Origin of the sequence: Novosphingobium nitrogenifigens DSM 19370 (genome assembly GCF_000192575.1) — a bacterium.
GTDB lineage: Bacteria > Pseudomonadota > Alphaproteobacteria > Sphingomonadales > Sphingomonadaceae > Novosphingobium > Novosphingobium nitrogenifigens.
This window is the reverse complement of record NZ_GL876926.1, coordinates 642688-873373: the sequence shown is the minus strand read 5'-3', so window position 1 is coordinate 873373 and position 230686 is coordinate 642688. Positions and strand designations below refer to the sequence as shown.

The window sequence follows — 230686 nt, the reverse complement described above, 5'->3', positions numbered from 1 at the left end:
GGCCGGGCTCGGCTTTGCCGTCGCGCGCCGTCGGCGAGAGCAAGGCGGCTTTCCCGGTCATGGGCGGATCGCGGCTGTGCTGGAGCAGGGGCCGGCCTGCCGGCGCGTCGGCCTTCTTGTCGAAGGACGTCTCGCCGCGCGGGAAGGCGCCGTGGTTCTGGCCGGTGACACGCCGATCGGAACGGTCACGTCCGGCGGGTTCGCGCCCACCCTCGGTCGCCCCATTGCCATGGCTTACGTCGATGCCGCCCATGCCGCGCTCGACACGCCTCTTTCCATCGATCTGCGCGGCCGCCGCCTGGCCGCCACAGTCACGACCCTGCCTTTTGTTCCCCACCGCTATCACCGCAAAGGAGCTGCTTGATGCCCCGCTATTTCACGCGTGACCACGAATGGATCGAGGTTGACGGACCCAAGGCTCGTGTCGGGATCACCGACTATGCGCAGAGCCAGCTCGGCGACATCACCTATGTCGACCTGCCTGCTGTCGGCGCGACGATGGCGCGCGGTGACAGCGTGGCGGTGATCGATTCGGTCAAGGCGGCGTCGGACGTCTATGCGCCCGCCGGGGGAACCGTGACGGCCGTGAACGCCGCACTGGAAGAAGCGCCCGAACTCGTCAATGCCTCGGCCGAAGCCGATGGCTGGCTGTGGGAACTGGATCTGGCCGATCCCGTCGAGCTTGACGAGCTGCTCGATGCGGCGGCCTACACGGACTTCATCGCGGGGCTCTGATGCGCACACTGCCATTGTCGCAGGCGGATCGCTCCGCCATGCTCGGGACGATCGGTGCGGCGTCGGTCGACGCCTTGTTCACCGACGTTCCGACCGATGCCTTGCAATCCGGGCCGATCCCCGGATTGCCGTTTCATGCCAGCGAGCGCGCGGTTGAACGCCACATGGCGGCCTTGTCCGCGCGTGCGCTGACTGCCGATCAGGTTCCGTTCTTCCTAGGGGCGGGGGCCTATCGCCACCATGTCCCGGCAAGCGTCGATCATCTGATCCAGCGCGGCGAATTCCTGACCGCCTATACCCCCTATCAGCCTGAAATCGCTCAGGGAACCTTGCAGGTCCTGTTCGAGTTCCAGACTCAGGTCGCGCGTCTGTTCGGATGCGAAGTCGCCAATGCTTCGCTCTACGACGGATCGACCGCCTGTTGGGAAGGGATCGCGATGGCCGGGCGGATCACCCGGCGACGGCGTGCGATTCTGTCGGGCGGCCTCAACCCGCATTACGCGCAGACTTGTGCGACGATGGCGCGTTTCACCGGCGATGATCTGGTGGTGCTTGCCCCTCGGGCCGAGGCCGAAAGCGACGACGCTGACGTCATCGCGGCGATCGACGCCACGGTTTCGTGCGTTGTCGTGCAGTACCCGGATCTTTTCGGCCGCATTCCCGATCTTGCCGCGATTGCCGAAGCGGCTCATGCGGCAGGCGCCCTGTTGATCGCGGTCGTGACCGAACCGGTTGCCCTTGGCCTTCTCGAAAGCCCGGGCGCGCTGGGAGCGGATATTGTCGTGGGCGAGGGACAGTCGATCGGCGTCGGCCTTCAGTTCGGGGGGCCTTATCTGGGCCTTTTCGCCACGCGCGAGAAATTCGTGCGGCAGATGCCCGGACGCCTTTGCGGCGAAACCGTCGATGCCGAAGGTCGGCGCGGTTTCGTGCTGACGCTATCGACCCGTGAACAACATATCCGGCGCGAAAAGGCAACGTCGAATATCTGCACAAATTCAGGTCTTTGTGCCTTGGCTTTCAGCATTCACATGACTTTGCTCGGTGGTGTCGGCCTTGGCCGGATGGCACAGGCCAGTCATGCCCGCGCCGTCACGACTGCGCGACGCCTTTCGGCGATCCCCGGTGTCGAAGTCATCAACCGCGTGTGGTTCAACGAATTTGCCGTGCGCCTGCCCCGGCCCGCAGCCGAAGTCGTCGATGCCCTGGCGGAACGGGGTGTGCTCGGTGGGGTGCCGTTGTCGCGGCTTTGCCCCGATCGCGCCGATCTCGGTGATGTCCTGCTCGTCGCGACGAGCGAGTGCACGCTGGAAGACGACATTGCGGCTCTGGCGAGTGCGCTTGAAGAGGTGCTGGCATGAACGATCTCAATCCCTCGGGCTGGCGTCCTTCGACCGGCAGCAGCGAACCGGGTGCATGGCGCCCGACGGTGACCGGCCATCGTGCACTCGAACAGGACGAACCCTTGCTGTTCGAAATCGGGTCGCTTGACGGATGCGGTGTCGATTTCGACGAGGACGATGGCGCGGAAATGCTCGATGCCCTGCCGCGTCGGACTACCCCGGTTGCCTTGCCCGGTCTGTCCGAACCGGAAGCGGTCCGGCATTACACGCGCCTTTCGCGGCAGAACTATGCCATTGATCTTGGGCTGTTTCCGCTTGGTTCGTGCACGATGAAGCACAATCCGCGCCTGAATGAAAAGGTCGCGCGGATGCCGGGTTTTGCGTCCGTTCATCCGCTGCAACCGCAACAGACCGTCGAAGGCGCTCTTGAAGTGATCGCCCAGCTTGCCGACTGGCTGGTGGCGCTGACCGGCATGGCGTCGGTGGCGATGACGCCAAAGGCAGGCGCTCATGGCGAACTGTGCGGGTTGCTCGCCATTCGTGCGGCGCTCGAGGCGCGTGGCGAAGCCGATGCGCGGCGAGTCATTCTCGTTCCCGAGAGCGCACATGGCACCAATCCGGCAACGGCGGCTTTTGCCGGCTTCACTGTCGCGCCGATCCCGGCCAATCCGGACGGGCGTATCGACCTTGCCGCTCTGCTCGAACGGCTTGGCGATGATGTCGCGGGGGTGATGATCACCAATCCCAACACCTGCGGATTGTTCGAACGCGACATGAAGACAATCGCCGACGCCGTTCATGCGGCGGGCGGTTATGTCTATTGCGACGGCGCGAATTTCAATGCGGTCGTCGGACGCGTGCGCCCGGGCGATCTGGGCGTCGATGCGATGCATATCAATCTGCACAAGACCTTTTCGACGCCTCATGGCGGCGGCGGGCCGGGTGCGGGACCGGTGGTACTGTCGCAGGCGCTTGCGCCTTTCGCGCCTTTGCCCATGGTCGTACGCGATGAAGCGGGCAAGCCGCGTCTGATCGAGGATCCCGCCGAGCGGACCGATGCCTTTGGCCGCATGTGCGCGTTCCATGGGCAGATGGGCATGTTCACTCGTGCGCTTGCCTATATCCTGACCCATGGTGCGGATGGATTGCGGCAGGTGTCAGGCGATGCAGTGCTCAACGCCAATTACCTGCTCGCATCGCTCAAGGACGTGCTCGACGCGCCGTTCGCGGAGAGCGGGGCCTGCATGCACGAAGCCTTGTTCAGCGATGCCGGTTTTGCCGAGGGCTTTTCGACGCTCGACCTTGCCAAGGGGCTGATCGACGAAGGGTTCCACCCGATGACGGTCTATTTCCCGCTCGTCGTCCACGGGGCCATGCTGGTCGAGCCGACCGAGACGGAAAGCAAGGCCGCGCTCGATCAGTTTATCGCGGCGATGCGGGATCTTGCCCGACGCGCAAAGGACGGCGATCCGGCGCTGAAAGCGGCTCCGGTCCATGCGCCGCGTCGCCGACTGGATGAAACGCTGGCCGCTCGAAAGCCCCGGCTCGTCTGGAAGGAAGCTTGAATGTCCGGGCCGTCCCGCCTTCGTCTCTTGGGGGATGAAGGCGGGGCGGTCACGCCGTAACGGTTTCGTCCCCGGTTTGCGGACGTGCCCGCACTTGTTCCCGCCATGCGATGATCAGCCCTGCGCCGATGATGGCCGGGGCACCGAGCCATGTGGTCGTCGGGGGCAGGTGGTCGAATACCAGCCAACCCCAGAGCGTCGACCAGCCGAACTGGGCATAATCCATGACGATGACGCTGGCGACGCGGCCATAGCGAAGCGCGGCGGTCATCAGCATCTGCGTCGCAAGGCCGAGAACCCCGATCGCGCCGATCATCAGCCAGCCCATCAGGTCGTGGTGAAACGGCGCCTGATAGCGGTGATCGGTAAAGGGCAGCGCCATGGCCAGGAACGGCGCGCTCATCGCCGAGAAATAGAAGACGATCGTGATCGGTTCCTCGGTGCGTCCAAGTTCGCGCAGTTGGATCGAGACCAGCGCGACCATGAAAGCGGCGCCGATGCCGACTGCGACCCCGAAAACGGGCAGATGTCCCTGTGACGGGCCGGTCATGATGATGACCCCGATCATGCCGAGCGCAACCGCGCTCACGCGCCATATCCCGACCTTTTCGCGCAAGAGCACGACTGACAGGATCACGGCGAAGATCGCCGATGTGAACGCCAGCACGGTCGCTTCGGCAAGCGGCAGCAATTGCACCACGCCAAGCGTCAGCACCATGCCCAGCGTGCCGATCGCCGCGCGTCGTGCGTGAACGAGCGGTCGGGCCGTGCGCAGGCGAACGAGGTCTCCGCGCGAGGCAAGCCAGCCGAGGATCAGCGTTGCTGGGATCAACTGACGCCAGAAAAGCGCTTCGGGCAGCCAGATCCCGCGCTCTCCGGTCAACTTGACGAGCAGCAGGACGACCGAAAAGACGAGCGCCGACAAAAGTCGCAAGCCCAGCGCGAACATCGGGCGCTGGGGCGTCTGGTGGGGATGAAAATGGTCCGGCGCGGAAGACATCGCCCTTTGCCCTGAGGCCGAACGCGCCGCCGATCAAGCGGCGCGATCCGTCCTTGTTCAGGGGCACATCAGAGGCAGGCTTCCAGATAGGCCTGATCGAACCCGAATTGCCGTGCCTTTTCCAACGTATAGGGGCGCAGGCCGGACGAACGGAATTCGCCGATGATCTTGCCGTCCTCGCTTTCGTCGAGATATTCGAAGCGGAACAGTTCCTGGGTCACGATCACGTCGCCTTCCATCCCGATGACTTCGGTAACGTTGGTCGTCCGACGCGAACCGTCGCGCAGGCGCTTGACCTGAACGATCAGGTCGACGGATTCGGCGATCTGGCGGCTGATAGCTTCCTTGGGGATCTTGATGTCCCCCATCAGGATCATGTTTTCCATACGGCCAAGGCATTCGCGCGGGCTGTTGGCGTGGAGCGTACACATCGAGCCGTCGTGACCGGTGTTCATTGCGGCAAGGAGGTCAAAACATTCCGCGCCACGAATTTCGCCCAGGATGATGCGGTCGGGTCGCATACGCAGGGCGTTCTTCACGAGGTCGCCAATGGTGATTGCGCCCTGGCCTTCAAGGTTCGGCGGCCGGGTTTCCAGCGGCAGCCAGTGCGGCTGTTGCAGACGCAGTTCGGCCGCGTCTTCGATCGTCAGCACGCGTTCGCCCGGGTCGATCATTTTTGACATGGCGTTGAGCATTGTCGTCTTGCCCGAACCGGTGCCGCCGGAAATGACGATGTTCATGCGGCACGCACCCGCGATCTTGAGCGCGGTGCACATCTTGTCGCTCATCGAGCCGAAATCGCGCAGCATGTCGAGCGTGATCGGCTTTTCCGAGAACTTGCGGATCGAGATGGCCGTTCCGCGCAGGCTGAGCGGAGGCACGATGACGTTGACGCGGCTGCCGTCTTTGAGACGGGCGTCGGCGAGCGGCGTGGTCTGGTCGACGCGGCGGCCGACCTGATTGACGATGCGCTGGGCGATCTGGAACAGGTGGGCTTCGTCGCGGAACCGGATCGGGGCGAGCTGAAGCTTGCCCTTTTTTTCGATGTAGGTCTGTTCCGGCCCGTTGACCATGATGTCCGACACGTCGGGGTCGTTGAGCAGTTCTTCAAGCGGGCCAAAGCCGAGCAATTCGTCGATCAGCACCTTTTCGAGCGCGAATTGCTCGCGCCGGTTCAGGGTGACTTTCAGTTCCGCCAGCACTTCCATGATGATCGGGCGGAACTCTTCGGAAAGTTCCTCCTTGGTCAGCGTGGCGGCCGCTTCGGGATCGACGCGTTCAAGCAGGTGCGGGAGCACCTGTTCCTTGATCTTGTGCACCGAGGCTTCGAAGCCCTCGGCGTGATACTGGTTATCGACGACCTGATTGGCGCGATCGGCAAGACGGGCGAGCGTATCGGACTTTGCGGGCTGGCCCAGAGCATCGCTGCCGGTAGGATCACTGCCGGGAAGGGGGGCGGCATTGCCGGGCATCGGGCCTTTGGGAGAGCCTCCGTCGCCCGACTTCATCGGACGCGCGACGCCGAACGAGGGGCGCATCGCGGCTCCCCCACCAACACCGGTCTTTCGGCCAAATGCACTCATTGCTTGCGATCCTCAGGCATCGGCATAGAAACTGGAATTCTCATCGAGCAGCCTATCTTATGCTGTCTCAACATGAGACGGTTACGCATAAATTCCTTAGGAAATGCTAAGGATGCCGAAGCGGCAGTGCCGCTCCGGCACAAAGCGGACTGACATGCGGCCGCTCCGGCCGATCCTCTCCCACGACATAAAGCAGATATCGCTGTCCGTCGTAGCCGGCGGGGATATCACTCAGCTTGTGCAGGAGGCCGGGGCGGTCGGGCAGGTCGTATTCCGTCAGCAGGTAAAACCGACCAACGGCAGACCGCTTGCGCGCCAGGATCTGTTCGAGCTGTGTACTGCTTCTGATCAGGTGTTCTGCCGGAATGTTCCAGCGAATGAATGACTCTCGGCAGTTTTCCGTTAGCCTTTCAAACGTCATGTCGTTGAGGGCAGCTACCCCTTGACCATCTGAGCGGGGAAAGGCGGTCCACGTCTTGCCGGTAAGGCCCAGTTTGCGCATTTCGGCAAGTGCTTCGGGTGCGCGATCGAACGGCAGAGCCAGATTGATACCGGCTGTGGCCAATCCCGACGCCGCGATGATGAAGAGCCATGATCGCGTCCATATGTTTGGCTGGGTGCCTCCCTGCTTGCTGCGGAGCCAAAGCAGAAGAATGAACAGCCATGCGCCGAGCATGAGGTGGCGAACGGAAAGCGGGTAAACTGCCAAGCTGAAAAGCAGAGTAAGACCGATGAACAGGGCAAGGGCGATAGCCTCGCGGGGGCGGTTGCGAGTCTCCAGCCACAGGATGGTCAAAAATCCGAACAGGGCAAACGCATTGATCCCGATCGGAGGCGGGCGATTCCAGGTTGGCACGAGGCCGGCAGTCTGGAACGGCAAGCCCAGTGCGCTCATCTCCGCAAGCCAGATGCTGAATGCCTTGAGTGGTTTTTGTGGGACCATCGCCGTCGCCATGTCGGGCATGGGATGGACGGTCTTTGCCGCGACGAGGCCCGAGACGAACCAGAGGGTGACAAAGGGCCACGAGATGGCCCTGTCCCGCCAGCGCAAGGCGATGAAGATCAGCGAGATGATACCGAACAGGAAGTCGCATTGCGGAAGCAGTGCGATAAAGGCCCACGACCACCGCGGGCGGTTCCACAAAGCAACGACCATCAGCGAGCAGGCGACGCCCAGAGTCTGGCTACGCGAAACAGTCAGGAATTCGAACAGGACGAATTCGGAAGCGGCGATCAGCAATCGATCGAACCGACGGAAGGGAGAAGCGAACAGGATCGTCGCCTGAACCGGCAGGGCCAGGAGCATCGCCGCAACCGGCAGTACCATGTAAGGATTGCCGACAAGATGGTTCAGGCCCCGCAGGATCAGGTACCAGAGTGCCGGATGCCCTTCATAGCGCAAGTTGATCAGAAGATCATCGAACGTCGGCGACTGCAGTGCGATCTGCAGTGCTTGCCATTCATCAAGCCAAGGGCGATGCGTGACGATCAGAATGGCCTGCAGCGCCATGACGGCAAGGGTGGCGGCAATCCAGACCGGGGCAGCGGAGAGTGCGACCTCGCATCCGTCAAATGCCTTGGCCAAGTGACAGCGCAAGCGCATGACCCGCTCGCCTGAGGGTGTCCCCGGCGATTGCGTATCTGCTTCTTTCCGATGCAGATTTGCGTTTGGCGTTGCTTTCATCGAACCTCCGGCACGTCTGTGCAGGTGGTTTTCTCGCAAGCCATGCCTAATAATTTGTTTATTTGTACCCATTTGGGACAATGATGAGCTACGTGCATGACAGTGGATGATGCCGGTGCACCGTGTTGCTGGCTGTGCCTGCGCTCGCTCGGGCGCAAGGTGGAATGGCATCACCCGGTGCCCAAGAGCCGGGGCGGGCGCAAGACGGTGGCCTTGCATCCGATCTGCCATCGCACGGTTCATGCGGTTTTTCTCAATGTCGAACTCGCGCGGATCGGATCGGCGCGGGACAAGCTGGTCGAGCATCCCGACATGGCGCGGTTCCTGCGCTGGATCGCGACGAAAGAACCCGATTTCCATGCGCCGACAGCGCGGCGACGGGATCGGCAGGGGCGGGCCAAATGAACCGGACTTGTCGGGCGGGGACATGCATTGCACACTGATCGCCTGGACCAGCGACGAGCTAAAAGTGTGCATAGCTATGAGTTGCATACTTATGCATGCTGAACCCTCGCGTTTTCACATCTAGGTCAGGATCGGACTCGGGCGGAACGTCCCGGCACTTGAGGGAGATAAGCATCGATGGCCGAAACCTGCTGCTCTGCGCTGCTGCTTTTCGGTGCGACGGGCGATCTGTCCCGGCGAATGCTCTTGCCCTCGCTTTACGCGCTTTACGAGGACGCGCTGATCGGGCCGGGCTTGCGTATCGTCGGTACGGCCCGATCCGAGCTCGACGACGCGGGCTTTCGCGCCTTTGCCCATGACGCGCTCGAAGAATTCCTGCCGCCCGATCGCAAGGACGAGGCGCAGTTGTCGGGCTTCCTCGACCGGCTCGAATACCAGGCGCTCGATGCCTCAAAGCTTGACGGCTTTGCAAGTCTGGCTTCCAAACTGGGCGATACGTCCGGGGGGCTTTCGATCTTTCTGTCGACTGCTCCGGCCTTGTTCGAGCCGACGATCGAGGGTCTTCGTCATGCCGGGCTCGCGCATGGAAACGTTCGGATCGGTCTGGAAAAGCCGCTGGGCAACGATCTGGTGTCGAGCGCGCGGATCAATGACGCGGTGGCGGCCGGTTTTTCCGAAAACCAGATTTTCCGCATCGACCACTATCTTGGCAAGGAGACGGTGCAGAACCTCATGGCCTTGCGCTTTGCCAACGCCATGTTCGAACCGCTGTGGAACGCGGCCCACGTCGATCATGTGCAGATCACGGTCAGCGAAACGGTCGGGCTCGAAGGGCGCAAGGGGTTCTACGACGACACCGGTGCCTTGCGCGACATGGTGCAGAACCACATGCTGCAACTTCTCGCGCTCACGGCGATGGAGCCGCCGCGCGACTATGACGCGACCTCGATCCGTGACGAGAAAGTGAAACTGCTGCGCGCATTGCGTCCGGTGCGTCCCGAGGAAATGGTGCGCGGGCAATATCGGGCCGGTGCGATCAAGGGCGAGAGCGTCGGCGGCTATATCGAGGATCTGGGCAAGGCATCGGAGACCGAGACGTTCGTTTCGATCAAGGCGCATATCGACAACTGGCGGTGGCAGGGGGTTCCCTTTTACCTTCGCCACGGCAAGCGCATGGCCGAGCGCCGCAGCGAGATCGTGGTCCAGTTCAAGCAGGTGCCGCACAACATCTTTGCCGAACGCGGTGGGCGGTTGCGCGCGAACCGACTGGTGATCCGCTTGCAGCCCGAGGAATACGTGCGGTTGCAGGTCATGGCCAAGGAACCGGGGCTGGATCGGAGCGGGATCGTCCTGCGCGAAGTGCCGCTCGACCTTTCCCTCACCACCGCTTTTGCCAAGGCGCGCCGACGCATCGCCTATGAACGCTTGCTGCTCGACCTGATCGAGGGCGAGCAGACCCTGTTCGTCCGGCGCGATGAAGTCGAGGCACAGTGGAAGTGGATCGACGCGATCCGCGAGGTCTGGGCCCGGGGCGACGAGGAAGTGAAGCCTTACGCCGCAGGTGGATGGGGCCCCAATGCCGCCATCGCCCTGACCGAACGCGATGGGAGAAGCTGGAATGACTGAGCACGGTGTCCGGGTTCGCTGGGCCGAACCGGGCGATGCCGCTGCCGTCGCCGACCGGATCGAGGCAGAAGTGCGCAAGCCGGGGGCAAAACGGATCGCCTTTACCGGAGGGGCCACTCCGCTCAAGGTTCTGGCTCTCTTGTCGGGGCGCGATCTCGACTGGACGGGCGTTACCATCGGCCTGACCGATGACAGGCGCGTACACGACGATCATCCTGCTTCGAATTTCGGCAAGATCCATGCTGCACTCGGGCAGACCGGGGCCCGTTTCGAACGGCTGGAGGAAGGCGCAAGGGTCGAGCCGTTTGATCTGGTCTGGCTCGGCATGGGTGAAGACGGCCACGTCGCCTCGATCTTTCCGCATATGCAGGCTCTCGTCCGCCCCGGTCCGACGGTGATCGCGACGACGCCGATCCCCTTGCCGCCAGAGGCGCCTTTCGATCGCCTGACGCTGAACAGGAAGGCGCTCAAGGCTGCCGGGGAGATCATCCTCGTTGTGACCGGCGCCAGCAAGAAAGCCCTGATCGAGCGCGCCCTGGCAGGGTGCGACGATTACCCCGTTTCCGATTTCCTGCGCGGCGATGGTCCGCCTGTCACGATCTACTGGAGCGAATGATGGCTCTTCATCCCACGGTGGCCAAAGTCACCGATCGCATTGTTGCCCGTTCGGCCTCGTCTCGTGCGGCCTATCTCGACCTGATCGATCGTGCGCGTGCACAAGGGCTCAACCGGCCCAAGCTGTCGTGCGGCAATCTTGCCCACGGCTTTGCTGCTGCTGGTGAGGACAAGCCGCTGATCCGGGCAGGTGCGGCCATGAACATCGGCATTGTCACGGCCTATAACGACATGTTGTCGGCGCATCAGCCCTATGGCCGCTATCCTGAGCTGATCAAAGTGTTCGCCCGTGAAGTCGGCGCGACGGCGCAAGTCGCCGGTGGCGTACCGGCCATGTGCGACGGGGTAACGCAAGGGCAGGCGTCGATGGAGCTGTCGCTGTTCAGCCGCGACACCATCGCCATGTCGACGGCCATCGCGCTCAGCCACGGCATGTTCGAATCCACTCTCCTTCTCGGCATTTGCGACAAGATCGTGCCGGGGTTGTTGATCGGCTCGTTGCGCTTCGGCCATCTGCCGACCATCCTGGTGCCTTCGGGGCCGATGCCGAGCGGCCTTGCCAACAAGGAAAAGGTGCGCATCCGTCAGCTCTATGCCGAGGGCAAGGTCGGGCGTGACGAACTGCTTGAAAGCGAAAGCGCCAGTTATCATTCGGCGGGCACCTGCACGTTCTACGGTACGGCCAATTCCAATCAGATGATGATGGAAATGATGGGCCTGCACATGCCCGGATCGAGCTTCGTTCTGCCCGGCACCAAGTTGCGGCAGGAACTGACCCGCGCGGCAACGCACCGGATCGCGCAGATCGGATGGAAAGGGGACGATTACCGTCCGCTGGGTCATTGCGTCGATGAAAAGGCGATCGTCAACGCGGTCGTCGGTCTCTTGGCGACGGGCGGTTCGACAAATCATGTCATCCACTTGCCTGCGATCGCGCGGGCGGCGGGCATTCATCTCGACTGGGATGACATGGACGAACTGTCGCGCGTCGTGCCTCTGATCGCAAGTGTCTACCCCAATGGGGCCGGGGACGTGAACCTGTTCGCGTCGGCGGGCGGGATGCCTTATGTCATCCGCGAGTTGCTCGGGGCGGGGCTGGCCCATTCCGACATTCGCACCGTCTATGGCGCCTCGCTTGCCGAAGGTGCGCAACAGCCGGTGCTCGACGGCGAGACCGTACGATGGGAGCCTGCACCGGAAACCAGCGGGGACGACCGGATGTTGCGTCCGGCGTCGGCCCCGTTCCAGCCGGAAGGCGGCTTGCGCCTGCTGACCGGCAATCTCGGCCGCGGAACGATCAAGGTCAGCGCGGTCGAACGGTCGCGCTGGACGATCGAGGCGCCGGTCCGGGTCTTTTCCGATCAGGATGACGTCATTACCGCGTTCAAGGCCGGGGAACTCGAGCGCGATGTCATCGTGGTCGTGCGTTTTCAGGGGCCGGCCGCCAACGGCATGCCCGAATTGCATAAGCTCACACCGCCGCTGGGTGTTCTGCAGGATCGCGGTTTTCGCGTCGCGCTCGTTACCGACGGGCGCATGTCGGGGGCATCGGGCAAAGTTCCGGCGGCCATCCACGTCACACCCGAGGCAAAGCACGGCGGCCCGCTCGCAAAACTGCGTGACGGAGATGTCGTCCGGGTCTGCGCAGAAACGGGCGAACTCGTTGCGCTTGTTCCATCTGCCGAATGGGATGCCCGCGAGGATGCACCCGCTCCGATCCAGGCCATGGGTGTCGGGCGTGAACTGTTCGCCATGATGCGTGCCAATGCCGATGGCGCCGAACGCGGCGGATCGGCCATGCTGGCCATGGCCGGGTTGTAAGGACTACTCGCGCAACCGACCGGGGTGACAAAGCCCCGAACGACATAAATCTGATCCGGGGTTTACGAGGATGCGTCTTGTCGCTGTCGATATCGGAGGCACCCACGCGCGTTTCGCCATTGCCGAAGTGGCAGGGGGTAAAGTCGTCGCGCTGGGCAATGCTGTCACGCTCAAGACTGCCGAACATGCGAGCTTTCAACTGGCATGGCAGGAATTCGAACGCCAGAGTGGCGGTACGCTGCCTCGTGCGGCGGCGATTGCGGTTGCCGGGCCGGTTGGCGGCGAGGTCATCCGCTTTACCAACAATCCCTGGATCATTCGCCCCGCGCTGATCCCGGAAAAGCTGGGCGTTGATCGACAGGTGGTGGTCAATGACTTCGCCGCCGTCGCCCATGCCGTAGCGCAGGCCGATCCCCATCATTTCATACATGTCTGTGGCCCGGACGATCCCTTGCCCGACAATGCCGCGATCAGCGTCGTCGGACCCGGCACGGGGCTTGGTGTCGCGCTGCTTTTGCGTCATGGCGCGGGCTATCATGTGCAGCCGACCGAAGGCGGACACACCGATTACGCGCCGCTCGATCGCATCGAGGACCAGATCCTCGAACGCCTGCGTCGGCGCCATCGCCGCGTTTCGGTCGAACGGATCGTGGCAGGTCCCGGGATCGTCGACATCTATGAAACACTGGCCGCAATCGAGGGCAGGGCAGTTGGGGCCGTGGACGACAAGACGCTCTGGAGCACCGGCATGGACGGATCGGACCCGCTGGCGGCGGCGGCAGTCGACCGTTTCTGTCTGTCGCTGGGGTCTGCGGCGGGGGATATCGCGCTGGTTCACGGGGCCAAGGCGCTGGTCCTTGCCGGGGGGCTCGGTTTCAGGATCAGGGACAGCTTGGTAACGTCGGGGTTTGCGGACCGTTTCCGGGCGAAGGGACGGTTCGAAGGGATGATGGCGGCAATGCCGGTCAAGCTCATCACCCATCCCCAGCCCGGCCTGTTCGGCGCGGCGGCGGCATTTGGACAGGCGCATCTCGACGCCGAATGAAAATTGCCACCTTGTCAAAGCCACGGGCAAGCGATAGCCAGCCTTAATTGAATGATTAAGGCTGGAGGGATGTCCGTGACTTTCGAAACGATCCGCCTCGAACATGTGGGGGCGGTCGCCCGGATCGTGCTTGATCGGCCTGATCGGCTCAATGCCTGTCCTCCGTCGATGGCGGTCGAGATCGCCGATGCGCTGTCTCGGCTGGATGGAGCGCGGGCAGTTCTGCTGACGGGGGAAGGTCGCGCGTTTTGCTCCGGCGCTGATCTTGCCGCCACCGGCACGCGCAGCATCGGCGGTGGTGCGGGCAGTTACAAGGCCCTGACCGAAAGCTATAATCCGCTGATGCTGAAATTGGCGCGGCTCCCGGTCCCGGTGGTGGTCGCGGTCAACGGTCCGGCAGCGGGCATCGGCTGTTCGCTGGCGCTTGCCGGGGATTTCACCCTTGCGGCGAAAAGCGCCTATTTCCTTCAGGCTTTCGTCAATATCGGACTGGTTCCCGACGGTGGGGCTACCTGGCTCCTGCCGCGGCTCATCGGAAAGGCGCGGGCCGCGCGCATGATGATGCTGGGCGAAAGGATCGGCGCCGAACAGGCCGAGGACTGGGGGCTGATTTACAAGGCCGTCGATGACGCGGCGCTGATGGACGAAGCAATGGCGCTCGCTACCCGCCTTGCCGAAGGGCCGACGGTTGCGCTCGGAACCATGCGGCAGACCTTGGCAAAAGCGCTCGAAAGCGATTTTGCCTCGACTTTGCTCGCCGAAGCCGAAGGGCAAGCGAGGGCCGGGGACAGTGCCGATGCGCGTGAGGGGATTGCGGCTTTCCTCGGCAAGCGCAAGCCGCAGTTCTCGGGGACGTAAGCACGCTCTTGCAGGGGTGGCGTGATCGTGGTCGAAAGGCGCTCATGCATCTTGACCATGATCCATCCGCTTCGCCTGCCGCGCCGATCGGCTTTGACGATTTCCTCGCCGTCGATATTCGCATCGGCACCATTGTCGCGGCCGAACCTTATCCCGAGGCGCGCAAGCCGAGTGTGAAGCTGCGCATCGATTTTGGTCCCGGCATCGGGGAAAAGAAGTCGAGCGCCCAGATCGCAGTGCTGTACGAGCCTGCCGAGCTGGTCGGGCGGCAAGTGGCCGCCGTGGTCAATTTTCCGCCACGCCAGATCGGCAAGTTCATGTCCGAAGTACTGACCGTGGGCTTTGCCGACGAGGACGGACGGGTCGTGCTGTTCGCGCCCGATCGGCCGGTTCCCAACGGTTCCCGGCTGTTCTGATCATCATGGAACGCCCGACGATCTGGACCATCGGTTACGAGCAGACGACCATGGGTGATTTCCTTGCCGCGCTCACGGCGGCGGGGGTGGAAGTGGTTGCCGATGTTCGGGCCTTGCCTCTGTCGCGTCGTCCGGGCTTTTCCAAGTCCACTCTGGCGGCGAGCCTTGCCGACGCGGGCATCGGCTATGCCCATTTCCGCGCGCTCGGCACGCCATCCGAAGGACGCGCGGCGGCCCGGCGGCACGATCATGCGACGCTTGAGCGGATCTATGCCGGGCAACTCGAATTGCCCGAAGCCATGGTGGCCATGGCGGCGCTGGCCGATCTTGCTCGGGAAAAGCGGACGTGCCTGCTCTGTTTCGAACGGGCTGCCGATGGCTGCCACCGCACGCTCTTGCGCGAAGTGGCCTTGCCCGGGTTCGAGGCCGTGGACCTCGTTCCTTAACGCTTCAATTCCCTCAACGTTTCAACTCATCGTCGAGGAACGCGGCCACATCGGCAAGATCGACGTCGCGCGCGAGGAACGTCTGGCCGATCCCGCGCAGGAGCAGGAAGGGAAGCGTGCCGGCGTCCATCTTCTTGTCATGCAGCATGTGGTCGGCAAGACGTGCGCCGTCGCATGTGAGGCTGAGCGCGGAAAGCGAGGCAGGAAGCCCGACGGCGCCGATATGCGCGGCGATCCGTTCGGCGTCCTGTCCGTTCATCAGCCCCAGACGCACCGAGAAACGCGCGGCAAGAACCATGCCCAGCGCAACGCCTTCACCATGGAGCAGGCGGTCGGAAAAACCGGTTTCCGCTTCGAGCGCATGTCCGAACGTGTGGCCAAGGTTGAGCAGCGCCCGAACGCCGGTGGTTTCCTTTTCATCCTCGGCAACGATCCGCGCCTTGGCGGCAACGCTGCGGGCAATCGCGGTCACGCGCGCTTCGCGATCCCCGGCCAGAAGTCTCGGGCCGTTTTCCTCGCACCAGGCGAAGAATTCCGGATCGTCGATCAGGCCGTACTTGACGACTTCGGCATAACCGGCCCGTGTCTCGCGCAAGGGAAGGCTGTCGAGTGCATCGGGATCGGCGAGGACCAGTGCGGGCTGGTGAAAGGCGCCGACGAGATTCTTTCCCGCCGGAGTATTGATCGCGGTCTTGCCCCCGACGCTCGAATCGACCTGGGCCAGCAAGGTCGTCGGGATCTGGATGAAGCCGCAGCCGCGCTTCACCATCGAAGCGGCAAAACCGACCAGATCGCCGATCACGCCGCCGCCCAGGGCAACCACGCGATCCTTGCGCTCGATTTCACAGGCGATCAGGAAATCGACGACTTCGGCGAGGTACAGCCACGACTTGGTGCTTTCCCCGGCCGGCAGGATCAGCCACTGCGCCGTCAATCCGGCCGCTTCGAAGGCTGTATCGACTCGCGCACGCCATGCCTGTGCGACATTGGCATCGGTGATCACCGGCACGCGATCCTTCCGCACGAAAGCGCGGATCTCGGCCCCGGCGCGGTCGATCAGACCGGGCGCGATACGCACTTCATAAGGCGCACCGGCAACGTCCACAGGAATTACAGCCATTCGTCGATTGCCTTCAGGATCTTGTGAGCGGTCACCGCATGGGGATGCGGGCCGGAATGGACGTGGATCGGTGCCTGGCAGTAATGCGGTTGGCGCTCGATCCGCAGGCGGGTGAGGATTTCGTGGGGATTGCCGTTGCGCAGCAGAGGGCGATTGTCCTTGCGCCCGACCCGCTCCACCAGCGTTTCGACATCGCTGTCGATCCACACCGCGATCGCACGTTCGAGGATGATCCGGCGGGTTTCCGGGTCGACGAAAGCGCCGCCCCCGGTTGCCAAAACCTTTCGCCCGGTCACAACATCGACAAGGCGCGCAATGACCCGGCGCTCTCCGTCGCGAAAGTAGGGCTCCCCGTACTGGGCGAAGATTTCCGGGATGGTCATGTGGGCGGCGCGTTCGATCTCTTCGTCCGCGTCGATGAACGGCACGCCGAGAAGGCTTGCGAGTTTGCGTCCGACCGTGGTCTTGCCCACGCCCATCATGCCGACAAGAACCAGCGGCCGGTCGATGCGGCGGGCGATACGCTGGATGTCCGCGCCAGAGAGGGTTTCATGCTCCATTGCCGCGCTGCCTATACTTGGGCTAGGGCCAAGCGCAAGTCGCCCCGGGCCCACGGCCTGTGGTCGCGCCGTTTTTCCCGTGTATGCGGGGCGGTGTGCTGCGGCGACAATTCGAGCTGAGGGCGATCGGGTGGCGAAGAGGCGACGGGTGAAGGTTGTGATCTGGCTGACCATCGGAACCATGCTGCTTGTGGCGGGTGGGGTCGTGACGGCTGCCTGGGTCAAGGGCGGTCCCCAGCCGAGCGAATGGGTTGAAATTCCGGCAGGCCCGGCGCAGCCGAGCGGAGGTGCGGCTCAGTGAGTGCGCAATTCCGCCGGGCGCGTCTGATCGTTCTGGGTGCCCTGCTGTCGGCAGGGTTGAGCGGGGTTCTTGCCGCGCAGCAATCCCTGCTGCCGCCGGTGTTCGAGGAGCGCCCCGCACCCCATCCGCGAGCGAGCGCAAGCCCGACGCCCCACGCTGCTGCCAAGACGGAAAAGGCCGCCGCGCACAAGAACACAGAGGCCGTGGCGCGCCCGACGGCCGCAGCGGCCCCGCGTTCGGTTCCCGCCGTCACCGCCCCTCACGTCGTAGCGCCGACCGTGGCCGCAGCCCCGGTCCTTCCCGACGATACCGAAGTGACGGCAGCGCCCGCGCCGCGCCGTGTCGACATGACCGGTGACATTGATCCGGCAGTGATCGACCAGCTCGTCCGGACGGTGCAGCCCAAGTTCGACATTCCCCCCAATGCGCAGCGCAGCCTCGCCCGGCTCGGCTTTCTCGCCGAAACCGACGGCGGCTTGCCCGAAACCTCGACGCATTACCTCAATGGCGAATATGTCGGCCCCTTGCTGGCGAAAATGAGCGGCCCGCTCGTTTCGCGCTGGGGCCACATCCTGCTCCGGCGTGTGCTGGTGAGTCGCCTCGACACGCCGGTGGGCATGAACGGGGCGGATTGGGCCGCGCTGCGTGCCCAGTTGCTCCTGCGCATGGGGGAGGCCGACGCCGCCCGCGCGTTGGTGCAGGAGGTGGATAGCGGTTTTTATACCCGCAGCCTCGAAGACGCGGCGATGGCGAGCTATCTCGCGACGGCCGATCCGATCGGCCTGTGCCCGATCACGGCCCTTACCGCAGCCGGGCGTCCGGGATGGGACTGGGACTTGTCCCGCTCGATCTGTCTTGCGTTCAACGGCAGCGAAGGCTCGCCGGCTCTGGCACAGCTCGACCACGCCTTGCGCCGGAACGATCTCGCCCGGATCGACGTATTGCTGGCGCAGAAATTCGCAGGGGCGGCGCAGACGACCCATCGCGCGGTGCAGATCGAGTGGGGTGACGTCGATAGCCTGACGCCGTGGCGTACCGGACTTGCCTTTGCGACCGGCATCGAGCCGCCCGAGGCGCTCCGGCGCAAGGATTGGCCGGGCTATGCCGTTCTGGCCGGGCGGGCACCGATGCTGCCGCTTTCCTCGCGCGTGGCGGCTGCCGACGTGATCGGCGGGCAGGGTGTGCTTTCCAGCGCGGCCATGGTTGATCTCTACAGCGAGATCGCCGCCTTGCAGGAACCCGACGCGACCTGGGGACCGCTCGCGGCGCAGTTGCGTACCGCCTATGTGGCGCCCGAAACCAGCGATCGCCTTGCTGCGATCAAGGCTTTGTGGGGCGACAGCAGCGATCCGGCGCGGCTTTTTTCGCGGCAGGTCCTGACTGCCTATGCCGCCGCCCGGCTCGATCCGCAGGCGGCTCTTGCCGACGATGCCGTGCCTTTGCTGCTCTCGATGCTGTCGGCGGGCCTCGATCGCAACGCCGCGCGCTGGGCGCCTTATGTGCCGTTGGGAAGCCAGGCCTGGGGGATTCTTGCTCTGGGCGCTCCGGCCAAGCTGGCGGCCGTGGGCGGCGACGTGCTCGGCACGTTCCAGTCCAACGACAGCAGCAGCGGCGCTGTGCGGTCGCAATTGCTGCTCGCCGGACTGATGGGGCTCGGACGGGTCGATTCGCAGACAGCGCGCGCTTTCGGCGAAAAGCTGCACATCGATCTCGGGCGTCAGACCCGGTGGAGCGCGGCGATCGATGAAGCAGCGCAGTCGGGCAATCCGGCGCTCGTCGCCATTCTTGCCGCCTACGGGATGCAAGGGAGCGACTGGAACCAGATGACCGCCGTCAATCTCTACCACATCGTCGGCGCCTTACGCCAAGTCGGGCTGGAAGCCGAAGCTCGGATGATCGCGGCCGAGGCCGTCGCGCGGGTCTGAGTCTGGCGATGGCGGGCACGCGGGGCGAGCAGGAAGCGGTCACCGCCTTTCTGGCGATGCTTTCGGCCGAGCGCGGGGCTGCTGCCAATACGCTTGCCGCCTATCGCCGCGACCTTGCCGGAGCGGCGCAAGTACTCGGGGATCTTGCCTTGGCCGACCGTGGGGCGCTGGCCCGCCTCGGCGAAGTCTGGGCCGACCTTGCCCCGGCCAGTCTTGCTCGCAAGGCATCGGCCCTGCGCCAGTTCTATGCTTTTCTCGTCGAAGAGGGATTGCGGGAAGACGATCCCGGCGATGCCCTGCCGCGGGTCCGGGCGCGGCGACCGTTGCCCAGACTCCTCGATCACGGCGAGATTGGCGCGCTCTTCTCGCTGGCCGAGGCGGATGCGGCCGAAGGCGATCCGGCGGCGCTGCGCCTCCTCGCTCTTGTCGAGCTGCTCTATGGATCGGGATTGCGGGCGACCGAACTCGTCTCGTTGCCTCTGGTAGCGGTTCCCCGCGATGCGCCGTTTCTCGCCATTACCGGAAAAGGCGGGCAGCAGCGGCTCGTCCCTGTCGGAGAACGTGCGGGCGCGGCCCTTCGGGACTGGCTGCGCGTCCGGCCTGCGGGTGGGCGTTACGTCTTTCCCAGCCCGCGCGGCGGGCATCTGACGCGCGTGCGGTTGTTCCAGCTCTTGCGCGACCTTGCCTTGCGGGCCGGACTCGACCCGGAAAAGGTCAGCCCCCATGTCCTGCGGCACGCCTTTGCGACGCATCTTCTGGAAGGGGGAGCGGATCTTCGTGTCCTGCAAACCCTTCTCGGCCACGCCGACATCGCAACGACACAGATCTACACGCATGTCGATGGAGCGCGTCTGGTGAGCCTCGTCAACCAGCGGCACCCGTTGCGCGAGAGCAACGAGGGGCAGGGGTGATCGACGGTCGGTTGTCGAGAGGCCATTGACCGCGGGCGCGCTCATGCCTAGCGCAAGGCGCCATGATCTCTTACCTCGAATTCGAAAAGCCGATCGCCGCACTCGACGCCCGCATTGCCGAACTGCGTGATACCGCGCAGCTTGGCGAACTTGCCGGGGACCTCGACATCGCGGCCGAGATCCGCAAGCTGGAGGCCAAGTCGGCCGAACTGCTCGCGAACACCTATCGCTCGCTCAGCCCGTGGCAGAAGACCCAGGTCGCTCGCCATCCCTCGCGCCCGCATTTCCGCGATTACGTCGAACGGGCGTTCGACGACTTCGTGCCGCTCGGCGGGGATCGCTGCTATGGCGAGGACGAGGCGATCATCGGCGGTTTCGCCCGGCTCGGCGAGCGGCGGATCATGCTGATCGGTCACGAAAAGGGGCATGATACGCAAAGCCGGATCCGGCACAATTTCGGCATGGGCAAGCCCGAAGGCTATCGCAAGGCGATCCGCCTGATGGAAATGGCCAGCCGGTTCGGCCTGCCGGTGGTGACGCTGGTCGACACCTCGGGCGCGTTCCCCGGAGTCGAAGCCGAAGAACGCGGCCAGGCCGAGGCGATTGCCCGTTCGACCGAAGCCTGCCTTGCCCTGGGCGTGCCGATGGTGGCGACGATCGTGGGTGAAGGCGGCTCTGGTGGCGCGGTTGCGCTGGCGAGTGCCGAACGTGTACTCATGCTCGAACACGCGGTCTATTCGGTGATTTCACCTGAAGGCTGTGCCTCGATTCTCTGGCGGACTGCGGCCAAGGCTCCGGATGCTGCCGAAGCGATGAAAGTGACGGCGCAGGATCTGCTGCAACTGGGCGTCATCGACCGTATCGTCGCCGAACCTGTCGGGGGCGCGCATCGCAATCACGGCGCAATGACTGCCGCTCTCGCCAAGGCAGTGGGCGAGGAACTCGATGCCCTGCTCGGCAAGACCCCCGAAGCCCTGCGCGCCATGCGTGCAGAACGTTTCCTGCGCATCGGGGCCTGATTTTCAGGAAAGTTGGGTGAAGGAACTGGATCGTTTTAACCGATCCGGTTCCTATCATCCAGTGTTCGTCGCCAAAGCGATCAGAAATTTCCGTCCGTGCTGTTGCTCATGTCGTTGGCGACCGCCTGAAATGTGTTCGACAGGCCGTTGCCGAGCGCACCCATCGCGCTGATCGCCGCAACCGCGACAAGCGCTGCAATCAAGCCGTATTCAATTGCCGTCGCGCCGCGCCGATCATCGCGCAGCTGCCGCAGGATGCGAACCTTTTTCACCTTGTATCAGTCCCTTGTTGCCGGGGTCAGATCCCTGCGCACACTCCGGTCCCGAATGCCGCACGCAGCAGCGTGCTATCATGGTGATGGGTAAGAACGGGTTAATTGTTGTGGGCCGCCACGGCGGCGTCGGTGTTTTCGCCAACGATCAGCCACAGGTTGTAAAGCTGGTTGGTGAATTCGGTGAAACCGAAAATGATCCCGATCGAAAAAATGCCGACGAGTATCCCGTATTCGACAGCGGTCGCTCCCTGGGTATCGCGCAAAATATGCCTGAGCATGGTCATGACGCGCGAATATCCCCCCTGAACTGAAACCCTCGTATGGTTTAGGTCGCAGGGGCTAAGAATTGGTTAGGAGGCGGTTAGAGGTAAGATGGCAGGCGAACAGCGGGCTTTGATGGTGGTGGCGGTGGCTCTGGTTGATCACGCGGGCCGCGTGCTGATGCAGCGCCGCCCCGCCGACCGTGAGCATGGCGGGCTATGGGAATTCCCGGGGGGCAAGCTCGAACCGGGCGAGGGGCCCCTGGCCGCGTTGGTGCGCGAGGTGGACGAGGAACTTTCGATCGAGGTCTCGCCCGGGGACTGCGTTCCGCTCGGCTTTGCCGCCAACGACGCGCCCGGGATTGTCGCCGTCGCAGGCGCGCCACGGCGCGACGTCGTTCTGCTTCTCTATGGCTGCGCCAGGTGGCGTGGCGAGCCTCGCGCCGAAGAAGGGGCGGAGCTTGGGTGGATCGCGCCCGATGTATGCGAATCTCTCGAGATGCCTCCACTCGACGTCCCGCTTGCCCGTCTCGCCTTTGAATACGCGCAGGCAAATGGCTGAAATACGCGCCCGATCTGCCTTGGTTGTGGAAAATTGAGAAAATGGCTTGCCAACCTGCCTCGTGAATCCTAAAGGCGCGTCTCCCCGGCGCCCGTAGCTCAGCTGGATAGAGCATCAGACTACGAATCTGAGGGTCGGACGTTCGAATCGTTCCGGGCGCGCCATTCTTCCCAATCGGGTCGAAGTGGTATGTGGGGGACCTGCCAAGTGGCAGGATGACATAAATGGCAGTGCGCCCGTAGCTCAGCTGGATAGAGCATCAGACTACGAATCTGAGGGTCGGACGTTCGAATCGTTCCGGGCGCGCCATTTCTCCCAAGTGTTGCGAAAGCGCACGAGGGGCCTGCCAAGAGGCAGAATGACATAATGGCAGTGCGCCCGTAGCTCAGCTGGATAGAGCATCAGACTACGAATCTGAGGGTCGGACGTTCGAATCGTTCCGGGCGCACCATTCTTCTCCCAGCCCAATTCCTTATCCGACATCGATGGTGCGAGATCCGGTCGATCGCGAGCACGCGTCGGCCTTTTCGGCGTTGGTGCGTGTCTTATTGCGACTGCGAAATGAAAGTGGTTCGCTAATAACCTAATTGGTTTCTAAATATGGTTATTTTTGCGATTTCTCATAAATGCGCCCCGCATACGGCTGCATGGGGTGCGTTGGACGTTGCACAGCGCTTCGGCTTGGTCTTATAGAACGGCGTCGGCTGGATGAGGCGTGAACCTCATCTGCCGAAGCAGAGGCTGCCAGAAGAAAAGGACTTCTCACCTTGGCTAAACCCGCCAGGCCGCGTGCCCCCCGAACGACAAAGTCCGCCACCGCTCCCGTTTCGACGAAGGCGGCGCCCGCGATCCAGCCCAGCGATGCGATCGCCGGCGAAGACGAGGCCGTCTTTGCGCTGCGCAGCCTGCAACAGGCCCATGCCAACAACAAGCGCTACGAAGCGAGCGACGAGGAACTGCTCCATTTCTATGAGCAGATGGTCCTGATCCGCCGTTTCGAGGAACGCGCGGGCCAGCTTTACGGTCTGGGCCTCATCGGTGGTTTCTGCCACCTCTACATCGGTCAGGAAGCTGTCGCCGTCGGCGTCCAGTCGGCGCTTCAAAGCGGCCATGACAGCGTCATCACCGGCTATCGCGACCACGGCCACATGCTGGCCTATGGTATCGATCCGCGCATCATCATGGCCGAACTGACCGGACGCGGCGCGGGGATCTCGCGCGGCAAGGGCGGGTCGATGCACATGTTCTCGACCGAGCACAAGTTCTATGGCGGTCACGGCATCGTCGGCGCGCAAGTGCCGCTGGGCGCGGGTCTTGCCTTTGCGCACAAGTACAGGAACGATGGCGGGGTCTGCATCGCCTATTTCGGTGACGGCGCCTCGAACCAGGGCCAGGTCTACGAAACCTTCAACATGGCCGCGCTGTGGAAGCTGCCGATCGTGTTCGTGGTCGAAAACAACGGCTATGCGATGGGCACAGCGGTCAAGCGCGGTTCGGCCGAAACGCATTTCTACCGTCGCGGTACCGCGTTCCGCATTCCGGGCATGGACGTGAACGGCATGGACGTTCTTGAAGTGCGCCAGGCAACCGAAGTGGCACTCGAATTCGTTCGCGCGGGCAATGGACCGGTGCTGATGGAACTTAACACCTATCGCTATCGCGGGCACTCGATGTCCGACCCTGCCAAGTATCGCAGCCGCGAGGAAGTGCAGGAGATGCGCGACAAGCACGACCCGATCGAAGCGGCCAAGCAGGAACTGCTGAAGCGCGGTATCGATGAAGTCCGGATCAAGGACATCGACAAGAAGATCCGCCAGGTCGTTGCCGAAGCTGCCGATTTCGCTGAAAACTCGCCCGAACCGGATATGCCCGAACTCTACACCGACGTGCTGGTGGGGACTTACTGACATGGCGATCGAACTGAAAATGCCCGCGCTTTCTCCGACGATGGAGGAAGGCACGCTCGCCAAGTGGCTGGTCAAGCCCGGTGACGAAGTGAAGTCCGGTGACATTCTCGCCGAAATCGAAACCGACAAGGCGACGATGGAATTCGAAGCCGTCGATGAAGGTGTCATTGGTGAGATCCTTGTTCCGGAAGGAACCGAGGGGGTTAAAGTTGGCACCGTGATCGCTCTGATCCAGGGCGAGGACGACGACGCTGCTCCGGCACCTGCGGCGGCCCCGGTCGCGGCTCCCGTTGCCGCCCCGCCGGTTGCCAGTCCGGTCGTGGCGCCGGTCGCCGCGCGTCCGGTCGCCGATCCGGAAGTCCCGGCAGGGACGCCGTTTGCGGCCACCACCGTTCGCGAAGCGCTGCGTGATGCGATGGCCGAGGAAATGCGTGCCGACGAACGCGTGTTCGTGATGGGCGAAGAAGTCGCCGAGTATCAGGGCGCCTACAAGGTGACGCAGGGCCTGCTCGAGGAATTCGGGCCGCGCCGGGTCATCGACACCCCGATCACCGAATACGGTTTTGCCGGGATCGGCACCGGGGCTGCCATGGGCGGCCTGCGTCCGATCATCGAGTTCATGACGTTCAACTTCGCCATGCAGGCGATCGACCATATCATCAACTCGGCGGCCAAGACCAACTACATGTCGGGCGGTCAGATGCGTTGCCCGATCGTGTTCCGCGGCCCCAACGGCGCCGCGTCGCGAGTGGGCGCACAGCACAGCCAGAACTATGGGCCGTGGTACGCCAACGTCCCCGGCCTGATCGTCATCGCGCCTTATGACAGCGCCGATGCTAAGGGTCTGCTCAAGGCGGCGATCCGTAGCGAAGACCCGGTGGTCTTCCTCGAAAACGAACTGGTCTATGGCCGTACCTTCGATGTGCCCCAACTCGATGATTTCGTGCTGCCGATCGGCAAGGCGCGGATCGTGCGTCCGGGCAAGGACGTGACCATCGTGTCCTACTCGATCGGCGTCGGCTTTGCTCTCGAAGCGGCCGAACAGCTTGCGAGCGAAGGCATCGATGCGGAAGTCATCGACTTGCGCACTCTGCGTCCACTCGACAAGGCGACCGTTCTGGAAAGTCTGTCTCGCACGAACCGGATGGTCGTTGCCGAGGAAGGCTTCCCGGTCTGTTCGATCGCGTCGGAAATCATCGCCATTGCGATGGAAGAAGGCTTCGACTACCTCGACGCCCCTGTGTTGCGCGTGTGCGATGAAGACGTGCCGCTGCCTTATGCTGCCAATCTCGAAAAGGCGGCACTCATCGACGCGGCCAAGGTCGCTGCGGCGGTGCGCAAGGTCTGCTATCGCTGAAAAAGAGGTGAGACGGGGTTTTGCCAATAGTTGATACGGCCCACGACCGGGCAATTGCGCCGGCCCCGTCCGCTTTCCGACCTGAACTTGTCGACGAATGGCTGACGCCGCCCGAGCGGCTTGCCATCGCTTATGCGCCCAGGCCGCTCCGCCCCGTGTGGGCTGGCCTGATGGCGTTTGACCGTCGTCTGAGCGAGGCGGCAAAGCCCGGGCGCGACCCGATCATGATCCAGCTACGGCTGTCGTGGTGGCGCGATCGCCTTGGCGAGTCAGCAGAGCAATGGCCGCTCGGTGAACCCCTGCTCGCGTTGCTGGCATTCTGGGATGACGAGCGAGCCGCTCTTTCGAGCATTGTCGACGGTTGGGAAGCCCAGGTCGTCGGCGAAGACGGCGGCACGGCCCTCGATCGTGCGCGCTGCGATGCGATCATCGCGCTCGCTCGCATGGCGGGGCAGGGCGAAAATCCCGTCGTAGAACAGGCGGCCGCCGACTGGGCGGAAGGACGTAGTCTTTCTGGCGTGCGATTGCCGCGCGCTTTGCGACCGCTTTCCCTGCTTGATCATTTTTCGAACGCCGGAGATTTGCCGCCCTGGCGTGTGATGCTTGGCGCCATGCGCAAGGGGTGGTTCGGCCGCTGACAATCGCGCCAAATCGGCCGGGACTGCCGCTCGTCAGCGGGGACAGTGCGTCTTAATCCCGGTTTTCATGAACAAGGTCGTGATCGGGGCGCTCGGCGCCTTGCTGCTCGTTGCGGCGGGGGTGTTCTGGTGGCAGGGGCGCGCGGCGTCCGTCAATGCGCCACCCACACCGCGTCTGGCGCTTCCTACCGAAGGTTCCACCGGGGTGGACGATACCATTCCCGATGGGGACGTGGGCGATGCCATGGGGCCCGCGCTTCCTGAAGTTCCCGAGGAAACCAAGGAGCAAAAACGCTTCGATCGGCTTGATCGCGACCGCGACGGCAAGATCACGCGCGCGGAAATGCTGGGCCCCCGGGTCAAGGAATTCCGCAAGCTCGACGTCGACGGCAACAACCTGCTCACGTTCGACGAATGGTCGGTCAAGACCGACAACAAGTTCAAGGGTGCCGACCATAACGGCGACGGGTGGCTGAGCCGCGATGAATTCGCCACCACCCGCGCCAAGCCCAAGAAACCGGCCTGCAAATGTCAGAAGTGATCGCGTTTATGCGAGCGAGGGGAGCCAGTCAGTGAGATCGGCTTTCCCGCGCGCGGTATAGGCTTCCTTGCGCACTTTCTTTTTGACCGAGGAATCGACCGGCGGAAACAGGCCAAAATTGACGTTCATCGGCTGATAGGTTTCCGCTTCGGCATCGCCGGTCACATGCGCGAGCAGGGCGCCCAGAGCCGTCGTGCGCGGCGGGGGCGTCCAATCCTTGCCTGCGAACTGGGCGGCGGTCATCAATCCGGCCAGCATGCCGATGGCCGCGCTTTCGACATAGCCTTCGCAGCCGGTGATTTGCCCTGCAAAGCGGATGCGATCATCGCGTCGCAAGCGCAACTGGCGGTCGAGAACGACCGGCGAATTGATGAACGTGTTGCGGTGAAGGCCGCCAAGGCGGGCGAACTCGGCCTGTTCGAGGCCGGGAATGGTGCGGAACAGCCGCACCTGTTCGGCATGCTTCAGCTTGGTCTGGAAACCGACCATGTTCCACAACGTGCCGAGCTTGTTGTCCTGCCGCAATTGGACGACGGCATAAGGCCAGCGCCCGGTGCGCGGATTGTCGAGGCCAACCGGCTTCATCGGTCCGAACCGCAGGGTGTCTTCGCCGCGGGAGGCCATGACTTCGATCGGCATGCAGCCTTCGAAATAGGGGGTGTTGGCTTCCCACTCGCGGAATTCGGTCTTGTCGCCGTCAAGCAACCCCTGTCGGAACGCGACATATTCGTCGCGGTTCATCGGGCAGTTGATGTAGTCGGCTTCACCTTTGTCCCAGCGTGAGGCTTTCCAGCACTTGTCCATGTCGATGCTGTCGTGGTGGACGATGGGGGCAATGGCGTCGAAAAAGGCGAGACTGTCCGCGCCGGTCGCCGATCCGATCGAGGCGGCAAGCGAAGGAGCGGTGAGAGGGCCCGTCGCGACGATCACCTGTCCTTCGGACGGAATCGAATCGACGCGTTCGCGGACGACTTCGAGCGTGGGAAGGCTCGCGAGGGCTTCCTCGACGGCCGATGAAAAGACGTCGCGATCAACCGCCAGTGCCGAGCCCGCCGGAACGCGGGCGCGTTCGGCGGCGGCCATGATCAGGCTGTCACAACGGCGCATCTCGTGATGGAGTAGACCGACGGCGTTCTTTTCATCGTCGTCGGAGCGGAATGAGTTGGAGCAGACGAGTTCGGCAAGCCCGTTGCCCTGGTGCGCAGGCGTGCTGTCGCCGCCGCCGCGCATTTCCGACAGGCGCACGCGCACGCCGCGCCGGGCAAGCTGCCATGCCGCTTCGCTTCCGGCCATGCCGCCGCCGATGATGTGAACTTGATAGGACATGACGCAGGCCCTTGGCATTGCTCCGGCATAACGGCAAGCTTGCAGGAGGGAACGGGGAAACGGAAACGATGGCGGGTGGTAGTCGTGTCTGGCTCGTCGCGAGCCTGATTTGCGGGTTAGGCTATTGGTATGCCCACGCGATCCTGTCGCCGGGCATGGCTTTGCTCGTGCTCAAGGGTGGCGGCGTTGGGGCCTTGGCGATTTATGCCGGGATTCGCGCGGAACCCGATGATCGCCCGATCGCGGTCGTTCTGGCCTTGGGTGCTGTCGGGGACATGCTGATCGAGGTCAATCTCGTGGCAGGGGCATTGGCATTTCTGGCCGGGCACTGGCTCGCGGTGTGGTTCTACCTGCGTCACCCTCGGGCGGGGCGCGGCCTCAATGTCATGCCCCTTGTCATGGTCCTGATCCCGCTGATGGGCTGGAAATTGAGCCGGATGCCGGTGACGGCCATCTATTCGGTCGGTCTGGCGGCCATGGCTGGCAGTGCCTGGGCAAGCGGATTTCCACGCAGCAGAGTCGCACTCGGCGCGATCCTCTTCGTGACGTCCGATCTCTTGCTGTTCGGACGCATGGGGCTGCTGGCGGGCAGCCCATGGACAGGCGACCTCATCTGGCCGACGTATTATTTCGGTCAGGTCCTGATCGCGCTCGGCGTCGTCGGTCTTTGATCCCTTAGGGCAGCACGACCTTGCCATCGGCATCGCGGGAGAGGGGTGCGTGAGCGATCGCCACTCCGATCGGCATCGGGGCATAGGCGTGGGGAAAAAGGGCCCCACCGCGCGAAGGTTCCCAGCGAATCGCTTCCCCCAGAGCGCCGAGGTCGACGCGGACAACGACCAGCCCTTCCTGTCCCGCGAAATGCTTCTCGACGGTTTCGGTCACCTGCTCGGCCGCCGACATGTGGATATAGCCATCGGCCAGATCCACCGGCGCGCCGAGAAAGATGCCGTTTTCCTGCCACGCGGTCCATTGCGGTCCGGTCAGGACTTTCCAGGCGATTTGAGGCAGGCTCATTCGGTGCCGTCTCCTTCGGGCGCGGCGGCGCTGTCGGTCAGTTCTTCACCGGCGTCGTCATCGCCTTCGGTTTCGGCAAGGCGAACGGCGCTGACCACCTGTTCGTTGTCCGCGACATTGAACAAACGCACCCCGGCGCTGCCGCGACCAATCACGCGCAGCGAGTCGAGCGGCAGGCGGATGAGCTTTGCCTGATCGGTCACCAGCATGAGCTGATCCGCGCGGGCCGCCGGGAAGCTGGCGACGACCAGACCGTTGCGTTCGATATTGTCGATGTTGACGATCCCCTGACCGCCACGTCCGGTGCGGCGATATTCATAGGCCGAGGACAGCTTGCCGTACCCGTTGGAACAAACGGTCAGGACGAACTGCTCTTTTTCCGACAGTTCGGCAAAACGCTCGGCAGCGATCGTCGGTTCGCCGTCCTTTTCGGCCTTCCACGGGGCATAGCGCAGGTATTCGTCGCGTTCTTCCTGATCGCGCACGCCGACGCGGTGGAGGATCGAGAGCGAGATGACCTCGTCGCCGTCCTTGAGCGCCATGCCGCGCACGCCGGTCGAAGTCCGGCTCTGGAACTCGCGCACGTCGTCGGCCGGGAAGCGGATCGCTTTGCCCTGACGGCTTGCGAGCAGCACGTCGTCGCCTTCGGAAAGCAGTGCCACGCCGATCAGGTGATCTTCGTCGCCTTCCTCGAACTTCATCGCGAACTTGCCGTTCGACGGGATGTTGGCAAAGGCATCCATCGCGTTGCGGCGAACGTTGCCCTTGGCCGTCGCGAACATGACGTGGAGCTTGCCCCATTCCGCTTCGTCCTCGGGCAGGGCCAGAACGGCGGCAATGGTTTCGCCCTGATCGAGCGAAGGCAGCAGGTTGACGACCGGGCGACCGCGCGTGACGGCGCCGCCTTCGGGAAGGCGCCAGACTTTCTGGCGATAGACCTTGCCCGCAGTCGAGAAGAACAGCACCGGCGTGTGGGTGCTGGCGACGAACATGGTCGCGATCGCGTCCTCGTCCTTGGTCGCCATGCCCGAACGCCCCTTGCCGCCACGGTTCTGCGCGCGGAAAGTCGAAAGCGGTGTGCGCTTGATATAGCCGTCGAGTGTGATCGTGACGACCATATCGTCGCGCTCGATCAGGTCTTCGTCGTCGATCCCATCGGCAGGGGCGGTGATTTCGGAAAGGCGCGGGGTCGCATAGGCGGCCTTCACCGCGATCAGTTCCTCGCGCATGACGCCATAAAGCTTCACGCGATCGGCCAGGATCGACAGAAATTCGGCAATCGCCTTGGCCAGACCTTCCAGCTCTTCGCCGATTTCGTCACGGCCAAGCGCGGTCAGGCGGTGCAGGCGCAAGTCGAGGATCGCGCGGACCTGGATTTCCGACAGGCGATAGGTTTCCGTACCAGTGAGTGCGTCGTCCTCGATCGCCTCGACAAGGCGGATATAGGGCGCGATTTCCCCGATCGGCCATTCGCGGGCGAGCAACCGTTCCCGCGCAAGCGCCGGATTGGCTGATCCGCGAATGATCTTCACCACTTCGTCGAGATTGGTGACGGCGATGACGAGGCCGAGCAAGATATGCGCCCGGTCGCGCGCCTTCATCAATTCGAACTTGGTCCGCCGCGTGATCACTTCCTCGCGGAAACGGACGAACGACTCGATGATGTCCTTGAGACCGAGCAGTTCGGGGCGGCCGCCGCGAATGGCCAGCATGTTGGCCGGGAAATTGGATTGGGCGGGCGTGTTGCGCCACAACTGGTTGAGGACGACGTCGGGCGTCGCGTCACGCTTGAGGTCGATGACCACGCGCACGCCTTCGCGGTTGGATTCGTCGCGAATGTCCGAAATGCCTTCGATCCGCTTGTCCTTGGCGGCTTCGGCAATCTTTTCGACAAGGTTCGACTTGCCGACCTGATAGGGGATCGAGGTCAGGACGATCGAGCGGCGACTGTCGCCACGACGGCCTTCTTCCACCGTGTGGCGGGCACGCATGATGATCGAGCCACGCCCTTCGGTATAGGCCTTGCGCGCACCGGCAGTCCCCAGAATAAGGGGCGCGGTCGGGAAATCGGGACCCGGAATGATGCGGATGAGCTCTTCGAGCTCGATCATCGGGTTGTCCATGTAGGCAAGACAGCCGTCGATCACTTCGCCCAGATTATGTGGCGGAATGTTGGTCGCCATGCCGACCGCAATCCCGCCCGCACCATTGACGAGCAGGTTGGGGAAGCGCGCGGGCAGAACCTGCGGTTCCTGTTCGGCCCCGTCGTAGTTGGGCTGGAAGTCGACCGTGTCCTTCTCGATGTCGGCGAGCAGTGCATCGGCGACCTTGGCGAGGCGCGCTTCGGTGTAACGCATGGAGGCCGGCGGATCGGGGTCCATCGAGCCGAAGTTGCCCTGACCGTCGATCAGCGGCAGGCGCATCGACCAGTCCTGTGTCATGCGCGCAAGGGCATCGTAGATCGCTGCGTCGCCGTGCGGGTGATATTTACCCATGGCGTCACCGACAATACGCGCCGACTTGCGATAGGGCTTGCCCGCGGTGAAGCCGTTCTCGTGGCTGGTCCACAAGATGCGCCGGTGCACCGGCTTCAACCCGTCGCGCACGTCGGGCAAGGCGCGGCTCACGATCACGCTCATCGCGTAATCGAGATAGCTGGACTTCATTTCATCGACGATGTCGATCCGCTGGAATTCCGGCTCGCCGGAGGGGGCAGGGGGATCGATCGTGGTGATGTCGTCGCTCACGGATGGCGCCTTTGATACTGTCTTGCACGCGCGCAGGGGGTTGCGGCGTTGTTGGCTCGATGCATGACCGGGGATGGGCCTTGCGGTTCAATCCCGGACAGACTCTTAATCCTCAGGCCCTAGCCGCAAGACCGGGGGAAGGCCAGCCGGAGCGCCTGCCGATGGGGCGTTTTCCACATCTTGGGTTCCCTTGCGCGAATGCTCGGCCACGAAATTGCATTCAATTGCGGTTCAGTGCGCGGCCGTTACCTCGAAGGCGTTGCAAAGGGGCCAAAAGCGCGCCACACGAGCGACGGACCAGACGAGAGGACAGCGCATGGCAGCCATGGCCTTGCCTGGCGTGTCCCGGGTCGAACATGGAGATTTTGGACAATGCGGGGTAGTTTCGCTCATATCGGCCGGTCTTCGATCGCCGCTGCCGCACTCGCTCTCGGGCTTTCGCTTGGCGCAGGCGTTTTCGCCGTGCCCGCAGCGGTCGCCAAGGACGCCCCCAAGGCGACCAATTCGCCCGAATTCGGCAAGGTTGCCGGGCCTTTCCAGAAGACCCTGACCGAAGTTCAGGCCAAGAAGGGCAAGGTTTCCGACGCCGAATTCAAGACGGACGCAGCCGGCCTCATCCCGCAGCTCGCGGCGATGGAAACCAGCGTGAAGACCCCGCTCGACAAGATCATCTTCGGCCAGTGGCAGTACATGGTCGGTGGCTGGGCCGATGACGCGGTGCTCGGCAACAAGGGCCTGCAGAACATGCTCGACAGCGGCCAGCTCCCGGCTGACAAGACGCTGCTCGTGAGCGCCATGCTGGGCCAGAACGCCTATTCGGCCAAGGACTATGCGACCGCGATCAAGGTGCTGGGCCCGCTCGCCAGCAACCCGTCGGTGCAGGATGTCGTGCCCGAAATGCTCGTCGAATCCTATGCGTCGAACGGCCAGCCCAAGGAAGGCCTCGCCGCTCTCAAGAGCGCGATCGCCGCGCGCAAGGCTGCCAATGTCGCCGTGCCGGAAGAATGGTACGCCCGCGCCAACCGCATCGCCTACAATTCCAAGCTGCCGAGCGAGTCGATCGAATGGGCTCTGGCGATGGCCGCTGCCTATCCGAGCCAGCTCAACTGGTTGAGCGCCGCGCAGCTCGTGCGCAACAGCTCCACCAGCTTCACCAGCCAGGAAGAACTCGACGTCAGCCGCCTGATGGACCAGTCCGGTGCGCTCAAGCTCGAGCCCAAGTACGTCGAACGCGAATATGTCGCCTATCTGCAGGCAATCGACGCCCGCCGCTTCCCCGGTGAAGCCGTACGCATCACCGAACAGGGTCTCTCGACCGGCGCGCTCAAGGCGGAAGACACGTTCGTCAAGGACACCCTTGCGCAGGCTCGTCCGCGTATCGCTCCTGACAAGGCTTCGCTGCCCGGTCTTGCCAAGGATGCGGCTGCCGCTCCCAATGGCAAGGTCGCGATGGCAGCTGCCGACGCCTATCTCGCTTACGGCGAAGCGGCCAAGGCGGATGAACTGTTCACGCTCGCGCTCACCAAGGGCGGCATCGATGCTGACAAGGATCGCGTGCTGACGCGTCTTGGCATCGCGCAGATCGACGAAGGCAAGTATGCCGACGCCAAGGCGACGCTGGCCAAGGTGACTGGCCCGCGCGTTCCGATCGCGCAGCTCTGGTCGACTTTTGCCGAGCAGAAGGCTTCGGCCAAGTAATCCCGTCATTGCGAAGGGCTGCGCCAGGCAGCTCTTCGCAGCAGCGGACGATCAAGAAAAAAGGCGTCCCAACCAATCGGTTGGGACGCCTTTTTCGTTTGGTACCGAGGTGCGCCCGGGCCCGTCAGTCGACGTGCACGAATTCCCCGGTTTCCTCGTTGAGGAGGTGAAGGAACCCGTCGCTGATCGCGAAGAACGCGCCGGTCAAGCGCAGGGTGCCCTTCTGCTCCTTGCGCTGGATGCAGGGGAACGTGCGCAGGTTGGCAAGGCTGGTGCGAACGCCGGCCTGTTCCATCGCGCGTTCGGCCTCGCGTCCCGTCGTGCCGTACTTGGCCGCGACCGGTCCGCGCGCTTCGTCGAGCAGCGAGATCCAGTCGGCGACGAAACCGCCTTCGCCCGGTTCGGTGCCGTGGAGATCCTGGGTCAGCGCCGCCTTGCAGCCGCCGCACATGCCGTGGCCAAGGACGATGATTTCCTTGACCTGCAAGACCTGCACCGCAAATTCGAGAGCGGCCGAGACACCGTGGTGGCCGGGGCTGGTTTCGAACGGCGGGACCATCGCGGCAACGTTGCGGACGACAAACATTTCGCCCGGATCGGTGTCGAAAATCTGGGCGGGATCGACGCGGCTGTCGGAACAGGCGATGATCATCACCTTGGGTTCCTGCTTGTCCTGCAGGGCGCGCCAGCGTTCTAGTTTGGGCGTCCAGCCGTGTTCGCGGAACCGGTGATAGCCTTCGAGAAGCTGCGAAAGTTCCGGGGAGACGGGATCGGTCATGGTTTTTCTCCTTCTGGCCGAGTTGGACGCTCCATGACGGTAACCAGACGCATAAGCAAGCGTGTCTGCGATTGAGGAAGGGATGGCATTTCCGACGCCGAAGGCCTATCTGCACCCCATGACCGACCTCAGCGCCACTCCAGCCCCCGCCGAAGAAGATACCGGCGATATCGTCAGCAATGAAGCGCAGCGGCCCGAGCGGCAGCGCAAGCCGGACTGGATCCGGGTCAAGGCGCCGACGAGCAAGGGCTATGGCGAGACTCGCACGCTGATGCGCGATCTCAAGCTGAATACCGTGTGCGAAGAGGCGGCGTGCCCGAATATCGGCGAATGCTGGACGAAAAAGCACGCGACGGTGATGATCCTCGGTGACGTCTGCACCCGCGCCTGCGCGTTCTGCAACGTCAAGACCGGGATGCCGCGCAAGGTCGATCTCGAGGAACCCGGCCACGTGGCGGAAGCCGCCGCGAAAATGGGCCTCGAACATATCGTCATCACCTCGGTCGATCGTGACGACCTGCCCGACGGCGGCGCCAGCCAGTTCGTCAAGGTCATCCGCGCCTTGCGTGAGCAGACGCCGAACACGACCATCGAAATCCTGACGCCCGATTTCCGCGGCAAGATGCATGCGGCTGTCGAAGCGATCGTGGCAGCAGGCCCCGATGTCTATAACCACAATCTCGAGACCGTCCCCCGGCTCTATCCCACGATCCGGCCCGGTGCGCGCTATTACGCCTCGCTGCGCCTGCTCGAGGAAGTGAAGCGCCAGGATCCGCGCGTCTTTACCAAGTCGGGCATCATGCTGGGCCTGGGCGAGCAGCGACTCGAAGTGCATCAGGTCATGGACGACATGCGTTCGGCCCAGATCGATTTCCTGACCATGGGGCAGTACCTGCAACCCACGCCCAAGCATGCCAAGGTCGCCGAATTCGTGACGCCTCAGGCATTTTCGGCCTATGGCGCGATTGCGCGTGCCAAGGGCTTCCTGCAAGTCGCGGCAAGCCCGCTGACGCGTTCGAGCTATCACGCGGGTGAGGATTTCGCCCAGATGCGTGCCGCCCGCGAAGCGCAGCTGGCCAAGGCAGCAGCCGGAAAGGCGCGTTGACGTGGCCCACATTGCCGAGACCCGGCATATGCCCTGGTCCGCGGAGCAGATGTTCGATCTCGTCGCGGACGTGAAGCGTTACGGCGAATTCCTGCCTTGGGTCGTTGCCACCCGGATCAAGTCTGACAACGGTCACGAAATGATCGCGGACATGATGGTGGGTTTCAACGCCCTGCGTGAAAAGTTCACCAGTCGGGTGCGAAAGGATCGCCCCGGCGCAATCACGGTCGAATATCTCGACGGACCGATGAAGTCGCTTTCCAACAGCTGGCATTTCGCGCCGGCCGAAGGCGGCGGTTGCCGCATCGATTTCGTCTGCGACTTCACCTTTCGCAGCGCGCTTTTCGAAAAGATCGCCGGACAGTACCTCGATCGCGCCTTCCGCAAGATGGTCGCCGCGTTCGAGGCCCGTGCGGCCCGGCTTTATGGAGCCGAAGGCACTTCCTCGCTCGGAAGCAGCAGCTCGAGCGCAACCAGCGCGGCCTGACGACGCACTTCGCGGCGACCAGCCGCGTCGGCGAAGAGCTTCAATTCGGCTTCGACGTTTTCGGGATCTTCGCCCCGGCGCGCGCGGGCGAAGACGACCGTGCCGACGGGCTTTTGTTCGGAGCCGCCATCGGGACCGGCAATGCCGGTGATGGCAACCGCGACGTCTGCATTGGAGTGCGCCAGTGCACCCTGGGCCATCGACCAGGCGACCGCGACAGAGACCGCACCGAACGTATCGATCAGGTCTTCGGGAACGCCGAGCGTCTCGATCTTCGCTTCGTTGGAATAGGTCACGAAGCCCCGGTCGAGCACGGCCGAACTGCCCGGAATTTCGGTCAGGGCAGCGGCGACGATACCTCCGGTGCAGCTTTCGGCGACGGCTACGGTCTTTCCGCGCGCCGCATTCTCTACGATCACTCGCGCCGCGAGCGCCACGAGATCAGAGGGAAGCAGGGAGTCCATGGGATCGGTCCTTCGGGGGGTAAGGGATCAGCGCCTGGTGCTGTCCGCACGGTTTCCGACTGTGCCGGTCGTGGGAACGGGGCAATAGGGCAGGCCCGGCTTGTGCCCCGGGCGAGCGCGGTCGAGTCGAGCAACGACAAGGGCGATGAGGCCCGCAGCATTTTCCGGGGGCAGCGGCGCCACGAAATGGAGGGCCTGCTCGATTTCGGCGCAATCGGCGGGATGGATGGCGGTGTCGATGAACTGGCCGATCATGCCCGTTGCAAAGGGTTGCAACGCGCTGTCGGGCAGGAATGACGCATAGCGTTCGACGCCGCCCGAGCGTCCGGCCGCGACTTTGAGCACGGCGGCCTTGGCGACGGGCCATGCTGCGGATTGTCCGGTGCGATAGCGGTCGGCGAGGGCTGTCCCCTGGCTTGCGAGGAACCCGTCGCGGGCCAGCACCGGGCGGCAGGTCTGTGTCGCCGAGTCGATCACGGTCGGCAGGGCAAATGCGAACATGCCCGCAAGGTCGCCCTGCGTCAGGCAGGCGTCCTGCTGTGCCTGCGCCACGGTGGCGCTGCCGAGGGAAAGCAGCGTGACCGTGGCGGCAATCGCCCGGCGGACCGTCACGCCGCCGTGACCGTGGCCACCGCCTGTGCGGCGATGCCTTCGCCACGCCCGGTCAGGCCGAGGCGTTCGGTGGTGGTCGCCTTCACGCTGACGCGCCCCACGTCGATGCCCAGAATTTCGGCAAGACGCTGGCGCATGGCCTGCTTGTGGGGGCCGATCTTGGGCGCTTCGCAGATGATGGTGACATCGACATTGGCGATGGCGTGACCGCTGTCGCGAACCAGCGTTGCCGCATGGGCAAGGAAACGGTCGGACGAGGCGCCCTTCCACTGCGGATCGGACGGCGGGAAATGGTCACCGATGTCCCCGGCTGCAATGGCGCCGAGCAGGGCATCGACCAGGGCATGAATAGCGACGTCGGCGTCACTATGCCCTGCAAGGCCATGAGTATGTTCGATTTTAAGTCCGCAAAGCCACAACTCTTCCCCTTCGGCAAGGCGGTGGACATCGAAACCCGATCCGGTGCGACAAGTCATGGCTAGTTCCTCGAAATCGCTGGCAAAAGTCACCTTGCGCAGACGTTCGTCGCCAGTGGTCAGCGCCACGGCAAGTCCCGCCGCTTCGGCAACGGTGGCATCGTCTCCGGCCTCCGCTTCGCTGTTCCAGCCGCGGTGGGCGGCGAGAATCTCGGCAAAGCGGAAAGCCTGCGGGGTCTGCACGCGAAACAGGCCGTCGCGTGAAACGGCTTCCTGACGCAGACCTTGCGCGCCGCGCACGACACTGTCGACGACGGGCAGCACGGGAATCGCTCCCGGCGTCGTTTTTAGCGCGTCGACAAGGTCGGCAATGACCGTGCGGGGCAGATCAGGGCGGGCCGCATCGTGAATCAGAACCCGCTCGACATCTTCGCACCGGGCAAGGTGTTCGAGAGCAGCCCGAACCGAAGCCTGGCGCGTGGCGCCTCCCGGAACCAGTTCGACAGGACCGAGTCCGGCGAGGGCCGTTTCGGCCAGTTCGCGGTAATCGGCGGGAATTGCGATGACGAGCGGATGGGCTCCGGCGGCCAGAAGCCGCTCGACACTGTGTCGCAACAACGGTTCGCCGCGCCACAGTGCAAATTGTTTGGGCACGCTGCCCCCGGCGCGCAACCCTTTGCCCGCAGCCACCACGATTGCGGCATAAGATGCTGACAAACTGGTCGAATTATCGCCGGACGAGGCGGGTTCCGTCCCGTTTGTGGACGTGGTCGCGGACATGGAAGGCTTCTGGGTCATGTTTGCGCGCCCTTACAAACTTGCCGGATGCTCGGCAATTGATTAACCCAGTGCCTGTTTTTTAGGCACGAAGCGACGCAAGAATGAGCACGACACCCAATCCGCCATCCCTTTCCGCCATTGCGATCGGTCCGGTCAGCATCGACTGCCCGGTCGTTCTGGCGCCGATGACGGGCGTCTCCGACTTGCCGTTCCGTCGCATGGTGCGCCGTTTCGGCTCGGGCCTCAACGTCACCGAAATGATCGCCAGCCCGGCGGCCATCCGCGAAACCCGGCAATCGATCCAGAAAGCGGCCTGGGATCCGGCCGAAGAGCCGGTCTCGATGCAGTTGGTCGGATGCGAGCCCGAGCAGATGGGCGAAGCGGCCAAGCTGTCGGAAGATCGCGGGGCCGCCATCATCGACATCAACATGGGCTGCCCTGTGCGCAAAGTCGTCAACGGCGATGCCGGTTCGGCCTTGATGCGCGACATCCCGCTCGCCGCGCGGTTGATCGAGGCAACGGTCAAGGCGGTGTCGGTGCCGGTGACGGTCAAAATGCGCATGGGCTGGTGCCATGACAGCCTCAACGCACCGGAACTTGCACGAATCGCTCAGGATCTTGGCGCGAAGATGATCACCGTCCACGGTCGCACCCGGAACCAGATGTACAAAGGCAGCGCCGACTGGGGCTTCGTGCGCAAGGTCAAGGACGCGGTTTCCATTCCGGTCATTGTCAACGGCGACATTTGCTCGATTGCGGACGTCGCAACGGCCCTTGAGCAGAGCGGGGCTGACGGGGTGATGATCGGGCGAGGGGCCTACGGACGCCCCTGGCTCCTCGGCCAGATCATGCACTGGCTGCGCACCGGGGAAGAGCTTGCCGATCCTGCGCTCGACCAGCAATATGAAGTCATCATCGAGCATTATCAGGACATGCTCTCGCATTATGGCGCGATGACCGGGGGCAACATGGCCCGCAAGCATCTGGGCTGGTATACCAAGGGGCTGCCCGGATCGGCGGAATTCCGCAATCGCGTCAATTTCATCGACGATCACAACGCGGTGCTCGCCAGTCTCGCCGAATTCTACGGCCGCGTCAGTGCGGTCGGTGATAGACAGGTGGCTGCCTGACGGTGGGGGAAGGGGCATGAATAACCCCTTTGACTGGCGTCGCGGCGACGCGGGTCGTCCCGATCCCAAGCGTCTGGTCGCCAGCTTGCCGCTGGCGATGTTCGTGCTGGCGCCAGACTTTACCGTGTCATCGGTCAATCCGGCGGGTGAACAGCTTGCCGGACAAGGGGCCAGGCGGTTGGTCGGGCGGCAGGTCGGTGAGCTGTTCGCGTTCGACGAACCCCTGATTCTCGAGCGCATCGGCGGGCGGGAGGCCAATCTCTTTGCCCGCGACGTGGGCGTTCGCATGCACGATCAGCCCCCACGCAGGCTTGACGTCATCACGGCTCCGGTCGCCCACTATCCGGGCTGGCAAATGCTGGTGTTGCAGGAACCGGTCGGGGTCGAGGCACTGACCCGGGGCGGTGGGGCTGGTGTCGACGATTCTGACGGACCAGCACTGAGGGCTCCGGCCGTTCTGGCCCATGAAATCAAGAACCCGCTTGCCGGGATTCGCGGCGCGGCGCAGTTGCTCGACCGCAGGATCGGCGAAAAGGATCGGGCGCTGACCGGCCTGATCACGACGGAAGTCGATCGTATCGCCAAGCTCATAGACCAGATGCAGTCGCTCAGCCGTCGCAGTCAGGAACCGGCGGTCGAATGCAACCTGCACGAGGCGGTGCGTCATGCGCAGGCGATCCTGGCGGCCGGGCAATCGGGGCGTTTCGTTGTCGAGGAGGAATTCGACCCCTCGCTGCCGCCGATCATGGCCAATCCCGATGCGCTGGTGCAGGTCCTGCTCAACCTGATGTCGAATGCGCGCGATGCTTGCGCGGGGGCAGAGGTCCCCAGAATTGCTGTGCGTACCCGCTTTGCCAGCGGAATTCAGGTCCATACCGGACCGGGCGGCAAGCCTCTGCGCCTGCCGATCGAGCTGCGCGTCAGCGACAACGGCAAGGGGGTGGAACCGGCTTTGCGCGATCACCTGTTCGAACCGTTCGTGACCAGCAAGAAAAGCGGGCAGGGCTTGGGGTTGGCGCTGGTGCAGAAACTGGTGCGGGAAATGAACGGTCGGGTCACCCATGACCGGGACGAGAACCGGGGATGGACGCATTTCCGCCTGCATCTACCCGTCGCGGGATCCGTGCCGGAACGCAATGCGATGCTCAACGGAGCAGGTGTGACGGGGGACGCACAAGGATGAAGAACGCGATCCTGCTGGTCGAGGACGATGCCTCGATCGCGCACGTGATCATCGCTGCGCTCGAAGCGGAGGGGTTCGACGTCGATCGCTGCGATTCGATCGTCGGGCGTGACTGCCTGCTCGCGGCCAAGCCCTACAACCTCATGCTGACCGATGTCGTCCTGACCGATGGTGACGGGATCGACAGCCTGCCGCGCGTTCGGGAAAGATTTCCGAACATGCCGGTCATCATCCTGTCGGCGCAGAACACGCTCGATACTGCCGTTCGTGCCAGCGACACGGGCGCTTTTGAATATTTCCCCAAGCCCTTTGACCTTGATGAACTGGTCGTCGCGGTGCGTCAGGGGATCAGTCATGCCGCGCTTGCCGAACGCGATGACCAGCCCGATGATTTGCCCCAAGGGTTGCCGCTGGTCGGGCGCAGTCCGGCGATGCAGGCGGTCTACCGGATGATCACGCGGGTCCTGCGCAATGACTTGACCGTCCTGATCCTCGGGGAATCGGGGACCGGCAAGGAACTTGTCGCCGAAGCCATCCATCAGCTCGGCAATCGCGGCAGCGGCCCGTTCATCGCCGTCAACACGGCGGCGATCCCGCACGAGTTGATCGAAAGCGAATTGTTCGGGCACGAAAAGGGCGCTTTCACCGGCGCGATCGCGCGAACGGCGGGCAAGTTCGAACAGGCCGCCGGCGGAACGCTTTTCCTCGACGAAATCGGCGACATGCCGATGCAGGCGCAGACCCGTCTGCTGCGCGCTTTGCAATCGGGCCGGATCCGCCGCGTCGGCGGTGCCGAGGAGATCCGTCTCGATTGCCGGATCATCGCGGCGACCAATCGCGATCTTCTGCCGATGATCGAGGCCGGGCAGTTTCGCGAGGACCTCTATTACCGTCTCGCGGTCGTGCCGATCGAACTGCCGCCGCTACGCGAGCGGGCGACGGACATCGAGGCGCTCGCCCGGCATTTCTTTGCCTGCGCAGCAAGCGAGGGCCTGCCCCGGCGCCAGCTTTCCCCGGCAGGCGCAGCCTTGCTTGCCCGGCAGCCCTGGCGCGGCAATGTCCGCGAGTTGCGCAATTTCATCTATCGCCTTGCTTTGCTGGCGCGCGATGAAGTGGTCGATGCGGCGGCGATCGAGCCCTTGCTGGCAACCGAACCGGGGGCGGTGATCCGCCAGACCGAATCGGTCAGTCCTCCCGGCGATCTTGCCGGGGCGCTGGAGCAATGGCTTGTCGAAAACCGCCCGGCATCGGGGCGGCTTTATGACGATGCGCTTGCCGCGTTCGAACGTCCGTTGTTCCTGCATGTCCTTGCCGAAACCGGCGGCAATCAACTCCGCGCCGCGCAGATCCTCGGGATCAATCGCAACACGTTGCGCAAGCGTCTGTCCGACCTTGGAATTCATCCCGAAGACGTTGCCGTTCGCGCCTGACTGTCCCGGTTCCGTTCGACCATCGGGGAGGGTGGGCGCGAATTAACTTGCAATCCCGCAACAGGGGTGTTGTTTGCAGGCAACTATGACTGAGCGTCGCGCTGGAATGGTGCCGGTGAAGGCTCGCCGGCTGCCCCGTTGGTGGCGGCGGATGCTTGTCGGCTTGCGCCGGGCCAATGTCTTCCCCTTGCTCGAATTGGCTTCGGCGCTTGCATTCGGACTGATGCTCACGCTCAGCTGGTACAAGCTGAGCGTCGAACATCCGGCCGGAAACCAGCTCTTCCCTGCGCGCCTGACGACCACGCTCCTGATCGGGACGCTGGTTCCCGCAATTTCGCTCATCGTTCTGGCGGGGCGACGCGTTGCCTTGCGGCGCGCGGCGGCAACTGTGCTTGGCAGCAATGGGCGCCTGCACGTCCGTCTGGTGTGGCTGTTTTCGCTGATCGCGGCGGTTCCCACCTTGCTTGTCGCGATTTTTGCCTCGCTGCTGTTCCAGTCGGGCGTCGAATTCTGGTTTTCCGACAATTCGCGCGGGATGCTCGAAAACGCCAACAGTCTCGCCAAGGGCTACTATGCCGACAAATTGCGGGACGTCGGCAAGGAAAGCATCGCCATGGCGGGCGACATCCGCAGCTATCTGTTGCAGGCAGCGATCACCAGCCAGGAGTTCGGTGAAGGCTATTCGTGGCAGGTCATCAGTCGAAAGCTCGACGAATCGGCGATTCTGGAACGGGGCGAAGACGGTTCGATCCACACGGCGGCCATCGTCGATCCGAACCGGAACGATTCCCGGCAACGGGTGACGCCTCAGGAATTGCAGCGGATCGACCGGGGCGAATCCGTGGTCGTCAACGCCTCTGCCGAGAAGATCGAGGCGGTCACGCCGATCGATCGCGAGCACGGCATTTACCTCTATGTCGCGCGCAATTCCGACCAGTTCGCCTATAATCAGTCAAAGCGCGCGGAATCGGTTCTGGCCGCCTACGACATGTTGACCCGGCGAGCGCGCGCCTTGCAGGTGCGGTTCAATCTGGCACTGTTCGGCCTGTCGCTCGCGCTGGTCCTGCTGGCGGTCTGGGTCGCCTTGCGCTTTGCTGATCGACAGGTCGCGCCGCTTGTCGAACTGGTCCTTGCCGCGCGCAAGGTCGGCAGCGGCAATTTCGAAATGCGAGTGGCGTCGGGACGCAGCGCGGACGAGATTGGCCTCCTGGCTCGCGCATTCAACCGCATGACCGCGCAGTTGGAAGCCCAGACCCGCGCACTCGTGAATGCCAATGCGCAGCTCGACGTGCGCCGCGCCTTTATCGAGGCGGTGATCGAGGCGATTACCGCCGGGATCGTGTCGATCGACCGGGAAGGCGTCATTCTCCTGATCAATAGCTCCGCCCAGAAGCTGTTGGGGGACGGCGGCAATGGGGAAGGGAAACTGCTCGGCGCCCGTCTGGCGAATGTCGCGCCGCAGTTCGGACAACTCGTCGCCAGCGGGCAGTCGAGCGGGCTCATTCACTATGCCAAGGGTGGCGACTTGCTGACATTGGCGGTCAAGGTCGTTGCCGACGGCAACGGGCACGTGGTCACGTTTGAGGACATCACGCGCCAGTTGATCGACCAGCGCCGCGCGGCATGGTCGGACGTCGCACGCCGCATCGCGCACGAGATCAAGAACCCGCTGACCCCGATCCAGCTGGCGACCGAGCGGCTCAAGCGCCGCTACCGTCGCCAGATCGAGACCGATCCCGAACTGTTTGAGGAACTGACCGCAACGATCATCCGGCAGGTCGGCGACTTGCGGAAGATGGTCGACGAATTCTCGTCCTTCGCGCGCCTGCCCAAGCCGGTTTTCCGGCCCGAGGACGCCGCTGAACTCGTGCGCCAGGCCATTTTCCTTCAAGAAGTGGCGCGCAACGACATCGATTTCAGCTATACCGGCGCGACGTCAGAACCGATCGAGGCCGACCGCCACCAGTTCGGGCAGGCGATGACCAACGTGTTGAAAAACGCGATTGAGGCCATCGAACAGCGGATGAAGAACGAGGACGTCGATTACAAGGGACGCATTGCCGTCACTCTCGAAGGCGGGCCGGACGCGGTCGTGATCAATGTCGTCGACAACGGCATCGGCCTTCCGGCCGAGCGGGACCGCATCCTCGAACCTTATGTCACGACCCGGGAGAAGGGCACCGGTCTTGGTCTCGCCATCGTCAACAAGATTGTTGAAGAGCATGGCGGCGAGATGGCCTTTGCCCCGGCACCGGGCGGCGGGACGCGCGTGACCATGCGCTTTGCTCGCGAACCCTTGGCGGAAAGCCGGAACGAGGGTGGCGATCCGCCCCGGACCGGCGCCGCGAATGTTCCTGCAACAAACTGAATTATCATAATAAGCCCCCCACAGGACTACCGATATGGCTCTTGATATCCTGATCGTCGATGATGAACGCGACATCCGCGAACTGGTGGCTGGCGTGCTCAGTGACGAAGGTTATGACTGCCGCGTCGCAGGTGACAGCACGTCCGCGCTGGCCGCGATCGACGAACGCCGTCCCAGTCTCGTCCTGCTCGACGTCTGGCTGCACGGGAGCCCGATGGACGGGCTCGAAGTGCTCGACGAGATCAAAAAGCGCGAGCCCGAACTGCCGGTGGTGATCTTTTCCGGTCACGGCAATATCGACACGGCGGTCTCGGCGATCAGCCGGGGGGCGATGGATTTCATCGAGAAGCCGTTCGAGGCAGAGCGTTTGCTGCTGCTGGTGGAGCGGGCGACCGAAACCGAAAAGCTGCGCCGCGAGAACGCCCGCTTGCGCCGCGATTTTGCAACGGCCGACGAATTTACCGGCAACAGCCCCGCGATCAACGCGGTTCGCGCGACGCTCAAGCGGGTTGGTCATACCGGCAGCCGGGTTCTCATCACGGGTCCGGCCGGTTCGGGCAAGGAAGTCGCCGCACGGCTCCTGCACAGCTGGAGTTCGCGGGCCGACCACGCCTTCGTCACCGTCAGCGCCGCGCGGATCACTCCGGAACGCTTCGAACAGGAGCTTTTCGGCGAGGAAGCGGATGGCAAGCTGGTGCGCGCCGGGCTGCTCGAAATGGCCGATGGCGGTACGCTGTTCCTCGACGAAGTGGCCGATATGCCGGCTTCGAGCCAGGCCCGTATCCTGCGCGTCCTGACCGAACAGGCCTTCGTGCGGGTCGGCGGGCATCGCCAGATTCGCGTGGATGTCCGGGTGGTTTCCTCGACATCGCGTCCGTTGGAGCGGGAAATCGCCGAGCGGCGTTTCCGCGAGGACTTGTTCTACCGCCTCAATGTCGTGCCGGTGATGATCCCCTCGCTTGCCGAGCGCCGCGATGACATTCCCTCGCTGATCGACCATTTCTTTGCCCGTTTCGCGAGCGAGCAGGGGCTGGCTGCGCCCAGCGTCGCACCCGAGGCGATGGCCGCACTGCAAAGCTATGACTGGCCCGGCAACGTCCGGCAGTTGCGCAATGTCGTCGAACGGACGATGATTCTCGCGCCCCGCGGACGTCTCGCACGGATCGAGGCCGACATGCTTCCGGCCGAAATCCTGAGCACGCCTCTGGTTGGCGATGCGGGTTCGACTTCGCTGATGGGCGTGCCCTTGCGCGAGGCGCGCGAGAGTTTCGAGCGCGAATACCTGCGCGTACAGATTCGTCGCTTTTCCGGCAACATTTCCAAGACCGCGAGCTTTATCGGCATGGAGCGCTCGGCTCTTCACCGCAAGCTCAAGTTGCTCGGCATGGCCGACCGGCGCGAAGACGAGGAAGAAGACACCGAGTAAGCGCCTTTCCCGGAATGGAGACGCCTTTTTCGGGAAAGGTTGCATTGCGACCAAGTTCGCGGTTTACGCCGCCCCCCGGTCGTCGTTATAACGCGCCTCGATAACGGTTCGTCGGACGGAAGGTCTCCCTTAGCCTTTTGCCGTCGGCCAGATCGCGAAGGCTCCACCCAAGAAGGAGCCAAGCCAATACCAAGGAGTCACTGCAAATGACCGGTCGAACGCTTTCCGCTCGTCCCCGCGCCCCGAAGCCCGAGCTTGTAGAGGAATCTGCTGCCCCGGCGCCCGCACCCACGAGCGGCGGCAAGGGCCAAAATCTCCAGGACGTGTTCCTCAACCATCTGCGCAAGAACAAGATTCCCGTCACCATGTTCCTGGTGAAGGGCGTCAAGCTGCAGGGAATCGTTACCTGGTTCGACAATTTCTCGATCCTGCTGCGCCGCGACGGCCAGTCGCAGCTTGTCTACAAGCACGCGATCAGCACGATCATGCCGGGGCAGCAGCTCTCGGTTGCCCATTTCCAGACTTCGGGCGACGAAAGCACGAAGAAGCGTCTGCTTCAGGAAGTGTTCCTGTCGAGCGTTCGCGATGCTGGCGTGCAGGTCACCATGTTCCTCGTCAACGGCGTCATGCTTCAGGGCAAGGTTGCGGCCTATGACCTGTTCTGCATGCTGCTCGAACGCGAAGGCTATGTGCAGCTTGCCTACAAGCATGCCGTTTCGACCATTCAGCCTGCCGGGCATGTCGACCTTTCGGGCGACTGGGACGGCGAAGCGGCCTGATCGGACTGCTCCCATTCATGATCTTGTGCTAAGCCCGTCGGAATGAGCGGGTTCGAATTCGGGCGCAATCCCGATGATCTCAAGGGGGAAGTGACGCACGGCGCGAAAGCGCTCGTCGTGCTTCCCGACTTGCGTCAACGAGGTGGCCTTGGTGTCGATGCCGAGGCGCGCCTTGACGAAGGGCAGGGCCTGGCCCGTGCCATCGGTATCGTCGTTGTCGATGCTTTCATTCTGCCGATACGTGCCGTGCGTCCCGCGACGCTTTTCGGCGAAGGGCAAGTCGACAAGATTGCCGTTGCCTGCGAGCAATCCGACGCCGAACTGGTGATCGTCGATGGCGCGCTCTCGGCCATTCAGCAGCGCAATCTCGAAGATCGCCTGAAGCGCAAGGTGATCGACCGAACCGGTCTCATCCTTGAAATCTTCGGTGAACGCGCCGCGACCGCCGAAGGGCGTTTGCAGGTCGAACTGGCGCATCTCGATTATCAGGCAGGCCGTCTGGTGCGTTCGTGGACTCACCTTGAACGCCAACGCGGCGGCTTCGGCTTTCTCGGCGGTCCCGGTGAAACCCAGATCGAAGCGGACCGGCGTCTTATTCGCGGCCGCATGGCGCGTATCCGCCGTGAACTGGAGCAAGTGCGTCGTACGCGCGGCCTTCACCGCGAGCGGCGGCAGCGTGCACCCTGGCCGATCATCGCGCTGGTCGGCTATACCAATGCCGGAAAATCGACCTTGTTCAACCGGTTGACCGGGGCAACAGTCATGGCCGAGGATCTGCTCTTCGCAACGCTTGATCCGACGATGCGCGCGATCCGTTTGCCCGGCGTCGACAAGGCGATCCTGTCGGACACCGTCGGCTTTATTTCCGACCTGCCGACGCAGCTCGTTGCGGCCTTTCGTGCAACTCTCGAAGAAGTGACGGCGGCTGACGTCATCGTCCATGTCCGTGACGTCGCCAATCCGGCGAGCGCCCAGCAAAAGCGCGAAGTCGAAGACATCCTGACCGATCTTGGCGTGATCGGCGAGGAAGGAACGAGCATCCCGATTGTCGAGGCCTGGAACAAGATCGATCTGCTGGCACCGGACGAACGCGCCTTGCGCGAGGATCTGATCACCCACGGTGTTCCCGATCGTCCTGTGGTCCCGATTTCGGCTGCAACCGGCGAGGGCGTTGATGCTCTGGTCGAACGGCTCGGAACGATGTTGACCGGCGGCGCCCAGACGTTGGAGATCACCGTGCCGATGGCAGAGGGGCAGAAACTCGCCTGGCTCCACGCCCACGGAGAAATCCTGTCGGAGCACGAGATCGAGGATGCCGAAGGGTTGCCTGCGTCCCGCATCCGCGTCCGGCTGACTCCGCGCGAACTCGGACGTTTCGCCAGACTTTGACGGTTCGAGTGTTCGGGGAAGTTCGCCCGTTAGTCGCTTACGTTTCCTTGGCTTTTCGTTCCAAGGCTTTCACATCCTGCCACAGCGCTTCCTGCGCTTCGAGATCGAGACCTGCGAGACTGCCTCCGGCCAAGGCTTCCATACCGCGAAACCTGCGTTCGAATTTCGCGTTGGCGTGACGCAGGGCCTCTTCGGGATCGATGCCATAGGCACGGACGAGATTGGCGGCAGCAAAGAGGAAATCGCCCGCTTCCTCAAAGCGGTGTGCGTCATCGGTCGCTTCGGCAAGTTCGGCAGTTTCCTCGACCACTTTGGCGGCAGGACCACTGGGATCGGGCCAGTCGAAGCCGACGCGGGCCGCGCGCTTTTGCAGCTTTTCCGCGCGCATCAATGCGGGCAGGGCAAGGGCCACGCCGTCGAGCGCGCTGGTGGCGCCTTTCGCCGCGCGCTCGGCTGCCTTGGCATTTTCCCAGCGTTCCTCGCGCGATTGCCCGGCCTGATCGGTGTCGCCGAAGATGTGGGGATGACGGCTTTCCATCTTGTCCGCGATCGCCGTCGCGACATCGGCAAACGCGAAATGGCCTGCCTCTTCGGCCATGCGACTGTGAAACACGACCTGGAGCAGGAGGTCGCCCAGTTCCTCGCGCAAGGCGGGCATGTCCACCCGCGCAATGGCATCGGCCACTTCATACGCTTCCTCAAGAGTATAGGGCGCGATCGACGCGAAATCCTGCGCCAGATCCCATTCGCAACCCTGATCGGGATCGCGCAGGCGCGCCATGATTTCGAGCAGGCGGGCAAGGGAGGTGGTGGAGGGGACTGGCATCACGGAACTCTTGAATAACGAGGGGCAGAGAAGTTCCTTCGCGCACGGAGCGGGGCCATGACAAGCCCTTCGATTGTGAAAAATGGCGCCAAATAAGGCGTTCAATCCATTCGTGCGGAAGGATAGGAATGGGGCCATGGGACGCACGAAGCGCAAGCTCGCAACTGAAGTCGCGGAATACGATGTCCGCACCAAGATCCTGCACTGGGTCTTTGCGGCGGGAATTCTCTATGCCTCGGCAGTCGGCTACGCGCTCCATTTCATTCCGCCGGGCCGCATTCATACCGGCCTGTCGCATCTCAACATGTCGCTCGCGAGTGTGTTGATCCTGCTGTTTCCGTTCCGGGTCTGGTGGAGAATCGTTCGCCCCGAACCGGCGCCACCACAGGGCTTGAGCGTGGGACAGGTCCATGCCGCGCGCATGATCCAGACCGTGATCTATGCCGCGATCTTTGCCGTGCTGGCGAGCGGCTATCTGATGGTTCCGGACGGATACTGGTTCTTTGGCTTCGCCTGGGTGCCGACGCCGTTTGCCAAAGGCGCGGCAACAGACTTTTTCTTCATGGTGCACCGGATTGGATGTGCTGCGCTGGTCAGCCTGGTCGGACTGCATCTGGGCGGCGTGATCTTGCACACGTTCGTCAAACCCATCGGCCTGCTGCGTCGGATGGCGTGAACGATCCCGGCTGGCTGACCGGAACGGGGCAATTCGCTCCACACAGGTTGGCCACACAGGCTGGATTGATAATAATTATTATGTTAAATAACGGGCTCAGGGAGAGCTGAATGTCCCCTTTTGATCGAGGCATTCAGCCATATTGAACCGATCAGCCGTTCGGTCGGAAATGGCTGAATGCCAAGGCTGCGGCGGCGATGATTCCCGCCCAGGTCAAGGCCATCCACAACAGCGGCAGCCAGGCGCCGCGCGGGATGCGCGAAGCCCGTGTGACCAGACCGCCGACAACCAGTGTCAGCGCCATGGAAATCGCGATCACGCGCACCCAGTCATCGGTGCTGAGACCAGCCGGAGAATGGAATCCGGTCACAGGATGCGTTCCAACCCATCGTAGCCAGGTTCGACATGCGGCGGCAGTTCGTCGCACAAGCTACGGTAATCCATGGATTTATCGAGGTGCGTCAGAACGGCGTGGCCGACCCGCGCGGCATTCGCGAGTTCAAGCGCCATGGCAAGGTTCGCATGGGTCGGGTGTGCCTGGCGCCGCAAGGCATCGACGACGAGCACGTCGACGCGGTCGAACAAGGCGACCATATCTGCATTGATTTCGCTGAAGTCTGTTGCGTAACCGATTGATTTTCCGCCCTGGTCAAAGCGGAAAGCGGTCGATTGCGCGGGGCCGTGCGCCATCTGGCAATGGCTGACCCCGATCCCGGCAACCATGCGGACGCGGTCGAGATTGTCGAGCGAGCAGATGGTGGGATAGCCATGCTGCCCGGCAAAGACATAACCGAAGCGCATGCGAAGGCGGCGAACGGTCTCGTCTGCGGCATAACCGGGAAGAGGGGCCCCCCTCCCCATGCGCAGCGGCCGCAGATCGTCGATCCCGTGCGTGTGATCGGCGTGATCGTGAGTCCAGAACACGCCGTCGATGCGATCCACGCTTGTCGCCAGCAATTGCTGGCGCAGATCGGGCGGCGTATCGACCAGAAGGCGTGATCCGTCATCGCCTTCCACCACGATCGCGACGCGAGTGCGGCGGTTGCGCGGTTCGGCCGGATCGCAGGCGCCCCAGTCATTGCCGATACGCGGCACGCCGGTCGACGTGCCCGACCCCAGCATGATGAGCTTCACAACCCGGCCTTTCCGAACAGAGCGTGGAAATTGGCGCCGGTGCTTTCCGCCAGGGCATCAGGTGTCGTGCCGCGCAGTTTCGCCACGAAAGCGAGTGTGTCGGCAACAAATGCCGGCTCGCAGGTCTGGCCCCGATGGGGGATCGGCGCCAGAAACGGGGCGTCGGTCTCGACCAGCAGGCGATCATCGGGAATTTCCGTCGCGAACGCCTGCAAGTCCTGGGCATTCTTGAACGTCACGATCCCCGACAGGGAAATCGTCAGTCCCAGATCGAGAACCGAACGCCCGAAGCCCGCCGACGCAGTGAAGCAGTGGATCAGCGCGGGAAAGCCCCCCTTCTCCATCTCGTCCCGCAGGATTTCGAGCGTGTCGTCCTCTGCTTCGCGCGTGTGAATGACCAGAGGAAGGCCCGTCTCGCGCGCAACGCCGATGTGGGTCCGGAACAACGCCTTTTGGACCTCTCGGTCGGAATGATCGTAATAGTAATCGAGACCGGTTTCCCCGATCGCGATCACCCGGGGATCTTCCGTCGCCGTGCGCAGGACGGCAGCACCCATGTCGGCATGGCCGTCGGCTTCATGGGGATGGATGCCGACGCTCGCCCACACATCGCTTTCGCGGTGAGCGGTCGCGATGACCGCATCCCACTCGCTTTGGCGCGTCGAGATATTGAGGAAACCCCGGACTCCCGTTTCACGTGCACGGGCAAGGATTTCCCCCTGCCGCTCGATCAGGCCCTTGTAATTGAGGTGACAGTGCGAATCGATCAGCATCAGGCCGCACTGCCCTCGCTCTCCGCGCTTTCGAGTTCGATGCGGGGGAACGCCGGAACCGGAGCGGCAAGACGCTCTCCGGTCGCGACGCGGGCCATGTACCAGTCGGCGCGCGGCAGGTCGGCAATCCCTCGCTGATCTTCGGGGACGCCGAGCTGATCGAGAACTTTCGCGGCTGTTGCCGGGACAACCGGCTGGATCGCGATGGTGAGGTCGCGGATCGCCATGAACAGGGTATAGAGCACCGCGCGCATCCGTTCGGGATCGGTCTTGCGCAGGGCCCAGGGGGCCTGCTCATCGACATAGGCGTTGCAGGCGAAGACGGCTCGCATCCAAGCTTCGAGCCCCGCCGAGAAGTTCAGCGCTTCGAATTCGCGCGGCAGATCCTCACGCGTGGCTGCGGCCACCGTGGCAAGCAGCGCTTCGTCCGCTTCGGTGCTGGAAAACGTCGCGAGTTCGCCGCCGCAGTTCTTGAAAATCATCGACAGCGTGCGCTGCACGAGATTGCCGTAGCTGTTGGCGAGCTCGGCGTTGCAACGGGTGGCGATGGCCTCGGGCGAATAGGATCCGTCCTGCCCGAACACGACTTCGCGCAGGAAGAAATAGCGCAGCGGATCGACCCCGAACCGCGCCGCCAGATCGAGCGGATCGGTGACGTTGCCGAGCGACTTCGATTCCTTTTGCCCGCGATTGAGCAGGAAGCCGTGACCGAACACCTGACGGGGAACCGGAAGGCCCGCGCTCATCAGGAATGCCGGCCAGTAGACCGTGTGGAAACGGATGATGTCCTTGCCGATCAGATGCAGGTTGGCGGGCCAGAACTTGCGGAATTCCTCCGTTTCCTCGGGCCAGCCCAGACCGGTCAGGTAGTTGGTCAGCGCGTCGACCCACACGTACATGACGTGATCGTCCGAGGTTTCGCCCTCGCCATGCACGGGAACCTTGATCCCCCAGTCGAAGCTGGTGCGCGAAACCGAGAGGTCGCGCAGGCCGCCTTCGACAAAGCGCATGATTTCATTCCGACGGCTTTCGGGCCGGATGAATTCGGGATTCTCGTTGTAAAGCGTCAGGAGCTTGTCGCCATAGGCCGAGAGACGGAAGAACCAGCTTTCCTCGACGGTCCATTCCACCGGCGTTCCCTGAGGCGAGAGCTTCTGCCCCCCTTCCCCGGCGACTAGTTCGCTCTCGTCGTAATAGGCTTCGTCGCGGATCGAGTACCAGCCTTCATAGCGATCGAGGTAGAGATCGCCATTGGCCTTCATCCGACGCCACAATTCCTGCGACGCCTCGTGATGGCGGTCTTCTGTAGTGCGGATGAAGACGTCATATCCGACGTTCAATGCTGCGCACATATCCTTGAAATACTGAGACATCTGATCGGCCAGCTCTTTCGCCGTCAGTCCGAGGTCGCGCGCTTTCTGCGCCATTTTGAGGCCATGCTCATCCGTCCCGGTCTGAAGCCGGGCGTCGCGCCCCATCGCCCGCATGAAGCGGACGATGACGTCGGCGGCAATCGCTTCATATGCGTGGCCGATGTGCGGCTTGCCGTTGGGGTAGGAAATCGCGGTCGTGATGTAATAGGGTTCGCCCATCGGGACGTTCGCTTCCTTTGGCGAGGGATTCAATCAGTTGATCCCTTCCCTAGTGCGCCCCACGCCTGCCAGCAAGGCACCGATTTCCAGCATGAGCAGTCCGGGATCGTAGTTGTAGGTCGGTGCCTCTCGCGCAAGGGCAACGAGCCGCCCGTGTGCATCGACCAAGCGCAGGCGCGTGGCATCGTCAGCATCGTGCAAGGCATTGGCAACGACCATGCGCGCGGTATTGAGCGCGGCCACTTGTCGTTCGCGGTCGGGACGCTGACCGATGGCGGCAGAAAGCTGCGCACGCAAGGACAAGTCGTGATCTCCATGGGCGACGATCTTGCGCATGATCTGCCATGCAGGGCCCAGTTCCTGCGCCGCGAACGAGAGTGCGGCTCCGGGCGCCCCGGCCGCAACGGCAATCGCCGCTTCCCGCGTCAGGGCATCGAGTTCGGGCGCAAGGCGATCGAGTGCATGGCCCATTTCATCGGGTTCGAGCGGACGGAAGCGCAAGACCTGACACCGCGAACGCACTGTCGGCAAGAGCCGTCCGGGTTGATGCACCACCAGCAGGAAGAAGGTTCCCTGCGGCGGCTCTTCCAGGCTTTTGAGCAGGGCATTGACCGATGCCTTTTCGAGCAGGTCGGCCGCATCGATGATCACGGCCCGGCGCGATCCGAGCGTGGGGCGCGTGACGAGACGCTTTTGCATCTCGCGCACCTGATCGACGCTGATGTTGCGCTTGGTCAGATAGGGGCGCCCGTCGTCGCGCTTTTTCGCTTCATCGTCATTGGCGGGAAGCGGACGGAGCCAATGGATGTCGGGATGATGTTCGGGTGGCGGTTGCGGAATTCCCGGCTCGGCAACCAGATCGACGGCGGCGGCCCGGGCGAACCCGGCCTTGCCCACGCCTTCGCGGCCGGCAAGCAGCCAGGCATGATGCATGCGGTGCCCGGCCCGCGCCGTACGCCATTCGCGCCAGACCGCCTCGTGGCCGATAAGGTCTTCGGGCAGATCGACGGGAAGTCCGCTCACAGCCCGCTCACGGCAGAGAGGATCCGTGCATGGACGCTTTCGGGCGTTCCCGAAGCGTCAACCAGCGTGAAGCGATGCGGTTCAGCCTCGGCAAAACGACGGAAGGCTGCCGCAACGCGGGCATGGTAGGCCGCGTCGCGCCCGCCGATGCGGTCCGCCCGGCCTTCATCGCGCAAGGTCAGGCGACGTGCGGTTTCTTCGGGATCGAGCGTCAGCAGGATCGTCCGATCGGGCAGCAGTCCTTCGCTGCCGATCCTGTGAAGGGCAAGAATGTCGTCGTCGCTCAACCCGCTACCGCCGCCCTGATAGGCGCGGCTCGAATCGAGATAGCGGTCGGTCAGGACCCATTCCCCGCGTTCGAGCGCGGGTCGGATCAGGCGATCCACATGGTCGGCGCGGGCTGCGGCAAACAGCAGTGCCTCGGCGCGCGGTCCCCATCCTTCGCCCTCGTTGGCGAGCACCATGGCGCGAATGGCTTCGGCGCCTGGGGTGCCGCCCGGTTCGCGCGTGGTGACGACGACATGGCCATCGGCCTGCAAGGCTTGCGCCAGCAGGCGGAGCTGGGTCGATTTTCCGACTCCTTCCCCGCCTTCCAGAGCGATGAAACGTCCGGCACTCACGGGTGCAGCCCGCGGCCGGTCATGGCAAGGAAACCATCGCGCAAACGGTCCATCGCACCACCCGCTGCGACACCATCGGCGGTGACAAGCGGCAGGCGCTCGATCGGCTGGCCGGGTGCGCGCACGATCAGGCTGGCGACTTCCTGCCCTTTGACGATCGGGGCGGTCAACGGCGCCTTGTATCGGATCGACAGGGTGTAGCGCGGAGCCTCGCCATGCGGAACGGCCAGGGCATAGGCCCGCGGCGTCACCAGACCGACCTGCCGCGTACTCCCCCCTTGCACCACCGCCTGACCGACTTTGGCTCCGGCGGTCAGGATCGGGCGGGAATCCCATGCCGAAAAGGCCCATTCGACGAATGTCCGCGACTGGTCCGCGCGATCGTTGGGACGGCCATAGCCGGCAACGACCATGATGACCCGTCGTCCGCCGCGTTCCACCGACCCGACGAAGCCATAGCCCGCCTCGCCCGTGAAGCCGGTCTTCACGCCATCGGCGCCGGGCGTGTGGCCATAGAGCGGATTGTGGTTTTCCTGCGCGATGCCGTTGAACGTCGCGTGATCGTGGCCGTAGAACCGCTTGTAGAGATCGGGATGGCGCGTGATCAGGGCGGTCGAAAGCGCGACCAGATCGGCGGCGGAGACATAAGTCTCCCCCTGATCCATCCATCCGTTGGGCGTGTTGTAGTGGCTGTCGCGCATGCCGATCTTTTTCGCTTCGGCATTCATCATCGCGGTAAAGCCGGGAACCGAACCGGCAATACCCTCGGCCAGTACGACACAGGCATCATTGGCCGAAACCGTGACGATCCCTTCGAGAAGATCGGCAACGCTTGTGCTGCTGTTGTTGCCCAGGAACATCGTGCTGCCAACGCCATGCCATTTGTGGAACGTCTCGGGGCGCATGACGAACTTCTGATCGAGCCGCAGCTTGCCAGCCTTGATCAGTTCGAACGCGACATAGCTCGTCATGATCTTGGTCAGTGAGGCGGGGACGAACCGGCGATGCGGATCCCGCGCAAAAAGCACGCGGCCCGAATTGACGTCGACCATCATCGCGATGGGCGCGGTCACTTGCGGCATGGTGCTTTCGGGCGAAGCGGGAGCCGCAGGAGCCCCGGTCGATGCCGGTGCTCCTTGCGCCAGAACGGACACTGCGGGCACGGCCAATCCGGCCGTCACCAGACCGGCCACGACAAGAGGCAGCGAAAAACGAGACGGCGACGAACGAGGTATGGACGAACGGAACAAGCGCGATTTTTCCGATTGATGGAGGGATCGGGCGAGCACCGTTCGGGTGGGCCCTTACTCTCCGTGCAGGATCACCGCACCCGCATAGCCGGAGTGCTTCGCCTTCGCCAGAGCGGCGCTTGCCTGATCCGACGATGCCGCCGGAATTCGCACACGCCACAGCTTGCCGGTCGCCTCGACTTTGCCGCCGACAGCGGTCGCCACCTTTTCGGCATTGGCGCGCGACGAATAGGCGCCGACCTGAACCGTATAGGTGCCGCCGTGCGGCTTCGGCTTGGGGCCGGTGGTTTCGGGGGCTTTCGGGTCGGGCTTTGCCGGGGGCGTGGCTTTCGCTGCCGGAGCAGTTTTGGGCAGGGGTTTGACGGCCTCGTGCCGAACGGCATCGGGCTTTGCGACCTCGGGTTTCGGAGGGAGAGCCGGAGTGAGCGCAGGCTTGACCGGGGCCGCCCGCGTCGGAACGGGATGGGACACCTCGACCTTTGTGGGCGGGACCACCGCAGGCACCGGCACTTTCGGTGCGGGTGGAGGCGTCATGCGCGTTGCCGAAGCTCCGGCGGGAAGCGCCAGACTGGCTTCACCCGACGGCGGGATCGGCGCGATCCCCATCTTCCGCTTGAGTGCCGAGAGCAATCCGGGCGGCGTATCCATCCGTGCGGGAGCCTGACGCCCCATGCGCAGCAACAGGCGTTCCTGTTCCGGCGGATTGACCCGCCGCACGCGCACGGGGGCATCGCCGGTCGGATTGAGCCCCAATTGCGTCCAGGCCGCAGGCGTCAGTTCGATCAGGGCCTTGCCGTTCATCGGGCCACGGCGGTCAAGCCGCACGAGGATCGTATGCCCGGTATCGAGCGCAGTCACCTCGACATAGCACGGCAGGGGCAAGGTGTGGTGGGCGCCGCTGATCCCGCTACCCTCGGTTCCTGCCCGGGCATAGCCGACCGCGTCGTAATTGAGCGTGTCGGACGGCGTATAGGTCACGCCCTCGACGGTATAGGGATCGCCGACAGTGACCGGATAATCGGCGTCGGGTCCATAGTCCGTCACGCTCGGCTTCTGTCCGGAATGCTCTCTGGCAACAGCCGGGCTCGCCATGAGCGAAAGGGCAAGCGCCCCGGACAGCACCGTCGCAACGGACAAGCGGCTAGCGGCTGATTTCATCTGCAAGGAGTCCTACCGACAAGGCATAGAAGTTCGAGCAGTTATAATCGAGGATAACCCGATAATTTCCGGTTAGCAGATAGGCCGGGTGCCCGGGCCCATCCGGCTCGAACAAAGTGGCCTGTATCCGATCGTCGGGCCAGGTCCCGCGCGCGGGCGCAAAGCCGAGCGCCCGCCATTCGGCCATGGTGCGCCAGCGCGAGTGGCGCATAAAGACTTGCGGGCAGCGCGGGCTCGACAGCGCCGTCGCAAGGCTGCCGTGCACGTATCCGGCCGGAACCGTCACCGAAAAACCCCAGGGTTCGCCCCGACGCCACCCCGCATCCCGGAAATAGTTGGCGATCGAGGCCAGCGTGTCGGGGCGGCTTGTCCAGATGTCGGCGATGCCGTCGCCATCGGCATCCTGTGCCACGCGCAGATAGACGCTGGGCAGGAATTGCGGATTGCCGAACGCGCCGGCCCAGCTTCCCAGCAGTCGCGAGCGCGGAACCCCGCGATCGATCATCTTGAGCAAGGCGACGAATTCAGCCGAAAACAGCTCCCGACGACGCCCTTCGTAGGCGAGCGAGGCGATCGACCGGGGCAGGTCGTAGGTCCCCGTGAACCGTCCGTAATTGGTTTCATGGCCCCAGATCGCCAGCACGACCGAGGCAGGCACGCCATAGCGGGTTTCGACGGTCGTCGCGAGAGGGCCGACCGATGCCAGCATGGCCCTGCCCCGGTCGATCCGTCCGGCATCGACATGCGTGCGGCGATAAGGTTCAAAGCGCGGGATCGACGACGGCGGTCCGCCCGGTTGGCTGCGATCGTGTCGAACGACATCGGGATCGAACGTCATTCCCGAAATGACATCCCGGATGGTCTGCTCACGCACCCCTTCGCCCCGGGCTCTTGCCGCCAGCAATTGCAGGAATGCGGGAAACCCGCTCGCCCCTGCATCCGCAGGCGCCACCACACCGCCGACCGTATCGGCAAAAGCCGGCGTAACGGCGCATGCCGCCGCCATCACCAGCCCAAGAGAACGAAACAAGCGCATCATCGGCAGCCTTGTCGCACAGGCAGTTGCCTCTTGGGTATCCCCTTTGCGGTAAAACCCCACAGATGAAAAACCTTGCCTTCCCGATCCGCTCGGCTATCGAGCGTGACTTGCCCAAGGGCAACGCGGACAGGTGGCCGAGTGGTTTAAGGCAGCGGTCTTGAAAACCGCCGTGGGTGCAAGCTCACCGTGGGTTCGAATCCCACCCTGTCCGCCAATTTACACTGATTTTATTGATATTTTTCAAATCTGCATCTCTGTTCCCATAACCGCGCCCCGATAGATCGGGCACTTGGCGCTGAGCTTCGCTATACCGCCGGAACGGGGTTGCAAATCGGGCAGCCCAGATCAGACGACCTTAGCGGTTGATGCGGGTGCAGTTGGATACGCACACGACGCGACAAATCGCAGCTCAAACAGGCGGACGTTTGCGGGTTTCGAAAGATGGCAGCTTCTCCGTTGAAAATGACGTGTGATTGTGTCCCAAGCTGAATACCCGCGCTCACGCTACGGCCGGGGGTAGGGCTGCGGCAGGGCGCGGGCCACCATGGCTTCTTCTCGCGCGGTAAAGGCGCTGTGCCCCTTGGGGGCGTCATCGTCGACGGCGGTGGTGAAAAAGGCCAGCCCCTGCCCCCTCGCCGGATCGACCCAGAGCCCCGATTTCAGGCCATAGGCATCGCCAGGATGGCCGATCCGGACTTTTCCGTCGCCGAACAGGTCGTCGTGACACCCCTTGCCGCCAAGCCCGATCGTCTGCACCGCGAGTCCATAGGCACAGAAGAACCCGTCGCCCTCGCCATTTTCGCCAAGGCCGTTGGTGCCGTCGAAGCGCCAGTAGGGGCGGACCATCTCGGCAAAGGCATGGGGACTGATGAAACCGTGCCCGCCCCGCGCCAGGACTTCCCCGATCCGCGCCAGATCCGCCATGCTGATCCGCAGGCCTCCCTGCGGCGAGAACAGCGCGCCATTTTCACCGGGGCGATAGGCGGCCAGATCGCACGATCCCCCCGGCACGACCTCGACCGGGCAGGTCGGCAACGTCCCATGCAGGTCGTCCTTGGCGATCTCACCATTCGCGCGATAGAGTACCACTGCCCGCGCAGCATCCTGCACAGTGCACGGCGACCAGTTATAACAGGCCTGCAGGTGGAGCGGGCGAAGCACGAGCCGCTGCATGAGGAGGTCGAAACGCACGCCCGTCGCCTTTTCCATGACGGTCGCCACAACGGGGAAATTGAGATTGGTGTAATGAAACCAGTTGCTGCCCGGGGCATGGGCCTTGTCCCAGGCGCGCGGATCGGCAACCCGCGTCCGCAGGCTTTCGCCCAGCGGGATGACATACCCGGCATCGTCGGTCAGGCTGGAGCGGTGCGACAGCAAGAGACGCAGGGTAATCGGCGTGTCGGGAAAAGCGGGATTGCGCAAGGGCCAGCCCAGATAGTCCGACACATCCCGGTCCAGATCGAGCCGCCCGCCGTCCACCAGTCGCATGACGCCAAGCGCAACCACCAGCTTGGAAATCGAGGCGATCCGGACCGGCGAAACGGCCGTGGCGGGACGCCCGCTGGCCCGGTCGGCGGCTCCTTCCTGCACGACGGTTTCGGCGTGATGCCGGTCAAAGCGTACCGCCACACCCGCAGGCGTAGTCAGGGCGGCTGCAAGCAGAAGAGCGGAAATCGGCATCGACCGAGACGATGGCGCCGTCAGTCCGACTGTCAAGCGTCGGCCCAGTACCCCGATGCACCCTATTTACCCATCCGCGATGCACCCCAGGCCCAAGAGAGTTTCCCTGACCGCCTCAGCCAGTGGGGTATGGGGTTCGTTGCCGATGGCGGCCTTGAGGCTGGTGTTGTCGAGTTGCAAGGGAGTGCGCCAGAGATAGCGCATTTCGGAAAGTTCGCCGAACAGCGGGACCGCCGGTGCGGCAAGCCGGACGATCCACCATGGAAAGCGCCGAACCGGAAGAGCGCGCCCGACGGCGGCGCGGATCGCGTCGATCATGGCCGTGCCGTCCGGATCCCAATGCCCGCCCATGTGAAACCGTTCGAAACGCACATCTTCTTGAGGACGTTCGAGAAGTCTTGCCATGGTTTCGGCAAGGTCGGGGAGATAGGTCCACTGATGTCCGATCCCCGACTTGCCCGGATAGGTGATCGCGCGCGGGATTTTTCCCGGCTTCACCAACCCTTGGCCGAACCAGTTGTTCCCCGCGTGAGGGCCAAAGAAATCACCGGCTCTCACGATCAGAACCCTTGCCCCCTTCTCCGCCGCGTCCCGAAGGCGTTGTTCCATGGCGACGCGAATGATGCCCTTGCGCGTGAGCGGGTGTTGCGCGGCATCCTCGGCGACAAAGGGGAAAACATCCGGTCCATAGTTATAGACCGTTCCGGGCAGGACGATCGTCGCGCCCGTCGCAATGGCGGCGGCAATCGTGTTGTCGATCATGGGCAGGACGAGCCTGTCCCAGTCGCGATAGCCGGGCGGATTGACCGCGTGAACGATAACTGCCGGGTCTGCCGAGGCCCGTGCGACGGCATGGCTGTCCATGGCATCCCCCTGCACCCATTCGGGGCTGATCTCGCCATGCGTCCAGCTCGTCCGGGCCTTTTCCGGCGAACGGCACAGTGCGCGAACGCGCCAGCCTCTTCGCAACAGTGTGGCGGACAGCTCTCCTCCGATTCCTCCGGTGGCTCCCAGAACCAGCGCTGTCTGCTTGGGGTTCCCATTCATGTCCGTCATCCTTTCCCTTCGGATGATGGCGGTTGGGATCGTTCAACGAAATCGACTAAGACTGTCGATCGGATCAACGGATTTGGATGAATATGGATGGCCGATTGGGAAGACCTGCACGCCTTTTCCGTCGTTCTTCGAACGGGTAGCCTGTCGGCGGCGGCGCGCTTTCTGGGCGTCACACAGCCGACGATGCGACGGCGTCTCGATGCACTCGAGCAGTCAGTGGGGGCACCGTTGTTCGTCCGTTCGCAAACGGGATTGACCCCAACGGACGCCGCGCGGGAACTAGGCCGCCATACCGGCGTCATGGCTGTCGCCGCAGAGGCTTTTTCGCGCGCAGCATCGGCCGATGGCACAGCAGTCGAAGGCGTCGTGCGCATCACCGCCAGTGATGTCGTCGGGGCGGAAGTCCTTCCGGCCGTTCTGGTTCCCTTGCGCGCCGCCCATCCGGGGCTGATCGTCGAACTGGATCTTGCCAACCGGACACAAGATCTGACCCGGCAGGAAGCGGACATAGCCGTGCGTATGGTTCGGCCCGCGCAGGCGGCCCTGATCGCGCGCCGGATCGGGACAGTGCCGCTCGGGCTCTTTGCCCACCGATCCTATCTCCGGATAGCAGGAGTGCCTGCCAGTCACGCCGATCTGGCTCACCACACCCTGATCGGTCCCGATCGGGAAACCACCTACCTCGACTTTGTGGCCGGGCACGGCCTGCATTTGCGCAGGGATAACTTCTCGATCCGGACCGATAGCCAGCTTGCGCAGCTTTCGGCGATCCGGTCGGGCCTTGGCATCGGCATCTGTCAGGTCGCGCTGGGACGGCGTGACCGCGATCTCGTTCATCTGATGCCGCAGGTGTTCCGCCCGGACATGGAAACATGGGTCGTCATGCACGAGGATCTTCGGCGTGTCCGGCGTATCCGGGCGGTCTTCGATCATCTGGTCGAAGCGCTACAGGGATATGTCCGGTGCGCGGAATGACCGAAGGCGCCGAAATATCCCGCCATTTCCAACTTGATTGACGGCGCGCAGTCCCTGTTCCGCGTGCGATAGCGACGCGATGATAATCATGCCCTTGTTTGCGGCGGCGGCTTTGACCGCGTGTCCTGCTCCTGCCGTTCATGACGGCGACACTATCCGCTGCGGGGAAGAGCGGATCCGCATTTCCGACATCGATGCGCCCGAATTGCCGTCGTCGCCCAAGTGTGCGCCCGATTCCTATCGGCGGGGATGGTGTGACTTTGCCCTTGGCCGCGCGGCTCGGAATGCCCTCGTTGCCTTCCTCGGCCGTGGCCCCATCGTCGTCCGGCGGATCGGTGTCGACCGCTATGGCCGCACGCTCGCCCTGGTCAGCGTGAATGGGGTCGATGCCGGTGAATTCCTTGTTCAACAGCACCTTGCGCGACGTTGGCGATAAAAGGGATCAGAGGACGAGTTCGGAAGCGGCAAATGTGGTGACGCCATCGAGGCGGATCATGAAATCGGCCTGCCCGTCGCCGTTGGTGTCCCCTTCGATCAGGGTATAGCCGCTGTCGACTTCATAGCGGACTTCACCGGTCGTGTGGCTGAAGGCGGCACTGCCGATGAACGTCAAGGTCAGAGCCGTGCCGATCTGGGTCGGAACGCTGGCGCCCGCATAAGGATCATAGGCCGTCATCGGGGCAAGGCTGATGATGTCGCCCTGAGCGGGATTGAAATCGGTGATCTCGACGCAACTCGTCGGGGTCAGGCCGCCTGTTTCCCCCTTGTCGAACAGGAACGTGTCGGCGCCCGCGCCTCCGGTCAGGAGAGCATGCCCCGCTCCCCCGTGCAGGATGTCGTTGCCGTTGCCGCCATAAAGCTTGCTGTTGCCGGTCCCGGCATAGAGAACGTCGTTGCCGTCGCCACCAAACAGTTTGTCGGCCCCGCTGTCGGCATAAAGCGTGTCGTTGCCCGCCTGCCCATAGAGATAGTCGTCACCGGTCCCTCCGTGCAGGATGTCGGCGCCATAGCCGCCCATGAGTTGGTCGGCACCGCTCCCGCCGAAAAGCTGGTCATTTCCGTCCCCGCCGGACAGGATGTCGTTCCCGGCCCCGCCGTAGAGGTGGTCCATGCCTGCGCCGCCGTACAGGGTGTCGCGTCCGGCTTCCCCGGTCAGGGTATCGGCCCCGCCCCCGCCTTTCAGGACATTGGCGACGTCATTGCCGTCGATCGCGTCGGCCCCCTGCCCGCCGATGGCATTTTCGATCGTGCAGCCAAAGGCGATGCCGAGGTTGGGATCAAGCGTGACACCATTGAACCCAAGTAGCGAATAGCTGCCGGGATGAAGATCGACGACGCAGGGATTGCTGAACGCCGAAAGGTTGATGGTATCATTGCCCCCTGCGTCCCAGATCGTGGCGTAGAACGGTTGATTGGGGGAATAGGTGTAAGTGTCATCCCCCGTGTGATAGGTCGTGTTCGCGCCGTAGATATGCTAAACGGCGGCGATGTCATAGACCATCGGGGTCATGATCAGGTATTTGTAGGTTCCGGTGCTCTTGTCATACCAATAGGCATTCTGCGGATCGGTGTACGACATGATGGTGAAACGACGGTTGTCGTACCCGCTGGGAATGGTCGGCGCCTCGAACGGGTGCTTGAGCCCCAGCGCATGGCCGATTTCGTGCAGGATCGCGTTGTAATTGTAGGTGTAGGGCGCAAAGGATTCCGAACGTACGCTGTTGGAAATCCAGATGTCGCCGTTGCTGTTGTCCGCCCCGTCACTGGTGACGATCGTATAGCCCCAGTATTGCGAGGGGATCACCCCGGTAAAGGCAATGCGGATGTCGCCGACCTGTCCGGCGTTGGTTTCCGTGACCTGGGTGAAATTGACATTGGCGACAGCGGCCCAAGCCTGAAACGCCTGTCCGATATAGGTGACGTCACTCGCGGTGACGGAGGACGGGGAATTGACGCGCAGGTTTTCGCCGCTGCCATAGCCGCTGATGAATTTGCTGCCGACCCCATTGAGCCAGGGGAAGCTATAGCTGATCTGGGTGACGCCACCGACTGTCGTGGACCAGGCGAAACGATAACTGGGATCGGCATCGAACAGGGAATCGATGAAAGGATCGCCGGTTGTCGAAAAGCCCGCCACCACGGATGGATCGGTGTAATAGGCCATGCCTCTGCCCCCACAGAACCGGTTGGCCCCCTGCCCCGGTTCGCGGCGGAGACTAACGGCATCGCATTGCCGCACCTAGATAAATCTTGACCGCTTTGGACCTGGAATCCCGAATGCAGACGGGGCGCCGCCGGTTTCCCGGGGCGCCCCGTCGATGGGCATTGGCGTTGGGGCGTGATCAGATGTGGATCGCGCGTCCATAGGCGCCGAGCACGGATTCGTGCATGGCCTCGCTGATGGTCGGGTGCGGGAACACCGTCTGCATCAGTTCCGCTTCGGTCGTTTCCAACTGTTTGCCGACGACGAAGCCCTGGATCATTTCCGTCACTTCCGCGCCGACCATGTGAGCGCCCAGAAGTTCCCCGGTCTTGGCATCGAAGACCGTCTTCACGAAGCCTTCGGGTTCACCCAGCGCAATCGCCTTGCCATTGCCAATGAAGGGGAACATACCGACGCGCACGGTGTAGCCGGCTTCCTTCGCCTTGGCTTCGGTCAGGCCGACGCTGGCAATCTGCGGATGGCAATAGGTGCAGCCGGGAATGTTGCGGCGATCCATCGCGTGGGGATGGACGTCCTTGTTGCCGAGCTCCGCCGCGATCGCTTCGGCAACGGTCACGCCTTCATGGCTGGCCTTGTGAGCAAGCCAGGGGCCCGGCGTGACGTCGCCGATTGCCCAGATTCCCTTCGCCGACGTGCGGCCATAGGGATCGATCGCGATGATGCCACGTTCGGTGGCGACCCCGACGCTTTCAAGGCCGATGTTCTCGGTATTGGCGACGATGCCGACCGCCACGATGACGTGGCTGAAGGTATCCTCGACAACCTTGCCATCCTTGCCCTTGATCTTTGCCTTCACGCCGGTCGCGCCGACGTCGATGGCTTCGACCCCTGCACCGGTCAGGATGGTCATGCCTTGCTTGGTCAGGGCCTTTTCAACGAAGGCCGAAACATCGGCGTCCTCGACGGGAACGACACGATCCATCATCTCGACGACCGTAACTTTCGCGCCCATATCGTTGTAGAAACTTGCAAATTCAATGCCGATCGCGCCTGATCCGATGACCAGCAGCTTGGTCGGCATTTCCTTTGGCGTCATGGCATGGCGATAGGTCCACACGCGATTTCCGTCCGCCTTGGCGAAAGGAAGGTCGCGCGCACGAGCACCGGTCGCAACGACGATGTGCTTGGCCGACAGGACTTCGACGCCCTTGTCGCCGGTCACTTCCAGCTTGCCGGGCCCCTTGAGCACGCCCGTCCCCATGAAGACAGAAATCTTGTTCTTCTTCATGAGGTGGGTGACGCCCTGGTTGAGCTGCTTGGCGACGCCGCGCGACCGGGCAACGACCGCGCCGAGATCGGCGCGAACGTTGTCGGCTGCCAGGCCATAGGCCTTGGCATGCTGCATCTGATGGAACACCTCGGCCGATCGCAGCAAAGCCTTCGTCGGGATACAACCCCAGTTGAGGCAGATGCCACCGAGATTCTCGCGCTCGACGATTGCAGTCTTGAGCCCGAGCTGAGCGGCGCGGATCGCCGCGACATAGCCACCGGGGCCCGAGCCCAGCACGATGACGTCAAAGGTGTCGGCCAAGGAAATGCTCCTTTATACGTTTATACGTTTATACGTTTATACGTTTATACGTTGGGAGTGGCGTAAGACGGATCGGCTTCCGTCAGCGGGGGAACGTGCCGCGGACGGCGATCTTCGTCGATCGCCACGAAGAAGAAGCGCGCCTGTGTAACGCGTTCGCGTTCGTCGCCGGTGCGCGCACGGCGCCAGGCTTCGACATTGATGACCATCGAAGTGCGGCCCACCGAAGCGAGCCCGGCATAGACCGAAACTTCATCACCGATGTGCACGGGGTGGTGAAACTTCATCCCTTCGACAGCGATGGTCGCGGCGCGGCCATGGCAATGGCGCGCGGCGATGATCCCCGCGGCCATGTCCATCTGTGCCATCAGCCAACCGCCGAAAATATCGCCGGAAGGATTGGCGTCTGCCGGCATCGCGGTGATGCGGATGGCAGGTTCGCCAACGGGGGGAAGTTCCGGCGGATTGGGATCACTCATTGTACTTTTCCTTTATGCGATCAGCGCCAGCGGGTCTTCGACCAACGCCTTGAACGCTTGCAACAATTCGGCACCATCGGCGCCGTCGATGGCGCGGTGGTCGAAACTTCCGGTGGCGGTCATGACCGTCGCGACCGACAGCGCGCCATCGACGATCCACGGACGCTGTTCACCCGTACCCACGGCCAGGATCATGCCCTGCGGCGGATTGATGACGGCATCGAACTGCTTGATGCCGAACATACCGAGGTTGGACAGGCTGGCCGTGCCACCCTGGTATTCATGCGGCTGCAACTTGCCGTCGCGAGCCTTGCTCGCCAGCGCCTTCATTTCCGAAGCGATCGTGGAAATGGACTTGGCCCCGGCATCGACGATGATCGGAGTGATGAGGCCGGACGGCGCGGCAACGGCAACCGAGACGTCCACGCGCTTGAAGCTGCGCAGTTCGTCACCCGCGAAGCTCACGTTGCACTTGGGCACCTGCACCAGTGCCTTGGCGAGCGCCTTGATCAGGAGATCGTTGACCGACAACTTCACGCCCTGTGCTTCGAGCGCCTTGTTGAGTTGCCCACGCAGCTTGAGCAGCGCGTCGAGACGGACATCGACCGTCAGGTAGATGTGCGGGATCGTCTGCTTGGCTTCGGTCAGGCGGCGCGCAATCGTCTTGCGGACGTTGTTGAGCTTGCTCGCTTCGAAGGGAATGCCGAAATCGGGAACCGTCGGAGCGACGACCGGAGCTGCTGCCTGAACCGGTGCAGCAACGGGAGCCGGGGCCGAAACCGGAGCTGCGGCGGGCGCCGTCGGTACGCCTTCGACGTCGGCGCGAACGATGCGGCCATTGGGGCCACTGCCCTTCACGGCCTTGAGATCGACGCCACGGTCGGCGGCAATCCGCTTGGCGAGCGGGCTTGCGACCACGCGGTCGCCCTTGGCGGCGGCGAACGAGACGGCCGGGGCCGCAGCAGGAGCCGCCGCTACAGGAGCCGCGACCGGAGCAGCGGTTGCTGCCGGAGCAGGAGCGGCAGCCGGAGCGGGCGTTGCATCTTCGTCTTCGCCGGCGAGCGTCGCGATCACCGTACCGACTTTCACGCCTTCGGTGCCTTCGGCCACATCGATGGAGACGATCACGCCTTCATCCACGGCTTCGAATTCCATTGTCGCCTTGTCGGTCTCGATCTCGGCGAGAATGTCGCCGGAGGACACCGTATCGCCAGCTTTCACCAGCCACTTGGCGAGCTTTCCTTCTTCCATGGTCGGCGAAAGAGCGGGCATCTTGATCGCAATCGGCATGGCGGGGTTTCCGTTCTGATGTGAGTATTTGCCTTTTTGGCATCCGATTTGTCGAAATATAACCCAATTGGTGAAATTACGACATTTCGGCTCCGGCGCCATTTCGCCACGCTGGTGCCACTGGTCAAGTAGCTTGGCGTTCCCGTCGCATACGAATTATGGCAGGGAGTGAGAAATTCAGGCGAAACGACGCAGTTCCCGCGTCGGCCGAAGAGGAGGCAGGATGACGTCGACCGTGCCGGGGGCAGGTTCGGGCAGCGATGCGGTTCGCCGCGTCTACCTCGTGATTGTCGATGAAACGCCCGAGTCGGCGCGGGCTCTGCGCTTTGCCGCCCGCCGCGCCCTGCGCACCGGGGCCGACGTCCATTTGCTCGTGCTTGTCCCCAAGGGCGACTTCGTCACCTTCGGGTCGGTTCAGGCAACGATCGAGGCAGAAGCCCGCGACCGGGCCGAGATGCTGGCAAGCCTCGCTGCGGGCAGTCTCGCCAGCGAATCCGGCCTTGTTCCCACGATTTCGGTGAAATCCGGGGACGGTCCGACCGTCGTTCGCCACTATCTGCGCGACCATCCCGAAGTGTCCGCGCTGGTTATCGGCGCGGCGGGGGGTCCCTCGCCCGGCCCGCTGGCGAGCCATTTTGCGGCTCAGGCAGGAACCCTGCCCTGCGTCCTGATGATCGTGCCCGGCGGGGCTGACGACGCCCGGATCGACGCCGTCAGCTGACCCTCTTCCGGATCAGCGTCGGCGCCCCTGATGCCGGATATTGCCGGGGCGGCCACGCTTTCCGGCCTGATATTTCCCGCTCTTGCGTGGGGGAGCGTCGCGGCGGTCGCCCCGACGTTCGATCCCGCTTGCCCCGTCGAGAAGGTTCACAGGCTCGAACTTCAGAGCCCCGGTCAGGGGGTTCGCCTCGGCCAGACGCAGTTTCAGAATCATCCCAATGGTGAATTCTTCACCGGTTTCTTCACCAATCAGGCGTTGTGCCTTTTCATCGTAACCGAACCGTTCGATGCCGAGCGTCGAAACCGGGACCAGTCCGTCGCCGCCCAGCCCGATGATCGTGGCAAAAAGGCCGAATTTCTGGACCCCCGTGATCCGGGTGTCGAAGACTTCCCCGACACGGCCCGACAACCATGCCGCGACATAGCGGTCGATCGTCTCACGTTCGGCTTCCATCGCTCGTCGTTCGGCCGCGCTGATCGCGTCGCTGACGCGGGCAAGGTCGCTGCGGTCACGATCGGCAAGGCCGCTCAGGGCCGGAACGTCGGCACTTGCGGGCGGGCGCGGCTGTTCCAGGTCATAGGCATCAACCAGCGCGCGATGGACCAGAAGGTCCGAATAGCGCCGGATCGGCGAGGTGAAGTGCGCATAGCTGCCCAGCGCGAGCCCGAAATGCCCGGCATTGCGCGGACCGTAATAGGCCTGCGTCTGGCTGCGAAGGACCGCCTCCATGATCAGCGCCTTTTCGGTTTCGTCCGCTATGTCCTTGAGCATGCGGTTGAATAGCGAAGGGGTGATCACCTGCCCGAGCGCGAGTTTGCGGTCGAACGTCGAGAGATAGTCCTTGAGCGCAACGAGCTTTTCCCGGCTCGGCGGTTCGTGAATGCGATAGACGACCGGCGCGACTTTGGCTTCGAGCGCCTTGGCGGCGGCAACGTTGGCCGCGATCATGAAATCCTCGACGACGCGGTGGGCGTCGAGCCGTTCGCGAATGGCGACTTCGGCAATGCGGCCCTGCTGGTCGAGCACGACACGCCGTTCGGGCAATTCGAGTTCGAGCGGGTCGCGGGCATGGCGAGCCTTTTCGAGCAGGCGCCAGGCTTCCCACAGATGGACCAGGTGGGGCTCGGCGGTGTCTTCATCAATGCGGGCCTGCGCCTTTTCATAGGCGATGACTTCGGAAATGCGGACGCGTGCGCGGGTAAAGCGCCAGCCCGTCACGCGCCCCGAGGCGTCGATGGCGAGGTGGCAGGCCATTGCGGCGCGCGGTTCCCCGGCTTTCAGCGAGCAGACATCCGCACTCAGGACTTCGGGTAACATCGGGACGACGCGGTCGGGGAAATAGACCGAATTGCCGCGCTTGCGCGCTTCGCGGTCGATGGCCCCGCCCGGGCGGACGTAAAAGCTGACGTCGGCAATGGCGACGACCGCGCGATAGCCGCCACTGCCGTCGGGCTCGGCCCAGATCGCGTCATCGTGGTCGCGGGCGTCGACGGGGTCGATCGCGACGATCGGCAGATGCGTCAGATCCTCGCGCATGTCTTCACTCAGTGGCAGGCGGGCAGCCCGCTCGGCTTCCTCGATCGTCGCGTGCGGGAAGACGAAGGGGATGCCGTGCTTGTGAATGGCGATCAGGCTGAACGAGCGAGGCGCGAGCGGATCGCCCAGGACGACCGTGACCTTGACGCCTGCGCGCGGGCTGCGTCCGGCCGGTTCGGCCAGAACCAGCTGTCCTTCTTCGGCTCCGCCAAGATCGGCGATCGGCACCGAGTGACGGACGCGCTTGTCGACCGGGGCCAGCCAGCCCTTGCCGCTGCCGTCGAGCTCGATGACGCCGAGGACCTGGTCGTTTGTCGCGGGCAGTTTCTTCATCGGATGGGCGAGCCATCCCGAACCGGTTTCCTCAGTCCGCGCAAGCACGCGATCACCGAGCTTGAGCGCGGCCTGCTTGTCGCGTCCCGCGCCGCGCGGGCCCTTTGCACGCACTTCGACAATGCGCAGCCGCGGGGGCGGCGTGGCATCGTCGGGTTGCCAGCTGTCGGGGATGGCGAGGACGTCGTCATCGTCGATTTCGACAACGCGCAGAACAGTGACGCGCGGCACGCCGCCGAGCCGATGGAACGCCGTGCGGTTGCCGTCGATCAGGCCCTCTTCGGCCATGTCCTTGAGCAAGGCCTTGAGCGCGATCTTCTCGGTGCCTTTCAAGCCGAAGGCACGGGCAATTTCCCGCTTACCGGCGGGTTCCTCGCTGCTGGCGATGAAGTCGAGCACCTGCTGCCGGGTGGGCAGGCCCTGGGGCAATGAAGTGTGAAGCTTGGATCTGACCATGATACAGGCCATGCGCGCGCTGCGGCCGGTTTGCAACCACAGGCTTTGGCTCAGGGTTTGGCCAAGACCGGACCGTATCCGCCACCGGGCAAGGCGGAGGCGATCGGACTTGCACTGCCGTCGGCGGCAATTGCGCTGACGCCGAAGAACCAGTCATCGGCGCGGACGCCATCGAGCAGGGCCGTTGTCGCGGACGTGGTAAGAACCTTGTCCTCCCAACCCGGCGCATCGGTCCGCCGACGCCACACTGCATAGGACAAAGCACCCGGCACCCGATCCCAGTGCAAGGTCGTGAACGTCTTGACGGCACCATCGACGCTTGCGGTCGGAGGCAGCGGCGCCGAGGCCAGAGCCGTCAGCGCCCGGACGTTGAGGCGCGTGACTTTGGCGAGATAGGCAAAATCCATCCGGTCGGGCGTGTCGCCATAGACATGGCCGTTCTCCACGCGCGGTGTCTGATGCTGCGCTTCATAGTTTTCGACCGCAACCGTAAGGCGCACGGCGGGATAGCCCGCTTCCTCGAACGGCAAGTGATCGCCGCCCCGCCCCATGCGGTCGGCCCGCCAGACCTGCCGCACGGAAAGACCCGCCGGATCGGCCGAGGCAAGGCCCGCCAGCCAGCGGGACAGATTGCGCGAGGGACTGTCGTTTTCGCCGCCGTATAGCCGTTGTGCATGGGTCAGTGCCGCGTCGGCGTCGGCGCGAGGGCCTTCGGAAAAGACGCGGACATGGGCGTCATCGACGGTTCCGTCGGAACTGCGCGAATTGCCGACGATGTCGTTGTTGAGCACGGCCTTGACCGTCCAGTGCTGAGACCGGGCGTAATCGGCGAGCAGCTTGCCGCCATAAAGCCCTTGCTCTTCGCCGGAGAGAACGGCGTAGACGACCGTCGAAGGAAAGCGCGCGTGACACATCGTTCGCGCCGCTTCGAGAACGAGAGCCGTACCCGATCCGTCGTCATTGGCGCCCGGGGCATCGCCGATCGGGTCCATCACGTCGCTGCGCATGGAATCGATGTGGGCCTCGACGATGACTACTTCGTCGGGGCGTTCGCTGCCGCGTTGAACCGCCAGCACATCGATGAGCCGGGTCGGGTTGGGAACGCGTTTTCCGGTGATCGTGGTTTCCGGCTTCACGATCGCGGCATCCTTGCCGCAGGCATCGTGCAATTGGCTTTCCGCCCAAGCGCGCGCCGCGCCGATCCCGCGCCGGGGGTCGGCCTGTGAAGACAATGTATGCCGCGTGCCGAAAGCGACGAGGCGGTCGATGCTGACCTTAAGCCGTGCCTGCGACACCTGATCGGCCGGAGCCGCACAAACGGGAGACGCGATCAGCGCAGCGCCGAGAAGCAGACGTTTCATAAAGGCGAGCCTAGCGCCTTGCCCGCCGGGAGCAAGGCGCCAGAACTGGATTGGCCAAACTGGTTTGGCCAGACCGGGTTGCTCAGTATGCCCGCGCGACCAGGATGCGTTCGACCGCAGGTTCCCCGGTGAAGGGGCAGGTGCCGGTCGGCGGCGTCGCGTCGATCGGGGTATTGCGGATGGTGAGCTTGAGCGCCTTCAACTGCTCGACGACCTTGTCGAGAGCTTCGCCGGTCGGACGCGACCAGCCCAGCTCTACCCAGCCCGGCATCGGACGATCGTCGGCGAAATAGGCGGCCAGCCCGGCAAGATCGGTGATCCCGCGCTCGATCCGCTCGTCACGCCATGCGCGCGCTTCGGCAAAGAGCGCGTCCTGGATGGATTCGAGTTCGGAGGTTGCCGTGGCGAGGAATTCCTCGCGGGCGATCCCCTTGAAATCGACCTTGCCGTCTTCGCGCCACAGGCGGTCGCGGCGCACGACCGAAACCTGACCGTTTTCGGCATCACGTCCGCCGATTTCGAGAACCAGCGGCACGCCCTTCTTGACCCAGCCCCAACGCTTGGCCGTTGCCTTGCCCGGACGCTTGTCGAGAAGGACACGCACCTTTTCGTCAAACACGCTCTGCGACACGAGCGCCTTGCGCAGTTCTTCGCAATAGGCGAGCAGCGCCTCGTCACCGTCGTTGTCGCGCAGCATGGGCAAGATGACGATCTGGTGCGGAGCAACCTGCGGCGGGGTGCGCAGTCCGTCATCATCGCCGTGCGTCATGATGACGCCGCCGATCATGCGGGTCGAAACGCCCCAGCTGGTGGTGTGGCACAGCACTTGCTGGCCTTCCTTGTCCTGATAGCGGATCCCGGCGGCTTCGGCGAATGTGGTGCCGAGGTAATGCGAGGTTCCGGCTTGAAGCGCCTTGCCGTCCTGCATCATCGCTTCGATCGAATACGTCGCGACCGCGCCGGGGAAGCGTTCGTTCTCGGGCTTGGGACCGGCCACGACCGGAAGCGCGAGCACGTCTTCGGCAAAGCTGCGGTACATTTCGAGCGCGCGCAGCGTTTCGGTCATCGCGTCGGCTTCATCGGCGTGGGCGGTATGCCCTTCCTGCCACAGGAACTCGCTGGTGCGCAGGAACATGCGGGTGCGCATTTCCCAGCGAACGACGTTCGCCCACTGATTGGTCAGCAGCGGCAGGTCGCGCCACGACTGGATCCAGCGCGCCATCGCCGCACCGATCACCGTTTCCGACGTCGGACGCACGACCAGCGGTTCTTCCAGCTTGGCTTCGGGATCGGGGATCAGCCCGCGCTCGGGATCGGCGATCAGGCGGTGATGCGTGACGACCGCCATTTCCTTGGCAAAGCCGTCCACGTGGTCGGCTTCACGCGCGAAGAACGAGAGCGGGATGAACAGCGGGAAATAACAATTGTCGACGCCTGCGGCCTTGATCCGCTCGTCCATCAGCTTCTGGATACGTTCCCAGATGCCATAGCCCCACGGCTTGATCACCATGCAACCGCGCACGCCGGATTCCTCGGCGAGCTCGGCTTCGGCGATCACCGCCTGATACCACTGGGCGAAGTCTTCGCTGCGCTTGACGGGCAGCGCGTGCTTGATCTTGGTGCTGGTCATGCGCGCCGGGTTAAGGGCGCGCACAGATTCGGGCAACACCCGGCATGCGCCGATGCTGCCCGAAATTCCTTACTTGACCAGCTTGTCGAGCTTCTTTTGCATCTCGGCAACCTGTTCGCGCAGGTTCGCCAGCTCGTCGCCGTCGGCTGCGGGCTTGTCCTCGCCGGTCGCAGCCTGTGCTCCGGGAACGAAGGCGGCTGCGGCGGCCTTGAAGATTTCCATGTTGCGCTGGGCGATCTGGGCCAGCGGGTTCGCACCGATGCTGTCCTCGATCGCCTTGCGCAGCTTGGCCTGGTTCTCGCGGAAATGTTCCATCGACGCTTCGAGATAACCGGGCAAAAGGCCCTGCATCGAATTGCCGTACATCCCGATCAGCTGGCGCAGGAAATTGGTCGGCAGCATCTGGCTGCCCCCGGCTTCCTCTTCCATGATGATCTGGGTCAGGATCGTGTGAGTCAGGTCGGCGCCGGACTTGGCATCGATCACTTTGAAGTCGACGTTTTCCTTCACCATCTGGGCAAGGTGGTCGAGCGTGATGTAACTGCTGGTCCGCGTATTGTACAAACGACGGTTGGCGTACTTCTTGATGATGACCGTTTCGCCATCCTTCGCTTGATTCGCCATATCTGACAGCCCCCTCGGGTTAACGGGGTGATTACTAGCAGATGCAGTATGTGCGATGCAACAAGGCGTGATCGCTACATTTTCGAACGTTTTGTGAAGAAGTCAGGTTTCGGAAGAACCATTTCCGAGTGCCGCAAGCGCCGCGTCCCAGGCAAGGACAATGGCCCCATGCCGCGAGGGATAATCCCGCGCCGGCGCGATCACGTCGAGACCGGGCCATTCCGGCAAGCCGCCCTCGCCATCAAGCCACTGCTCCAGGGCATCGCGAGTCCGGCACAGGTCGGCAAGGGTTGCGCCGGTCGCGCCGCGTGCAAAGGCGCAGGCAGCCGCCTGCCCGATGGCGCAGGCATGGGCGCGCACCCCCAGGCGGGTGATCGCGCCCTGCCCGTCGAGTTCTAGTCCGATCGCAAGCGTGCTGCCGCAAGTCCGGGAGCGAGCCTCGCCCTTGAGCGGCAGGGCGTCGTCCCATGGGAATGCAGCAAGTCCCGTCGCCGCAGCGAGCACGGCAGACGTATATAATGTCGCGCGCGGGGCGTTCATCGCGTCATTCGCCGTCGGATGCAGTGGCCCGATGGCGATGCGGATGGTGCGCAGCGTGGGATGCGGTGTGAGTGGGGAGAGGTCCGTCGCTGTCACCGGTCGCAGCGTCGATCGCGGCATCGGTGGCGCGATGCCGAGCCGCCTTTACCGCATCTTCACGCCGTTCCGAGATGAGCGACATCAGTTCGTCGCTTGCCGCGTTAAGGAACGGATACGTGCGCCCCGCCGTGATCCAGGTTGGACGCCCTTTGGGGCCCCAGACGATGTCATAGGCAAAGACCAGCAGCGAAAAGGCCAGTACCATGATGACAAAGCCCTTCACTGCGCCAAAGCCGAAGCCCAGGACGCGATCGATGGGGCCGAGCATCGAGCCTCTGCTCGCGTTGCCCATATGCCGCGCGGCGAGTTTGGTGCCGAAATAGGGAACGGCAAGCAGAATGCCGAACGCCACGATACCGGCGCTGGTTTCGCTTGCGATCCATCCGCCGAGAAGTCCCGTCAGCGCGGCGTGCCCGTAATGAACCGCCAGCATGGCAAGGCACCATGCCGCAAGCGACAGCACTTCCTCCACGAAACCGCGAAAGAAACCGGCCGCGGCACCAAGGCCGACAGCGAGCAGGACGACATAATCGAAGCCGGTCATGCCACGCGACCTAGGCGGACCCTATGATCCGGTCAACGAGATTTGGCAGCAATTTGAGCCCGCGATAATCGCTTCCGCCTTCCTGCTCCAGCCCTGCCGGACCAAAGGCACTGGCAAAACCCAGCTTTGCGGCCTCTTTCAGGCGGATCGGCGCATGAGCAACAGGCCGCACTTCTCCTGCCAGAGAGATTTCGCCGAACCATACCGCGTCGGCAGGCAAGGCCCGATCGGCAAGAGCCGAAACCAGCGCGGCCGCAACCGCAAGGTCGGCAGCCGGATCGCCGAGGCGATAGCCCCCCGCGACATTGAGATAAACTTCCGCCGACGAGAAATTGAGCCCGCACCGCGCCTCGAGCACGGCGAGCAGCATGGCAAGGCGTCCGCTGTCCCACCCGACCACGGCGCGACGGGGCGTGGCGCCACTGGCAAGGCGCACGGTCAGCGCCTGAATTTCGACGAGCACCGGGCGGGTTCCCTCAAGCGCGGGAAAGACCGCACTGCCCGGCACCGGGTCCCCTCGCCCGGACAGGAACAGCATCGAGGGGTTACCGACTTCCTCGAGCCCCTGTCCCTGCATCGAAAAGACACCGATCTCGTCGACCGCGCCGAAGCGGTTCTTGATGGCGCGCAGGATGCGGTATTGATGGCTACGCTCGCCCTCGAAGCTCATCACCACGTCGACCATGTGTTCGAGCACGCGCGGCCCCGCAATCGAGCCGTCCTTGGTCACGTGGCCGACCAGAACCAGCGCGGCGCCACTTTCCTTGGCATAACGGATCAACTCGAACGCGCAGGCGCGCACCTGGCTGACCGTGCCCGGCGCACCCTCGATGGAATCGGAATGCATCGTCTGAATGGAATCGATGACCAGGAAGTCGGGCGCGGGCATGGTCGCGAGCGTCGTCAGGATGTCCCGCACCGACGTTGCCGAGGCGAGCAGGATCGGCGCCGACCCCAGCCCCAATCGCCCGGCGCGCAGCCGCACCTGATCGGAGGCTTCTTCGCCGCTGATATAGATGGCCCGACCGCCACCGCTCGCGACATTGGCCGCAGCCTGCAGCAACAGGGTCGATTTGCCGATGCCGGGATCCCCCCCCATCAGGACGGCCGAGCCCGCAACCAGGCCGCCGCCGAGCGCGCGATCGAATTCGGCAAGGCCGGTCTTGCGGCGCGGCGGCAAGGCCACGGGGCGATCGAGCGGGACGAAGGAAAAAGCGCGTCCACCACTCGACAAGTCGTGCTTGGTCGAGAACACAGTCTCGGGCGCCTCTTCGGCGAGCGTGTTCCATTCCGAGCAATCGGGGCATTGACCCTGCCAGCGCGAGGACACGCTGCCGCAGGCCTGACAGACATAACGACGTTTGGGCTTTGCCATGGCGTCCGCCTACCCTGAACATTACGCGAACACAAGGGGGTGCGCCGACCGAGGAGAGTAACCCGATCAAGGTAATACGGCTCAGTCAACTATCTGTGATGCCACCCTTTTAAGATGGAGCCAAGTTGACGACATACGCTAAACTTAGATCACAGGCTGTTCTCGCGACAAGGAACCGTTTTTTCAAGACCAGCATCAAATGAAATGGCGATCTTCACGAGCTAATTTTGACCTCGATCAAAAAGCACAGATTCCTTCTGCGCGGGGATTGCCCAATAGCCACTCAGAATAAATAGAAAGTATTTTTCACACAGACTGCCGCACATATCTATAAGAAATCTCAAAAATTCCTATTTGCGAAATTATATTCTAAATAATAATAAAATTATTCATCATAAATGTGAATCACATACACGTAAATTAAATAACTCCTCCAAGAAAATTGGAAATGATGACAAGTCAATCAAATAAGTCATGGGGCATCCATAAAATCTGATAATGCCTTGTACCAGTGATACCCCCCCTGCATAAGTTTCCGCGAGGGAAACATGACCTTGCGACCGCCAATCCGCGTGCCTGAGCAGCGGATGTCCTGGGCGGGTGATATTGGCGGTTTGCAAGCTCGTATTTTGCTCAAGAAAACTCGTCGCGGTGGAAAATCCACCGGTGCTGCCGGATCGCACGACGACACCCAGGGGGGTTGTATGAAAAACAGTATCCATTTGTTGAGACACGGCCTTTTTGCGGGCTGCGCATTGGCGGCAATGGGGGGCGCGGGCGTTGCGCATGCCGCAGACGCACCGGCGGCCGCCGAAACCCCTTCCACCATTCCCGGTGAAATCCTCGTCACGGCACAGCGCCGCACACAGTCGGTGCAAAGCGTTCCAATGACCCTGCAGGCGCTGAGCGGGGATGCTCTGAGCAAGCTCAACGTCACCACTTTCAGCGACCTTCTCAAATATACCCCAAACGTCACTTTCGGTAACAACGGTCCGGGCCAGGGCGCGATCTTCATGCGCGGTCTTTCGGCCGGTTACGGCGGCGAACAGTCGGCCGGCACGATTTCGCCGTTCCCGAACGTGGCGGTCTATCTCGACGATCAGTCGATGCAGTTCCCGGCGCACAATGCCGACGTCTACGTCGCCGACATCGAACGCGTCGAAGTGCTCGAAGGCCCCCAGGGCACGCTGTTCGGCGGCGGTGCGCAGGCTGGTGCTGTGCGTTACATCACGGCCAAGCCCAAGCTCGACAAGATCGAAGGCAAGATCGAAGGCAGTTTCGGCGGGACCGTCGGCGGAGCTGCCAACGCTGCCTTCAACGCGATGATCAACCTGCCGATCATCCAGGACAAGCTCGCCGTGCGCGCGGTGGTCTACGACGACCATCACGGTGGTTACATCGACAACGTCTATTCGACGTTCACGCGCATGGATACCGATCTCGGCAATCACTACTTCAATCTTGGCGGCAAGACGCTGCCCGCGTCGCAACAGTCGAACAGCGGGAAGTACGACAACGCCAACATGGTCAAGAACAACTACAACCCGGTCGACTACGTCGGCGGCCGCGTTGAAGTTGCGTGGAATATCGCGCCTGACTGGAACCTGCTCGTCGCGGAATCCTATCAGAGCCTGGATGCCGAGGGCACGTTCTCGACCCAGTCCTACAGCTATGACTACGTCCCGATCGGAACGCTTCAGTCGACCACGTTCGAGCCCAGCTACAACAAGGACAGCTACTGGAACACCGCCTGGACGATCGACGGCAAGATCGGCGATTTCAAGGTGCTCTACACCGGCGCCTACATGAGCCGGCATATCTCGTCGCAGGGTGACTATACCAACTATGCCCGCGCGTCCTACGGCACGTTCTACCAGTGCACCGGCGGCAGCACCTACTGGAACACCGGTGCGACGCCTTATTGCTACGCGCCGAACGCCTACTGGAAGGATACGATCAAGACCACGCACGAAAGCCACGAAGTCCGCATCACCACCCCGGACAACAAGCGCATTCGCGCCATTCTTGGCGGCTATTACGAATCCTTCAAGATCAAGGACGTCAACGACTGGTACTACCGCACGATCCCGGGTTGCACCTCGGCCGACGACCTGACCTCGTCTGTCTGCGTCGCCTCGGTCGGCCCGATTGCCGGATCGACCCAGAACGAACCTGGTCTGCGCAATTCGGCCGTGGCTTTCGGTGAAGATACCCAGCGCGGCTACAAGCAGTTCGCGTTCTTCGGGTCGGTCGATTTCGACCTTCTGCCCAACCTGACGCTGACGGCCGGGACCCGCTACTACAACTACAACGAGTTCGAGACAGGCTCACAGTACGGCTCGTTCTCGACGAGCTGCTATCAGGCTCTCACCTGCTCGGCAGGGATCAACATCGACGCCAACAACGATCACGTCCGCTATCACGGGTTCAAGAGCCGCGGGTCGATCAGCTGGAAGCCGGCCGAGCACACCATGCTCTATGCCGTGTTCAGCCAGGGCTTCCGCCCCGGCGGGTTCAACCGCGGATCGACCGGCGCTGTCCGCGATCCCGAAGAACCCCATGGCTTCCAGCTTCAGCGCCCCGGCAGCTACAAGCCGGATACGCTGACCAACTGGGAAATCGGGCTGAAGACCGACCTGTTCGACCGCAAGGTGCAGTTCAACCTGTCCGGTTACTACATGGTCTGGGAAAATGTTCAGCTGACCTATTTCAACCCGGCGGCAGGCTTCGGCAACACCGCCTTTGCGACCAACGGTCCGAACTATCACATCAAGGGGGTCGAAGCGCAGATCGTCGCCCGCCCGATGAACGGCCTGTTCTTCCAGGGCTCGGCGACTTACAACGACAGCAAGCAGTCGTCCTCGCCGTGCTTCGTGTCCAACATCTCGACTTCGTCGAGCTATGGGAAGTGCATCACGCAGGTCTATTCGAGCGGCGTGGTCCGCAGCGTTGCCAGCCCGTTCGGCAATGTCGGCGACACGACCCCGTTCAGCCCGCATGTCCAGGCGAGCTTCCGCGGTCGCTATGACTGGGAAGGCAAGGCGGGCATGAACTGGTTCGCCTCGGGCGGGGTTTCCTATACCGGCCCGATGTACAACCAGCCGGCGACCTATCCTTCGGGCACGGTGGCCGACGGGCAGTCCTCGTTTGCCGGTCCCAACGGGGTGGTCATCCCGGGCAGCACCCTGCTGCGCTACCGCATGTCGGGCTATGCCCTGCTCGATGCTTCGTTCGGGTTCAGCAAGGACAAGTGGACGGTCACGATCTACGGCGAAAACCTGACCAACACCCATGCCTCGACGTTCACCAACTCGGCCCAGTTCATCAAGACCGAGATTCCCGTGCGGCCGCTGGTCTACGGCATGAAAGTCAGCATGAAGTTCTGATCGTCGAACGCCTTCCGGGGCGCATGACGACAGGCTTGCGATGAAGAGGGGCGGCACCGGCCAGGCGCCGCCCCTTCTTTGTCGGGGCATCGTTTTGACAACCGTACGGCAATTGCCGAAAGGTATGCACATCATGGTCGCCACCTCCCCTTCGCTTATGCAGTCTGCCACGCCGCAGCCCGCCAATTCCCTTGAGATTGAAGTGGCGCGCTTGCGCGAATTGCTGGTGGCGGGGAAATATCAGGCGGCACTCGATACGGTTGAACCGTTGTTGGTGGACTATCCCTCCAATCGCGATCTCCTGATGATTGCGGCGGGCGCCTTGCGTCATCTTCGCCGCACGCAAGAGGCTTTGGCAACGCTCGACCGACTGGCCGCGATCCAGCCGAATTTCAGCCAGATGCTGCAGGAGCGGGGGCTTTGCCACGTCGCCCTGCGCAATGCTCCCGAAGCGATCGCCGCCCTGAACGCTGCGGTCGCGATCAATCCCAATCTGCCGATGGCCTGGCACATGCTTGGCGGCCTGTCACGGATGACCGGTGACCAGGCGGGGGCTGCTCTTGCCGAACGGCATGGTGCGCATCTTGCCAGCCTGCCGCCGCCGGTCCTGCGCGCCAAATCCCTGTTTTCCGATGGCGAAATGGACGCTGCTGAACGGATGATCCGCGATTTCCTGCTGGCTCACGGCGACCATCCCGAGGCCATGCGACTGCTGGCACAGATCGGTTTCGTGCGAGGTGTTCACGACGATGCCGAACTGCTCTTTGCCGGGGTACTGGCCTTGGTGCCCGACCATCACGACGCGCGGGGGGAATATGTTCAAACCCTGATCGCGCGACACAAGTTTTCCGAGGCGCGCAAGGCATTGGCCCCTCTTCTCGAACGGGACCCTGCCAATCACGCGCACCGTATCCAGGCCGCGACGATTGCCGTCGGTCTCGGCGAAAACGATGCAGCTATAAATCTTTACCGGGCGATGCTGGCAGACCTTGTTCCGACCGATGACGGCGCACGCCTGCTCCGAGCCGACCTTTGCCTCTGGCTGGGCCATGCGCTCAAGACGGTTGGGCAGGTTCCCGAAGCGGTCGAGGCCTATCGCGACGCCGCACGGGAACGCCCCGATTTCGGCGACGCATGGTGGAGCCTTGCCAATCTCAAGACCTATCGCTTCACCGACGAGGAAATCGCCACGATCGCGCGCGAGGAAGCTCTCGAAAGCACGGCCCCGATCGATCGCATCCACCTCGCCTTCGCGCTCGGCAAGGCATTGGAGGACCGCAAGGATCCTGCAGGATCGTGGGCGGCCTATACCCGGGGCAATGCGGCACAACGGGCGCAGAGCACTTACCGTCCGGAGATATTCGAGACCAACACCCGTGAACAGAAGCGCGTGTGCACCCCGGCCTTTTTCGCCGCGCGCACCGGTTGGGGCGATCCTTCGCCGGATCCGATTTTCGTGCTCGGCCTGCCGCGTGCGGGTTCGACCCTGATCGAGCAGATCCTCGCATCGCACTCACAAGTCGAAGGAACGCAGGAGCTTCCCGACATTCAGCACATCGTCCACGACCTTCACGGGCGGGAGCTGAATTTCGACAACCCGCGCTATCCCGGCGTCCTGCCCGAAGTCGACATGGAGACGGCCCGCCGCTTCGGTGAACGCTATATCGCGGATACGCGCCCTTATCGGGCGCTCGGCAGACCGTTTTTCATCGACAAGATGCCGAACAATTTCAGGCACATCGGCCTCATTCATCTGATCCTTCCCAAGGCCCGGATTATCGATGCGCGGCGCAATCCGATGGACTGCTGCTTTTCCAACCTCAAGCAGCTCTTCGCGCAGGGCCAGGAATTCACTTACTCGATCGAGGACATCGCCCGCTATTACCGGACCTACCTCGATCTCATGCGGCATTGGGACGCCGTTCTTCCCGGCAAGGTCCTGCGTCTCGTCAACGAAGACCTGATCGCCGATCCCGAAGGACAGATCCGCCGCCTGCTCGACCATTGCGGGCTGCCGTTCGAGGAAGGCTGCCTCAATTTCCACCAGACCCGTCGCAGCGTGCGAACGCCCAGCTCCGAACAGGTCCGCCGCCCGATCAGCCGCGATGGCATCGACCAATGGCGCCCCTATGAGCAATGGCTCGAACCCTTGCGTGACGCTCTTGGCGATGCGCTCGACACCTGGCGCGACTGACGCCGGATCGCATGATGCATTTGGGTAACAGGTAAGAAACGATCCCATCGGCCAAAGATGAACAAATGGACATCTCTGCCTGATACCCCGCGTCATTTCGGGTTGATTGGGCCCTGAAATTCGCGGCTTTAACGGCCTTTCCCCAAGGTCGACGAGGAAACCACGGGGGTGAAACGCGCGCCTCGCCAGAATGACACATTTGTGGCGAAATGCACCTTTTCCGCATTTTTCCGCAACAATCGGAAATCATATCCCCGACCGGTTCTGATCGCGTCGCCGCGCTCGGGCCACCGGACTGTTGCCGGCAGGGGGCTGCCGCCGGTCTTTCGCGCGCCGGAACCGATGCGAAAGACGGCCTGATCATTCCCCCCCGGAACAGCCGGTCGAGAACCACACCCAGGGGGGTTGTATGAAAACCAATGCCCGTTCGCTCAAGCACGGCCTTTTTGCGGGTTGCGCTCTTGTCGCCTTCGCCGGCACTGCCCATGCCGAAGCTGCGCCCGCAGGCGCTCCTGCCGATGTCGCATCGGCGCCGACCGAAATTATCGTGACGGCCCAGCGCCGCAATGAATCGCTTCAGAGCGTACCGATGACACTTCAGGCGTTGAGCGGCGACACGCTGAGCAAGCTCAACGTCACCACGTTCAACGACTTGCTCAAGTATACTCCGAACGTCACGTTCGGCAGCAACGGTCCGGGCCAGGGCGCAATCTTCATGCGCGGCCTGTCGACCGGTTTCGCCGGGAACCAGTCTTCGGCTTCGATCGCACCGTTTCCAAACGTTGCGCTCTATCTCGACGATCAGTCGATGCAGTTCCCCGCGCGCAATGCTGACATCTATGTCGCCGACATCGAACGCGTCGAAGTGCTCGAAGGTCCGCAGGGCACGCTGTTCGGCGGTGGCGCTCAGGCGGGTGCGGTTCGCTACATCACCAACAAGCCCAAGCTGAACAAGTTCGAAGGCGCCATCGAAGGCAGCTTCGGCGGCACGGCCGGCGGTGCGCCCAACGCGGCGTTCAACGCCATGATCAACCTGCCGATCATCAACGACACCATCGCCCTGCGCGCGGTGATCTACGACGATCACCACGGCGGGTACATCGACAACGTCAAGAGCACGTTCACGCGTTCGGATTCGGACACCGGCAACGCCTATTTCAACAACGGTGGCCACGCTCTTCCCGCCAGCCAGCAGGCCAACGCGGGTCAGTACAACAACAATTCCGTCGCCAAGGACAACTACAACCCGATCGACTATGTCGGCGGCCGCGTCGCGCTGAAGTGGCAGGTCAGCCCGGACTGGGACCTGCTCGTTTCGGAAACCTATCAGAAGGTTGACGCCGAAGGGTCGTTTGCGACCTATCCGATCGGCTCGGATTTTCAGAAACTGGGCACGCTGCAGACGACCACTTTCTCGCCGTCCTATAACAAGGATACGTTCTGGAACACCGCGTGGACGCTCAACGGCAACCTCGGCGGCGGGTTCAAGGCGATCTACACCGGCGCCTACATGGTCCGGCACATGACGGAACAGCAGGACTACACCAACTACTCGCGCACCGGCGGCGGCATGTACTACCAGTGCACCGGCGGCGGCACCGGTTGGGGCAGCGGCACGCCTTACTGCTACTCGCCGGTCGCCTATTGGGACGACACGGTGCGCAGCACGCACCAGAGCCACGAAGTGCGCATCACCACTCCCGATGACAAGCGCATCCGGGCCATTGTCGGCGGTTACTGGGAACAGTTCCGCATCGCCGACCAGATGAATTTCGACTACAAGACGATTCCCACCTGCACCAGTTCGCTGGTTTCCCAGGGGATCGCTTGCTCGGGCCTGATCGGTCCGGTTGCGGGCACCACCGCGTCCAATCCGGGCCTGCGCGGGGCCAACACCGCGTTCGGTGAAGACCTTCAGCGTGGCTATGACCAGTTCGCCTTTTTCGGCACGGTCGATTTCGACATCCTGCCGAACCTGACAATCACCGGCGGCACGCGCTATTACAACTATTCCGAAACCGAAACCGGCTCGCAGTTCCAGACTTATGCCGGACTTTGCTACAATCAGATCGGCTCCTGCCTTTCGGGCGGTTCGGGCAATGTCAGCATCGACGGACGCAATCTCCACGTCCGCTACACCGGGTTCAAGAGCAAGGGTGAAATCACCTGGAAGCCCGCGCCCCATACGCTGGTCTACGCTCTGTTCAGCCAGGGCTTCCGCCCCGGCGGCTTCAACCGCGCGGAAAAGCTGATCCTGCCCGATCCGGCCAATCCGACCGTGGCACAGCTCAATCGCCCCGGCGGCTGGGCGCCCGACAACCTCACCAACTGGGAAATCGGGCTCAAGACCGACCTGTTCGACCACAAGGTTCAGCTGAACCTCTCGGGCTATTACATGGTCTGGGAAAACGTGCAGTTCGGCTTCTTCAACCCGGCGGGCGGCTTCGGCAATACGAGCTTCGTCACCAACGGTCCGAACTATCATATCAAGGGCGGCGAAGTTCAGATCGTGGCGCGTCCTATGTCGGGCCTGACGGTTCAGGGTTCGGCGACCTACAACGACAGCTCGCAGTCGAATTCGCCGTGCCTCATCTCGAACGTGGCGGCGTCGTCCACCTACGGGAAGTGCATCACCCAGTACTACAAGGGCGGCTCGGTCGTGAACGTGCAGAGCCCCTATGGCTCGCAGGGCGGCACCACGCCGTTCAGCCCCCATTTCCAGGGCAATGCGCGTTTCCGCTACGACTTCCCGCAGAAGGGTTCGATGAACTGGTTCGTCTCGGGCGGCATCAGCTACACGGGTCCGATGTACAACCAGCCTTCGACCTATCCGTCGGGTGAAGGCGTCGCTGTTCCGGGCACCACGCTGCTGCGCTATCGCCAGCACGGCTATTCGCTGCTCGACGCCTCGTTCGGCTTCGTCCGCGACAACTGGACGGTCACGGTCTTCGGCGAAAACCTGACCAACAGCCATGCTTCGACATTCACGTCGTCGGCGCAGTTCATCAAGTCGGAAGTTCCGGTCCGTCCGCTCATCTATGGCGTGAAGGTCGGCACCAAGTTCTGATCCCATCCCGGATCGCCACGATCCGGACCGAACGGGGCGGCCCGAACAGGCCGCCCCGTTCCCCTTTCTCTCCCCAAGGATACCGACGCTGGTTATGGCCGACCATCCCGCCGACACCGTTCCCCTTGCCGAAAGGGTGGCTCACCTATGGGCCTTGCACGGTGCCGACGATCATGCGGCCGTGGCGCGCGAGGCAGGCAATCTGCTGGAACGCTATCCCGAAAACCGCGACCTCCATCTGCTCGCTGCAAGTTCGTTGCGGTTCCTTGGCCAGCCCGATGCCGCGCTTGCCGCCCTCGACCGTCTTGCAGTGCTGCAACCCCATTACAGCCTGATGCATCAGGAGCGCGGACTGTGCCATGTCGCACGGCGCGATGCGCCTCAGGCGATTTCTGCCCTCCTCGAAGCGGTGCGGATCAATCCCGCCCTCCCGATGGCGTGGAAAATTCTCGAAGGATTGTGGCGCATGACCGGCGATCCCGCCGGCGCCGAGCGAGCTGCCGAACACCGGTCCATGCTGGCCTCCCTTCCCCCGCCAATCGTCCGCGCGACCGCGCTTTATGGCGATGCCGATCTTGTCCCGGCAGAAGCGATCGTGCGTCGCTATCTGCTCGATCACGGCGACCACCCCGAAGGCATGCGCCTTCTGGCGAAGATCGGCGTCGATCGGGACGTTCTGGACGATGCCGAAACGCTCTATGCCGGGGTCCTGTCGCTGGCGCCCGATCATCGGGCTGCGCGCAGCGAATATGTGCAAGTGCTGATTGCGCGGCACAAGTTCGGCAAGGCGCGCGAGGCACTTGCCCCCCTGATCGCGCAGGGCTCGGACCATCCGGATCATCTCCAGCAATCGGCAACGATCGCGGTGGGCCTTGGCGAGCACGATCAGGCCATTGCGCTCTATCGCCGGCTCATTGCCGCCCTGCCGCCTATCGCATCAGACCGCATGGTGCAGACCCGCGCGGCGGACTTGTACCTTTGGCTGGCTCATGCCCTCAAGACCATCGGACAAGTCACTGAGGCCATTGAAACTTATCGCAAGGCCGCAGCCATTCGTCCCGATTTTGGCGACGCATACTGGAGCCTGGCCAACCTCAAGACCTATCGTTTCACCGATGCCGAGATTGCCGCGATCCGCGCCGGTGAACATGATCCTGCAACGTCGCCGGATGACCGGATTCAGCTCGCCTTCGCTCTTGGCAAAGCGCTTGAAGATCGGGGCGATTACGAAGGGTCGTGGGCCGCCTATGCCCGCGGCAATGCCGCGCAGCGCGCGCAAAGCAAGTACCGCCCGGACATCTTCGAAACCAACACCCGTGAACAGAAGCGCGTGTGCACCCCGGCCTTTTTCGCCGCGCGCACGGATTGGGGTGATCCTTCTCCCGACCCGATTTTCGTGCTCGGCCTGCCGCGTTCGGGTTCGACCCTGATTGAACAGATCCTGGCATCGCATTCACAGGTCGAGGGAACGCAGGAGCTTCCCGACATTCCGCGTATTGCGCTTGATCTCCAAGGACGCGATCCTGACCTTGATGCGCCGCTCTATCCCGGCTCGCTGGAACACTTGGACCAAGGTGCGGTTCGTGCCCTTGGCGAGCGTTACATGCAGGAAACCCGGATCCACCGCGCGCTTGGGCGAGCGTTCTTCATCGACAAGATGCCGAACAATTTCAGGCACATCGGCCTCATTCATCTGATCCTTCCCAAGGCGCGGATTATCGATGCGCGGCGCAATCCGATGGACTGCTGCTTTTCCAACCTCAAGCAGCTCTTCGCGCAGGGCCAGGAATTCACCTACTCGATCGAGGACATCGCCCGCTATTACCGGACCTACCTCGATCTCATGCGGCATTGGGACACCGTTCTTCCCGGCAAGGTCCTGCGTCTCGTCAACGAAGACCTGATCGCCGATCCCGAAGGACAGATCCGCCGCCTGCTCGACCATTGCGGGCTGCCGTTCGAGGAAAGCTGCCTCAATTTCCACCAGACCCGTCGCAGCGTGCGAACGCCCAGCTCCGAACAGGTCCGCCGCCCGATCAGCCGCGATGGCATCGACCAATGGCGCCCTTTTGAGCCCTGGCTCTTGCCCTTGCGCGAGGCTCTTGGTGATGTGCTCGAAAACTGGCGAAATTGAAGGAGCAAGAAGCCCCGATGAGCAAAGTCTATGATCTGGCGGTGATCGGTGGTGGAGTGATCGGCCTTGCCCATGCCGCAACCGCCGCGCGTCGCGGCAAGAAAGTCGTTCTGATCGAACGCGAACGGCGTGCCAATGGTGCGTCCATCCGCAATTTCGGCTTTATCACGGTCACGGGGCAGGAACGGGGCCTGTCATGGGAACTCGCCCGCCGCACCCGCGATGTCTGGGCCGAAGTCGCTCCGGCAGCGGGCATTCCGATCGAACATCGCGGCCTTTACCTCAGCGCGCGGTCGCCCGAAGCCATGGCGGTGATCGAAGCATTCCTCGCGACCGAAATGGGGGAAGGTTGCAAGGCTCTCGACGCACAGGGATTTCGCAACCTGACCGAAGGTCTGGGCGGCGCCGACTTGTGTGGCGGACTTTACAGTCCACATGAACTTCGCGTCGAATCCCGCCACGCCATTCCGCTGCTGACACGCTGGGTCGCCGAAGGCCTCGGCGTGGACATCCTCCCGGAAACGGTAGCCTTTTCCAGCGTTCCGCCGCGCCTTGAAACCTCGCGCGGGGTGATCGAGGCGGGACAGGTCGTGGTGTGCCCGGGCGACGATTTTTCGACGCTCTGGCGCGACCGCATCGCCGCCTATGACCTCAAGCGTTGTCGACTGTCGATGCTGCGTCTTGCCGATCCCGGCGTGCGCCTGCCCGGTGCGCTGATGAGCGATCTCTCCCTCACCCGTTATGCCGGTTACGCGGCCCTTCCCGAAGCTGCGGCGCTCAGGGCGAAGCTCCTCTCCGAACAACCGCGTCATTACGAAAACGGCGTGCATCTGATTGTCGCGCAAGGCGGCGACGGCACGCTGATCGTGGGGGACAGCCATCATTACGACGACTTGCCCGGCCCCTTCGCCCCGGCAAGTGCCGAAGACGACATTCTCGACGAATATGCCCGTGCCACCGGCCGTCCGGCGCCCGCCGTTCTCGAACGCTGGGTCGGCGTCTACGCGGTCGCCGCGGACCGCACCTTCCTCGTCGATACACCCGCCGACGATGTCCGCCTTGTCATCGTGACCAGCGGTACCGGCGCTTCGACCTGCTTCGGCATTGCCGAGCGGGTTCTCGATGATCTCATGGGAGACAAGTGATGACCTTTGCAGTGAAAGCCGTGATTTTCGACTGGGCCGGAACCATGGTCGATTTCGGCTGCAAGGCGCCGGTCAATGCCCTGCTCGACGTTTTTGCAGGCGTGGGCGTGCCGATCACCGAAGCCGAAGCCCGCGTCGACATGGGCAAAGCCAAACGCGATCACGTCGTCGCCTTGCTCTCTGAACCGGCTATTTCGGCGCGCTGGACCGCCCATTTCGGCAAGACCCCGGACGAGGCGGACATCGATCGCGTCTATGCTCTTGTCGAACCTGCCATGGTTGAGGCTGCCCAACGGGCCGCCGAATTGATCCCCGGCGCTGCAGACACTTACGCGGCCTTGCTCGATCTTGGCGTAAAAGTGGGTTCCGGCACCGGCTATACGCCCGAGATGATGGCCGCCATTCGCGTGAAGGCCGCCGAACAGGGCTATGCCCCCGACGTCGTCATCTGTGCGGGTGACACGCCGAGCGGTCGCCCTGCGCCGCTGATGGCATGGGCAGCCCTGATCGCACTCGACGCCTGGCCAGCGCATCTTGCGGTCAAGGTCGATGACGCGCCGGTCGGCATTGCCGAAGGGCGCAGTGCCGGGTGCTGGACCGTAGGCGTTGCCGCTTCGGGCAATGCCGTCGGCCTCAATCGCGACGAATTGGCCGCGCTCGACGAAGCGGATCGGCTGGGCCGCATTGCGGCTGCAACCGCTGCCCTGACTGCCGAAGGCGCCGATTACGTGATCGACGACGTCTCGCAGCTCCTGCCGGTGATCCACGACATTGCCCGCCGGATCGATGACGGCGAAAAACCGGGCACTGCAGCCGCGTGAACGCCTCTATCGCCACTCGCCCGCCGGGCCCTGTCTCCGCCTTGGTTTCTGCCATCCGTGGATTGCTCGAACGAGCGCCGCCATCGCTGTTCGGGGCCTATGCCGGGCTGATGGCCTTCGGCACCTATTTCTCGATCTACGCCTTTCGCAAGGCTTTTGCCGCCGCCCATTTCGCCGGGGCGGCTCCGGTCCTCACGGTCGAGTACAAGGTCGCACTCGTCATTGCCCAGGTGCTTGGCTACGCGGTCTCGAAATTCATCGGCGTGCGGGTGATTGCCGAATTGCCTGCACACCAACGCATTTCCGGGATCGTCCTGCAATGCCTGTTGGCAGAAGCTGCCCTGGTTGCCTTTGCGATCGTGCCGCCGCCCTGGAACGTCCTGGCGATGTTTGCCGACGGGCTGACGCTCGGCATGGTCTGGGGCATGTGCTTTGCATTTGTGGAGGGACGGCGGCAATCCGACCTCATCGGGGCCATGCTCTGCGCCAGTTTCGTCATTTCCTCGGGCGTGATGAAATCGGTCGGAACACTGGTCATGGCCTGGCACATCGCCAGTGAATGGTGGATGCCGGCGGTCACCGGGGTCCTGTTTATCCCGACGCTCGCGCTCAGCCTGTTCGGTCTCGCCACGCTTCCCCCGCCCGATGCGCAGGACATTGCCGAACGGGTCGAGCGGGTGCCGATGGGGCGCAGCGCCCGACGTGCCTTTCTCGGCCGCTTCGGGCCGGGCCTTGTCGCTCTTGTCGCGCTATACGTGTTGCTGACCGCGCTTCGCGATTTCCGCGACAATTTCGCGGCCGAGATCTGGGCGGAAGTGGGCCTCGGCGGAAAGGCGGAACTGTTCTCGCTCACCGAACTTCCGATCAGCGTGATGGTGCTGTGCGTTCTTGCACTGCTCACTCTGATCCGGGACAATCGCCGTGCGCTGGTTCTCAATTTTGCGCTGATTGCTCTTGGCGCTGCGATGGCGGCGGTCAGCTCTGCTCTGTTCATGCTTCACGCGATCGGGCCGGTGGCATGGATGACCATTCTGGGTGGCGGCCTTTACCTTGCCTACACGCCCTTCAACGGCATGATGTTCGATCGTCTGGTCGCGGCAAGCGGCAGCGCGGGCAATGCCGCCTTCCTCATCTATATCGCCGACACTGCCGGATATGGCGGTTCGGTCACTCTGCTGCTGTTGCGCAATCTGCCGGGCTTTCGCTTGCCCTGGACGCAGTTCCTGATCGACGCGGGGATCGGCTGCGGCGTTCTGGGCCTTGTTCTGATGGCATGGGCGGCGCTCTATTTCCGCAAGGCTATCGTTCGTCCGTGACCGTTCGCGGAAGCTACCAGGCTCTCCACTTCGTTTCCGCTTCGGCGCGCAGGAAATCGATCATGGCGCGCACTTTTTGCGGCAGGAACGAGCGACTGGGGTAAAGCATCCAGATCGCGGTTTCGAACGTCGTTGCCGTTGCCTGCCTGTCGGGAAAGAGATCGACGAGAGCGCCACTCGCGATATCGTCATCGACGAGCCAGCTGGCAAGAAGCACCGGCCCCATCCCGGCCAAAGCCATGGCATGGAGAGCCAGCGCTCCTGTCGAGACCACACTGCCTTTGATTTCGACGGGTTCGACGGCCCCTGCCCCATCGCGAAACAACCACCGGTTGCGAAATCCCGGAAGCAGGAAGCGCAGGCAATCATGCCCGGCAAGCGCGGCGGGCGTTGCAGGTCGCCCCTGCCGCCGCAGGTAATCGGGACTGGCACAGACCCGGTAGCGCGTATCGCGCAGTTTCGAGACGACGAAGTCACCCGACACGCCTGGCCCGAGCCTGATCGCCAGATCGATGCGATCCTCCACGAGATCGAGACTGGCGTCGCTCAGGACGAGTTCGAGATCGACCTGCGGATAGTCGCGCCGGAACCGGGGCAGGAGCGGCACCAGGATCTTCTGCCCGAAGGCGACCGTGCAGGTTATCCGCAAGGTGCCGCTCGGTACCTGGCTTACCGAAAGCGCATTATCGCGCGCGCGGTCGAGCGCCTCGACGATGGTTTCTGCCTCGCGAAGATAGATCGTTCCCGCTTCGGTCAGCGAAACGCGCCGGGTCGTGCGGTGAAAGATGCGGAAACCGAGTTCGTCCTCGATATCGGCGACCTTGCGCGACACCCATGACGGGTCGGCTCCTCGATCGCGGGCCACTCTGGCAAAGGAACCGCGGCGGGCAATCTCGATCAGCAGACCGGCATCATGCAACTCCATTGATGCAAAATGCGCACTACTGATATTTCGATCAAGCCATTTATTGCCGAATATGTCACGCAGATAACGCTCTCCATGCCGGGGTGGCTCTTGCCCCCTTCCCGGCGACCATGGAGACCGACGATGCCTACTATCCTTCGCCTCGATTCAAGCGCGCGTCATGACGGTTCGACCTCGCGCATGCTTGGCGATCTTGTCGAAAACACCCTTGTCGAGCAGATCCCGGACAGTTCCATCATTCACCGCGATCTTGCCGACGAGCCGCTGCCGCATCTCGATGCGACGGCCATTGCCGGGTTCTTTTCCTCCCCGGACGCGCTCCACGATACGTTGAAAGCCGCCATCGCGCAGTCGGACGAACTGGTCGAGGAACTGCTTGCCGCCGACATCCTGATCTTGACCGTTCCGATGTACAATTTCGCAGTCCCCTCCGCGCTCAAAGCGTGGATCGATCATGTTGTACGCATCGGCCGGACGTTCTCATACGATGGACAGTCGTTCGCCGGGCTGCTTCAGGGAAAGAAAGCCTACGTCGTCTGCGCCTATGGTGCGACCGGCTATGGCGTGGGCGAACCGTTCGGAGCGGCCAATTTCGTCGAACCCTACCTTCGCTTCGTGTTGACCTTTCTGGGCATCACCCAGACCGAATTCTTTTCGGTCGAGGCGACATCCGCCCCCGAAGATGCCCGCGCGCCGTTCGTGGAAAAGGCCCGCGAGACGATCCTTCAGGCATTGCGAGGCGCGCAACCGGCCTGAGGCCTCGCGGGAAAACAATCAGTTAATCACGAAGGATCACGACGTGCTCAAACTCTATTTCCATCACACGCCCAATCCCATGAAAGTGGCGGTCCTGCTTGAGGAACTCGGTCAGCCTTACAAGATCGTTCCGGTCGATTCCTTCCGGGGCGAGCAGCATTCTCCGGCATTCCGGGCGCTCAATCCCAATGCCAAGCTGCCTGTCATCGACGATGACGGGACGATCGTTTTCGATTCCAACGCGATCCTCCTTTACCTCGCCAAAAAGGCGGGGCGCCTGCTCGGGAACGCAGATGAACGCGGTTCTCTGCTGTCGTGGCTGATGTTCGTCGCGACCGGCCTTGGCCCCTATTCCGGGCAGGCCGCCCATTTCCTGCGCGTTCACACCGACAGCGCCTATGCCTCGAATCGCTATCGCCGCGAAGCGGGGCGGCATCTGCGCGTTCTCGACGAACGGCTTTCAACTCGGGAATACATCGCCACCCGCGACTATTCGATCGTCGACATCTCGGCATGGGCCTGGATCGACCGGATGCCTTTCATTTTCGGGGCGGACGATGTGCTCGATGCGACGCCCAGCCTCAAGCGGTGGTTTGCTACAATTGACAGCCGTCCGGCCGTCGTCCGCGCACGGGAAATTGCGGCAGGCATCGATTTCAAAGCGGAATTCGACGAGGAAACGCTGCGTTCGCTGTTCCCGCAGAACTTCACCCCGGCGGAATGACGGCTTCGTCCGCAGGTCCGCATCAGAATTCCGGCAGAAACGAAAACGGCCCCCGAAATGGGGGCCGTTTTTCATTCGTGAATGGTGCCCCTGGCCCGACTCGAACGGGCACGGATCTCTCCAACCGATTTTGAGTCGGTCGCGTCTACCATTCCACCACAGGGGCACATTCAGGTTGAGACAAGCTGCTGCTAGCCTGTCTCTTCCCCTTGATCAACCGGCCTTTATCGCTCCGGCGATCAGTTTGTGCAGTTTTGAGTGGAGAGCGTCGTTGCCGGCAACCACGCTTTCTGCACAGATCGGCAGCGAACGGCCGCGGAAATCCGACACGAACCCACCAGCTTCGCGCACCAGCAGGCATCCGGCAGCCGAATCCCACAGCTGAAGATCGGTTTCCCAGAAACCGTCGAAACGGCCCGCAGCAACCCAGGCCAGATCGAGCGCAGCCGCGCCGTTGCGGCGAATGCCCGCAACGCGGGGGCCGAGATCCTGATAGATCCGGATCCATTCCGTGCCGTCCCCGTGACCGGCAAAGGGGATGCCGGTACCGATCAGCGCGTCTTCGAGATGACGGCGTGCCGAAACGCGCAGGCGTCGATCCTGCAGCCACGCCCCACGGGTCTTTTCGGCCCAGAAGCTTTCATCGGTGATCGGCTGATAGACGAGCCCGGCGATCACGTCACCCCAGCCCGAACCGTCGAGCGCGGGTTCCTGCACTGCGATCGAAATCGCGAAATGCGGAATACCGTGGAGGAAATTGGTCGTCCCGTCGAGCGGGTCGATGATCCAGCGCGGCTTGTTCGGATCGCCTTCGATCGTGCCGGATTCTTCCATCAGGAAGCCCCAGTCGGGCCGTGCCAGCCGCAATTCCTCATAGATCGTCCGCTCGGCATTGCGATCGGCCTTCGACACGAAGTCCGATGGCCCCTTGCGGCTGACCTGGAGATGTTCGACTTCGCCGAAGTCGCGGCGCAGGCGCGTGCCGGCCTTGCGGGCGGCACGCTCCATGACGCGAACGAGGCCTGTGATGGCGGCCATGGTCGTTCAGCCCGCCTTGCCGACGTAGCTACGTTCGTAGACGTCGACGACAATGCGCGTACCGCTTTCGATGTGCGGCGGAACCATCACGCGCACGCCGTTGTCGAGAATCGCGGGCTTGTAGCTCGACGAAGCGGTCTGTCCCTTCACCACGGCGTCAGCTTCGACGATGGTAGCTTCGACCTGTTCGGGGAGCTGCACCGAGATCGGGCGTTCGTTGTACATTTCCAGAAGAACGGTCATGCCATCCTGCAGGAACGCAGCGGCGTCGCCGAGCAGATCGCTGGGCAGCGTGATCTGGTCATAGGTTTCCACGTCCATGAAAACCAGATCGTCGCCTTCGGGGTAAAGGAACTGGAAATCCTTGGTGTCGAGGCGAACGCGTTCGACGCGGTCTTCCGAACGGAAGCGGACGTTGGTCTTGCGCCCGTCGATCAGGTTCTTCATCTCGACCTGCATGAAGGCCCCGCCCTTGCCGGGCTGGGTATGCTGGGTCTTGGCAACTTTCCAGATGCCGTTTTCGTATTCCAGGATATTGCCCGGACGGATGTCCACGCCGCTGATCTTCATGATGGAAAGAGCCCTGCCGAAAAAGGAGATGCAAAAAGGGGGATGGCGGCCCTTAGCCGTTGCAGGCGATTGCTTCAAGCCACGGCGGTGTGTAACCGCGCAAGAGTCATGAAAAGCATTCGCTCCAAGGCAGGCCTTGCCCTTAGTCCGGCGCTTTGCGCACTGGTTTTGCTCGCGACACCGGGCACGGCGACTGCTGCCCCGGGCGGTTCCTTGCGCGTCCTGCTGCGGGGCCCCTGGATCTGTGAAGTGCCGGGTGATGCCAGCACCCCACCCAAGACACTCCCAAAGGACAGCTTTCACGCCCAGGCCGATTCCAGCTATCGCCTGCCCGACGGATCGACCGGCACCTATCTTCTGCTCGGCAATCACCTGGTCATGACGACGGGACCGTTTCGCGGACGCACTTACGAGACGTCGGGACAAGGGATGATCTATCCGCTCGACGCCAACGGCACGCGGACCGGGGTGCGTTGCATCCGACACAGCAACATCACGACGGACGACAATTTCGGGGTCGGATCCGACGGGAATTGAAGGGGAATTTTCTTCCCCTTCATCCTTGCATCATTCTGCCTGGGCCGCGCGCAGGCGCGAGCCTTCGGCCATCGCGCGGGCGAAGGCCTGAACCGCCGCGACTTCGTCGCCGCCCCAGACCGCATTGCTGACCGCCAGGAAATCGGCGCCGGCTTCGACCAGCGGCACGCAGTTTTCCGGGGTGATCCCGCCGATCGCGACGACCGGCAATTCGAACACCGACGACCACCAGCGCAGCAGATCGAGATCGGCCTGATGCTTGGTTTCCTTGGTCGTGGAGGGGAAGAACGCGCCGAAGGCGACATAGTCCGCCCCGGCTTCGCCGGCGGCCATGGCAAGATGGCGGCTGTCGTGGCACGTCACGCCGATCTGGACATCTCGGCCCAGGCGTTCGCGGGCATCGGCGACATCACCGTCTTCCTGCCCGAGATGCACGCCATCGGCATTGAGACGCTTGGCAAGGCCGATCGAATCGTTGACGACGAAGGCCACGTCCCGCTGGGCGCAGATGTCGCGCAGCGGCGCTGCCAGACGGGCGGCCTCATGATCGTCGATGTTCTTGACGCGGAACTGGAACGCCGCGACCGGTCCGGCATCGAGCGCACGGGCAAGCCGTTCGGGGAAATCGCCCGAAACATCGAGCGGCGAAATCAGATAAAGCTGGCAATCGGGAATGGTCATGCCCGGCCAAATAGGTCCAAGGGCGCCCCAGCGCAATCACCCTGCCGATCCAACGGCTATCCGCCGGACGGAAAAAACAGCAGGCAAGCAACAAAGACACCTGCCCACACCGGAATTTCGGCCGTCTCGGTCCACGGCTGTTCCCCGCGAAGCCATCCATAGATGTGCAAGGGCACCATCGACGCGCTGAACAGGGTCAGCATGATGAAATAGCCGATGAGCATGACGGGCCGGTGCAAGGCCGCCCACGCGGCGTAAGCGTTGACCGACAGCGTAAGCAGGCCAAGGCAGCGCGCGTAATAGGCCAGAAGATCCCGGTCCCTCGGCACTCGCCAGCCCATCGCCCTTCCCCAGCCCTCCGGCGCGAGAATGAAGGGCAGACCAAAGACAAGCGAGGATATCGCCGCAAAGACCAGAACGAAGGCGGGGGCATGGCTCCCCAGCAAGCCGATCATGACGCCCCTCCCCGAATGGCCTCCCTGAATGGACCGGAGGACAGCCTATCACCGGCAAGGGCGCCGCTGCCATCGTCCCAAGGTACCACGAAAAACGCCCCTCCCCCGGTTTTCCGGGGTGAGGGGCGCGCCTTTCACCATCCTCTTCGAATTCGAATATTCAGGTCGACAGGAGACCTCAGGCCACGACGGGCGCGGTCTTGACCGTCGAACCGGTATAGATTTCGTCGATCGCACCGCCGAGCGAAGCGTCGAATTCCGCGTCGGTCATCTGGTGACGCAGGTCTTCGAGCAGCGCGCGACTGAAGCTGGCGATGATGCCGTTGTTCTTCGCCAGTTCGACGCAGGCTTCCGGACGCTTGTAGCCACCCGACAGGGCGACGACGCGCAGCACCTTGGGATGCGAGACGAGCGGATCGAACGTGCCGGGAACGAGCGGCAGCGACAGCTTGAGCATGACCTGCGTGCCTTCGGGCAGCGCGTCGAGCTGAGCGAGAATTTCCTTGAGCAGCAGCGCGTCGCATTCGGCGCGGGTTTCGCTCTTGATATTCACTTCCGGTTCGATGATCGGCATCAGGCCGCCCGCAAGGACGTCCTTGGCCACTTCGAACTGCTGCGCGACGACGGCGGCGATCCCGGCGGCATTGGCCGAATTGATGACCGAGCGTTCCTTGGTACCGAACACGCCGAGCGCCTTGGCGCGGGCAAGCAGTTCGCCCAGTTCCGGCATCGGCTTCATCAGCTGCACGCCGTCGGCTTCGGCTTCGAGGCCCTTGTCGATCTTGATGAAGGGAACAACGCCCTTCGAATTGAGCACTTCGGGAACCGGCTTGCCGTCGATCAGGCCATCCATGGTGCGTTCGAACAGGATCGCACCGATGACCTTGTCCCCGCTGAACGAGGGGGCAGTGATGATCCGGCTGCGCATGGCGTGGATCAGGCCGAACATTTCCTCTTCGGTGGTCCAGGCATCTTCTTCGATGCCGTAACCCTTCAGCGCCTTCGGCGTCGATCCGCCCGACTGGTCGAGCGCGGCGATGAAGCCTTTGCCTTCGGCGATCTTCCGGGTCTGTTCAGCGTGATTCATGCCCTGTTCCCATGGTTTGAGCCGGTTGCAGGCAGTCTTGCAAAAAGACCCCCGGTGCCACCGAAAAAAATGGTGCATACCTATGCGTCGACCGAGACTTACCCTGCCCCGATTTGCAGTGCAACACGGTCCGACACAACTCTCAACGATTTTTCATGCGCCGGTCGGCCCGTGGATGGTTTTCGCAATTCCTTGACCCATCGATGCGGACCGATAACGCTGTAATTCAAGCTATCTTACCCGATTCTTCGAAGAAAAGAGGGAGCTCGATGCGAGCGATAAGACAAATTACTGCAACCATCGCGCTTGTCCTGGCAACTCTTTCGCCAGCGTTGTCGCAAAATGCGATCGCGGCTCAAGTAAAAGTCGGGCAACCAGCCCCCAATGCCCGCCTCGAAACGTGGAATGGGGAAAAGTACGACCTCGCCTCGTTGCGCGGCAAAGTCGTGGTCATCAACTTCTGGGCGACATGGTGCGTGCCCTGCCGCAAGGAATTGCCGCTTCTCGACGGCTATTACCGCCAGATGAAGGATCATGGCCTTGTCGTTCTGGCTGCGACGACAGAGGATTCAGTCGGCGAACGGGATTTGCGCAAGCTGTTCGCGTTCCTTGCCATTACATCGCTGCACAGGTTGCGCGGCCCCTATCAACCGATGGAAGGCGTGCCGACCAATTACGTGATCGATCGGGCCGGTGTCGTTCGCTATGCCAAGGCCGGAGCCTTCGACCTCAACGCGCTCAACACCATCCTGATCCCGCTCTTGCGCGAACCGGCGCCTGCGCCGGTCCCTCTACCTGCGGCCGGTGGTGTTGCGGAGGCCCCGAAGACCCCCGCAACATTGGCGCTCAGGCGCTGAGCGCGGCGACGCCGGGCAGTTCCTTGCCTTCCATCCATTCTAGGAAAGCGCCACCCGCCGTCGAAACGTATGAGAAGTCGGCTGCAACGCCCGCGTGATTGAGCGCGGCGACGGTGTCCCCGCCCCCGGCAACCGAGATCAGCGCGCCTTCCTTGCTGAGCGCGGCGGCCGAACGAGCGAGAGCCACGGTCGCGGCATCGAAAGGCTCGATTTCGAACGCACCGAGCGGGCCGTTCCAGACCAGCGTGCGGCAGGTCTTGAGCACGTCGGCCAGAGCCTCGACAGCCTGCGGCCCGACGTCGAGAATCATCTCGTCGGCAGCGACTTCATGGACGTTGGTGATGCGCAGCGACGGCGGGTTGGCAGCAAATTCCTTGGCCACGGCCGCGTCGTAAGGCAGGTGAACGGTGCAACCGGCAACGTCCGCCGCATCGAGGATCGCCTCGGCGGTTTCCTTGAGGTCGTGCTCACACAGCGACTTGCCCACATCGACGCCACGTGCGGCAAGGAAAGTGTTGGCCATGCCGCCGCCGATGATCAGGTGATCGACCTTGTCCACCAGGTGCTTGAGCACATCGAGCTTGGTCGAGACCTTGGCGCCGCCGACGACCGCTGCGACCGGGTGCTCGGGATTGCCGAGCGCCTTTTCGAGCGCTTCGAGTTCGGCCTGCATCGCGCGCCCTGCATAGGCGGGCAGAACCTTGGCCAGTCCTTCGGTCGAGGCATGGGCGCGGTGGGCAGCCGAGAACGCGTCGTTCACGTACAAGTCGCCGAGCTTGGCGATGGCCGCGACGAGTTCGGGGTCGTTCTTTTCCTCACCCTTGTGAAAGCGGGTGTTTTCCAGAACGGTGATCGATCCCGGCGCCAGCGCGGCAACTGCGGCTTCCGCTTCGGCACCCGCACAATCGGCAACGAAGCCGACCGGGCGGCCGAGCGCGGCCGAAAGAGCGGGAACGACGTGAATCAACGAATTGGCGTCGCTGCGTTCGCCCTTGGGGCGTCCGAAGTGCGCAAGAACGAGCACCTTGGCGCCCTTGTCAGCCAGTTCGGTCAGCGTCGGCGCAGTGGCGCGCAGGCGCGTGTCGTCGGTGACCTTCCCATCGGCCATCGGCACGTTGAGATCCTCGCGCACGAGCACGGCCTTACCGGTCACGTCGGCGATATCATCCAGCGTCTTGAAGCTCATCAATCCGTCCCTTTCCCCAAATTGCCGCAGGCATGAAAAAGGCGCGCCGCCGGAGCCGTGCCTTGCGCGCGCAAACGCGAAAGCAGGCTCCGGGGCGCGCCCGAGATGCGATCAGAGCAGACCGGCGATGACGCCAGCGGTGTCGATCATGCGGTTCGAGAAGCCCCATTCGTTGTCGTACCACGACAGGACGCGAACCAGCGTGCCGTCGAGCACGGAGGTTTCGAGGCTGTCGATCGTCGAGGAATGCGAGTCGTGGTTGAAGTCGATCGAGACCAGCGGTTCGTCGGTGTAGCCGAGCACACCCTTGAGCGGACCTTCGGCAGCCGCCTTGAGCAGGGCGTTGACTTCATCCTTGGTGGTGGCGCGCTTGGGCACGAAGGTCAGGTCGACGACCGAGACATTCGGGGTCGGCACGCGGATCGCCGAACCGTCGAGCTTGCCCTTGAGTTCGGGCAGGACTTCGCCGACCGCACGGGCAGCGCCGGTGGTGGTCGGGATCATGCTCATCGCCGCGGCGCGAGCGCGACGCGGGTCCGAGTGGATCTGGTCGAGGATCTTCTGGTCGTTGGTGTAGCTGTGGATCGTCGTCATCAGGCCATGCTCGATGCCGACCGATTCATGCAGCACCTTGGCGAACGGCGCGAGGCAGTTCGTGGTGCACGAAGCGTTCGAGACGATCTTGTGTTCGGCGGTCAGCTTGTCGTGGTTCACGCCGTAAACGACAGTGAGGTCGACATTCTTGGCCGGAGCCGAGATCAGCACGCGCTTGGCGCCCGCGTCGAGATGCTTCTGGCCGCCTTCACGATCAGTGAAAAAGCCGGTGCATTCGAGCGCGATGTCGATGCCGTCGGCCGCGTGCGGCAGCTTGGCCGGATCGCGTTCGGCAGTCACCTTGATGCGCTTGCCATCGACGATCAGGTCCGAGCCGTCGACTTCGACCGTGCCGGCATAGGCACCGTGGACGCTGTCACGCTTGAACAGGCGGGCGTTGGCGACCGGGCTGCCCAGGTCGTTGATCGCGACGAGTTCGAGGCCACAGTCGGGACGCTCGAGAATGGCGCGAGCGACATTGCGGCCAATACGTCCGAAACCATTGATTGCGACTTTGGTCGCCATAGTTCACACCTCCTGTTGGATCACGCGATCCGGGCGAGAATTTGCGGAACGATCTTTTCCGCGGTGAGACCGAAATGGTCGTAAAGTACATCGGCAGGCGCCGATGCACCAAACGTGTCGATGCCGAACATCAGCCCGTCGCAGACGTATTTCTGCCAACCGGTGGTGACGCCCGCCTCGATCGAGACCTTGAGCACGCCTGCGGGCAGGATGTCGGCGCGATAGGCCGCGTCCTGCGCGTCGAAGAGTTCCCAGCTCGGCATCGAGATGACATCGGCACCGATGCCCTTCTCTTCGAGAGCCTTGGCACAAGTGACGGCGAGTTCGACTTCCGAACCGGTGGCCAGCAACACGACCTGACGCGGCGCAGTTGCCGCGACAAGGCGATAGCCGCCCTTGGCCGACAGGTTGCCGCCTTCGCTGCGCAGTTCCGGCAGGTTCTGACGCGACAGGGCCAGCACCGACGGCGTTGCCGGGGTGGCCAGCGCAAGTTGCCAGCATTCGGCAGTCTCGATGATGTCCGCCGGACGGAAAACCTGAAGATTGGGGATCAGGCGCATGCTCATGACGTGTTCGACCGGCTGATGGGTCGGACCGTCTTCGCCAAGACCGATCGAATCGTGCGTCAGGACATAGACCGCGCGCACATGCTGAAGCGCGGACATGCGGATCGCATTGCGGCAATAGTCCGAGAAGACCAGGAACGTGCCGCCATAGGGGATGACCCCGCCATGAAGCGAGGCGCCGTTCATGGCCGCAGCCATGCCGAATTCGCGGATGCCATAGTGCACGTGACGCCCGCCATAGGCCTGCGCACCGAAAGGCGTCGTGGCCTTGGTCTTGGTCAGGTTCGAGCCGGTAAGGTCGGCCGAACCGCCGAAGAGTTCGGGAACGGCAGGTGTCAGCACTTCAAGAGCAAGCTCGGAGGCCTTGCGCGTGGCAACCTTGCGCGGTTCAGAGAGCCATGCGGCAAAGCTGGCTTCGACTTCGCCCATCGGCGGCAGTTCGCCAGCCATGCGACGGTCGAATTCACCACGCAGCGGATTGCCTGCGGTGCGGGCCTGCCACTCGGCATGAGCGGCGCGACCACGCTCGCCGGTGGCGCGCCACGCGGCCAGCACTTCGGCGGGAACTTCGAAGGGAGCCGCAGTCCAACCGATGTTGGCGCGCGTTGCAGCCACTTCGTCGGCACCGAGCGGAGCGCCGTGGACGCTGTGCCCGCCTTCCTTGTTCGGGGCACCCTTGCCGATGACGGTGCGGCACGCGACCAGCGACGGACGCGGATCGGCAGCAGCTTCGGCAAGAGCGCGGGCGATGTCGGCAAAGTCGTGGCCGTCGCAGCTCGCGACGTGCCAACCGCTCGCCGCGTAACGCGCCGCGACATCTTCGGTCGTCGACAGGCTGGTGTCGCCGTCGATGGTGATGCGATTGTCGTCCCACAGGACGTTGAGGCGACCAAGGCCGAGCGTCCCGGCAAGACCGACTGCCTCGTGATTGATGCCTTCCATCAGGCAGCCGTCACCGGCGATCACCCAAGTGCGGTGGTCGACGAGATCGTCACCGAACACGGCGTTGAGATGACGTTCGGCCATCGCCATGCCGACCGCCATCGCCAGCCCCTGTCCCAGCGGACCGGTGGTGCATTCGACGCCGGGGATCAGGAAGTTTTCCGGGTGCCCTGCGCAAACGCTGCCCAACTGGCGGAAGTTGCGGATGTCGTCCATCGTCGGTGACGCGTAACCCGACAGGTGCAGCAGCGCGTAGATCAGCATCGAACCATGCCCGGCAGAGAGCACGAAACGATCGCGATCAGCCCAGCGCGGCGCGGCCGGGTCGAATTTCAGGAACTGCGACCAGAGCACCGTTGCGACATCGGCCATGCCCATCGGCATGCCGGGGTGGCCCGAGTTGGCGGCCTGCACGGCATCCATGGCGAGCGCGCGGATCGCGCCCGCCATCGGCGCCAGCGCGTTGGGTTCGCGGGTCATACCTAGAAGAAAAACCTTTCCAGCGTGGAATTCCCACGCAAACGAGACTGATTCGGTTGCGGCGCTCTTGGGCCAGCGCGCCCCCAACCGTCAAGGCTGGGCCCCGCCTCCGGAACGTTCTTTCCGCCTGGAAGTAACGCAGCGACGAGGCCTCCGTGCATTCCTATGCATTGGCTGCAAACAGCGACTTCGTCAAGCAAGGCATGCGCGTTGCGTCGACGCGGCGCAGCGGTCGGACGCCTTGCACCGGGATTGTCGCCATGCCGCTTGCGCCAGCGGGGCGATGTGCTAGCCAATGCAGCATGGGAACAGAAGGTCTCGAACAGGCGCTCGATCGCATCGAGCAAGCCGTTGCCCGGCTTGAGGCGAGCGCGGATGCGCGCGAAGCGGAAATGGCCGAAATGATTGCCTTGCGGGCGCGCCATCGCCGCCTCAAGGACACCGTCAGCAACGAATTGCAGCAGCTCGACCTGCTGCTTGCCAATCTGCCGCAAAAGCCGTGAAGAACGTCACCCTGACCATCGGCGGCCGCTCGCACGCCGTCGCCGTTCCCGTGGGCGAGGAAGCCCACATCGAAACTCTTGCCCGCATGGTTGACGACCGGGTGCGCAGGCTGCGCCTCGGCCAGGGGCAGACCGAAGTGCGCATGCTGCTCTTTGCGACGCTCATGCTTGCGGATGAACTCCTTGCGCTGGAAAAGGCGGGACCGGCGCCGGTCCCTGCGCCTCCCCCACCGGCCCCTCCCGCACCGCCACCCGCTCCCGAACCGGAAGTGGTAAGGGATCCGATTGCGCCCGAACTGCTCGCGCGTGTCGCCGATCTGGCAGCCAGGGTGGAAAAGCTTGCCGAACGTCTTGAGCAAAGCGGCGAGGCCTCCTAAATAGAGGCTGACGGGTTCTGCCCGGCACGAGCCGCATGAAACATCCCTGAGGCTATATCGAATCCAAGGGAGCTGTCCCTGGTCTGGACCGTGGTCCGGATCACATGGTTCCCACCTGACGTTGAGGCGTCAGAGGATTTTCCGAGCAAACGACCCATGGTGGGCCCGTCACCCCGCCGCACAGCGCGCACGATCCTCGACGAAAGGCCGTCGCGCCCCGGACAAAGGAGATGCCCGGTGAACGACGAGGATACTGCCGCGGTCGACAAGGCTGCGCTGCGCAAGGCTCTGCGCGCCACTCGCAAGGCTCATGTCGAATCGCTCGATCCGCGCATTCGCGCCCTGCTTCTGCTGCGTCCGCCAACGGCCCTGGTCGACCTCATCCCCAAGGGGGCAACGATCGGCCTTTATATCCCGGGTCGCTACGAGGCACCTGCGGTCGGTTACGCGCGCTTTTTCCATGATGCCGGACACAAGATCGCCATGCCGTGGTTCGCCGGGCGCGATACTCCGATGGAATTCCGGCACTGGACATTGCCGCATCTCGACGAATTGCTTGTTCCCGGCCCCTATGGCGTTCCCCAGCCCGAAGCGGATGTAGAAGCGCTCGAGCCCGATTTCCTGTTCGTCCCCCTGGTGGGCTTTACGGCGAACGGTGCACGGCTTGGGCAGGGCGGTGGTCATTACGACCGTTGGCTGGGTGCCCATCACGACGTTCCCGCGGTAGGCTTGGCGTGGGACTGCCAGCTTGTCGAAGAGCTGCCCCATGAAGACCACGATCGACCGTTGGTTGCGGTGGTGACGCCCACCCGCCTGTTCGGTCCCTTTGGAGAAAGCGGGGATGCCTGATTTCAACCCGGGCGATGCAAGGCCGACCTGGCGCAAACCCATCGGCGTCTTGACGCTCGTCATCGCACTGGCAATTTATGTCGGCGTCGTGGCCATGCTGGCCGGTCCGCTGGCAACATGGCCGGTGCTGGCCCAGATGGTGGCCTATATCGCGCTGGGCACGATCTGGATCCTGCCGCTCAGGCGATTCATGATCTGGATGGAAACCGGACGCTGGGGGTAGCTCCTCCAGCCCGGCGATTCTCAAGATTTCGGTGATTCTCGAAAGGCGAGCGATTCGCGGATCGGCAAGCCCGTCCGAAACTTCGACCGAAATTTCGGTCGTCACCTGATTTGAAAAACGGCAACCTCAGGCCGAAACGCAAAGAGGCGGACCGACTTGCGTCGTCCGCCACCTTGCCTGATCTTTATCCAGATCACTCGCCGCTCGGTGAAGATCAGGCGGCGAACCACCTGGACTTCGCCCGATCGGACTTTGCGAAACCATGGCGCGAGTGACGGGGCTCGAACCCGCGACCTCCGGCGTGACAGGCCGGCACTCTAACCAACTGAGCTACACCCGCGCATCTGGTTTCGCCCCGAAAAAGGGCATCTTCCCAAGCGGATGGCGCGAGTGACGGGGCTCGAACCCGCGACCTCCGGCGTGACAGGCCGGCACTCTAACCAACTGAGCTACACCCGCGTTTCCGCTTGGGAGCCGTGCCTCTATGGCCCCGCATCGAGACTGTCAACAAACCTGCACAAAGTTTTTTTCCACATGCTGATTTCACCCGGCCCTTTGTGGGGGAGAATCAGGTGCCGTTAACCTGAACTTCGCCACGATCGTGCAAGGAAACAGGGGTACCAACGACAGGCATGGCTTGGGGCGCCACAGATGTTGAAGCAGACGGCACGTGCGATGATCGGTTCGATAACGATGATGCCCCTTGTCGCGTTGGCGGCAACCGCGCCTACCCCCCTCTCGATAAACCGGGCGCTTGCCCCGCGCCCGGCCCGCGTCCGGCTTGCCAGTGACGTCTTCGTCGAACGCTTCGAAAGCGCGCCGGGCGGACGCATGGCGCGAGTGCTCGAACGGGCAGAGCAGCTTCACCCCGGAGACCGGCTGATCTTCGTCGTGAACTGGACCTCGAACGAAACCGGTGACTTCACCGTGATGAACCCCCTCCCCCATACGGTCGCCTTCCAGTCGAGCACGGATGCCAACGAGGAAGTATCCGTGGACGGCGGGCGCACCTGGGGCCCGCTGCCCACGCTGCTCGTGCGCGATGCCGGCGGCATCTGGCGCCGTGCAGCCCCGGACGACGTCACGCATGTGCGCTGGCGCGTTCCCGGTCGCCGCGCCGCCACCGGCGCGGGACAGATCACCTATCGCGGCGTGGTACGCTGAAAGGACGCTCTCAGGGCGCCAGCAGCCGAGCCGGACGTTCAAGCAGATTCTTCACCGCCTGAACGAACGAGGCCGCATCCCAGCCATCGACGACGCGGTGATCGCAACTGATCGACAGATTCATGAGCTTGCGCTTGGCAACACGCTCTCCCCCCAGTCCGTCGGGCACGAACATCGGCCGCTCGACGATTCGGTTGGGGCCGATGATTGCGACTTCGGGACGATTGATGACGGGTGTCGTCGCGACACCTCCCAATGCGCCGAGACTGGTGATGGTCAGTGTCGAGCCGATGAGGTCCTGACGCGCGATCACGCCCGAGCGCGCGTCCTCGGCAAGGCGGGCGATCTCGCGGGCCAGTTGCCACAGGTTTTTGTCCTGCGCATTGCGCAACACCGGAACCATCAGGCCCTGCGGGGTCTGTGTGGCGATCCCCATGTGTACGGCGCCATGACGCGTCACCACTTCGGCTTCGTCGTCATACCGCGCATTGATCATGGGAAAATCGGGAATCACCCGGCAGATCGCCGTGACCAGGAACGGCAGCAGAGTGAGACGCGGTCGGGTGTCGTCCTCGCCGTTAAGATCGGCGCGCATGCTTTCGAGCGCGGTCACGTCGATTTCCTCGACATAGGAAAAATGCGGGATGTGCCGCTTGGACGCCGCCATGTTCTCGGCGATCCGGCGACGCAGCCCGGCGACCTTCACCACTTCGTCGGCGCGAGCCTTTCCTGCTGCGCCATGGCCGCCGCCCGACCATGCAACATATCGGTCGAGGTCCCCATGGCGCACGCGCCCGTCCGGGCCGGGACGAACCACGGCAAGGTCGATCCCCAGATCGCGCGCCCGCGCCCGAACCGCCGGACTGGCCAGAACACGCAGTAACGGTGCCGCCGCAGGGCGGTCCTCACGGTCCGGAACGATTCGGGGCGGAGGCGGAAGGGAGGACGCGTGTTCATCGTTGCCCCGCTCGGACCCATCGCCGTCCCCGGTCTCGATGACGACCAGCGGCGCTCCGATGGCAAGGCGCGATCCCACTTCGCCCCCAAGCTCGACGATGCGCCCGGTCGCAGGGCTTTCCATCTCGACCGTGGCCTTGTCGGTCATGACGTCGGCAAGCGGCTTGTCCTCTTCGACCCAGTCGCCGACCGCGACGTGCCAGGCGACGATTTCGGCTTCGGCAATCCCTTCGCCAATGTCGGGAAGACGGAAAATGATGCGGCTCATGGGCTCGGCAACTCCGGCAGCAGAACGGGGATCAGGCGCGGGCGAGGCGGGCAAAGGCTTCACCAAGGCGGACGGGGCCGGGGAAATAGGCCCATTCGAGACTGTGCGGGTACGGCGTGTCGAAACCGGTCACGCGCTCGACCGGGGCTTCGAGGTGCCAGAAACACCGTTCCTGAACGAGGGCGGCGAGTTCCGCACCGAACCCGCCTGTGCGCGTGGCCTCATGCACGACGAGGCATTTGCCGGTCTTTTGCACCGACTTTTCCACAGCAACGATATCGAGCGGGACCAGCGTGCGCAAGTCGATCACTTCGGCATCGATACCTTCGCGTGCCGCCACTTCGAGTGCGACATGGACCATGGTGCCATAGGCCAGCACGGTCACGTCCTGCCCTTCGCGGGCAACGCGCGCGTTGCCGAGAGGGATGCGGTAATGCCCTTCGGGAACCATGCTGTCGGGATGGCGGGACCAGGGAATCGCGGGTTCGTCGTAATGCCCGTTGAAGGGGCCGTTGTAGAGCCGCTTGGGCTCGAAGAAGATCACCGGATCGTTGTCCTCGATCGCCGCGATCAGCAGACCCTTGGCGTCATGGGGCGTGCTCGGCACGACCGTCTTCAATCCGGCGACATGGGTGAACAGCGCCTCGGGGCTCTGGCTGTGCGTTTGCCCTCCAAAGATGCCGCCGCCAAACGGTGCCCGCACGGTCATCGGCGCGGTATATTCCCCCGCCGAGCGATAGCGCAGCCGCGCGGCCTCTGACACGAGCTGATCGAGGCCGGGATAGATGTAGTCCGCAAACTGGATCTCGGGTACCGGGCGCAGGCCATAGGCACCCATGCCGACCGCGACACCGATGATGCCGCATTCGGAAATCGGCGTATCGAAAACGCGGGTCTTGCCGTGTTTCCGCTGCAACCCGGCAGTCGCGCGAAAGACGCCGCCGAAATAGCCGACATCCTCGCCAAGGACGATCACCGAAGGATCGCGGGACAGCATGACATCGAGAGCGTCGTTGATCGCCTCGATCATGGTCATGGAGCGAGAGGTCATGGCCGCTCTCCCACATCGCCCTCGTCGCTCCAGTCGGGCCACTTGATGCGGCGCTCCCGGATCGCCTGCTCACTCTGTTCGACAAGGTGCCAGGGTGGCGTTTCGAAGACGTCCTCGAACATGGTGCGGAACGGGTGGTGGAGCCCCTGCCCCAGCGTGCCGTGCGCTTCGGCGGCCCGAACCGCGTCGCGCACTTCGGCATCCACGGCGGCATCCATGTCCGCCTGTTGCCCTGCATCCCAGACGCCGAGCGTGACAAGATGACGCATCAGGCGGTCGACGGGATCGCCCAGTGGCCATTCGGTGCGTTCGGCTGCGGAACGATATTGCCCAGGATCGTCGGACGTCGAATGTCCCTCTGCACGATAGGTGAAATGTTCGATCAAGGTCGGCCCGGCATTGGCGCGGGCCCGATCGGCAGCCCAGCGCACGGCGGCAAAGACCGCCAGCGGATCGTTGCCGTCGACGCGCAGGCCCGCGATCCCGTACCCGATCGCGCGCGCAGCAAAGGTCGTCCGTTCGGCACCGGCAAATCCCGAAAAGCTCGAGATCGCCCATTGGTTGTTGACGAGATTGATGACGACCGGTGCATGGTAGACCGCCGCGAAAGTCAGGCCGGAATGGAAGTCCCCTTCCGCGCTCGATCCTTCCCCGACAAAGGCGGTCGCGATCCGGCTGTCGCCGCGAATGGCACTCGCCATGGCCCAGCCCACCGCTTGCGGGATCTGCGTCGCCAGATTGCCAGAGATCGAGAAGACCGACTGCGCCCGTGCCGAATACATGATCGGCAATTGCCGCCCCTTGAGCCGGTCGGCGCGGTTGGAAAAGATCTGGTCGACCATCTCGACCAGAGGGTACCCCCGCGCGATCAGCAAGCCCTGCTGACGATACGTCGGGAACACCATGTCATCGTCCGCAAGCGCCAGCGCGGTCGCGACCGCGGTCGCCTCTTCCCCGGTCGATTTCATGTAGAAGCTGGTCTTGCCCTGCCTCTGGGCGCGCACCATCCGTGCGTCAAACGCCCGGGTCAGCGCCATCAGCCGCAACATGCGGATCAGCGTTCCTGGATCGAGCGCGGGATTCCATGGACCGTGCGCGAGGTCGTCCTCGCCCAGAACACGGATCAGATCGTGACACAGCCCATGCGTTGCGCTTGCCGCGCATGTTTCGTCGGGGCGTAGCTGTTCCCCGGCGCGTGAGAGCAGCAAAGCGCCGAAATCGACCGCATCACCGGGGCGAAAGCGCGGCTCGGGCACGTGCAGTGCCAACCGCGGCAGATTGCCGTCCATGCTCGTCCTGTCCCGTATCCCCGCCCCGCCGAATCTCGGCCGAAGACGGATTATTTTATGATTGGGAAATTATATTACAGGGACAGGACGTGGTCAATCATTCGCATCAGACCGCCACAGGCGCTGCCAGATGCTTTTGCGGGTGATAGTCGAGCACCGTGAAATCGCCAATTTCATAGTCGAAAATGCTCGCCGGACGGCGCCCCAGGACAAGACGGGGCGAGCCGGCGGGCTGGCGAGCGAGCTGCGCTTCGACGAGATCGCCGTGATTGAGATAGAGATGAGTGTCCCCGCCCATCCACACGAGCTCGCCGGGCAGGAGATCGCATTGCTGCGCCAGCATATGGATGAAGAGCGCCCCGCCCCAGAGATTGAACGGAAGGCCCAGCGCCACATCGCAACTGCGTTGATAGACGATGCCGGACAGCCTGCCGTCGGCGACATGGAACTGATAGGTCTTGTGACAGGGCGGCAAAGCCATCGCGTCGAGCTCGGCGACATTCCAGCCCTCGACGATGTGACGCCGTCCGCCCGGATTGCGACGCAGCCCTTCGACCAGCTCGGCGACCTGATTGATCCCGCGCTCACGCCGCCGGAACAGCCCTGCCCCGGCCGCAGCATCGGCCTCATAGACCGGCCAGTCAGTCCATTGCTTGCCATAGACCGGGCCGAGTTCGCCCCAGCGGGCCGCGAAATCAGCGTCCTCGACAATGCGACGGGAAAAATCCTCGCGCGTCATCCGATCGCCGGTTTCGCGCCGATAGCGGTCGAGTGGCCAGTCGGTCCAGATTTCGACGCCTTGCGCGCAGAGCGGGCGAATGTTGGTCTCTCCGGTCAGGAACCACAGGAATTCGCGGGTCGCCGTCTTCCAGTAGATGCGCTTGGTCGTGAGCAGAGGCACTTGCCCGTCCGACAGGTCGAACCGCAGCGTGGTGCCGAAGATCGAGCGCGTTCCGACTCCGGTCCGATCGATCCGCTCGTCCCCGTGGCTCCAGATTCGCGCCATAAGGTCGAGGTATTGCTGTTCGTAGTGGGTTTGCGCGCTGCTCGTCATACTGCCTAACCTAACCCTGTGTGATTTCGCGACAAAGCAAACTCCGCGGATTCCTGTGGATCGCCAAAGTTACCCACAGCCCCGACGCGAAATTTTGCAGAAATGTCATTTTCTCCGCTTGCCACGTCGGAAACCCCTACCTATAGGGCGGCTCTGCCTTGGCCGCCCAGCAATGAGCGGCCTCCGGTCGGGGAGTAGCTCAGCCTGGTAGAGCACTGTCTTCGGGAGGCAGGGGCCGGAGGTTCGAATCCTCTCTCCCCGACCACTTACTTCCTTGGGTGTCCAGGGGATTGAAAGCGCCGGCCGCAAGGTCGGCGTTTTTCATGTCCGGGCGACCACGCCGGACCGCGCGGAGGTCATCCCCCGCGCAGCAATTGCACCCCCCAATCCCGCTCGAACAGATAAAGCAGCACCCGCGCCGCTTCTCCGCGCGGGCTGGAGAGCCCCCCGTCCCGCTCCATCAGCAGGCGTGCGTCGTCATGAGCGAGAGGCAAAAGGCGCGCGATCTGATCAAAACTGGCAACGCGGAATGGAGTATCGCCCGACTGGCGCGTCCCGAGCAGTTCACCGCCGCCACGCAGACGCAAGTCTTCCTCGGCCAACAGGAACCCGTCCTGCGTTTCGCGCATGAGCGCCAGACGCTCGCGCCCGGTTTCCGACAGGGCTTCGCCGCGCAGCAAAAGACAGGTCGACCGCCCGGTTCCGCGCCCCACTCGCCCGCGCAACTGGTGCAACTGGGCAAGGCCGAAGCGTTCGGCGTGCTCGATCACCATCAATGTCGCATTGGGAACGTCGACACCGACTTCGATGACGGTCGTTGCCACCAGCAAACCGGCCTCGCCCCGCGCGAAACGCTCCATCGCCGCGTCCTTCGCCTCGGGACGCAATTGCCCGTGGACGAGCTCGACGCCATCCCCGAACCGCTCTTTCAACAAGGCATGGCGCGCTTCGGCTGCGGCCAGATCCTCGGTCTCCTGTTCGCGAACCATGGGGCATACCCAATAGGCCTGCCCACCCTTGGCCAGATGCCGACCGATCCCCGCGATCACTTCCTCGACGCGATCGGTCGAAACGACGCGCGTGTCGATGGGCTGGCGTCCGGGCGGCATCTCGTCGAGCCGGGAAACGTCCATTTCGCCATATTGCGCCAATGTCAGCGTGCGCGGGATCGGCGTTGCGGTCATGGCAAGGCAATGCGCAGTGGTGCGGGCCTTTTGCGTCAGCATCAATCGCTGGCCGACGCCAAAGCGATGCTGCTCGTCGATCACCACCAGCGCGAGATTGCGATAGGCGACCGCTTCCTGAAAGATCGCATGCGTGCCGACGCAGATCTGGATCGAACCGTCGAGGAGGCCCATCAGCGTCGCCTCGCGCGCCTTGCCCTTGTCCCGTCCGGTCAGGAGAGCGATGGTCACCCCGGTTCCGGCCGCCATGCGACGCAGGGTCTCGGCATGTTGGCGGGCCAGGATTTCGGTCGGCGCCAGCATGGCGGCCTGAGCCCCGGCCTCGACCGCGATCAGCATGGCATGAAGCGCCACTGCCGTCTTGCCCGAGCCGACATCGCCCTGCAGCAAACGCAACATTGGCGCACCCTGCGCAAGATCGGCTTCGACTTCGGCAATGGCGCGTTGCTGCGCGCCGGTCAGTGAAAACGGAAGGTCGAGTCGCTTGCGCAAATGCCCGTCGCCGTGGAGCGGCAAGCCCCGCCTTGTCCGGTTGCTTGCCCGGACAAGCATCAGGGCAAGGCTGTTCGCGAGCAATTCGTCGTAGGCGAGGCGATCCCGCGCCTTGGCATTCTCACCCTTGTGCGCCTCGGCCACCGCCTCGGCCCAGTTTGGCCAGGCTTCCCGCGCCAGCAGTCCCGGCTCGACCCATTCGGGCAGGTGAGGCAAATGCCCGAGCGCCTGATGCACCAGTCCGGCGATCCGACCTTGCGTGAGCCCTTCTGACAGGGGGTAGACCGGCTCGGTGAGATGCGCGGTCAGTTCGCCGCTGTCCTGCGCGACATGATCGGGGTGAACGATCTGGCGCATCTGCCCGAACTGGTCGAGGCGCCCTGCGATCCAGCGCCGTTCGCCCACCGGCAGCAGCTTGCGCGCGGTATAGGATGCACGGCCGAAATACGTGAGCGTCACGATATCGCCCGCATCGTCCTCGGCCAGCACGCGAAAGGGCCCCCGCCCGGCACTGGCACGATGTTCGCGCACGGTAAGGCCGATGACGATGTTTTCGCCGATCCCTGCCTCGTCAAGGCGCGTCACCGCGCGGCGGGACACGAACCGATCCGGCAGGTGATAGACGAGATCCCTGACACGGGTCAGGCCGAGCTTTTCAAGAGGACGGGCCAGCCCCGGGCCAACGCCCTTGAGACTTTCGGTTTCGGCGAAAAGCGGATTGAGAAGATCGGGGCGCATGGCCCTGCGGGTCATAACGGGAACATCGTCCGCGCGCCACTCCCGCACGCGAAAGGTGCGAATTGATCCTGCACTCTAATTTGATCCAGCGCATTGTGATAACGTCCCGGGACGCGTCTGGTCATCAAGACAAACTCAAACGAGAGGAGATCCCAATGCTGCTCGCCCATGGTCTGGTCGTTGTTGTTCTCGACAGTCACGATTGGCGGTTGCTGCGCAATGCCGGCAACGAAGCTGTTCCTGTTCTTGCCCCGGTCGAAACCCCGGCTTTGGCCGAAGCCCATCATGCCAGCGGCACGTCGGGTCAGCGCCACGCCGATGCCGACCACGCGGCTGCCGTCGCGGCGTGGATGAATCGGCAGGTTGCCGAACACAAGGTTGAACATTTCGCCCTGATCGCTCCGCCCCGCGTGCTCGGTGAAGTGCGCCCCCACCTGACCCCCGCCGTCGAACGCGCGCTGGTGAAGGAACTGGGCAAGGATCTGATCGGTCGTCACGAAAGCGAGATTCTCGAAACCTTGCGCGAATCCGAAGACTGATCCGACTCCGGTCGGAAAGACTTGGCATTCGAGCGCCGTCGCAAGCGTGCTGCCCTTCCCGGTGGTTCACTTGCGGCGGCGTTTTCTTTGGCGTAGGGCCCCCGTCCATGGAAAAAGAAGATCGTCTTCGCCGCCTGAAGTTTCGCGCCTGGCATCGCGGTACGCGCGAAGCCGACTACATGATCGGCTGCTTTTTCGACCGTCACCACACCGAATGGGATGAAGCCTCGATCGCGTGGTACGAACGCCTGATGGACGAGGATGACGTCGACATCATGGGGTGGGCTCTGGGCACCATTCCAATCCCCGCCGACTATGCGGGGCCGATGATGGATGCGATGGCCAAGCTCGACTACGTCGAGATCCCGCGCTGATCGCGGACCGGTCGACTTTCTGCTCTTGCACGCTCATGCCTGACATTTCCCGCATCCTTTCGGCAACGGCGCCGCTGACGCTTTCGTCGGTGGCGCGCGGCGCGCAACCGCTGGTCTTGGCCGACATTGCCCGGGCGGCACCCGGTCGGGCCGTGTTCGTTGCCGCCGATGACGTGGCAATGCGCGCAATCGTCGATACGGCGGCGTTTTTCGCGCCCGAACTCGATGTCGTCGAATTTCCCGCGTGGGACTGTCTTCCCTTCGATCGTGCGTCACCTGCTCTTGCGATCAGCGCACGCCGTCTTGCCGCGCTTGCCCGGCTGCAATCGAAGCGCGAAGGGCCCCAGCTTGTCGTCACGACGATCAACGCGGTGCTGCAACGGGTCCTGACCCCGTTCCGCATTCGCGAATCGACCCGCGTACTCAAGCCCGGCATCGAGATCGGGCGCGAAACCCTGATCGCCCTGCTCCAACGGCAGGGCTATGCCCGCACCGATACAGTGGTCGACACCGGCGAATATGCCGTACGCGGCGGGGTCTTCGACATTTTCCCGAGCGGGCTCGACCACGGCCTGCGCCTCGACTTCTTCGGCGACGAGCTTGAAACGCTGCGCCTGTTCGATCCGAGCACGCAACGCTCGGTCCAACCGGTCGAGAGCCACCTGCTGCTTCCCGCCAGCGAAGCCTTGCTCGACGAAACGAGCATCAAGCGCTTCCGCAGCCGCTATCGCGAGATCTTTGGCGCCAATGCGACCGGCGATCCGCTCTATCAGGCCGTCAGCGAAGGCCGCCGTCTTGCGGGCATGGAGCACTGGCTGCCCTTGTTCGAAGACCGCATGGTCACGCTGTTCGACCATCTGGGCGAAGGCGATGTAGTCATGCTCGATACGAGCGCGGCCAAGGCTGCCGAAAGCCGCCTCGCCGACATCGCGGACTACCGCCAGGCGCGCGCCGACGCTGCCCAGCGCCAACCGGGCAGCTATCGCCCGCTCGATCCGCAGGCGCTCTATCTCGACAGCGACGAATACGAACGAGCGCTTGCCGGGTGGCCGGTCCATCGCATGTCGATTTTTGCCGAACCGGAAACGGCCCGCACGATCGACTTCGGCTTTGCCGGTGCGCGGGACTTTGCCCCCGAACGCGCGCAGGGCGTCAATATCTATGAAGCGGCGGCCAAGCATCTGGCCGCCCTTGCCACGCGGGGATTGAAACCGATCCTTGCGGCCTATTCGCAAGGATCGCGCGCCCGCCTTGCCAGCCTTCTGGGCGAAGCCGGAAAGGCCGCGCCGGTCACGGCCGAAACCTGGCAGGAAGCCTTGGGCCTTGCCGCCTCGGGCCGCCCGGTCGCGGTCGTCCTGCCGCTCGAACACGGTTTTGCGAACGGCGAAATCGAGCTTCTGACCGAGCAGGACATTCTGGGCGACCGCCTCGTCCGGCGAAAGAAAAAGAAGAAGGACGCCGACGCCTTCCTTGCCGAGCTGTCCGCGCTCAATCCCGGCGATCTGGTCGTGCACATGGAGCACGGCATCGGCCGGTACGACGGGCTGGAGGCGATCAATGTCGGGAACAGCCCGCACGATTGCGTCCAGCTCACGTACGCGGGGGGCGACAAGCTCTATATCCCGGTCGAGAACCTCGACGTCCTTTCCCGCTATGGCCACGAAAGCGACGGTGTCGCGCTTGACCGGCTCGGGGGCGAAGCGTGGCAGAAGCGCAAGGCGCGGCTGCGCGAGCGCATTCTCGAAATGGCGGGGCAGCTTATGGCGACCGCCGCCCAGCGTGCCTTGCGGCAAGCCGATCCGCTCGAAACCGATCCGGCAAGCTACGGCCCCTTTGTCGACCGCTTCCCCTGGAACGAGACCGAGGATCAGGAACGCGCGATCGAGGACGTTCTGGGCGACATGGCCTCGGGCAAGCCGATGGACCGCCTCGTCTGTGGCGATGTCGGTTTCGGCAAGACCGAAGTCGCGCTGCGGGCCGCATTCGTTGCCGCCATGGCCGGACATCAGGTCGCAGTCGTCGCACCGACCACGCTGCTCGCGCGCCAGCACTATACTTCATTCGTCGAGCGTTTTTCCGGCTTCCCGCTTCAGATCGGGCGCCTGTCACGGCTCGTCCCGGCCAAGGAAGCGGCAGAGACCCGTTCCGGACTTGCCAACGGGACTGTCGATATCGTCATCGGCACCCATGCCCTGCTTTCCAAGACGGTCGAATTCCGTCGCCTCGGCCTTGTCATCGTCGACGAGGAACAGCGTTTCGGCGTCACCCACAAGGAAAAGCTGAAAGAGCTCAAGACCGACGTCCACGTCCTGACGCTGACGGCAACGCCGATCCCGCGCACCCTGCAGATGGCGATGTCGGGCTTGCGCGAGCTTTCGACAATCCAGACGCCCCCGGTCGATCGCCTTGCCGTCCGCACTTACGTCATGCCGTGGGATGATGTCGTCATTCGCGATGCGCTGCTGCGCGAACATCAGCGCGGCGGGCAGAGCTTCATCGTCGTGCCGCGCATTGCCGACATGCCCGAGATGGAAGAATGGCTGCGGCTCAACGTGCCGGAAATCCGCGCGGTTTCCGCCCACGGGCAGATGAGTTCGAGCGACGTCGAAGACCGCATGTCGGCCTTTTACGACAAGAAGTACGAAGTGCTGCTGTCGACGACGATCATCGAGAGCGGGATCGACATTCCCAGCGCCAACACCATCATCCTGCACCGCGCCGATCGCTTCGGCCTTGCCCAGCTCTATCAGCTGCGCGGTCGGGTCGGGCGCGGAAAGCTGCGCGCTTACGCCTATCTCACTTACCCCGAGAATCAGGCGCTGTCCGAAATCGCGGAAAAGCGGCTCAAGGTTCTGGGCGACCTCGATTCGCTTGGCGCCGGGTTCCAGCTTGCCAGCCACGACCTCGACTTGCGCGGGGCGGGCAACCTCCTCGGCGATGAACAGTCCGGCCATATCAAGGAAGTCGGGTTCGAACTGTATCAGTCGATGCTCGAAGACGCGATTCTGGCGGCCAAGGCGGGCGATTACGGCGTTTTGCGCGAACGCGGCGCGCTCAATCCGCAGATCACGGTCGACGCGCCGATCATGATTCCCGAAGATTATGTGCCCGACCTCGCCGTGCGCATGGCGCTCTACCGCCGCATGAACGAGGCCGAAAATGCGCAGGCAGTCGAATCGCTTGCCGCCGAAATGATCGACCGCTTCGGCCCGCTCCCACCGGCGACGCAAAACCTCCTGCGTCTGATCGAAGTGAAGCGTCAGGCGATCATCGCGGGCATCGCCAAGATCGACGTCGGTTCCAAGGGCGTGCTGGTCAGCTTCCACAACGACAGCTTTGCCGACCCGCTCGGCCTTGTCGCCTATATCGAACGCCTGAACGGCGTCGCCAAGCTGCGGCCCGACAACAAGCTCGTCATCCAGCGGGCCTGGGGCAATCCGGAAGGGCGCCTCAACGGTCTGGTGCAATTGACCAAGGGGCTGTCGGCCATCGTGCGCAAGGCATCGAAGAAAGCCGCGTAACAGCGCCCTGACGTTAGCTCGACGTCAGGCGCAGGAATTCGAGCGGCGCCATCGGCCCTGAACGCAGGAACCCCTGAAACAAGTCGCAGCCTTCTTCGCGAAGGATGGCAAGCTGCTGCTGGTGCTCGACCCCTTCGGCGATCACTTTCATCGCCAGCGCGCGCGCCATCGCGATCACCGCCGAGACGATCGCCCGGTCGCGGGGATCGTGGGCGATGTCCTTGACCAGCGACTTGTCGAGCTTGAGCGCATCGAGCGGCAATGCCTTGAGCGTGCGGAAATTGGAAAAGCCGGTTCCGAAGTCGTCGAGCGCCACGCGCACGCCGTCGGTGGCAAGGGCGCGCAAGGCACGAGCGCAGGCTTCGAAATCGCTGATCAACGACTGTTCGGTGATTTCAAGCGTCAATCTCCCCGCCGCGAACCCGGTTTCCCCAAGCAGGTGACGAACCGTGCGCACGACGTCGCCCAGCGCGAAATCCTCGGCCGTGATGTTCAGCGACAGCCGCAAGTGTCCGGGCCATTGCGTCGCAAGCGCCATGGCGCGCCCAATGATGTGCCGCGACAATTGCGCCACGTGATCGCCCCGGTCGGCGACCGCGAACAGCGTTTCGGCAGAAATCTGTCCGAAACGCGGATGTTCCCACCGCGCGAGGGCTTCCGCACCGGCAAGGCGCCCGGTCGCAACATCGAACTGGGGCTGGAACAGGACGCTGATTTCGTCGCGGTGCATGGCGCCGAGCAATTCGCCTTCCAGCACGGCAAGGCTTGCCCCCGGCGTCCCCAGGACATCGTCGGCCCACAACATACGCCGCCCGGAAAGGCGGTCCAGAGTCGTTGCGGTTTCCTCCAGATGATGCAGCAGTGCCTCGCCGCTGCCCCCTTCCTCGCCGAGCGCGCTCGACCGCAAAAGAACCGTTCGTGGCAGCAGGTGGAATTCCTCCCCCCGAACGGTCAAAGTCCGCGCGATCGCGCGCCCCAAGGCCTCGCCCAGATATTGCCAGCGTTCGCGGCTGGTATCCTGCACCGTCGCGACCAGAAACTTTCCGCCACCGAGGCGCGCGACCAGAGCCGCGCTTCCCAATTCGACATCGACGAAATCGGCAACGCGCCGCGCCACTTCGATCAGGACCTGGTCGCCGTGCGTCTTGCCATAGGCGAGATTGACCGCCTGAAGCCGCGGCAGGCTGACCAGCATGGCAAGAACCGGTGCGGCAGGCGCGGTGCGGCGCAGCCAGGTGCGCGCGGCTTCGGCGGATGCCAGTCCGGTCAACAGGTCTGTGGAATCGATTGCCGCGTCTTGGTCGCCTGTCATGCGGGCGGGGATAATCCAACTGTCGTGCAAAATCATCATGGCTGACCGATAATCGTTGCACCACAATGGGGCGGTCCATAAACCTCGGACAAGTGTCGTCGATTTGGCGGGACGCAGAGATTTCAGCCTCTGGCAACCATTTCACCCCGAGGGGATAATGTCCGACACCCTGCCCCGCCTTGCTCTGGTGGCCTCGCCCACCGATCGGGCCCAGGAAGCCGAAACGACCTTGCGCGCGACGCGCGAATGGGTTTCCCCCGATGAAGCGGACATTGTCGTCGCCTTGGGCGGCGACGGTTTCATGCTGCAGATACTCCACCACATGCTCGACACTGATCGGGTCGTTCCGGTCTACGGCATCAATCTCGGCACGGTCGGGTTCCTGATGAACAGGCTGAAATCCACGCGCCCACTTGAAGAACGCATTGCGCGGGCACGCCGGATTGCCGTGTCTCCGCTGTGGATGGAGGCAACCACAAATACCGGCGAAGTCCAGACCTCATGGGCAATCAACGAAGTCTCGCTGCTGCGCGAAACCCGCCAGACGGCAAAGCTCGAGATCACGGTCAACGGCAAGGTCCGCATTCCCGAACTCTCCTGCGACGGGGTTCTGGTGGCTACGCCTGCCGGCTCAACCGCCTATAACCTCTCGGCCAACGGGCCGATCCTGCCGCTGGGGTCGAACATGCTTGCCCTCACCCCGATCAGCCCGTTCCGGCCTCGTCGCTGGCGCGGGGCGATCCTGCCCGAGAATGCCGAGATCGTGATCCGTGCACGAGAATCGGTGAAACGCCCGGTCCTTGTCGTCGCCGATCAAAAGGAAGTGCGCGACGTTGCCGAAGTGCGCGTGCGCGCCTGGCCCGAACACCAGCTCACCCTGCTTTTCGACAAGGGCAAGAGCCTCGACGAACGGATTTTCGCCGAACAGTTCATGTCCTGAAAAATTTTCCGCGTCTCAAGTGATTTGGGTGCTTGCCAAACCGCAAACGCCTGCTAATAGCGCGCTCCTGCCCCGGGCAACCGGGGCCGCTCCCTGATAGCTCAGCGGTAGAGCTCTCGACTGTTAATCGAGCGGCCGTTGGTTCGAATCCAACTCAGGGAGCCATTTTACTTCAGCGTGCATTTCTTGCCGCTCTCCCCGACATCAGCGAAATCATTCAGCAAGGCCTTGACCTTGCTTCCGTTCGCAACTCAGGGTTTTTACCTATCATATATAGTGCCTGCGCGGTCTGTCGCCACGCGGGCTGCGTGCGTCGAACCATCGGAGCTGCCATGTCGTTGAAGTCCCTCCCGTCCCATGGCACCCGTCTCGCCGCACTCGCCTCGCTCACTCTGTTGGCATTGCCGGGAACGGCACTGGCGGCATCGCATATCGAAGTGCTCGTCGGGGGCGTCTCGCAGCAGGACGATCAGGGAAGCGTCTTTGTCGACTTGCGCCTGCTCAACCCCGGCGATGTAGCCGACAGCATCATCCTGCCCGATCGGATCGAAGCACGCGTGACGGACAAGGGCAGCCCGAGCCCGCACACCGTCATGCTTTCCCGCGTCGATACCGCCGGGTCAACGCTTGCCGTTCCCGCCCATGAATTCGCGCAGGCGCGCTATCGCGTGCCCGTGAAGGAAGCCTCCGCCGGTGCGATGCTGACCATTCCGGCATGGTCCACGCAAACGATCATGATCGAGGCTCCCACGGTCTCGCGTCTGGCCCGAAACGACGAGAGCCCCGCCGTCGCGGCTGAAGCTGCGCCTCCCCCCCCTTCCCCGCCTGTTGCGGAACGGCAGCCTGCCCCGCCGCCTACCGACAAGACCGTCGGCAATGCTTTTCTGTCCGATCTTTCCGCCTATCAGCCGATCTATGCCGTCTATGGTCCCGGCGTAGATGCACGGCTTCAGCTCAGCTTCAAATACAAGCTGTTCGGCTCCAGCTCCGTGGGCAAGGCTCCGGCCGATTGGCGCCAGGGGCTGCACTTTGCCTATACGCAGCGCATGTTCTGGGATCTGAACGCCGTCTCGTCGCCGTTCCACAACATCGATTTTCAGCCCGAGCTCATCTACATCACGCCTTCTGCGGTTCTCAACAACGGGATCGCACTCGGGGGACAAATCGGCCTGCGCCACGAATCGAACGGCCGCGACGGAACCGCTTCGCGCAGCATCAACAGTTTCTACCTCGCGCCCATGGCGGCGATTCCTCTGGGCGATTACCGGATGACCGTTTCGCCGCGCGTGTCGATCTATGTCGGCGACAAGTCGGACAATCCCGACATCATCCGCTATCGCGGCAATGCAGGCCTGTTCTGGGAAATCGGCAAGGACGACGGGTTGCGCCTGTCCACGACTTCGCGCTTCAATTTCAGCACGGGCAAAGGTTCGCTCAGCGCGGACTTGTCCTATCCTCTGCCCCGTATCCTTGGTGGCGGGCCGGACTTCTACCTCTACCTGCAATCCTTCGTGGGATACGGCGAGAATCTGCTCGATTACAACCGTTACGCCACCCGCTTGCGCATCGGTTTCGCGCTCGTACGCTAAACACCTGACGACACTTTCTCAGGCACCCACTTGCCAAACCGAATTTGGCTGGTATTAGCGCGCTCCTGCCCCGGGAAACCGGGGCCGCTCCCTGATAGCTCAGCGGTAGAGCTCTCGACTGTTAATCGAGCGGCCGTTGGTTCGAATCCAACTCAGGGAGCCATTTTCTTTCGCTTGGCTGACAGCGAAAGATCACTCTTCACCAGCCTGAAAATCATGTCGTCCCGCCGTTGTGCGCAAGGGGTCTGACGATCGGTTTGCGTCAAACCGTGACACCGCGCTTTCCCCGACATGCACTGTCGCACCTCGCAGGTTGCACGACACACCCCTGAGGCATCGGCCCGTCATCAGGATGGTCATTCCCAGATGGAGTGAGCACCATGACGATCAAGACCTTTCTCCCGATCCTGACCCTTGCCCTTGCCGCCACCTCACTTGCCTTCGGCACGAGCGCACAAGCGCGTGGGGTTGCCCATATCGGCAACGGCGCGAACGGCGCCACGGTTGTCGGCGGCCAACGCGGCGTGGCGGCGAGCGGCCACACCACGACCTACAATGCCGACGGTTCGACCACCGTTTCGAGCGCCGGCGGCTATGCCGGAGCGAGCGGCGGACGCGGGTATCGCTCGGGCAGCACGACAGTCGGTGCCGACGGTTCGGTCAGCCGCAGCGGTAGTGCCTCGGCGAGCGGCAGCAACGGCTCGGTCCAGACCTCGGGCGGCTTCACCCGCTCGGCAAACGGCACCTGGTCCGGCAGCCGCTCGACCAGCGCAACCAATGCCAACACCGGCAACAGCTATTCCGGCACCACCAGCATCGATCCCGCGACCGGAAAGCCGGTTCACACCGGAACCTGCACCAACGCCTCCGGGCAGGCGATTTCCTGCCGCTGATACGGACCTGCGATGAGATGAACCCATTGCAGGTCGTTTCGCTCAGATGGCGCGCGGCCTTATACCAACGCAAAGGGGCACCGTTTCCGGCGCCCCTTTTTTGATTCATCGGCAGTCGCGAAGGATCAGACCATCGCGCCGTGGCAATGCTTGTACTTTTCACCCGATCCGCACGGGCACGGAGCGTTGCGGCTGATGTCCTGATCGGCCCAGGGGTTGGTGCCCATGGGAACCTGCCCCGGCCCCTGCGCGCCGAGCATGCCGAGCGAGGACGCCGGGCTCGGGATCGGGCGCGCATCGTTTTCGCCGGTCAGCGGATCGATATGGGTTTCCAGAAGACCCGGTTGAGTGAGGAAATCGGGAAGATCGGGCAGCGGCATCGGGTCGGGCTGCTGCATGCGGAATTCGGCCGTCATCAGGATGCGGGTGACATCGATACGGATGCCTTCCAGCATTTTTTCGAAAAGACCGAAAGCTTCCTGCTTGTATTCGTTGATCGGCGTCTTTTGCGCATAGGCGCGCAGGAACACGACCTGACGCAGGGCGTCGAGCGTCGCGAGGTGTTCCTTCCAGTAATAGTCGAGCCGTTCGAGCAGGATCGCCTTTTCCAGATTGCTCCAGGCCGCCGCCTCGATCGAGGCCACGCGCTCCTCCATGCGAGCATCGGCCAGCGCGTTGATGTGATCCTCGATCCGCTCGGGCTCGATGTGATCTTCCTGCATCCATTCCTCGAGCGGAATTTCGATGCCGAGCACTTCGTAGGCGCGCGCCTTGAGCCCTTCGACGTCCCACTGCTCAGGGTAAGAACCGGCGGGACACGCATCGGCGACCAGCGTGTTGACGGTATCGCGACGCATGTCGATCACCACGTCACCGACTGCCTCGGCGTCCATGATGTCCGCGCGCTGTTCGTAGATGACCTTGCGCTGGTCGTTCATGACGTCGTCGTACTCGACGACCTGCTTGCGGATGTCGTAGTTGCGTGCTTCGACCTTCTTCTGGGCGATCTCGATCGCCTTCGACAGATAGCGCGAACCGATCGCCTCGCCGTCGGCAAGGTTGGCGTTCATCATCTTCGCGAACATCGTGTCCGGACCGAAGATGCGCAGCAGGTCGTCTTCGAGGCAGAGATAGAACTTCGACAGGCCGGGGTCGCCCTGACGCCCGGAACGGCCGCGCAGCTGGTTGTCGATGCGGCGGCTTTCGTGGCGCTCGGTCCCGATCACGCAGAGACCGCCCGCCTCGAGCACTTTGCGCTTTTCCTCGGCGACTTCGGCCTTGATCCGTTCGATCGCGGCATCGCGCTCGGGGCCTTCGGGCATTTCGGCCAGTTCGTCGTCGACCCGGAATTCGACATTGCCGCCCAACTGGATGTCGGTCCCGCGCCCGGCCATGTTGGTGGCGATGGTAACCGCGCCCAGACGCCCGGCCTGCGCCACGATATGGGCTTCCATTTCGTGGAAGCGGGCGTTGAGCACGTTGTGCTTGACCCCTTCGGCATTGAGGAAGTCGGACAGCAGTTCCGACTTCTCGATCGAGACCGTACCGACCAGAACCGGCTGCCCGGTTTCATAGCGTTCGCGGATCAGGCGGGCGATCGCGGCAAACTTGTCGTGGGTGTTCTTGTAGAATTCGTCTTCCTCGTCGACGCGCTGCACCGGCACGTTGGTCGGGATGGTGACGACATTCATCTTGTAGATGTCGTAGAACTCGGGCGCCTCGGTCGCGGCCGTCCCGGTCATGCCGCCCAGCTTGGGATACATGCGGAAATAGTTCTGGAAGGTAATCGACGCCATGGTCTGGTTTTCCGGCTCGATCCGGACGCCTTCCTTGGCCTCGACCGCCTGATGCAGGCCGTTGGACCAGCGGCGACCGTCCATCATGCGGCCGGTGAACTCGTCGATGATGACAACCTTGCCGTCCTTGACGATGTAGTCGATGTCACGCTTGAACATGACATTGGCCTTGAGCGCCTGGTCGAGGTGATGGACGACCATCGTGTTCTCGACATCGTAAAGGTTCGATCCGACCAGTAGCCCGGCCTGTTCGAACTGGCGCTCGGCCCATTCGACGCCGTCTTCGGTCAGGGTGACGGTCTTCTGCTTCTCGTCGGCTTCATAATGTTCGGGCGCGATGTGCTTCACCACCTGATCGACGGCGACATAAAGCTCGCTCTTGTCCTCGGTCGGACCCGAAATGATGAGCGGCGTGCGCGCTTCGTCGATGAGGATCGAGTCCACTTCGTCGACGATCGCATAATTGAACGGGCGGTGGACCATCTGGCCCCGCTCGTGCTTCATGTTGTCGCGCAGGTAGTCGAACCCGAGTTCGTTGTTCGTCGCGTAGGTGATGTCCGAATTGTAGGCTTCGCGCCGTTCCTCTTCATTGAGGTTGGGAACGATCACCCCCACCGTAAGCCCGAGAAAGCGATAGAGCTGGCCCATCCATTCCGCGTCGCGGCGAGCGAGGTAGTCGTTGACCGTGACGACGTGGACGCCCTTGCGCTCGATGGCATTGAGATAGGTCGCCAGCGTTGCCACCAGGGTCTTGCCTTCACCGGTACGCATTTCGGCGATTTCGCCCCGATGGAGCACGATCCCGCCGATCATCTGCACGTCGAAGTGGCGCATGCCGAGCACGCGGCGCGAACCTTCGCGGCACGTCGCGAACGCTTCGGGAAGGATGTCGTCGAGTGTTTCACCCGCAGCAAGGCGTTCGCGGAACTTCTGCGTCTGGAGCGACAGGTCTTCGTCCGACAGCGCCTGGATTTCCGGCTCGAGAGCGTTGATCTTGCGCACGATCTTGTCGAGCGACTTGACGTAGCGGTCGTTGGACGAGCCGAACAGGGCCTTGGCAATGGAGCCGAACATGGCAGGTTTCCCGGTTTTTATGGTTTGGCGCAAGGCGGCCGCGCATGGCTGCGGTCATCGCCCGGCAAAGGATGGCTGATGCAATGGAATGGGCGCGTAAATAAGGACGCGCCCGGCCCCGCTATTCGTGCGGATGATCCGCGACGGTGGTGCCGCAGGACGTCGCAAAGACTTCCTCGTCGAGCGGCAGGGGGCGTGCCAGTTCAACCCGCTGGGGCGGCATCGCATGACGCGCGCGCACCGGGCACAGAACTGCCGCAGGAGCTGTTTCGGCTGCAGCCTGCCGCGCCACGCCGACCACTTCGGCAGGCGATGCCGCAACCGCGACATCGGCCAGCGAAAGGCCCGAAAGCATGGCAAGGAGAACCAGCAGGAAACGCATGAGAGTGCCAGATAGGGGTAATTTGCTTAATCGTCCATTGCCAAAGATGCCCTTTGATCGGGGGCGGTACAGAAACACCTTGTCCTTCGCGTCCCCTTGTCCTTCGTGTCCATGGTGCCGAACGCCATGGACGCGCGCGCGCGCAGGCGTTAGGGGCGTGAAACCATGTCCGACGCTGTCTCTCCGCTCGCCGCTCCCTTCCCCGTCCTGCCGCCGATCGAAGGCGTCACGGTGCGTACCGTGCGTGCAGGATACAAGAACTGGGGACGAACCGACCTCACTTACGTCGAACTCGTCGAAGGGACTGCCGTTGCCGGCGTTTTCACCCGCAACGTATGCTGTTCATCGGAAGTCGAACTCGGACGCCAGAACGTGGCGCAGGGCCATGCCCGTGCTCTCATCGTCAATGCCGGCAATTCCAATGCCTTCACCGGCTATCGCGGACGCGAGGCGGTCGAGGCGATCATGGATCAGGTTTCGGCGCACCTGGGCGCCCCGCGCGAGCAGGTTTTCGTCTCTTCCACCGGCGTGATCGGCGTCCCGCTGCCCAAGGACAAGGCGCGCGCCGGGATCGAGGCCGCGCTGGTCGCAGCCCCCGCGACATGGGAAGACGCCGCCCGTACGATCGGCACGACCGACACCTTCCCCAAGGGCGCGACCGCGACGGCCGTCGTCGGCGACAAGACCGTAACCCTGTCTGCGATCATCAAGGGATCGGGCATGATCGCGCCCGACATGGCGACGATGCTCGGCTATGTATTCACTGACGCGGACGTCTCGCCCGCGTTCCTGCAACAGGCCCTTTCGGCGGTGAACCTGCGCACGTTCTCGTGCATCACGGTCGATAGCGATACCTCGACCAGCGACACCGTGCTTGCCTTTGCCACCGGCAAGGCGGGCAACGTCCGGATCGAGAATGAAAACTCGACCGGCGCCGATGCCTTTGCTGCCGCGCTCGAACAGGTCTGCCGCGAGCTGTCGCACCTTGTGGTCAAGGATGGCGAAGGCGCGCAGAAGTTCATTGCAGTCCACGTGAGCGGCGCGGTTTCGGACGCCAGTGCGCGCCGGATCGGGCTTGCCATCGCCAATTCCCCGCTGGTCAAGACCGCGATCGCCGGGGAAGACGCCAATTGGGGCCGCGTCGTCATGGCCGTGGGCAAGGCCGGGGAACCCGCCGATCGCGACCGCCTGTCGATCGGCTTTGGCGGCACTTGGGCTGCCCGCGACGGACAGCCGCTTGCCGATTATGACGAAACCCCGGTCGCTGCCCATTTGAAGGGACGCGAGATCTCGATCGAGGTCGATATTGGGCTCGGCGACGGTCAGGCGACCGTTTGGACCTGTGACCTGACCCACGGCTACATCGCCATCAACGCCGATTACCGGAGCTGACATCACCATGATCACCATCTGGGGCCGCCTCAATTCCCACAACGTCAAGAAAGTCGCCTGGGCGGCTATCGAGATGGGGATCGAACACCGCCGCATCGACATGGGCGGTGCGTTCGGCTTTACCGACGACTATCTGGCGATGAACCCCAACCGGTTGATCCCGACGATCGAGGACGACAGCGTTCCCGGCGGGTTCTCGTTGTGGGAATCGAACGCGATCCTGCGCTATCTCGCTGACGCTCACGCGCCCCATCTGCGCCCCGAGGCTCCCGCCGAACGCGCGCAGGGCGACAAGTGGATGGATTGGCAATTCACTTTCGCCGAAGCGCAGCGCACCGCGTTTCAGGGCATCGTCCGTCAGGGCAAGGATGTGAACGATCCGCAGGTCTCCGCCTCCATCGCCGCGACGATCAAGCTCGCCGAGCGGTTCGACGCGGCTCTCGGCCAGACGCCGTTCCTCGCGGGCAAGGCCTTCGGCATCGCGGACATCCCGATGGGCGTCTATGCCTATACCTTCTTCACGCTGCCGTTCGAACGCCCGTCGCTGCCGAACATGGAAGACTGGTACGCGGGCCTGACGGCAAGGCCCGGCTATGCCAGCCAGGTCATGATCCCGCTGTCCTGAGCGCACAATGAGCCAGTCTCTCGATCGGGACATCGCCGCCCTCTTGGCCGATGTCGCCCAGAATGCGATCCTGCCGCGCTATCAGCATCTTGCGACCGGCGACATCATCGCCAAGGCCGCCGATGACATGGTGACGGTTGCCGACACCGATGCCGAAGCGCGCCTGAGCGAAGCCTTGGCGCGGCTTCTGCCCGAAGCGGCGATCGTCGGCGAGGAAGCGGCCCATGCCGATCCCGCCGTGCTCGACCGGCTTGGTGACAGCCTGTGCTGGATCATCGACCCACTCGACGGCACCAACAATTTCGCTGCCGGAAAACCGCCCTTCGGCATCCTGCTGGCGCTCGCCGAAAAGGGCGAGACGGTGTCGGGCTGGATCTATGACGTCTTGAGCGGTCGCCTGTGCAGCGCGCATCGCGGTCAGGGTGCTTTCGTCAACGGCGAACCCGTCCGTGCCCGCACCACTGGGCAGGAACCGCCGATTGCCGCGATTTCGCTGGTCTTCCTCGATGGCGGACGGCGTGAGGCGATGAAAGCGCACGTGGCGCCCCATTACACGCTGGTCGATATTCCCCGGTGTGCGGCCGAACAATATCCCCGGATCGCGCTGGGCGTGAACGACGTGTCGATTTTCGAACGCACGCTGGCATGGGACCATGCGGCCGGCGTGCTTTTCGTCAATGAAGCGGGAGGCAAGGCTGCCCGCCCGGACGGAGGCGCCTATCGCGTCGATCGCCATCTTGAGCCGGGCCTGATTGCCGCGGCAAGTCCCGCCCTGTTCGACGACATGGCGGCACGACTGGCGGAACTCTGAACAAGGCAAAGGTGGAAGGGCCCATTGTCGAGCCCTTCCCCTTGCAGATGGTCAGAGAACGCTTTCCAGCCACCCCTTGAGCTGGCTCTTGGGCGCGGCGCCCAGCTTCTGGGCCACCGGCTTGCCGTCCTTGAACAGGACCAGCAGCGGAATCGACTGTACGCCGATTTCACTCGGGACCGAGGTGTTGGCCATGATGTCCATCTTGGCGATCTCGACCTTGTCGGCGAGTTCATCGGCGATTTCTTCGAGAGCGGGGCCGATCATCTTGCACGGGCCGCACCAGTCCGCCCAGAAATCGACCAGCACCGGCTTGTCGGCCTGCAGCACGTCTTCGGCAAAGCTGGCATCGGTGACGGGTTTGGTCGGCATTGTGGGAGTCTCCAATAAAAGATCGACCGCCAATCTAGGCAGTCCTTCGTCTCTTGCAACCGATCAGCCGGAAAAGCTTTCCTCTGTCTCGGCAAGCCCGAGCTTTTGCGCGGCCAGCAATTCGTCCGGCAAAGCGAACAGGCGCGGCGTTGCGGTATAGAGCAAGGCTGCTTCAACCCGCTTTCCGGGGTGGATAACCCGCATGGCCGCGACATAGGCTGCCATCTGGCGAAGATAGGCCGTCGGAATCGCGTCCAGATCCTCCGGGGGACGCCGGTCGGTCTTGAAATCGACAATGCGCACCGCTTGCGCCGTGATCAGGAGCCGGTCGATCGTCCCGTTAATGAGGCGTGGCCCGACCAGCGCGGCAATCGGCACTTCGGCAAGCGAACCCGGCCCGAAGACGTCCTGCCACTCGGGGTTGGTGAGAACCGCAAGCGCGGCATCGACAAGCCCGGCCTGCTCGTTTTCAGGCAGGTCGGTTGCCATGCGCCGTACCCATGCCATGGCCGATGCCGCGCGAGCCTCCGGCGCAAGATCGGGCAGGCGTTCGAGCAACCGGTGCAACAAGGTACCGCGCCGCGCCGCATTGCGCGCGCCGGGCCCCGGACGGGTCGGCGGAGCCGGAGCCTCGTCCTCGCCCAGCGCGCTGGGCGCCAACGGACGCAACGGACGAGGTTCGGGGGCAATCGCCCGGACGAGTTCGTCGGGCAGGACCACCGATGGAGCCGGCCCCGTTGCGGGATCTTTCGGCGGCAAGGGGGCAAGGGCCCCTTCCTCCCACCGGCGCGTCCAGATCGGGTCCTCAAGTCCCCCATCGGTGGGAAGGAGCCTTGCGAGTTCTGCGTACCAGCTTTCCTCGGGCACTTCCCCCTTGTCGCGGGGCCCAAGCGATCCGGTCACGAACAGCGCCTCCTCCGCGCGGGTCATCGCGACATAGAGCAGGCGCCAGTGTTCCTCGCGCTCTTCGCGCCGCGCGATCTCCTCGGCGGAACGCACGGGCAACGGCTTCTCGTCCTTGCGCAAGGGGGGCAAGGGAACCGCGCGTTCCCCATCGTCCATCAGAACGACCGGCGCCGGACGCGACTTGCCGGGATCGTCGGCCGCATCGGCAAGAATGACGATCGGCGCCTGCAACCCCTTGGACCCGTGAACGGTCATGACCCGGACGAGATCGGCATTGCCGCCCGCCTCGCGTTTTACGTCGCCGTCCCCGGCCGCGAACCAGTGGAGAAACCCCGCAAGGCTCGGCACATGCGCCGTGGCATAGGCCATGGCGGCGTTGAGCAATTCGTCGATGGGGTCGTTGGCTTCGGCACCAAGTCGCGCGACCAGCGCCTTGCGCCCTTGCCACGGTCCGACCAGAATCCAGGTAAGCAAGGCGGCGGGCGGCGCGAAATCGGCCCGCGACAGCAATTCACGCAAGCGGGTCAGAGCCCCGTGAGTTTGCGCATTCTCGGTCGCGCGCAGATGGTCCCAGAGCGGCACGCCCTTGCCGCGATAGCCGTGGGCAAGCAGGTCCTGCTGGCTCCATCCGATCAGGGGCGACACCAACAGGCCCGCCAGATTGAGATCGTCGCCCGGCTGAACGCAGAAAGTCAGCGCGGCGATCATGTCCTTGACCGCGAGCGGCGCGCCGAGACGCAGGCGGTCGACGCCCGCCACCGGAACGCCTTCGGCATGGAGCCGTGCCACGATCAGCCCCGCAAGATCGCCACGCTTGCGCACGAGGATCATGACATCGCCGGGTGTCGCCCGACGATGACGTCCCTTGCTCAGCGAAAATCCCTCGTCGAGCCACTGCCGGACCTGTCGCGCGATACGGGCCGCAAGTTCACGATCGGTCCCGGCAAGCCAGCCCTCGTCGCCCCCGGTATCGTCCTCGGCGCCAAGTTCAGCGGTCTCGCCCAGTCCCACCGGTTGCCACAAAGTGACCAGCCCCGGCAGGATCTGCCCTTCATGCAATTCCGGCGCGGCGGCGAGGCCGAGCCGGGCAGGCCCGATCCCGGCAATTGCGCGGTCGACGAACGAGAGGATCGTCTGCGACGAACGGAACGAACGCCCGAGCCCGAGGTCGAGCAGTTCGAGCGTCGGGTCATCAGCCATGCGGGCAAGCGACAGCAATTCGTTTTCGACACGCCGCCGGGCCCGGTCGAAATTTTCAGGGCTAGTGCCCTGAAACCGGAAAATCGCCTGTTTGTAATCGCCCACAACGAACAATGTACGGGCGCCGTCGGTTTCCTTGCCCGCCCCGGTGAAGAAATCGCCGGTCAGTCCGTCGAGCACGATCCGCCATTGCGCCGCATTCGTATCCTGCGCCTCGTCGACGAGGACATGGTCGAACCGGCGATCAAGCTTGAAGCGGATCCAGTCGGCCGGAGCCCGTTCGGTCAGAAGGGCGGCGGCGGCGCGGATCTGATCGTCGAAATCGATAAAGCCTTCGCGATCCTTGGCTTCCTGCCACGCGCGCGCAAACCGGCATCCGACCGTCAGTGCGGGATCGAGCAGATCAGCCAGAGCGAACGCGCGAACGAGATCGCGCACAGCCTCAAGTGCCTCACCGACATCTTCGGCGTGCGAGACGTAATCGGGGTCCTGCTTTTCGAGGTTCTTGGCGTATTTGGGCGTGCTTTCCTTGGTGAAAAGCGCGCGTTCCAGCGCATCGAAACTCACGGCCCGCTCTTCGGGCGAGGCGGCAAGCCAGGTTGCGATCGGCGCGATCATCCCGTCGGCAGTCTTCGTCGCCCACCCCCGCAGTGCGTCGAGGCACCGCGACAGGGAAACGACCGGAAACGCCCGGTCGGTGAAATGCGCGGCCAGCATCGACCGGTCCGCATCGGCAGGAAGTCCGAGCAGGCGGTTGATGCGCGGACGCAAGGGCGGTTGCCACCCACCCGGTCCGGTCCACAAGTCCTGTGCCGACGCGCAACGCAGCAGGAACCCGGCAAGATCGCTCTCGCCCATGCGCAGGCTGAGCGCGGCGAGTGCATCGATGAAAGCCTCGTCCCCTGCGCTTTCCGCACGGACCAGCAAATCGATGAGGACTTCGCGGAAAAGGAGATCGCGGTCGCGATCCTCCATCGCCCGGGCGCCCGGACGCAGGCCTGCTTCCTCGGGAAAGGCAGACAACAGCCATTGCGAAAAGGCGTGGATCGTCTCGATCCGCAAGCCACCGCCGGGGCAGTCGAGCACTGCCGCGAACCGGCTGCGCGCCCGATCGAGCGCAACCGGATCGAACGGAGCGCCGATCGCCTGAAGATGCGTGGCGAGAGTGACGTCGTCCATGCGGACCCAGTCAGCGAGCTTCTCACCGATACGGGTCGCCATTTCGGCTGCCCCCGCCTTGGTGAAGGTCAGGCACAGGATCTGGTCGGGTTCGACATCGGGTTGCAGCAAAAGACGCAGGACCCGCGAGGTCAGGACTTGCGTCTTGCCCGTCCCCGCCGAAGCCGAGAGCCAGACGGTCCGGTCGGGATCGACCGCATGCATCTGGTTTCCATGAAGCGGATGAACGATCTTGCCCAGCGTACGCGGCGCGCTCATGCCCCCTCTCCTTCGCGGCCTTGCCACTCGTCGAGGCGCATCAGTTGGTCATAATCGGAATAGCCGGGAAGATTGGGATTGAGACGGGCCGTGAAAGGCTCGCTCCCCAGGATCCAGCGGTCGAGCGCATCGTGCAGATAATCGTCCGTCAACGGCAGGAACTCATCGCGCAGCACGCCCGAGCGGCCCTTCCCGTCATGGACGGGTTCGCGGCACCATCCAAAGCCCGATCCGTCGCGACGACGTGACAGAGACCAGTATTCGAACCGCCGCGCCTTGCCGTGCAGGTTGGCAAAGCCATCCCGTTCGGCAATCAGCCCGATCAGGCCCAATTGCAGCGCAAAGCCTTCGGCCACCATGGTCGGGCTCGGTGGCGAGCCGGTCTTGTAGTCGACAATCGCGAGCGTTCCGTCGGGCAAGCGGTCTATACGGTCGGCACGGCCCTTGATCTTGACCCCGCGCACGGTGATGTCGCCCCATTGCTCGAAAGCGGCAACGGTACGGCCTTCACCGGCAAGACGGGCCTGCTCTTCCTCGATCCATTCCAGCGCCTCGATCAGACGCGGCGTCCACAGCGCCCGCATGAGCGGATGCGCGCTCATCGCATCGAGCGCCTCGCGGGCAAGCACGATCAGTTGTCCGGGCGGAGCGCCCGCCTTGTGCCATGCCTCGAGAATGGCGTGGACCGCCGTCCCACGCCATGCAGGCGTCGGGTCTGCGTCGAGCGGATCGAGCGAGGAAAGGCGCAGGATCGCGCTGGCATAGAATTGATAGGGATCGCCGCGCAGGCGATCGAGCGCTGTTGCGGCAATATCGACGCGCCGTTGTTCCGCACTCGGCATCGGCCGTGGGCGCGGACTGTGCGGCACCGGGTCCGCCTGATCGAGTGCGCTCGCCCATTCGATAGCGGCAGTTTCGGTCTGGATCGATTGCCCGAGCATGGCGCGAATGCGCAAGAGAAAGCGCGAGGGCACTGCGGGCCCGGCTGCATCGCGCAAGGCATGGCTCAGGACGACTTCGGGCGATCCCAGCGCGGCGGCAAAGTCGTGTGCGGCAAGACCGATGCGGAAATCGGGTCCCGGAATACCCAGAGCCCGCAGGACTGCCGGAGCAAGCACCGGATCGGCAGACGGCGCCGTCGGCCAGGTTCCTTCGTTGAGCCCTGCACAAATAACGAGGTCAGCCCGGTTCATCCGCGCTTCGAGCAAGCCGTAGATGGCAAGGCGCGAGTGCCCGCCATAAGGGGGGCGCACAGCGACCTGATCGATCGCATCACGCAAGAGAGCGGGCAGTTCGGCCGGATCGACGAGAACTCCGGCAAGGCGCGCGTCGCCCGCCGCCCCACTCCAGTCCTCGACAAACGCGGCGAGTGCGCGGCCGTCCGCTTCGGCCCAGATCGCTTCTCCGCACAAACGCTCGGCCGCTTCGACGAGATGGGCAAGAGCATCGGCAAGCGGCAAGGGTTCGGCATGCGCGAGCAAGGGCGCCAGCAGCGCAGTCGCGCTTTCCCACCATGCGATAAGGTCGCGTTCGAGATAGCGCGCCCGTTGCAAGGCTTCGCCGACCCCGTCGAGCCCGGGGCCGGGACGCGGTCCACGCAAGGCAAGATCGAGCCGACGCACGCGATCGAGCCAGAGCGCACGCCCTTCTCCTGCGCGAACAAGCGGATGGCCGAGCAGCGCGATCAGCGGAACGGGTGCCGCCCGTTCGGCCCAGCATTCGGCAAGAGCGAGCAACAGACGCCCCGCTGCCGTCTGCGGCAAAGGACGCCCGGCGCTGTCGTCGGCGCCGACATTCCACCGTTGCAAATGACCGATCACCCGCTCTGCAAGGCCTCGATCGGGTGTCACCAGCGCAACCCGGCGCTCCGGCTGCTCCAGGGCGCGCCGAACGAGAGCCGCAATCGCCAGCGATTCTTCGCCGGGATGGGCACTGGTCATGATCCGCACGCCTGCAAGGCTGCGGTCCTCGGAAGGGAGCCTTGCCCAGATCGCACTCGCGACCGGGGGAAGGAACAAGTTGGAAATCGCCCGGCTGCGAGCCGGGGGGGCTGCCGACGGGCCTGCACGGTGCCATGCCTGCACTTCATCGCGAGCGATGCCCATGCGGTTGAGCAGGAGTTTCAAGTGATATTGGGGGTGGGTGACGATGTCGCCCCGGCCAAAGACCGCGCCATCATCAGCCGGTGCACCGGCATGGCCGAGCGCGTCCCAGACCTCCTGATCGAGAGCAAGATCGAGATCGGGCAGGATAATCGCCCCGCCCGGCAGATCGGCAACACACCGCAAGAGGTGAGCAACCGCCGGAGCTGCCGACGTTACCCCCGCCGCAACCACCGGATGCGCCGGTGGCGTCTCGCGCCAGCGGCGGGCCAGAGCCCGCAACAGGCGATTGCGCCGTTCGGGAGCATCGCACGCGCCGCGCTCGTCGAGTTCGGCACGCCAGCGATAGAGCACTTTGGCAAAGAGCCGGGTGCTGTCCTTCCAGTGCTCGGCAAGGTCACCGACCAGCCCGATCACCGCCGGATCGAGCAGGCGTTCGGGTGTCACTTCCTCGACCAGCAGGCGATCGATCGTCTCGGCAACGCCACGCGCCAGACGCAGCAGAGCCGCTTCTCCGGGAACATGGTCGGGTGTTTCACTCGCCACTTCGATGCGCAGCAGATCGGCAAGGATCAACAGGCGCAAAGTCGGATCGACCGCCGGCGGAATATCCCCGCCCGCGTCGTCGGGCAGCGGATCGACCAGCGGCCCGAGCGTTTCGTCAAGGTCGAGATCACCGACCACCGCCATGCGCGGCAGCATCAGCGCCCCGCCGCTCGCACGGACGAAAGCCTCGGTCACCGCGCGCACGGCGCGGCGGCTCGGCAAAAGCAGGGTCAGCCGGGCAAGGCCGAAGCCATCCTCCCGATAGCGCGGGATCAGCCCCGCGACGAGTGCATCGGCAAATCCACGATGGGCAGCGATCGAATAGACTTGCGGTCCGGCACGCATCGCTCAGTAATGCGTCAGCGCGAGCTCGGTCGGGGCGATCATGGCCGGTGTCCCCACTTCGAACCACAGCCCGGTATGGGACAGTCCGTAAAGGCGCCCTTCGGCCATGGCTCGATCCCACAGCACTCCGGTCGAGAAGCTGCCCTCGGGCGCATCGCGCAACAGGCGCCGCGACACGATCTGAACCCCGGTATAGATGAAAGGCGCGACCCGTCCCGCCTTGCGCCGCGACAGATGCCCCATCTGGTCGAGATGGAAATCGCCAAGGCCGGTATAGTTGAACGCCTGCGCATGGCTGACCACCAGCAGCAGCGCGTCCATCTTGTCCTCGTCCCAGGCATCGCTCAGCGCCGCAAAGGCATTGCGTGGGCCGTCGAGCCAGATGACATCGGTGTTGAGGCAGAAAAAGGTATCGGCGTCGATCAACGGCAAAGCGCGGACAAGCCCGCCCCCGGTTTCGAGCAAGGCATCGCTCTCGTCCGAGATCGTCACTTTCGGTGTCGTGCGATTGGAAAGATAGGCCGCCAGCTGATCGCCCAGATAGTGGACATTGACCACCGCACGCCCGATCCCGGCCTCGACCAGCTTGTCGAGGCTGTAATCGATCAACGGCTTTCCGGCGACTCGCACCAGCGGCTTGGGCCGGGTCGCTGTGAGGGGGCGCATACGCTTGCCCATCCCGGCGGAGAGCAGCATGGCGACATCGCTTGCCAGCGGACGTTCGTCGTTCATCCTGCAAAGCTCCCGCCAAGAACTCCTGCCGGATCGCGTAATTCGGCCGGGATATTGCGATCGAACCATTCGGCCACCGGCGCCAACGCGGGATGGGTCAGGTCGCGTTCGAGCAAGGCCCAGACCCGTGGGATCAGACCGAGATAGCGCGGCTTGCCATCGCGCTTCCACAGACGGACGAAAATGCCCACGATCTTGGCATTCCGCTGCGCACCGAGACCCGCATAATCGGCAAGGAAATCGGCCGGATCGAAGGCATTGCCGAGTGCCTCGGCGGCATGGGTGCAATAGTGATCGAACATCGCGATCTCGAGATCGGGCGAGACATCGCGGCGCGCGTCCTGAAGCAGCGAAACCAGATCGTAGGCCGGGTGCCCGACCAGAGCGTCCTGAAAATCGAGCAGGCCCTGACGATCGAGCCCGCCCAGCAGCATCAGGTTTTCGGCGTGATAGTCGCGCAGGACCGTCACCCCCGGACGCTGGCGCGACAACAGCGGCGAAAGGACCTCTTCCCACGCAGCCGCCCAGCCCCGACCATCGACATAAAGCCCCTGTGCCGGGCAGAACCAGTCGATGAAGAGGCGCGTCTCGCGCTGGTATTCGGCCAGCGAATAGGCAGTGAACGGTCCGGGCGGAAGCGCGTGAAGCCGCAGCAACGTATCGACGGCAGCGCGATAGACGTCTTCCTCGTCATCGGGCCACTGGTCGAGGTACTCGCGCACGCGAACGTCTCCGAAATCCTCGAGCAGGACGAAACCGCTGGCGGCATCCTCGGCCAGAATCGCAGGCGCGCGCAGACCATTGGCGTCGAGCCAGTGCGCGGCGCGCAGGAACGGTTCGGGATCTTCCTGCGGCGGCGGCGCGTGCATCAGCATGGCCGTCGCGCCTGCGCCCGAACGGACGCGGAAATACCGGCGGAACGAAGCGTCGCCGGGCAAGGGATCGACAGTCACGCCGGTCCATCCGGCAGTTGCGAGGAAGCGGGTGACGCCGTCGGGAATGCTCAGGTCCATGCCTCTCGCTCTAGCCAATCCCTGCCCGGCTCGACAATGGCCCGTCGCCCCTTTTCCGCCATTTCCACGCGAATAGAAAGGCATCCGGGTTCGTGAACGAAGCCGCCGGCATTTTCGGGCCATTCGGCCAAGAGCACGGCCCCCTGTCGATATTCCTCGAGCCCGATCTCGTCGGTCTCGTCGGGATTTTCCAGGCGATAGAAGTCGGCATGGACGACCGGCATCCGCACCGTCGGCGGATCATAGACCTCGATGATCTGGAATGTCGGGGAAGGAACTTCGCCTTCATGCCCAAGCGCCGCCAGAATCGCGCGGGCAAGGGTCGTCTTTCCCGCCCCCAGTCCGCCTTCGAGCGCGACCACGTCACCCGGCCGCACGAGCCGGGCGATCTGCGCGGCAAGACGATCGGTCGCCGCGAAATCGGGCAATTCGACAATGGTCACGGCAATACCACCACAGCGCTCGTCCCCTGCCCCGGTTCCGACATGATCTCTATGCTCCCGCCGTGAGCTTCGATCAACTGTCGCACGAGCGGGAGACCGAGCCCGGAACGACGCTCGATGCTGCGGCCGTCGGACGAGATCGCCAATCCTTCGAGAGCGCGGGCAAGCTGGGCAGGTTCCATGCCCCGCCCGTTGTCAGAGACGACCACCTGCACCTTGCGATCGGGCCGCCGCGTGCATTCGACCAGGATGCGTCCGCCCTGCCCGGTGGCGGCGATGGCATTGTCGACGAGATGGCCGAATGCGCGACGCAGGCGGCGCGGGTCACCAGTGACAGTGCCGACCGCTTCGGTTCCGCGCAGGTCGAGCGTCAACCCTCCTTCTGTAAGCGCCTCGTCCCGTTCGTGCACGACTTCGGACAGCAGGGGGAAGATCGCCACTGCTTCACGGGCGATCGGCAAAGTTCCGGCCTCACCCTGAGAGAGGTCCAGCACGGTCTCGATCTGCTCGCCGAGCCGTTTGACCGACGTGAGGATGGCCCCGACATATTCCTTCGCCCGCTCGGGCAAATCCCCGGCAAGGCCGCTCTGGAGCATTTCCGCAAACCCGCCAATCGACGTCAGTGGAGTGCGGAACTCGTAGCTCATGTTGGCAATGAAGCGCGTCTTGACCGCGTCGGCCTCAAGCAGGGCCGCATTGCGTTCGCGCAGCATCGTCTCTGCCTTTTGCGAATCGGTAATGTCGAGGATCGTCAGCAACCCGTTGCCGTCGGGAAGCGGAACCCCGGCAAAGGCGAGATAACGCCCGTCGGCAAGTTCGAGCCGCCCGCTCTGCTGCCGCCGTTCGAGCGTGGCCGCCTCGATCACCTGCCCGATCGTCGCGACCTGTCCGGGGCGGCGCAACTTGACAGCCATGCGCGCCAGCAGCGCGTCGGCGCGGGGGTGGCTGTCGAGGAATTCCTCGTCGAGCCCCCAATCCGCGACGAAGCGGCGGTTCCACAATTGCACGCGGCTGTCCGGGCCGAAGGCGGCGAGCGATTCGAACAGGTTGTCGAACGTCGCAGTCCGGCTCCGTAAGAGCGTGTCGCGTGTTGCCGAGAGCTGGAGCTGTTCGGTCCGATCCTCGAACATCATCAGCAACCCGCCATCCGGCATGGGCTGTGCCACGACGCGCAGGTGAGTGCCGTCGGACAGCAGCCAGGGCTCCTCGCGGGCCTCACGGCTGAGGAACCATCCCTGGCGCTCGCGCCGCCATTCCGGGAAATCGCGCACCTCGGGCAGGCGCCCGGCATCGCGCATCCGGTCGAGCACGCGGTCGAAAGGCGGGGTATCGACGACCCAGGCCTGCGGAATGTTGAACAGGCGCAGGAACGGCTGATTGACGAAGACGAGATTGCGGCGTTCATCGAACTGCGCAATTCCGGCCGACATGGTGTCGAGCATTTGCCGCTGCGCCGCGCGGAAACGCCGGAACTGACGCGTCAGCTCCTCCATTTCCTCGATATCGACGGCATATCCGGCAACGCCATCGTCGCCCAGTGGCAAGTCGATGACGCGCAGCGAACGACGCTGTCCGCCGATCGTTGCCGATACCACGCGCTCGATCGGCATGTGGCGAGCCTGCGCAAGCCGGGCAATATCGCGGGGGGTGGCGCCATCGACGGTTTCGACCAGTTCGACCCCGTCGAGAACCACGTCCTCTCCGGTACGAGCCCCGACGGCCCGGACATAGGCGGTGTTAACCAGGCGCAGCGCAAGATCGGGCCCACGGAACCACATCGGCAGCGGGGCGGCCTCGATCAGACCGGAAAGACCCGCGAAATCCGCGCGCGCACCTGCGGTCTCGGCCCGAAGATGGCGCAGTTCCTCTTCGCTTTCGGTAAAGTCGAAGAACCACACCAGCGCGGCTCCTGCGGGCGAGATTTGCGGGTCGGCAAGATGCCCCCGCACGCCCAGTGCCCGCTTGCTGCCACACGGTGTCAGATTGAGGCGAAACGGCGCGGCGGTCTTTTGCGTCCGCCGCACGGCATCGCTCAAAAGCGAGAGTTGATATTCGTCGAAACCGCGTTCACCGCCATGGGCACCGGCTTCCAGCTCGGAGAGATAGCCGGGCATGGTCTCGAAACCGAACCATCCGGCAAGACGTGCCGGCCCCTCGATCCGACCGTCAACCCTGACGACCATCGGCATGGCCGGGGCTTCCTCGACCATGCGGCCAAGCCGCCGCGCAAGCCGCAAGCTCGCATCGGCGCGGCGTTGGCGGGCCCGTGCGGCTAGTACTGCCCAGGCTGCGACCGTGGTCCATGCAGCCAGAAGCAGTCCGATCACGACCAAGGCGGCTTGATTGAGATGCATCCTGCTCTGGCTAGGGGGAGCGGCGCGCAATTACAATGGCCGTGCCATTCCTATCAGGCAGAAATGGCAGCAGGAAAATGTTCGGGGCCGGAATGATCCCGACCCCGAACGCAAGTGATCAATAGCGGTAGTGGTCGGCCTTGAACGGACCTTCCGGCTTCACGCCGATATAGGCAGCCTGCTTTTCCGACAGACGGGTCAGCTGCACGCCGAGCTTGGCGAGATGCAGCGCCGCGACCTTTTCGTCGAGATGCTTGGGCAGCACGTAAACGTGGTTTTCGTAATCGGCGCTCTTCGTGAAGAGCTCGAGCTGCGCCAGCACCTGGTTGGTGAAGCTCGCCGACATGACGAAGCTGGGGTGACCGGTTGCGCAGCCCAGATTGACCAGACGTCCCTTGGCCAGAATGATGATCTGCTTACCGTCGGGGAATTCGACGAGGTCGGTGCCGGGCTTCACTTCGGTCCACTTGTAGTTCGACAGGGCCGAGATCTGGATCTCGCTGTCGAAGTGGCCGATGTTGCACACGATGCTCATCGGCTTCATCGCCTTCATGTGCTCGGCGGTGATGACGTCTTCGTTGCCGGTGGCGGTGACGAAGATTTCGGCACGCTTCACCGCTTCTTCCATGGTCACGACTTCATAACCTTCCATCGCCGCCTGCAGAGCGCAGATCGGGTCGATTTCGGTCACGACGACGCGCGCGCCACCATTGCGCAGCGATGCGGCTGAGCCCTTGCCGACGTCGCCAAAGCCCGCGACGCAGGCAACCTTGCCCGCCAGCATGACGTCGGTAGCGCGACGGATCGCGTCGACGAGCGATTCCTTGCAGCCGTAAAGGTTGTCGAACTTCGACTTGGTCACCGAATCGTTCACGTTGATCGCCGGGAAAGGCAGCTTGCCGTCCTTGGCGATGTGATAGAGGCGGTGAACGCCGGTGGTGGTTTCTTCCGACACGCCCTTGATGTGAGCGACGCTCATGGTGAGGTAGCCGGGCTTGCGCTTGATGAATTCCTTGAGCGCGCGCTGGAATTCGATCTCCTCGGCATTGGCCGGTTCAGGCAGGGTTTCGCCCGCTTCGACGCGCGCGCCCCACAGGGCGAACATGGTGGCATCACCACCGTCGTCGAGAATGAGGTTGGCGGTACGGCCGCTGCCGTCGTCCCAGTCGAAAATACGACCGACATAGTCCCAGTATTCCGCGAGGCTTTCACCCTTGATCGCGAAGACCGGGATGCCGCCCGCCGCGATCGCGGCGGCAGCGTGGTCCTGCGTCGAATAGATGTTGCAGGTCGCCCAGCGCACGTCGGCGCCCAGCGCGACGAGCGTTTCGATCAGGACGGCGGTCTGGATCGTCATGTGCAGCGAGCCGGTGATCCGCGCGCCCTTCAAAGGCTGCGTCGGGCCGAATTCGTCGCGCAGGGCCATCAGCCCCGGCATTTCGGTTTCCGCGATGGCGATTTCGGCACGGCCAAATTCGGCAAGGCCGATATCGGCGATCACGTAGTCCTGCTGGCTCACGGACGGGCACTCCTGGATTGAATGAAACGGGTTCGGGGTTGCGCCAAGGAAACCTCTCCCCTTCGCGTCCCGAGGCTCCCCTTAGCGCTATCGCCGAGGAATATAAAGATGTCTTTATATCATTGTCGCGAAACACCAAGCATGGTTGCGCTGTCACGGGTGACGCCTATATCCGGGCACGGACCCGCCTGATTTACGGGCGATCCTTCAAAAAAAGTGCCCTCACACGAGAAAGGAACACGGGGATGACAATCGCGGTTGGAGACAAGCTGCCCGACGTCAAGCTCATCAAGGCCACCGCCGAAGGCAACGAAGCGGTGCAGTCGGCCGACTATTTCGCCGGCAAGAAAGTCGTGCTGTTTTCGGTCCCCGGTGCGTTCACGCCGACCTGCTCGGCTCGCCACCTGCCCGGGTTCGTCGACAAGGCTGCCGAAATCAAGGCCAAGGGCGTCGATGAAATCGCGTGCACCGCGGTCAACGATCCTTTCGTGATGAAGGCATGGGCCGCTGCCAGCGGTTCGCCCGAAATCACCATGCTGGCTGACGGCAACGGCGACTTCGTCAAGGCTCTGGGTCTCGTGCTCGACGGCAGCGGTTTCGGCCTGGGCCAGCGCGGCCAGCGCTTTGCGGCAGTGATCAACGACGGCGTCGTCGAACAGCTCCACGTCGAAGCCCCCGGCGACTTCAAGGTCAGCGCAGCCGAATACGTGCTGGAAAACCTCTGATCTCTTGCGGCCGGATCGGTGCATCGCGCACCGGTCCGTTCCGCGCGGATCAGTTCAGGAAGCGGGCGAGGAAGCGAATGATCCGCGCTTCCAGATCGATCCGCCGATCCGACCAGCCGTGGTCGGTATCGACATGGGCGGTCTCGATCTTCGTGCCGCCAGCCTTGCGGATCGCGGCGACCAGTTGATCGCCATGAGGGCCGAACCCGTCGTTCGAAGTCAGGACGAGAAACGGCACGCGGGCCAAGGCAGGTGCCTGCCCCAGAAAATCATAGTCGGTGGAATGGGCGTTGAGCTCTCCGGCAAGCGCATCGGGCGTCGTGCCCGCCAAAGTCTCGTAATTTTCCGCCACCAGCTTGACGGTTTCGACATGACTTGCCCGGCCGAGCGCACCCATGTTCGCCGCCGAATAGACCGCCAGCGCGACAACGCCCGGTTCATGACCGCCGTCCATCGCCGTCACCCAACCGCCCATGCTGTGCCCGACCACCGCCATGCGTGCCGGATCGATGCCGAGCGCCGCCGCGTGATCGGACTGCCGCAGATAGGCGAGCACTGCGTGCAGGTCCTGTGGGTTCTGTCCGAAGCGATAAGTCCCGGGACTTCCCCACGAACCACGATAATTGAACGTGACCGCGTTCCACCCGGCCCGGCGCAGTGCCTGAGCCAGGTCGAGATTCTTTTCATTGCCGGGAAGGCCGTGACACACGACGACTGTTGGATGGGGACCGACCCCTGCGGCAATATAGACGATCCCATTGATCGTCTCGCCACCGGAGGGAATATGCAAGACTTCCATACGGGCGGGATGGGCAGCGTCGGCGACCGGGTCCTGCCAGATGGCGGCGGGAAGATCGGCGCCCGGCTGAGCCACAGCCGGGGTCGCCATCGAAAGGGCCGCGACGACGGGGAAAAGCATCGACATCGTCACCGCCTTCATCTTTCCGACCAAGCTTTTCCGGAGCATCCCGCCCGGAAGCCTCAATAGCCCATCAGGCTGAGCACTTCCTTGCGGCTGCGGTTGTCCTTGAGGAATTCCCCCATCAGACGACTGGTCACCATGCCGACGCCCGGCGTGCGCACGCCGCGACCGGTCATGCAACCGTGCTGCGCCTCGATCACGACGGCAACGCCGTGCGGCTTCAGGCTATCCCAGATGCATTGCGCCACTTCGCTGGTCAGGCGCTCCTGAATCTGCAGGCGACGGGCATAGCCGTGAAGGACGCGCGCAAGCTTGGAAATGCCGACCACCTTGTCGCGTGGAAGATAGGCGATCGAAGCCTTGCCGATGATCGGCGCCATGTGGTGCTCGCAATGCGACTGGAACGGAATGTCCTTGAGCAGGACGAGTTCGTGATAGCCGCCGACTTCCTCGAACTGGCGTCCGAGATGGAATGACGGGTCCTCGCCATAGCCCTGACAATATTCCTTCCACGCGCGCGCGACGCGCAACGGGGTATCGCGAAGCCCTTCGCGTTCCGGGTCATCGCCAGCCCATCGGATCAGCGTGCGGATCGCTTCCTGAACATGGTCGGGAACCGGAATCTTGCCCGGACGCGTTTCGGTGTCGTCATCCATGTCGGGCAAATCGAATGTCGTCATTGATAGAAGGCTTTCCTAACGCCGAATTTCACCACGCCTGGCCCATGTGGACACACAGACGCTTCAGCGCAAGATCAGCTATCCTTAAGAAGCCCTCACCGCAATGCCGTCGCAATGCCCTTGCCCCAACGGGCGTCGGGCCGGGTCATCCGCCCGTCTGACGCGGAAGCACCACTTCGTCGGGATGCGCAACATTGAGATCGCGACGCAGGAGTTCACCCACGAGGTCCGGATCGGCATGATGCGGGTCGAGCAGTTCCACCCGATTGTGAAGGCGATCCCGCTGGGCAGTCAACTTCGCGATTTCGCGCTGATCCTGTTCGAGCATCCGCGCATTTTCGGTCCAGGCCAACATCCCGCTGGGCCCGGCAATGGCAAGCGAACCCAACACCAGCAGCACCACCAGTGCCAAAGTCTGGGTCACGCTTTCGCGTGGAAGTCGCAAGGAGTGCCGATGACGCTTCATTACTTAACAGGGATCATATCTCCGGTTTCGTTTCAACTGGTGTTTCCCCTGATTCGGAGGCTAATTTCGCACCCACGCGATCAACCGTGCGTCTGGCACGATGAAATCATCGACCAGATCAAAAGCCCGAATTTTCGAGGCTCGGCCTGATCGCGGGGAACCGGCATTCGGCGCCCGTCGAGCACCCCACGACCATCGAACATGTCAATTTCGTAATGCCCTTCAATTCCGGGGTTTTTCCCGATCGCGACAAACCATTTTTAACCAACGCCCGGCATAAACATCGCGGGGGCCCGCAGAAGAGAGACAACCATGCAGTTCATCAAGTCCGTCTTCCGGGATGAAACCGGAGCTACCGCGATCGAATATGGACTTATCGCAGCCTTGATCGCCGTCGCCGCGATCACCGCGATGGGGGCGCTGGGCAACTCGCTGTCGAACACGTTCAGCCTCGTGTCCGGTGACATGGCTACGGCGCAGAGTGGAAAGTACTGATCCTCAGCCCTTTCCCAGGCCATGAATGGCCTTTTCCGACCTAAGAGACGGCGCGATCGGCGGGACCGGTCGCGCCGTTTTCATTGGCACCGCTACGCCGGTCGCAGCAGCCTTGTTTAGAAAAGGTGCAAAAAAATATCTTGAATCGAGATGCTCCTGCCCTCAATCCCGTATTTCCTTTCCTGGGTACTAACACGAAAGCCCATGAACCTTCGCTCAACGTGAGGAATGCGGATAGTCTTGATGGTTAACTTGAAAGCACGGATCGCCTGCGCTTTGGGGAAGCATGCGCCCGATCGGAACAAGGTGCGTCAGGAAGGAAATCTCTGGCTCGGTCATTGCCGCCATTGCGGTGCACCGATTGCCAAGCGCAACGGATATCCTTGGAAAGTCCGCACCTGACACTTTGCCCACCTCATTCCGCGTCCGGCGCGAAACGCCAGCGCCAGATCAGGGCGGGCAGGACCATCAGAACGAGACACAGCGAACTTGCCAGCCCCCCGAGGATGACGAGGGCCATCGGCCCTTCGATCTCGCGTCCGGCCTGACCGCTTTCCGCCGCAATCGGCAAGAGCGCGAATCCCGTCACGGCAGCCGTGAGAATGATCGGCGTCACCCGCTCTCGCGTCGCGCGCACGACGGTTGCCAACGACCATTCAGCCCCTTCTTCGCGCACAAGATGGTCGACATGCGCGACCAGCAGGATCGCGTTGCGCGCCGAAATCCCGAACAGCGAAATGAAGCCGACCAGCGCACCGAGCGAAACGGTCCCGCCGCTCAAGGCCACGGCAATCGTCCCGCCGAACATGGCCAGCGGAAGCCCCGCCAGAATGAGCAGGGCCGGACGCAATCCGCCGAAAGCGAGCACCAGCAAGGCGATCATGGCGACCGCTGCCAATCCGACGTGCCAGGCGATTTCCCGCTGAGCCGCCGCAGCCCCTTGGGCAGCGCCCGCCCATGACAGGAACGTCCCGGCAGGCATGGCAACCTCGCGGGCAATGCGCGCCTGGGCCGCCGCCGTGACCGTGGAAACGTCGGCTCCGTGAACGACATTGGCAATGACGATCTGGCGCCGTTGTCCGCCCTGATGCGCGATCACCGCGCGCGCGTCGCCGAGCGAGATCGAGGCAATGTCCGACAGACGGACGGTGCCGCCGCCGGTCCCTTTGACGAGAACCTGCCCCAGCGCTTCGGGATCGCGTCGCAGTTCCGGCGGCAAAGTCACCGCGACCGGGACCGTCCGGTCGGGCAGGACGACTTCCCCCGAAGAAAGGCCCGCAAAAGCGGCCCGGATCGCATCCCCTGCGTCCGCCGCACTGACGCCGTGAAGCGCCATCTTGCGCGGATCGAGCGTAAGGCCGAGCATCGGGTTGCCGGGCTCGGCCTTCATCTGGACGTCGGCAGCCCCCGGCGTTGCCCGCAGGATTGCCGCGACCTGCCCCGCCAGGCGGTCGAGCGTATCGAGGTCCCCGCCCTGCACGCTGACGGCAATGTCGGCGGTTTCCCCCGACAGGCTTTCGCTGATGCGGTCGCCCAGAAAGGTCGTCACTTCGCCCTTGATCCCCGGCGTCGCGTCGAGCGCCTGCCGGATCCCGTCGAGCGCCGCATCCTCTCCGCGCGCGCCGACGTCTTTCAGCCGAACGTGAAACTCTCCCTTGCCCGGCGGCCAGGTGTCCTCGCCCGCTTCGGCACGGCCCACCTGCTCCTCGACGCTCAGGACTTGCGGCAAGGCCAGCAACCGTTTCGACAGGCGCAAGCCGGTGTCGCGCATCCACGCGAACGATGCCCCCGGAGGCCCGGAAACCTGAACGACATAGTGGCGCTCGCGGAACACCGGCAACAATTCGCTGCCGAACAGAGGCGCAGTCATGACCGTGATCAGCCCGAGCAGGCCGATCAGCCCCAGCGCCAGCCCCGGATGATGGCAAAGCCGGTCGAGCAGACGCCCGTGCTGGTCCTTGAGCCGCTTGAGCAAGGCGGGTTCCTCGGCCGGAGCCCGCCCATCGAGCAGCAGCAGCGCGAGCGCGGGCGTGACCGTCAAGGCAACCAGCAGCGAGGCCAGCGTCGCCAGGACGAAAGCCACACCCAGCGGCGCGAAAAATGCCCCCTGCAATCCGGTCAGAAGGATCACCGGCAACATGGTGAGCACGAGCACGAAGGTCGCGTAGACGACCGGCCCGCGCACTTCGACCGATGCAGCGGCGATGATGTCCCGCCGCGCGGCACGATCGTTGACCCCGCGCAGACGACGGACAATGTTCTCGATGTCGACGATGGCATCGTCGATCACCACGCCAAGCGCCACGGCAAGACCGCCCAAAGTCATCGTGTTGATCGTCTGCCCGAACCGGTCGAGCACGATCAGCGTTGCCAGCAGGGACAGCGGGATCGACACGAACGCGATCAGCGTCACCCGGGCATCGCGCAGAATGAACAGCAGGACGAGCGCGATCATGATCGCCCCGACAACAAGGTCGATGGTCAGACCATGCAGCGCCGCGTCGATGAAATTGGCGGGACGGTGCAGCGAGGGATAGAGCTTCACCCCCTGCGCCGCGAGTGCCGGCGCCAGTTCGGCGAGCGCCTTTTCCGCTTCCAGCGTCGTGTCGAGCGTATTGGCGCCGTATTGGCTGGAGAGAGTCATCAGCACGCCGGGCTTGCCCATGATGAGCGCGTCACCCAGGCGCGGCGTATCAGCGTCGACGACCCGTGCGACGTCCCCGATGCGCACGCTGCCACCCGGCCCGCTGTTCAGAACCCCGGCGGCAATGGCGGCAGGATCGGCAGCGCTCGGTCCCGGATCCAGCAGGATACGCTGGCTCGGCGTATCGGCAAAACCGCCACCGTTGACGGTGACCGCCCGTCCGACCGCATCGCGCAAGTCGGTAAAGCCGAGCCCCCGGGCATAGAGTTGCGCGGGATCGGCCTGAACCTCGATCCGGCGATCGTCTCCGCCAAAGACGTTGGCGCGCGCCACGCCAGGTGCCGCCAGAAGGCGCGGCTTGACCGTCCATTCGACCAGATCACGCAATTGCATCGGCGACAGGCGATCGGACGTGAACCCGATCTTGAGCAGGTCCATCGTCGAGGAGACCAGCGGCGTCAGCCGGGGCGGGTCGACGCCGGGGGGAAGCGTCGGCACGACATCGCCAATCGCCTCGGACACCTGCTGGCGCGAGCGATAGGCGTCGCTACCCTGCTTGAACGTGACGTTGATGACCGAAAGGCCCTGAATCGATTCCGAGCGGACGGATTCGACCCCGTTGGCACCATTGACCACCGCTTCGAGCGGCCGGGTGACCAGCATTTCGACCTGTCTCGGCGAAAAGCCGGGAGCTTCGGTCTGCACGCTCGCCTGCGGCGGCACGAATTCGGGGAAGACGTCATAAGCCGCCCCGCGCAAGGTCATCAGACCGAAGACCAGAACGGTCAGTGCGACAAGCAGCACCAGCCACGGATAGCGCAAGGACTGCCGGACAATGACGGAGAGCATCGGCTCAGTCGTCCCCGCTCTGGCCGCCGGACGCCGAGCGTTCCAGCCCCAGCAAAGTGCCAGCCCCCGCAACCACGATGCGGTCGCCGGATTTCAGCCGTCCACCCGCCGGAACGAACCAGCCCGACGGTACCGCTTCGGCCCGTTCCAGCGGCACGCGCTCGAAATCCTCCGGCCCGGTAGCGCGATAGACCTGAATGGTTCCGTCCGCGCGAACGATCGCCTCGCGCGGGACGATCATCCCAGCGCGGGCGCTGCCGGTTGCCCGATGCGCGCCGATGATCCGGCCGACGCCGGTCGCATGAGCGGCTGCCCCATGGACGAGGGCAAGTGTCCCGGCGGTCTGCAACTGCGTATCCCCGGCAATCGCGGGGCCGAGCACATGCACCGCAATACGCGCTCCATCGGGCCCGAGGTCGAGGTCCACCTCGGCACCGTCGGGAACCGGTCCATCGGGAAAATCGAGGCGGACAATCGCAAGGTCGCCTCGCGCGGCCTGCGCCGCCAGCTTTGCCATGGCCGCGCATCCAAGGCGCCCGAGACCGGCCCCGAATTCGAGTGTCGGCCGCTCGCAGGCGAGTGTCAGCCTTGCGCGATCCTGTCCTTCCTGCGCTCGTGCAGCATCAAGATCGCGCCGGGAAGCCCCCGCATCGGCGGCGACCAGCCCGGCAAGACGAGCCAGTTCCCGCGCCGACGCATCGTGCGCGGCCGTTGCAGCGGCAATGTCCGAGGCAATCGCGGCCAGTGGCGAAAGGTCGAGTGCCCGCGCGAAGCCGTCCGAAGCGCCCGGCTTGCTTGTCCCTTCAAGCCTGGCAAGACGCAGCCCTGCCTCGTTCTGCACCTTGTCCTCGACATGAAGTCCACCACCCACCGCCGAAGCGGGAGCCGTAGCCGCGTCGGAGGCATCGGTTTCGAACAGGGGCTCGGCAAGACGCATGCCGAGTGCCCCCACGGCCAGTCCTGCCCCCAGGAGCATGGCTCCCTGCCATCGCTTCACGGTCTGTTCCCCCATAATGTCGCGGCGGCGACATGCGTTTCCGGCCCGTCGAGCGGACGGCGCAGACTGTCCTCAAGGGCGATCTGTGCTTGCCGCAGCCGGGTCAGCGCATCGATGGCAGCAAGCCGCGCCGCGATGTCGCCGCTTTTCAACGCCGCCCAGTCCGCCCGTCCGATCGCCCCCAAACGCAAGCGGTCGTCTGCGCGATCGGCGGCGAGGCGGGCTTGCGGCACTTCCTCGCGCATGATCCGGGCATAGGCGAGTGCAGCGGCGCGCCGTTCGCTCGCCGCCGTTTCGATCGCGGCCTGCGCATTGGCCAGCGCGGCTTCGACCGCCTGCCCGGCTGTCGCTCGATGCGCCTGTGCCGCCGCAATGGCCGAGCGGTTGAAATCGAACGAAGGCATCTGGAGATTGACGTTGACCGGCCATTTCACCAGCCCGCGTTCCCAAGTGTAGCCCGGCCCCAGACTGACCGTCGGCACCTGCTTGGCGATCTCCACCTGCAAGGCCGCTTCCGCCTGATCGTAGGCAACCATCGTGCGCAGGATGTCGGCGCGATGAGGCAAGGCGGCGCGCACGTCCTCCCGCTCCACCGCTGCGATCATCGGGGACTGGTCGAAGTCGGGCCAAATAAAGCCGATCCCGTCGAGCGCCGATACCGGAACCCCCAGCACTCCGGCAATCGCAGCCCTACCCCCGCGCACCCGCGCATGGGCGTCGTCGAGCGCACGGGCAGCAGCTGCCCGCTGCGCGCGTACCGGGGCAAGGTCGAGCGGTGCGATTTCGCCCGCTGCCGCGCGACGGTCCATTGCCGCGATCTGGCGATCGATCATGCCGACAAGGGCCGTGCCGAGCGCAACCTGACGCTCGCCCGCGAGGACATCGATCAAGGCGCGCTGAGCGGCGACACGCTCGCTCCAGACCGTTTCGGCAAGATCGTACCGAGCGCCGACGACGCCGAGTTCGGCCCCGCGAATACGCCCTTCACGCCGCCCACCGTAATCGAGCGGCAGGTCGAACGCGCCCCCGATCAACCACGGCGAAGAAGTCGTGGGATCGTTGGCGTATTCGCTGCTGAGCGTGAGCGTCGGGGATGCGGCCTTGTGCGCCAGACGGGCGTCACGTCGTGCGCCTTCCAGGGCCGCACGGGCCGCCTCGACGCGCGGGTCCTGCACCATGATCGCCGCAAGCAGGGCAAGCCGGTCGAGCCCATCAGTCGGATGCGGCACGTCGGGCGCGAGCAGAGCCGCCCGCCGGTCGACTTCGGCACGATCGAGCGGCGCATCGGTGCGTGCCGCTGCGCGCGATGGAAGATCGATCGGCGCGGGCGGGACACGAACGCACCCGTCCAGACCGACGACAAGCGCCGGGCAAACCAACAGCCCAAGGAAACGAAGACCCCTCACGATTCCCGGCTATACCGCAGGCCGATGCAGCGCCAAGTTCGGAACGCTTGCGCAACATTATAAATATGCAACGTCAGATCAGGTTGCAGACCGTTGAAAAATTCTCGGTTTCGGGCGGGCCCGGGAAAAACTACATTTCAAACGAGGACTTTCCCTCTTTCGCCTCCTCCTCATGCAGAAAAGATCGCACCATCATGGCTCTCGATGATCCCCGCCCCGATGCCTTGACGCTTCGCTATGGCGCCGATGCACCTGCATCGGTCCACTCCAATCCGGTCATCGACCAGTTGCTCTCGCACCGGTCGGTCCGCGCCTATCTTCCCGACCCCCTGCCCGCAGGAACGATCGAGACGCTCGTCGCCGCGGCCCAGTCGGCTGCAACGTCGTCCAACCTGCAACTCTGGAGCGTGGTCGCCGTCGAGGATGCGGCCCGGCGCGAACGCCTGGCCGAGCTTGCCGGTGGGCAAAAGCATATCGTCGAAGCCCCGCTGATCCTGCTCTGGGTGGCAGACCTTGCCCGCGCCACGCTCATCAGCGGCGACCTCGGCGAAGCGGCTGAGGGATACGACTATCTCGAAGGCTTCACCCTTGCCGCGATCGATGCGGCCCTTGCCGCCCAGAATGCCGTTGTCGCAGCAGAATCGCTCGGTCTGGGGACGGTCTATATCGGCGGCCTGCGCAACCGGCCCGAAGACGTTGCGGCCCTTGCCGGATTGCCCAGGGGTGCGGCCGTCGTGTTCGGGCTCGTCGTCGGTCATCCTGACCCTGCGCGCCCTGCCGCAGTCAAGCCGCGCCTGCCCCAGGACGTCGTTCTTCACCATAAAGCCTATGCGCTCGAAGCGCAGCGGGAGGGCATCGCCCGCTTCGACGAAACCGCGCGCGTCTTTCAAAAGGAGCAAGGACAAAACCCCGTCGGCTGGCGCGCGCTGGTGGCGGCACGCGGCCGAAATGCTGCGACGCTCAACGGCAGGGACCGGCTCAAGTCGGCCCTTCATGCGCTCGGGTTCGGCTTGCGCTGACGCTCCTCCTGCCAGCAGGGCCGGCAAACCACTCCTTTCCGTCCCCGCTGGACAGGTTCTTGAAATACAATACCATCCCCTTGCCGCGTTCCTGCCTTCGGGCAAGGGGGCGGCACAGTGCAGGGTAGCTTTCCATGGCCGCTGCCCGCGCAGGCTGCTCCGCCGCCCCATCTTGCGGTGCGGAAGCGGCCTCGCGGCGCTGCGACATGCTGGGGCTATCACAGCCTAAAGCAAAACTTGACTTTATCTCTACCAAATTAATAGTCATTCAAGAGGCGCACAGACCGCAACCATCACACCATCGCGGATCCGCGATTTCAGCCTTGGGGGGAAACCATGACTGTTCACCGCTTGACGACGACGGCGAGCCTGCTCGCCCTTGCCACCCTGCCAACGCTTGCCCACGCCGATGCCGCGCCCGAACCGGCCACCCCCACCCAGACTTCGGCCGCGCAAGCGTCTCTGGCAAACGACGACATTGTCGTCACCGCACAGCGCCGCGCCGAACCGGCCCAGAACACCGGCATTGCTCTTACCGTCCTGACCGGCGACCAGCTTTCCAAGCGCGGCATCACCAACGTCAACCAGTTGCAGGATCAGGTTCCCAACCTCGAAATCGTCCCTGCATTCGGCGGCGGACAGCCGCAGTTCCGGCTGCGCGGCGTCGGCTTTGACGACTATGCCTCGAACAACGCACCCACGGTCGGTATCTATATCGACGATGTCGCCTATCCGGTCCCGGCCATGACGCAGAGCGCGTTGTTCGACATCGACCGCGTCGAAGTGCTGCGCGGGCCCCAGGGGACGCTTTACGGGCGCAATACCACCGGCGGCGCCATCAATTTCGTCTCGCGCACGCCGACCGCCCAGCTTTCGGCCGGTATCAATCTCGAATACGGCAAGTACGATGCCTTCAAGGGCGAAGCCTATATCTCCGGCCCGCTGAGCGACACGCTGCGTTTCCGTGTCAGCGCCGTCAGCGAACAGGGCGGCGGATTCCAGTACAATCGCGACACCAACCAGAGCCTTGGCGACGCCAACCGCACGTTCGGCAAAGCGACGCTGGAATGGCGCCCCTCGTCGGCGGCGACAATCACGGTTTCGGTTCACGGCGGCTATGACAAATCCGATCTGGTCGGCCTCTACCTGACCAACGATTTCCAGACGGGCGGCTATGGCGTCGGAACGCCCGGCGCGATCATTCCCGCCGATACCAATATCCATGCGACCGGCTGGGGTTTCACGCCGCAATTCACCTCGTCGTTCGGGTGGTCGGCGAATGCAAAGCCGGGCCGCGACAACATGACGCAAGGGGGCAGCATCAATGCCGCCATCGACCTCAGCGACGCGATCCGCCTGACCAGCATCACCGCCTACGACTATTTCCGTCGCGCCGAACTGCAATCCTGGGACGCCTCGGCCGCCAACGAGTCCGAGGAATTCTGGTATGGCAACGAACACGTCTTCTCCCAGGAACTGCGGCTATCCTCGTCGCGTCCGGGCAAGCTCGACTGGGTCGGCGGCGTCTATTACTCCCACCAGTTGCAAAAAGACGGGTTCGAATCCGACTTCACCAACAGCCTCGGGATCGTCACCAACACCCATTTCCGCCAGATCGTCGATTCCATCAGCGGCTTTGGCCAGGTCAACTATCATGTGACCCCGGCCATCACCCTGATCGGCGGCATCCGGTACGAACACGAAGACCGCCGCCTGCGCGGCTTTGCGACCGACATCGGCGCCTATTCGGCATCGACCCCGCTTACCTGGCTCTATCCGACCTTTGCCGACGGCGATCGCAACACCGGCTTCGACGAAGTTTCGGGCAAAGTCGGCATCGAATACCGCCCCAAGACCGGCATCCTGATCTATGCCAATGCCAGCCGGGGAGTGAAATCAGGGGGCTATACCGCCTACAACTCACCCTACCAGAACCAGATCGACGCGTTTCAGCCCGAAGTACTTTACGCGTATGAACTGGGATTCAAGGGCGACATCTCGCGGGCGTTCCGCCTCAATGTCGCGGGGTTCTATTACGACTACCGCAACCAGCAGGTGCTTGGCACCGTGCTCAGCGAGCAGACCGGCCTCATTGGACGCATCACCAACGCGCCCAAGTCGCGCATCTATGGCGCCGAGGCCGAAGTGGTCGTGACCCCGGTCAAGGGACTGCGCATCACCCAGTCGGGCTCGTACAAGGGCGGCGAATATATCCGTTACGACGCGGTCGATCCCAATTCATTGCAGGGATCGGCGGGCAGCTATTCCGCCTCCACGATCAGCTATGCCGGACAATCGTTGCCGATCGCGCACTGGAGCTATCAGGGCAGCGTCACCGCGACGATCCCCGCCGGGGATTACATCGTCGAAGCGGCAGGCGACTATGCCTGGCGCTCGAAGCTGCCCTCATTCCTTGGCGCGGCTTACGACCTGCCTGCGCGCTGGATCGTCAACGCCAACCTGACCCTGCGCCCGGCTGAAGGGAAATGGTCGGTCGGTCTTTATGGCCGCAACATCTTCAACACCCGCTACGATCTCGTCCGCAACTACTTCCTGCCCAACGCCAGGGTTGCCCAGCCCGGTCGCCCCGGCACGTACGGCATCCAGCTTGGGTATCATTTCTGATTTGGCACTTCTGATCCGGCCCTTTTTCAATCCAGCACAAGAGGTCTCAATCCTTGCGGAAATTCTCCCTGATTGCCGGATCGCTGGCAGGCCTCCTTTCTCTCGCCGCGGGGGGAGCCTGGCTCGCCCTGCGCGCGCCGGACTTCGCGGCCGAAACGCTCAAGGTCCGCTATGGCCGCCCCAATTCGCACTATGCGGATCTGGGCGGGGGACTGGTGCTCCACTATCTGGAGAGCGGCCCCGCCGATGCCCCGGTCGTCCTGTTGCTGCACGGGTTCGGCGACAATGCGTTTTCGTGGGACGGTTGGGCCGCGCCGCTTTCGGGCAAGTATCGGGTGATCGCGCTCGACTTGCCCGGACACGGGCTCAGCGCCGCGCCTGCCGGTTTCATCGCATCGCCCGACAGCATGACCGAGGCGGTCGAACGCTTTGCAAGCAAGCTCGGACTGTCCGGGATTGCGGTTGCGGGCAATTCGATGGGCGGCGGCGTTGCGTGGAACTGGGCCACGCATCATCCCGAACGGATCGCCCGGCTGATCCTTGTCGATGCAGCCGGATGGCCTTCGGCCCAATTGCAGAAACCGCCGCTCGCCTTTCGCCTGATGCAGTATCGTCTGGGCCGTGCCCTGCTGGCCTCAATCGACAACACGCCGCTCATCCGCGAGGGGTTGAAGAAGGATGTCGTCGATCAATCGGTACTGACCGAGCCGTTCATTCAGCGATGGGCCGACCTGCAACGGTTTCCCGGCCATCGCCCCATCCTGATGTCCGCTCGCCCCGGATCGGTTGCGGCTTCTCCCGAACTTCTGGCGAAGATCGCGGTGCCCACGCTGATCCTGTGGGGTGAAGACGACCAGTTGATCGCGGTCGATGCCGCGCATCGTTTTCATCAGGCCATTCCTGGTTCGCGTCTGGTGATCTATCCCAGGGTCGGTCATTTGCCGCAGTGGGAAATCCCCGCCCGCTCGGCTGCCGACGCCATCACCTTTCTTGATGAAACCCATTTCGGTTGACCCTTTCATGACCTCCGATTTTCTCGGCAATCCCGTGACCGGCGCAGACGCCACCGCACTGACAGCGATCGACGCTTTCATCGGCGGACTGATCTCCTACGAGACACGCATTCTAGGCATTCTCGATGTCACGGCCGCGCCCATGCCAGCCATGGTCGCGACATTTGCAGGGATCTTGCACCTCCTTGCCGAGACGAGCGGGGCGGAAACCCATGCCGAGCCCTTTCTCGCCGCCGCGCGCGAGGCGGCCGGGCGCGACGCCCTGACATCGCGCGAAGTGCTCTGGATCGAAGTGTTGCGGCAATGGATCGCTGGAGACATCGACGGCACCATCACCACGCTCGACACGATCGTGGCGCAGTCGCCGCGCGACCTAGCCGCGCTCAAGCTCTTGCAATATCATCATTTCAACCGGGGCGAATTTGCCGGAATGCTGCGCGCCGCCCTCGCTGTCCATCACAGCGAGGGAGACTTGCCCTATCTCGGCGGGATGCTCGCTTTCGCCTATGAACAGCTGCACTTGCTCGACGAGGCGGAAAAGGCCGCATGGGCGGGCCTCGGCGTCGCGCCCACCGATCCCTGGGCGCAGCACGCGCTTGCCCATGTCTGGTTGACGCGCGGACAGATCGACGAAGGCCTTGCCGCGCTGACGCAATGGTCTTCGGGCTGGCAAAATCTCAACAGCTTCATGGTGACGCACTTGTGGTGGCACCTTGCCCTCTTTCATCTCAGCAAGGGGGAATTCGCCACGGTCCTCGGGCTCTATGACATGCAGATCTGGGCCTATGACAAAAGCTATTCGCAGGATCAGGTCGGCGCCGTCTCGATGCTGGCCCGGCTCGAGGCGTCGGGGGTCGATGTCGGCACGCGCTGGGCGGATCTGGGCGAATGGCTGGCGCCCCGCGCGACCGACACCCTGTTGCCGTTCCTTTCGGTGCAATATGCCTATGGCCTCGCCCGCGCCGGACGCGCAGAGGCCGATACCTTGCTCGCCGCGCTGGAGCAGGCCGCCGACAGGGCGGAAGGCGATCCCATCTGGCGCGACGCCGCGCTCCCGCTGGCACGGGGGCTCGTCGCCCATGCGCGCGGCGACCATGTCCGGGCGGTCGCCCTGCTCGGCGATGCGGTGCCGCGCCTTTCCCATCTGGGCGGCAGCCATGCCCAACGCGACCTTTTCGCGCTGGTGCTGCTCGATGCGCAGGTCAAGGCGGGCGCATGGGCGGACGCGCAACAGGCGCTCGAACTGCGCCGGGTTCACGATCCACGCGGCGTCCCGCTCAACACCACGCTTGCCCGCGTCTACGATGCGCTCGGCCTGCCCGAACAGGCCGCCGCCGCACGGGCACGCATCGCGGCATGAGACACACTCTCGCTACCCTTCTCACACTGATCGCGATCCTGATCGCGCCAGCGGCATGGGCGTCCGACACCTTGCATGTCGGCATTCAGCTCGAACCCCCGCATCTCGACCCGACGCAAGGGGCTGCGGCCGCCATTCCCGAAGTCGCCTTCAACACCATCTACGAAGGGCTGTTGCGGGTCGGGACGGACGACACGCTCCACCCCTTGCTCGCAACCGGATGGACCGTGTCTCAGGGGGGCAGGCACTATGAGTTCGCCTTGCGCCATGGCGTGCGTTTTCACGACGGGGAGCCGTTCGACGCCAGTGCCGTGATCGCTTCGTTCCAGCGCGCGGCGGCCAAGGATTCGACCAATATCCACGCCGAAGCCTGGCGCGAGATCGTCGCGATGCACGCGATCGGCCCGGACAAGGTGGCATTCGACCTTGCCGAACCCGATGGGGGTTTCCCCACCCGGCTTGCCCTTTCGGATGCAGCGATCATCCCGCCCGGCGCCGTCGATACGCTCAAGACCCACCCGGTCGGCACCGGGCCTTTCCGGTTTGCTGCATGGCAGCGCGGCGACAGCCTGACGCTCGACCGCAATCCTTCCTATTGGGGCACCCCTGCCCATCTCGCGCGGATCACCTTCCGCTTCATCGCCGATCCCAATGCCGCTTTCGCCGCGATCAAGTCCGGTGCGCTCGACATCTTCCCGACATTCCCGGCGCCCGAAACCCTCGCCGAACTGGGGCATGACCCGCGCCTCTCTCTCGCCATCAATCCCAGCGAAGGCGAAGTCATCCTGGCCATGAACCAGCGACAGGGGCCGCTTGCCAATCTGCTGGTCCGGCGGGCGATTTCCCATGCCATCGATCGTCGCGCGCTGATCGACGGGGCCATGGCCGGTTACGGAACCCCGATCGGCAGCCATTTCCCGCCGCAAAGCCCGGACTACGTCGATTTGACCGGCGTCTATCCCTACAATCCGGCGCTGGCGCGCCAATTGCTGACGCAGGCAGGCTATCCCCACGGCTTTTCGCTGGTCCTGAAACTGCCGCCCCCCTCCTATGCCCGGCGCACCGGCGAACTCGTCGCCGCGCAACTGCGCGCGGTCGGCATTGCCGTTACCATCCGCAATCTGGAATGGCCGACGTGGCTCGAGGAAGTGTTCCTGCACCATCAGTTCGACTTGACCGTGATCGACCACGCCGAACCCTATGACTACGACATCTATGCGAAGAAGGACTATTATTTCGGCTATCAAAGCCCCGCTTACGACGCCCTGATGGCGCAACTCAAGGCCAGTACCGACCCGCTCGAACGGCATCGGCTGCTGGGCGAAATCCAGCGCAGGCTGGCCGAGGATGCGGCCAATGCCTTCCTCTATCAGGCCCCCATTCTGGGCGTGCAGGACAAGCGGATCACCGGCATCTGGGTCAACAGCCCGACGCAAGTACTCGATTATCAGGCGGCACGGTTTGCCGGAGCGGGAGAAGGCGCTTCCTCGGGTGGCGCAGGACTTGGTGGCCGCTCTTTCGCGATCGTTGTGGGCGTGGTCGCACTGGCAGGGCTTGCATTGGCGGGCCGCCGTCTGGGCGCGCGATGGCTGCTCATTCGCATCGGCGTTCTTGCCGCCACGCTTCTTGCAACCAGTGTCGTCATCTTCGTCCTGCTCAACGTCGCGCCGGGCGATCCGGCGGCAACGATGCTCGGTATCGATGCCAGCCCCCGTGCGATTGCTGCGCTCCATGCCGAACTCGGGCTCGACGGACCGCCTCTTGCCCGGTTCCTGCGCTGGATCGCAGGCGTGCTGCACGGTGACCTCGGCACCAGCTTCACCTATCGCGTGCCCGTCGCCGGACTGGTTACCGAACGCCTTGCCGTCTCCCTGCCGCTGGCCGCGGGCGCTGCCCTCTTAGCTCTGGCTCTCGGGGTTCCCGCCGGGGTTCTCGCCGCCCGCCACCCCGACACTCTTGTCGACAAGGCCATCGGCCTGATCGCGCGCATCGGCCTTGCCGTTCCCGATTTCTGGCTCGGGGTCTTGCTGGTGCTGGTCTTTGCGCTGGGGCTGGGCTGGTTCCCCGCCGGTGGTTTCCCCGGACGGGAAGCGGGTCTTTCCGCCTTGCTGAAGGCGCTCGTCCTGCCCGTGGTCGCGCTCGCCATGCCGCAGGCGGCCATTCTCGCGCGGATCACCCGCGCCAGCCTCGGCGACGTCCTCGAACAGGATTTCATCCGCACTGCGCGGGCCAAGGGATTGTCGGAAACGGCAGTCCTGTGGCGCCATGCCCTGCCCAATGCCGCCGCCCCCGTCCTTGCCATCGTCGGGCTGCAGATCCCCTACCTCCTTGCAGGCAGCGCTCTTGTCGAACAGGTGTTCTATCTCCCCGGGCTCGGACGTCTCGCCATTCAGGCCATCGGACAACGCGATCTCATCACCGTGCAGGCGGTCGTCCTGCTGATGGCGGCAACGACCGTGGTCGCAAGTTTCGTGGTCGATCTTGCGCAGGCCCTGATCGACCCGCGCGTCGCCCGGAGAACCGGACGATGAGGCGCATCGATCCCGCATTGGCCACAGGAGCTGCCCTGACAGCCCTGTTTGTCCTTGCCGCGCTCATCGCACCGCTGTGGACGCCCTATGACGTTGCCGCCATCGACATCGCCGCACGGTTGCAAGGCCCCTCGACGCGCCATTGGCTCGGCACCGATCAATTCGGCCGCGACGAATTCTCGCTTGTCATGGCCGGGGCCAGCGTTTCACTCGGCGTCGCGGGCTCGGCCATTGCCGCTGCCCTTGCCCTTGGCGTTCCGCTCGGACTGGTCGCCTCGGCACGAGCGGGCTGGCTCGACGACACACTGATGCGCACCGCCGACGTGCTGTTCGCCTTTCCCGGTCTTCTCCTCGCGATCCTGCTCAGCGCGGTTCTCGGGCCGGGGGCGATCGACGCGGCGCTTGCCATCGCGCTTTTCAACGTGCCGGTCTTTGCCCGTGTGGCGCGGGGGGCCGCGCTGCCGATCTGGTCGGCCGATTTCATCGCCGCCGCCCAGCTGGCCGGACGGTCGCGCTCGGCGATCGCCCTCGCCCATGTCCTGCCCAACATGGCAGCCCCGATCATCGTTCAGGCCAGCATCCAGGCCGGACTTGCCCTGTTGGGCGAAGCCGGGCTGTCCTATGCCGGACTTGGCGTCCAGACGCCCGCGCCGAGTTGGGGGCGCATGCTTGCCGACGCGCAAACCCTGATCGGGACGGCCCCGCGCCTTGCCGTGGTGCCCGGACTGGCCATCATCATCGCCGTGGCTGGGTTCACCTTGCTTGGCGACGGTCTCGCACGCGCCTCGCGCGGCAAGGGAAAGCATTGATGAGCGTCCTCGCTTTCGACCGGGTCGGCATCCGCTATGGCGCGCATCGGGCGCTGTCGGAGTTTTCGCTGAACCTCGCGCCCGGAGAAGCCGTCGCCCTGATCGGCGGGACCGGTTCCGGCAAATCGTCGGCTTCCCTTGCGGCGCTCGGCCTGCTCCACGCCGGTGCCTCGCTCGAAGGAACCGTGCGCCGCGAAGGGCGCGTGGCGATGATCTTTCAGGAGCCGTTGCTCGCGCTCAATCCCTTGATGACCATCGGCGCCCAGGTGGCCGAGGCCGTCACCGCGCGCCACGCCATGAAGCACCGCGCCGCCGCTGCCGAAGCCGCGCGCCTGCTCGCCGAAGTCGGCCTCGACCCGACCGCGATCCCGCCGCAGCGCTATCCCCACGAACTTTCCGGCGGACAGCGGCAGCGGGTGGCCATCGCCATTGCGCTCGCAAGCGAACCGGCCGTCCTCATCGCCGACGAACCGACGACCGCGCTCGATCCGGAAACCGCCACGCAAGTCATGGCGCTTGTCGCCCGCCTCGTGCGCGAACGGCACATGGCCTTGCTGCTCGTCACTCACGATCTCGACCTTGCGCGCGGGATCGCCGACCGCATCGTCCTGCTCGATCACGGCCATGTAATCGAGACCGGCCCCCTTCCCGCCATTCTCGAAGCCCCGCGCACGGCCGCCCTTCTGGAGCGCATGCATCATCGGCCGCAAAGGCGCAGGTCGCAACCAGACACGCCGCCCGTGCTGCAGGCGATCGGGCTGCAGCATGGCTATGGCGCGCGAACCGTGATCGCCGGAGTGAACCTTGCTCTTCATGCCGGTCAAATCGTCGGGCTGGTCGGCTCTTCGGGTGAAGGCAAATCGACATTGCTGCGCCTTGTCCTGGGTCTCGAGCACCCGCAGCATGGGCAAGTCCTGATCGACGGTCACGACTTGCACAAGGCGCGCGGCGCAGACTTGCGCGGCCTTCGCCGCAAGGTGCAGGCGGTGTTCCAGGACCCCGGCGCCAGCCTCGATCCGCGTTGGCGCGTCGGACGGATCGTGGCCGAACCGTTGGGGCTGCTCGAACCGCGCCTGCCCCCGGCCGAACGGGATGCGCGCGTTTGTGCCGTCCTTGCCCGCGTCGGCCTTCCCGAGGATGCGGCATCCCGTCTGCCCGGCGCATTTTCCGGCGGTCAGCGCCAACGCATCGCGCTTGCCCGCGCCTTGGTGGTCGAGCCCGAAGTGATCGTGCTCGACGAAGCGACCTCGGCGCTCGATGCACATGTGCGCGCCGAAATTCTCGACCTCATCGCCTCGCTTGCCGACGAGGGCCTCGCATTCCTGTTCGTCACGCATGACCGGTCGATGATCGAGGGCCTTGCCGACAGGCTTTACCGTCTCTCGGCCGGAAAGCTCATCGCACAGGATCTGCCGCCGCGCGCACCCCGCGAACCGTAGCGCGGGCAAGGCAATCGGCAGCAGCCGCGCCGAGCCGGGCCAGAAGCCAGGGCCGAATGCGCGGCCCGTCGACCTCGACCCCATCGAGGTCGATTTCTCCACTGGCCAGGGCAAAGACGACATCGCCGTCGAACGGAGTGTGCACCGGCCTGATCGCGCGGGCGAGGCCGTCTTGTGCCATCATCGCCAGTCGCTTGGCCTCCGCCTTGTCGAGGCGGGCATTGCAGGCAACGATCGCCAGCGTGGTATTCGCGCCGGGCTGAAGGCGTCCGAGTTCGGCAAGGCGGCTCCCGCCCGGAAAGGGATCGGCGCTCCCCGCAAACGGCGCGTTTAGGAAATCCTCGTCCCCCTCGGTCAGGACGGCACCGACCGGATTGACCGCGACCAGAGCCCCGACGACGAGCCCACCTTCCAGAGCGCAGGAAGCACTGCCGATGCCGCCGGGAATCACCCCCGCCATGGCGCCGCGTCCGGCCCCGACCGACCCCAGTGCAAAAGTCCCATGATGGCCTGCCGCCAAAGCCGCACGAGCCGCTTCGCGCCCGAGCCTGCGATAAGGAGGCTCGGTTCCCCAGTTCTTGTCACCGGGATTGGAAAGGTCATAAAGAACGGCACCCGGCACGATCGGCACCACCGGCCCCTCGGCCCGCATCGGCAAACCAACGCCCGCCGCCGACAATTCGACCAGCGCCCCGTCCGCTGCGGCAAGACCAAAGACCGATCCCCCCGACAGCGTGATCGCATGGACCCCCGGCACCAGATTTTCCGGCGCCATGACCTCGATCTCGCGCAAGCCCGGACCACCCCCGCGCACATCGGCCGCCGCCGCCCAAAGCCCATCGCACAAGACGACCGTCACACCGGTTCCGGCGCCTTCATCGGTCGCGTGCCCGACGCGCAAGCCTGCAACATCGGTGATAAGGTCTTGAAGAACGGGGCGATCGTCGCGCGCAGGATGGCTTGTCATCGCCGTCCTGCCTATCCTGCCTCAGCCGCCAAGACCATAGGCTTGCGCAAGCCGGGCAGCGGCAGCTTCGCCATGGGCAAAACGGGTGGCATCGACGATCTGCCCGGGCGAAGGGCGCACGCCGGTATAAAGCACGAATTGCTCGATCGCCTGTCGCACGATCACTTCGGTCCCGGTCACGATGGCCTTGCCCATCGCCTCGGCCATGCGAATGAACGGGGTGCGCGGCGGTTGGGCAACGACGTCGAAGGCGACATCGGCAGCCGCGATCATCGCTTCGGGAAAGGCCAGAGCCTCTGCATCGGCGCCTTCCATCCCGAGCGGCGTCACATTGACCAGCAGCGCGGCGCCCGGTTCGGGAAGATCCGCACTCCACGCATAGCCGTAAAGCGCCGCAAGCGCAGGTCCGGCCTCGGCATTGCGCGCGACAATCATGCCCTCGTGAAAACCGCAATAGTGCAGCGCGGCGGCAACCGCCTTGGCCATGCCGCCGCTTCCCCGCAAAACAAAGGGACGGGCCGGATCGGCAGGCCCTGCGGCCAAAAGATCGCGCACGGCCGAATAATCGGTGTTGTACCCTGAGAGTACGCCGTCATCGTTGACGATGGTGTTGACGCTTTCGATCCCGGCAGCGGTCGGATCGAGCCGATCGAGCAAGGGGATCACCGCTTCCTTGAACGGCATCGAAATTGCAGCGCCACGAATGCCAAGCGCACGGATGCCCCCAATCGCGGCGGGCAGATCGGTCGTCGTAAATGCCTTGTAGACATAGTCGAGGCCGAGCGCGTCGTAGAGATGGTTGTGAAGCCGCGATCCCGCATTGCCGGGACGCCCGGACAGCGACATGCACAGACGCGTATCACGCCCGATCGGAGGTTTCGCCACGGCCGCTTGCTCCTTGCCCGGTGAGTCAACGATCTTTGGATTCTGAAAGGATCAGAAATTCCGGCAATTCGGAATCTGAATGGGCCAGAATCCGAACCGCCCGGAATCTGAACGGCACCGACCCTCTCTCCCACCAGACTGCCCAACGGCATCCGCCGACAAGGCAGTCTGATGGAGGAACGGGCCGGTGCCGCCGCCGAAACTTGCGTTCCGGCTCAGACCTGCAGGCAGATCACATCGAAGGCCGGTGAGTCAAGCCAAACCGGCCTTTCGAGGGTCAACCCTGCAGGACGAAGGGAATCTTGACGACGCCGCGCACCATCACCGCTTCGCCGCGCACCATCATCGGAGCCCAGCGCCAGTGCCGGACGGCATCGAGCGCAGCCTTGTCGAGACGGCTCGACCCGCTCGAACGATCGATGCCGATCTCCGAAACATGCCCTTCGGTGTCGACGAGCAGGCGCAGGAAAACGGTTCCCTGTTCATGCTGGCGGCGCGATTCCATCGGATAGGAAGGCGCCTTGAACGAAACCAGACGCGCCGACAGATCACCGCCATCAACAGGACCGCTCGGCGCAACAGGGGCCGCCGAAGCCGAACCCGAAGCGGCGGCAGGGGCCGGAGCCGGTGCAGCCGCAGCAGCGGGTGCCGACACCTGCGACGGCGCGAGTGCAAGCGGCTGCGGCGTTGCGGCAGTCGGCTGGGCCGCGGCCTGAACCGGTGCGGGGACCGGGGCCGTGGCGGCATGGGGCTGCGCGGCGGCAGGCTTTTCCTGTGCCTTGGCGGGAGCAGGCTTGGGCGCGCTCTGCTGCGACATCAGCGAGACCGAAACGATCTCGGAGCGATGACGTTCGCTCACCATCGGGCCGGCGCCGATGAAGACCAGCGCGGAAAAGAGGCCCCCGACAACGAGGGCGGAAACGAGCCCTGCCCCACCGCGTTCGAGCTGCTTGCGAAATCCGGCGACCAGCGCCTCGGCACGGGCATTTCCACCCTGTGCAAGCGCACGATGCGGCTTCGCCCGTGTCCCGCCCGTTTCGCTCTTGCCGAGGGACGGCACGAACGAAATGTTCGGCGAAAAGCTGGGAGAAACCGACTGCTGAGCCATCATGACACGCCTTTCACGGGGTTACCCGGGATCACTTATTGCGAGTCATTAGCAGTTTCAAAGTTGTGGGTAAAGCCCTCATCCGATTTCAATGAAAACTCTTTGAATTCAGCAGAAAGAGCGCGGAATTCGGCCTCTTCGCGTCCAGCCAGCCAAGCCGCCATCTGCCCCAGGAAACGAACGTTCCCGCACGATTGGGCAAGATCGCGCGCGCGGTCGAGCCAGTGCAGCGCCTTGTCCGCCTTGCCGTCTTCGGCCAGCATCCGGGCATGGTTGAAGGCCCCGCGAAAATCGCCGCCTTCGGCCGCGCGGGCATAGTGATAGGCCGCCAGCGCGCGGTTGACCGGCACGCTCCAGCCGTCTTCGTGAAAGCTGCCGACCATGTTTGCGGACTTGGCATGGCCGCGCGACGCGGCACGCCGGAACAAGCCGAGCGCCCGTTCCCGATCCATCGCCACACCCCGCCCCAGCGCCAGCATGGTCGCGAAATTATAGAGGCCCCAATCGAGGTCCGCCTCTGCCGCGCGTTCGAACCATCGGGCGGCCTCTTCGGGCAGGACGGGCACACCCCAGCCCTGATCGAAACAGCGCCCGACCATGTTCATTGCTTCGGCGAGCCCGGCTTGCGCGGCCCGGTGAAAATGGAGAAAGGCGGCCTGCGCATCGGCCGCCACTCCATTCCCGTCGAGCAGGCATTGCCCGTAGATCAACTGCGCAAGCGGGTCCCCCGCCTCGGCCGCTCCGAAGAGCGCCTTGGCGAGGTCCCCGGGAGGACCTGCCAGCAGCAACCGCCACTGTTCTGCCGACAGATCCTTTTCCATAATCTCGGGCCCTGCTTTCACGTCAGTACTTGAACGCGACCGAACCGATGATCGTCCGCCCTGCCGCCTGGTGGGCATAGTGGCTGGCATAGGCCTGATCGTAATAAAGCTTGTCGGTCAGGTTCAGCGCATCGAGCTTGATCGTGATGTGGTTGGTCGGACGGTAGCTCGCGTTGGCGTCAAAGCGCCAGTACGACGGGACATAGACGCCGCGGACGACCGACGCATTCGAGCCATAGGCAAAACCGCCATAGACCTTCGAGTTGAAGATCGCGCTGCCGCCCAGAGTAAAACGGGGCGTGATCTTGTACTGGCTGGTCAGCGTCATGCTGTCCATCGGCGTATTGGGCGCGCGGCGACCGGTGCTGGCCGCCGGGACATAGGCCCCTGCAACAAGCGTGTAACCACCGTCGGTAATAACCGAAGGCGTATGCGCATATCCGCCGAACAGGCTCCACTTGTCGGTCACATTGCCCGAGACGCTGGCTTCGAAGCCGCGCACGCGCTTGATCCCGACGTTGGAGACAAAGCCACCCGCGTCGGTGGTGCGCGCATTGGTCGTCCGGGTCTGGAAGATGTCGGCGGTGACGCTCAGCCCGTCGCCGAAGAAGTTCCACTTGGTGCCCAGTTCATAGGACGTGGTGTGCTGCACTTTGAGCGCGCTGGGATCGATGGTCGTGGTCGACGAGACAAAGGCATTGTCTTCCGAACCCTGCGCCAGGAACGAACCCGGAGCGATGACCGACGTCGCCGTGCTGAAATAGACGCTGCCGTTCGGACGTGGCTTGTAGACGAGCCCGGCCTGATAGGTGAACAGGTCGTCCTGTCGCCGTGCCCAGGTGCGCTGGGCCGTCGACGTCGCCGAAAGCGCAGCACTGGCATGGGTCACGAAGTGATCGTAACGCCCGCCCAGATTGATCTTCCATTTGTCGCCGATCGAAATGGTGTCGTAGACCGAAGCCGAAAGCGTCGTCCAGTTGGCCAGCGTCATCGTCTGGGGCGAGCCCATGACCCATCCGCCCGTCCACTGGTCATAGGGATTGGGATTGGACGCACTGGTGCAGATCGCGTTGGTCCCGCTGGTCGCGGTCGGACAGGCAATCGCCAACGGCAACGCAGTGCGGCTCGAATCCGCGTAATAGGAGCCGTAGCCCGATTTCTGCCAGTTGTATTCGAACGCGGCGGCCAGGCTGTGCTTGAGCGGGCCGGTGTCGAACTTGCCGTTAACGGCCAGCTGATCGACGACGCCGGTCTGGCGCGAATAGCGGCTGTTCACCCGGCGCGAGACAGTGCCGTAAGCATAGACGTTGCCCTTGGAGTCATCGGGCAGCGTCCACAGGTATTCCTGGTTTACATGCGAATAGCGCGTCGCGTTGGTGAGCTGGAAACCCCCGCCGAGGTCATGGGCCACCCGCACGGTCGCCGCATCGGTCAGCGTGCGCCGGAAATCGCGATTGGCAAGACCATAGAACGTGTCGCGCGAACGGGTCACGGTCTGCCCATTGGCGGTGGCGAATGCGTCGGTGCCGAGCGGCGCGACTTCGGTCACGCCCGAGCTGAGCGAGCTTGCAGCCCTGGTATAGGGAATGCCTTCGTCGGGCAGCTCTGCGGTATTGAGGTGATACCAGTCGAGCGTGACCCGTGTCGGCGTCCCCATCCCGATCGTCAACGACGGCGCGATGCCCCAGCGGCGTTGCCAGGTTACGGCGCGGCCCGAAACGTTCTGGTCATGGCTCATCGCATTGATGCGCAGGCCGATGGTGGACGTCAGCGGCTGGTTCACGTCGATGGTGAAACGGCGATAGGCCGCGCTGCCGACATCCCCTTCGACCGCGACGAAGCGATGCTCTTCGGGCGCCTTGGACACGATATTGATCGAACCGGCGGCATTGCCCGACCCGTTGGTGATCCCGTCCGACCCCTTGACCACTTCGACCGATTCCACGTCGAACGTCTCGCGGGTCTGCGCAGCGATATCGGTCAGGCCGTCGATATGGATCGCGTTCGAGCTGTCAGAGCCGCGAATGAACGGACGGTCGCCGAGCGGATTGCCGCCTTCACCAGCCCCGAGCGTGATCCCCGGCACCATGCGCAGCGCTTCGGCCAGCGTGGTCGAATGCGTGTCGTCGAGAAGCTGGCGCGTGAGCACGGTCACGCTGCGCGGCGTATCGACGAGGTCGGCGGTTGCCTTGGACGAGGACAGACGGTCGGCACGATAGCTGCCTTCGACGACGACGGTATCGGTCACCGTGACCGCGCCAAGCTCGGCCTGGTTGTGCGTCGTCTGGGCCTGCGGATCGGCAGGCGTCGCTTCGGGTGTTGCCGCCGCCGCAGGAAAGACCGGAGCGAAGAGGCCGATCGCCCCGATCGCCATGCCGGTGGAAAGAGCTGCAGGGCGCTGAACGCCGGTTCGCGCGGCATGGCCGGACGTCCTGGCGTCGGCCGAAGAGAGCGATGTCTGCATGAGTTCCCCTGTTGCGAATGATTATCAGGAACCCTCATACGGTATTGCGACTGCTTCGCAATACGAAAATGACAAATCCGGCTCCGGAAACCCCTCATCCTGCCGAAAATCGCCAAAAACTGCGGTTTCACCCCACCATGAAAGGCCCGCGATGTCCGATCCGACCACACTGCTCACCCAGATCGACGCGCTGATCGACAATGTGGAGCGCGACTCCCACGCGATTCTCGCCCGTTGGGAGCCGTGGGACATCCGCCCGGATTTCAAGGCGAGCGCGGAAAACCTCGCCGCCTATCTCGCCTTGCGCCGTCATGACTTGCGCGAGCTGCAACGCGCGCTGATGCCGCTCGGACTTTCCTCGCTCGGCCGCCTCGAAAGCCGCGTCATGCCCGCCCTGCGCGCAGTCCGTCATGCCCTCGCCGTGCTCGCCGGGGATCAGGACGAAGGGGCCGTCACCGCAGCGACTTTCTTCGAAGGAGAAGAACGCCTCGAAACCCGGGCCCAGGCCCTGTTCGGCGCAGTGCACCACAATCGCCTTGCCGCCATGATGGTGACGTGCCCCAGCGAAGCGGCCGAGGAACCGGACTTCTTTGCTCATCTGAACGAGCGCGGGATCGAAGCCCTGCGCATCAATTGCGCACATGACACGCCCGAACGCTGGGCCGCAATGATCACCAATGCCCGCTCCGCCCAGACGGACGAGCGCCCGCCGTTCGCGATTTTCATGGATCTGGCCGGACCGAAACTGCGCACCGGGGAAATCCGCGCGCGCGGCAAGACGACCCGCCTGCATGACGGTGACCTTATTGCCGTAGTCGCGCCCGACGCGATCGAGACAAAGGTTCCCGCAACACCCTGGGGCAAGGTCGATTTCACCATTGCCTGCACCCTTCCCGAAGCGATCGCCGCCGCGCGGGCAGGCGAACGGCTGCTGATCGACGACGGGCGCATCGCCTGCACCATCCTCGACGCCGACGGCGCCACCCTGATCGCGCGGGTCGATCGCACCCGCGCCAAAGGCATGAAGCCCAAGCCGGAAAAGGGTATCAATCTGCCCGACACCGACTTGTCCATCCCCGCGCTTACCCCCGCCGATCGCGAAGCCCTGCCTTTCGTTGCCGCGCATGCCGACGGCATCGACTATTCCTTTGTCCAGACCGCAGAGGACGTCGCGACGTTGCAGGCGGAACTGGCGCATCTGCGCCCCGACGACTGGAACACCATCGCGCTTGTCCTCAAGATCGAAACCGCGCGCGCCGTGCAGCATCTTCCCGATATCATCGTGCGCGCCGCCGCCCGCCAGCCGATTGCCGTCATGATCGCGCGCGGGGATCTTGCCATCGAGATCGGCTTTGCCCGCCTTGCCGAAATGCAGGAGGAAATCCTCTGGATCGCAGAAGCGGCTCAGGTTCCGGTGATCTGGGCAACCCAGGTCATGGAACATCTGGTCAAGGAAGGCATGCCCAATCGCGGCGAACTGACCGATGCGGCGATGGCCGCGCGCGCCGAATGCGTCATGCTGAACAAGGGGCCGTTCCTGCTCGAGGCGCTCGACTGGCTCGACGTCCTGCTCGCCCGCATGGAAGACCATGTACACAAGAAGACGCCCCAGCTGCGCCGCCTCCGTAGCTGGGGATAACCCGTAGAACGTGTCGATTTTTCGAATTTGCTTTCATCTCAGGGCAAACTGGTCTTTGCCAAAGCTGCACGGGCACAGCGACGGGTTTTGCTTGCAAGCCCCGTCACGCCGCTTGCGCAATGCGATGAAAGAGAATGAACCTTAACGACTTTTCCTATTTTGCAGCGGTCGCGCAACATGGCGGCTTTACCGCTGCGGCACGCGCCACCGGCATCGACAAGGCGCGCCTGAGCCGTTGCGTCGCTTCGCTCGAAGAAAATCTCGGGGTTCGCTTGCTCAATCGTTCGACCCGCAGCATTTCCCTGACCGATGCCGGGCAACGGTTCTATCACGGATGCCAGGCTGTGCTCGGCAGCGCGCGCGCCGCGATGGAAAGTATCGCCGAATTGCAAAAGGAACCCGCCGGGATCGTGCGGATCGGCTGCTCGGTGGTGCTGGCGCAGAACTACCTTGCGCCCATTCTACCCCATTATCTGGCCACTCACCCCAAAGTCACGGTTGTGGTCGAACATGGCGACCGCTGGATCAATCCGCTCGACAGCGATCTCGACCTTGCCCTCACCACCATGGTCGAGGCTCTGCCCGGGTCGAGTCTGGTCGCCCGGGAAATCGGTCGGGTACGCCGCATTCTTGTCACCGGACGGACATCGGCTGGGCATGTCTTTGCCCCGGACCATCCCGACATACTGGCTCACCTGCCGTTGATCGCGCGGATCGAGGACATGCATGACGGCGAAGTACGCTGGGCACTGACCACCGATGACGGTCGTGACGCGCGGGTCGCAGCCCAGCCTCGACTCGTCACCAACGATCAGAATGTCCAGTTCGAGGCTGCCGCATCGGGAGCGGGCATTGCGCTTTTGCCGGAATCGGTGGTCGCGAGCGCGCTTGACGACGGCACGCTCGTCCACGTCCTGCCGGAGTGGTCGACTCCCGAATATAGCCTGCATCTCGTCTATCCGCTGCCGCGCGGGATCCTGCCCTCGGTGCGCAGTTTCATCGACTTCCTGGCATCACACCTGTGGCCAATTGGCCGCAGGTCAACCCATGCCCATCACGCCGATTGACATCAAATAGACAACAATCTGTCACAATTTGAGCACCTTCTCATCACCCTTTTAAGCGCCCATCTGGCGTCCCGTTCCGGTCGGGACCGCTGACGCAAAACACGCATGTTTCAGGATCGTCACGGTCACTCCCCCCCAAAACCGCGCTCCGGCGCGGTTACCGGCCCGGAACATGGAGGACGTGAAAATGAAGAAGATCGCTTATCTCGCAGCTACGGCTGCCGCTCTGGTTGCTGCCAACGCTCATGCCAAGACCTTCAACGGCCCGTTCATCGGTGCACAAGGCGGCTGGGAAGAAAACAGCGTCAACAACCCGAGCACCGGCGTTGGCCCGACGAACCTGTACGGCACCGGCGACACCGGCACCCTGGGCGTGTTCGTTGGTCAGGACTATCGCATCCTGAAGAACTTCGTCATCGGCGGCCAGGCCGAAGTGAACTTCCCGATCAACTCGCACATCACCGACGGCACCACCACCGTCGACCCGAAGCGTTCGGTCGATCTGTCGCTGCGCGCCGGTTACGTGCTGCGTGACAAGACCCTGCTCTATGTGCGCGGCGGTTACAGCAACGTGCGCGCCAGCACCATCATCAACGCCGAAACCCCGATCTACGTTTCGGGTAGCCAGAACGGCTGGATGCTGGGCGGCGGTATCGAACAGTATGTGACCAAGCACATCACCGGTCGCATGGAATATCGCTACACCAACCTGAGTGAAGGTGCGGGCAAGTTCGACCGCCACCAGCTCCTGCTGGGCGTTGCCTATCACTTCTGATCCCGCGATTTTCCCCTGCGGGAGTGGAAATGAGGAACCCGGTCGCCATCGGCGGCCGGGTTTTCTCATGTCCGGCGTCAGCGTTTCCCGACCAGCCGGCCAAGGCCGATCCGTTCCAGCACGAGCCCGAGCCCAAGGCCGCACAGGATCGCGATCGTGACGGGAATGGCGGGAACCGCGCTCCATCCCGGAAGACTGCGGTGCACCAGATCGAGGAACAACCGGTTGCTGACAAAGACGGCAAAGCTGTTCTGCCCGAGATAGAGCACCGACGCGAGAACGGCCTGCCCCGCTCTTGATTCCGCGATCGCGCCAAGGCTCGCCTGACCAAATGCCGTCACGATGAGAAGGCTCGCTCCGATCGTGACCGATGGCGCGATATAGACGCAAAGGTCGGGCAGCACGCGCAGTTCGACCAAGGCCAGGGCCATCACCACACATCCGGCAAGAGCGGGCCACAACGTCCTCACCTTCAGATAACCGCGCGCACAGGCGATGCCGAGTGCGACATAGCCAATCCAGTAGACGACGACGCGATAGCCGATCTTCTCGAGCAGTTCGTGCTGGCTGAACCCATAGACGATCGCCCAGTCGAACAGGAACCCTGTCGCGATCGCCCCAAGGACCTTGGTCCGACTATCCAGTGCATTCCGGAAAAACGGAAAGAGCAGAATGACCTGAAACAGGATGATGAAATAGTATTGCCCCGAGAATCCAAACCCTCCGAACTGACTTCCGATCAGCGTATGGATAGGGACATTCCGGAAAAAGAGCGGGCCACCGGAAACAACCGCGTAAAGCAAACTCCAGAAAACAAAGGGAATCGCATAGACCGGAAAATTCCGCCGCCAGAACCGGGCGGTGTCCATTCCCCCGCGAGCCCAGCCGCGTTCCATATAAAACGCCGAGATCGCTATGAAGGCGGGAACACAATATCGGAATATCGCTTTCCACGGCACTTCCTGATGGATGAAGACAACGCCGACTATCGCCAACGCCTTCAAAACGTCAGGAAGAATATCGCGATCTTTCATCATGACCCCATACAGATTTCACCTCTGCATGCCGCGTTCAGGGGCCGAAATCCAGCGCCATCGCGTGGCGGCGGGCAGGCACGAACCTGCCCGCCGCCGTCGATCAGCCTTTCCAGCGCGTAAGGGTGCCGAAATAGGCGAGCGTATCCTCGAGCGCCCGGTCGCCTTCCGCACTGCCTTCGGGCGGGAAGAAGCTGAGCTTGACGATCACCGTGCGCGTGGCCGGGTGGACATAGATGAACTGACCCTGGAGGCCGAGCGCGGTGTAGGCCCCGGTCTCATCGAGCTTCCAGATCTGGAAACCGTAGCCCGAACGGGCGAACGGACTGGTCACCGAGGCAGGCGGAGGCGGCGTTCCCGGATCGGCATTGGGTGTCATCGTTGTCGCCGCGCCGACCCAGTCGGCCGGAACGATCTGGCGCCCGTTGAAGGCCCCCTTGTCGAGCATCATTTGCCCCAGCCGCGCAAAGTCACGCAAAGTCGCGTTATAGCCCATGCCGTTCAATTCACGCCCGACGCCCGGTGCTCCGTCGGCGAGCCAGTAGCCGTAGGATTCCATCCCCATCGGCTGCCACAGGTATTGGGTCATGAAATCGGCGAGCGGACGCTTGGTCGCGCGTTCGAGCACCCAGCCCAGAACCGAGGTGTCGAGCGTCGAATAATTGAAATGACTTCCCGGTTTCCATTTGCGCCCCAGACGCGGCGCCATGTCGGCAAAACGCTCCTTGTTGGCGACGATCGCATTCAGGAAGATCTGCGCCGGAACACTCGGTTTTTCGCCAAAGTCATAGCGCTCCTCGTAATCAACGCCCGAGCGCATCTGCAGCAACTGCCGGATGGTCACCCCGTCGTATCCCGACCCTTTCAATTCTGGCACGAAGTCGGTCGCGGGTTGGTCGATGGAATGGATCGCCCCCTGCCCGACCGCGATCCCGATCAGCATCGAGGTGATCGTCTTGGCCATCGAGAACGAGATGAAATGGGTGCTTGCGTCGGTATTGTCCCGATAGCTTTCGTGGAGAATATGCCCGTCCCGCATGACGAGGAGCGCAGCGGTATAAGTCCGATCCTCCCAGGCATCCTCGGTCATGGTGGTCCCGCCGATCACGGCATCGGGCAGAGCCTTGTCACTATGGGCGAAGGGCGCGACGGGACCCGAGCGGGGAACCGGGCGCGTTTCGAAGAGCTGGTCCATGTTGTGGAATGTCAGCATGTTTTCCGGCGCATCGAGAATGTGCATGCGCGCAGCCTTGAGTGCGGGCGGCACCGTCCCGTCGGGCAGAACATGGGCTGGCGCGGTCTGGGCCGACACCGACACGCACGGCAGGACGAGGCCAAGCGCGATCCCGGCCGCAAGACGGCCCTTTTTGATAAACGACATGAGATGACTGCCTTTCGCAGAGGGGGAAACGGGATTTACTGGCGCAGCAGCAGCGTGAGGCCATAAGTGCGGGGGCGCAGGGTGATGTCGCGATAGGACCCCACCCCCACCACATCGATCGCCCGCGACAGGGCCGGGTGCGCATTGGCAAGATTGTCGACGAAGAACGAAACGTCGGCAGGACCATGCCGCCAGCCCAGTCTCAGGCTGACGAAATCGACTTCGGGCGTGCGGATGGCGCCGGGGTCATAGGAATTGGTCGCGCTGTCGGTCGTTACAGTGGTACGCCCGACGCTCTTGTACTGGTAATCCCCACGCAGATAGCCGGTGCCCGATCCGAGCCTGGTCTCGTAATCGGCCCCGACGGTCATCGTCCAGGGATGGGTTTCGAGATGATCGGCCGTCGTCGCCAATGCCCCGTCAGATACATTCCGGGTGAAGTGGGCATCGGTATAGCCAACCGTCCCGTCGAGCGAAAACCCGCGCGCAACCTTGACCGTCACCTGAAGGTCGAACCCCTGGCTGCGCGCCTTGCCCAGATTGTCGGTGAACTGTGCACCGCAATGCTGGAGGTAGACGTTCTGCTGGATATTGCTCCAATCGACGCGGAACGCACTGGCGGCGAATGTCAGGCCGCGCCCCACACGCCCCTTGGCACCGACTTCATAGCTCCACAGGCTGTCCGACTTGTAGGTATCGGGTACGTTGGAATAGCCGAACCCGGACAGATCGGCGGCGCACGTCGACAAGGGAACCGGCGCATTGGTCCCGCCGATCCGATAGCCCTTGGCGATTGTGCCGTAGAGCAGCAGCGAGGGCGACGCCTGCCAGTTGAGCGCGAACTTGGGCGTAACCGGCGTTTCGCCCACCGATTGCTGCGGCTGCAACTGCTCGCCCGACACCGGTCCCTGGAACAGCGAATTGCCCTCGAACCGGGTGTGAGCCACGCGCACGCCTGCCGTTACCTTGAGCGTCGGCGTGATCGCGAACGTCGCATCGACAAACCCGGCGACCTGTTCGTCGGCCCCGCGACCTCGCCCGGAAAGCGAGTATTTTCCGTCGACCAGCGGCGTGCCGAAAATGATCTCGGGCGGGACGCCGCCGAAGATCATCGAGAAATCGGGATCGTAAACGTTCTCGCTGAAATGCTGCACCGAGCGGGAATAGAAAAAGCCAAGCACCCAGCTCAGCCGTGTGTCCCGACCTGTCGATTGCAGCCGCATTTCCTCGGTGAAAGTGCGCTGGTCATTGGTCATGTGCGCCAGCGAGTTGTAACCCGCCCCGACCCATGGCGTCCCATCGAAGACCGAAGGCCAGAGCGTTGAATAGTCAATCGCGGAACTCTGGTCGCGGATGAAATAGGACGTGTTGTTGATGAGCTGCACCCCGCCGAAATCATAGCTGACATTAAGCGCGGGAAGCAGGAAGCGATCGCGATCAGGGGCTGCGTTGGGTTGCCCGCTGACATAATGCCCGGGCGAGGACAGCGTCTCCCAATAGTTGTCGCTGTCGTTGGCGACCCGGCGCTGATAGAACAGCGAAGGGGTCACTTCGAGCCCCTCGACCGGGGTCCATTTGAGTGCCACACGCCCGACCTGCGTGTCCACATAGTTGACGTTCTTCAAATAAGACGCGTCGGCAACCTCGGGATTGGCATTCTTGCGATCGACCCAGCCGCCGTCGTGACGCATCCAGAAACTGGCGGCAAAACCCAGTTTTCCCGGGATCAACGGCCCGGTGACCGATGCCCCCAGTTCGCCCGACATGGCCCCGCCCTCGGTTCCCGAACCTTCGGCACGGGCATAGACATGGGCCGCGTCAAGGCTTGGCTGGGTGGTGATGAAGCGGACGGTCCCGCCTTCCGATCCCGCACCGAAAAGAGTGCCTTGTGGTCCACGCAGCACTTCGACGCGAGCAAGATCGAAAACCGCCGGAAAGGCATTGGTGGCCCCATAGCCGACGACCCGGCTCTGGATCGGGGTATCGTCGATATAGATCCCGGTCGTGGCCGCGCCGACGGTCGAACTTACCCCGCGAATGGCGATATTGGTCTGGTTGCCGAACCCGTTGGGATCGAACTGGATGCCCGGCGTCTGCCGCACGATCCCGGCGATGTCCTTGATCCCCCGCTTGTCGAGCGAGGCCTGCCCCAGAGCCGTGATCGACAACGGCACTTTACTGAGCGCTTCGCTCCGACGGGTCGCGGTCACGATGATTTCCCCCGAGGACGGCGGATCGGCCTTGGTCGTCGGCGGCACATCCTGCGCCTGAGCAGGAATGGCGAGCCCCAGTGCAAGCGCAAGACAGCTCGTACGGCAGGCCAGTATGGTCTTGTCGTGGTTCATCGGATCCCTCGCAGCTATCGCGCCCTGTCGCGTGATGAATGTCGGGCCGATGGCGGTTGATGCCCGCCGTATTCAGGCCCGATGCTGCGAAGGTGACGAGGCATGTGCGGCCCCGCGTCCCCCAAATGGGATAAGTGCTTTCAAAGGGTGATGCGTTGCTCCCCACGCCCACCCACCGACAGGCAAATGCGGCGGACAAGCTCGGATTGGCGCGATGTTCCTGTCTTGGCGAGAATACGCTTGAGGTGGAGACGCGCGGTTCCTTCGGCAATGCCGCGCGTCTCGGCAAATTCGCTGACACTGGCACCCCCGGCAAGGCTCGCGGCCAGCAAGGCCTCGGTCGCGGTCAGGCCGAAAAGCTGGGCGATGTCGCCCGCGTCGAAGCACACTTCGGCGTCCGGCCGTGACAGCATCAACAGGACGTGATCCGACGACAACCCACCTTGTTGCCGGCCACCTTGTTGCTGACCACCTTGCCCGGCCAGCGCCGGAAAGGACGCGCGCACATGCAAGGCTTGCCGGCCGTCCGTGCCGATCACCAGCACCGATCCTTCACCATGGACCAGCCGTTGCAAGCGGTCCTGATCCCCGGACTTCCGGCATGCGAGCCCCCCACCCCGCAGGAGCAGCGGACCCATGCCTTGTCCTCCGGCATGAAGGATGCGCCGCGCGTCCGCATTCATCCACTGCACGCGCATCCGGCGATCGCATGCGATCATCGCGGCCAGCGGCCCATCTGCGGCGTCCTCGATCAAACGGACCCGCGCCTCGGCCTGATCGAGGCGCACCCACAAGCGTAAGGCCTGTTGCAAATGCGGCGCCAACCCCTCCAGGCGAGCCAGATCCTGTGGCCCGATATCGCGCCCGTCTTCGGGTGCCCGATGAAAGATCATCGTGAAATGACGCGCAGGGTCGAGCCGGACACTGATCCAGAATGCGAGGCCCAATCGGCATCGCGCCAGCCCCTCGCGCAGAACGCTGCGATCCTGCGCCGTGTAATCGGACAGGCGCTGGTCGCTGCTGATCTGCACGTCGGTGATCCGTTGTCGCGGACGGCGGAAACGCGGATTGGCGAGCGTGTTGGCCCACGAGTCGTGCAAGGCCACGCGGCTTTGCGAAATGCGATCGCGGCTTTCCCAGACCATGCGCAGATCGGGTGCGGAATTGTCCAGCACCTGCACCACTGCGCTCTCGACTTCGAACTCCGCGCGCATGCCGTCGAGCAAGTCGACCCAGCGGCTGTCGTTGTCCACCGCCGAATAAAGCGTTGCGATCAAACGGTCATCCAGCTTCACCATTGCGTGCAGCCCACCCTTGGCGTCCGGCGCCCCAGCCGGAGACAACCCCGAACGATACCGCACGGCAACATGCCTGCAAGACGAATGCAGCAATCCGCCATGAAAGGGTGGAAGGGCGAGCGCGTCAAAACCCTAACAAAGCTGCGCTCCAAGCCTTGCAAAACCGCCATTTTGAGGCATTCTCGACCAATAATAATGCACCGGGTCGGTGACTTCCGCATGACAACGAGGGCGAGCAAGTTGCGGTCGCCATTCGACCAAAGGGAACAGACGTCGCGAGGGGCGACACAGCATCTGTGACCGACGCAGCCTTGCCGGTGCATGGGCAGGGACGTGAAACATGAACGGTTTTCAATCGCTTGGCGATGTTCCCGGACACGGAGGCTTTTCTGTCGACGTGAGCGACCGCCCCCTTGCCTCTCGCCAGGGCTATTGGTCGCAAGCGCTGCAACGCGGTTATTACAATTTCGACGTCAGCACCGTGCCCGATTTCACCGAGGGTCGCTTCGATGTCTTCAACGTTGGCTCGCTGCGGATCGGCAAGCTCGAATCCGATGCGACCCGCGTTCATCGCCGTCCCGCCCACGTGCGCGACGACGGGGACAATTCCTTTGTCATACAAATTCCCGGTTCGACTCCCCTGTGGCTGACCCAGGGGCGCAACACGCGGTTCGTCGCCCCCGGGGCTTTCGGCATGGTCGCGGCGGCCGACGAATATATCTATGAACAGCGCGGACACAGTTCAGTGGTCACGCTGAAAATCCCTGCCCCCATGCTGGCCGCACGCTTTCCCATGGTAGGCGATTATATCAATGCGCCGACATCGGCCGAGGATGCGACATCGCGCCTCTTCGTCGATTTCGTCCATTCCTTCTGCCGCCATGCGCCGTTGATGGACAGCTCATCGGCCGGAACGCTGATCCAGCATCTCATAGAGCTGCTCGCGCTGTCCCTGACCGGTGGACAGGAAGAGGCGTCGGGCAGCGCAGTCCACGCCGCGCATCGGCGCAAGGCGCTGACTTTGCTCGAGCGTCAGTTCCGCTCGGCCGACTTGCGCATTTCCGACATCGCCCAGCAGATGCGCGTTTCCGAACGGTATCTGCAAAAGATCTTTGCCGAAGTCGATCAATCGCTCGCAACCGTGCTGCGCGAAAGGCGCCTTGCCGAAGCCCAGCGCCTGTTGACGCGTCCGGGACAAGGTGGCCTTTCGATCACGCAGATCGCCTATGACGCGGGCTTTGCCGATTCCTCGTATTTCTGCCGCGCGTTCAAGAAGGAACTGGGCATGTCCCCGTCCGATTTCGCGCGCCTGGGCCGGGCCTGACGCAGCGGACTTGCGAAGGATTTCGTCACCCCGGACTTGATCCGGGGTGACGGACGTTACTGCCGCAATCCCTAGGCATGAAAAAGCCCGGGAAAGGCGGTGAGCCTTTCCCGGGTCAAGGGTGGAAACGAGGGAAATCCGATCAGCGGAACGAGTAGCGCACCTGCCCGCCGATCCAGCGCGGCTTACCCACGGCCACTTCGTTACAGCCGCAGATCGCCGAAAGGTCGAAGCCGCCGGTCTGATACCACGAATTGAGCACGTTGCGGGCAAAGACCGAAACCTGCCAGCGCGGGTCGGGCGCGGTCCAGTCGAGCTTCAGGTTCATGATGCCCCAGCCGGGCATCTTGTTGGCACTGAAATTGTTGAGATTCTGGAACGATGACGACTGATAGCTACCGTCGATCTGGAACGCCATCTTGCCGCCCGCAACCGGCTTGGGCACCGAGTAACGCAACAGGCCCGAAAGCGTCCAGTGCGGGGCAAAAGTCACCTGGCGGTCAAGCAATTGCCCGCCGACCGGCACGTTCTTCACCTTGTTCGTCTGGTACCCCAGGTTCACCGACATATCGAGATTGTTGACCGGGGTCGCCGCCAGTTCCGCTTCGCCGCCATAGATATAGGCATCGGCATTGATGATCAGCGTCGAGGCACCAAGCCACTGGGCGGCCTGGTAGTTCTTGTAGTCGTAGTAGAACCCGGCCGCGTTGAAACGCAGGCGACGGTCGAACCAGGTCGACTTGATCCCCGCTTCATACGAGATCAGGCGTTCGGGCTTGTAGGGGATCGCGCTCACGGCAAGCGGCGGCCCGCCCGCGTTGAAGCTGCCCGACTTGGCCCCCTGAGTCACACCGGCATAAATGAGCACCTTTTCCGCCGGATGCCAGTCGATCTGGCCCTTCCACGACCACAGGGTATTGGCCAGGTGTCCCTGATAGAGATCCTGCGAAAAACCTGGGAAACTGATCGTGGGCGAATAGTTCCAGTGATAGGGGTCGAGCCCGGTCGTGGGCGTGACCAGCAGCACCTGGAAATCATAGTCCTTCACTTCGCGCGACACACGCACACCGCCGATCAGCGACAGATTGCTCTTCACTGCATATTCGACCTGGGCGAAGGCCGAATAGGACTTGGTGTCGAGCTTCACCACGCGCGGCTGGTCGAACGCCGGGAACGAATAGGTGCTTTCAGGAAGCGCCCCGAGACCCGAGGCACTGTGATTGAGAACATAGAGGAAATACCCGCCCGTCACCCAGGTGAGACCGCCCGACTTGCCGTTGAGGCGCAGTTCCTGGGAGAAGGTCTTTTCGTTGGCGACGTTGTGCCAGACGAACTGGTTTTCCGGTCCTGCTTCGAGATCGAGGCTGAAATCCTTGTCGAAGTGCTTGAAATCGCTGATCGAGGTCAGCGTGGCAAAACCCAGGTCCGACGTCAGCTTGGCGCTGAAGCCCCAGTTGGTGAAAGTATTGGCATTGCCGAAGGTATAATCGCTCGCAGTCAGTGGGCCATTGCCATCCGGATCGCGATAACCATAGAAATCCCCGCCCGCGACCGGACGCGTCGTCCCGGCATAAGGCGAATAGGCCATGTGAACGCACTGACCGTTCTGGATCCCCTGACAGGTCTGATTGGGCGCAGCATCGATGGCGTTGATGATGTTGCCTGCACTGTCGAGTACGGCAACGGTCGCCTTGTTCTGGTAAGGCCCCGTCGAAGCGACCGAAGTGTTGTAAGTCGCCGAGATCCAGAGCTGGGTCTTGGGTCCGAGATCGGCCTCGATCTGCCCGCGCAACGCCCAATTGCCCTTGACCCCGCCGAGGTCGGATCCCGCACCGGGCAGCGAATTCTTGCCAAGGCCCGCCTGATAGGCTGCCGGAACATAAGTCTGCTCGGGATAGGTGTTCTTGATGTAGCCGTCATACCGTTCGTAAAAGCCCGAAAGGCGACCGCGTACGCCCTCGACCAGCGCACCGCCCACGCCGCCTTCGAGCCGGACGTTGTTGTACGAACCATAGGTCGCATCAAGATAGCCGTCGAAGCGATCGGTCGGCCGCTTGGTCAGGTAATTGACGACGCCGCCGGTAGCATTCCGCCCAAACAAAGTACCCTGCGGCCCTTTGAGGATTTCGACATGGTCGACGTCGAACAGGCCGAACATCTGGCCCTGCTGCATGGCGATGTAGGTATCGTCGACATAGACCGCGATCACGGATTCGACGTGGTCGTTATAGTCACTCTGGGTCACGCCGCGCATGGTGAACTGCGACGTCTGCCCGCCGAAGCTGGTCGAGATCGCGACATTGGGTGCCATCTTGGCGAGATCGGTACTGCTGGTAAAGCCAAGCTGGTGCATCTGCGCACCGTTGAACGCGGTGATCGCAATGCCGACATCCTGCAACTTCTGCGACCGACGCTGTGCAGTGACGACGATGTCCTGCAATGGCCCCCCCGCATCCTGCGGCGCCGGAGCGGCCGCAGGCGTTGCCGGTGCCGCCCCCGCGGCATCGTCGCCCGTGCCTGCGTGGGCGACATTGCCCCACAGGCAGGACAGCATTACCCCTGTCATCAGGGCCAGTTTCATTTTCATGGCTCGAATACCCCCCTGTTATGATCTCTGCTGAAAATTGCGCGATTGCGCGAATGCCTTGCTGGAAAAGAATGGAGACAGGGATCAGCCCGCGCGCAGGCGAGCGGTGGCCTCGGCATCGACGGCAAGATCCTCGGCCGCGAGCGTGCCGGTAAAGACGACGCCATAGACGTCGCGCGCGCGGACCTCGTCCTCGTATCCCTCGAGCACGTCGCGCAGCACGCGTGACGGTTCGCGTTCGAACGGATGGCCATATCCCGCGCCCGAGGCATGGTTGCCTTCGACATATTCGCCCGGCATCAGCTTGCGTGCGACAATGTTGGGCAGTTCCTCCCGCTCGCCATCGACCCCGACCAGGAAGTGACGGGCGCAGATGCCGTCATTGCCCCCACGCACCCCGCGCGCCGGGAAATAGGTCCCGTCGCAAGGCCAGTGGACTTCCATCGGATCGAAGCGCGGCCCATAGGCGACTTCGAGCGCCGGAGCCCCGCGGAAGCGCCCTGCCCCAGCGGTCCCGGTCTGCATGCGCAACGACCGGAACAGGATCGGGTGCTTCAACTCGTCAATCTCAATCGAATCCCGGTACATCAGCGCAGCGATCACCGGCAGCGCGTATGTGGGCCAGCCATCGGCCGAGGGACTGCCCGGCCCGCCCGCGCTGGTGATGATCATCTGGTTGACGTAAGGCGCGCCGTCGGTGCGCGCGTCCTTGCCCGACACGACTGCAAACCCCGCGCCCATGCCCACGCCGCCCTCGGCAAGCCCGAACCCGTCGCCGATCTGGGCAAAGGCCGACTGCACGATATTGATGAGGCGGTCCGCCACATTGGTCGTCGCAACCGAGCAACTGTGGGGAAAGCGCGGACGCCCCGCCACAGATCCGTCGCGCAGGATAACGTCGATCCGGCGGAACGAGCCGGAATTGCGCGGCACCGTCGGGTCGATCGAATTGAATACCCCGGCAACCGAGGCCGATGTCGCGGTCGCCTCGCTTTCGTTGAAACCGCAATCGACGTTGTCGACATTGTCGGTGAGGTCGAGCGTCACCCGCGCGGCTTCCGGATCGATCCGCGTCGTAATGTTGAGCGGAATGCCGTCGGGCAGGAGATCCCCAAAGGGATCGTGCGCGCCCGAATGGGTGAGCACGGCAGCGGGCAGCTTGCGGATCGCCTGAACCATGCGACGTTCGGAATAGTCGAACCATGCCGCAATGAAGGTCTTGATCGTGTCCTTGCCGTACTTTTCGCAAAGCTCCTTCAACCGCCGCTCGCCGATGCGGGCGCTGCCGATCCCGGCGAGGAAATCGCCGTGCCATTGCGAGGGCACGCGAATGCGGCTCTTGCACATGCGCAACACGTCTTCATCAGTCTTGTAGTCGCGCTGCACCCGGACCGCCGGAAAGATCAGCGCCCCTTCCTCATAGATGTCGACGGCGTCGGCCATGTAGGTGGTCGGCTTGGAATTGCCGATGTCGGCCTGGTGCGCCTTGGCGACCGTGGTGAAGAGGTGTTCGCCCTCGAAGAAGACCGGCACCAGAAAGGTATGGTCCGCCGGGTGGGTGTTGCCGGTGTAGGGGTCGTTGTGGAGGTAGCAGTCGCCTTCGAGAATGTCCCCGCCGTGGTAGTCGGTCATCGCCTGCGTCTGGAGGTGGCTGCCGAAGATATGGATCGGCAGACCTTCTGCGGCTGCAAGCAACTGGTTGTCGGCGGTACAGATCGAACAGCTGAAATCGCGTGCGCTGTTGATGACCGCCGAACGGGCCGCCCGCAGCAAGGTATGCGTCATCTCACGCACGATACCGTCGATGCGATTGGCGATGATCGCGGTCATGTAAGGGTCGAAATCGGTCATGGCCGTGGCTCCTCAGCGAACCTTGAGAAGGAAATTGCCCGCGCCGCTCACCATCACGCTGGTGCCGGGATAGACGACGAGCGTGGTGGTTGGCTCTTCGATGATCGCGGGGCCGACGATCGTGCGCCCCGGCGCAAGGTCGGCTGGCTTGTAGATGCCCGTCGTGACCGGCTCGGTTCCGCCGAAGAAGCACTGACGCGTCAGCGCGGGCGGCGGCAACGTCACTTCATCGGCCTTGGCGGCGACATCGACGGGCTTGGCCAACGGCACCGTCAGGCGCGCTTTCCAGTTGACGATCTCGACCGGGCTGCCTTCGTCACGAACGGCAAAGACGCGCTCGTGAACCTGATGGAACGTCTCGGCGAGCAGCTCGGCCCCGCCTTCGATCGGCAGCGGCACTTGCGGCAGCGGCGTGTCGAGTTCCCAGACCTGTCCCAGATAGCGGGCTTCGGCGATGTATTCGATCCTGGCCCCGCTCATGTCGCGGTCGGGCAAGCTCGCTGCGAACCCTTCGAGCTTCTCACGCAAGGTGCCCAGCACGCGGTTGACTTCGACAATGTCGAGCCGGTCGGTCTGCATGACGAGGCTCGCGGTTTCCTCCGCGACAATGTCCGCATGCTGCATGCCTGAGGCCGACAGAGCCGAGGCGACCTTGGGCAGGATCACCCGTTCGCACCCCAGTTCCGCCGCGATGGTCATGATGTTGACCCCGGCCGCACCACCGCCTGCAACGATCGTGCTTTCGCGCGGGTTGAGCCCTTCGCTGATCGTGACGTCGGCGATCGCCCGCACCATGAGGTCGCTGGCAAGACTCATGATCCGGAACGCGGTTTCCTCGATGCTGAGCCCCACGGCTCCCGCAACCGATCCGACTGCGGCACGCGCGGCTGCCACGTCGAGCTTCATCCGCCCGCCGAGGAAGTAATCCGGGTCGAAATAGCCGAGCACGACCGCGGCATCCGAAACGGTCGGCAAGGTGCCGCCGCGCCCGTAACAGGCAGGCCCCGGTTCCGATCCCGCCGATTGCGGTCCGACCCGCATCAGCCCGCCTTCATCGATCCATGCGATCGAACCGCCGCCCGCGCCGATCGAGCGCATGTCGACGGCCGAAATGCCGAGAAGGTCGCCGGTATAGGCAGGCCCGAGCCAGGTATCGCGGCTGAAGGTGATGCGTCCGTCGCGCACCAGCCCGACGTCGAACGTCGTGCCCCCGGTGTCGCAGATGATGACGTTGTCGCCGAGATCCTCCATCCGGGCAAAGGCCCGTCCGGCAATCGGCGCCATCGCCGGACCCGATCCGATCGTGTAGATCGGGCGGCTGACCAGCGCATCGATATGACTGCACCCGCCAGCCGCCGTGCTGACGAGGATTTCGCCGACAAGGCCCGCCGCGCGCAGGTCTTCTTCCAGTTCGCGCAGATGCTGCTGCATCAGCGGCTTGAGTGAGGCGTCGATCGCGGTTGCCGAAGCGCGGCGATATTCGCGGACCACCGGGATCAGCTGATGCGAAAGGGTAAAGGGGATGTCCGGCGCAACCGAGCGCAGGATTTCGCCGAACCGCAATTCGTGGGCCGGATTGGCGACCGACCACAGGAGACAGACGGCGACCGCCTCGAACCCGCGAGCAACGATTTCGGCGGCAAGCTCCCGGGCGGCGGCCTCGTCGAAAGCGGTCAGTTCCTCGCCTTCGGCCGAAATGCGCCCCGGCAATTCGAACGTGTGGCGACGGGGAATGAAGGGAGCCGGATAGTCCTGGGTAAAGTCATGGGGATTGAACTTGCCCCCTTCCTTCAACAGCAGAATGTCGGGAAATCCCTCGGTGCTGACGAAAGCCGTCCGCGCGACGTTCTTGGTGACGATCGCATTGGTCGAACGGGTGGTGCCGTAGATGAACAGCGACGTCTGTGCGAGCAAATCGCCGACCGGAACGTCGAGTTCGGAAGCCGCCGCCTCGATCGCGCTGTGCACCCCTTCGAAAATGCGGCGATGAGTGGTGAGTGCCTTGCCGATGGTCATGACGCCGCTCGCGTCGCTGACGATCACATCGGTGAAGGTTCCGCCGGTATCGACTGAAATCTTGTATGTCACGCTGCCTGCCCCTCTGGCGCATCGGGCGCCATCGTTTCTGCCTGTGGCTGTCACCACGCGAAGGGCATTGAACACGCTTGCCGCGCGTCCCGCTTGGACGGAGCCGCACAAGTGACAGGACGGACCCGCCCGCACGAAAAGGATGCCGACACCCGTCCAGTGTCACCAAGGTTACGCAATCGGGTCATAGCGCAGAGCCGCAGGAGCTCCCCCGGTCATGCCCGTCGCCAAACCTGAAATCATTCGCTGGGTCGCCACCCGCATCGTGCCCCACGAACCGGCGGTGCGTTCGGCTCTGCGCCGGCTGGGCGTCATGGGCGGCGACATCGACGACATCGTGCAGGACGCCTATTGTCGCTTTGCCGCACTTTCAGGCACCGACCACATCGAGCGGCCCGGCGCCTATTTCATGCAGACGGTCAAGAACCTGTGGCGCGACCATTTGCGGCGCGCGGCAATCATCCGTTTCGAAGACCTTACGGAAAGTGCGCAGATCTTCGTCGATCCCGATGCGACCGGTCCCGAACAGGCCGTGGCCGCCCGGATGCATTTGCGGATGGTCGAACGCCTGATCGAGGATCTGCCGGAACGCTGCCGCCGGATCTTCACGATGAAACGGGTGGAAGGCCTGTCACAGCGAGAGATTGCACGCACGCTCGGGGTGAGCGAAAGCGTAGTGGAAAATGACGTGCAGAAAGCCTTGCGCCTGTTGATGGCCGCCATGCGATCTGCCGATGCGGACATGGGAACGCATATGGCGTCCCCCGACGACGAAGACAGGAACGACCTTGGCGCAGGACGCGAGAAAATACGGCACTACGGTTGAAGCCGAAGCGGCCGAATGGGCCGCGCGGATCGACGCCGCATCTTCGCAACTGCCCGCCGATCTCCAGCAAGACCTCGACAACTGGCTCGATGCAGCCCCCGCGCACAGCGGGGCATTGCTGCGCGCGCAAGCCATGCTGCACCTGCTCAATACCGCAGAACCCACCCCCGAGTGCATGGCCCCTGCCGAAGCGCCGGTCGTGCCCTCCGCCCGTCACCACCCGCGCCACCGGCGCGCGCTCATCGGCGGGCTGGCTGGCTTGGCGGCATCGGTGGTCGCAGCGTTCCTGCTGCTCTCTGACGCGCGGACTTATGCGACGGACCCCGGCGAATTGCGCCACGTCGCCCTTGCCGACGGCACCGCCCTCACCATCGACGCGCACAGCAAGCTCAAAGTCGATCTCGACCGCGACAAACGCACCGTGGAGCTCGAGACCGGACGAGCCTTGTTCCGCGTCGCTCACGACGTGCAGCGCCCGTTCCGGGTGACAGTCGACGATGTCACCATCACCGATGTCGGCACCGTGTTCGAAGTGGACGAGGATGAGGGCAAGGTCACGGTCGTGGTCGGCGAAGGCATCGTCGACGTCGCCACCCCGACCGGCAATGCGCGCCTGACTGCCGGTCAGAAACTGACATTTGCCCGCGGATCGGCGCCGATGGTACAGGCCCTTCCCACCGATACCGTCGAACGCACTCTGGCGTGGAGCAATGGGCAGCTCGAACTCGACGGCGACACTCTCGGCGCGGCCATCGCCGACATGAACCGCCGCAACCGTGTGCAGATCCGCCTCGCCCGTCCCGCGCTTGCCGACGAAAAGCTCTATGGCGCGTTCCGCCTCGACGACCCGCAAGAGTTTGCCCGTGCCGCAGCCCTCAGCATCGCCGCCCCCGTCCGCGTTGAAGGCAACGATATCGTGATCGGCGAAAAATAATTCTCGCCCCGCCTAAGGAAAGGTGGAGCACACCCGTCGAATGGATGAGAGGGCCGGATCGGGCCTGCCATCCGTCGAGGGGATCCATGACTTCATTTTTTCGCCGCACGCTTGCCGGCACCGCGCTTGCCACCACGATGCTCGGGGCTCCGGGCCTTGCCACCGCCGCGCAGACGACCGGCTTCAATGTTCCGGCACAGGATGTCGCGGCCGCCGTGCGCCAGTTCGGTCGCCAGAGCCATGTACAGATCGTTGTCGCAGGCCGCGTCGCACAGGGGCGCCGCACGCACGCGATCGCCGGAGCCATGTCGGTCGACGAGGCCCTTGCCCACATGCTCGCCGGAACCGGGCTTTCCGCGCGCAAGTCGGGCGAAGACGCCTATGTGATCGTCCCAAACGCCGATGAGGCCGCAGCCATCCCGGCAGACGAGGCTCCGGCCATCATCGTGACCGGCGTCCTCGAAGCCCAGCGCGAGGCCGTCGCGGAAAAGCGCGAGGCCGAGAATGTCGTCGAAACGCTCCATGCCAACGATGTCGGCAAATTGCCCGACCAGAACGTTGCCGAGGCGATCAAGCGCCTGCCGGGCCTGACCGCCGCAAACGACCAGGGCGAAGGACGCTATGCGGTGATCCGCGGCATCGACCCGGCCCTTGCCAACGTCACCTTGAACGGCATGACCCAGCCCGCTCCCGAACCGGACGGGCGCCAGGTCAAGCTCGACGACTTGCCCAGCGCGATGATCCAGTCGGTCACGGTCTCGAAATCGCTGCTCGCCAGCCAGGACGCCAACGCCATCGCCGGTGAAGTCGCCATCCGCACCAAGACTGCGTTCGACAGCAAGAAGCCCTTCTTCTTCGACGCACGCGCTTCGGCCGGAGCCATATTGCTCAACAACAAGGTGCCCTATGAAATCGACGGGACGCTCGGCGGCCGTTTCGGTGCGGAGCGGCAGTTCGGCGCCGTCGTCAGCGTCAACTATTCCCGGCGCCCGATCGAAAGCGAGAACTATCAGGGGTCGAGCGCAGCCACCTATGCCGCGACCGGCGTTCCGGACGGCAATGGCCTGCGCGACTACAACCTCACCCGCACGCGTCTCGGCATTGTCGGCAATTTCGACTGGCACCCGAGCGACAAGGTCAAAATCTATCTGCGCACGTCCTATTCCGAATTCGAGGATCACGAGACGCGCGACCAGAACCGTCTCGCCGTCACCGGCTATGACAGCACCACCGGCGCGCCCTCCAAGGCCACCGCGACCATCCTGGTCCGCCGTCGCGAGGAAAACGACCACACCATCGGCGCAACCCTGGGCGGTGATTTCTCCGACATTGCCGGGGGCCATCTCGAAATGGCGGGCGGCTATACCCGCGCGGTGAAGAAGGACCCGATCCGCAGCGAATTCACGTTCACCACCGCCAAAAGCAGCGTGACCTCGCTCAACTACGATCCTTCCACCAATCCCTATACGCTGACCCCATCGGGCAGCTTTTCCGGCCTGTTCGCCGATCCGTCGAAATTCTATTTTTCGAAGTACAATTTCGAACAACGCTATGCCTACGAGGAAATCTGGCAGGGCAAGATCGACTACAGCCACCCGATCCCGCTCGGCAGCGATTCCGAAGTGAAGCTGGGAGCCAAGCTGCTCGACCGGCACAAGGCGGACGACCACAACAAGACCACCTGGAACGCGACCAAGACCGCCTGGTATCTCTCCAACGTCGGCTATACCGGCAACACCGGTTTTTACGGCAACGAGTTCGATTTCGGCACGCGGATCAACTACTTCGCGGCGCGGGACTATCTCACTGCGAACATGGCGACCTATGCGACGGTCAACACCTCGAGCACGATCTCGGACTCGCTGTCGAGCGACTATGACGTGCGCGAAACGATCGCGGCGGGCTATGTCATGGCCCGGCTGAAATTCGGCAATCTCACCGTCATTCCCGGTGTGCGCGTCGAAGCCACGCACGACAGCACCAAGGCCAAGCTGGTCACCGCGTCCTCCACTCTGGCCCAGGGTTTCAACAGCTTCGGCTCGGTCGGCTATATCGACGTCTTCCCCGGACTAAACGTCAAGTTCGAAGCATCCCGCAAGCTGCAGGTGCGTGGCGCCGTAACGACCTCGATCGGTCGGCCCAACTATCCGCAACTTGCCCCTTATGTGATCGTCGATACCAGCACGCCGTCGATCCCGGCGATCACGCTCGGCAACCCGGACCTCAAACCCTATCGCGCGGTCAATCTCGATGCGGCGGTGGAATTCTATCCGATGCCGGGCAGCATCGTTTCTGCCGGAATTTTCCACAAGGATATCGACAACCCGATCTATTCCTACACCCGCACCGGCGTCGACGGCACCTATGCTGCGGTCGCCTATACCAATGCCAGCGTGACCCAGCCGATCAACGCATCGAGCGAAAGCATCACCGGCGTCGAATTCAACATCCAGCACCAGTTCCAGAATCTTCCCGGCGCACTGTCCGGGTTCGGCTTCTCGGGGAATTTCAGCCACACCTGGGGCCATGCCGGAGCAAGCGAAATCCGGGCCAGCGCCGTGCCGCTCGCCTATCAGTCGAAGAACGTGGCAACCGCACAGATCTTCTATGAAAAATACGGCTTCACCGCCCGCCTCGCGTTCTCGTACCGCTCGGCCTATCTCGACACGCTCGGCGCCAGCGCGACACTCGACCAGTATACCGACGCCAACGGCCAGCTCGATTTCCACGCCAGCTATCAGATCCGCCCCGCCATCACGGTGTTCGGCGACGCGGTCAACCTCACCGATGCGCCGTGGCGCCGCTATCTCGGCGCCGGGACGTCCTATCTGATCGAACGCGAACGCTATGGCCCGTCGCTGCGCGGCGGCGTGCAGGTCCATTTCTGAAAGCTCATGACAATGCGTCCCTCCCTGCTCACCTTAGCGGTCTTTGCGACAACTCTCCTGCTTTCGGGCGGAGCGCAGGCCAAGGCCCCGAACGCCTCCCTGAAAGTCGCTTCCCTCAAAGTCGAGCGCACCGTGCTGGTCATGCGGCACGGCGTGCGTCCTCCGACCAAGGCGCCCGCCATGCCGCAAGGCGTCGCGGCACAGGCGTGGCCCGACTGGCCGGTCGCGCCGGGCTGGCTTACTCCGCATGGCGGGCTCGCCGTCGAAAGGCTCGGCACGGCCGATGCCTTGCGCTTTCGCGCACAAGGCCTGCTCCCCCGTCACGGCTGCCCATCGGCGGCGGCCGTTCGCATTGTCGCCGACAGCGACCAGCGCACGATCGAAACGGCGCGGCACTGGACCAGGGCGCTGGCGCCTGCCTGCGCGCTCGCCATCGATCACAAGCCCCAGGACGAGAACGATCCCCGGTTCGATCCGCTCAGAAGCGGCCTTGCCAAACTCGATCCCGCACAGGCGATGGCCGCTGTCGAGGCGGCAACCGGTCCCGACGGCATGGCAGCGCTCGACCGCGCGAACCGTCCGCTGCTGACGCGACTTGACGCCATCCTGTGCGGCCCTGCCACAAGTGCCTGCGGCGTCTCCACAAACCCCAGCGTCCTTGTCTCAGGAAAAGCCGGTGGACGCCCGAAAATGAGCGGCGCGCTCGATCAGGCATCGACCGCAGCGCAAGTCCTGCTGCTCGAATACGGCGAAGGAAAGCCGCTGAGCGAAGTCGGTTGGGGACGCGCATCGGCAGCCGACATCGCCGCGCTTTCCGCATTCCACGCGCTTGAATTCCGCCTGCTGGCGCGTCCGCCCGTGATCGCGGCGGCCAGTCTGGCAGGCCTGACCCCGGTCATTCGCGAAGGATTGAGCGGATCGGCCAAAGTGACGCTGATTGCCGGACACGACACCAATGTCGCCAATCTTGCCGGATTGCTCGATGCCCATTGGCACGTTCCCGGCTTTGCCGCCGACGATCCGGCACCGGGCGGCGCCATCGTTCTGGAATTGCTGCGGGACGCAGATGGAACCCGGTTCGTCCGCGCCGCCTACCGCGCCCAGACGCTGGACCAGATCCGCACCGCAGCCCCGCTTGCCAAGGCATGGCGCACGCCCCTGACGATCGGTCGCTGCACAACGCGGATCGCCCCGGACACCTGCCCGCTCGACGATTTCCTCAAGCTGTTGGAAAACCTGTCCTGATGCGGAAAATCAGGAAAGAAAGTGGTGCGCCCGACGGGATTCGAACCCATGGCCCCAAGATTAGGAATCTTGTGCTCTATCCTGCTGAGCTACGGGCGCCCGAGTTCTCCATAGGGGCCTTGGAGATTCGGCGCAATGGCGGGGCTTGGCAATTGCCGAGCCCTCGCCGGCAGATTCAGTTGACGTCACCAGGCGGGGCGACCGGAAACAGGATCGGCGCGATTTCAACGCCTTCCTCGATCAGGGCCTTCGCTTCGTCCGGGCTGGCTTCACCATGGATCATGGCGTTGTCCTGTTCGCCGTAATGCATGGCGCGGGCCTGCTCGACGAATTGCTTGCCGACCCAGGTCGAGGACTTGAGCGCCTCGGCCTGCGCCTTGGCAATAGCTTGAAGTACGGCTGCGGCTTGCGGGGACAGCGGCGGCGCGGGTGCAGGAGCGGTTGCAGGGCCTGCATCCGCTTCCTGCGCGCGCGCCGGAACGGCTTTGGGCATCTGGTCGGGCAACTGGTTGCCCTTGCGCCCGACATGGGGCGCCATGACCGCCTTGGTCACGTCGCTGCTGCCGCAGACCGGGCACGTCACCAGCCCGCGCGCATGTTGCTCGGCATAATCGTCGGACGAGCCGAACCACCCTTCGAAACGGTGCCCGGCCGCTTTGCATTCAAGATCGAAGACAATCATGGCCTTGATGTGGGAATGTCGCGCTTGTTGACAAGACTGGGCAGCTGCCGACGCACTTCGGCAAGGCGCGCCATGTCGAGCGTTGCAAAGCCGAGCCCGGCTTCCTCGCCCATGTCGAGAATGACCTGCCCCCACGGATCGATCACCAGCGAGTGGCCGTAAGTCTCGCGCCCGTCCTCGTGCCGTCCTGTCTGCGCAGGGGCGATCACGAAGGCACTCGCCTCGACCGCACGGGCGCGCTGCATCAGATGCCAATGCGCCTTGCCCGTCGGCACCGTGAAGGCCGCAGGGATAGCGATTACATCGCAGGAACGCCGTCCAAGCTCTTCAAACAAAGCGGGAAAACGAAGATCGTAGCAGATCGAAAGACCCAGTCGCCCGACCGGGCAATCCACCGTCACCACCTCTTCGCCGGGACGATAGGCCGCCGATTCCCGCCAGCTTTCGCCGGTCGCGAGATCGACGTCGAACATGTGGATCTTGTCATAGCGGGCAACGATTTCACCGCTCGGATCGATCACGAACGTCCGGTTGGCAAAGCGTCCTTCGCCGTCGCGCTCGGCCCGGACCGGCAAGGACCCGACATGAAGCCAGGTGCCGTGCTTCGCGGCCGCTTCGCGCAAAGTTGCCAGCGTCGGATTGGACGCCTCGGGCAGGATATGCGGCGCCGCGCGTTTCCGGTCGCGGTCGAGCAGCCCGGCCATTTCCGGTGTGAACAACATGGCCGCGCCCTCGTCGGCGGCCTTGCCGAGCGCCTCCGCAATCGTCGCGGCATTGGCGGCGGGATCGATCCCGCTCGTCATCTGCAGGACAGCGACACGCACAGCCGCGCGTACACCGGGCGGAACCGAAGTCTCGTTCACATGGGCAGCATTCATGGCACCGCGCTCACAGTCCGAGCAGCGGATCGAGCCCGCCTTGCGCATCGAGCGCCATCAGGTCGTCGCATCCGCCGATATGGCGATCATCGATGAAAATCTGGGGCACGGTCGTGCGACCGGGCGCGCGATCGAGCATTTCCTGCCGCTTGGGACCACCCATGGTGATGTCGTACTCGGTGAAGGCCGCGCCCTTTTCCTCGAGCAAGGCTTTCGCACGGAAGCAATAGGGACAACCCCATTTGGTATAGATCTCGACCCGCGGTTGCGGCTTGCCGTTTTCGCTCATCGGCCCCTCTTGAAATTCGCGTTGACCACCACACATGGCGCAAGAGGTCAGGCGCCGCAAGTCGGGCTTGACCGGAAGACCGGCCTGCCGGAGCGCCGTGATGGGCTCCAGCAGGTCCTTGTGCAGATTGCTCAGCATTGAGGATGTTGCTCATGAACCGTTTCGATTTCACGCCCTACCGCCGCACCACCGTCGGTTTCGACCGCCTGTTCGATTTGCTCGAACGTCAGGCCCGCGCTCAGACCGGCGACAACTATCCCCCGTTCAACATCGAACGGCGCGGCGAAGACCAGTATCGCATCACTCTTGCCGTTGCCGGGTTCAAGCCCGAAGACCTCGACATCACCGCGCAGCAGAACCTGCTCGTCGTCAAGGGCAACAAGGCGGATACCGATCCCGAAAACCGCCAGTTCCTGCACGTGGGAATCGCCAATCGCGGCTTTGAACGCCGTTTCGAACTCGCTGATTTCGTCCGTGTCGAGGATGCTGACCTTGCCGACGGCCTTCTGACCATAGACCTCGTGCGCGAAGTGCCCGAAGCGATGAAGCCCAAGAAAGTGCTGATCGGTGCGCAAAAGACGCTGTCGGTGATCGACGGCAATTCAAGCGCGGCGGCCTGATCGACGCCTTCCAACGCATAACGGGCGCCTTTTCGGGCGCCCGTTTCCTGGCGAACCACTTTCAGGCGGATCGTTTCGATCCGCCTTTTTGTCGTCCCCCGTCTTTATTGACCGGCGTCATCCCGACAACGCCGGGATGACGGATCGGGCGATCAGACCAGACGGGCCTGCTTCACCGCCGCCGAGATGAAATCGCGGAACAGCGGGTGCGGATCGAACGGACGGCTCTTGAGTTCGGGGTGGAACTGCACGCCGATGAACCACGGATGGTCCGGGCGTTCCACGATTTCGGGAAGGAGCCCGTCGGGCGACATGCCCGAAAAGACCAGTCCGCCCGCTTCGAGACGTTCGCGATAGGCCGCGTTGACTTCATAGCGATGGCGGTGGCGTTCACTGATCGTGGTTGCACCATAAATCGCCGCGACATGGCTGTTGCCGTCGAGCCGCGCTTCATAGGCGCCAAGACGCATCGTGCCGCCCAGATCGCCGCCTTCCGCACGGGTTTCGAGCCCTTCGGCCGTCATCCATTCGGTGATGATGCCGACCACCGGTTCGTCAGTCGGACCAAATTCGGTCGAACCGGCATTAGCGATCCCGGCCGTGTTGCGGGCCGCTTCGACGCAGGCCATCTGCATGCCGAGACAGATACCAAAGAATGGCACCTTGCGCTCGCGGGCAAAACGGACCGAGGCGATCTTGCCTTCGGTCCCACGTTCGCCGAATCCGCCCGGTACGAGAATGGCATGCATCGGTTCGAGATGCGCGGCGATCTCACTGTCGTCCTTTTCGAACAGCTCGGCATCGATCCAGCGGATGTGAACTTTCACGCGATTGGCAAGGCCGCCGTGGACCAGAGCCTCGTTCAGCGACTTGTACGCGTCCGGCAGGCCGACATACTTGCCGACGACACCGATCGTCACTTCGCCTTCCGGATTGTGGAAGCGGTCGACGATGTCGATCCAGCGCGCAAGGTCGGGATCGGGTGCGGTCAGGCCAAAGTGACGCAGGACTTCGTTGTCGAGGCCTTCGGCATGATACTGCAAGGGCACCGAATAGATGCTGCTCGCGTCGAGCGCCGGGATGACCGCCGATTTGCGCACATTGCAGAACTGCGCGATCTTGGCCCGCTCGCTTTCGGGCAGCGCCTTTTCACAGCGGCAGAGCAGAATGTCGGGCTGAATGCCGAGCCCCGTCAGTTCGCGTACCGAGTGCTGCGTCGGCTTGGTCTTCAGCTCGCCGGCTGCCGCGATATAGGGCACCAGCGTCACGTGGACGAAGCAGGTCTGGTCGCGATCGAGTTCGTTGTGGAGCTGACGCAGGGCCTCGATGAACGGAAGCCCTTCGATGTCGCCGACCGTGCCGCCGATTTCGCACAGGACGAAATCGAGATCGTCGGTTTCCGCCTGGGCGAAATCCTTGATCGCATCGGTCACGTGGGGAATCACCTGAACCGTCGCGCCCAGATAATCGCCGCGTCGTTCGCGGGTGATGATGTCGCGATAGATTCGGCCTGACGTGATGTTGTCCGCCTGCCGCGCCGATACGCCGGTGAAGCGTTCATAGTGACCGAGGTCGAGGTCGGTTTCCGCCCCGTCGTCCGTCACGAAGACTTCCCCATGCTGATAGGGGCTCATCGTCCCCGGATCGACATTGAGATAGGGATCGAATTTGCGGATGCGCACGCGAAATCCGCGTGCCTGCAGCAACGCCGCGAGGCTTGCTGCCATGAGACCCTTGCCGAGCGAGGAAACCACGCCGCCGGTGATAAAAATGTACCGCGCCATGGGAATTGGACCTTAGCGTCAGAGGTTGCACGGGCGCAAGCGGTTAGCGGGAGAATATTACCGCAATCCACAGGCACCGTATGAATGAAACGCAGGAGGCCCGCAGCCTGCCGCATGGCAGGCCGGGACCGATCCTTGTTTCAGGCGAAAATAGCCGCAAGCAGGCCGCCCGACAGGGGCAGCCCGCCTCATGCGGTCGATGTGTTACTGCTTCGCGGCACCCGACAGAGGGTCGCTGGGCAGCGGCTTTGCACCCGACGAAGGCTGCGCCTGCGTCGCGGGAGCAACCTGCCCGGTCGCGCCGCCAGCCTGACCCGCGCCGGCCAGCGGATCGGGAGCCGACTGGGTCGGCAGCGAACGGTTGAGCGAGGTGTCGATCTGGTGCGTCGAATTGGTGCCGACCGCAAGCGCGGCGAGCACGATCGACAGGCCGACGAAAATCGCGGCCAGAATCGTGGTGGCGCGAGTCAGGAAATCGGCCGCACCGCGCGCCGACATGAAGCCGGACGGGCTGCCGCCAACCCCGAGGCCGCCGCCTTCGGACTTCTGCATCAGGATAACCATGACCAGCAGAAGCGCGACGATGGCCTGAACCACCGAGAGGAATACGAACAAGGACATCAATAGACCTGCCTGAAAATCATGCACGGCCACTTAGGGCGGGGGAAGCGTCAGCGCAAGCCCACCCATGCATGACCACATGCCCACGCGGACACCTGTGTCCGGCGGACGCTTTCGCCAGCCGTTTCCGTCAGCGCGCCGCAGCCGCCACGATCGGCAGGAACGCATCGGCCGTCAGGCTAGCACCGCCGACCAGCGCCCCACCCACGCCCGGCGAAGCCAGAAGTGCCGACGCGTTCTCGCCATTGACCGAACCGCCATAAAGAATACGCACTTTCGCCGCCGCATCGCCGAACGCCGCGACAAGACGAGCGCCGATCGAGGCATGCATCGCGATCACGTCCTCGACCGCCGCGACACGTCCGGTCCCGATGGCCCAGACGGGCTCATAGGCAAGGGAGAGCTTGCCCAGCGCAGCAGCTTCTGCCGCGCCCTGCACCAACGGCAGCGACGCATCGACCTGGCCGCCGACAACGGCCTCGGCCTGGCCCGCATCGCGTTCGTCGAGCGTTTCACCGACACAGATGATGACACCAAGCCCCGCCGCCAGCGCGGCTTCGGCCTTGGCCTTCACGATCGCATCGGTTTCGCCATGGTCGCGACGGCGCTCGCTGTGCCCGACGATCACGACATCGGCCCCGATGTCGGCCAGCATGGCCGCCGAAACGTCGCCGGTATGCGCGCCCTTGGCTGCGGTGTGACAATCCTGCCCACCGATGCCGATATTCGACGTTTCCTCGCGCAGGAGCGCCAGAAACGGAAAGGGCGGAGCCAGGGCGACCTGCACATCGGGGCAACGCTGCGCGCCGCGATCGATGGCCCTTGCCTCGGTCAGCATGGCGCGACTGCCATTCATCTTCCAATTGCCGACGATATAGGGTCGATGCGCCATAACCTTCAGTCCCGCTCCCCAAGTTGCCCGAATTGCGGTGAATCAGTTCCGCTCTTCGGCGGCTACCAAATGGGGACCCGGATTGCAAAACACCCGTTGGTCGAGCCCACGGAATTCTCTGTCGCTCCTTGCGCAAATCGCGGCTTGGCGAAGGCCGAACCAGCCTCTAAGGCAGCGCGGTTTGTCTCTCCCTAGCGATCGGCTGTCATGCTCGGTTTCTTTCGTGCCATTATCAAGTCCCGCTTCGGTGCGGTCCTCGGCCTCGTCTTCCTCGTCCTGATCGTCCTGGCTTTTGCCGGGGCCGACGTCAGTGGCCTTCGCACCGGCAACCTTTTCGGCGGCGACGACGTTGCAACCGTCGGTCATACCGGCATTTCCTCGCGCGAACTCGACAAGACGGTTCGCGCCGCCTTTGACGGCGAACGCCAGCGCACTCCTACCCTGACGATGAAGGATTTCGTCACGAGCCAGAATGCGCTCGAGGAAGTTCTGAGCGGCCTGATCGATCGCGCCGCAGTGCAGGAATGGGGCCAAAAGAACGGCATCGGCGTCAGTGACCGCCTGATCGACAGCGAAATCGCCAAGCTGCCCGCGTTCCAGGGCCCGGACGGCAAGTTCAGCCAGCAGGTCTATAACCAGCTGATCGCGCAGCGCGGCCTGACCGACAAGCAGGTGCGCGAGGACATTGCCAAGGGATTGATGGGCAAGCTCATCATGGCGGGTGCCAGCGAAGGCGCCGCAATGCCCAACGGCGTTGCCCAGCGTTATGCCGAACTGCTCAAGGAAAAGCGCAGCGGCGGCATCCTGATGCTGCCCTCGCAGGCCTTTGCCCCCAAGGCGCCGGCCACCGACCAGCAAGTCGCCGATTTCTACAAGGCCAACATCGTGCGCTATCAGCGCCCGGAACGCCGCACGATCCGCTACGTCCTGGTCGATGAAGCCGCGATCAAGAATCTCGGCGCACCCAGCGATGCCGACATTCAAAAGCGCTATCAGGCCAATGCGGCTCTCTATGCGCCGAACGAAACCCGCTCGATCACCCAGGTGATCCTGCCTTCGCAGTCGGCAGCACAGGCTTTCGCCGCCGACCTTGCAGGCGGCAAGACGATCGAGGCGGCGGCTGCGGCCAAGGGCCTTGCCCCGGCCAAGATCGCCGACCGTACGCATGACCAACTGGTATCCGACACGTCCAAGGCGGTTGCCGACGCCGTGTTTTCCGCCCAGCAGGGCAAACTGATCACCCCGACGAAGGGCGCGCTCGGCTGGAGCGTCGCACGCGTCGACGCGATCAAGAAGAACCCCGGCAAGACGCTCGACCAGGCGCGCGCCGAAATCGTCCTCGCCCTCACCGCCGAACGCCACAAGGCGGCGATGACCGACCTTGCCGCCCGCATCGGCGAGCAGGCCGAAAACGGCACCAGCCTTACCGATATCGTCAAGGCCTATGGCCTGACTATCCAGACCACCGACCCGGTTCAGGCCGACGGCAGCAACCCGGCCAAGCCCGGCGACAAGCTGTCGCCCGACGTGCAGGGACTGGTTCAGGCCGCTTTTGCCATGGAACATGAAGGTCAGCCGCAGGTCGCAGGCCTTCCCAACGGGCTGCGTTTCGCCGTGTTCGACGTCGGCGCGATCACGCCCGCCGCCCCTGCTGCGCTCGCCGAGATCAAGGCGCAGGTCGCGGCCGACTGGGCTCGTGCACAGGGCGCAGCTGCCGCTGCCGCTGCCGCCGACAAGGTCCTTGCTGCCGTGGCCAAGAAGACACCGCTCGACGTTGCGGTGAAGTCGCTCGGCCTGCCGCTGCCTCCGATCGACAAGGTCGCGATGACCCGCGAACAGCTGACCCAGATGCAGCCGCGTGTCCCCGCGCCCTATGCCCTGATGTTCTCCATGACCAAGGGGTCGGCCAAGAAGCTGGCTGCCCCCAATCAGGCCGGATGGCTGGTGATCGCACTCGACAACGTCGAAAACGGCACCGTTGCTCCCAACGATCCGCTGATCGCCCAGGCCGCCGGCCAGCTCGGTCAGGTCGCCGGGCGCGAATATGCCGACGAACTGCGCACCGCGATCACGCATGAAATCGGCTCGAAGCGGAACGAAGCTACGCTCCGCACCGTTCGCGAAGCTCTGGTCGGCGCACAGTGATCATGCGCGACACACTCGAAAACGCCGCCATCGCGCTCGACGCCCTGCGCTCGGGCCTCCCTGCGCTGGTCTGCCGCCGCCTGATCGCGGATACCGAAACGCCGGTCGGCGCAGCACTGAAACTCATGCGCGAGGGACGCGGGGACTTCCTGCTCGAATCGGTCGAGGGCGGCGAAGTGCGCGGGCGCTACAGCCTGCTCGGCCTTGCCCCCGATCTCGTGTTCCGGGCCAAGGGCGCCAAGGCGGAAATCAACCGCCACTGGGCCACCGATCCCGAGGCATTCGAGCCACTGGAACGCGACAGCCTTGCGGAACTGCGCGCGCTGGTCACGGCCTGCCACATCGACGTTCCTGCCGGTCTGCCGCCGGTCCTCGCCTGCCTCGTCGGCTATTTCGGGTACGAGACGATCGGCCTTGTCGAAAAGCTGCCCCGCGCGCCGGACAGCCCGCTCGAACTGCCCGACATGCTGTTCGTGCGGCCGACGGTCCTCCTGGTGTTCGACCGCCTGAGCGACGAACTCGTGGCCCTGGCGCCGATCTGGCCTTCGGCAACCACCCCCGAAGAGGCACTGGCGATTGCCGCCGAGCGCATCGACGCGGCTCTCGCCGGGCTCAACGGCCCCTTGCCCGCCGATCCGCGCCTTGCCGAAGCGATCGAGCTTGCCCGCCAACCGGTCATGGCGCCCGGCGCCTATGCCGACATGGTGACGCGCGCGAAGGACTATATCGAAGCGGGCGACATCTTTCAGGTGGTCATCGCACAGCGCTTCACGACCCCCTTCCCGCTCCCCGCCTCGGCACTCTACCGCTCACTGCGGCGGATCAATCCTTCGCCGTTCCTGTTCTTCCTCGACCTCCCCGGCTTTGCCCTGATCGGGTCGAGCCCGGAAATCCTGGTCCGGATCCGCGATGGTGAAGTGACCATTCGCCCGATCGCGGGGACGCGTCCGCGCGGCAAGACGGCGGAAGAGGATCGCGCGAACGAAGCAAGCCTGCTCGACGATCCCAAGGAACGCGCCGAGCACCTGATGCTGCTCGACCTTGGCCGCAACGATGTCGGTCGCGTGGCAGAGGCCGGTACCGTCCGCGTGACCGAGAGCTTCACGATCGAACGCTACAGCCATGTGATGCACATCGTCTCAAACGTGGTCGGCCGTCTCGACGCCAGTCGTGCGGATTCGGTCGATGCGCTCTTCGCCGGGTTCCCGGCCGGGACCGTCAGCGGCGCGCCAAAAGTCCGGGCCTGCGAGATCATCGCCGAACTCGAACCGGAAACGCGCGGCGCCTATGCTGGCGGCGTCGGCTATTTCGCTCCCGACGGATCGGTCGATTCGTGCATCGTCCTGCGCACTGCGGTGCTCAAGGACGGGGTCATGCATGTTCAGGCGGGCGCAGGAATCGTTGCCGACAGCGACCCCGTTTACGAGCAGCGCGAATGCGAAGCCAAGTCGGGCGCCCTCTTTGCTGCCGCCCGCGAGGCAATCCGGGTGGCCAGCGACACCAAGTTCGGGCAGTAAGACGCCATGATCCTCGTCATCGACAATTACGACAGCTTCACCTGGAATCTCGTCCACTACCTCATGGAACTGGGCGCCGAAGTGGAAGTGGTGCGCAATGACGCGCTTTCCGCCGGACAGGCCATTTCGAGCGGAGCAAAGGGATTCCTGATCTCTCCCGGCCCCTGCACGCCGAACGAAGCGGGCATCAGCCTCGACCTCGTCGGTGCGGCGGCGGACAGCGGGTTGCCGCTGCTCGGTGTCTGCCTTGGACACCAGTCGATCGGCCAGTATTTCGGCGGCAAGGTCGTGCGCGGCGGGCTGATGCACGGCAAGACGAGTTCGGTCACTCATGACGGAACCGGCGTTTTCGCAGGCATTCCTTCGCCCTTCATCGCCACGCGCTATCACTCGTTGATCGTCGAGGACATTCCGCCGGTCCTGTCGGTCAATGCGCGGTCGGACGACGGGCATGTCATGGGCTTTCGCCATGTCGAAAAGCCGATCCACGGTGTGCAGTTCCACCCCGAATCGATCGCGACCGAACACGGTCATGCGATGATCGCCAATTTCCTGCGTATTTGCGGCCTGACTCCGCGCGAACACGTCGGCAGCCTGGTCGCATGACCACACTGCCGCCGGTCACCGCGACACCGCTGGATGAAGACGAAGCCGAAGCCGCGTTCGGCGCCATTCTCGATGGCGGCGTCGCCGATGACGCCATTGCAGCGTTCCTCGTCGCGCTGTCCGATCGCGGCGAGACGGCAAGCGAGATCGCCGGTGCCGCGCGGGCCATGCGTGCACGCATGATCCCGATCAGTGCCCCGGCCAACGCGATCGACGTCTGCGGGACCGGGGGCGACGGGCACCACACGCTCAACGTCTCGACAGCGGTCAGCCTGGTGGTCGCCGCATGCGGTGTCCCGGTGGCCAAGCACGGCAACCGCGCCGCCAGTTCCAAGGCGGGCGCTGCCGATACGCTTGAAGCACTCGGGCTCGATCTTGACCGCGTGGGCGAAACCGCCGAGGCGACGCTCAACGACCTTGGCATCTGCTTCCTGTTCGCAGGCCGCCATCACCCGTCGATGGGCCGGATCATGCCGATCCGGCGCGCGATCGGTCGCCGGACGATCTTCAACCTGATGGGCCCGCTGGCCAATCCGGCCGGAGTGCGTCGGCAACTCGTCGGCATTGCCCGTCCCGCCTATGTGCCGATCTATGGTGATGCCCTTCGTCGCCTCGGCACGCTTCACGCGTTCGTCGTCTCGGGCGACGAGGGCCTCGATGAACTCAGCCTCGCCGGCGGGAACGAGATCGCCGAAGTCAGCGGCGAAACCGTCCGCATGCGCCGGGTCGCGCCATCCGACGTCGGCCTGTCGATCTCTCCGGTCGAAGCGATCCGGGGCGGAGACGCGGTGCACAATGCCGATGCGCTTCGCCGCCTCCTGCTCGGCGAGGAAGGCCCCTATCGCGACGCGGTGCTGTTCAATGCGGCCGCCGCTCTCATCGTTGCGGGCGAAACCGATGACTGGCACGCCGGCATCGAGGAAGCCGCCGAAGCGATCGACAAGGGGCTTGCCAAAGCCCTGCTCGATTGCTGGATCGCCGCGCTCGCCTGACCGAACGGGACACGTCATGACCGACAAGCTTGCCGAGATCTGCGCCACCAAGCGCGAGGAAGTCGTCATCCGCAAGGCCAATACGAGCCTTGCCGAACTTGGTGCGCGCGCGGCGACGCAGACCGCGCCCCGCGGGTTCGAAGCGGCCTTGCGGGCAAAGGCTGCGACCGGGTTTGCGCTGATTGCCGAAATCAAGAAAGCAAGCCCCTCCAAGGGATTGATCCGGCCGGATTTTCGGCCCGCCGATCATGCCCGTGCCTATGAGGCGGGAGGGGCGGCTTGCCTCTCGGTCCTGACCGATGCCCCCTATTTTCAAGGCCATGAAGACTTCCTGATTGCCGCGCGAGCTGCCTGCGCGCTGCCGGTCATCCGCAAGGATTTCATGGTCGACCCGTGGCAGTGCGCAGAGGCACGCGCGATCGGTGCCGATGCGATCCTGATTATCGTTGCCGCTCTCGACGACGGGCAAATGGCCGAAATCGAAGCCGCCGCCCGCGAACTCGGCATGGACGCCCTGGTCGAAGTGCATAACGAAGCCGAAATGGAACGTGCGCACCGCCTCCAGTCGCGCCTGATCGGGGTCAACAATCGCGATCTCAAGCGATTTGTCACCGACTTGGCCGTGACCGAGCGCCTTGCCTCGCTCGCGCCCGAAGGAACCCTGCTTGTCGCGGAAAGCGGGATCAACAGCCATGCCGATTGTGTCCGCCTGTCGGCCTGTGGCGCGCGTACATTCCTTGTCGGGGAAAGCCTGATGCGCGAGGACGATGTCGAGGCAGCCACCCGCCGCCTGCTGACCGGAGCGGACTGATCGTGCACTTCCCCCGATGTCGACTGGACAATCGGGGGGGGAATGACTTGCGGCAATTACGCAACAGAAATGCCGTCTTTACGGTTCTTTATGCCGCTTTTATTTGGGCCTTGACTTCATAAGGCGTAAAAGGCCGGACGTCGACGCAATCATCGACGATCCCTACTTGGCCAAGGACGCCAATTCCCATGTTTCATATCCCCTTGTGGGCCGAAATCGTCACCGGTCTGGTGGCGGTGGCCGCGTTTGTGCGTGTTTCGGGCGCGATCCGTTACGTTGGCAACAATCGCGTGGCCATCATCGAAAAACTCTGGAGCGGCTCGGGTTCGGTCAGCGGCGGCCTGATCGCGCTGGCGGGCGAAGCCGGATATCAACCCGAAGTCCTGCGCGGCGGTTTTCACTTCTTTCTGCCGTTCCAATATCGCCTTCATGCCGAGCCGCTGGTGACCATTCCCCAAGGGCAGATCGGCTATGTCTTCGCCCGCGACGGCATGCCGCTTGAGCCTACGCAGACTCTCGCCAGCAATGCCGCGACCGCCGATTTCCTCGACGTCCGGGCATTCCTGACTGCCGGAGGCCAGAAAGGCCCGCAACGCGCGATCCTGCGCGAAGGCACTTATGCCATCAACCTTGCCCAGTTCGTCATCATCACGCGCGACCAAATCTATGGCCTGATGCTCGAACGCGCGGATCAGCAGGTGTTCGACCAGATGTCGTCGCTGATCGCTTCGCGCAGCGGGTTCGATGCCGTCGTCATCAAGGACGCGCAGGACCAGATCGGCGTCGTCACCGTCCATGACGGCCCCGCCCTGGGGGCCGAAGAGATCATCGCCCCCGAAGTCGGCACCGATCAGTCGACCGCAGGAACATTCCATAACTCATTCCAGGACCCGGAAAAGTTCATCACCGCAGGCGGTCGTCGCGGGCGCCAGCTTCAGGTTCTGGTCGAAGGCAGCTATTACATCAACCGGCTGTTCGCGACGGTCGAGATGGTTGCCAAGACCGTGATCGAGGTCGGCCACGTCGGCGTTGTCATCAGCTATACCGGGGCGGATACCGGCGACACCTCGGGCGAGGACTATCGCCACGGCGAACTCGTCGCACGCGGATCGCGCGGGGTCTGGAGCGAACCGCTGCTGCCCGGCAAATATGCCTTCAACACCTATGCGGGCAAGATCCTGATGGTCCCGACGACCAACTTCATCCTGAAGTGGGATCAGGCCGCCGTCGGCACGCATCGCTATGACGAGAACCTTGCCGAAGTCTCGCTTATCACCCGCGACGCGTTCGAACCGGTGCTGCCGCTCTCGGTCGTCGTCCACATCGACTATCGCAAGGCGCCGCTCGTCGTGCAGCGTTTCGGCGACATCAAGCGGCTGGTCGAACAGACGCTCGATCCAATGGTTTCGGCCTATTTCAAGAACGTCGCACAAAAGCGTACGCTGATCGAACTGCTTCAGGAACGGGCGGACATCCAGCAACTGGCCGGACAACAAATGCACGAGCGGTTCTCTGCCTATAATCTGGAACTGCAGGAAGTCCTGATCGGAACGCCGCGTGCATCAAGCACCGACAGCAATCAGATCGAGAAAGTCCTCCAGCAGCTGCGCGAGCGCCAGGTCGCCGAGGAACGCGTCGCGACTTACGAAAAGCAACGCATCGCCGCCGAAAGCGAAAAGATGCTGCGCGAAGCCGAAGCCCGCGCCAACCAGCAGACCGCGATCACCCAGTCCGAACTGTCGATCACGGTCAAGGAAAACGAAGGCAAGGCCGCCCTGCGGCTCGCCATGCAACAGGCCGACCAGACCCGCGCCCTTGCCCGTGCCGAAGCCGATCGCGTCAAGATCATCGGTGAAGGCGAGGCCGCCAAGATGGTCGCCATCGCAAGCGCCGACGCCGAGCGCATCACCAAGACCGGTCTTGCCACGGCCGAAACGATCGCCAAGCAAGCCGAGGCATCGGGCGGCTCACGCTATCAGCTCACTCGACAGGTCGTCGAACGCCTTGCCGAAGCGCTTGAAAAGTCCGGCGTCGATATCGTCCCCCGGATCCAGATCAGCGGTGCGGGAAACGATGCTGCCAATCCGCTGGCGGGACTTCTCGGCCTGCTCCTTTCCGAAAAGGGGGAAGCCCTGCTTGCGCGCGAGGAACAGGACGCGGCCTGAACCCCATGGCGGGGGTGGGAGCGCCCCATCCCTGCCACATTGCTGCCTCACGATCCGCCCATGAAGACGCTTGGCCTGATCGGTGGAATGAGCTGGGAAAGCTCAGCCGAATACTATCGCATCATCAATCAGGGTGTCCGCGACGCGCTGGGCCCCACGCATTCGGCGCGCCTGCTGTTGTGGTCGTTCGACTTTGCCGAAATCGAGGCGCTCCAGCATGCCTGTGACTGGGACGCGCTTGCCTCCCGCATGGTCGATGCTGCACGCCGCCTCGAAACAGCAGGCGCCGAAGCGCTGCTTATCTGCACCAACACCATGCACCGCTGCGCCGACCTCATCGCCGCCAATGTCGCGGTTCCCCTGCTCCACATTGCCGACCCGACCGGGGCCGCGGTAAGGGCAGCCGGGATCGAGCGCGTCGGCCTGCTCGGAACCCGCTTCACCATGGAGCAGGCATTCTATCGCGAACGCCTTGCCGAGCGCCACGGGCTCGACGTGATCGTTCCCGAAGACGCCGACCGCCAGATCGTCCATCGCGTGATCTATGAAGAACTCGTCGCCGGACGCATCGAGCCGCGCTCTCGCGAAGCCTATCGGGGCGCCCTTGCCCGCCTTGCCGAGCGCGGTGCGCAAGGGATCATTCTGGGCTGTACCGAGATCATGCTTCTGGTCCGACCGGAAGACAGCCCGGTCCCCTTGTTCGACACAACCGCGCTCCATGCCGCCGCCGCGACCGCACTTGCCATCGGTTGAAACGATAGCACCAAGATCGATCCGCCACGGCGGGAAAAATGGCGGAATTGCTTGACTAGGCCTGATTGGTTACCTATTCGTTCCGCATTCGTTCACAAGGATGTGAACATCATCACGCGGGAGTCCGGTCGATGCTGACGCGAAAGCAGCACGAACTTCTCACTTTCATTCAGAACCGGCTGGAAGAATCCGGCATTTCCCCCTCGTTCGAGGAAATGAAGGACGCCCTCGATCTGAAATCGAAGTCGGGTGTCCATCGGTTGATTTCCGCCTTGGAAGAACGCGGCTTCATTCGCCGCCTGCCCAATCGGGCACGCGCTCTCGAAGTGATCCGCGAACCCGAAACGGCGAGCCCGCGTGGCGCTGCCAGGGTGGCGACAAAGCCTGCGCCGACACCGCCGCCCCCTCCTTTCGTCGCCCCCGAAGCGGCCAACGACGTGATCGAGATACCGCTCCACGGCCGCATTGCCGCAGGCGCTCCGATCGAGGCGCTCGAGGGCAGCGCGACATTGCCCGTTCCGGCCGCCCTGCTGGGCCCCGGCGAGCACTATGCGCTTGAGGTTTCGGGCGATTCGATGGTCGATGCGGGCATTCTCGACGGGGATCTGGCCCTGATCCGCCGCACCGAAGTGGCGCGCGACGGGGAAATCGTCGTCGCACTCGTTCGCGGGGAAGAAGCAACGCTCAAATATCTGCGCCGGGAAAAAGGCATGATCCGCCTCGATCCGGCCAATGCGGCTTACGACCCCCAGTTCTACACCCCGAACGACGTGCAGGTTCAGGGCAAGCTGGCCGGATTGCTGCGCCGCTATCACTGAACGGGAACGGCAGGAGATGGCGTGACCGGTATCCAGTCGGGATCCACGCCCCCTGCCCCGTTCTCCCCGTCTCGCCCCCCACTTCGGTTGCCCGCTCCGTCCCGATCAACTGCGGGCCCGCCATGGGGCGCGCCAAAGATCCCGGCTTGCTGCACCCACGGATGCTCACCCCGATTTTCGGCGACGGTATGGATACGACCGGAAACGAGGTCGATCGTCATACCGCCGGTCCGTTCGAGCAAGCCGAGATCGGCCTTGAGCAGTCGGGGTCGGCAGGCTTGGGGAAGGCGACGGTCGGCAACGACGATGTCGCTCGCGGCGCAAGCCGCCTCGAGTTGGTCTATATCGACCAGACCGGTTCCCCGCGCGAACAGAAGGGCGAAGGAACGCCCTCCCCGCGCCAACCGCACCATGCAAAAGGCCACGTTGCAGCGGGCTCCGGGCCAGTCCTCCAGCAAACGGACGTCCCCCGACATGCCTGCGCTTTCCAGCAGCGCTTCCCGCGCGTAACCGCCGCGCCCCGGTCGCAGGACGACAAGGTCGGGCCCCAGCCCCGTCAACCCGACATGGCGCCCGTCCCCTGAGATCAGGACATCGGGCGCCCGCTCTCCGGCATAGACCGCACATCCCAGAGCCACCGGCAACAGCCCCCAAAGCCGTACGCGCCCGCTCCACAGGCCAAGCCAGAGCAGCCCGGCCAGCATAATCCCGAAAATCCAGCCCGGCATCGTCGGCATCATCGTGACTGCACCGGGCATCGTGGCAGTGATGTGTGCGAGCCACAGCAAGGCTTCGAGCGACTTTCCCGTCACCCACCATGCCGGCGCCCCAAGCCCGGCAAGATCGAGCACCAGGGCAAGCGCGATCGCGGGCATAGTCGTGAAAGTCGTCAGCGGAATGGCCACGAGATTGGCAAAGGCGCCGTAAATCCCTGCGCGGTGGAAATGAAACAAGGCAATCGGCATAAGCGTCAATTCGATCACCACGCCGCTTGCCAGCAACATGGCCGTTTCCCGCAGCAGGCGCATGAGGCGACCTTCATCACGCTTTGCCAGGAACCGCTTCACCGGCGCGGCATTGTGAACCGCGATGATCGCCATGACCGACGCGAAACTCATCTGGAAACTCGGCCCCAGGACGGCTTCGGGCCAGAACAGCATGACAAAGAATGCCGCGACCGCGAGCAGGCGCAAGGACAAGGGATCCCGCCCGAGCACCAGCGCGCCGAGAACCAGCAAGGCGCCGACCACCGATCGTACCGTCGGCACTTCCGATCCGGTGACAAGGCAATAGGCGATACCCGTCGTTGCCCCGGCGGCAGCGGCAACGACCGGAAGCCGGACCCGCAAGGCGATCCAGGGGAACAATCCAAGCAGACGAATGGTCAGGAAATAGACACCGGCAATCACGGCACTGACGTGAAGGCCGCTGATCGAGAGCAAATGCGTCAATCCGGCGTCGCGCATCGCGTCTTCGTCCTCGCGCGCAATCGCGCCGCGATCGCCACTTGCCAGAGCCGCCGCAATCGCGCCGGGCGATCCCCCCAATTGCGCAAGAACATGCCGGGCGAGCGCGTCTTGCACCCGGCGAAGTGAGGGAACCGGCCCCGCCGGGCTCAGCACCGTGACGTCCCCCAGAATCGACCCCGTCGCGCCAATCCCCTGAAACCACGCCGTTTTGGCAAAATCATAACCCCCCGGAAGCATCGGCGGTGATGGCGGAACAAGGCGCGCCCGGGCCGCAATCATGGCTCCCACGACGAGCTGGGGCTGGTCCGAAGTTTCGGGCAAAGTCACGCGTATCGTGGTCGGCTGCGATTCGCCTTCGATCCGGGCCAGCAGGACGAGTCGCAAACGTCCTTCCGCCCCTTCGTCCTGGCGATCGACGATACGCCCGTTCACCATGACGACTTCGCGATGCGCAATGGCCGGACGCCCGACCAGAACCGATTTGGCCCAGATCACGCCGCATCCGGCCGCCAGCATCAGGGCCATGCCCCAGATGGCGTGCCGAGTGTGGTCACCCTTCCCCTCTGGAGCAAAGAGCGGCGCCAGCGCAGCTGCGGCCGTGCAGGCGGCCAGAAACGCGCACCATTGCCATGGACCGGGCAAAATCGCCCATGCCGCGATCCCCGCGCCAAAGCCCACGACCAGCCACGGCCCCCTTTCAAAGGGGCGACCCTCGACGAATTGCTCAATGGTGCGCTGCACACTGGACAATCGCTTCAAACTGCCGCAAGGGCCGCCAAGCCGACCCGGATCGGAGTCTTGAGTCCCGGTCCGATCGGCGCTGTCAACCCCAACGGTGGATAAGGCTTTTGCCTGTTCTGCCATGATGATGGTCTGAAAGGTCTGCGCCAGCAATGGCAAGCGCGAGTGTGACCGATTTTGCGACTTCTGACCGCCAGCAGGCGGTTGTTACGCGTTTTGCTCCTTCCCCGACGGGATTCCTTCACATCGGCGGCGCGCGTACCGCGCTGTTCAACTGGCTGTTTGCTCGCCACACCGGCGGCAAGTACCTGTTGCGGATCGAGGATACCGATCGGGTTCGTTCGACCGACGCGGCAATCGATGCCATTTTCGACGGCCTGTCCTGGCTCGGACTCGGCGGCGACGAGGAACCTGTGTTCCAGTTTGCCCGGTCCGACCGTCATGCCGACGTGGCGCACCAGCTTCTGGCCGCTGGCCATGCCTATCGCTGCTACCTGACGCCCGAGGAACTCGCGGCGCGGCGCGAACTGGCCCAGGCCGAACGCCGTCCTTTCCGTATCGACAGCGAATGGCGCGATGCCGATCCCGCGACCTGGCCCGAAGGCCAGTCGTATGTGATCCGCATCAAGGCTCCGCGCGAAGGCGAAACCGTCATCGACGACCTCGTTCAGGGGCAGATCACGGTCAGCAACCGCGAAATCGACGACTTCGTCATCCTGCGCAGCGACGGAACCCCGACCTACATGCTCGCGGTGGTTGTCGACGACCACGACATGGGCGTTACCCACGTCATTCGCGGCGACGATCACATCAACAACGCGTTCCGCCAGCTCGTCGTCATCCGCGCGATGCATACGATTGAACAGGCCGCCGGGACAGGTGCCTGGCCTGACCCGATCTACGCCCACATCCCGCTGATCCACGGCGCGGACGGGGCGAAGCTGTCGAAGCGCCACGGCGCACTCGGCGTCGATGCGTATCGCGACGAACTCGGCCTCCTTCCCGAAGCGGTGTTCAACTATCTGCTGCGTCTTGGCTGGGGCCACGGCGATGCCGAAATCATCAGCCGCGAGGAAGCGGTCGAATGGTTCGACATCACCCACGTCAACAAGGGCGCGGCACGCTTCGACCTCAAGAAGCTGCTCAATCTCAACGGCCACTACCTGCGCCTTGCCGATGACGCCCGGTTGACTGCCGAAGTCGCCAAGCGCCTCGACCTTGCCGATGCAGCCGATCTTGCCCTGCTCGAAAAGGCGATGCCGGTGCTCAAGGTCCGCGCGGCCGACCTCAACGAACTGGCCGATGGGGCCCGTTTCCTCTTTGCACGCCGCCCGCTCGAACCCGATGCGAAGGCGACGGCAATCCTGACCGACGATGCGCGCGCCGTGCTGGCGAAAATTACCGCCCGGCTCGAGCCCGCGACGGAATGGACCGCCGAAGTGCTCGAACACAGTCTCAAGGACCTTGCCGGGGAACTCGGCCTTGGCCTTGGCAAGCTGGCTCAACCGCTCCGCGCGGCATTGACCGGCCAGACGACTTCTCCCGGTATCTTCGACGTTCTCGTCCTTCTCGGACGGGACGAGGCCTTGGCTAGGATCCGGGACCAATTCGCCGGGGAGACCATAGGATGAGGGGTGGCGCATGTTTGCCCGGGGGGGTGAACACAAGCGTTTCTCACGTGACCGGGATTCCGGCCAACTAACACACAGGAGGACAAGACGTGAGCGAAACCCAGGCAACCCTTTCCGCGGACGGTAAAACCGTCGACATGCCGGTCCGGAGCGGTACGCTCGGCCCCGACGTGGTCGACATCCGCAAGCTCTATGGCCAGACCGGCCTGTTCACCTACGATCCCGGCTTCACCAGCACTGCCAGCTGCGACAGCGCGCTCACCTACATCGACGGTGACCAGGGCGTCCTGCTTCACCGCGGCTACCCGATCGGTCAGCTGGCCGAACACTCGTCCTACATGGAAGTGTGCTACCTGCTCCTGAACGGCGAACTGCCGAACAAGGCGGAGCTGGAAGACTTCAACCGCACCATCACCCGCCACACGATGGTGCACGAACAGCTCAGCAGCTTCTACAAGGGCTTCCGTCGTGACGCGCACCCGATGGCCGTCATGTGCGGCGTGGTCGGCGCTCTCTCGGCGTTCTACCATGACTCGACCGACATCGCGGACCCGCTGCATCGCAAGATCAGCTCGCACCGCCTGATCGCCAAGATCCCCACGATCGCGGCGATGGCCTACAAGTACACCGTTGGTCAGCCCTTCGTCTATCCGGACAACAAGCTGTCGTACACCGGCAACTTCCTGAAGATGACCTTCGGCGTTCCGGCTGAAGAATATGAAGTGATCCCCGCCGTCGAACGCGCGATGGACCGCATCTTCATCCTTCACGCCGACCACGAACAGAACGCTTCGACCTCGACCGTGCGCCTTGCCGGTTCGTCGGGCGCCAATCCGTTCGCGTGCATGGCCGCCGGCATCGCCTGCCTGTGGGGTCCTGCGCATGGTGGCGCCAACGAAGCGGCGCTCAACATGCTCCGCGAAATCGGCACGCCGGACCGTATTCCGCACTACATCGAACGCGCCAAGGACAAGAACGATCCGTTCCGTCTGATGGGCTTCGGTCACCGCGTGTACAAGAACTACGACCCGCGCGCGACCGTCATGCAGAAGACCGTCCGCGAAGTCTTCGAAGCACTCAAGGTTACGGACCCCGTGTTCGAAACCGCGATGCGTCTTGAAGAAATCGCTCTCAACGATCCGTACTTCATTGAAAAGAAGCTGTTCCCCAACGTCGACTTCTACTCGGGGATCATCCTCTCGGCGATCGGCTTCCCGACCACGATGTTCACCGTGCTCTTCGCTCTGGCCCGCACCGTGGGCTGGGTCGCACAGTGGAACGAAATGATCTCGGATCCCGGCCAGAAGATCGGCCGCCCGCGTCAGCTGTACACCGGCCCGACGCAGCGCGACTACGTTCCGATCGAACAGCGCTGATCCTGACGCGCCGCTTTATGCGGCGCGCCAGACCGCACGTCAGTGGCGGAGATGCTCAGGCATCTCCGCCATTTGCGTTTCGGGCATTTGCTTTTGCAGGGGGCAGAAACACAAAAGCCCCGCACAAGCGGGGCTTTTGTCGATCCGTCCAACGCGAAACTGTCAGGAAACCGGCGGCACCGGAAGAGACAGGATAAAGCACGCACCCGGCCCCGGTCCCGCGACCACCAGATCGCCGCCCATGGCGCGGGCGAGCCTGCGGGAAATGTAAAGGCCAAGACCGCTGCCGCCATCTCCACTGCGTCCCAGGCGTTCAAACTTGTCAAACACGCGGGCGGCCTGTTCCGCGCTCAACCCGTCTCCCTCATCCGCGACCGACACCCACGCGGCATTTTCCTCGCGCAGGACGGTGATCGTGACCGTTGAATTCGCCGGGCCATAGCGAATGGCATTGGTGATGAGGTTGAGCAGGATCTGAAGCACGCGGCGAAACTCGCCGATCGCGGGTACGACCATACCCTCGGGCGGAGTGATCAGGCGGATCGAGCGCTCCTGCGCCCGGACCCCGAGAATGCCTGCCGCCCGGCGCGCGCAATCACCCAGATCGATCCGATCCGGCGCCGGAGCGAAGCCGGGAGATTCGACGGCATCAAGATCGGCCAGATCCTCGACGAGATCGAGAAGGTGGCGCCCGGCATCGGCGATGTCAGCGGCATATCCGGTATAGTCTTCGGCCAAAGGTCCGGCGAGCCGGGTCCGGATCGTCTCGGCATTGGCGATGATGCGCGTGATCGGCTGCCGCAAGGCTGGAGCAAGATCACGACCGATCGCACGACTCCAGCCGTTTTCAACGACTTTCCCGGCGTCGACCACAGGCTCTTCGGCTGGCTCCGGCAAGCTTTCGGGAATGATCAGAAGGTCGAAACCATGGTCCCCACGCGGCAAAAGGCGCGCGCGCCACAAGGTTTCACCGCCCTCCACGGTAAAGACCGTGTCGTCCATCAACCGCCAATGCAGTGGCTGCTGGTGAGTCAGTCCGGCGATTTCGACGGCATTGGTCCACGCCTCGCCCGGAGCGCCCTGCCATCGGGCGACCAGTCCAGCAAGACCGGCATCGCCCCTGTCGAGAAGGTCGGCCGTCAGCACATGCTGCTCCGGATCGAGCAAGGCATGCGCCGCGGCAAGCTGGTGCAGCAGAATGTCCCCGGCGCCCGCATCAAGCCCCGCTTCCGGGTGGGTTTCGCCGATCATGCGCCATTGCCGCAATTCGATCCGCGTCCCGCTGCCGTCGGGGATGACGCTGGCAAAGAAAGCGATCAGCTTGCCTTCATCGAAAGCGGTAAGGCGACATTCCTGCGCGATCCCGGCGTGGCGCACCTTGCGCACCAGCGCCAGCAAGGCCGGGATGGCCAGCATCCCCGGCATTTTCCCGCCGCACCGGATCTGCAGTCCGGCCAGTGGATCGTCCGCCTCGACCAGACAGTCGCTGCCGTCGCAGCGGCCGTGAACCGGGGGATGCCCGCTCATTCGACAGCCCCGGCATGAAGCGCCGCGCATTCACCAAGCCTGCCTTCGGCGTCCCGCGCGTCGCGAGGCCCCTGAACCAGAGCGGGATCCGCCTCGGGACGCAGGATCAGCAACTGGGCGGCGGCCTGGCCCGATTCGAGCCCCGCCGCACGCAGGATCAGCGCAAGCCGCAAGGCATCGTCCTCTGCCATGGCGATCGCCACCACCTCGCGCGGTTGGCCGGCTGCGATGGCTAGAGCCGTCAGGAACACCGCAAGTCCCGCGTCGCCAAGACACAAGGCCGAAGTGATCTCTTCCCCGAGACCATCGAGAAACCGGCGCACGAGAGCCAGACGCGTCCCATGCTCGTCATGGGTGATCGGCGCCATCGCGACGACTTTGCCATCATCGCCGGCGACCGCACATGCCCCTTGCAGGATCGCGATCGCCATCCGGTGGAGATCGGCGGGCAATTCGGAAAGGGGCAAATGCATGCGCCGCAAGGCTTCGACCGTGCGCGCCTGGGCTGCCAGCAAGGCGCTTGCGTCAGGAACCATCGCCCCGGCATCGAGACGACGACGCAACAACGGCGACAGCACCGGATCGAGCCCGCGCGAACGCGCAAGCACCTCGCCCTGACGCCATTCGAGCGCGAGCGCGTGAAAGTGGAGCAACAGCGCGCGATTGCCCGCCACCATTCCCGCGAGCATGGTCAGGAACTGCGGATCGCCCGCCCGCCCCGCCATCCCGGCAAGCTGTCGGGCGACATCATGGGCAAGCGCGCGAACCCGGGCCACGGTCTCATCATCGAGCAGGCGTCCCGGGGCAAGCACGACAAGCCGCTCAAGCATCTCGACACTCGCCGCAAGCTCATGATCGGCAAGAGCAAGGGAACGGTTTGCCGTTCCCCTCCCGCCGTCACTTCCGTTCCCCAAATTGCCAGCCTGCACCATAGGTTGAAACTAACGGCTTCCGGTTAAGGGGGCGTTAGCCGATCCGGTGCGACGCGGAACGATCAGGATCGCCCAGCCCAGCAAGAGGACGACCACCGCGCGAAGCGCCAGATCGAAAGGAAGCAGCACACTCACCGCCGCGCAGACAAGCCCAGCCAGCAAGCGATCCTGCAACCACCATGTCCAGCGACCTTCGGGAAGAGCGCGCGGCAGAAGATGAAGAAGCATCACCAGCACGACCGGCGCGAACCAGGTGGCGGCAAAAGAAACGCCCGCGACTGACGCAATGTCGCTGCGCCACGCCGCCAGCGTGACGAAGGCCGCATCGATCAGGAAAGCAAACGCAGGACCAATGGGCGAGCGATCCCGCAGCGCCAGCAGGGATGCGGTTTCGATTCCCGCAATCTGCGTGGCGACCTGTGCCACCACCCATCCCATGCCGAGCAGCACGAAACCGGGCGTGCACCACCCGAACCACCCGGCCCCCACGGCAAGCAGCAGGAGCACGACCGCCCCCATGGCGACCAACCAGGGACGCGTCCCGGCGTGAAGCAGTGCGGGCCCTGCCATATGCACGGTCTTGGCCGCCAGCCATTCCCCCGGGCTGCGCTGCTGCGCGCTTCGGGTATGAAGCCTGATCCATGCCGGTTCGACGCGATGAGCCTCGTCCTCGCTGCGGACCAGTCCCCAGCGCCCGTCGTTGAGAACAGCCGAAGGCAGTTGCCGCATAGGCGTGCGCGCCTGCACCGCCAGTCGCAGGAGCGCGGCATGCGCGTTCCAGTCCGAGGGCAGATCGCCGAGCCCGGCGATGAGCCGTCCCGGCAAGCGCATGACACCGGCGGCGGCATGATTGATATCGATCCGTTCGAAACCGGCGGCAACCCCTGCCTCGACCGGCAGGGCAAGAACGCCCGGTCCATCGGAGAGATGGGAAAGCACGACTTCGGGCAAGGCGAAGAGACCGTCCGACAGCACGATCAGTTCGTCATCGGCGGTAATCAGCGGCAACAGCGCATGTGCCGAGGTGATGACGTGAAAGCGTGCGCCGCCTTCTTCCGCTGCATGTTGCAGCGTGAGCACTTCGCCGGTGAGACCTTCGGTCAGGACGACAACCCGGGTGCAACCGAATGCCAGTGCGATCCCGAGCTGATGCCGCGCCAGCGTGCGCCCGCCGATCGTCAGATAGCCGCGCAAACCATGCGGCTCGCCGGAGACGGCTTCGGTGAGTGACAGCAAAGCGACCCGCAAGGATCCCGTTCTCCCTTTGGCCGTCGAGAGCCGCGACGGCACATGCCCCAAGTTGCCAACCCGGGAAAATTGTCGAAACCGGGACTGCAATCCCGTTCCCTTATCGTAGGCACCGCACCCCGCCATGCCAAGGCGGGCTGTTGACAAGTTCCGCGCCTGCCCGTCGCGAACCGGTCGCGCTTATAGTAAGGCGCTGCGGGAAAAGGTAAAGTCAGCCGTACGGTTCGATCTCGCGCAAAAGCGCGCGAATTTCCCGCAAGATGGCCGGATCGCCCGGCGCTCCGGCAGCGGCCCGGCGGGCCAGCGTAAGCAATTCGTCCCCGTGAAAGGTGGCCGCCAGATTTTCCAGACGCTCTGCTGCAACGACCCAGTTCGCGTCGCATCGCGCCCGTTCGAGCAAGTCGACCATGCCGAGCGCGCTTTCGCGGAAGGCGCGGCGCAAATCGGCATGGAGCACCGCATCGTCGCCGACGACGACCGCCAGATGGGCATCGATTGCTTCGCCAAGATGAGCCATGACTATCCCATTACGACGAAGGCGGTTAAGGCGGGGTTACATCGGGCGAGCAAAGCGTGATAGGATCAGGGGATGAACGGGGTACCTCGCATAGTTGCGCTAGACGGCGGCTCACGCGACAGCGCGGAGGCCCGCGCGTCCGATACGTCTGTTCCCAACCCCCCGGCATTTCCTGAACCGGTGCTCGAACCGACAGATGAGACCGGCGAAGACGAGACTTACGAAGTGGCGCCTGTCCCGAGATTCGGACGGATCATTCCAATCGCTGCCGGACTTGCAATTCTGGGCTGGACGATCCTGTTCGCCTTTGGAAAGCGGCGCTTTTTCGCAGCATCGTTCGATGCCGCGACGCTTGCCGACCTCATTGCCGCCTGGGCCCTGCCGGTCGTACTCGTTCTTGTTCTTCTTCTGCTGACCCGCACCTCGTGGCGCGAGGCGAGCCGCTATGCACGGGTTTCGACTGCGCTCGCGCGTGACAGCCGCATGCTCGAGGAACGCCTGTCGTCGATGAATCGCGAATTGGCGCAGGCCCACGCCTTGATCGAGACACAGTCGCAGGACCTCGATGCACTGGGTCGCACGACGGTCGAACGGCTGACGACCAGTGCCGGGGAACTCAGAGCGCTCATTTCCGACAAGCAAAGGGAAGTCGAAAACATCGGAACCGTGCTTGGCAAGGCGCTGGATAATTTCGAAAATATCAATTCCAACATGCCAACTGCAACGGCTTCGGCGCGCGATCTTGCCAATGCGATCGCCACCAGCGGACGCACTGCCGACGTTCAGCTCAACGACCTGATCGCCGGGTTCAATCGCCTCAACGACTTTGGCGTGGCCAGCGGGCGCAAGGTCGACGAAGTGAAGCGGCAGGTAGAAACCGCGTTGACGGCCTTTGCCGACGCCAGCGACCGTATCGGGCGTCTGGGTGAAGATCGCCTGCGCGAAGTGACATTGTCGCTCGATTCCCTGCGCAATCGCCTCCAGTCCGAAGAACAGGCCGCATTGGCCGCCATGCGCACCCGCGCCGAAACCCTGGCCGGGGAAATCACGGCCCAGCGCGAAGTCATCGTGAGCGCCGAGGAAGACGGCATTGCCGCGCTGTCCCGCCGCATCGCGACCTTCGAGGGGGAAATGCGGCGCGTGGCATCGGCGCTGACCGTTGCCATCGACGAAGTCGGGCGCGATCACGACAGCCTTGTCAGCGCATCCCGTCATCGCCTGACCCGTTTCGAAGAAGATGTGCGTGCCTTGAACCGCACGCTGTCCGAAGAAGCCGGGCATATCGACGCGGCCATGGGCACCCGGCGCGAAGCCCTGGCAACGACCATGGCCTCGATGGCCGAGGCGTTTCGCTCGCAACTCGAAACGCTCGACACCGCCATCGGCCAAAGGCGTGCCGCTCTTGCCGCAGCAGCAGCCGACGTTGCCGAAACGCTCGATGCGCGCCTTGCCGTCGTCGATGCCAGTATCGAGGAACAGCACGAACGCCAGATCGAGAACATCGAGACGCTGGCGCGCACTTGCGACGTTCTTGTCACGCGAATCAATGGGTTAGCGTCGGTCATTTCGAGTTCGAGCGAAGAAGGATCGCGCACGGCAGCGATTGTCGATGCTGCGGTTTCAACGCTCAATGCCCGCCTCAACGGCACGCGCGAGGCCTTGAACGGAACCGACCGCACGGTCACTTCGCTGACCGATGGCGCGGTGCGCCTGCTCGAACTGATCGAGGCGGCGGGCGAACACACCCGTACCCAATTGCCCGAAGCTCTCCGCAGTGCCTCGGCCGGGCTGGGAGAAGTCGAAGGCCGCGTCGTCGCCCTGCGCGACACTTTGCGCGAAGCGGGAGACGCCGGGCGGACACTGGCGGGAGACGTCGGCACGACACAGGACCGACTGGGCGTGCTATTTGCCGAAATCGTGCGCACCAACGAAACCCTGCTGGCCCGTGCCGACGAACAGGAACAACGCCTGTCCGGCCTGCGCGATGCCTTGCGCGCGACCCAGACCGAAAGCGATCTGGTCACCGGCAGCATCGAACGGCGTCTTGCCGGGGCGATTGCCGAACTGGAAACCGCCGCCGTCCGCACCGGAAGCGATCTTTCGTCCAAAACCGCCTCAGAAATCAGCGCCATGGCCGATCGTCTGGGTGAGGAAACCAGCACGGCGCTCGCCCGCGCGATCCAGGGTCGCGGAGCGCAAATGATCGCCCGGCTCGAGGAAGCGATCGACAATGCCGCCAGCTCGGCGCGCGAAACCGCCGTGCAATTGCGCGACCAGCTCGCCAAGATCGACGAACTGGCGGGCAATCTCGAAAACCGGGTCAGCCGCGCGCGCGAAAAGGCAGAGGAGAAAGTCGACAGCGACTTTGCCCGGCGCACGGCGATCATCACCGAAAGCCTCAATTCGACCGCGATCGACATCACCCGCATCCTGTCGCAGGAAGTGTCGGAAAGCGCATGGGCGTCGTATCTGCGCGGCGAACGCGGCATTTTCACCCGCCGCGCAGTGTCGCTGCTGGAAAACAGCGAAGCGCGTCTCGTGCAGCAGCATTACGAAAACGACGCCGATTTCCGGACGCATGTGAACCGCTACATCCACGATTTCGAATCCATGCTGCGGCAGTTGCTGTCGACCCGTGACGGCAATGCGCTGGGGGTGACGCTGCTTTCCTCGGACATGGGCAAGCTCTACGTCGTCCTGGCGCAAGGGATCGAACGCCTGCGCGCCTGAACCGCCTCTCTGCAATCAATGAAAATCGCGTGATTTCGGGATGATCCGGACATTGCGCGGATGCGCGGAAGCAGGAGCTGGCACAGGACGAGCCGGATCGACAGGATCATCCGACAGGCGGATCAGTTCATGGCTGATATCGGTCATGTGCGCGGCGATGACATGGATCACTTCGTCGTCGTATTCGACCCGTCCGCGCACTTCCATCAACCGCGCGCCCATGACCGTCTTGCGCTGTTTCTCCTTGAGATCGGGCCAGATCACCAGATTGATGACCCCGGTTTCATCCTCCAGCGTGATGAAGCAGACTCCCTTGGCACTGCCCGGTTGCTGACGGACCAGCACCAGTCCCGCGACATGGACCATCGATCGCGTCTTGCGATTGCGCAGGTCGCAGGAACGCAGGAAACCACGCTCGGCAAGACCGGGTCGCAAGAACGCCATGGGATGCGCCTTGAGCGAGAGACGCTGTGTCTGGTAATCGGCAACGACTTCCTCGGCGAGCGGCATGACCGGAAGCCGCGCCTGCACTGCTTCGGCCCCTTCCCCCCTGGCGCCCATTGCAGCAAACAACGGCAGTTCGGGCGCCGCGATCAGGCTGCGCGCCTGCCACAAGGCTTCACGCCGGGACAGCCCGAGCGAGCCGAAGGCATCCGCCGCCGCCAGTCGCTCGATGATCGCCGGAGGCTGGCCCGAACGTGCCTTCACATCGGCGAGATCGACATAAGCGCCTTCATGCTGGCGCGCGGCGATCAGGGCCGCGACCCGATGCTCGGCCAGGCCGTCGACCTGCCGGAACCCGAGCCGCAAGGCTGCGCCCTCCTGTTCGAGCGTGCAATCCCATTCGCTGTGATTGATATCGACCGGCAGCACGGTGACGCCATGGTCGCGCGCGTCGCGCACGATCTGAGCCGGAGCATAGAACCCCATCGGCTGTGAATTGAGCAATCCGCAGGCAAAGACCGCAGGGTAATGGCATTTGAGCCAGCTCGACACATAGACCAGCAAGGCAAAGCTCGCCGCGTGGCTTTCGGGAAAGCCATATTCGCCGAACCCCTTGATCTGATTGAAACAACGCGTGGCGAATTCGGGATCGTAGCCGCGCGCGATCATGCGCCCGACCATCAGTTCCTCAAGCTCGTGAACCATGCCCCGGCTGCGGAACGTCGCCATGGCCTTGCGCAGGCGATTGGCTTCGCCGCTGTCGAACTTGGCTGCGTCCAGCGCGATCTTCATCGCCTGTTCCTGAAAAATCGGCACGCCGTACGTGCGCTTGAGAATCGAGGTCAGTTCATCGGGCGGTCCATGACGGGGATCGGGCGCGGGAATCGACACCGTTTCGACACCGCGCCGCCGTTTGAGATAAGGATGGACCATGTCCCCCTGAATGGGGCCTGGCCGCACGATCGCGACCTGTACGACCAGATCGTAGAATTCCTGCGGGCGCAAGCGGGGCAACATGTTCATCTGCGCCCGGCTTTCGACCTGAAAAACCCCGAGTGAATCCCCCCGGCACAGCATGTCGTAAACGGCCTGATCCTCGCGCGGGATGGTGGCCAGCGTGAGCGGGCGACCGTGATGCGCTTCGAGCAGGTCGAGGCATTTGCGGATGCACGTCAACATGCCCAGAGCCAGCACGTCGACTTTCAGAATGCCGAGCGCGTCGATGTCGTCCTTGTCCCACTCGATGAAGCTGCGTTCGGGCATGGCGCCATTGCCGATCGGGACCGTCTCGACCAAAGGCCCCTGCGTCAGGATGAAGCCCCCGACATGTTGCGACAGATGCCGGGGCATTCCGATCATCTGTTCGGCAAGGCGCAAGACGCGGCGCAAATGGGGATCGCCGAGGTCGAACCCGGCCTGCGCCACGTTCCGTTCGGCAAGGCCGCTGCCCCAACTGCCCCAGACCGTCCGGGCAAGCGCGCCGGTGACGTCATCGGTCAACCCCATCGCCCTGCCCACTTCGCGGATGGCCATGCGCGGGCGATAATGGATGACGGTCGCGCAAAGCCCCGCGCGTCGGCGCCCATAGCGGCGATAGATGTACTGGATCACTTCCTCGCGTCGTTCGTGTTCGAAATCGACGTCGATATCGGGTGGCTCCTTGCGCTCTTCGGAAATGAAACGGTCGAACAGCAGGGCGTGCTTGGCCGGATCGACGGCCGTGATGCCAAGGCAATAGCACACCGCCGAATTGGCCGCCGACCCGCGCCCCTGACACAGGATCGGCGGTTCCTGTCCGCGGGCGAAATCGACGATGTCCTTGATGGTCAGGAAATAGGTGGCCAGTTGCAGCTTTCCGATCAAGGCCAGTTCGCGCCGCAACGTGGCTGCGACGCTTTCGGGAACCCCTTCGGGATAGCGCCACGCCGCCCCGCTCCAGGTCCGTTCCTCCAGCCAGTCTTGCGGATCACACCCCTCCGGACAGATTTCCTCCGGATATTCGTACCGCAAATCATCGAGCGAAAAGGTGCAGGCATCCGCCAATGTCCGGGCCGCCGAGATCGCATGGGGCCAGCGATCGAACAGGCGCTGCATTTCCTGCGGAGACTTGAGATGGCGTTCCCCATGGGCTTCGAGCAGATGCCCGGCCGCCGCGACCGTGGTGCGATGACGAATGGCCGTCATGACGTCATGCAGGGGACGCCGCGCCGCTTCGTGATAGAGCACGTCGTTGGTTGCCAGCAATTCCAGCCCATTCGCCCGGGTCAGGGCATCGAGCGCATTGATCCGCGCGACGTCATCCCCGCGATGAAGGTAGCAGGCGGCGATGTGGCGCATCCCCGGCAGGATGTGGACAAGTCTGGGCACAAGATCGGGAAACGATGCGGACAAAGGCATCAGGGAGGGCGCCCGGCTCTCTCCCAGAGCGACGACGTTGCTGGCAACCGGGATCGTCAATTGCGTGTCGAGTTCGCGTGGGGGGACCAGCACAAGCGCAATGCCCTCCCCTTGATCGGACAACATCGGCAGCGTGATCTGGCAACGCCCCTTGTCCTGCCACTCGCCGTCGGGCGTCTCCATGCGCCCGAGCGAAATGAGACGGCACAAGCGCCCATAGGCAGCCCGGTCGCGCGGATAGGCGAGGAAGGACAGGCCCTCGACCGTTTCGATCCGGCATCCGATCACCGGCCGCAGATGCAGGGCGCGCGCCTCGCCATGAAGACGCACCACTCCGGCCATGCTGTTGGCGTCGGCAATGCCGATGGCGTCATACCCCAGTCGCCGTGCCGTCAGCGCCAGATCGACCGCATCCGACGCCCCGCGCAGGAACGAGAAACAACTCATCAGCCCGAGTTCGACGAACTCCGCGCGCGGCGGAGCGGCAAGGCCGGGATCGGCATCGATATGACGACGATCGGGAGTGGAAGGCGCGTCGGGCATGACTACCCCGCGATCCGACGCGCCAGCATGGCAAGGTCGGCGGTAAAGCGCCGCTCTTCCTCTGCGCGCGCCTTGTCCCCCAGACGCAGGAGATAGCTGGGATGAGCCGTGATCAGCAGATCCGCCCCATCGTCGAGCGGCAGGAAAACCCCACGCTCCTTTTGTACCGCGACCGTGCGCCCCAGCACTGCCCGTGCCGCACTTGCCCCCAGAGCCAGCACCAGCCGGGGCGCTACGATCCTGCGTTCGGCATCGAGCCACCAGCGGCAGGTGTCGATTTCGCGCGCCGAAGGATTTTGATGCAGCCGGACCTTGCCGCGTGCGACGAAACGGAAATGCCGGACCGCATTGGTCAGGCGTACGGAGGCCAGATCGAGCCCCGCCGCATCGGCACAGGATCGCAGGACTTGTCCGGCAGGGCCGATGAAAGGACGCCCGTCGCGTTCTTCGCAATCGCCCGGCTGCTCGCCCACGATCATCACCCGCGCGCGATCGGGTCCCTCGCCCGCCACCGCGCGGGTGCCGTTGCAACCGATGGCACAGCGCCGACAAGCACCGACGGCCGCTTCTAGATCGGCCAGGGTTTCCGGAGCGGGAGGCGCATCGTTTCCCCCCAGCGCCACCATCGCCGCCTCGCGTGCCTGTGCCGTGGCGACGAGTTCGGGAATGAGTGCTGCCTCGGGCAAATTCTTCCAGTACCGACGCGGCATTTCCTTGACCATGGCACCAACCTTGAGCCGGGCGGGATTGAAGATTGCGGCATAATAGGTGCGCCAAAGGTCTTCGGCCGGATCTGCGCCGGGAGCATCGGCCCGTTGCGCGGGAGGTCCTTCGCGCAAGGTTTCGCCATCCCAGTGCAAGGCACCGAGCGGCGTCAGGATCGACCACCGCATCGTCGTGAAACGGCGCACGAAAAAGGCGGCATTGGCCTTGAGGATATGGTGCGCCGGTTCGAACCAGGCGACGTAGTGATTGCTACCTTGCGCATCGGCGACTTCGCGAAAACGCACGAACGCGCGCATCTTGTGGATGTCGCGTCCGACCGCGCGGGCAAGACCATCGATCCGCCGTACGTCGGGATCGGCGCGATCCTCCATCAGCCGGGGTGCGGACTGAAGCCGCCAGAGCAGGCGATAGAGCAGGTCGAACCGCCCCGGATCGGCATGGAGCACCGCGCGGGCGGCATGATCGAGAAAGGCACGCGAGACACGCGGCGACGGCGCATCGACCGCCACCTGCGGCAGGGCGTCCCCAGCTTCCGATACGGAACTGCCCGCAAAAAGATCGCCGACATGCTCGCCCGGCAAGCGCCAGATAACATGGTCGGGCGCGATCCCGGCCTGGATCAATCCCCTGGCCGCATCCCGCCACAAGCCGAAATCATCTTGCGCAGCCAGAAAGACAGTCCGCGCCGGTCCCGAGACGTTCATGGCCCGAACAGTTCAAGCTGTTCACCGACCGGTGGCGCGACGATCTGCCGCAAATCGGCCCGATCGGTCAGCAGGACCGGGCGCCAGTCGGCCGCGACGATGAACGGGCGGACCTTGGTCAGCGATACCGTCAGGCGAGCGAGATCCTCCAGCCGCAAGCGCCGTTGCCGCCGCGCGGAGAGGATCTGTTGAACCGCGCGCACGCCCAATCCCGGCACCCGCAACAGGAGATCGCGAGGCGCACGATTGACATCGACCGGGAACTGCTCGCGAAAGCGCAAGGCAAAGGCGAGCTTGGGATCGATGTCGAGCGGCAACATGCCCGCAGGATCGGCTGCCGCGCGCACTTCATCGGGCGCATAGCCGTAAAAGCGCATGAGCCAGTCCGATTGATAGAGGCGATGTTCGCGCATCAACGGCGGACGCCGCAGCGGCAGGACGGCACTGGCATCGGGGATCGGGCTGAATGCCGAATAATAGACCCGGCGCAGGGCGAAGCGGTCGTAAAGCGTGCTCGCCCGGGTGATGATGTCGGCATCGCTGGCCGCATCGGCCCCGACAATCATCTGTGTCGATTGTCCGCCCGGCGCAAAGCGGGGCGCATGGCGGAACCGTCGGCGCGCATCGCGACCTTCGAGAAGCGCACCCTGCATCAAGCCCATGGCTCCTTCGATGCGCGGGGCCGACTTGTCCGGCGCCAGCCGCGCCAGTCCAGCCTCGGTCGGCAATTCGACATTGATAGAGACACGATCGGCATGAAGCCCGGCACGGCGGACCAGTTCGGGATCGGCTTCGGGAATGGTCTTGAGATGGATATAGCCGCGAAAGCCATGTTCCTCGCGCAAGATACGCGCAGTCTCGATCATCTGCTCCATCGTGTGGCTGGAGCTTTTGACGATCCCCGAGGACAGGAACAGGCCCTCGATATAATTGCGGCGATAGAACGCGAGCGTCAGGTCGGCCACTTCCTGCGGCGAAAAGCGGGCACGGCGAACGTTCGAACTCTTGCGATTGACGCAATAGTGGCAATCGAAAATGCAATGGTTGGTCAACAGGACCTTGAGCAGGGAAATACAGCGCCCATCGGGGGCATAGGCATGGCATATCCCCATGCCTTGCGTCGATCCGATCCCCTTGCCCCCGCGACTGTCGCGTCGGGTCGTGCCCGATGACGCGCACGAGGCATCGTATTTCGCCGCATCGGCCAGAATCGCCAGTTTTTCGAGCGTCGTCAGTTGCGCCATTTGTTCCTTATATGTTCCAATCCTGCCCAATGCCAATGCCCAATGGGGCAAGGCATGGACGGACCGGACATTTCAGGAAAAAACGCCCCCCTGCGCCCGCAGCGCTTCAGAGCAGGAGGGAAATCAGGTTCTGCTGTTCGCCCGCATAGGCATCCGACAGCAGGCTCAGGATCTTCTGCTGCTGCGTGGTGGTGCCCGATGTCGTGGTGCCTGAAGACGTGGTACTCGTCGTCGTACCGCCGGCAAGGGCGCTGACTGCGGTCAGGAGCGAATTGGTCGTGCCAAAGCTCGACAGGCTGCTCGATGTCGTACTGCCCGAAAGGCCAAGCAGGCTCGACAAGGTGTCGGTGCTGCTGGTGCCGAGCAAGGTTGAAATCGAATCGGCCGAAGTCGTGCTGCTCGCCGCCCCCTCGATCAGGGAAATCAGGCCGCTATCGAGCGTCGAACTGTTCGATGTCGTCCCGGTCGATGCCGTGGCATCCGAGGATGCCGAGCCGGTCGAAGTTCCCGTGGTGAGCGAGCGGTAATAGCTGGTCAAGGCACCGATGGCGCTGGTCGTGCCGGAAATCGTCGTCATGGAAGGCTCCTTCGCTTTCCAGCCCTGACTGTGTCCCCTTTCTCCGTTCTGCCATGACGACGATTGGCACGGCATGAAACCCGTCCTCAGGGAATCTCCTTAAAGACACGGCCCATGATCCTGCCCGCTATACCAAGCGGGTCCATCCCGCTCAGGCACACAGTCCTTGCAGGAACCATTCGGGCGCGCCGCCGCGACCATCCCCGGGCAGTCCGCGACGATAGATCCAATAGCGACGTCCGGCGCTGTCCTCGATCCGGTAATAGTCGCGCAGGCGTGCGCCACCCTTTTCCCGCCACCATTCGGGCGCGATCCGTTCGGGCCCTTCGGCTCGGGCGATCTCGTGAACGTGTCCCCGCCAACGGAACAGGCGGGGCAAACCGTCGGGTGCCTCATAGATCACCGCGATCGGCTCGGCCCGGTCGAGCAGCTTGAGCGGGCGACCGGACGGCACGATACCCTTCTCCAGCCCTTCCTGCAGCGCGACGTTTCCGAGTGGCGGGGCCCAGCGCTGGGCCCGTTCGGGCATGTGGCTGGCATGGGGCACGGGTGTACGCACTGCCTCTGCGCCCAGCCTCATGCTCAGCCGGTCGATACAGGCGGCAAGGCTGGTCCCATGCGTTTGGGCAGCGGCATCGAGATCGGACTGGGTCAGCGCCAGCGGTTCGGCCCATGGCGCAGCAAGGCGCACCAGCTCGATCCCGAACCCGGCATCGAGATCGTCGAGCTTCCCGGCAAAAAGCCGCGTCATATGAGCCGGATCTCGCGTGGGAGCAGCCAGTTCGAGCCGACGGAACAGCACATCGCCATCGACTTTCCACAAGGCGAGATCGAGACGCCTAGCCCCCTGCCCCTGTTCCTCCAGCCTGCGGACCAGTGCGCAGGCCAGATCCTCTACCACCCGATCGAGCAAGGCGCGATGCCGCACCGGCTCCATCAACCGTTGCTGCACCATCGGCAAGGGAGCGGCCAGAACCGGCAGGATCGGCTCGGGCATCCGTCCCAGCAACTGATCGAGCCGCATCAACGGGTTGGCCGCAGGAGAACGGCGGTCGCGAAACCGTCGTGCCAGCGCCGCACGCCCGATTTCGGCAAGGTCGCCGATCCGTTTCAATCCCAGCCGTTCGAGTAGCAGCACGACATCGGCATCCAGCCGCAAGGCCGCCACCGGCAAAGGGGCCAGCCCTTTCAACACTCCGGCATCGGCAGAAAGACTGGTTCGATCCGGCCCGTAATGCGCCAGTCCCCAGGCGGCCCCCGCCGTAGGCGCAACCGCCAGACGCACGGTCAGCCCGCGTCCCGCAAAGGACGCCGCCGCGTCGGCCAACAGCGCCGCTTCTCCTCCAAACAGATGCGCCACCCCCGTGACATCGACGACAAGGCCATCGGGCAGGTCAAGCGCGCTCCACGGCCCCCAGCGTTGTGCCCAGAGAGCCAGGTTTTCCAGAAAGGCGCGGTCGCCGGGCGGATCGGACGGATGCACGACAAGGTGCGGGCACAAGGCGCGCGCGTCGGCCAGCAACATGCCCGGTTGCGCGCCCGCCGCCATGGCTGCCCGTGACGCCGCCGCGATGCGCGGTCCGTGGGCAGTCTCTCCGACCAGGACGATCGGAGCCTCGCCATGATCGTTCGTCCCGGCTTTCGCGTTTTCAGGCCCGGCGTGGTTCAGCCTCCAGCGGTCGATCGCCAGCGCCCTGCACCAGATCGCCATGATCCGGCGCGGCGGCGGCTCCCGATGTGCAGGCGCCTTCGTCTTCTCCTGCCCTGACTGCGACTGCCCTGACTGCGACAAGCCGGTTCGCCTCTCCATCATGGCCGAGCACCCATTGTCCGGGTTGGAAGGTATGCGCGCGGAAAAGCCGGGCACGCCAGCAGGGCGCACCCGGAGCGTCCCGGTTCCAGCGCGGCGGCGGGCTTGAAACGCTGTCGACGTCCCATCGCATCCGGGCCGATCCCAGATCATGCCGGGCCGACAGCCGCACCAGCCAAAGCGGTACCCCATGCTTTTCCGCAGCCAGGCTAAGCCGTCGCGACGCCGTAAAATCGAGAGATGTCGGGTTGCCCGCAATCTCGCCGATGACAAAGGCAAGGTCGCGACACCGCAGCCCTTCCTCAAGCGCAAAAAGTGCATCCTCGGGCCGGTCCGCCGCGACATGCAACAGGCGATGGCGCAAGCCTTCGGGAAGGCCGGGACGATAGGGACGCCCGGAAAGGCGAATCGCGGTTTTGTCCTGGACCCACAGCCAGGGCCGATGATCGGCGCTTTCCCGCGCCGCATCGAGAGCGAAAGCCAGAGCCAGTCCAGCCCCGCTCGCCTCGTCGGCGGACGCGAAAATCTCGACATGGCGACAGGCATCGCCCAGCCCCGGCTGCCAATGCGCGGAACGATCGATCCTGGGAAGCGAAACTGGAGTCATCGGCGCTCGTGTCCTGATCCGCGCAAATCGCGAATCACTTCATTCGTTCTTATTATGTTCCATCCCACCCCGTGTGCAAGAGCATGCCCCCTTGCCTTCCCCCACCCCGATCAGCCAATCACCCTGCATGAGTCCGGACGTCCAGCCACCGTCATCGAATGCCGCAGCGCCCCTGGCCCATCACGCGTTTCGCGGCTCGCTCGGTGCGCCCCTGGCCCATGTCGATGCCGTAATCGCGCACGTCCTGCCCGGCAACGAGCATCACCACGGCGCCCAGCACCAGCACCTGATCGTCATCGTCACCCGTCTGATCGCCTTTGCCGGGTTGCCCGCCGACAAAGCCCCGCAGATCGGCGCGCGCATGTTCGTCGCCATCCGTTTCGGCGACGAGGACGGGCTTGCCGAGGCGATTCCCGACCTTGCCGAAGGCATGCCGATCGAACTGCGCGGGGAATATATCGACCCGGCAACGGCCTATCCGACCGTGGACAACAGTGGTCCCGAACACCTGCCGGTCCTGCATTTCACGCACGCACCAGTCGGTTTCGTCATCTACGCCCGCCACCGCTACAGTTGAATGCAAAAAAGGCCGGGAAACGCCCGTCGCGTTTCCCGGCCTTTTTTAGCCTGCTGCCGATGAACCTCAGGCGATCGGCGGCACCGAGGACGGCGGCACGTCGCTGTCGCCTTCGTGCAGTTCGACCAGCCCGCGCCCCACATGGCTGCGATTGCGGCTATAGCCGTAATAGACCACGAGGCCGGCTGCGGCCCAGCCGACGAACAGCATCATCGTCGCCTGCGACAGGCTGATGAAAAGATAGAGGCAGCCCAGGATCGAAATCGGCGCAATCACCCACACCGCAGGCGTGCGGAACGGACGGCGACGCGAAGGGTCCGTCCGGCGCAGCACCAGCACCGCAATCGAAACCGCAGCGAAAGCGAACAGCGTGCCCGAGTTCGACACGTCGGCCAGCAGGCCGACCGGGAAGAACGCCGAGAACAACGCGACGAAGAGCCCCGTCAGCACGGTGATGACGTGGGGCGTGTGGAACTTGGGATGAACCTTGGAAAAGAATTCCGGCAGGAGGCCGTCGCGGCTCATCACGAAGAAGATGCGGGTCTGGCCGAACATCATCATCAGGATGACCGAGGGCAGCGCCAGAATGGCCGCCGCGCCGACCAGCCAGCCGACGAAGGGATAGCCCACTTCGCGCAAGGTCCAGGCGAGCGCCTCCTTGGAACAGACGACCGCGTTGTCATGGATGAGCGAGCAGGCCCGCGACAATTCGGGCGTGCCCGGATCGAGCGCGACATGACCCGCGCCAAAGACCGGTTGGGCGCCGACGGTCCCGATCACCCCGGCCGCGACCAGCATGTAGAACACGGTACAGATCGCAAGGCTGCCGATCAGGCCGATCGGCATGTTGCGTTGGGGATTGGTTGTTTCCTCGGCCGCCGTCGAGACCGCGTCGAAACCGACATAGGCAAAGAAGATCGACGCAGCCGCCCCGGAAATCCCGGAAAAACCGAGCGGTGCGAAAGGCGTGAACTGCCCGCTGCGGATGACCGGAATGGTCAGCGCGACGAAAAGCGACAGCGCACCGATCTTGATCGCGACCAGAACCGCGTTGACCGTGGCGCTTTCCTTGGTGCCCAGAACCAGCAGCACGGTGATGATCCCGGAAATCGCCATGGCCGGAAGATTGATGATCCCGCCGTCGAACGGCCCGCGCACGAATTCGAGCGGGACGGTTATATGGAACGAGTTCTGGATGAAACCGACCATATAGCCGGACCATCCGACCGAAACCGCGCCTGCCGCGATCGCGTATTCAAGGATAAGAGCCCAGCCGACCATCCATGCGATCAGCTCGCCCATGACGGCATAGCTGTAGGTATAGGCCGAACCCGAAACCGGCACCATCGAGGCCATTTCAGCATAGCACAGGGCCGCGACCGCGCAGACGAAACCGGCGATGACGAAGCTGAGCATCATGCCCGGCCCAGCCTTTTGCGCGGCTTCGGCGGTCAGCACGAAGATCCCGGTGCCGATGACGGCACCCACCCCGAGCATGGTGAGCTGAAAGGCGCCGAGAGAACGATGCAGCGATTTCTTCTCGGCAGTGGCAAGAATGGCGTCGAGTGATTTGACGCGACCGAACATTGAATTCTCCTGCCTTGGTCCGTCGCAAGCCCCCCTGCGGAACGCAAAACGCCCCACCTCAGCGTACTTGGCGCGAGCCCGGTTGCAACGGAAACCAGGTTATGGCGATCGACGCTAGCGGCATGGTCGCCCGCGGAAAAGTGCTTTTTGGAGGCGATCCACCGATCTTCGTCCCGACAAAGGTACATTCGGGGATACACTCGGGTCGGACTTGCCCGCAAGCGACGCCCGTTTTACGTCGCGGCAAACAACCGGGAGAAGGCTGCGTCATGTCCACCACCTATCAGCTCGATACATCGACCAGTCGTGCGCACCCCACTCCGGCGCCGATGAAGCGGTTGACCGTTCCCGCGATCCGCCAACGCAAAGTGGACGGAACGACGGCCGAGCCGATCGTGATGCTGACCGCCTATACCGCGCGTCAGGCGCAATTGCTCGACGCGCATTGCGACCTGCTGCTGGTCGGGGATTCGCTAGGACAGGTCATCTATGGCCTGCCCTCGAGCGTGCCGGTCACGCTCGACATGATGATCGCCCATGGCGCTGCGGTCGTTCGCGGCAGCTATCACGCCGCCGTCATCGTCGACATGCCGTTCGGCACGTATGAAGGCTCGCCCGAAGCGGCCTTTGCAAGCGCGGCGCGGGTGATGAAGGAAACCGGTTGCGCCGCGATCAAGCTCGAAGGCGGCGAAGCCATGGCCGAAACGGTCGATTTCCTCGTTCGCCGGGGCATTCCGGTCATGGGCCATGTCGGCCTTACGCCACAGGCCGTCAACGTGCTGGGCGGCTATGGCGCGCGCGGCCGCAGCGAAGCCGAAGCCGCAAAGATCCTGGGCGATGCCCGGGCACTCGAACAGGCGGGCGCCTTTGCCATCGTGATCGAGGGGGTGGTCGAGCCCGTCGCGGTCGCGATCACCGAAGCGGTCTCCTGCCCGACCATCGGCATCGGCGCCTCGGCCCGCTGCGACGGGCAGGTTCTGGTGACCGAGGACATGCTCGGCGTGTTCGAACGAGTCCCCCGTTTCGTCAAGGTTTACGAAAACCTCGCCGAAACCATCGGCTCGGCAGCCGCGCGTTATGCAGACGAAGTGCGTGCACGCACGTTTCCGGGACAGGAACAGACTTACCAACCGCGCGGCAGCAAGCTAGGCTGACGGTCGGACCGTCCTCTTTTCCATTTCCGGAGTTCATCTTGCTGCGCCAGTTTACCGGATCGCTGCTGTTCACCATTGCCGCGCTGTTCGCCACTCTTGCCTATGGCTGGTTCCTGACCGGATCGGTCGGAGCCACGGCGGGGCTGATCTGGGTCGTCATCGTCCTGGCGGTGCTCGAAATCTCGCTCTCGTTCGACAATGCGGTGGTCAATGCCGCCGTCCTGTCGGAAATGGACGACATCTGGCAGCGCCGCTTCCTCACATGGGGCATGCTGTTCGCGGTGTTCGGCATGCGCATTCTCTTTCCGCTGGTGATCGTCGCGCTGGCGGCGGGGCTCGGGCCGATCGACGCGCTCAAGCTCTCGCTGACCGAACCGGCACGCTACGAACAGATCGTGAGCAGCGCGCATATTGCCATTTCCGGCTTTGGCGGCGCGTTCCTCGCGCTGGTCGGCATGACCTACTTCGTCAATCCGGAAAAGACGGTGCACTGGATCGGCTGGCTGGAACGGCATCTG

General features: G+C 63.7%; 192 protein-coding genes, 11 tRNA genes and 1 pseudogene (2 of these 204 running past the window's edge). 100 read left to right on the top strand and 104 right to left on the bottom strand.

Annotation, left to right across the window (positions count from 1 at the left end):
• The 4 genes in view from gcvT to gcvPB are tightly spaced (each overlapping or abutting the next) and all read left to right on the top strand, a layout consistent with a single transcriptional unit that may run on beyond the window.
• Positions 1 to 364: the final stretch of a glycine cleavage system aminomethyltransferase GcvT gene (gcvT, locus tag Y88_RS04245; protein WP_008066595.1), read on the top strand. 764 nt of this gene lie to the left of the window's left edge; the window shows 364 of its 1128 coding nt (coding positions 765-1128); its start codon lies beyond the left edge, outside the window; the stop codon is at positions 362 to 364.
• Positions 364 to 735: a glycine cleavage system protein GcvH gene (gene gcvH / locus Y88_RS04240; RefSeq protein ID WP_008066593.1), complete on the top strand. Its 372-nt coding sequence runs from the start codon at positions 364 to 366 to the stop codon at positions 733 to 735. The genes gcvT and gcvH overlap by 1 nt, the downstream gene beginning before the upstream one ends.
• Positions 735 to 2093: an aminomethyl-transferring glycine dehydrogenase subunit GcvPA gene (gcvPA, locus tag Y88_RS04235; protein ID WP_018075383.1), complete on the top strand. Its 1359-nt coding sequence runs from the start codon at positions 735 to 737 to the stop codon at positions 2091 to 2093. The genes gcvH and gcvPA overlap by 1 nt, the downstream gene beginning before the upstream one ends.
• The gene (gcvPB, locus tag Y88_RS04230; RefSeq protein WP_008066590.1) at positions 2090 to 3640 is read left to right on the top strand and encodes an aminomethyl-transferring glycine dehydrogenase subunit GcvPB; all 1551 of its coding nucleotides are present in this window, start codon (positions 2090 to 2092) and stop codon (positions 3638 to 3640) included. Before gcvPA ends, gcvPB begins: the two co-directional genes overlap by 4 nt.
• A gap of 49 nt (positions 3641 to 3689) precedes the next feature.
• On the opposite strand, the gene Y88_RS04225 is transcribed toward gcvPB, so the two are convergent.
• The 3 genes from Y88_RS04225 to Y88_RS04215 form a co-directional block, all read right to left on the bottom strand.
• Positions 3690 to 4640, bottom strand: a complete 951-nt coding sequence (locus Y88_RS04225; RefSeq protein WP_008066589.1) for a DMT family transporter — start codon at positions 4638 to 4640, stop codon at positions 3690 to 3692.
• A 68-nt stretch (positions 4641 to 4708) separates the two neighbouring features.
• Positions 4709 to 6223 carry a CpaF family protein gene (locus Y88_RS04220; protein ID WP_198133321.1) on the bottom strand — a complete coding sequence of 505 codons (1515 nt, stop codon included), beginning with the start codon at positions 6221 to 6223 and terminating at the stop codon, positions 4709 to 4711.
• Positions 6224 to 6329: 106 nt separating this feature from the next.
• Entirely contained in the window at positions 6330 to 7907 is a 1578-nt protein-coding gene (locus Y88_RS04215; RefSeq protein WP_157132580.1) for a glycosyltransferase family protein, read from the bottom strand.
• 96 nt (positions 7908 to 8003) lie between these two features.
• On the opposite strand from Y88_RS04215, the gene Y88_RS04210 reads away from it, so the two are divergent.
• The 8 genes from Y88_RS04210 to Y88_RS04175 all read left to right on the top strand — a co-directional run bounded on the left by Y88_RS04210 (position 8004) and on the right by Y88_RS04175 (position 15139).
• Positions 8004 to 8312 (top strand): HNH endonuclease, encoded by a 309-nt coding sequence (locus Y88_RS04210; protein ID WP_018075387.1) that lies wholly within the window; start codon positions 8004 to 8006, stop codon positions 8310 to 8312.
• 177 nt (positions 8313 to 8489) lie between these two features.
• Positions 8490 to 9938 carry a glucose-6-phosphate dehydrogenase gene (gene zwf, locus Y88_RS04205; RefSeq protein ID WP_008066584.1) on the top strand — a complete coding sequence of 483 codons (1449 nt, stop codon included), beginning with the start codon at positions 8490 to 8492 and terminating at the stop codon, positions 9936 to 9938.
• Complete coding sequence (locus Y88_RS04200; RefSeq protein WP_018075388.1) at positions 9931 to 10554, top strand: 6-phosphogluconolactonase; 624 nt, start codon at positions 9931 to 9933, stop codon at positions 10552 to 10554. The genes zwf and Y88_RS04200 overlap by 8 nt, the downstream gene beginning before the upstream one ends.
• Positions 10551 to 12374: a phosphogluconate dehydratase gene (gene edd, locus Y88_RS04195; RefSeq protein ID WP_026166816.1), complete on the top strand. Its 1824-nt coding sequence runs from the start codon at positions 10551 to 10553 to the stop codon at positions 12372 to 12374. Before Y88_RS04200 ends, edd begins: the two co-directional genes overlap by 4 nt.
• A 70-nt stretch (positions 12375 to 12444) precedes the next feature.
• Complete coding sequence (locus tag Y88_RS04190) at positions 12445 to 13419, top strand: glucokinase (protein WP_008066580.1); 975 nt, start codon at positions 12445 to 12447, stop codon at positions 13417 to 13419.
• A 69-nt stretch (positions 13420 to 13488) separates the two neighbouring features.
• Positions 13489 to 14277, top strand: coding sequence for an enoyl-CoA hydratase-related protein (locus Y88_RS04185; protein WP_008066579.1), 789 nt, complete (start codon positions 13489 to 13491; stop codon positions 14275 to 14277).
• A gap of 44 nt (positions 14278 to 14321) precedes the next feature.
• Complete coding sequence (locus tag Y88_RS04180) at positions 14322 to 14693, top strand: tRNA-binding protein (protein WP_008066578.1); 372 nt, start codon at positions 14322 to 14324, stop codon at positions 14691 to 14693.
• Positions 14694 to 14698: 5 nt separating this feature from the next.
• A complete protein-coding gene (locus Y88_RS04175; protein ID WP_008066577.1) occupies positions 14699 to 15139 on the top strand; it encodes a DUF488 domain-containing protein in 441 nt (146 codons plus the stop codon).
• 13 nt (positions 15140 to 15152) lie between these two features.
• Here Y88_RS04175 and aroB read toward each other — a convergent pair whose 3' ends face one another.
• Complete coding sequence (gene aroB, locus Y88_RS04170) at positions 15153 to 16259, bottom strand: 3-dehydroquinate synthase (RefSeq protein WP_026166818.1); 1107 nt, start codon at positions 16257 to 16259, stop codon at positions 15153 to 15155.
• On the bottom strand, positions 16250 to 16819 hold the full coding sequence (locus tag Y88_RS04165; RefSeq protein ID WP_008066574.1) for a shikimate kinase: 570 nt from the start codon (positions 16817 to 16819) through the stop codon (positions 16250 to 16252). Before Y88_RS04165 ends, aroB begins: the two co-directional genes overlap by 10 nt.
• 148 nt (positions 16820 to 16967) lie before the next feature.
• Between Y88_RS04165 and Y88_RS19115 the strand changes: the two genes are divergently transcribed.
• From Y88_RS19115 to Y88_RS04150, 4 genes are all read left to right on the top strand, one after another.
• Entirely contained in the window at positions 16968 to 17120 is a 153-nt protein-coding gene (locus Y88_RS19115) for a hypothetical protein (protein ID WP_018075390.1), read from the top strand.
• On the top strand, positions 17117 to 19045 hold the full coding sequence (locus Y88_RS04160; protein WP_008066567.1) for a hypothetical protein: 1929 nt from the start codon (positions 17117 to 17119) through the stop codon (positions 19043 to 19045). Before Y88_RS19115 ends, Y88_RS04160 begins: the two co-directional genes overlap by 4 nt.
• Before the next feature lie 8 nt (positions 19046 to 19053).
• Positions 19054 to 19956, top strand: a complete 903-nt coding sequence (locus tag Y88_RS04155; protein WP_008066565.1) for a tyrosine recombinase — start codon at positions 19054 to 19056, stop codon at positions 19954 to 19956.
• Positions 19957 to 20018: 62 nt separating this feature from the next.
• Positions 20019 to 20975, top strand: a complete 957-nt coding sequence (locus Y88_RS04150; RefSeq protein ID WP_008066564.1) for an acetyl-CoA carboxylase carboxyltransferase subunit alpha — start codon at positions 20019 to 20021, stop codon at positions 20973 to 20975.
• 80 nt (positions 20976 to 21055) lie between these two features.
• Here the strand turns inward: Y88_RS04150 and Y88_RS04145 are convergent, their stop codons facing one another.
• Together Y88_RS04145 and Y88_RS04140 are read right to left on the bottom strand one after the other, a co-directional pair.
• Positions 21056 to 21247 (bottom strand): Flp family type IVb pilin, encoded by a 192-nt coding sequence (locus Y88_RS04145; RefSeq protein WP_008066563.1) that lies wholly within the window; start codon positions 21245 to 21247, stop codon positions 21056 to 21058.
• Between the two features lie 101 nt (positions 21248 to 21348).
• A complete protein-coding gene (locus tag Y88_RS04140; RefSeq protein ID WP_008066562.1) occupies positions 21349 to 21534 on the bottom strand; it encodes a Flp family type IVb pilin in 186 nt (61 codons plus the stop codon).
• 88 nt (positions 21535 to 21622) lie between these two features.
• On the opposite strand from Y88_RS04140, the gene Y88_RS04135 reads away from it, so the two are divergent.
• From Y88_RS04135 to Y88_RS04100, 8 genes are all read left to right on the top strand, one after another.
• Complete coding sequence (locus Y88_RS04135) at positions 21623 to 22072, top strand: (deoxy)nucleoside triphosphate pyrophosphohydrolase (protein ID WP_008066561.1); 450 nt, start codon at positions 21623 to 21625, stop codon at positions 22070 to 22072.
• Positions 22073 to 22159: 87 nt separating this feature from the next.
• Positions 22160 to 22236 (top strand) — tRNA-Arg (locus Y88_RS04130).
• A 68-nt stretch (positions 22237 to 22304) separates the two neighbouring features.
• Positions 22305 to 22381, top strand: a tRNA-Arg gene (locus Y88_RS04125).
• Positions 22382 to 22446: 65 nt separating this feature from the next.
• Positions 22447 to 22523: transfer RNA gene (locus Y88_RS04120), tRNA-Arg, on the top strand.
• A 445-nt stretch (positions 22524 to 22968) separates the two neighbouring features.
• Positions 22969 to 23979, top strand: a complete 1011-nt coding sequence (pdhA, locus tag Y88_RS04115; RefSeq protein ID WP_232280954.1) for a pyruvate dehydrogenase (acetyl-transferring) E1 component subunit alpha — start codon at positions 22969 to 22971, stop codon at positions 23977 to 23979.
• 1 nt (position 23980) lies between these two features.
• Complete coding sequence (locus Y88_RS04110) at positions 23981 to 25336, top strand: pyruvate dehydrogenase complex E1 component subunit beta (RefSeq protein WP_008066552.1); 1356 nt, start codon at positions 23981 to 23983, stop codon at positions 25334 to 25336.
• 170 nt (positions 25337 to 25506) lie between these two features.
• Positions 25507 to 25974, top strand: coding sequence for a hypothetical protein (locus Y88_RS04105; RefSeq protein WP_008066550.1), 468 nt, complete (start codon positions 25507 to 25509; stop codon positions 25972 to 25974).
• Positions 25975 to 26041: 67 nt separating this feature from the next.
• On the top strand, positions 26042 to 26515 hold the full coding sequence (locus tag Y88_RS04100) for an EF-hand domain-containing protein (protein WP_008066548.1): 474 nt from the start codon (positions 26042 to 26044) through the stop codon (positions 26513 to 26515).
• 6 nt (positions 26516 to 26521) lie between these two features.
• Here Y88_RS04100 and trmFO read toward each other — a convergent pair whose 3' ends face one another.
• Positions 26522 to 27841, bottom strand: a complete 1320-nt coding sequence (gene trmFO / locus Y88_RS04095; protein WP_008066546.1) for a methylenetetrahydrofolate--tRNA-(uracil(54)-C(5))-methyltransferase (FADH(2)-oxidizing) TrmFO — start codon at positions 27839 to 27841, stop codon at positions 26522 to 26524.
• A 68-nt stretch (positions 27842 to 27909) separates the two neighbouring features.
• Here trmFO and Y88_RS04090 point away from each other — a divergent pair, with 68 nt between their 5' ends.
• Positions 27910 to 28512 carry a lysoplasmalogenase family protein gene (locus Y88_RS04090; RefSeq protein WP_008066545.1) on the top strand — a complete coding sequence of 201 codons (603 nt, stop codon included), beginning with the start codon at positions 27910 to 27912 and terminating at the stop codon, positions 28510 to 28512.
• A gap of 4 nt (positions 28513 to 28516) precedes the next feature.
• Here the strand turns inward: Y88_RS04090 and Y88_RS04085 are convergent, their stop codons facing one another.
• Together Y88_RS04085 and gyrA are read right to left on the bottom strand one after the other, a co-directional pair.
• Positions 28517 to 28858 carry a DUF952 domain-containing protein gene (locus Y88_RS04085; RefSeq protein ID WP_008066543.1) on the bottom strand — a complete coding sequence of 114 codons (342 nt, stop codon included), beginning with the start codon at positions 28856 to 28858 and terminating at the stop codon, positions 28517 to 28519.
• Complete coding sequence (gene gyrA / locus Y88_RS04080; protein WP_008066542.1) at positions 28855 to 31605, bottom strand: DNA gyrase subunit A; 2751 nt, start codon at positions 31603 to 31605, stop codon at positions 28855 to 28857. The genes Y88_RS04085 and gyrA overlap by 4 nt, the downstream gene beginning before the upstream one ends.
• Before the next feature lie 372 nt (positions 31606 to 31977).
• On the opposite strand from gyrA, the gene Y88_RS04075 reads away from it, so the two are divergent.
• Complete coding sequence (locus Y88_RS04075; protein ID WP_008066537.1) at positions 31978 to 33303, top strand: hypothetical protein; 1326 nt, start codon at positions 31978 to 31980, stop codon at positions 33301 to 33303.
• 124 nt (positions 33304 to 33427) lie between these two features.
• On the opposite strand, the gene Y88_RS04070 is transcribed toward Y88_RS04075, so the two are convergent.
• Positions 33428 to 34081, bottom strand: a complete 654-nt coding sequence (locus tag Y88_RS04070; RefSeq protein WP_008066536.1) for a carbonic anhydrase — start codon at positions 34079 to 34081, stop codon at positions 33428 to 33430.
• Between the two features lie 118 nt (positions 34082 to 34199).
• Between Y88_RS04070 and lipA the strand changes: the two genes are divergently transcribed.
• Positions 34200 to 35186, top strand: coding sequence for a lipoyl synthase (lipA, locus tag Y88_RS04065; protein WP_026166819.1), 987 nt, complete (start codon positions 34200 to 34202; stop codon positions 35184 to 35186).
• A 1-nt stretch (position 35187) separates the two neighbouring features.
• Complete coding sequence (locus Y88_RS04060) at positions 35188 to 35673, top strand: type II toxin-antitoxin system RatA family toxin (protein ID WP_085995938.1); 486 nt, start codon at positions 35188 to 35190, stop codon at positions 35671 to 35673.
• Here the strand turns inward: Y88_RS04060 and Y88_RS04055 are convergent.
• From Y88_RS04055 to Y88_RS04045, 3 genes are read right to left on the bottom strand one after another with little or no spacing between them, the layout of a single operon-like run.
• Complete coding sequence (locus tag Y88_RS04055) at positions 35610 to 36137, bottom strand: CinA family protein (protein ID WP_018075395.1); 528 nt, start codon at positions 36135 to 36137, stop codon at positions 35610 to 35612. The two genes, Y88_RS04060 and Y88_RS04055, sit on opposite strands and share 64 nt — an antisense overlap.
• Positions 36138 to 36164: 27 nt before the next feature.
• Positions 36165 to 36749: a hypothetical protein gene (locus tag Y88_RS04050; RefSeq protein ID WP_008066524.1), complete on the bottom strand. Its 585-nt coding sequence runs from the start codon at positions 36747 to 36749 to the stop codon at positions 36165 to 36167.
• Positions 36746 to 37945 carry a bifunctional 2-C-methyl-D-erythritol 4-phosphate cytidylyltransferase/2-C-methyl-D-erythritol 2,4-cyclodiphosphate synthase gene (locus Y88_RS04045; protein WP_018075396.1) on the bottom strand — a complete coding sequence of 400 codons (1200 nt, stop codon included), beginning with the start codon at positions 37943 to 37945 and terminating at the stop codon, positions 36746 to 36748. Before Y88_RS04045 ends, Y88_RS04050 begins: the two co-directional genes overlap by 4 nt.
• Positions 37946 to 38046: 101 nt before the next feature.
• Here Y88_RS04045 and dusB point away from each other — a divergent pair, with 101 nt between their 5' ends.
• The 7 genes from dusB to hflX all read left to right on the top strand — a co-directional run bounded on the left by dusB (position 38047) and on the right by hflX (position 47650).
• A complete protein-coding gene (gene dusB, locus Y88_RS04040) occupies positions 38047 to 39075 on the top strand; it encodes a tRNA dihydrouridine synthase DusB (RefSeq protein WP_008066522.1) in 1029 nt (342 codons plus the stop codon).
• Positions 39076 to 39091: 16 nt separating this feature from the next.
• Complete coding sequence (locus Y88_RS04035; RefSeq protein WP_008066521.1) at positions 39092 to 40258, top strand: two-component system sensor histidine kinase NtrB; 1167 nt, start codon at positions 39092 to 39094, stop codon at positions 40256 to 40258.
• Positions 40255 to 41688, top strand: a complete 1434-nt coding sequence (locus Y88_RS04030) for a sigma-54-dependent transcriptional regulator (protein ID WP_008066515.1) — start codon at positions 40255 to 40257, stop codon at positions 41686 to 41688. The genes Y88_RS04035 and Y88_RS04030 overlap by 4 nt, the downstream gene beginning before the upstream one ends.
• Positions 41689 to 41839: 151 nt before the next feature.
• Positions 41840 to 44056: a HAMP domain-containing histidine kinase gene (locus Y88_RS04025; protein WP_008066513.1), complete on the top strand. Its 2217-nt coding sequence runs from the start codon at positions 41840 to 41842 to the stop codon at positions 44054 to 44056.
• Between the two features lie 34 nt (positions 44057 to 44090).
• Complete coding sequence (gene ntrX, locus Y88_RS04020) at positions 44091 to 45482, top strand: nitrogen assimilation response regulator NtrX (protein WP_008066511.1); 1392 nt, start codon at positions 44091 to 44093, stop codon at positions 45480 to 45482.
• 206 nt (positions 45483 to 45688) lie between these two features.
• Complete coding sequence (gene hfq / locus Y88_RS04015) at positions 45689 to 46261, top strand: RNA chaperone Hfq (protein ID WP_026166821.1); 573 nt, start codon at positions 45689 to 45691, stop codon at positions 46259 to 46261.
• 42 nt (positions 46262 to 46303) lie between these two features.
• A complete protein-coding gene (gene hflX, locus Y88_RS04010) occupies positions 46304 to 47650 on the top strand; it encodes a GTPase HflX (RefSeq protein WP_008066504.1) in 1347 nt (448 codons plus the stop codon).
• Between the two features lie 37 nt (positions 47651 to 47687).
• Here the strand turns inward: hflX and mazG are convergent, their stop codons facing one another.
• Entirely contained in the window at positions 47688 to 48476 is a 789-nt protein-coding gene (mazG, locus tag Y88_RS04005) for a nucleoside triphosphate pyrophosphohydrolase (RefSeq protein WP_008066502.1), read from the bottom strand.
• A 136-nt stretch (positions 48477 to 48612) separates the two neighbouring features.
• Here mazG and Y88_RS04000 point away from each other — a divergent pair, with 136 nt between their 5' ends.
• On the top strand, positions 48613 to 49152 hold the full coding sequence (locus Y88_RS04000) for a cytochrome b (RefSeq protein ID WP_008066501.1): 540 nt from the start codon (positions 48613 to 48615) through the stop codon (positions 49150 to 49152).
• A 151-nt stretch (positions 49153 to 49303) separates the two neighbouring features.
• On the opposite strand, the gene Y88_RS03995 is transcribed toward Y88_RS04000, so the two are convergent.
• The 9 genes from Y88_RS03995 to Y88_RS03955 form a co-directional block, all read right to left on the bottom strand.
• Complete coding sequence (locus tag Y88_RS03995; protein ID WP_008066500.1) at positions 49304 to 49522, bottom strand: hypothetical protein; 219 nt, start codon at positions 49520 to 49522, stop codon at positions 49304 to 49306.
• Positions 49519 to 50286 (bottom strand): MBL fold metallo-hydrolase, encoded by a 768-nt coding sequence (locus Y88_RS03990; protein WP_008066499.1) that lies wholly within the window; start codon positions 50284 to 50286, stop codon positions 49519 to 49521. Before Y88_RS03990 ends, Y88_RS03995 begins: the two co-directional genes overlap by 4 nt.
• Positions 50283 to 51059: a TatD family hydrolase gene (locus tag Y88_RS03985; RefSeq protein ID WP_008066498.1), complete on the bottom strand. Its 777-nt coding sequence runs from the start codon at positions 51057 to 51059 to the stop codon at positions 50283 to 50285. The genes Y88_RS03990 and Y88_RS03985 overlap by 4 nt, the downstream gene beginning before the upstream one ends.
• Positions 51059 to 52651 (bottom strand): methionine--tRNA ligase, encoded by a 1593-nt coding sequence (metG, locus tag Y88_RS03980; protein ID WP_018075398.1) that lies wholly within the window; start codon positions 52649 to 52651, stop codon positions 51059 to 51061. Before metG ends, Y88_RS03985 begins: the two co-directional genes overlap by 1 nt.
• A gap of 33 nt (positions 52652 to 52684) precedes the next feature.
• A complete protein-coding gene (locus tag Y88_RS03975; protein WP_008066496.1) occupies positions 52685 to 53674 on the bottom strand; it encodes a DNA polymerase III subunit delta' in 990 nt (329 codons plus the stop codon).
• Positions 53671 to 54294 (bottom strand): dTMP kinase, encoded by a 624-nt coding sequence (gene tmk, locus Y88_RS03970; protein WP_008066494.1) that lies wholly within the window; start codon positions 54292 to 54294, stop codon positions 53671 to 53673. The genes Y88_RS03975 and tmk overlap by 4 nt, the downstream gene beginning before the upstream one ends.
• Complete coding sequence (locus Y88_RS03965; protein WP_232280907.1) at positions 54291 to 55457, bottom strand: D-alanyl-D-alanine carboxypeptidase family protein; 1167 nt, start codon at positions 55455 to 55457, stop codon at positions 54291 to 54293. Before Y88_RS03965 ends, tmk begins: the two co-directional genes overlap by 4 nt.
• A 141-nt stretch (positions 55458 to 55598) precedes the next feature.
• Positions 55599 to 56702 carry an SPOR domain-containing protein gene (locus Y88_RS03960; RefSeq protein ID WP_081458629.1) on the bottom strand — a complete coding sequence of 368 codons (1104 nt, stop codon included), beginning with the start codon at positions 56700 to 56702 and terminating at the stop codon, positions 55599 to 55601.
• Entirely contained in the window at positions 56686 to 57741 is a 1056-nt protein-coding gene (locus Y88_RS03955; protein WP_008066491.1) for a lytic murein transglycosylase, read from the bottom strand. Before Y88_RS03955 ends, Y88_RS03960 begins: the two co-directional genes overlap by 17 nt.
• Before the next feature lie 124 nt (positions 57742 to 57865).
• Between Y88_RS03955 and Y88_RS03950 the strand changes: the two genes are divergently transcribed.
• Positions 57866 to 57955: transfer RNA gene (locus Y88_RS03950), tRNA-Ser, on the top strand.
• 290 nt (positions 57956 to 58245) lie between these two features.
• On the opposite strand, the gene Y88_RS03945 is transcribed toward Y88_RS03950, so the two are convergent.
• Positions 58246 to 59421, bottom strand: coding sequence for a serine hydrolase domain-containing protein (locus Y88_RS03945; protein ID WP_008066490.1), 1176 nt, complete (start codon positions 59419 to 59421; stop codon positions 58246 to 58248).
• Between the two features lie 66 nt (positions 59422 to 59487).
• Positions 59488 to 60468: an NAD-dependent epimerase/dehydratase family protein gene (locus tag Y88_RS03940; RefSeq protein WP_026166823.1), complete on the bottom strand. Its 981-nt coding sequence runs from the start codon at positions 60466 to 60468 to the stop codon at positions 59488 to 59490.
• 96 nt (positions 60469 to 60564) lie between these two features.
• Between Y88_RS03940 and Y88_RS03935 the strand changes: the two genes are divergently transcribed.
• Both Y88_RS03935 and Y88_RS03930 read left to right on the top strand, forming a co-directional pair.
• Positions 60565 to 61452 carry a LysR family transcriptional regulator gene (locus Y88_RS03935; protein ID WP_008066487.1) on the top strand — a complete coding sequence of 296 codons (888 nt, stop codon included), beginning with the start codon at positions 60565 to 60567 and terminating at the stop codon, positions 61450 to 61452.
• 88 nt (positions 61453 to 61540) lie between these two features.
• Positions 61541 to 61888 carry a thermonuclease family protein gene (locus tag Y88_RS03930; RefSeq protein WP_008066485.1) on the top strand — a complete coding sequence of 116 codons (348 nt, stop codon included), beginning with the start codon at positions 61541 to 61543 and terminating at the stop codon, positions 61886 to 61888.
• Between the two features lie 6 nt (positions 61889 to 61894).
• On the opposite strand, the gene Y88_RS19785 is transcribed toward Y88_RS03930, so the two are convergent.
• The 5 genes from Y88_RS19785 to Y88_RS03900 all read right to left on the bottom strand — a co-directional run bounded on the left by Y88_RS19785 (position 61895) and on the right by Y88_RS03900 (position 66976).
• Positions 61895 to 62923 (bottom strand): M10 family metallopeptidase C-terminal domain-containing protein, encoded by a 1029-nt coding sequence (locus Y88_RS19785; RefSeq protein ID WP_408637188.1) that lies wholly within the window; start codon positions 62921 to 62923, stop codon positions 61895 to 61897.
• A 3-nt stretch (positions 62924 to 62926) separates the two neighbouring features.
• Positions 62927 to 63616, bottom strand: coding sequence for a matrixin family metalloprotease (locus Y88_RS03915; RefSeq protein WP_008066483.1), 690 nt, complete (start codon positions 63614 to 63616; stop codon positions 62927 to 62929).
• 178 nt (positions 63617 to 63794) lie between these two features.
• Positions 63795 to 65207, bottom strand: a complete 1413-nt coding sequence (lpdA, locus tag Y88_RS03910) for a dihydrolipoyl dehydrogenase (protein ID WP_008066481.1) — start codon at positions 65205 to 65207, stop codon at positions 63795 to 63797.
• 44 nt (positions 65208 to 65251) lie between these two features.
• Complete coding sequence (locus Y88_RS03905; protein ID WP_008066480.1) at positions 65252 to 65686, bottom strand: acyl-CoA thioesterase; 435 nt, start codon at positions 65684 to 65686, stop codon at positions 65252 to 65254.
• Positions 65687 to 65698: 12 nt separating this feature from the next.
• Complete coding sequence (locus tag Y88_RS03900) at positions 65699 to 66976, bottom strand: pyruvate dehydrogenase complex dihydrolipoamide acetyltransferase (protein WP_008066478.1); 1278 nt, start codon at positions 66974 to 66976, stop codon at positions 65699 to 65701.
• 223 nt (positions 66977 to 67199) lie between these two features.
• Between Y88_RS03900 and Y88_RS03895 the strand changes: the two genes are divergently transcribed.
• Positions 67200 to 67697 carry a universal stress protein gene (locus Y88_RS03895; protein WP_008066476.1) on the top strand — a complete coding sequence of 166 codons (498 nt, stop codon included), beginning with the start codon at positions 67200 to 67202 and terminating at the stop codon, positions 67695 to 67697.
• Positions 67698 to 67709: 12 nt separating this feature from the next.
• On the opposite strand, the gene Y88_RS03890 is transcribed toward Y88_RS03895, so the two are convergent.
• From Y88_RS03890 to Y88_RS19325, 8 genes are all read right to left on the bottom strand, one after another.
• The gene (locus Y88_RS03890; protein ID WP_198133320.1) at positions 67710 to 70022 is read right to left on the bottom strand and encodes a ribonuclease R family protein; all 2313 of its coding nucleotides are present in this window, start codon (positions 70020 to 70022) and stop codon (positions 67710 to 67712) included.
• Between the two features lie 50 nt (positions 70023 to 70072).
• Positions 70073 to 71383, bottom strand: a complete 1311-nt coding sequence (locus Y88_RS03885; protein ID WP_008066473.1) for a M28 family peptidase — start codon at positions 71381 to 71383, stop codon at positions 70073 to 70075.
• An 82-nt stretch (positions 71384 to 71465) separates the two neighbouring features.
• On the bottom strand, positions 71466 to 73013 hold the full coding sequence (proS, locus tag Y88_RS03880) for a proline--tRNA ligase (RefSeq protein WP_008066472.1): 1548 nt from the start codon (positions 73011 to 73013) through the stop codon (positions 71466 to 71468).
• 69 nt (positions 73014 to 73082) lie between these two features.
• Positions 73083 to 73637 carry a polyhydroxyalkanoate synthesis repressor PhaR gene (gene phaR / locus Y88_RS03875; protein ID WP_008066470.1) on the bottom strand — a complete coding sequence of 185 codons (555 nt, stop codon included), beginning with the start codon at positions 73635 to 73637 and terminating at the stop codon, positions 73083 to 73085.
• A 102-nt stretch (positions 73638 to 73739) separates the two neighbouring features.
• Positions 73740 to 74177, bottom strand: a complete 438-nt coding sequence (locus Y88_RS03870; protein WP_232280906.1) for an iron-sulfur cluster assembly scaffold protein — start codon at positions 74175 to 74177, stop codon at positions 73740 to 73742.
• Positions 74178 to 74181: 4 nt separating this feature from the next.
• Positions 74182 to 74820: a CvpA family protein gene (locus Y88_RS03865; RefSeq protein ID WP_008066466.1), complete on the bottom strand. Its 639-nt coding sequence runs from the start codon at positions 74818 to 74820 to the stop codon at positions 74182 to 74184.
• Between the two features lie 10 nt (positions 74821 to 74830).
• Positions 74831 to 76195 (bottom strand): DNA repair protein RadA, encoded by a 1365-nt coding sequence (radA, locus tag Y88_RS03860; RefSeq protein ID WP_008066464.1) that lies wholly within the window; start codon positions 76193 to 76195, stop codon positions 74831 to 74833.
• A gap of 392 nt (positions 76196 to 76587) precedes the next feature.
• Positions 76588 to 76917 (bottom strand): hypothetical protein, encoded by a 330-nt coding sequence (locus Y88_RS19325; RefSeq protein WP_232280905.1) that lies wholly within the window; start codon positions 76915 to 76917, stop codon positions 76588 to 76590.
• 3 nt (positions 76918 to 76920) lie between these two features.
• Here Y88_RS19325 and Y88_RS03855 point away from each other — a divergent pair, with 3 nt between their 5' ends.
• The 7 genes from Y88_RS03855 (at position 76921) to Y88_RS03825 (ending at position 90258) form a co-directional block, all read left to right on the top strand.
• Positions 76921 to 79581 carry a TonB-dependent receptor gene (locus Y88_RS03855; RefSeq protein ID WP_232280904.1) on the top strand — a complete coding sequence of 887 codons (2661 nt, stop codon included), beginning with the start codon at positions 76921 to 76923 and terminating at the stop codon, positions 79579 to 79581.
• Between the two features lie 124 nt (positions 79582 to 79705).
• Positions 79706 to 81775, top strand: a complete 2070-nt coding sequence (locus Y88_RS03850) for a tetratricopeptide repeat-containing sulfotransferase family protein (protein ID WP_081458628.1) — start codon at positions 79706 to 79708, stop codon at positions 81773 to 81775.
• Positions 81776 to 82184: 409 nt separating this feature from the next.
• Positions 82185 to 84842 carry a TonB-dependent receptor gene (locus Y88_RS03845; RefSeq protein WP_008066460.1) on the top strand — a complete coding sequence of 886 codons (2658 nt, stop codon included), beginning with the start codon at positions 82185 to 82187 and terminating at the stop codon, positions 84840 to 84842.
• Between the two features lie 94 nt (positions 84843 to 84936).
• On the top strand, positions 84937 to 86976 hold the full coding sequence (locus Y88_RS03840) for a tetratricopeptide repeat-containing sulfotransferase family protein (RefSeq protein ID WP_008066459.1): 2040 nt from the start codon (positions 84937 to 84939) through the stop codon (positions 86974 to 86976).
• Positions 86973 to 88121: a TIGR03364 family FAD-dependent oxidoreductase gene (locus tag Y88_RS03835; protein WP_332306338.1), complete on the top strand. Its 1149-nt coding sequence runs from the start codon at positions 86973 to 86975 to the stop codon at positions 88119 to 88121. The genes Y88_RS03840 and Y88_RS03835 overlap by 4 nt, the downstream gene beginning before the upstream one ends.
• Positions 88121 to 88942, top strand: coding sequence for a phosphonoacetaldehyde hydrolase (phnX, locus tag Y88_RS03830; RefSeq protein ID WP_026166826.1), 822 nt, complete (start codon positions 88121 to 88123; stop codon positions 88940 to 88942). The genes Y88_RS03835 and phnX overlap by 1 nt, the downstream gene beginning before the upstream one ends.
• Positions 88943 to 88983: 41 nt before the next feature.
• Complete coding sequence (locus Y88_RS03825; RefSeq protein WP_232280902.1) at positions 88984 to 90258, top strand: DUF5690 family protein; 1275 nt, start codon at positions 88984 to 88986, stop codon at positions 90256 to 90258.
• 13 nt (positions 90259 to 90271) lie between these two features.
• Here the strand turns inward: Y88_RS03825 and Y88_RS03820 are convergent, their stop codons facing one another.
• On the bottom strand, positions 90272 to 91183 hold the full coding sequence (locus Y88_RS03820) for a LysR family transcriptional regulator (protein WP_008066455.1): 912 nt from the start codon (positions 91181 to 91183) through the stop codon (positions 90272 to 90274).
• 123 nt (positions 91184 to 91306) lie between these two features.
• Here Y88_RS03820 and Y88_RS03815 point away from each other — a divergent pair, with 123 nt between their 5' ends.
• Positions 91307 to 91939, top strand: a complete 633-nt coding sequence (locus Y88_RS03815; RefSeq protein ID WP_026166827.1) for an FMN-dependent NADH-azoreductase — start codon at positions 91307 to 91309, stop codon at positions 91937 to 91939.
• Positions 91940 to 91982: 43 nt separating this feature from the next.
• Positions 91983 to 92663 (top strand): glutathione S-transferase family protein, encoded by a 681-nt coding sequence (locus Y88_RS03810; protein WP_008066453.1) that lies wholly within the window; start codon positions 91983 to 91985, stop codon positions 92661 to 92663.
• Positions 92664 to 92745: 82 nt separating this feature from the next.
• On the opposite strand, the gene Y88_RS03805 is transcribed toward Y88_RS03810, so the two are convergent.
• From Y88_RS03805 to efp, 3 genes are all read right to left on the bottom strand, one after another.
• Positions 92746 to 92829: transfer RNA gene (locus Y88_RS03805), tRNA-Leu, on the bottom strand.
• Between the two features lie 47 nt (positions 92830 to 92876).
• On the bottom strand, positions 92877 to 93701 hold the full coding sequence (locus Y88_RS03800; protein ID WP_008066452.1) for an inositol monophosphatase family protein: 825 nt from the start codon (positions 93699 to 93701) through the stop codon (positions 92877 to 92879).
• Between the two features lie 6 nt (positions 93702 to 93707).
• Entirely contained in the window at positions 93708 to 94271 is a 564-nt protein-coding gene (gene efp / locus Y88_RS03795) for an elongation factor P (protein ID WP_008066451.1), read from the bottom strand.
• 108 nt (positions 94272 to 94379) lie between these two features.
• On the opposite strand from efp, the gene Y88_RS03790 reads away from it, so the two are divergent.
• Complete coding sequence (locus Y88_RS03790; RefSeq protein ID WP_008066450.1) at positions 94380 to 94808, top strand: hypothetical protein; 429 nt, start codon at positions 94380 to 94382, stop codon at positions 94806 to 94808.
• A gap of 30 nt (positions 94809 to 94838) precedes the next feature.
• Here Y88_RS03790 and thiE read toward each other — a convergent pair whose 3' ends face one another.
• From thiE to Y88_RS03775, 3 genes are all read right to left on the bottom strand, one after another.
• The gene (thiE, locus tag Y88_RS03785) at positions 94839 to 95489 is read right to left on the bottom strand and encodes a thiamine phosphate synthase (protein ID WP_008066449.1); all 651 of its coding nucleotides are present in this window, start codon (positions 95487 to 95489) and stop codon (positions 94839 to 94841) included.
• Between the two features lie 56 nt (positions 95490 to 95545).
• Positions 95546 to 95944, bottom strand: a complete 399-nt coding sequence (locus Y88_RS03780; RefSeq protein WP_008066448.1) for a hypothetical protein — start codon at positions 95942 to 95944, stop codon at positions 95546 to 95548.
• A 178-nt stretch (positions 95945 to 96122) separates the two neighbouring features.
• Entirely contained in the window at positions 96123 to 97031 is a 909-nt protein-coding gene (locus Y88_RS03775) for a fructose bisphosphate aldolase (RefSeq protein ID WP_008066446.1), read from the bottom strand.
• Positions 97032 to 97363: 332 nt separating this feature from the next.
• Here Y88_RS03775 and Y88_RS03770 point away from each other — a divergent pair, with 332 nt between their 5' ends.
• Positions 97364 to 97888 (top strand): TlpA family protein disulfide reductase, encoded by a 525-nt coding sequence (locus tag Y88_RS03770; RefSeq protein WP_018075408.1) that lies wholly within the window; start codon positions 97364 to 97366, stop codon positions 97886 to 97888.
• Here Y88_RS03770 and Y88_RS03765 read toward each other — a convergent pair.
• The 3 genes from Y88_RS03765 to tkt all read right to left on the bottom strand — a co-directional run bounded on the left by Y88_RS03765 (position 97878) and on the right by tkt (position 102181).
• A complete protein-coding gene (locus tag Y88_RS03765) occupies positions 97878 to 99074 on the bottom strand; it encodes a phosphoglycerate kinase (protein ID WP_008066440.1) in 1197 nt (398 codons plus the stop codon). The genes Y88_RS03770 and Y88_RS03765 overlap by 11 nt on opposite strands.
• Positions 99075 to 99185: 111 nt before the next feature.
• Positions 99186 to 100193, bottom strand: coding sequence for a type I glyceraldehyde-3-phosphate dehydrogenase (gap, locus tag Y88_RS03760; protein ID WP_008066439.1), 1008 nt, complete (start codon positions 100191 to 100193; stop codon positions 99186 to 99188).
• A gap of 20 nt (positions 100194 to 100213) precedes the next feature.
• Positions 100214 to 102181 carry a transketolase gene (gene tkt / locus Y88_RS03755; RefSeq protein ID WP_008066438.1) on the bottom strand — a complete coding sequence of 656 codons (1968 nt, stop codon included), beginning with the start codon at positions 102179 to 102181 and terminating at the stop codon, positions 100214 to 100216.
• Positions 102182 to 102483: 302 nt separating this feature from the next.
• Here tkt and Y88_RS19110 point away from each other — a divergent pair, with 302 nt between their 5' ends.
• The 4 genes from Y88_RS19110 to Y88_RS03735 all read left to right on the top strand — a co-directional run bounded on the left by Y88_RS19110 (position 102484) and on the right by Y88_RS03735 (position 104133).
• On the top strand, positions 102484 to 102684 hold the full coding sequence (locus Y88_RS19110; protein ID WP_008066437.1) for a hypothetical protein: 201 nt from the start codon (positions 102484 to 102486) through the stop codon (positions 102682 to 102684).
• Positions 102681 to 103061, top strand: a complete 381-nt coding sequence (locus Y88_RS03745) for a cell division protein ZapA (RefSeq protein ID WP_008066436.1) — start codon at positions 102681 to 102683, stop codon at positions 103059 to 103061. Before Y88_RS19110 ends, Y88_RS03745 begins: the two co-directional genes overlap by 4 nt.
• Positions 103062 to 103298: 237 nt before the next feature.
• On the top strand, positions 103299 to 103910 hold the full coding sequence (locus tag Y88_RS03740) for a 5-formyltetrahydrofolate cyclo-ligase (RefSeq protein ID WP_008066435.1): 612 nt from the start codon (positions 103299 to 103301) through the stop codon (positions 103908 to 103910).
• Entirely contained in the window at positions 103903 to 104133 is a 231-nt protein-coding gene (locus Y88_RS03735; protein WP_018075410.1) for a DUF2842 domain-containing protein, read from the top strand. The genes Y88_RS03740 and Y88_RS03735 overlap by 8 nt, the downstream gene beginning before the upstream one ends.
• 263 nt (positions 104134 to 104396) lie before the next feature.
• Here the strand turns inward: Y88_RS03735 and Y88_RS03730 are convergent.
• Together Y88_RS03730 and Y88_RS03725 are read right to left on the bottom strand one after the other, a co-directional pair.
• Positions 104397 to 104473, bottom strand: a tRNA-Asp gene (locus Y88_RS03730).
• Between the two features lie 42 nt (positions 104474 to 104515).
• Positions 104516 to 104592, bottom strand: a tRNA-Asp gene (locus Y88_RS03725).
• A 192-nt stretch (positions 104593 to 104784) separates the two neighbouring features.
• Between Y88_RS03725 and Y88_RS03720 the strand changes: the two genes are divergently transcribed.
• Positions 104785 to 105297, top strand: a complete 513-nt coding sequence (locus Y88_RS03720; protein WP_008066433.1) for a hypothetical protein — start codon at positions 104785 to 104787, stop codon at positions 105295 to 105297.
• 10 nt (positions 105298 to 105307) lie between these two features.
• On the opposite strand, the gene Y88_RS03715 is transcribed toward Y88_RS03720, so the two are convergent.
• From Y88_RS03715 to thyA, 4 genes are all read right to left on the bottom strand, one after another.
• A complete protein-coding gene (locus Y88_RS03715; protein ID WP_008066427.1) occupies positions 105308 to 106522 on the bottom strand; it encodes a dihydrolipoamide acetyltransferase family protein in 1215 nt (404 codons plus the stop codon).
• A gap of 31 nt (positions 106523 to 106553) precedes the next feature.
• Positions 106554 to 107558: an alpha-ketoacid dehydrogenase subunit beta gene (locus tag Y88_RS03710; protein WP_008066425.1), complete on the bottom strand. Its 1005-nt coding sequence runs from the start codon at positions 107556 to 107558 to the stop codon at positions 106554 to 106556.
• An 11-nt stretch (positions 107559 to 107569) separates the two neighbouring features.
• Entirely contained in the window at positions 107570 to 108862 is a 1293-nt protein-coding gene (locus tag Y88_RS03705; protein ID WP_008066414.1) for a thiamine pyrophosphate-dependent enzyme, read from the bottom strand.
• Positions 108863 to 108968: 106 nt separating this feature from the next.
• Entirely contained in the window at positions 108969 to 109916 is a 948-nt protein-coding gene (gene thyA, locus Y88_RS03700; RefSeq protein WP_008066412.1) for a thymidylate synthase, read from the bottom strand.
• 188 nt (positions 109917 to 110104) lie between these two features.
• On the opposite strand from thyA, the gene Y88_RS03695 reads away from it, so the two are divergent.
• Positions 110105 to 110181 (top strand) — tRNA-Pro (locus tag Y88_RS03695).
• Between the two features lie 91 nt (positions 110182 to 110272).
• On the opposite strand, the gene recG is transcribed toward Y88_RS03695, so the two are convergent.
• A complete protein-coding gene (recG, locus tag Y88_RS03690; protein WP_026166828.1) occupies positions 110273 to 112330 on the bottom strand; it encodes an ATP-dependent DNA helicase RecG in 2058 nt (685 codons plus the stop codon).
• A 155-nt stretch (positions 112331 to 112485) separates the two neighbouring features.
• Between recG and Y88_RS03685 the strand changes: the two genes are divergently transcribed.
• The 3 genes from Y88_RS03685 (at position 112486) to mfd (ending at position 116764) form a co-directional block, all read left to right on the top strand.
• A complete protein-coding gene (locus Y88_RS03685; protein WP_008066409.1) occupies positions 112486 to 112869 on the top strand; it encodes a baeRF12 domain-containing protein in 384 nt (127 codons plus the stop codon).
• Between the two features lie 107 nt (positions 112870 to 112976).
• Complete coding sequence (locus tag Y88_RS03680) at positions 112977 to 113243, top strand: FAD assembly factor SdhE (protein WP_008066408.1); 267 nt, start codon at positions 112977 to 112979, stop codon at positions 113241 to 113243.
• A 35-nt stretch (positions 113244 to 113278) separates the two neighbouring features.
• Positions 113279 to 116764, top strand: a complete 3486-nt coding sequence (mfd, locus tag Y88_RS03675) for a transcription-repair coupling factor (protein WP_008066406.1) — start codon at positions 113279 to 113281, stop codon at positions 116762 to 116764.
• A 13-nt stretch (positions 116765 to 116777) separates the two neighbouring features.
• Here mfd and Y88_RS03670 read toward each other — a convergent pair whose 3' ends face one another.
• A complete protein-coding gene (locus tag Y88_RS03670; RefSeq protein WP_232280901.1) occupies positions 116778 to 118076 on the bottom strand; it encodes a GGDEF domain-containing phosphodiesterase in 1299 nt (432 codons plus the stop codon).
• A gap of 157 nt (positions 118077 to 118233) precedes the next feature.
• Here Y88_RS03670 and Y88_RS03665 point away from each other — a divergent pair, with 157 nt between their 5' ends.
• From Y88_RS03665 to Y88_RS03645, 5 genes are all read left to right on the top strand, one after another.
• A complete protein-coding gene (locus Y88_RS03665) occupies positions 118234 to 119016 on the top strand; it encodes an NAD kinase (protein ID WP_008066402.1) in 783 nt (260 codons plus the stop codon).
• A gap of 90 nt (positions 119017 to 119106) precedes the next feature.
• Positions 119107 to 119181, top strand: a tRNA-Asn gene (locus tag Y88_RS03660).
• A 167-nt stretch (positions 119182 to 119348) separates the two neighbouring features.
• Positions 119349 to 120605 (top strand): phospholipase A, encoded by a 1257-nt coding sequence (locus Y88_RS03655; RefSeq protein WP_008066400.1) that lies wholly within the window; start codon positions 119349 to 119351, stop codon positions 120603 to 120605.
• An 88-nt stretch (positions 120606 to 120693) separates the two neighbouring features.
• Positions 120694 to 120768, top strand: a tRNA-Asn gene (locus Y88_RS03650).
• Between the two features lie 217 nt (positions 120769 to 120985).
• Positions 120986 to 121498 (top strand): hypothetical protein, encoded by a 513-nt coding sequence (locus Y88_RS03645; protein ID WP_008066398.1) that lies wholly within the window; start codon positions 120986 to 120988, stop codon positions 121496 to 121498.
• A 125-nt stretch (positions 121499 to 121623) separates the two neighbouring features.
• Here the strand turns inward: Y88_RS03645 and secA are convergent, their stop codons facing one another.
• Positions 121624 to 124368, bottom strand: coding sequence for a preprotein translocase subunit SecA (gene secA, locus Y88_RS03640; protein WP_008066396.1), 2745 nt, complete (start codon positions 124366 to 124368; stop codon positions 121624 to 121626).
• 121 nt (positions 124369 to 124489) lie between these two features.
• Complete coding sequence (locus Y88_RS03635; protein WP_008066394.1) at positions 124490 to 124750, bottom strand: hypothetical protein; 261 nt, start codon at positions 124748 to 124750, stop codon at positions 124490 to 124492.
• Between the two features lie 165 nt (positions 124751 to 124915).
• Between Y88_RS03635 and argJ the strand changes: the two genes are divergently transcribed.
• The 3 genes from argJ to Y88_RS03620 are packed head-to-tail and all read left to right on the top strand — an operon-like array spanning position 124916 to position 127578.
• Entirely contained in the window at positions 124916 to 126142 is a 1227-nt protein-coding gene (gene argJ / locus Y88_RS03630) for a bifunctional glutamate N-acetyltransferase/amino-acid acetyltransferase ArgJ (protein WP_008066393.1), read from the top strand.
• Between the two features lie 7 nt (positions 126143 to 126149).
• Positions 126150 to 126767: a glutathione S-transferase family protein gene (locus Y88_RS03625; RefSeq protein WP_008066391.1), complete on the top strand. Its 618-nt coding sequence runs from the start codon at positions 126150 to 126152 to the stop codon at positions 126765 to 126767.
• A gap of 7 nt (positions 126768 to 126774) precedes the next feature.
• Positions 126775 to 127578 (top strand): inositol monophosphatase family protein, encoded by an 804-nt coding sequence (locus tag Y88_RS03620; protein WP_008066389.1) that lies wholly within the window; start codon positions 126775 to 126777, stop codon positions 127576 to 127578.
• Positions 127579 to 127629: 51 nt separating this feature from the next.
• On the opposite strand, the pseudogene trxA reads toward Y88_RS03620, so the two are convergent.
• The 8 genes and pseudogenes from trxA to ahcY form a co-directional block, all read right to left on the bottom strand.
• Positions 127630 to 128007, bottom strand: a pseudogene (trxA, locus tag Y88_RS03615) (thioredoxin); the annotation flags it as partial.
• 6 nt (positions 128008 to 128013) lie between these two features.
• A complete protein-coding gene (gene addA, locus Y88_RS03610) occupies positions 128014 to 131493 on the bottom strand; it encodes a double-strand break repair helicase AddA (protein WP_008066382.1) in 3480 nt (1159 codons plus the stop codon).
• The gene (gene addB / locus Y88_RS03605) at positions 131490 to 134486 is read right to left on the bottom strand and encodes a double-strand break repair protein AddB (RefSeq protein ID WP_008066380.1); all 2997 of its coding nucleotides are present in this window, start codon (positions 134484 to 134486) and stop codon (positions 131490 to 131492) included. The genes addA and addB overlap by 4 nt, the downstream gene beginning before the upstream one ends.
• 3 nt (positions 134487 to 134489) lie before the next feature.
• Positions 134490 to 135218: a nucleotidyltransferase family protein gene (locus tag Y88_RS03600; protein ID WP_008066379.1), complete on the bottom strand. Its 729-nt coding sequence runs from the start codon at positions 135216 to 135218 to the stop codon at positions 134490 to 134492.
• A complete protein-coding gene (locus Y88_RS03595; protein ID WP_008066378.1) occupies positions 135215 to 136231 on the bottom strand; it encodes an aminoglycoside phosphotransferase family protein in 1017 nt (338 codons plus the stop codon). The genes Y88_RS03600 and Y88_RS03595 overlap by 4 nt, the downstream gene beginning before the upstream one ends.
• Positions 136222 to 136674 (bottom strand): tRNA (adenosine(37)-N6)-threonylcarbamoyltransferase complex ATPase subunit type 1 TsaE, encoded by a 453-nt coding sequence (gene tsaE / locus Y88_RS03590; protein WP_008066377.1) that lies wholly within the window; start codon positions 136672 to 136674, stop codon positions 136222 to 136224. Before tsaE ends, Y88_RS03595 begins: the two co-directional genes overlap by 10 nt.
• Entirely contained in the window at positions 136671 to 139028 is a 2358-nt protein-coding gene (locus tag Y88_RS03585; RefSeq protein ID WP_008066376.1) for a sensor histidine kinase, read from the bottom strand. Before Y88_RS03585 ends, tsaE begins: the two co-directional genes overlap by 4 nt.
• 118 nt (positions 139029 to 139146) lie before the next feature.
• Positions 139147 to 140547 carry an adenosylhomocysteinase gene (gene ahcY / locus Y88_RS03580; protein ID WP_008066375.1) on the bottom strand — a complete coding sequence of 467 codons (1401 nt, stop codon included), beginning with the start codon at positions 140545 to 140547 and terminating at the stop codon, positions 139147 to 139149.
• A gap of 245 nt (positions 140548 to 140792) precedes the next feature.
• Between ahcY and Y88_RS03575 the strand changes: the two genes are divergently transcribed.
• Positions 140793 to 141272 (top strand): peroxiredoxin, encoded by a 480-nt coding sequence (locus Y88_RS03575; protein ID WP_008066374.1) that lies wholly within the window; start codon positions 140793 to 140795, stop codon positions 141270 to 141272.
• Between the two features lie 49 nt (positions 141273 to 141321).
• On the opposite strand, the gene Y88_RS03570 is transcribed toward Y88_RS03575, so the two are convergent.
• The 3 genes from Y88_RS03570 to Y88_RS03560 all read right to left on the bottom strand — a co-directional run bounded on the left by Y88_RS03570 (position 141322) and on the right by Y88_RS03560 (position 143340).
• The gene (locus Y88_RS03570) at positions 141322 to 142197 is read right to left on the bottom strand and encodes an alpha/beta hydrolase family protein (RefSeq protein ID WP_157132578.1); all 876 of its coding nucleotides are present in this window, start codon (positions 142195 to 142197) and stop codon (positions 141322 to 141324) included.
• 56 nt (positions 142198 to 142253) lie between these two features.
• Entirely contained in the window at positions 142254 to 142874 is a 621-nt protein-coding gene (folE, locus tag Y88_RS03565) for a GTP cyclohydrolase I FolE (RefSeq protein ID WP_008066371.1), read from the bottom strand.
• 145 nt (positions 142875 to 143019) lie between these two features.
• Positions 143020 to 143340 carry an FtsB family cell division protein gene (locus Y88_RS03560; protein ID WP_018075413.1) on the bottom strand — a complete coding sequence of 107 codons (321 nt, stop codon included), beginning with the start codon at positions 143338 to 143340 and terminating at the stop codon, positions 143020 to 143022.
• Positions 143341 to 143652: 312 nt separating this feature from the next.
• Here Y88_RS03560 and Y88_RS19780 point away from each other — a divergent pair, with 312 nt between their 5' ends.
• Positions 143653 to 143835 carry a Flp family type IVb pilin gene (locus Y88_RS19780; RefSeq protein WP_008066367.1) on the top strand — a complete coding sequence of 61 codons (183 nt, stop codon included), beginning with the start codon at positions 143653 to 143655 and terminating at the stop codon, positions 143833 to 143835.
• A gap of 415 nt (positions 143836 to 144250) precedes the next feature.
• Here the strand turns inward: Y88_RS19780 and Y88_RS03545 are convergent, their stop codons facing one another.
• From Y88_RS03545 to Y88_RS03535, 3 genes are read right to left on the bottom strand one after another with little or no spacing between them, the layout of a single operon-like run.
• On the bottom strand, positions 144251 to 147328 hold the full coding sequence (locus tag Y88_RS03545) for an efflux RND transporter permease subunit (protein WP_008066365.1): 3078 nt from the start codon (positions 147326 to 147328) through the stop codon (positions 144251 to 144253).
• Between the two features lie 4 nt (positions 147329 to 147332).
• On the bottom strand, positions 147333 to 148325 hold the full coding sequence (locus Y88_RS03540; RefSeq protein WP_157132577.1) for an efflux RND transporter periplasmic adaptor subunit: 993 nt from the start codon (positions 148323 to 148325) through the stop codon (positions 147333 to 147335).
• A complete protein-coding gene (locus tag Y88_RS03535) occupies positions 148322 to 149731 on the bottom strand; it encodes a TolC family protein (protein ID WP_232280900.1) in 1410 nt (469 codons plus the stop codon). The genes Y88_RS03540 and Y88_RS03535 overlap by 4 nt, the downstream gene beginning before the upstream one ends.
• 194 nt (positions 149732 to 149925) lie before the next feature.
• Between Y88_RS03535 and Y88_RS03530 the strand changes: the two genes are divergently transcribed.
• The 7 genes from Y88_RS03530 (at position 149926) to Y88_RS03500 (ending at position 160527) form a co-directional block, all read left to right on the top strand.
• On the top strand, positions 149926 to 150750 hold the full coding sequence (locus tag Y88_RS03530; protein ID WP_008066359.1) for a nitroreductase family protein: 825 nt from the start codon (positions 149926 to 149928) through the stop codon (positions 150748 to 150750).
• 336 nt (positions 150751 to 151086) lie between these two features.
• Complete coding sequence (locus Y88_RS03525) at positions 151087 to 153375, top strand: TonB-dependent receptor (protein WP_008066358.1); 2289 nt, start codon at positions 151087 to 151089, stop codon at positions 153373 to 153375.
• A gap of 53 nt (positions 153376 to 153428) precedes the next feature.
• Positions 153429 to 154388, top strand: coding sequence for an alpha/beta fold hydrolase (locus Y88_RS03520; RefSeq protein ID WP_008066357.1), 960 nt, complete (start codon positions 153429 to 153431; stop codon positions 154386 to 154388).
• Between the two features lie 7 nt (positions 154389 to 154395).
• A complete protein-coding gene (locus Y88_RS03515; protein WP_008066356.1) occupies positions 154396 to 155748 on the top strand; it encodes a tetratricopeptide repeat protein in 1353 nt (450 codons plus the stop codon).
• Entirely contained in the window at positions 155745 to 158279 is a 2535-nt protein-coding gene (locus tag Y88_RS03510) for an ABC transporter substrate-binding protein (protein WP_008066355.1), read from the top strand. Before Y88_RS03515 ends, Y88_RS03510 begins: the two co-directional genes overlap by 4 nt.
• Entirely contained in the window at positions 158276 to 159088 is an 813-nt protein-coding gene (locus Y88_RS03505; protein WP_008066353.1) for an ABC transporter permease, read from the top strand. The genes Y88_RS03510 and Y88_RS03505 overlap by 4 nt, the downstream gene beginning before the upstream one ends.
• Positions 159088 to 160527 carry an ATP-binding cassette domain-containing protein gene (locus tag Y88_RS03500; RefSeq protein WP_008066351.1) on the top strand — a complete coding sequence of 480 codons (1440 nt, stop codon included), beginning with the start codon at positions 159088 to 159090 and terminating at the stop codon, positions 160525 to 160527. The genes Y88_RS03505 and Y88_RS03500 overlap by 1 nt, the downstream gene beginning before the upstream one ends.
• Here the strand turns inward: Y88_RS03500 and Y88_RS03495 are convergent.
• From Y88_RS03495 to Y88_RS03475, 5 genes are all read right to left on the bottom strand, one after another.
• Positions 160484 to 161494: a P1 family peptidase gene (locus Y88_RS03495; protein ID WP_008066349.1), complete on the bottom strand. Its 1011-nt coding sequence runs from the start codon at positions 161492 to 161494 to the stop codon at positions 160484 to 160486. The two genes, Y88_RS03500 and Y88_RS03495, sit on opposite strands and share 44 nt — an antisense overlap.
• A 21-nt stretch (positions 161495 to 161515) precedes the next feature.
• Positions 161516 to 162379: a shikimate 5-dehydrogenase gene (locus Y88_RS03490; RefSeq protein WP_026166830.1), complete on the bottom strand. Its 864-nt coding sequence runs from the start codon at positions 162377 to 162379 to the stop codon at positions 161516 to 161518.
• Positions 162380 to 162656: 277 nt separating this feature from the next.
• The gene (locus Y88_RS03485; RefSeq protein ID WP_008066345.1) at positions 162657 to 163490 is read right to left on the bottom strand and encodes an energy transducer TonB; all 834 of its coding nucleotides are present in this window, start codon (positions 163488 to 163490) and stop codon (positions 162657 to 162659) included.
• A gap of 32 nt (positions 163491 to 163522) precedes the next feature.
• On the bottom strand, positions 163523 to 164308 hold the full coding sequence (locus Y88_RS03480; RefSeq protein WP_008066344.1) for a tetratricopeptide repeat protein: 786 nt from the start codon (positions 164306 to 164308) through the stop codon (positions 163523 to 163525).
• 22 nt (positions 164309 to 164330) lie between these two features.
• A complete protein-coding gene (locus Y88_RS03475; RefSeq protein WP_232280899.1) occupies positions 164331 to 166772 on the bottom strand; it encodes a TonB-dependent receptor in 2442 nt (813 codons plus the stop codon).
• A gap of 151 nt (positions 166773 to 166923) precedes the next feature.
• Between Y88_RS03475 and Y88_RS03470 the strand changes: the two genes are divergently transcribed.
• From Y88_RS03470 to Y88_RS03460, 3 genes are all read left to right on the top strand, one after another.
• Positions 166924 to 168411 (top strand): pyruvate kinase, encoded by a 1488-nt coding sequence (locus Y88_RS03470; RefSeq protein WP_008066339.1) that lies wholly within the window; start codon positions 166924 to 166926, stop codon positions 168409 to 168411.
• Positions 168412 to 168545: 134 nt separating this feature from the next.
• Positions 168546 to 169478, top strand: coding sequence for a LysR substrate-binding domain-containing protein (locus Y88_RS03465; protein ID WP_008066338.1), 933 nt, complete (start codon positions 168546 to 168548; stop codon positions 169476 to 169478).
• Positions 169479 to 169665: 187 nt separating this feature from the next.
• Positions 169666 to 170253: an outer membrane protein gene (locus tag Y88_RS03460; RefSeq protein ID WP_018075417.1), complete on the top strand. Its 588-nt coding sequence runs from the start codon at positions 169666 to 169668 to the stop codon at positions 170251 to 170253.
• Between the two features lie 77 nt (positions 170254 to 170330).
• On the opposite strand, the gene Y88_RS03455 is transcribed toward Y88_RS03460, so the two are convergent.
• The 4 genes from Y88_RS03455 to Y88_RS03440 form a co-directional block, all read right to left on the bottom strand.
• Positions 170331 to 171287 (bottom strand): acyltransferase family protein, encoded by a 957-nt coding sequence (locus Y88_RS03455; protein ID WP_232280951.1) that lies wholly within the window; start codon positions 171285 to 171287, stop codon positions 170331 to 170333.
• 103 nt (positions 171288 to 171390) lie between these two features.
• Positions 171391 to 172668 (bottom strand): serine hydrolase domain-containing protein, encoded by a 1278-nt coding sequence (locus Y88_RS03450; protein WP_008066335.1) that lies wholly within the window; start codon positions 172666 to 172668, stop codon positions 171391 to 171393.
• Positions 172669 to 172703: 35 nt separating this feature from the next.
• The gene (locus Y88_RS03445) at positions 172704 to 175013 is read right to left on the bottom strand and encodes a TonB-dependent receptor (RefSeq protein ID WP_018075418.1); all 2310 of its coding nucleotides are present in this window, start codon (positions 175011 to 175013) and stop codon (positions 172704 to 172706) included.
• A 140-nt stretch (positions 175014 to 175153) separates the two neighbouring features.
• Entirely contained in the window at positions 175154 to 176311 is a 1158-nt protein-coding gene (locus Y88_RS03440; protein WP_232280898.1) for a helix-turn-helix transcriptional regulator, read from the bottom strand.
• Positions 176312 to 176651: 340 nt separating this feature from the next.
• Between Y88_RS03440 and Y88_RS03435 the strand changes: the two genes are divergently transcribed.
• Positions 176652 to 177635: a helix-turn-helix domain-containing protein gene (locus Y88_RS03435; RefSeq protein WP_008066332.1), complete on the top strand. Its 984-nt coding sequence runs from the start codon at positions 176652 to 176654 to the stop codon at positions 177633 to 177635.
• Positions 177636 to 177777: 142 nt separating this feature from the next.
• Here Y88_RS03435 and Y88_RS03430 read toward each other — a convergent pair whose 3' ends face one another.
• The 3 genes from Y88_RS03430 to Y88_RS03420 form a co-directional block, all read right to left on the bottom strand.
• Positions 177778 to 180201, bottom strand: coding sequence for a TonB-dependent receptor (locus Y88_RS03430; protein ID WP_232280897.1), 2424 nt, complete (start codon positions 180199 to 180201; stop codon positions 177778 to 177780).
• A gap of 105 nt (positions 180202 to 180306) precedes the next feature.
• Entirely contained in the window at positions 180307 to 182073 is a 1767-nt protein-coding gene (locus Y88_RS03425; protein ID WP_008066326.1) for a hydantoinase B/oxoprolinase family protein, read from the bottom strand.
• A 12-nt stretch (positions 182074 to 182085) separates the two neighbouring features.
• Positions 182086 to 184161, bottom strand: coding sequence for a hydantoinase/oxoprolinase family protein (locus Y88_RS03420; RefSeq protein ID WP_008066325.1), 2076 nt, complete (start codon positions 184159 to 184161; stop codon positions 182086 to 182088).
• Between the two features lie 217 nt (positions 184162 to 184378).
• Here Y88_RS03420 and Y88_RS03415 point away from each other — a divergent pair, with 217 nt between their 5' ends.
• From Y88_RS03415 to Y88_RS03400, 4 genes are all read left to right on the top strand, one after another.
• Positions 184379 to 184987 (top strand): RNA polymerase sigma factor, encoded by a 609-nt coding sequence (locus Y88_RS03415; RefSeq protein ID WP_008066324.1) that lies wholly within the window; start codon positions 184379 to 184381, stop codon positions 184985 to 184987.
• Complete coding sequence (locus Y88_RS03410) at positions 184950 to 185921, top strand: FecR family protein (RefSeq protein WP_008066312.1); 972 nt, start codon at positions 184950 to 184952, stop codon at positions 185919 to 185921. Before Y88_RS03415 ends, Y88_RS03410 begins: the two co-directional genes overlap by 38 nt.
• Positions 185922 to 186007: 86 nt before the next feature.
• Positions 186008 to 188809, top strand: a complete 2802-nt coding sequence (locus tag Y88_RS03405; protein WP_008066311.1) for a TonB-dependent receptor — start codon at positions 186008 to 186010, stop codon at positions 188807 to 188809.
• A gap of 6 nt (positions 188810 to 188815) precedes the next feature.
• Positions 188816 to 190054: a histidine-type phosphatase gene (locus tag Y88_RS03400; RefSeq protein ID WP_232280896.1), complete on the top strand. Its 1239-nt coding sequence runs from the start codon at positions 188816 to 188818 to the stop codon at positions 190052 to 190054.
• A 22-nt stretch (positions 190055 to 190076) separates the two neighbouring features.
• Here Y88_RS03400 and Y88_RS03395 read toward each other — a convergent pair.
• The 4 genes from Y88_RS03395 to grxC all read right to left on the bottom strand — a co-directional run bounded on the left by Y88_RS03395 (position 190077) and on the right by grxC (position 191903).
• Positions 190077 to 190153, bottom strand: a tRNA-Arg gene (locus Y88_RS03395).
• A 76-nt stretch (positions 190154 to 190229) separates the two neighbouring features.
• The gene (locus Y88_RS03390) at positions 190230 to 190736 is read right to left on the bottom strand and encodes a DUF1178 family protein (RefSeq protein WP_008066309.1); all 507 of its coding nucleotides are present in this window, start codon (positions 190734 to 190736) and stop codon (positions 190230 to 190232) included.
• On the bottom strand, positions 190733 to 191614 hold the full coding sequence (locus tag Y88_RS03385) for a carbon-nitrogen hydrolase family protein (protein WP_008066308.1): 882 nt from the start codon (positions 191612 to 191614) through the stop codon (positions 190733 to 190735). The genes Y88_RS03390 and Y88_RS03385 overlap by 4 nt, the downstream gene beginning before the upstream one ends.
• 10 nt (positions 191615 to 191624) lie before the next feature.
• Positions 191625 to 191903: a glutaredoxin 3 gene (gene grxC, locus Y88_RS03380; protein ID WP_036500099.1), complete on the bottom strand. Its 279-nt coding sequence runs from the start codon at positions 191901 to 191903 to the stop codon at positions 191625 to 191627.
• A 152-nt stretch (positions 191904 to 192055) separates the two neighbouring features.
• Between grxC and Y88_RS03375 the strand changes: the two genes are divergently transcribed.
• On the top strand, positions 192056 to 192523 hold the full coding sequence (locus tag Y88_RS03375) for an Hsp20 family protein (RefSeq protein ID WP_026166833.1): 468 nt from the start codon (positions 192056 to 192058) through the stop codon (positions 192521 to 192523).
• Positions 192524 to 192675: 152 nt separating this feature from the next.
• Here Y88_RS03375 and Y88_RS03370 read toward each other — a convergent pair whose 3' ends face one another.
• From Y88_RS03370 to tpiA, 3 genes are all read right to left on the bottom strand, one after another.
• Positions 192676 to 194307, bottom strand: coding sequence for a CTP synthase (locus Y88_RS03370; RefSeq protein WP_008066305.1), 1632 nt, complete (start codon positions 194305 to 194307; stop codon positions 192676 to 192678).
• A gap of 204 nt (positions 194308 to 194511) precedes the next feature.
• Positions 194512 to 194928: a preprotein translocase subunit SecG gene (secG, locus tag Y88_RS03365; RefSeq protein WP_018075420.1), complete on the bottom strand. Its 417-nt coding sequence runs from the start codon at positions 194926 to 194928 to the stop codon at positions 194512 to 194514.
• A 130-nt stretch (positions 194929 to 195058) separates the two neighbouring features.
• The gene (gene tpiA, locus Y88_RS03360) at positions 195059 to 195820 is read right to left on the bottom strand and encodes a triose-phosphate isomerase (RefSeq protein ID WP_008066303.1); all 762 of its coding nucleotides are present in this window, start codon (positions 195818 to 195820) and stop codon (positions 195059 to 195061) included.
• A 207-nt stretch (positions 195821 to 196027) separates the two neighbouring features.
• On the opposite strand from tpiA, the gene Y88_RS03355 reads away from it, so the two are divergent.
• The 8 genes from Y88_RS03355 to lexA all read left to right on the top strand — a co-directional run bounded on the left by Y88_RS03355 (position 196028) and on the right by lexA (position 205627).
• The gene (locus Y88_RS03355) at positions 196028 to 197965 is read left to right on the top strand and encodes a peptidylprolyl isomerase (protein ID WP_008066302.1); all 1938 of its coding nucleotides are present in this window, start codon (positions 196028 to 196030) and stop codon (positions 197963 to 197965) included.
• Positions 197966 to 197967: 2 nt separating this feature from the next.
• Positions 197968 to 199482: an anthranilate synthase component I family protein gene (locus Y88_RS03350; protein ID WP_026166835.1), complete on the top strand. Its 1515-nt coding sequence runs from the start codon at positions 197968 to 197970 to the stop codon at positions 199480 to 199482.
• Between the two features lie 6 nt (positions 199483 to 199488).
• Positions 199489 to 200088, top strand: coding sequence for an anthranilate synthase component II (locus tag Y88_RS03345; protein WP_008066300.1), 600 nt, complete (start codon positions 199489 to 199491; stop codon positions 200086 to 200088).
• The gene (gene trpD / locus Y88_RS03340) at positions 200085 to 201080 is read left to right on the top strand and encodes an anthranilate phosphoribosyltransferase (protein ID WP_008066299.1); all 996 of its coding nucleotides are present in this window, start codon (positions 200085 to 200087) and stop codon (positions 201078 to 201080) included. Before Y88_RS03345 ends, trpD begins: the two co-directional genes overlap by 4 nt.
• Before the next feature lie 16 nt (positions 201081 to 201096).
• Positions 201097 to 201891 carry an indole-3-glycerol phosphate synthase TrpC gene (gene trpC, locus Y88_RS03335; protein WP_008066296.1) on the top strand — a complete coding sequence of 265 codons (795 nt, stop codon included), beginning with the start codon at positions 201097 to 201099 and terminating at the stop codon, positions 201889 to 201891.
• Between the two features lie 188 nt (positions 201892 to 202079).
• Entirely contained in the window at positions 202080 to 204056 is a 1977-nt protein-coding gene (locus Y88_RS03330) for an SPFH domain-containing protein (RefSeq protein WP_008066294.1), read from the top strand.
• A 60-nt stretch (positions 204057 to 204116) separates the two neighbouring features.
• Positions 204117 to 204809, top strand: coding sequence for an aspartate/glutamate racemase family protein (locus tag Y88_RS03325; RefSeq protein ID WP_008066292.1), 693 nt, complete (start codon positions 204117 to 204119; stop codon positions 204807 to 204809).
• Between the two features lie 131 nt (positions 204810 to 204940).
• The gene (gene lexA / locus Y88_RS03320) at positions 204941 to 205627 is read left to right on the top strand and encodes a transcriptional repressor LexA (RefSeq protein WP_008066290.1); all 687 of its coding nucleotides are present in this window, start codon (positions 204941 to 204943) and stop codon (positions 205625 to 205627) included.
• Here lexA and Y88_RS03315 read toward each other — a convergent pair.
• A complete protein-coding gene (locus Y88_RS03315; RefSeq protein WP_008066288.1) occupies positions 205621 to 207837 on the bottom strand; it encodes a ComEC/Rec2 family competence protein in 2217 nt (738 codons plus the stop codon). The genes lexA and Y88_RS03315 overlap by 7 nt on opposite strands.
• A 152-nt stretch (positions 207838 to 207989) precedes the next feature.
• Between Y88_RS03315 and gltX the strand changes: the two genes are divergently transcribed.
• Together gltX and gltA are read left to right on the top strand one after the other, a co-directional pair.
• Positions 207990 to 209468, top strand: coding sequence for a glutamate--tRNA ligase (gene gltX, locus Y88_RS03310; RefSeq protein ID WP_008066286.1), 1479 nt, complete (start codon positions 207990 to 207992; stop codon positions 209466 to 209468).
• Positions 209469 to 209557: 89 nt separating this feature from the next.
• Positions 209558 to 210844, top strand: coding sequence for a citrate synthase (gltA, locus tag Y88_RS03305; RefSeq protein WP_008066285.1), 1287 nt, complete (start codon positions 209558 to 209560; stop codon positions 210842 to 210844).
• A 162-nt stretch (positions 210845 to 211006) separates the two neighbouring features.
• On the opposite strand, the gene Y88_RS03300 is transcribed toward gltA, so the two are convergent.
• The 4 genes from Y88_RS03300 to Y88_RS03285 all read right to left on the bottom strand — a co-directional run bounded on the left by Y88_RS03300 (position 211007) and on the right by Y88_RS03285 (position 215068).
• The gene (locus tag Y88_RS03300) at positions 211007 to 212371 is read right to left on the bottom strand and encodes a sensor histidine kinase (RefSeq protein ID WP_008066283.1); all 1365 of its coding nucleotides are present in this window, start codon (positions 212369 to 212371) and stop codon (positions 211007 to 211009) included.
• Positions 212368 to 213201, bottom strand: coding sequence for a hypothetical protein (locus tag Y88_RS03295; protein WP_008066281.1), 834 nt, complete (start codon positions 213199 to 213201; stop codon positions 212368 to 212370). The genes Y88_RS03300 and Y88_RS03295 overlap by 4 nt, the downstream gene beginning before the upstream one ends.
• 111 nt (positions 213202 to 213312) lie before the next feature.
• On the bottom strand, positions 213313 to 214551 hold the full coding sequence (locus tag Y88_RS03290; protein WP_157132576.1) for a hypothetical protein: 1239 nt from the start codon (positions 214549 to 214551) through the stop codon (positions 213313 to 213315).
• A gap of 211 nt (positions 214552 to 214762) precedes the next feature.
• A complete protein-coding gene (locus Y88_RS03285; protein ID WP_008066279.1) occupies positions 214763 to 215068 on the bottom strand; it encodes a hypothetical protein in 306 nt (101 codons plus the stop codon).
• Between the two features lie 180 nt (positions 215069 to 215248).
• Here Y88_RS03285 and Y88_RS03280 point away from each other — a divergent pair, with 180 nt between their 5' ends.
• On the top strand, positions 215249 to 217798 hold the full coding sequence (locus Y88_RS03280; RefSeq protein WP_008066274.1) for a coiled-coil domain-containing protein: 2550 nt from the start codon (positions 215249 to 215251) through the stop codon (positions 217796 to 217798).
• A 15-nt stretch (positions 217799 to 217813) separates the two neighbouring features.
• Here Y88_RS03280 and Y88_RS03275 read toward each other — a convergent pair whose 3' ends face one another.
• The 6 genes from Y88_RS03275 to Y88_RS03250 form a co-directional block, all read right to left on the bottom strand.
• Complete coding sequence (locus Y88_RS03275) at positions 217814 to 221182, bottom strand: error-prone DNA polymerase (protein WP_008066273.1); 3369 nt, start codon at positions 221180 to 221182, stop codon at positions 217814 to 217816.
• 2 nt (positions 221183 to 221184) lie between these two features.
• Positions 221185 to 222612: a UdgX family uracil-DNA binding protein gene (locus Y88_RS03270; RefSeq protein ID WP_008066272.1), complete on the bottom strand. Its 1428-nt coding sequence runs from the start codon at positions 222610 to 222612 to the stop codon at positions 221185 to 221187.
• On the bottom strand, positions 222609 to 223856 hold the full coding sequence (locus Y88_RS03265; RefSeq protein WP_008066271.1) for a putative DNA modification/repair radical SAM protein: 1248 nt from the start codon (positions 223854 to 223856) through the stop codon (positions 222609 to 222611). The genes Y88_RS03270 and Y88_RS03265 overlap by 4 nt, the downstream gene beginning before the upstream one ends.
• A 106-nt stretch (positions 223857 to 223962) precedes the next feature.
• The gene (locus tag Y88_RS03260; RefSeq protein ID WP_008066270.1) at positions 223963 to 224433 is read right to left on the bottom strand and encodes a hypothetical protein; all 471 of its coding nucleotides are present in this window, start codon (positions 224431 to 224433) and stop codon (positions 223963 to 223965) included.
• Between the two features lie 151 nt (positions 224434 to 224584).
• On the bottom strand, positions 224585 to 226144 hold the full coding sequence (locus tag Y88_RS03255) for a DUF6504 family protein (protein ID WP_018075422.1): 1560 nt from the start codon (positions 226142 to 226144) through the stop codon (positions 224585 to 224587).
• Positions 226083 to 226850 carry a hypothetical protein gene (locus Y88_RS03250; protein WP_008066267.1) on the bottom strand — a complete coding sequence of 256 codons (768 nt, stop codon included), beginning with the start codon at positions 226848 to 226850 and terminating at the stop codon, positions 226083 to 226085. Before Y88_RS03250 ends, Y88_RS03255 begins: the two co-directional genes overlap by 62 nt.
• A 127-nt stretch (positions 226851 to 226977) precedes the next feature.
• Here Y88_RS03250 and Y88_RS03245 point away from each other — a divergent pair, with 127 nt between their 5' ends.
• The gene (locus Y88_RS03245; RefSeq protein WP_008066266.1) at positions 226978 to 227427 is read left to right on the top strand and encodes a hypothetical protein; all 450 of its coding nucleotides are present in this window, start codon (positions 226978 to 226980) and stop codon (positions 227425 to 227427) included.
• Positions 227428 to 227493: 66 nt separating this feature from the next.
• Here Y88_RS03245 and Y88_RS03240 read toward each other — a convergent pair whose 3' ends face one another.
• On the bottom strand, positions 227494 to 229014 hold the full coding sequence (locus tag Y88_RS03240; protein WP_008066265.1) for an amino acid permease: 1521 nt from the start codon (positions 229012 to 229014) through the stop codon (positions 227494 to 227496).
• A 269-nt stretch (positions 229015 to 229283) separates the two neighbouring features.
• Between Y88_RS03240 and panB the strand changes: the two genes are divergently transcribed.
• Positions 229284 to 230168 carry a 3-methyl-2-oxobutanoate hydroxymethyltransferase gene (gene panB, locus Y88_RS03235; protein WP_008066264.1) on the top strand — a complete coding sequence of 295 codons (885 nt, stop codon included), beginning with the start codon at positions 229284 to 229286 and terminating at the stop codon, positions 230166 to 230168.
• A 38-nt stretch (positions 230169 to 230206) separates the two neighbouring features.
• On the top strand, positions 230207 to 230686 hold the start of the coding sequence (locus Y88_RS03230) for a DUF475 domain-containing protein (protein WP_008066263.1). The gene runs 558 nt beyond the window's last position; 480 of the gene's 1038 nt are visible here — the first part of the coding sequence; its start codon is at positions 230207 to 230209; its stop codon lies beyond the right edge, outside the window.

Bases quoted from the DNA above. Each gene is read 5' to 3' on its own strand.
- gcvH (WP_008066593.1), top strand. From the start codon at position 364: ATGCCCCGCTATTTCACGCGTGACCACGAATGGATCGAGGTTGACGGA.
- gcvPA (WP_018075383.1), top strand. From the start codon at position 735: ATGCGCACACTGCCATTGTCGCAGGCGGATCGCTCCGCCATGCTCGGG.
- gcvPB (WP_008066590.1), top strand. From the start codon at position 2,090: ATGAACGATCTCAATCCCTCGGGCTGGCGTCCTTCGACCGGCAGCAGC.
- Y88_RS04225 (WP_008066589.1), bottom strand. From the start codon at position 4,640: ATGTCTTCCGCGCCGGACCATTTTCATCCCCACCAGACGCCCCAGCGC.
- Y88_RS04220 (WP_198133321.1), bottom strand. From the start codon at position 6,223: ATGAGTGCATTTGGCCGAAAGACCGGTGTTGGTGGGGGAGCCGCGATG.
- Y88_RS04215 (WP_157132580.1), bottom strand. From the start codon at position 7,907: ATGAAAGCAACGCCAAACGCAAATCTGCATCGGAAAGAAGCAGATACG.
- Y88_RS04210 (WP_018075387.1), top strand. From the start codon at position 8,004: ATGACAGTGGATGATGCCGGTGCACCGTGTTGCTGGCTGTGCCTGCGC.
- zwf (WP_008066584.1), top strand. From the start codon at position 8,490: ATGGCCGAAACCTGCTGCTCTGCGCTGCTGCTTTTCGGTGCGACGGGC.
- Y88_RS04200 (WP_018075388.1), top strand. From the start codon at position 9,931: ATGACTGAGCACGGTGTCCGGGTTCGCTGGGCCGAACCGGGCGATGCC.
- edd (WP_026166816.1), top strand. From the start codon at position 10,551: ATGATGGCTCTTCATCCCACGGTGGCCAAAGTCACCGATCGCATTGTT.
- Y88_RS04190 (WP_008066580.1), top strand. From the start codon at position 12,445: ATGCGTCTTGTCGCTGTCGATATCGGAGGCACCCACGCGCGTTTCGCC.
- Y88_RS04185 (WP_008066579.1), top strand. From the start codon at position 13,489: ATGTCCGTGACTTTCGAAACGATCCGCCTCGAACATGTGGGGGCGGTC.
- Y88_RS04180 (WP_008066578.1), top strand. From the start codon at position 14,322: ATGCATCTTGACCATGATCCATCCGCTTCGCCTGCCGCGCCGATCGGC.
- Y88_RS04175 (WP_008066577.1), top strand. From the start codon at position 14,699: ATGGAACGCCCGACGATCTGGACCATCGGTTACGAGCAGACGACCATG.
- aroB (WP_026166818.1), bottom strand. From the start codon at position 16,259: ATGGCTGTAATTCCTGTGGACGTTGCCGGTGCGCCTTATGAAGTGCGT.
- Y88_RS04165 (WP_008066574.1), bottom strand. From the start codon at position 16,819: ATGGAGCATGAAACCCTCTCTGGCGCGGACATCCAGCGTATCGCCCGC.
- Y88_RS04155 (WP_008066565.1), top strand. From the start codon at position 19,054: ATGGCGGGCACGCGGGGCGAGCAGGAAGCGGTCACCGCCTTTCTGGCG.
- Y88_RS04150 (WP_008066564.1), top strand. From the start codon at position 20,019: ATGATCTCTTACCTCGAATTCGAAAAGCCGATCGCCGCACTCGACGCC.
- Y88_RS04140 (WP_008066562.1), bottom strand. From the start codon at position 21,534: ATGACCATGCTCAGGCATATTTTGCGCGATACCCAGGGAGCGACCGCT.
- Y88_RS04135 (WP_008066561.1), top strand. From the start codon at position 21,623: ATGGCAGGCGAACAGCGGGCTTTGATGGTGGTGGCGGTGGCTCTGGTT.
- Y88_RS04110 (WP_008066552.1), top strand. From the start codon at position 23,981: ATGGCGATCGAACTGAAAATGCCCGCGCTTTCTCCGACGATGGAGGAA.
- Y88_RS04105 (WP_008066550.1), top strand. From the start codon at position 25,507: ATGGCGTTTGACCGTCGTCTGAGCGAGGCGGCAAAGCCCGGGCGCGAC.
- Y88_RS04100 (WP_008066548.1), top strand. From the start codon at position 26,042: ATGAACAAGGTCGTGATCGGGGCGCTCGGCGCCTTGCTGCTCGTTGCG.
- trmFO (WP_008066546.1), bottom strand. From the start codon at position 27,841: ATGTCCTATCAAGTTCACATCATCGGCGGCGGCATGGCCGGAAGCGAA.
- Y88_RS04090 (WP_008066545.1), top strand. From the start codon at position 27,910: ATGGCGGGTGGTAGTCGTGTCTGGCTCGTCGCGAGCCTGATTTGCGGG.
- Y88_RS04085 (WP_008066543.1), bottom strand. From the start codon at position 28,858: ATGAGCCTGCCTCAAATCGCCTGGAAAGTCCTGACCGGACCGCAATGG.
- Y88_RS04075 (WP_008066537.1), top strand. From the start codon at position 31,978: ATGCGGGGTAGTTTCGCTCATATCGGCCGGTCTTCGATCGCCGCTGCC.
- Y88_RS04070 (WP_008066536.1), bottom strand. From the start codon at position 34,081: ATGACCGATCCCGTCTCCCCGGAACTTTCGCAGCTTCTCGAAGGCTAT.
- lipA (WP_026166819.1), top strand. From the start codon at position 34,200: ATGACCGACCTCAGCGCCACTCCAGCCCCCGCCGAAGAAGATACCGGC.
- Y88_RS04055 (WP_018075395.1), bottom strand. From the start codon at position 36,137: ATGGACTCCCTGCTTCCCTCTGATCTCGTGGCGCTCGCGGCGCGAGTG.
- Y88_RS04045 (WP_018075396.1), bottom strand. From the start codon at position 37,945: ATGTCCGCGACCACGTCCACAAACGGGACGGAACCCGCCTCGTCCGGC.
- dusB (WP_008066522.1), top strand. From the start codon at position 38,047: ATGAGCACGACACCCAATCCGCCATCCCTTTCCGCCATTGCGATCGGT.
- Y88_RS04035 (WP_008066521.1), top strand. From the start codon at position 39,092: ATGAATAACCCCTTTGACTGGCGTCGCGGCGACGCGGGTCGTCCCGAT.
- Y88_RS04030 (WP_008066515.1), top strand. From the start codon at position 40,255: ATGAAGAACGCGATCCTGCTGGTCGAGGACGATGCCTCGATCGCGCAC.
- Y88_RS04025 (WP_008066513.1), top strand. From the start codon at position 41,840: ATGCTTGTCGGCTTGCGCCGGGCCAATGTCTTCCCCTTGCTCGAATTG.
- ntrX (WP_008066511.1), top strand. From the start codon at position 44,091: ATGGCTCTTGATATCCTGATCGTCGATGATGAACGCGACATCCGCGAA.
- hfq (WP_026166821.1), top strand. From the start codon at position 45,689: ATGACCGGTCGAACGCTTTCCGCTCGTCCCCGCGCCCCGAAGCCCGAG.
- hflX (WP_008066504.1), top strand. From the start codon at position 46,304: ATGAGCGGGTTCGAATTCGGGCGCAATCCCGATGATCTCAAGGGGGAA.
- mazG (WP_008066502.1), bottom strand. From the start codon at position 48,476: ATGCCAGTCCCCTCCACCACCTCCCTTGCCCGCCTGCTCGAAATCATG.
- Y88_RS04000 (WP_008066501.1), top strand. From the start codon at position 48,613: ATGGGACGCACGAAGCGCAAGCTCGCAACTGAAGTCGCGGAATACGAT.
- Y88_RS03985 (WP_008066498.1), bottom strand. From the start codon at position 51,059: ATGCTGATCGATTCGCACTGTCACCTCAATTACAAGGGCCTGATCGAG.
- metG (WP_018075398.1), bottom strand. From the start codon at position 52,651: ATGGGCGAACCCTATTACATCACGACCGCGATTTCCTACCCCAACGGC.
- Y88_RS03960 (WP_081458629.1), bottom strand. From the start codon at position 56,702: ATGAAATCAGCCGCTAGCCGCTTGTCCGTTGCGACGGTGCTGTCCGGG.
- Y88_RS03955 (WP_008066491.1), bottom strand. From the start codon at position 57,741: ATGATGCGCTTGTTTCGTTCTCTTGGGCTGGTGATGGCGGCGGCATGC.
- Y88_RS03945 (WP_008066490.1), bottom strand. From the start codon at position 59,421: ATGCCGATTTCCGCTCTTCTGCTTGCAGCCGCCCTGACTACGCCTGCG.
- Y88_RS03940 (WP_026166823.1), bottom strand. From the start codon at position 60,468: ATGAATGGGAACCCCAAGCAGACAGCGCTGGTTCTGGGAGCCACCGGA.
- Y88_RS03935 (WP_008066487.1), top strand. From the start codon at position 60,565: ATGGCCGATTGGGAAGACCTGCACGCCTTTTCCGTCGTTCTTCGAACG.
- Y88_RS03930 (WP_008066485.1), top strand. From the start codon at position 61,541: ATGCCCTTGTTTGCGGCGGCGGCTTTGACCGCGTGTCCTGCTCCTGCC.
- Y88_RS03915 (WP_008066483.1), bottom strand. From the start codon at position 63,616: ATGGCCTATTACACCGATCCATCCGTGGTGGCGGGCTTTTCGACAACC.
- Y88_RS03905 (WP_008066480.1), bottom strand. From the start codon at position 65,686: ATGAGTGATCCCAATCCGCCGGAACTTCCCCCCGTTGGCGAACCTGCC.
- Y88_RS03900 (WP_008066478.1), bottom strand. From the start codon at position 66,976: ATGCCGATTGCGATCAAGATGCCCGCTCTTTCGCCGACCATGGAAGAA.
- Y88_RS03895 (WP_008066476.1), top strand. From the start codon at position 67,200: ATGACGTCGACCGTGCCGGGGGCAGGTTCGGGCAGCGATGCGGTTCGC.
- Y88_RS03890 (WP_198133320.1), bottom strand. From the start codon at position 70,022: ATGGTCAGATCCAAGCTTCACACTTCATTGCCCCAGGGCCTGCCCACC.
- Y88_RS03885 (WP_008066473.1), bottom strand. From the start codon at position 71,383: ATGAAACGTCTGCTTCTCGGCGCTGCGCTGATCGCGTCTCCCGTTTGT.
- proS (WP_008066472.1), bottom strand. From the start codon at position 73,013: ATGACCAGCACCAAGATCAAGCACGCGCTGCCCGTCAAGCGCAGCGAA.
- phaR (WP_008066470.1), bottom strand. From the start codon at position 73,637: ATGGCGAATCAAGCGAAGGATGGCGAAACGGTCATCATCAAGAAGTAC.
- Y88_RS03870 (WP_232280906.1), bottom strand. From the start codon at position 74,177: ATGAACGCCCCGCGCGCGACATTATATACGTCTGCCGTGCTCGCTGCG.
- Y88_RS03865 (WP_008066466.1), bottom strand. From the start codon at position 74,820: ATGACCGGCTTCGATTATGTCGTCCTGCTCGCTGTCGGCCTTGGTGCC.
- radA (WP_008066464.1), bottom strand. From the start codon at position 76,195: ATGGCAAAGCCCAAACGTCGTTATGTCTGTCAGGCCTGCGGCAGCGTG.
- Y88_RS19325 (WP_232280905.1), bottom strand. From the start codon at position 76,917: ATGGATACTGTTTTTCATACAACCCCCCTGGGTGTCGTCGTGCGATCC.
- Y88_RS03850 (WP_081458628.1), top strand. From the start codon at position 79,706: ATGCACATCATGGTCGCCACCTCCCCTTCGCTTATGCAGTCTGCCACG.
- Y88_RS03845 (WP_008066460.1), top strand. From the start codon at position 82,185: ATGAAAACCAATGCCCGTTCGCTCAAGCACGGCCTTTTTGCGGGTTGC.
- Y88_RS03840 (WP_008066459.1), top strand. From the start codon at position 84,937: ATGGCCGACCATCCCGCCGACACCGTTCCCCTTGCCGAAAGGGTGGCT.
- phnX (WP_026166826.1), top strand. From the start codon at position 88,121: ATGACCTTTGCAGTGAAAGCCGTGATTTTCGACTGGGCCGGAACCATG.
- Y88_RS03820 (WP_008066455.1), bottom strand. From the start codon at position 91,183: ATGGAGTTGCATGATGCCGGTCTGCTGATCGAGATTGCCCGCCGCGGT.
- Y88_RS03815 (WP_026166827.1), top strand. From the start codon at position 91,307: ATGCCTACTATCCTTCGCCTCGATTCAAGCGCGCGTCATGACGGTTCG.
- Y88_RS03800 (WP_008066452.1), bottom strand. From the start codon at position 93,701: ATGGCCGCCATCACAGGCCTCGTTCGCGTCATGGAGCGTGCCGCCCGC.
- efp (WP_008066451.1), bottom strand. From the start codon at position 94,271: ATGAAGATCAGCGGCGTGGACATCCGTCCGGGCAATATCCTGGAATAC.
- Y88_RS03790 (WP_008066450.1), top strand. From the start codon at position 94,380: ATGAAAAGCATTCGCTCCAAGGCAGGCCTTGCCCTTAGTCCGGCGCTT.
- thiE (WP_008066449.1), bottom strand. From the start codon at position 95,489: ATGACCATTCCCGATTGCCAGCTTTATCTGATTTCGCCGCTCGATGTT.
- Y88_RS03780 (WP_008066448.1), bottom strand. From the start codon at position 95,944: ATGATCGGCTTGCTGGGGAGCCATGCCCCCGCCTTCGTTCTGGTCTTT.
- Y88_RS03775 (WP_008066446.1), bottom strand. From the start codon at position 97,031: ATGAATCACGCTGAACAGACCCGGAAGATCGCCGAAGGCAAAGGCTTC.
- Y88_RS03765 (WP_008066440.1), bottom strand. From the start codon at position 99,074: ATGAGCTTCAAGACGCTGGATGATATCGCCGACGTGACCGGTAAGGCC.
- gap (WP_008066439.1), bottom strand. From the start codon at position 100,193: ATGGCGACCAAAGTCGCAATCAATGGTTTCGGACGTATTGGCCGCAAT.
- tkt (WP_008066438.1), bottom strand. From the start codon at position 102,181: ATGACCCGCGAACCCAACGCGCTGGCGCCGATGGCGGGCGCGATCCGC.
- Y88_RS19110 (WP_008066437.1), top strand. From the start codon at position 102,484: ATGGGAACAGAAGGTCTCGAACAGGCGCTCGATCGCATCGAGCAAGCC.
- Y88_RS03735 (WP_018075410.1), top strand. From the start codon at position 103,903: ATGCCTGATTTCAACCCGGGCGATGCAAGGCCGACCTGGCGCAAACCC.
- Y88_RS03720 (WP_008066433.1), top strand. From the start codon at position 104,785: ATGTTGAAGCAGACGGCACGTGCGATGATCGGTTCGATAACGATGATG.
- Y88_RS03715 (WP_008066427.1), bottom strand. From the start codon at position 106,522: ATGAGCCGCATCATTTTCCGTCTTCCCGACATTGGCGAAGGGATTGCC.
- Y88_RS03710 (WP_008066425.1), bottom strand. From the start codon at position 107,558: ATGACCATGATCGAGGCGATCAACGACGCTCTCGATGTCATGCTGTCC.
- Y88_RS03705 (WP_008066414.1), bottom strand. From the start codon at position 108,862: ATGGACGGCAATCTGCCGCGGTTGGCACTGCACGTGCCCGAGCCGCGC.
- thyA (WP_008066412.1), bottom strand. From the start codon at position 109,916: ATGACGAGCAGCGCGCAAACCCACTACGAACAGCAATACCTCGACCTT.
- recG (WP_026166828.1), bottom strand. From the start codon at position 112,330: ATGCGCCCCGATCTTCTCAATCCGCTTTTCGCCGAAACCGAAAGTCTC.
- Y88_RS03685 (WP_008066409.1), top strand. From the start codon at position 112,486: ATGCTGCTCGCCCATGGTCTGGTCGTTGTTGTTCTCGACAGTCACGAT.
- Y88_RS03680 (WP_008066408.1), top strand. From the start codon at position 112,977: ATGGAAAAAGAAGATCGTCTTCGCCGCCTGAAGTTTCGCGCCTGGCAT.
- mfd (WP_008066406.1), top strand. From the start codon at position 113,279: ATGCCTGACATTTCCCGCATCCTTTCGGCAACGGCGCCGCTGACGCTT.
- Y88_RS03670 (WP_232280901.1), bottom strand. From the start codon at position 118,076: ATGACAGGCGACCAAGACGCGGCAATCGATTCCACAGACCTGTTGACC.
- Y88_RS03665 (WP_008066402.1), top strand. From the start codon at position 118,234: ATGTCCGACACCCTGCCCCGCCTTGCTCTGGTGGCCTCGCCCACCGAT.
- Y88_RS03655 (WP_008066400.1), top strand. From the start codon at position 119,349: ATGTCGTTGAAGTCCCTCCCGTCCCATGGCACCCGTCTCGCCGCACTC.
- Y88_RS03645 (WP_008066398.1), top strand. From the start codon at position 120,986: ATGACGATCAAGACCTTTCTCCCGATCCTGACCCTTGCCCTTGCCGCC.
- secA (WP_008066396.1), bottom strand. From the start codon at position 124,368: ATGTTCGGCTCCATTGCCAAGGCCCTGTTCGGCTCGTCCAACGACCGC.
- Y88_RS03635 (WP_008066394.1), bottom strand. From the start codon at position 124,750: ATGCGTTTCCTGCTGGTTCTCCTTGCCATGCTTTCGGGCCTTTCGCTG.
- argJ (WP_008066393.1), top strand. From the start codon at position 124,916: ATGTCCGACGCTGTCTCTCCGCTCGCCGCTCCCTTCCCCGTCCTGCCG.
- Y88_RS03625 (WP_008066391.1), top strand. From the start codon at position 126,150: ATGATCACCATCTGGGGCCGCCTCAATTCCCACAACGTCAAGAAAGTC.
- Y88_RS03620 (WP_008066389.1), top strand. From the start codon at position 126,775: ATGAGCCAGTCTCTCGATCGGGACATCGCCGCCCTCTTGGCCGATGTC.
- addA (WP_008066382.1), bottom strand. From the start codon at position 131,493: ATGAGCGCGCCGCGTACGCTGGGCAAGATCGTTCATCCGCTTCATGGA.
- addB (WP_008066380.1), bottom strand. From the start codon at position 134,486: ATGCGTGCCGGACCGCAAGTCTATTCGATCGCTGCCCATCGTGGATTT.
- Y88_RS03600 (WP_008066379.1), bottom strand. From the start codon at position 135,218: ATGAACGACGAACGTCCGCTGGCAAGCGATGTCGCCATGCTGCTCTCC.
- Y88_RS03595 (WP_008066378.1), bottom strand. From the start codon at position 136,231: ATGGACCTGAGCATTCCCGACGGCGTCACCCGCTTCCTCGCAACTGCC.
- Y88_RS03585 (WP_008066376.1), bottom strand. From the start codon at position 139,028: ATGCATCTCAATCAAGCCGCCTTGGTCGTGATCGGACTGCTTCTGGCT.
- Y88_RS03575 (WP_008066374.1), top strand. From the start codon at position 140,793: ATGACAATCGCGGTTGGAGACAAGCTGCCCGACGTCAAGCTCATCAAG.
- Y88_RS03570 (WP_157132578.1), bottom strand. From the start codon at position 142,197: ATGTCGATGCTTTTCCCCGTCGTCGCGGCCCTTTCGATGGCGACCCCG.
- folE (WP_008066371.1), bottom strand. From the start codon at position 142,874: ATGACGACATTCGATTTGCCCGACATGGATGACGACACCGAAACGCGT.
- Y88_RS03560 (WP_018075413.1), bottom strand. From the start codon at position 143,340: ATGAAGCGTCATCGGCACTCCTTGCGACTTCCACGCGAAAGCGTGACC.
- Y88_RS19780 (WP_008066367.1), top strand. From the start codon at position 143,653: ATGCAGTTCATCAAGTCCGTCTTCCGGGATGAAACCGGAGCTACCGCG.
- Y88_RS03545 (WP_008066365.1), bottom strand. From the start codon at position 147,328: ATGCTCTCCGTCATTGTCCGGCAGTCCTTGCGCTATCCGTGGCTGGTG.
- Y88_RS03530 (WP_008066359.1), top strand. From the start codon at position 149,926: ATGGCTCTCGATGATCCCCGCCCCGATGCCTTGACGCTTCGCTATGGC.
- Y88_RS03525 (WP_008066358.1), top strand. From the start codon at position 151,087: ATGACTGTTCACCGCTTGACGACGACGGCGAGCCTGCTCGCCCTTGCC.
- Y88_RS03515 (WP_008066356.1), top strand. From the start codon at position 154,396: ATGACCTCCGATTTTCTCGGCAATCCCGTGACCGGCGCAGACGCCACC.
- Y88_RS03510 (WP_008066355.1), top strand. From the start codon at position 155,745: ATGAGACACACTCTCGCTACCCTTCTCACACTGATCGCGATCCTGATC.
- Y88_RS03505 (WP_008066353.1), top strand. From the start codon at position 158,276: ATGAGGCGCATCGATCCCGCATTGGCCACAGGAGCTGCCCTGACAGCC.
- Y88_RS03500 (WP_008066351.1), top strand. From the start codon at position 159,088: ATGAGCGTCCTCGCTTTCGACCGGGTCGGCATCCGCTATGGCGCGCAT.
- Y88_RS03495 (WP_008066349.1), bottom strand. From the start codon at position 161,494: ATGACAAGCCATCCTGCGCGCGACGATCGCCCCGTTCTTCAAGACCTT.
- Y88_RS03485 (WP_008066345.1), bottom strand. From the start codon at position 163,490: ATGATGGCTCAGCAGTCGGTTTCTCCCAGCTTTTCGCCGAACATTTCG.
- Y88_RS03480 (WP_008066344.1), bottom strand. From the start codon at position 164,308: ATGGAAAAGGATCTGTCGGCAGAACAGTGGCGGTTGCTGCTGGCAGGT.
- Y88_RS03475 (WP_232280899.1), bottom strand. From the start codon at position 166,772: ATGCAGACATCGCTCTCTTCGGCCGACGCCAGGACGTCCGGCCATGCC.
- Y88_RS03470 (WP_008066339.1), top strand. From the start codon at position 166,924: ATGTCCGATCCGACCACACTGCTCACCCAGATCGACGCGCTGATCGAC.
- Y88_RS03465 (WP_008066338.1), top strand. From the start codon at position 168,546: ATGAACCTTAACGACTTTTCCTATTTTGCAGCGGTCGCGCAACATGGC.
- Y88_RS03460 (WP_018075417.1), top strand. From the start codon at position 169,666: ATGAAGAAGATCGCTTATCTCGCAGCTACGGCTGCCGCTCTGGTTGCT.
- Y88_RS03455 (WP_232280951.1), bottom strand. From the start codon at position 171,287: ATGAAAGATCGCGATATTCTTCCTGACGTTTTGAAGGCGTTGGCGATA.
- Y88_RS03450 (WP_008066335.1), bottom strand. From the start codon at position 172,668: ATGTCGTTTATCAAAAAGGGCCGTCTTGCGGCCGGGATCGCGCTTGGC.
- Y88_RS03445 (WP_018075418.1), bottom strand. From the start codon at position 175,013: ATGAACCACGACAAGACCATACTGGCCTGCCGTACGAGCTGTCTTGCG.
- Y88_RS03440 (WP_232280898.1), bottom strand. From the start codon at position 176,311: ATGGTGAAGCTGGATGACCGTTTGATCGCAACGCTTTATTCGGCGGTG.
- Y88_RS03435 (WP_008066332.1), top strand. From the start codon at position 176,652: ATGAACGGTTTTCAATCGCTTGGCGATGTTCCCGGACACGGAGGCTTT.
- Y88_RS03430 (WP_232280897.1), bottom strand. From the start codon at position 180,201: ATGACAGGGGTAATGCTGTCCTGCCTGTGGGGCAATGTCGCCCACGCA.
- Y88_RS03425 (WP_008066326.1), bottom strand. From the start codon at position 182,073: ATGACCGATTTCGACCCTTACATGACCGCGATCATCGCCAATCGCATC.
- Y88_RS03415 (WP_008066324.1), top strand. From the start codon at position 184,379: ATGCCCGTCGCCAAACCTGAAATCATTCGCTGGGTCGCCACCCGCATC.
- Y88_RS03405 (WP_008066311.1), top strand. From the start codon at position 186,008: ATGACTTCATTTTTTCGCCGCACGCTTGCCGGCACCGCGCTTGCCACC.
- Y88_RS03400 (WP_232280896.1), top strand. From the start codon at position 188,816: ATGACAATGCGTCCCTCCCTGCTCACCTTAGCGGTCTTTGCGACAACT.
- Y88_RS03390 (WP_008066309.1), bottom strand. From the start codon at position 190,736: ATGATTGTCTTCGATCTTGAATGCAAAGCGGCCGGGCACCGTTTCGAA.
- Y88_RS03385 (WP_008066308.1), bottom strand. From the start codon at position 191,614: ATGAATGCTGCCCATGTGAACGAGACTTCGGTTCCGCCCGGTGTACGC.
- grxC (WP_036500099.1), bottom strand. From the start codon at position 191,903: ATGAGCGAAAACGGCAAGCCGCAACCGCGGGTCGAGATCTATACCAAA.
- Y88_RS03375 (WP_026166833.1), top strand. From the start codon at position 192,056: ATGAACCGTTTCGATTTCACGCCCTACCGCCGCACCACCGTCGGTTTC.
- Y88_RS03370 (WP_008066305.1), bottom strand. From the start codon at position 194,307: ATGGCGCGGTACATTTTTATCACCGGCGGCGTGGTTTCCTCGCTCGGC.
- secG (WP_018075420.1), bottom strand. From the start codon at position 194,928: ATGTCCTTGTTCGTATTCCTCTCGGTGGTTCAGGCCATCGTCGCGCTT.
- tpiA (WP_008066303.1), bottom strand. From the start codon at position 195,820: ATGGCGCATCGACCCTATATCGTCGGCAATTGGAAGATGAATGGCAGT.
- Y88_RS03355 (WP_008066302.1), top strand. From the start codon at position 196,028: ATGCTCGGTTTCTTTCGTGCCATTATCAAGTCCCGCTTCGGTGCGGTC.
- Y88_RS03350 (WP_026166835.1), top strand. From the start codon at position 197,968: ATGCGCGACACACTCGAAAACGCCGCCATCGCGCTCGACGCCCTGCGC.
- Y88_RS03345 (WP_008066300.1), top strand. From the start codon at position 199,489: ATGATCCTCGTCATCGACAATTACGACAGCTTCACCTGGAATCTCGTC.
- trpD (WP_008066299.1), top strand. From the start codon at position 200,085: ATGACCACACTGCCGCCGGTCACCGCGACACCGCTGGATGAAGACGAA.
- trpC (WP_008066296.1), top strand. From the start codon at position 201,097: ATGACCGACAAGCTTGCCGAGATCTGCGCCACCAAGCGCGAGGAAGTC.
- Y88_RS03330 (WP_008066294.1), top strand. From the start codon at position 202,080: ATGTTTCATATCCCCTTGTGGGCCGAAATCGTCACCGGTCTGGTGGCG.
- Y88_RS03325 (WP_008066292.1), top strand. From the start codon at position 204,117: ATGAAGACGCTTGGCCTGATCGGTGGAATGAGCTGGGAAAGCTCAGCC.
- lexA (WP_008066290.1), top strand. From the start codon at position 204,941: ATGCTGACGCGAAAGCAGCACGAACTTCTCACTTTCATTCAGAACCGG.
- gltX (WP_008066286.1), top strand. From the start codon at position 207,990: ATGGCAAGCGCGAGTGTGACCGATTTTGCGACTTCTGACCGCCAGCAG.
- Y88_RS03300 (WP_008066283.1), bottom strand. From the start codon at position 212,371: ATGAGCGGGCATCCCCCGGTTCACGGCCGCTGCGACGGCAGCGACTGT.
- Y88_RS03295 (WP_008066281.1), bottom strand. From the start codon at position 213,201: ATGCTTGAGCGGCTTGTCGTGCTTGCCCCGGGACGCCTGCTCGATGAT.
- Y88_RS03285 (WP_008066279.1), bottom strand. From the start codon at position 215,068: ATGGCTCATCTTGGCGAAGCAATCGATGCCCATCTGGCGGTCGTCGTC.
- Y88_RS03275 (WP_008066273.1), bottom strand. From the start codon at position 221,182: ATGCCCGACGCGCCTTCCACTCCCGATCGTCGTCATATCGATGCCGAT.
- Y88_RS03270 (WP_008066272.1), bottom strand. From the start codon at position 222,612: ATGAACGTCTCGGGACCGGCGCGGACTGTCTTTCTGGCTGCGCAAGAT.
- Y88_RS03265 (WP_008066271.1), bottom strand. From the start codon at position 223,856: ATGGCGCAACTGACGACGCTCGAAAAACTGGCGATTCTGGCCGATGCG.
- Y88_RS03260 (WP_008066270.1), bottom strand. From the start codon at position 224,433: ATGACGACGATTTCCGGCACGACCAGCGCCATCGGTGCCTTGACCAGC.
- Y88_RS03255 (WP_018075422.1), bottom strand. From the start codon at position 226,144: ATGGCGATCTGGTGCAGGGCGCTGGCGATCGACCGCTGGAGGCTGAAC.
- Y88_RS03250 (WP_008066267.1), bottom strand. From the start codon at position 226,850: ATGACTCCAGTTTCGCTTCCCAGGATCGATCGTTCCGCGCATTGGCAG.
- Y88_RS03245 (WP_008066266.1), top strand. From the start codon at position 226,978: ATGAGTCCGGACGTCCAGCCACCGTCATCGAATGCCGCAGCGCCCCTG.
- Y88_RS03240 (WP_008066265.1), bottom strand. From the start codon at position 229,014: ATGTTCGGTCGCGTCAAATCACTCGACGCCATTCTTGCCACTGCCGAG.
- panB (WP_008066264.1), top strand. From the start codon at position 229,284: ATGTCCACCACCTATCAGCTCGATACATCGACCAGTCGTGCGCACCCC.